The organism is Dysosmobacter acutus, assembly GCF_018919205.1.
Taxonomy (GTDB): domain Bacteria; phylum Bacillota; class Clostridia; order Oscillospirales; family Oscillospiraceae; genus Oscillibacter; species Oscillibacter acutus.
This window is the reverse complement of record NZ_JAHLQN010000001.1, coordinates 686,428-915,282: the sequence shown is the minus strand read 5'-3', so window position 1 is coordinate 915,282 and position 228,855 is coordinate 686,428. Positions and strand designations below refer to the sequence as shown.

At 58.7% G+C, this 228,855-nt stretch carries 213 protein-coding genes, 13 tRNA genes, 3 rRNA genes, 1 other RNA gene, 1 pseudogene, 2 riboswitches and 1 other annotated feature (2 of these 234 cut by a window edge); of the genes and pseudogenes, 120 read left to right on the top strand and 111 right to left on the bottom strand.

Annotation, left to right across the window (positions count from 1 at the left end):
• From KQI82_RS04355 to KQI82_RS04325, 7 genes are all read left to right on the top strand, one after another.
• A protein-coding gene (locus KQI82_RS04355) for a SpoIIE family protein phosphatase (protein WP_241426611.1) crosses the window boundary here: on the top strand, nt 1-1,362 show its 3' portion. Its footprint begins 630 nt before the window's first position; only the last 1,362 of its 1,992 coding nucleotides appear in the window; its start codon lies beyond the left edge, outside the window; it ends in the stop codon at nt 1,360-1,362.
• 103 nt (nt 1,363-1,465) lie between these two features.
• Nucleotides 1,466-1,738, top strand: coding sequence for a hypothetical protein (locus tag KQI82_RS04350; protein WP_216559200.1), 273 nt, complete (start codon nt 1,466-1,468; stop codon nt 1,736-1,738).
• A gap of 139 nt (nt 1,739-1,877) precedes the next feature.
• Nucleotides 1,878-2,846 carry a tRNA dihydrouridine synthase DusB gene (gene dusB, locus KQI82_RS04345; protein WP_216559197.1) on the top strand — a complete coding sequence of 323 codons (969 nt, stop codon included), beginning with the start codon at nt 1,878-1,880 and terminating at the stop codon, nt 2,844-2,846.
• A complete protein-coding gene (locus KQI82_RS04340) occupies nt 2,843-3,436 on the top strand; it encodes an RNA polymerase sigma factor (RefSeq protein ID WP_216559194.1) in 594 nt (197 codons plus the stop codon). Before dusB ends, KQI82_RS04340 begins: the two co-directional genes overlap by 4 nt.
• Entirely contained in the window at nt 3,433-4,296 is an 864-nt protein-coding gene (locus KQI82_RS04335; RefSeq protein ID WP_216559191.1) for an anti-sigma factor family protein, read from the top strand. Before KQI82_RS04340 ends, KQI82_RS04335 begins: the two co-directional genes overlap by 4 nt.
• A gap of 231 nt (nt 4,297-4,527) precedes the next feature.
• Nucleotides 4,528-5,052, top strand: coding sequence for a QueT transporter family protein (locus KQI82_RS04330; protein WP_216559188.1), 525 nt, complete (start codon nt 4,528-4,530; stop codon nt 5,050-5,052).
• A 137-nt stretch (nt 5,053-5,189) separates the two neighbouring features.
• A complete protein-coding gene (locus KQI82_RS04325) occupies nt 5,190-6,404 on the top strand; it encodes a helix-turn-helix domain-containing protein (RefSeq protein ID WP_216559184.1) in 1,215 nt (404 codons plus the stop codon).
• 58 nt (nt 6,405-6,462) lie between these two features.
• Here the strand turns inward: KQI82_RS04325 and KQI82_RS04320 are convergent, their stop codons facing one another.
• The 6 genes from KQI82_RS04320 to KQI82_RS04295 all read right to left on the bottom strand — a co-directional run bounded on the left by KQI82_RS04320 (nt 6,463) and on the right by KQI82_RS04295 (nt 13,611).
• The gene (locus KQI82_RS04320) at nt 6,463-7,974 is read right to left on the bottom strand and encodes a sulfatase (protein WP_216559181.1); all 1,512 of its coding nucleotides are present in this window, start codon (nt 7,972-7,974) and stop codon (nt 6,463-6,465) included.
• A gap of 27 nt (nt 7,975-8,001) precedes the next feature.
• A complete protein-coding gene (locus tag KQI82_RS04315; protein ID WP_216559178.1) occupies nt 8,002-8,880 on the bottom strand; it encodes an ABC transporter permease in 879 nt (292 codons plus the stop codon).
• A 52-nt stretch (nt 8,881-8,932) separates the two neighbouring features.
• Nucleotides 8,933-10,015: an ABC transporter permease gene (locus KQI82_RS04310; protein WP_216559175.1), complete on the bottom strand. Its 1,083-nt coding sequence runs from the start codon at nt 10,013-10,015 to the stop codon at nt 8,933-8,935.
• Entirely contained in the window at nt 10,012-11,532 is a 1,521-nt protein-coding gene (locus tag KQI82_RS04305; protein WP_216559172.1) for an ABC transporter ATP-binding protein, read from the bottom strand. Before KQI82_RS04305 ends, KQI82_RS04310 begins: the two co-directional genes overlap by 4 nt.
• A 38-nt stretch (nt 11,533-11,570) precedes the next feature.
• Nucleotides 11,571-12,665 (bottom strand): BMP family lipoprotein, encoded by a 1,095-nt coding sequence (locus KQI82_RS04300; protein ID WP_216559169.1) that lies wholly within the window; start codon nt 12,663-12,665, stop codon nt 11,571-11,573.
• A 223-nt stretch (nt 12,666-12,888) separates the two neighbouring features.
• Entirely contained in the window at nt 12,889-13,611 is a 723-nt protein-coding gene (locus tag KQI82_RS04295) for a Crp/Fnr family transcriptional regulator (protein WP_216559166.1), read from the bottom strand.
• Nucleotides 13,612-13,802: 191 nt separating this feature from the next.
• Here KQI82_RS04295 and KQI82_RS04290 point away from each other — a divergent pair, with 191 nt between their 5' ends.
• The 5 genes from KQI82_RS04290 to KQI82_RS04270 all read left to right on the top strand — a co-directional run bounded on the left by KQI82_RS04290 (nt 13,803) and on the right by KQI82_RS04270 (nt 18,999).
• Nucleotides 13,803-14,903, top strand: coding sequence for a radical SAM/SPASM domain-containing protein (locus KQI82_RS04290; RefSeq protein ID WP_216559163.1), 1,101 nt, complete (start codon nt 13,803-13,805; stop codon nt 14,901-14,903).
• Nucleotides 14,900-15,469: a chromate transporter gene (locus tag KQI82_RS04285; RefSeq protein WP_216559160.1), complete on the top strand. Its 570-nt coding sequence runs from the start codon at nt 14,900-14,902 to the stop codon at nt 15,467-15,469. The genes KQI82_RS04290 and KQI82_RS04285 overlap by 4 nt, the downstream gene beginning before the upstream one ends.
• A 3-nt stretch (nt 15,470-15,472) precedes the next feature.
• Complete coding sequence (locus KQI82_RS04280; protein ID WP_216559157.1) at nt 15,473-16,039, top strand: chromate transporter; 567 nt, start codon at nt 15,473-15,475, stop codon at nt 16,037-16,039.
• A 122-nt stretch (nt 16,040-16,161) separates the two neighbouring features.
• The gene (locus tag KQI82_RS04275) at nt 16,162-16,638 is read left to right on the top strand and encodes a deoxycytidylate deaminase (RefSeq protein ID WP_216559154.1); all 477 of its coding nucleotides are present in this window, start codon (nt 16,162-16,164) and stop codon (nt 16,636-16,638) included.
• A gap of 63 nt (nt 16,639-16,701) precedes the next feature.
• Nucleotides 16,702-18,999 (top strand): polysaccharide pyruvyl transferase family protein, encoded by a 2,298-nt coding sequence (locus KQI82_RS04270; protein ID WP_216559151.1) that lies wholly within the window; start codon nt 16,702-16,704, stop codon nt 18,997-18,999.
• Nucleotides 19,000-19,158: 159 nt separating this feature from the next.
• On the opposite strand, the gene rpsR is transcribed toward KQI82_RS04270, so the two are convergent.
• The 3 genes from rpsR to rpsF are packed head-to-tail and all read right to left on the bottom strand — an operon-like array spanning nt 19,159 to nt 20,221.
• Nucleotides 19,159-19,410 (bottom strand): 30S ribosomal protein S18, encoded by a 252-nt coding sequence (rpsR, locus tag KQI82_RS04265; protein ID WP_216559148.1) that lies wholly within the window; start codon nt 19,408-19,410, stop codon nt 19,159-19,161.
• Nucleotides 19,411-19,453: 43 nt separating this feature from the next.
• The gene (locus KQI82_RS04260; protein ID WP_216559145.1) at nt 19,454-19,912 is read right to left on the bottom strand and encodes a single-stranded DNA-binding protein; all 459 of its coding nucleotides are present in this window, start codon (nt 19,910-19,912) and stop codon (nt 19,454-19,456) included.
• 12 nt (nt 19,913-19,924) lie between these two features.
• On the bottom strand, nt 19,925-20,221 hold the full coding sequence (gene rpsF, locus KQI82_RS04255) for a 30S ribosomal protein S6 (RefSeq protein ID WP_216559142.1): 297 nt from the start codon (nt 20,219-20,221) through the stop codon (nt 19,925-19,927).
• 395 nt (nt 20,222-20,616) lie between these two features.
• On the opposite strand from rpsF, the gene KQI82_RS04250 reads away from it, so the two are divergent.
• Nucleotides 20,617-21,369: a FadR/GntR family transcriptional regulator gene (locus tag KQI82_RS04250; protein WP_216559139.1), complete on the top strand. Its 753-nt coding sequence runs from the start codon at nt 20,617-20,619 to the stop codon at nt 21,367-21,369.
• 68 nt (nt 21,370-21,437) lie between these two features.
• Here KQI82_RS04250 and KQI82_RS04245 read toward each other — a convergent pair whose 3' ends face one another.
• The 19 genes from KQI82_RS04245 to KQI82_RS04155 all read right to left on the bottom strand — a co-directional run bounded on the left by KQI82_RS04245 (nt 21,438) and on the right by KQI82_RS04155 (nt 42,998).
• Entirely contained in the window at nt 21,438-22,574 is a 1,137-nt protein-coding gene (locus KQI82_RS04245; protein WP_216559136.1) for an ATP-NAD kinase family protein, read from the bottom strand.
• Nucleotides 22,567-24,123 carry an aminomethyl-transferring glycine dehydrogenase subunit GcvPB gene (gene gcvPB, locus KQI82_RS04240; protein ID WP_216559133.1) on the bottom strand — a complete coding sequence of 519 codons (1,557 nt, stop codon included), beginning with the start codon at nt 24,121-24,123 and terminating at the stop codon, nt 22,567-22,569. The genes KQI82_RS04245 and gcvPB overlap by 8 nt, the downstream gene beginning before the upstream one ends.
• 11 nt (nt 24,124-24,134) lie before the next feature.
• Nucleotides 24,135-25,514: an aminomethyl-transferring glycine dehydrogenase subunit GcvPA gene (gene gcvPA, locus KQI82_RS04235; protein WP_216559130.1), complete on the bottom strand. Its 1,380-nt coding sequence runs from the start codon at nt 25,512-25,514 to the stop codon at nt 24,135-24,137.
• 212 nt (nt 25,515-25,726) lie between these two features.
• Nucleotides 25,727-27,043 (bottom strand): TRAP transporter large permease, encoded by a 1,317-nt coding sequence (locus KQI82_RS04230; protein ID WP_216559127.1) that lies wholly within the window; start codon nt 27,041-27,043, stop codon nt 25,727-25,729.
• Nucleotides 27,044-27,055: 12 nt separating this feature from the next.
• Nucleotides 27,056-27,586, bottom strand: coding sequence for a TRAP transporter small permease subunit (locus KQI82_RS04225; RefSeq protein ID WP_216559124.1), 531 nt, complete (start codon nt 27,584-27,586; stop codon nt 27,056-27,058).
• 116 nt (nt 27,587-27,702) lie between these two features.
• A complete protein-coding gene (gene dctP / locus KQI82_RS04220; RefSeq protein ID WP_216559121.1) occupies nt 27,703-28,758 on the bottom strand; it encodes a TRAP transporter substrate-binding protein DctP in 1,056 nt (351 codons plus the stop codon).
• Between the two features lie 126 nt (nt 28,759-28,884).
• Complete coding sequence (locus KQI82_RS04215) at nt 28,885-30,168, bottom strand: nickel pincer cofactor-dependent isomerase, group 22 (RefSeq protein ID WP_216559118.1); 1,284 nt, start codon at nt 30,166-30,168, stop codon at nt 28,885-28,887.
• Between the two features lie 9 nt (nt 30,169-30,177).
• Nucleotides 30,178-31,338 (bottom strand): UxaA family hydrolase, encoded by a 1,161-nt coding sequence (locus KQI82_RS04210; RefSeq protein WP_216559114.1) that lies wholly within the window; start codon nt 31,336-31,338, stop codon nt 30,178-30,180.
• 19 nt (nt 31,339-31,357) lie between these two features.
• On the bottom strand, nt 31,358-31,612 hold the full coding sequence (locus tag KQI82_RS04205; RefSeq protein ID WP_216559111.1) for a UxaA family hydrolase: 255 nt from the start codon (nt 31,610-31,612) through the stop codon (nt 31,358-31,360).
• Between the two features lie 4 nt (nt 31,613-31,616).
• Nucleotides 31,617-33,290: a dihydroxy-acid dehydratase gene (ilvD, locus tag KQI82_RS04200; RefSeq protein ID WP_216559108.1), complete on the bottom strand. Its 1,674-nt coding sequence runs from the start codon at nt 33,288-33,290 to the stop codon at nt 31,617-31,619.
• A gap of 1,562 nt (nt 33,291-34,852) precedes the next feature.
• Nucleotides 34,853-35,326 (bottom strand): flavodoxin, encoded by a 474-nt coding sequence (locus KQI82_RS04195; RefSeq protein WP_216559105.1) that lies wholly within the window; start codon nt 35,324-35,326, stop codon nt 34,853-34,855.
• Nucleotides 35,327-35,353: 27 nt separating this feature from the next.
• Entirely contained in the window at nt 35,354-36,037 is a 684-nt protein-coding gene (locus KQI82_RS04190) for a dihydrofolate reductase family protein (protein ID WP_216559102.1), read from the bottom strand.
• 106 nt (nt 36,038-36,143) lie between these two features.
• Nucleotides 36,144-37,292, bottom strand: coding sequence for a flavodoxin (locus tag KQI82_RS15870; RefSeq protein WP_216559099.1), 1,149 nt, complete (start codon nt 37,290-37,292; stop codon nt 36,144-36,146).
• Nucleotides 37,293-37,357: 65 nt separating this feature from the next.
• A complete protein-coding gene (locus tag KQI82_RS04180) occupies nt 37,358-38,452 on the bottom strand; it encodes an aldo/keto reductase (RefSeq protein WP_216559096.1) in 1,095 nt (364 codons plus the stop codon).
• A 15-nt stretch (nt 38,453-38,467) separates the two neighbouring features.
• A complete protein-coding gene (locus KQI82_RS04175) occupies nt 38,468-39,793 on the bottom strand; it encodes an MATE family efflux transporter (protein WP_216559093.1) in 1,326 nt (441 codons plus the stop codon).
• 17 nt (nt 39,794-39,810) lie between these two features.
• Nucleotides 39,811-40,335, bottom strand: a complete 525-nt coding sequence (locus KQI82_RS04170) for a Gx transporter family protein (RefSeq protein ID WP_216559090.1) — start codon at nt 40,333-40,335, stop codon at nt 39,811-39,813.
• Nucleotides 40,336-40,348: 13 nt separating this feature from the next.
• Nucleotides 40,349-40,711 carry a NusG domain II-containing protein gene (locus KQI82_RS04165; protein WP_216559087.1) on the bottom strand — a complete coding sequence of 121 codons (363 nt, stop codon included), beginning with the start codon at nt 40,709-40,711 and terminating at the stop codon, nt 40,349-40,351.
• Entirely contained in the window at nt 40,708-41,622 is a 915-nt protein-coding gene (locus KQI82_RS04160) for an FAD:protein FMN transferase (RefSeq protein WP_216559084.1), read from the bottom strand. The genes KQI82_RS04165 and KQI82_RS04160 overlap by 4 nt, the downstream gene beginning before the upstream one ends.
• 284 nt (nt 41,623-41,906) lie before the next feature.
• Nucleotides 41,907-42,998 carry a flavodoxin gene (locus KQI82_RS04155; protein WP_216559081.1) on the bottom strand — a complete coding sequence of 364 codons (1,092 nt, stop codon included), beginning with the start codon at nt 42,996-42,998 and terminating at the stop codon, nt 41,907-41,909.
• A 185-nt stretch (nt 42,999-43,183) separates the two neighbouring features.
• Here KQI82_RS04155 and KQI82_RS04150 point away from each other — a divergent pair, with 185 nt between their 5' ends.
• From KQI82_RS04150 to KQI82_RS15590, 15 genes and pseudogenes are all read left to right on the top strand, one after another.
• Nucleotides 43,184-44,095, top strand: coding sequence for a LysR family transcriptional regulator (locus tag KQI82_RS04150; RefSeq protein ID WP_216559078.1), 912 nt, complete (start codon nt 43,184-43,186; stop codon nt 44,093-44,095).
• Between the two features lie 11 nt (nt 44,096-44,106).
• Nucleotides 44,107-44,451: a TIGR04076 family protein gene (locus KQI82_RS04145; RefSeq protein WP_216559075.1), complete on the top strand. Its 345-nt coding sequence runs from the start codon at nt 44,107-44,109 to the stop codon at nt 44,449-44,451.
• A 158-nt stretch (nt 44,452-44,609) separates the two neighbouring features.
• Nucleotides 44,610-45,782, top strand: coding sequence for an iron-containing alcohol dehydrogenase (locus KQI82_RS04140; RefSeq protein ID WP_216559072.1), 1,173 nt, complete (start codon nt 44,610-44,612; stop codon nt 45,780-45,782).
• 13 nt (nt 45,783-45,795) lie between these two features.
• Entirely contained in the window at nt 45,796-46,317 is a 522-nt protein-coding gene (locus KQI82_RS04135) for a flavodoxin (RefSeq protein ID WP_216559069.1), read from the top strand.
• A complete protein-coding gene (locus tag KQI82_RS04130; RefSeq protein WP_216559066.1) occupies nt 46,317-47,021 on the top strand; it encodes a DUF4405 domain-containing protein in 705 nt (234 codons plus the stop codon). Before KQI82_RS04135 ends, KQI82_RS04130 begins: the two co-directional genes overlap by 1 nt.
• A gap of 1 nt (nt 47,022) precedes the next feature.
• Nucleotides 47,023-47,952 (top strand): flavodoxin, encoded by a 930-nt coding sequence (locus KQI82_RS04125; RefSeq protein WP_216559063.1) that lies wholly within the window; start codon nt 47,023-47,025, stop codon nt 47,950-47,952.
• 17 nt (nt 47,953-47,969) lie between these two features.
• Nucleotides 47,970-48,296, top strand: coding sequence for a carboxymuconolactone decarboxylase family protein (locus tag KQI82_RS04120; protein WP_338148944.1), 327 nt, complete (start codon nt 47,970-47,972; stop codon nt 48,294-48,296).
• On the top strand, nt 48,289-48,702 hold the full coding sequence (locus KQI82_RS04115) for a cupin domain-containing protein (RefSeq protein ID WP_241426610.1): 414 nt from the start codon (nt 48,289-48,291) through the stop codon (nt 48,700-48,702). Before KQI82_RS04120 ends, KQI82_RS04115 begins: the two co-directional genes overlap by 8 nt.
• Nucleotides 48,703-48,724: 22 nt before the next feature.
• Entirely contained in the window at nt 48,725-49,150 is a 426-nt protein-coding gene (locus KQI82_RS04110; protein WP_216559057.1) for a winged helix-turn-helix domain-containing protein, read from the top strand.
• A gap of 124 nt (nt 49,151-49,274) precedes the next feature.
• The gene (locus KQI82_RS04105) at nt 49,275-49,970 is read left to right on the top strand and encodes a hypothetical protein (RefSeq protein WP_216559054.1); all 696 of its coding nucleotides are present in this window, start codon (nt 49,275-49,277) and stop codon (nt 49,968-49,970) included.
• A gap of 173 nt (nt 49,971-50,143) precedes the next feature.
• Nucleotides 50,144-50,353, top strand: coding sequence for a helix-turn-helix transcriptional regulator (locus tag KQI82_RS04100; protein WP_216633619.1), 210 nt, complete (start codon nt 50,144-50,146; stop codon nt 50,351-50,353).
• Entirely contained in the window at nt 50,350-50,757 is a 408-nt protein-coding gene (locus KQI82_RS04095) for a helix-turn-helix domain-containing protein (protein ID WP_216559051.1), read from the top strand. The genes KQI82_RS04100 and KQI82_RS04095 overlap by 4 nt, the downstream gene beginning before the upstream one ends.
• Before the next feature lie 286 nt (nt 50,758-51,043).
• On the top strand, nt 51,044-51,454 hold the full coding sequence (locus tag KQI82_RS04090) for a hypothetical protein (RefSeq protein WP_241426609.1): 411 nt from the start codon (nt 51,044-51,046) through the stop codon (nt 51,452-51,454).
• Nucleotides 51,455-51,558: 104 nt separating this feature from the next.
• The gene (locus KQI82_RS04085; RefSeq protein ID WP_216559048.1) at nt 51,559-51,897 is read left to right on the top strand and encodes a hypothetical protein; all 339 of its coding nucleotides are present in this window, start codon (nt 51,559-51,561) and stop codon (nt 51,895-51,897) included.
• 134 nt (nt 51,898-52,031) lie between these two features.
• Nucleotides 52,032-52,181 (top strand): annotated as a pseudogene (locus KQI82_RS15590) (tyrosine-type recombinase/integrase); the annotation flags it as partial.
• Here the strand turns inward: KQI82_RS15590 and KQI82_RS15865 are convergent.
• From KQI82_RS15865 to KQI82_RS04045, 6 genes are read right to left on the bottom strand one after another with little or no spacing between them, the layout of a single operon-like run.
• Complete coding sequence (locus KQI82_RS15865) at nt 52,148-52,873, bottom strand: flavodoxin (RefSeq protein WP_338148943.1); 726 nt, start codon at nt 52,871-52,873, stop codon at nt 52,148-52,150. The pseudogene KQI82_RS15590 and the gene KQI82_RS15865 sit on opposite strands and share 34 nt — an antisense overlap.
• A 3-nt stretch (nt 52,874-52,876) precedes the next feature.
• On the bottom strand, nt 52,877-54,037 hold the full coding sequence (locus tag KQI82_RS15585; protein ID WP_241426608.1) for a cyclophilin-like fold protein: 1,161 nt from the start codon (nt 54,035-54,037) through the stop codon (nt 52,877-52,879).
• Between the two features lie 14 nt (nt 54,038-54,051).
• Nucleotides 54,052-54,594, bottom strand: coding sequence for a flavodoxin family protein (locus tag KQI82_RS04060; protein WP_216559044.1), 543 nt, complete (start codon nt 54,592-54,594; stop codon nt 54,052-54,054).
• Nucleotides 54,591-55,145 carry a DapH/DapD/GlmU-related protein gene (locus KQI82_RS04055; protein WP_216559041.1) on the bottom strand — a complete coding sequence of 185 codons (555 nt, stop codon included), beginning with the start codon at nt 55,143-55,145 and terminating at the stop codon, nt 54,591-54,593. The genes KQI82_RS04060 and KQI82_RS04055 overlap by 4 nt, the downstream gene beginning before the upstream one ends.
• Before the next feature lie 15 nt (nt 55,146-55,160).
• Nucleotides 55,161-56,336 (bottom strand): iron-containing alcohol dehydrogenase, encoded by a 1,176-nt coding sequence (locus KQI82_RS04050; protein WP_216559038.1) that lies wholly within the window; start codon nt 56,334-56,336, stop codon nt 55,161-55,163.
• Nucleotides 56,333-56,581, bottom strand: coding sequence for a hypothetical protein (locus KQI82_RS04045; protein WP_216559035.1), 249 nt, complete (start codon nt 56,579-56,581; stop codon nt 56,333-56,335). The genes KQI82_RS04050 and KQI82_RS04045 overlap by 4 nt, the downstream gene beginning before the upstream one ends.
• A 126-nt stretch (nt 56,582-56,707) precedes the next feature.
• On the opposite strand from KQI82_RS04045, the gene KQI82_RS04040 reads away from it, so the two are divergent.
• Nucleotides 56,708-57,583 (top strand): LysR family transcriptional regulator, encoded by an 876-nt coding sequence (locus KQI82_RS04040; RefSeq protein ID WP_216559032.1) that lies wholly within the window; start codon nt 56,708-56,710, stop codon nt 57,581-57,583.
• 254 nt (nt 57,584-57,837) lie between these two features.
• Here KQI82_RS04040 and KQI82_RS04035 read toward each other — a convergent pair.
• From KQI82_RS04035 to KQI82_RS03980, 12 genes are all read right to left on the bottom strand, one after another.
• A tRNA-Thr gene (locus KQI82_RS04035) sits at nt 57,838-57,913 on the bottom strand.
• Between the two features lie 3 nt (nt 57,914-57,916).
• Nucleotides 57,917-57,993 (bottom strand) — tRNA-Asp (locus tag KQI82_RS04030).
• 65 nt (nt 57,994-58,058) lie between these two features.
• Nucleotides 58,059-58,134: transfer RNA gene (locus KQI82_RS04025), tRNA-Trp, on the bottom strand.
• A 49-nt stretch (nt 58,135-58,183) separates the two neighbouring features.
• Nucleotides 58,184-58,260: transfer RNA gene (locus KQI82_RS04020), tRNA-Ile, on the bottom strand.
• A 60-nt stretch (nt 58,261-58,320) separates the two neighbouring features.
• A tRNA-Asn gene (locus KQI82_RS04015) sits at nt 58,321-58,395 on the bottom strand.
• 43 nt (nt 58,396-58,438) lie between these two features.
• Nucleotides 58,439-58,554, bottom strand: a 5S ribosomal RNA gene (rrf, locus tag KQI82_RS04010).
• Nucleotides 58,555-58,686: 132 nt separating this feature from the next.
• Nucleotides 58,687-58,762, bottom strand: a tRNA-Lys gene (locus tag KQI82_RS04005).
• Between the two features lie 40 nt (nt 58,763-58,802).
• Nucleotides 58,803-58,877, bottom strand: a tRNA-Glu gene (locus KQI82_RS04000).
• A gap of 221 nt (nt 58,878-59,098) precedes the next feature.
• Nucleotides 59,099-61,947 (bottom strand): 23S ribosomal RNA (locus KQI82_RS03995).
• Nucleotides 61,948-62,345: 398 nt separating this feature from the next.
• Nucleotides 62,346-62,421 (bottom strand) — tRNA-Ala (locus KQI82_RS03990).
• A gap of 46 nt (nt 62,422-62,467) precedes the next feature.
• Nucleotides 62,468-62,544: transfer RNA gene (locus tag KQI82_RS03985), tRNA-Ile, on the bottom strand.
• Between the two features lie 114 nt (nt 62,545-62,658).
• Nucleotides 62,659-64,188: ribosomal RNA gene (locus KQI82_RS03980) — 16S ribosomal RNA — on the bottom strand.
• Together the 16S, 23S and 5S rRNA genes with 9 tRNA genes alongside form the textbook arrangement of a ribosomal RNA operon.
• 524 nt (nt 64,189-64,712) lie before the next feature.
• Between KQI82_RS03980 and KQI82_RS03975 the strand changes: the two genes are divergently transcribed.
• From KQI82_RS03975 to guaA (KQI82_RS03960), 4 genes are all read left to right on the top strand, one after another.
• Entirely contained in the window at nt 64,713-66,890 is a 2,178-nt protein-coding gene (locus tag KQI82_RS03975) for an ATP-binding protein (protein WP_241426607.1), read from the top strand.
• 70 nt (nt 66,891-66,960) lie between these two features.
• Nucleotides 66,961-67,782 (top strand): Mrp/NBP35 family ATP-binding protein, encoded by an 822-nt coding sequence (locus tag KQI82_RS03970; protein WP_216559028.1) that lies wholly within the window; start codon nt 66,961-66,963, stop codon nt 67,780-67,782.
• Nucleotides 67,783-68,001: 219 nt separating this feature from the next.
• The gene (locus KQI82_RS03965) at nt 68,002-68,574 is read left to right on the top strand and encodes a xanthine phosphoribosyltransferase (protein WP_216559024.1); all 573 of its coding nucleotides are present in this window, start codon (nt 68,002-68,004) and stop codon (nt 68,572-68,574) included.
• Nucleotides 68,575-68,598: 24 nt separating this feature from the next.
• Complete coding sequence (gene guaA, locus KQI82_RS03960) at nt 68,599-70,134, top strand: glutamine-hydrolyzing GMP synthase (RefSeq protein ID WP_216559021.1); 1,536 nt, start codon at nt 68,599-68,601, stop codon at nt 70,132-70,134.
• Between the two features lie 195 nt (nt 70,135-70,329).
• On the opposite strand, the gene KQI82_RS03955 is transcribed toward guaA (KQI82_RS03960), so the two are convergent.
• A complete protein-coding gene (locus KQI82_RS03955; protein WP_004221664.1) occupies nt 70,330-70,863 on the bottom strand; it encodes a helix-turn-helix domain-containing protein in 534 nt (177 codons plus the stop codon).
• 191 nt (nt 70,864-71,054) lie between these two features.
• Between KQI82_RS03955 and KQI82_RS03950 the strand changes: the two genes are divergently transcribed.
• The 6 genes from KQI82_RS03950 to tet(W) all read left to right on the top strand — a co-directional run bounded on the left by KQI82_RS03950 (nt 71,055) and on the right by tet(W) (nt 77,910).
• Complete coding sequence (locus KQI82_RS03950; RefSeq protein WP_033524007.1) at nt 71,055-71,255, top strand: MerR family transcriptional regulator; 201 nt, start codon at nt 71,055-71,057, stop codon at nt 71,253-71,255.
• Nucleotides 71,256-71,258: 3 nt separating this feature from the next.
• Complete coding sequence (locus tag KQI82_RS03945) at nt 71,259-72,335, top strand: site-specific integrase (RefSeq protein WP_004221659.1); 1,077 nt, start codon at nt 71,259-71,261, stop codon at nt 72,333-72,335.
• Nucleotides 72,336-72,337: 2 nt separating this feature from the next.
• Complete coding sequence (locus KQI82_RS03940) at nt 72,338-72,658, top strand: plasmid mobilization protein (protein WP_004221657.1); 321 nt, start codon at nt 72,338-72,340, stop codon at nt 72,656-72,658.
• Nucleotides 72,659-72,665: 7 nt separating this feature from the next.
• Nucleotides 72,666-73,820, top strand: a complete 1,155-nt coding sequence (locus KQI82_RS03935) for a helicase RepA family protein (protein WP_033524006.1) — start codon at nt 72,666-72,668, stop codon at nt 73,818-73,820.
• A gap of 453 nt (nt 73,821-74,273) precedes the next feature.
• Nucleotides 74,274-75,617, top strand: coding sequence for a plasmid recombination protein (locus KQI82_RS03930; RefSeq protein WP_004221652.1), 1,344 nt, complete (start codon nt 74,274-74,276; stop codon nt 75,615-75,617).
• 373 nt (nt 75,618-75,990) lie between these two features.
• Nucleotides 75,991-77,910 (top strand): tetracycline resistance ribosomal protection protein Tet(W), encoded by a 1,920-nt coding sequence (gene tet(W), locus KQI82_RS03925; RefSeq protein ID WP_216559018.1) that lies wholly within the window; start codon nt 75,991-75,993, stop codon nt 77,908-77,910.
• Between the two features lie 325 nt (nt 77,911-78,235).
• Here tet(W) and KQI82_RS03920 read toward each other — a convergent pair whose 3' ends face one another.
• The 4 genes from KQI82_RS03920 to KQI82_RS03905 form a co-directional block, all read right to left on the bottom strand.
• Nucleotides 78,236-79,294, bottom strand: a complete 1,059-nt coding sequence (locus tag KQI82_RS03920) for a site-specific integrase (protein WP_216559015.1) — start codon at nt 79,292-79,294, stop codon at nt 78,236-78,238.
• A 68-nt stretch (nt 79,295-79,362) separates the two neighbouring features.
• A complete protein-coding gene (locus KQI82_RS03915) occupies nt 79,363-79,554 on the bottom strand; it encodes a helix-turn-helix domain-containing protein (RefSeq protein WP_216559012.1) in 192 nt (63 codons plus the stop codon).
• A 125-nt stretch (nt 79,555-79,679) separates the two neighbouring features.
• A complete protein-coding gene (locus tag KQI82_RS03910) occupies nt 79,680-80,012 on the bottom strand; it encodes a hypothetical protein (protein WP_216559010.1) in 333 nt (110 codons plus the stop codon).
• A gap of 15 nt (nt 80,013-80,027) precedes the next feature.
• Nucleotides 80,028-81,149 carry a tyrosine-type recombinase/integrase gene (locus KQI82_RS03905; protein ID WP_216559007.1) on the bottom strand — a complete coding sequence of 374 codons (1,122 nt, stop codon included), beginning with the start codon at nt 81,147-81,149 and terminating at the stop codon, nt 80,028-80,030.
• Between the two features lie 210 nt (nt 81,150-81,359).
• On the opposite strand from KQI82_RS03905, the gene KQI82_RS03900 reads away from it, so the two are divergent.
• From KQI82_RS03900 to KQI82_RS03845, 12 genes are all read left to right on the top strand, one after another.
• Complete coding sequence (locus KQI82_RS03900) at nt 81,360-81,572, top strand: helix-turn-helix domain-containing protein (RefSeq protein WP_216559005.1); 213 nt, start codon at nt 81,360-81,362, stop codon at nt 81,570-81,572.
• A gap of 98 nt (nt 81,573-81,670) precedes the next feature.
• Entirely contained in the window at nt 81,671-82,663 is a 993-nt protein-coding gene (locus tag KQI82_RS03895) for an AAA family ATPase (protein WP_216559003.1), read from the top strand.
• 27 nt (nt 82,664-82,690) lie between these two features.
• The gene (locus tag KQI82_RS03890; protein ID WP_338148942.1) at nt 82,691-85,237 is read left to right on the top strand and encodes a S8 family peptidase; all 2,547 of its coding nucleotides are present in this window, start codon (nt 82,691-82,693) and stop codon (nt 85,235-85,237) included.
• Between the two features lie 892 nt (nt 85,238-86,129).
• Nucleotides 86,130-86,441: a hypothetical protein gene (locus KQI82_RS03885; protein ID WP_216559001.1), complete on the top strand. Its 312-nt coding sequence runs from the start codon at nt 86,130-86,132 to the stop codon at nt 86,439-86,441.
• A 13-nt stretch (nt 86,442-86,454) separates the two neighbouring features.
• Nucleotides 86,455-87,495 (top strand): V-type ATPase subunit, encoded by a 1,041-nt coding sequence (locus KQI82_RS03880; RefSeq protein ID WP_216558998.1) that lies wholly within the window; start codon nt 86,455-86,457, stop codon nt 87,493-87,495.
• 27 nt (nt 87,496-87,522) lie between these two features.
• Nucleotides 87,523-89,463: a V-type ATP synthase subunit I gene (locus KQI82_RS03875; RefSeq protein WP_216558995.1), complete on the top strand. Its 1,941-nt coding sequence runs from the start codon at nt 87,523-87,525 to the stop codon at nt 89,461-89,463.
• A gap of 35 nt (nt 89,464-89,498) precedes the next feature.
• A complete protein-coding gene (locus KQI82_RS03870; protein ID WP_241426606.1) occupies nt 89,499-89,951 on the top strand; it encodes an ATP synthase subunit C in 453 nt (150 codons plus the stop codon).
• An 11-nt stretch (nt 89,952-89,962) separates the two neighbouring features.
• Nucleotides 89,963-90,268 carry a V-type ATP synthase subunit F gene (locus tag KQI82_RS03865; protein WP_187332450.1) on the top strand — a complete coding sequence of 102 codons (306 nt, stop codon included), beginning with the start codon at nt 89,963-89,965 and terminating at the stop codon, nt 90,266-90,268.
• A gap of 12 nt (nt 90,269-90,280) precedes the next feature.
• A complete protein-coding gene (locus KQI82_RS03860) occupies nt 90,281-90,910 on the top strand; it encodes a V-type ATP synthase subunit E (protein ID WP_216558993.1) in 630 nt (209 codons plus the stop codon).
• Nucleotides 90,907-92,667: a V-type ATP synthase subunit A gene (locus KQI82_RS03855; RefSeq protein WP_216558991.1), complete on the top strand. Its 1,761-nt coding sequence runs from the start codon at nt 90,907-90,909 to the stop codon at nt 92,665-92,667. The genes KQI82_RS03860 and KQI82_RS03855 overlap by 4 nt, the downstream gene beginning before the upstream one ends.
• A gap of 14 nt (nt 92,668-92,681) precedes the next feature.
• Entirely contained in the window at nt 92,682-94,097 is a 1,416-nt protein-coding gene (locus KQI82_RS03850) for a V-type ATP synthase subunit B (protein WP_216558988.1), read from the top strand.
• On the top strand, nt 94,094-94,720 hold the full coding sequence (locus KQI82_RS03845) for a V-type ATP synthase subunit D (RefSeq protein WP_216558985.1): 627 nt from the start codon (nt 94,094-94,096) through the stop codon (nt 94,718-94,720). Before KQI82_RS03850 ends, KQI82_RS03845 begins: the two co-directional genes overlap by 4 nt.
• A gap of 122 nt (nt 94,721-94,842) precedes the next feature.
• On the opposite strand, the gene KQI82_RS03840 is transcribed toward KQI82_RS03845, so the two are convergent.
• Nucleotides 94,843-95,016: a hypothetical protein gene (locus KQI82_RS03840; RefSeq protein WP_241426605.1), complete on the bottom strand. Its 174-nt coding sequence runs from the start codon at nt 95,014-95,016 to the stop codon at nt 94,843-94,845.
• Between the two features lie 204 nt (nt 95,017-95,220).
• Here KQI82_RS03840 and guaA (KQI82_RS03835) point away from each other — a divergent pair, with 204 nt between their 5' ends.
• The 15 genes from guaA (KQI82_RS03835) (at nt 95,221) to KQI82_RS03760 (ending at nt 115,707) form a co-directional block, all read left to right on the top strand.
• Entirely contained in the window at nt 95,221-96,510 is a 1,290-nt protein-coding gene (gene guaA, locus KQI82_RS03835; RefSeq protein WP_216558979.1) for a glutamine-hydrolyzing GMP synthase, read from the top strand.
• A gap of 180 nt (nt 96,511-96,690) precedes the next feature.
• Nucleotides 96,691-96,936 (top strand): hypothetical protein, encoded by a 246-nt coding sequence (locus KQI82_RS03830; RefSeq protein ID WP_216558976.1) that lies wholly within the window; start codon nt 96,691-96,693, stop codon nt 96,934-96,936.
• 715 nt (nt 96,937-97,651) lie between these two features.
• A complete protein-coding gene (gene cysK, locus KQI82_RS03825; RefSeq protein WP_216558973.1) occupies nt 97,652-98,584 on the top strand; it encodes a cysteine synthase A in 933 nt (310 codons plus the stop codon).
• Between the two features lie 623 nt (nt 98,585-99,207).
• On the top strand, nt 99,208-100,314 hold the full coding sequence (locus KQI82_RS03820) for a glycerol dehydrogenase (protein WP_216558970.1): 1,107 nt from the start codon (nt 99,208-99,210) through the stop codon (nt 100,312-100,314).
• Nucleotides 100,315-100,343: 29 nt separating this feature from the next.
• Nucleotides 100,344-101,144, top strand: coding sequence for an SDR family NAD(P)-dependent oxidoreductase (locus KQI82_RS03815; RefSeq protein WP_216558967.1), 801 nt, complete (start codon nt 100,344-100,346; stop codon nt 101,142-101,144).
• Nucleotides 101,145-101,191: 47 nt separating this feature from the next.
• Nucleotides 101,192-102,262: a TRAP transporter substrate-binding protein gene (locus KQI82_RS03810; protein WP_216558964.1), complete on the top strand. Its 1,071-nt coding sequence runs from the start codon at nt 101,192-101,194 to the stop codon at nt 102,260-102,262.
• Nucleotides 102,263-102,355: 93 nt separating this feature from the next.
• Nucleotides 102,356-102,847: a TRAP transporter small permease gene (locus KQI82_RS03805; protein WP_216558961.1), complete on the top strand. Its 492-nt coding sequence runs from the start codon at nt 102,356-102,358 to the stop codon at nt 102,845-102,847.
• Nucleotides 102,848-104,131, top strand: a complete 1,284-nt coding sequence (locus tag KQI82_RS03800) for a TRAP transporter large permease (RefSeq protein ID WP_216558958.1) — start codon at nt 102,848-102,850, stop codon at nt 104,129-104,131.
• 22 nt (nt 104,132-104,153) lie between these two features.
• Nucleotides 104,154-105,458 (top strand): glycine/sarcosine/betaine reductase component B subunit, encoded by a 1,305-nt coding sequence (locus KQI82_RS03795; RefSeq protein ID WP_216558955.1) that lies wholly within the window; start codon nt 104,154-104,156, stop codon nt 105,456-105,458.
• A gap of 14 nt (nt 105,459-105,472) precedes the next feature.
• A complete protein-coding gene (locus KQI82_RS03790) occupies nt 105,473-106,783 on the top strand; it encodes a glycine/betaine/sarcosine/D-proline family reductase selenoprotein B (RefSeq protein WP_277602901.1) in 1,311 nt (436 codons plus the stop codon).
• A gap of 98 nt (nt 106,784-106,881) precedes the next feature.
• A complete protein-coding gene (locus KQI82_RS03780; protein WP_216558949.1) occupies nt 106,882-107,742 on the top strand; it encodes a MurR/RpiR family transcriptional regulator in 861 nt (286 codons plus the stop codon).
• A 52-nt stretch (nt 107,743-107,794) separates the two neighbouring features.
• On the top strand, nt 107,795-109,315 hold the full coding sequence (gene xylB, locus KQI82_RS03775) for a xylulokinase (RefSeq protein WP_216558946.1): 1,521 nt from the start codon (nt 107,795-107,797) through the stop codon (nt 109,313-109,315).
• A gap of 184 nt (nt 109,316-109,499) precedes the next feature.
• Nucleotides 109,500-110,339 (top strand): DegV family protein, encoded by an 840-nt coding sequence (locus KQI82_RS03770; protein ID WP_216558942.1) that lies wholly within the window; start codon nt 109,500-109,502, stop codon nt 110,337-110,339.
• 277 nt (nt 110,340-110,616) lie between these two features.
• Nucleotides 110,617-113,541 (top strand): putative bifunctional diguanylate cyclase/phosphodiesterase, encoded by a 2,925-nt coding sequence (locus KQI82_RS03765; RefSeq protein WP_338148941.1) that lies wholly within the window; start codon nt 110,617-110,619, stop codon nt 113,539-113,541.
• Between the two features lie 510 nt (nt 113,542-114,051).
• Nucleotides 114,052-115,707, top strand: coding sequence for a ribonuclease J (locus tag KQI82_RS03760; RefSeq protein WP_216558939.1), 1,656 nt, complete (start codon nt 114,052-114,054; stop codon nt 115,705-115,707).
• Between the two features lie 97 nt (nt 115,708-115,804).
• Here KQI82_RS03760 and abc-f read toward each other — a convergent pair whose 3' ends face one another.
• From abc-f to KQI82_RS03730, 6 genes are all read right to left on the bottom strand, one after another.
• Nucleotides 115,805-117,283 (bottom strand): ribosomal protection-like ABC-F family protein, encoded by a 1,479-nt coding sequence (gene abc-f / locus KQI82_RS03755; protein WP_216558936.1) that lies wholly within the window; start codon nt 117,281-117,283, stop codon nt 115,805-115,807.
• A gap of 294 nt (nt 117,284-117,577) precedes the next feature.
• Nucleotides 117,578-118,663 (bottom strand): DHHW family protein, encoded by a 1,086-nt coding sequence (locus tag KQI82_RS03750; RefSeq protein ID WP_216558933.1) that lies wholly within the window; start codon nt 118,661-118,663, stop codon nt 117,578-117,580.
• A 12-nt stretch (nt 118,664-118,675) separates the two neighbouring features.
• Nucleotides 118,676-119,959, bottom strand: coding sequence for an MBOAT family O-acyltransferase (locus tag KQI82_RS03745; protein WP_216558931.1), 1,284 nt, complete (start codon nt 119,957-119,959; stop codon nt 118,676-118,678).
• A gap of 67 nt (nt 119,960-120,026) precedes the next feature.
• A complete protein-coding gene (locus KQI82_RS03740) occupies nt 120,027-120,833 on the bottom strand; it encodes a hypothetical protein (protein ID WP_216558928.1) in 807 nt (268 codons plus the stop codon).
• Between the two features lie 116 nt (nt 120,834-120,949).
• The gene (locus KQI82_RS03735; protein WP_216558923.1) at nt 120,950-121,852 is read right to left on the bottom strand and encodes an SPFH domain-containing protein; all 903 of its coding nucleotides are present in this window, start codon (nt 121,850-121,852) and stop codon (nt 120,950-120,952) included.
• Nucleotides 121,849-122,304: an NfeD family protein gene (locus KQI82_RS03730; RefSeq protein WP_241426604.1), complete on the bottom strand. Its 456-nt coding sequence runs from the start codon at nt 122,302-122,304 to the stop codon at nt 121,849-121,851. Before KQI82_RS03730 ends, KQI82_RS03735 begins: the two co-directional genes overlap by 4 nt.
• A gap of 309 nt (nt 122,305-122,613) precedes the next feature.
• Between KQI82_RS03730 and KQI82_RS03725 the strand changes: the two genes are divergently transcribed.
• From KQI82_RS03725 to groL, 4 genes are all read left to right on the top strand, one after another.
• On the top strand, nt 122,614-123,726 hold the full coding sequence (locus KQI82_RS03725; RefSeq protein WP_216633612.1) for a THUMP domain-containing class I SAM-dependent RNA methyltransferase: 1,113 nt from the start codon (nt 122,614-122,616) through the stop codon (nt 123,724-123,726).
• A 66-nt stretch (nt 123,727-123,792) separates the two neighbouring features.
• On the top strand, nt 123,793-124,719 hold the full coding sequence (locus tag KQI82_RS03720) for a diacylglycerol/lipid kinase family protein (protein WP_216558920.1): 927 nt from the start codon (nt 123,793-123,795) through the stop codon (nt 124,717-124,719).
• A 160-nt stretch (nt 124,720-124,879) separates the two neighbouring features.
• On the top strand, nt 124,880-125,164 hold the full coding sequence (locus KQI82_RS03715; protein WP_187332476.1) for a co-chaperone GroES: 285 nt from the start codon (nt 124,880-124,882) through the stop codon (nt 125,162-125,164).
• A 100-nt stretch (nt 125,165-125,264) separates the two neighbouring features.
• Entirely contained in the window at nt 125,265-126,896 is a 1,632-nt protein-coding gene (gene groL, locus KQI82_RS03710) for a chaperonin GroEL (protein ID WP_216558917.1), read from the top strand.
• Nucleotides 126,897-127,233: 337 nt separating this feature from the next.
• Here the strand turns inward: groL and KQI82_RS03705 are convergent, their stop codons facing one another.
• The gene (locus tag KQI82_RS03705; RefSeq protein ID WP_216558915.1) at nt 127,234-127,416 is read right to left on the bottom strand and encodes a hypothetical protein; all 183 of its coding nucleotides are present in this window, start codon (nt 127,414-127,416) and stop codon (nt 127,234-127,236) included.
• 123 nt (nt 127,417-127,539) lie between these two features.
• Between KQI82_RS03705 and KQI82_RS03700 the strand changes: the two genes are divergently transcribed.
• The 12 genes from KQI82_RS03700 (at nt 127,540) to KQI82_RS03645 (ending at nt 136,133) form a co-directional block, all read left to right on the top strand.
• Nucleotides 127,540-128,040, top strand: coding sequence for an SLOG family protein (locus KQI82_RS03700; RefSeq protein WP_216558912.1), 501 nt, complete (start codon nt 127,540-127,542; stop codon nt 128,038-128,040).
• A 187-nt stretch (nt 128,041-128,227) separates the two neighbouring features.
• A complete protein-coding gene (locus KQI82_RS03695; protein WP_216558909.1) occupies nt 128,228-128,707 on the top strand; it encodes a MarR family winged helix-turn-helix transcriptional regulator in 480 nt (159 codons plus the stop codon).
• 208 nt (nt 128,708-128,915) lie between these two features.
• Nucleotides 128,916-130,676 (top strand): FAD-dependent oxidoreductase, encoded by a 1,761-nt coding sequence (locus tag KQI82_RS03690; protein ID WP_216558906.1) that lies wholly within the window; start codon nt 128,916-128,918, stop codon nt 130,674-130,676.
• A gap of 11 nt (nt 130,677-130,687) precedes the next feature.
• Nucleotides 130,688-130,999 (top strand): 2Fe-2S iron-sulfur cluster-binding protein, encoded by a 312-nt coding sequence (locus KQI82_RS03685; protein WP_216558903.1) that lies wholly within the window; start codon nt 130,688-130,690, stop codon nt 130,997-130,999.
• A 19-nt stretch (nt 131,000-131,018) separates the two neighbouring features.
• Nucleotides 131,019-132,329 (top strand): divalent metal cation transporter, encoded by a 1,311-nt coding sequence (locus KQI82_RS03680; protein ID WP_216558900.1) that lies wholly within the window; start codon nt 131,019-131,021, stop codon nt 132,327-132,329.
• Nucleotides 132,329-132,577, top strand: coding sequence for a hypothetical protein (locus KQI82_RS03675; RefSeq protein WP_216558897.1), 249 nt, complete (start codon nt 132,329-132,331; stop codon nt 132,575-132,577). Before KQI82_RS03680 ends, KQI82_RS03675 begins: the two co-directional genes overlap by 1 nt.
• Nucleotides 132,546-133,262 carry an L-2-amino-thiazoline-4-carboxylic acid hydrolase gene (locus KQI82_RS03670; RefSeq protein ID WP_216558894.1) on the top strand — a complete coding sequence of 239 codons (717 nt, stop codon included), beginning with the start codon at nt 132,546-132,548 and terminating at the stop codon, nt 133,260-133,262. The genes KQI82_RS03675 and KQI82_RS03670 overlap by 32 nt, the downstream gene beginning before the upstream one ends.
• 29 nt (nt 133,263-133,291) lie before the next feature.
• Nucleotides 133,292-134,185 carry a DMT family transporter gene (locus KQI82_RS03665; RefSeq protein ID WP_216558891.1) on the top strand — a complete coding sequence of 298 codons (894 nt, stop codon included), beginning with the start codon at nt 133,292-133,294 and terminating at the stop codon, nt 134,183-134,185.
• 144 nt (nt 134,186-134,329) lie between these two features.
• Nucleotides 134,330-135,616, top strand: coding sequence for an L-cysteine desulfidase family protein (locus tag KQI82_RS03660; RefSeq protein ID WP_216558887.1), 1,287 nt, complete (start codon nt 134,330-134,332; stop codon nt 135,614-135,616).
• A 210-nt stretch (nt 135,617-135,826) separates the two neighbouring features.
• Nucleotides 135,827-135,903 (top strand) — tRNA-Met (locus tag KQI82_RS03655).
• 65 nt (nt 135,904-135,968) lie between these two features.
• A tRNA-Glu gene (locus KQI82_RS03650) sits at nt 135,969-136,043 on the top strand.
• A 13-nt stretch (nt 136,044-136,056) separates the two neighbouring features.
• A tRNA-Val gene (locus tag KQI82_RS03645) sits at nt 136,057-136,133 on the top strand.
• Nucleotides 136,134-136,223: 90 nt separating this feature from the next.
• Here the strand turns inward: KQI82_RS03645 and KQI82_RS03640 are convergent.
• The 4 genes from KQI82_RS03640 to KQI82_RS03625 all read right to left on the bottom strand — a co-directional run bounded on the left by KQI82_RS03640 (nt 136,224) and on the right by KQI82_RS03625 (nt 137,813).
• Complete coding sequence (locus tag KQI82_RS03640; protein WP_216558884.1) at nt 136,224-136,904, bottom strand: hypothetical protein; 681 nt, start codon at nt 136,902-136,904, stop codon at nt 136,224-136,226.
• A 24-nt stretch (nt 136,905-136,928) separates the two neighbouring features.
• Nucleotides 136,929-137,144, bottom strand: a complete 216-nt coding sequence (locus KQI82_RS03635; protein WP_216558881.1) for a hypothetical protein — start codon at nt 137,142-137,144, stop codon at nt 136,929-136,931.
• 146 nt (nt 137,145-137,290) lie between these two features.
• On the bottom strand, nt 137,291-137,695 hold the full coding sequence (locus tag KQI82_RS03630; protein ID WP_216558878.1) for a hypothetical protein: 405 nt from the start codon (nt 137,693-137,695) through the stop codon (nt 137,291-137,293).
• A 42-nt stretch (nt 137,696-137,737) separates the two neighbouring features.
• Nucleotides 137,738-137,813, bottom strand: a tRNA-Ala gene (locus KQI82_RS03625).
• Between the two features lie 183 nt (nt 137,814-137,996).
• Here KQI82_RS03625 and ffs point away from each other — a divergent pair.
• From ffs to KQI82_RS03605, 4 genes are all read left to right on the top strand, one after another.
• Nucleotides 137,997-138,096, top strand: an RNA gene (ffs, locus tag KQI82_RS03620) — signal recognition particle sRNA small type.
• Between the two features lie 49 nt (nt 138,097-138,145).
• On the top strand, nt 138,146-139,849 hold the full coding sequence (gene dnaX, locus KQI82_RS03615) for a DNA polymerase III subunit gamma/tau (protein ID WP_216558875.1): 1,704 nt from the start codon (nt 138,146-138,148) through the stop codon (nt 139,847-139,849).
• A 17-nt stretch (nt 139,850-139,866) separates the two neighbouring features.
• On the top strand, nt 139,867-140,235 hold the full coding sequence (locus KQI82_RS03610; RefSeq protein ID WP_216558872.1) for a YbaB/EbfC family nucleoid-associated protein: 369 nt from the start codon (nt 139,867-139,869) through the stop codon (nt 140,233-140,235).
• Nucleotides 140,236-140,292: 57 nt separating this feature from the next.
• On the top strand, nt 140,293-142,050 hold the full coding sequence (locus KQI82_RS03605; RefSeq protein WP_216558869.1) for a DUF4127 family protein: 1,758 nt from the start codon (nt 140,293-140,295) through the stop codon (nt 142,048-142,050).
• A gap of 46 nt (nt 142,051-142,096) precedes the next feature.
• Here KQI82_RS03605 and KQI82_RS03600 read toward each other — a convergent pair whose 3' ends face one another.
• The gene (locus KQI82_RS03600) at nt 142,097-142,855 is read right to left on the bottom strand and encodes a hypothetical protein (protein ID WP_216558866.1); all 759 of its coding nucleotides are present in this window, start codon (nt 142,853-142,855) and stop codon (nt 142,097-142,099) included.
• Nucleotides 142,856-143,152: 297 nt separating this feature from the next.
• Between KQI82_RS03600 and KQI82_RS03595 the strand changes: the two genes are divergently transcribed.
• Genes KQI82_RS03595 through KQI82_RS03575 form a run of 5 tightly spaced genes read left to right on the top strand, consistent with a single transcriptional unit; the run spans nt 143,153 to nt 147,199 of the window.
• Nucleotides 143,153-144,172, top strand: a complete 1,020-nt coding sequence (locus KQI82_RS03595; protein WP_216558863.1) for an FAD:protein FMN transferase — start codon at nt 143,153-143,155, stop codon at nt 144,170-144,172.
• Nucleotides 144,150-144,554: a NusG domain II-containing protein gene (locus tag KQI82_RS03590; protein WP_216558860.1), complete on the top strand. Its 405-nt coding sequence runs from the start codon at nt 144,150-144,152 to the stop codon at nt 144,552-144,554. The genes KQI82_RS03595 and KQI82_RS03590 overlap by 23 nt, the downstream gene beginning before the upstream one ends.
• Nucleotides 144,555-144,566: 12 nt before the next feature.
• A complete protein-coding gene (locus tag KQI82_RS03585; RefSeq protein WP_216558857.1) occupies nt 144,567-145,088 on the top strand; it encodes a Gx transporter family protein in 522 nt (173 codons plus the stop codon).
• A gap of 18 nt (nt 145,089-145,106) precedes the next feature.
• Entirely contained in the window at nt 145,107-146,213 is a 1,107-nt protein-coding gene (locus KQI82_RS03580) for an AAA family ATPase (RefSeq protein ID WP_241426603.1), read from the top strand.
• The gene (locus tag KQI82_RS03575) at nt 146,210-147,199 is read left to right on the top strand and encodes a 2-hydroxyacid dehydrogenase (protein ID WP_216558854.1); all 990 of its coding nucleotides are present in this window, start codon (nt 146,210-146,212) and stop codon (nt 147,197-147,199) included. The genes KQI82_RS03580 and KQI82_RS03575 overlap by 4 nt, the downstream gene beginning before the upstream one ends.
• Before the next feature lie 73 nt (nt 147,200-147,272).
• Here KQI82_RS03575 and mreB read toward each other — a convergent pair whose 3' ends face one another.
• The 6 genes from mreB to KQI82_RS03545 form a co-directional block, all read right to left on the bottom strand.
• Complete coding sequence (gene mreB, locus KQI82_RS03570) at nt 147,273-148,301, bottom strand: rod shape-determining protein (RefSeq protein ID WP_216558851.1); 1,029 nt, start codon at nt 148,299-148,301, stop codon at nt 147,273-147,275.
• 126 nt (nt 148,302-148,427) lie between these two features.
• Entirely contained in the window at nt 148,428-149,078 is a 651-nt protein-coding gene (locus KQI82_RS03565; RefSeq protein WP_338148940.1) for a ComF family protein, read from the bottom strand.
• Nucleotides 149,075-151,282: an SF1B family DNA helicase RecD2 gene (recD2, locus tag KQI82_RS03560; protein WP_216558845.1), complete on the bottom strand. Its 2,208-nt coding sequence runs from the start codon at nt 151,280-151,282 to the stop codon at nt 149,075-149,077. The genes KQI82_RS03565 and recD2 overlap by 4 nt, the downstream gene beginning before the upstream one ends.
• On the bottom strand, nt 151,245-151,634 hold the full coding sequence (locus tag KQI82_RS03555; RefSeq protein WP_216558842.1) for a glycosyltransferase family 2 protein: 390 nt from the start codon (nt 151,632-151,634) through the stop codon (nt 151,245-151,247). The genes recD2 and KQI82_RS03555 overlap by 38 nt, the downstream gene beginning before the upstream one ends.
• Before the next feature lie 377 nt (nt 151,635-152,011).
• Nucleotides 152,012-154,840, bottom strand: coding sequence for an excinuclease ABC subunit UvrA (gene uvrA, locus KQI82_RS03550; RefSeq protein WP_216558839.1), 2,829 nt, complete (start codon nt 154,838-154,840; stop codon nt 152,012-152,014).
• Between the two features lie 41 nt (nt 154,841-154,881).
• Nucleotides 154,882-155,100 (bottom strand): helix-turn-helix domain-containing protein, encoded by a 219-nt coding sequence (locus KQI82_RS03545; RefSeq protein ID WP_216558835.1) that lies wholly within the window; start codon nt 155,098-155,100, stop codon nt 154,882-154,884.
• 74 nt (nt 155,101-155,174) lie between these two features.
• On the opposite strand from KQI82_RS03545, the gene KQI82_RS03540 reads away from it, so the two are divergent.
• On the top strand, nt 155,175-155,429 hold the full coding sequence (locus tag KQI82_RS03540; protein ID WP_216558832.1) for a hypothetical protein: 255 nt from the start codon (nt 155,175-155,177) through the stop codon (nt 155,427-155,429).
• Here the strand turns inward: KQI82_RS03540 and ybaK are convergent.
• The 6 genes from ybaK to radC form a co-directional block, all read right to left on the bottom strand.
• A complete protein-coding gene (gene ybaK, locus KQI82_RS03535) occupies nt 155,373-155,885 on the bottom strand; it encodes a Cys-tRNA(Pro) deacylase (RefSeq protein ID WP_216558829.1) in 513 nt (170 codons plus the stop codon). The genes KQI82_RS03540 and ybaK overlap by 57 nt on opposite strands.
• 5 nt (nt 155,886-155,890) lie before the next feature.
• The gene (locus KQI82_RS03530; RefSeq protein ID WP_241426602.1) at nt 155,891-156,769 is read right to left on the bottom strand and encodes a DMT family transporter; all 879 of its coding nucleotides are present in this window, start codon (nt 156,767-156,769) and stop codon (nt 155,891-155,893) included.
• A gap of 15 nt (nt 156,770-156,784) precedes the next feature.
• On the bottom strand, nt 156,785-157,540 hold the full coding sequence (locus tag KQI82_RS03525; RefSeq protein ID WP_187333036.1) for a hypothetical protein: 756 nt from the start codon (nt 157,538-157,540) through the stop codon (nt 156,785-156,787).
• Nucleotides 157,540-157,920, bottom strand: a complete 381-nt coding sequence (locus tag KQI82_RS03520) for an MmcQ/YjbR family DNA-binding protein (protein ID WP_216558827.1) — start codon at nt 157,918-157,920, stop codon at nt 157,540-157,542. Before KQI82_RS03520 ends, KQI82_RS03525 begins: the two co-directional genes overlap by 1 nt.
• A gap of 87 nt (nt 157,921-158,007) precedes the next feature.
• A complete protein-coding gene (uvrB, locus tag KQI82_RS03515) occupies nt 158,008-159,978 on the bottom strand; it encodes an excinuclease ABC subunit UvrB (protein WP_216558823.1) in 1,971 nt (656 codons plus the stop codon).
• 36 nt (nt 159,979-160,014) lie between these two features.
• Nucleotides 160,015-160,692: a RadC family protein gene (gene radC / locus KQI82_RS03510; RefSeq protein WP_216558820.1), complete on the bottom strand. Its 678-nt coding sequence runs from the start codon at nt 160,690-160,692 to the stop codon at nt 160,015-160,017.
• A gap of 234 nt (nt 160,693-160,926) precedes the next feature.
• Nucleotides 160,927-161,088: riboswitch (M-box (ykoK) riboswitch) on the top strand.
• Between the two features lie 131 nt (nt 161,089-161,219).
• Between radC and mgtE the strand changes: the two genes are divergently transcribed.
• The 6 genes from mgtE to KQI82_RS03480 all read left to right on the top strand — a co-directional run bounded on the left by mgtE (nt 161,220) and on the right by KQI82_RS03480 (nt 165,369).
• Nucleotides 161,220-162,608 carry a magnesium transporter gene (mgtE, locus tag KQI82_RS03505; protein WP_216558817.1) on the top strand — a complete coding sequence of 463 codons (1,389 nt, stop codon included), beginning with the start codon at nt 161,220-161,222 and terminating at the stop codon, nt 162,606-162,608.
• Between the two features lie 91 nt (nt 162,609-162,699).
• Nucleotides 162,700-163,263 (top strand): RNA polymerase sigma factor, encoded by a 564-nt coding sequence (locus KQI82_RS03500; protein ID WP_216558814.1) that lies wholly within the window; start codon nt 162,700-162,702, stop codon nt 163,261-163,263.
• Nucleotides 163,250-164,230, top strand: a complete 981-nt coding sequence (locus KQI82_RS03495; protein ID WP_216558811.1) for a hypothetical protein — start codon at nt 163,250-163,252, stop codon at nt 164,228-164,230. The genes KQI82_RS03500 and KQI82_RS03495 overlap by 14 nt, the downstream gene beginning before the upstream one ends.
• Nucleotides 164,231-164,335: 105 nt before the next feature.
• Nucleotides 164,336-164,527, top strand: coding sequence for a DUF1540 domain-containing protein (locus KQI82_RS03490; RefSeq protein ID WP_216558806.1), 192 nt, complete (start codon nt 164,336-164,338; stop codon nt 164,525-164,527).
• A gap of 108 nt (nt 164,528-164,635) precedes the next feature.
• Complete coding sequence (locus KQI82_RS03485) at nt 164,636-164,992, top strand: TSUP family transporter (protein ID WP_420908087.1); 357 nt, start codon at nt 164,636-164,638, stop codon at nt 164,990-164,992.
• Nucleotides 164,989-165,369 carry a sulfite exporter TauE/SafE family protein gene (locus KQI82_RS03480; protein ID WP_338148939.1) on the top strand — a complete coding sequence of 127 codons (381 nt, stop codon included), beginning with the start codon at nt 164,989-164,991 and terminating at the stop codon, nt 165,367-165,369. Before KQI82_RS03485 ends, KQI82_RS03480 begins: the two co-directional genes overlap by 4 nt.
• Nucleotides 165,370-165,397: 28 nt before the next feature.
• Here the strand turns inward: KQI82_RS03480 and KQI82_RS03475 are convergent, their stop codons facing one another.
• From KQI82_RS03475 to KQI82_RS03450, 6 genes are all read right to left on the bottom strand, one after another.
• On the bottom strand, nt 165,398-166,126 hold the full coding sequence (locus KQI82_RS03475) for an ABC transporter ATP-binding protein (protein ID WP_216558803.1): 729 nt from the start codon (nt 166,124-166,126) through the stop codon (nt 165,398-165,400).
• Complete coding sequence (locus KQI82_RS03470) at nt 166,123-166,908, bottom strand: ABC transporter ATP-binding protein (RefSeq protein ID WP_216558800.1); 786 nt, start codon at nt 166,906-166,908, stop codon at nt 166,123-166,125. The genes KQI82_RS03475 and KQI82_RS03470 overlap by 4 nt, the downstream gene beginning before the upstream one ends.
• A gap of 32 nt (nt 166,909-166,940) precedes the next feature.
• The gene (locus KQI82_RS03465) at nt 166,941-167,750 is read right to left on the bottom strand and encodes an ABC transporter permease (protein ID WP_216558797.1); all 810 of its coding nucleotides are present in this window, start codon (nt 167,748-167,750) and stop codon (nt 166,941-166,943) included.
• Entirely contained in the window at nt 167,743-168,696 is a 954-nt protein-coding gene (locus KQI82_RS03460) for an ABC transporter permease (RefSeq protein WP_216558794.1), read from the bottom strand. Before KQI82_RS03460 ends, KQI82_RS03465 begins: the two co-directional genes overlap by 8 nt.
• A gap of 18 nt (nt 168,697-168,714) precedes the next feature.
• The gene (locus KQI82_RS03455; RefSeq protein ID WP_216558792.1) at nt 168,715-170,268 is read right to left on the bottom strand and encodes an ABC transporter substrate-binding protein; all 1,554 of its coding nucleotides are present in this window, start codon (nt 170,266-170,268) and stop codon (nt 168,715-168,717) included.
• A gap of 150 nt (nt 170,269-170,418) precedes the next feature.
• On the bottom strand, nt 170,419-171,654 hold the full coding sequence (locus tag KQI82_RS03450) for an AI-2E family transporter (RefSeq protein WP_216558789.1): 1,236 nt from the start codon (nt 171,652-171,654) through the stop codon (nt 170,419-170,421).
• A 160-nt stretch (nt 171,655-171,814) separates the two neighbouring features.
• Between KQI82_RS03450 and KQI82_RS03445 the strand changes: the two genes are divergently transcribed.
• Nucleotides 171,815-172,705, top strand: coding sequence for a diacylglycerol/lipid kinase family protein (locus KQI82_RS03445; RefSeq protein ID WP_216558787.1), 891 nt, complete (start codon nt 171,815-171,817; stop codon nt 172,703-172,705).
• Between the two features lie 57 nt (nt 172,706-172,762).
• Here the strand turns inward: KQI82_RS03445 and KQI82_RS03440 are convergent, their stop codons facing one another.
• On the bottom strand, nt 172,763-173,695 hold the full coding sequence (locus tag KQI82_RS03440) for an alpha/beta hydrolase (RefSeq protein ID WP_216558784.1): 933 nt from the start codon (nt 173,693-173,695) through the stop codon (nt 172,763-172,765).
• A complete protein-coding gene (locus KQI82_RS03435; protein ID WP_216558781.1) occupies nt 173,686-174,708 on the bottom strand; it encodes a PhnD/SsuA/transferrin family substrate-binding protein in 1,023 nt (340 codons plus the stop codon). The genes KQI82_RS03440 and KQI82_RS03435 overlap by 10 nt, the downstream gene beginning before the upstream one ends.
• 150 nt (nt 174,709-174,858) lie before the next feature.
• On the opposite strand from KQI82_RS03435, the gene KQI82_RS03430 reads away from it, so the two are divergent.
• The gene (locus KQI82_RS03430) at nt 174,859-175,200 is read left to right on the top strand and encodes a cupin domain-containing protein (protein WP_216558778.1); all 342 of its coding nucleotides are present in this window, start codon (nt 174,859-174,861) and stop codon (nt 175,198-175,200) included.
• 57 nt (nt 175,201-175,257) lie between these two features.
• Here KQI82_RS03430 and KQI82_RS03425 read toward each other — a convergent pair whose 3' ends face one another.
• The 3 genes from KQI82_RS03425 to KQI82_RS03415 all read right to left on the bottom strand — a co-directional run bounded on the left by KQI82_RS03425 (nt 175,258) and on the right by KQI82_RS03415 (nt 179,914).
• Nucleotides 175,258-175,806 (bottom strand): YcxB family protein, encoded by a 549-nt coding sequence (locus KQI82_RS03425; protein WP_216558775.1) that lies wholly within the window; start codon nt 175,804-175,806, stop codon nt 175,258-175,260.
• Between the two features lie 124 nt (nt 175,807-175,930).
• The gene (locus KQI82_RS03420) at nt 175,931-176,311 is read right to left on the bottom strand and encodes an Hpt domain-containing protein (protein WP_338148938.1); all 381 of its coding nucleotides are present in this window, start codon (nt 176,309-176,311) and stop codon (nt 175,931-175,933) included.
• Between the two features lie 3 nt (nt 176,312-176,314).
• Complete coding sequence (locus tag KQI82_RS03415; RefSeq protein WP_420908086.1) at nt 176,315-179,914, bottom strand: response regulator; 3,600 nt, start codon at nt 179,912-179,914, stop codon at nt 176,315-176,317.
• Between the two features lie 276 nt (nt 179,915-180,190).
• A riboswitch (cobalamin riboswitch) is annotated at nt 180,191-180,413 on the top strand.
• 106 nt (nt 180,414-180,519) lie between these two features.
• Here KQI82_RS03415 and KQI82_RS03410 point away from each other — a divergent pair.
• From KQI82_RS03410 to KQI82_RS03390, 5 genes are read left to right on the top strand one after another with little or no spacing between them, the layout of a single operon-like run.
• A complete protein-coding gene (locus KQI82_RS03410) occupies nt 180,520-183,264 on the top strand; it encodes a DUF4430 domain-containing protein (RefSeq protein WP_216558772.1) in 2,745 nt (914 codons plus the stop codon).
• 13 nt (nt 183,265-183,277) lie between these two features.
• On the top strand, nt 183,278-184,882 hold the full coding sequence (locus KQI82_RS03405; protein WP_216558769.1) for an S-layer homology domain-containing protein: 1,605 nt from the start codon (nt 183,278-183,280) through the stop codon (nt 184,880-184,882).
• 18 nt (nt 184,883-184,900) lie between these two features.
• The gene (locus KQI82_RS03400; RefSeq protein ID WP_241426601.1) at nt 184,901-185,650 is read left to right on the top strand and encodes a DUF4430 domain-containing protein; all 750 of its coding nucleotides are present in this window, start codon (nt 184,901-184,903) and stop codon (nt 185,648-185,650) included.
• Nucleotides 185,647-186,522, top strand: coding sequence for an energy-coupling factor transporter transmembrane component T (locus KQI82_RS03395; RefSeq protein WP_216558766.1), 876 nt, complete (start codon nt 185,647-185,649; stop codon nt 186,520-186,522). Before KQI82_RS03400 ends, KQI82_RS03395 begins: the two co-directional genes overlap by 4 nt.
• Nucleotides 186,459-188,861 (top strand): ATP-binding cassette domain-containing protein, encoded by a 2,403-nt coding sequence (locus tag KQI82_RS03390; protein ID WP_216558763.1) that lies wholly within the window; start codon nt 186,459-186,461, stop codon nt 188,859-188,861. The genes KQI82_RS03395 and KQI82_RS03390 overlap by 64 nt, the downstream gene beginning before the upstream one ends.
• Nucleotides 188,862-188,920: 59 nt before the next feature.
• Here the strand turns inward: KQI82_RS03390 and KQI82_RS03385 are convergent, their stop codons facing one another.
• Nucleotides 188,921-189,805: an MBL fold metallo-hydrolase gene (locus tag KQI82_RS03385; RefSeq protein WP_216558760.1), complete on the bottom strand. Its 885-nt coding sequence runs from the start codon at nt 189,803-189,805 to the stop codon at nt 188,921-188,923.
• Between the two features lie 194 nt (nt 189,806-189,999).
• Between KQI82_RS03385 and KQI82_RS03380 the strand changes: the two genes are divergently transcribed.
• Nucleotides 190,000-190,179, top strand: coding sequence for a hypothetical protein (locus tag KQI82_RS03380; RefSeq protein WP_216558758.1), 180 nt, complete (start codon nt 190,000-190,002; stop codon nt 190,177-190,179).
• A gap of 51 nt (nt 190,180-190,230) precedes the next feature.
• Nucleotides 190,231-190,647, top strand: coding sequence for a DUF3842 family protein (locus KQI82_RS03375; RefSeq protein ID WP_216558755.1), 417 nt, complete (start codon nt 190,231-190,233; stop codon nt 190,645-190,647).
• Between the two features lie 34 nt (nt 190,648-190,681).
• Here KQI82_RS03375 and KQI82_RS03370 read toward each other — a convergent pair whose 3' ends face one another.
• Both KQI82_RS03370 and KQI82_RS03365 read right to left on the bottom strand, forming a co-directional pair.
• Nucleotides 190,682-191,077, bottom strand: coding sequence for a hypothetical protein (locus KQI82_RS03370; RefSeq protein WP_216558752.1), 396 nt, complete (start codon nt 191,075-191,077; stop codon nt 190,682-190,684).
• Nucleotides 191,074-191,541: a helix-turn-helix domain-containing protein gene (locus KQI82_RS03365; protein ID WP_216558749.1), complete on the bottom strand. Its 468-nt coding sequence runs from the start codon at nt 191,539-191,541 to the stop codon at nt 191,074-191,076. Before KQI82_RS03365 ends, KQI82_RS03370 begins: the two co-directional genes overlap by 4 nt.
• 232 nt (nt 191,542-191,773) lie before the next feature.
• Between KQI82_RS03365 and KQI82_RS03360 the strand changes: the two genes are divergently transcribed.
• Nucleotides 191,774-193,255 carry a DUF1846 domain-containing protein gene (locus tag KQI82_RS03360; protein ID WP_216558746.1) on the top strand — a complete coding sequence of 494 codons (1,482 nt, stop codon included), beginning with the start codon at nt 191,774-191,776 and terminating at the stop codon, nt 193,253-193,255.
• A 46-nt stretch (nt 193,256-193,301) separates the two neighbouring features.
• Nucleotides 193,302-195,464 (top strand): Tex family protein, encoded by a 2,163-nt coding sequence (locus tag KQI82_RS03355; RefSeq protein ID WP_216558743.1) that lies wholly within the window; start codon nt 193,302-193,304, stop codon nt 195,462-195,464.
• Between the two features lie 109 nt (nt 195,465-195,573).
• Here KQI82_RS03355 and KQI82_RS03350 read toward each other — a convergent pair whose 3' ends face one another.
• The 8 genes from KQI82_RS03350 to KQI82_RS03315 form a co-directional block, all read right to left on the bottom strand.
• Nucleotides 195,574-196,191 carry a YitT family protein gene (locus tag KQI82_RS03350; protein ID WP_478213748.1) on the bottom strand — a complete coding sequence of 206 codons (618 nt, stop codon included), beginning with the start codon at nt 196,189-196,191 and terminating at the stop codon, nt 195,574-195,576.
• 164 nt (nt 196,192-196,355) lie between these two features.
• Nucleotides 196,356-197,507: an AI-2E family transporter gene (locus KQI82_RS03345; RefSeq protein ID WP_216558740.1), complete on the bottom strand. Its 1,152-nt coding sequence runs from the start codon at nt 197,505-197,507 to the stop codon at nt 196,356-196,358.
• 20 nt (nt 197,508-197,527) lie between these two features.
• Nucleotides 197,528-198,991, bottom strand: coding sequence for an S-layer homology domain-containing protein (locus KQI82_RS03340; protein WP_216558737.1), 1,464 nt, complete (start codon nt 198,989-198,991; stop codon nt 197,528-197,530).
• A gap of 26 nt (nt 198,992-199,017) precedes the next feature.
• Nucleotides 199,018-200,007, bottom strand: a complete 990-nt coding sequence (locus tag KQI82_RS03335; RefSeq protein WP_216558734.1) for an LCP family protein — start codon at nt 200,005-200,007, stop codon at nt 199,018-199,020.
• Between the two features lie 163 nt (nt 200,008-200,170).
• A complete protein-coding gene (locus tag KQI82_RS03330) occupies nt 200,171-200,419 on the bottom strand; it encodes a hypothetical protein (protein WP_216558731.1) in 249 nt (82 codons plus the stop codon).
• A gap of 58 nt (nt 200,420-200,477) precedes the next feature.
• Complete coding sequence (locus tag KQI82_RS03325; RefSeq protein WP_187332999.1) at nt 200,478-200,726, bottom strand: sporulation transcriptional regulator SpoIIID; 249 nt, start codon at nt 200,724-200,726, stop codon at nt 200,478-200,480.
• 116 nt (nt 200,727-200,842) lie between these two features.
• Nucleotides 200,843-201,430, bottom strand: a complete 588-nt coding sequence (locus KQI82_RS03320) for an NAD(P)H-dependent oxidoreductase (RefSeq protein ID WP_216558728.1) — start codon at nt 201,428-201,430, stop codon at nt 200,843-200,845.
• Nucleotides 201,431-201,542: 112 nt separating this feature from the next.
• On the bottom strand, nt 201,543-202,076 hold the full coding sequence (locus KQI82_RS03315) for a cysteine hydrolase family protein (RefSeq protein WP_216558725.1): 534 nt from the start codon (nt 202,074-202,076) through the stop codon (nt 201,543-201,545).
• A gap of 360 nt (nt 202,077-202,436) precedes the next feature.
• Between KQI82_RS03315 and KQI82_RS03310 the strand changes: the two genes are divergently transcribed.
• Complete coding sequence (locus tag KQI82_RS03310) at nt 202,437-203,366, top strand: nucleoside hydrolase (protein ID WP_216558722.1); 930 nt, start codon at nt 202,437-202,439, stop codon at nt 203,364-203,366.
• A gap of 123 nt (nt 203,367-203,489) precedes the next feature.
• Here KQI82_RS03310 and KQI82_RS03305 read toward each other — a convergent pair whose 3' ends face one another.
• The 5 genes from KQI82_RS03305 to KQI82_RS03285 all read right to left on the bottom strand — a co-directional run bounded on the left by KQI82_RS03305 (nt 203,490) and on the right by KQI82_RS03285 (nt 211,358).
• The gene (locus KQI82_RS03305; protein WP_216558719.1) at nt 203,490-205,583 is read right to left on the bottom strand and encodes a glutamine synthetase III family protein; all 2,094 of its coding nucleotides are present in this window, start codon (nt 205,581-205,583) and stop codon (nt 203,490-203,492) included.
• A 39-nt stretch (nt 205,584-205,622) separates the two neighbouring features.
• The gene (gene asnB, locus KQI82_RS03300) at nt 205,623-207,200 is read right to left on the bottom strand and encodes an asparagine synthase B (RefSeq protein WP_216558716.1); all 1,578 of its coding nucleotides are present in this window, start codon (nt 207,198-207,200) and stop codon (nt 205,623-205,625) included.
• A 42-nt stretch (nt 207,201-207,242) separates the two neighbouring features.
• Nucleotides 207,243-207,481: a binding site (T-box leader), on the bottom strand.
• Nucleotides 207,482-207,742: 261 nt separating this feature from the next.
• Nucleotides 207,743-209,161 (bottom strand): adenylosuccinate lyase, encoded by a 1,419-nt coding sequence (gene purB / locus KQI82_RS03295; protein WP_216558712.1) that lies wholly within the window; start codon nt 209,159-209,161, stop codon nt 207,743-207,745.
• A 77-nt stretch (nt 209,162-209,238) separates the two neighbouring features.
• Nucleotides 209,239-210,513, bottom strand: a complete 1,275-nt coding sequence (locus KQI82_RS03290; protein WP_216558710.1) for an adenylosuccinate synthase — start codon at nt 210,511-210,513, stop codon at nt 209,239-209,241.
• 131 nt (nt 210,514-210,644) lie between these two features.
• Entirely contained in the window at nt 210,645-211,358 is a 714-nt protein-coding gene (locus tag KQI82_RS03285; protein ID WP_216558707.1) for a DUF5714 domain-containing protein, read from the bottom strand.
• A 186-nt stretch (nt 211,359-211,544) separates the two neighbouring features.
• Here KQI82_RS03285 and KQI82_RS03280 point away from each other — a divergent pair, with 186 nt between their 5' ends.
• From KQI82_RS03280 to KQI82_RS03265, 4 genes are all read left to right on the top strand, one after another.
• Nucleotides 211,545-212,081: a DUF6199 family natural product biosynthesis protein gene (locus KQI82_RS03280; protein ID WP_216558703.1), complete on the top strand. Its 537-nt coding sequence runs from the start codon at nt 211,545-211,547 to the stop codon at nt 212,079-212,081.
• 201 nt (nt 212,082-212,282) lie between these two features.
• Nucleotides 212,283-212,801 (top strand): ECF transporter S component, encoded by a 519-nt coding sequence (locus KQI82_RS03275; RefSeq protein WP_216558700.1) that lies wholly within the window; start codon nt 212,283-212,285, stop codon nt 212,799-212,801.
• On the top strand, nt 212,794-213,840 hold the full coding sequence (locus tag KQI82_RS03270) for a uridine kinase family protein (RefSeq protein WP_216558697.1): 1,047 nt from the start codon (nt 212,794-212,796) through the stop codon (nt 213,838-213,840). Before KQI82_RS03275 ends, KQI82_RS03270 begins: the two co-directional genes overlap by 8 nt.
• A 750-nt stretch (nt 213,841-214,590) precedes the next feature.
• The gene (locus KQI82_RS03265) at nt 214,591-215,457 is read left to right on the top strand and encodes a LysM peptidoglycan-binding domain-containing protein (RefSeq protein ID WP_216558695.1); all 867 of its coding nucleotides are present in this window, start codon (nt 214,591-214,593) and stop codon (nt 215,455-215,457) included.
• Between the two features lie 109 nt (nt 215,458-215,566).
• Here the strand turns inward: KQI82_RS03265 and KQI82_RS03260 are convergent, their stop codons facing one another.
• A complete protein-coding gene (locus KQI82_RS03260; RefSeq protein ID WP_216558692.1) occupies nt 215,567-215,938 on the bottom strand; it encodes a RidA family protein in 372 nt (123 codons plus the stop codon).
• A 136-nt stretch (nt 215,939-216,074) separates the two neighbouring features.
• Here KQI82_RS03260 and KQI82_RS03255 point away from each other — a divergent pair, with 136 nt between their 5' ends.
• Nucleotides 216,075-216,650 carry a hypothetical protein gene (locus KQI82_RS03255; RefSeq protein WP_216558688.1) on the top strand — a complete coding sequence of 192 codons (576 nt, stop codon included), beginning with the start codon at nt 216,075-216,077 and terminating at the stop codon, nt 216,648-216,650.
• 143 nt (nt 216,651-216,793) lie between these two features.
• Here the strand turns inward: KQI82_RS03255 and spoVAC are convergent, their stop codons facing one another.
• Nucleotides 216,794-217,228 carry a stage V sporulation protein AC gene (gene spoVAC / locus KQI82_RS03250; RefSeq protein ID WP_216558685.1) on the bottom strand — a complete coding sequence of 145 codons (435 nt, stop codon included), beginning with the start codon at nt 217,226-217,228 and terminating at the stop codon, nt 216,794-216,796.
• Nucleotides 217,229-217,354: 126 nt separating this feature from the next.
• Here spoVAC and hemW point away from each other — a divergent pair, with 126 nt between their 5' ends.
• From hemW to KQI82_RS03230, 4 genes are all read left to right on the top strand, one after another.
• A complete protein-coding gene (gene hemW / locus KQI82_RS03245) occupies nt 217,355-218,563 on the top strand; it encodes a radical SAM family heme chaperone HemW (RefSeq protein WP_216558682.1) in 1,209 nt (402 codons plus the stop codon).
• A gap of 244 nt (nt 218,564-218,807) precedes the next feature.
• Complete coding sequence (locus KQI82_RS03240; RefSeq protein WP_216558679.1) at nt 218,808-221,786, top strand: S-layer homology domain-containing protein; 2,979 nt, start codon at nt 218,808-218,810, stop codon at nt 221,784-221,786.
• A gap of 321 nt (nt 221,787-222,107) precedes the next feature.
• On the top strand, nt 222,108-223,355 hold the full coding sequence (locus tag KQI82_RS03235; protein WP_216558676.1) for an HlyC/CorC family transporter: 1,248 nt from the start codon (nt 222,108-222,110) through the stop codon (nt 223,353-223,355).
• 96 nt (nt 223,356-223,451) lie between these two features.
• The gene (locus tag KQI82_RS03230) at nt 223,452-224,474 is read left to right on the top strand and encodes a putative ABC transporter permease (RefSeq protein ID WP_216558673.1); all 1,023 of its coding nucleotides are present in this window, start codon (nt 223,452-223,454) and stop codon (nt 224,472-224,474) included.
• Between the two features lie 73 nt (nt 224,475-224,547).
• On the opposite strand, the gene KQI82_RS03225 is transcribed toward KQI82_RS03230, so the two are convergent.
• Nucleotides 224,548-224,913, bottom strand: coding sequence for a winged helix-turn-helix transcriptional regulator (locus tag KQI82_RS03225; protein ID WP_216558671.1), 366 nt, complete (start codon nt 224,911-224,913; stop codon nt 224,548-224,550).
• 160 nt (nt 224,914-225,073) lie between these two features.
• Here KQI82_RS03225 and KQI82_RS03220 point away from each other — a divergent pair, with 160 nt between their 5' ends.
• Nucleotides 225,074-225,577, top strand: a complete 504-nt coding sequence (locus KQI82_RS03220; protein WP_216558669.1) for a flavin reductase family protein — start codon at nt 225,074-225,076, stop codon at nt 225,575-225,577.
• Between the two features lie 63 nt (nt 225,578-225,640).
• Here KQI82_RS03220 and KQI82_RS03215 read toward each other — a convergent pair whose 3' ends face one another.
• The 5 genes in view from KQI82_RS03215 to KQI82_RS03195 are tightly spaced (at most 8 nt apart) and all read right to left on the bottom strand, a layout consistent with a single transcriptional unit that may run on beyond the window.
• Nucleotides 225,641-226,510, bottom strand: coding sequence for a radical SAM protein (locus KQI82_RS03215; RefSeq protein ID WP_216558666.1), 870 nt, complete (start codon nt 226,508-226,510; stop codon nt 225,641-225,643).
• Complete coding sequence (locus tag KQI82_RS03210) at nt 226,500-227,093, bottom strand: thymidine kinase (protein WP_216558663.1); 594 nt, start codon at nt 227,091-227,093, stop codon at nt 226,500-226,502. The genes KQI82_RS03215 and KQI82_RS03210 overlap by 11 nt, the downstream gene beginning before the upstream one ends.
• A gap of 2 nt (nt 227,094-227,095) precedes the next feature.
• Nucleotides 227,096-227,440, bottom strand: coding sequence for a PF20097 family protein (locus KQI82_RS03205; protein ID WP_216558660.1), 345 nt, complete (start codon nt 227,438-227,440; stop codon nt 227,096-227,098).
• Between the two features lie 2 nt (nt 227,441-227,442).
• Entirely contained in the window at nt 227,443-228,522 is a 1,080-nt protein-coding gene (mutY, locus tag KQI82_RS03200) for an A/G-specific adenine glycosylase (RefSeq protein WP_216558658.1), read from the bottom strand.
• Nucleotides 228,523-228,530: 8 nt separating this feature from the next.
• Nucleotides 228,531-228,855 carry the end of a radical SAM/SPASM domain-containing protein gene (locus tag KQI82_RS03195; RefSeq protein ID WP_216558655.1) on the bottom strand. It continues 509 nt past the right edge of the window, so 325 of the gene's 834 nt are visible here — the last part of the coding sequence; the start codon falls outside the window, past its right edge — the gene reads right to left on this strand; its stop codon occupies nt 228,531-228,533.

The following is a 228,855-nucleotide window of genomic DNA, read 5'->3' as shown; positions in this document are numbered from 1 at the left end:
TGCTCCGGGGCGGACACGCTGTTCTATGCCGCCGCCTACGGCCTCAGCGGCCTTCTGGCCGGACTGCGCAGCCGCTGCGGCCGGGGATCCGCCGCGGCCCTGACCGCACTGGCCGCGCTGCTGCTCTCCGCCATTTGGCAGGACACGCCCTCCCTTCTGGCGGAGACGCTCCTGGGCTGTACGGTTTTCCTCTTCCTCCCCGGGAAGCTCTTCTCCGGAAAGCGGGTCCAGGAAAAGGAGGATGTGACGCTTCTGGACCGGCTGCGGCTCCAGCTCAAGGAGTCCTCCGCAGCCCTGCGGGACCTCTACGACAGCTTCAGCCGCAATTCAGCCCCCACGGAAAACCCGGCCATTATCTTCGACCGGGCGGCGGAGGCCACCTGCCGGGGCTGCGCGCTGTGTGATCTCTGCTGGCAGAAAGAGTATACCTCCACCTTCAACGCCATGAACGACGCAACGCCGTTTCTCCTGGAGAGGGGCCGGGCGCTGCCCAAGGATTTCCCACCCCACTTTTCCTCCCGCTGCATCCATTTTCCGGAGCTGCTGACCTCCATCAACGGCGAACTCTCCGCCTTTTTGCTGCGCCGCCAATACCGTCTTCAAATGGAGGAGACCCGCCGCAGCGCCCAGGGCCAGTACGCCCAGCTGTCAGACCTTTTGGCCTCCACTGCCTCCCATCTGGGACAAGCCGCGCCGGCTTTCGGCACCGCGCCATCCTGGCGGGTGGGGGCGGTTCTCTCCCCCAAGGAGGGGGAGAGCGTCAGCGGCGACAGCATTTCCTCCTTTGAAACCACTCAGGGCCGGTTCTGCATGCTGCTCTCCGACGGCATGGGCACCGGTGAGGCCGCCCGCCGGGAATCCTCCATGACCCTCAGGCTGATGGAGCGGTTTTTAAAGGCGGGCATTGACCCGGAGGCGGCGCTTAAGACCTTAAACTCCGCCCTGTCCCTGCGCAGCTCCGACACGGGCAGCTTTACCACCATCGACCTCTTTTTGTTGGAGGGCGACCAGGGCGCGGTCTACAAATACGGAGCAGCCCCCTCCTATGTAAAGCGCGGCGGACGGGTGCAGCGCATCACCGGCGGCTGTCTGCCCGCCGGGCTTCACACCCAGCCCGCGCCCCCTGACTCCTCCCACTTTCCCCTGGAAGACGGCTGCTTTGTGGTTCAGATCAGCGACGGCGTTGCGGACGCGGGCCACGACGAATGGCTTTTGAACCTGCTGGCCGGCTTTCCCGGCAGCGATCCCCAGCTCCTTGCCAACGCCATCGTGGCCCAGGTCCGAAAGCAGGGGCAGATGAGCGACGACTGCGCCGTGCAGGTGCTCTACCTCTGCTCCGCCGGGGAGAAAAAAGAAGTCTGACGTTTCTCTATTTTTTGTAAAACTGTCCCAACCTCCGTATACTTCCTCCTCATGAAGGAAACAATGGATTTGCTGAGATTGATGTGAGAGTGAGGAATCGGATATGGTAAAGGGGGTTTCCCGGCGGGTCGTAGTAGTCAATTCCCCGGACCCGCGGATTTTTGAACAGGCGATTTTCATTGTGCGCAACGACGCGCTGACCAAAGACGGCGTCTCCTCCCGTGAGATCGTGGAGGAGGCGGAGCGGGTGGCCAGGAGCTATACCCAAGGTGCCGGCAAGCTGAGCCGCCACTGGCGGGCCCTGCCCCCCGCTCTCTATGCCGTCATGGGCGCCGGCGGCATCGGCCTGGTGTGGCTGTTGGTGGCGCTGGTGTAATGGGAAAGAAGTCATGGCCGTCAGGCCATGGCTTCTTTTTTCCTGTAAACGGAAGGTTTCTCAGGATGACTCGATCTTGCGCCGGCGCTTGATCTATGCTAAACTAAGGTGGTCTTCGATGGAAAAGGAGGGCGCGGCCATGAAAATTTCAGATGTGGAAGTTCCCTCCCGCCTGGCCCTTGCGCCCATGGCCGGCGTGACGGACGTTGCCTTCCGGCAGATCTGCCGGGAGTTGGGCGCGGGCCTTACCTGTACGGAGTTGGTCAGCTCCAAGGCCCTGTGCTATCAGGACAAAAAGACCAGGCTCCTGCTGGAGCTCTCCCCCGGCGAACATCCGGCGGCGGCCCAGATCTTCGGCAGTGACCCGGTCTGCATGGCGGAGGCCGCCCAGATCGCGGCGGAGGTCTCCGGCGCCGATTTCATTGACATCAATATGGGCTGCCCGGTGGGCAAGGTGGTTTCCTCCGGCGACGGCAGCGCCCTGATGCGCGACCCGGAAAAGGCCGCGCGCCTGGCCGAGGCCGTGGTCAGGGCCAGCCCCGTTCCGGTTACGGTGAAGATGCGCCGGGGCTGGGACAAGGGCAGCATCAACGCCGTGGAGCTCTCCATGATGCTGGAGCAGGCGGGCGTATCCGCCGTCGCCGTCCACGGACGCACCCGGACGCAGATGTACAGCGGGACCGCCGACTGGACCACCATCCGGGCGGTAAAGGAGTCTGTGTCCATTCCGGTGATCGCCAACGGCGACATCTGGAGCGCAGAGGACGCGGTGCGCATCCTCCGCTTCACCGGAGCGGACATGGCCATGATCGGCCGGGGCTCCTTTGGAAACCCTTGGCTCTTCCAGCAGGCGCAGGCCGCCCTGGAGGGAAAGGATATACCGCCTCTTCCGCCGCTTTCAGAGCGGGTGGACACCGCCGTGCGGCAGTTTGAGCTGGCCGCCGCCTCCAAAGGCGAGAAGGTGGCGGTTCTGGAGGCCCGCCGCCACTACTGCTGGTATTTAAAGGGCGTGTCCCATTCCAACTACTATAAGGAGCAAATCGTGCAGATGAACACCTTAGAAGACGTGTATCGCGTCACAAAGGGCATCAAGAGGGATTTGACATGACGGAAGCTGAATTGATCCTGGCCGCCCAGCAGGGGGACGATGATGCCTTTGAATCGCTGGTGCGGCTGTATGAAAAAAAAGTCTATGCTCTGGCGCTGCGGATGTGCGGCAACCCCGACGACGCGGCCGAGGTTGCCCAGGAGGCCTTCCTCTCCGCCTGGCAGGGACTGAAGTTTTTTCGCCGGGAATCCACCTTTTCCACCTGGCTCTACCGCTTGACCTCCAACGCCTCCATCGACCTTCTTCGCAAGCAGAAGCGCCCTGCCCTCTCCCTTGAGGATGAGGAGCTGAACATCGACCTGCCGGACTGCGCCCCCACTCCGGAGGAGGCCTTGGAGCGCTCCGCGCTGCGGGAGGAGATTGAGCGGGGCCTTCTGTCCCTCTCCGACGACCATCGTCAGGTGCTGGTGCTGCGGGAGATGCATCAGCTTTCCTACAGCGAGATCGCCGACACGCTGGACGTGGACGTGGGCACGGTCAAATCCCGGATCAGCCGGGGCCGGAAGCACCTGCGCAAGGTTTTGCTGGAGCGCGGGAACTTTTTCGCGCCCCAGCCGTCCAAAGAGATAGAAAAGGAGGGCTGCAAATGAAATACTGTGAAGACTATGCAGCTCCCATCAGCGCGTATATAGATGATGAGCTGACGCCGGAGGAACAATCCGCGCTTTTGACCCATTTGAAAGACTGCCCCGGCTGCCGCGCCTATCTTGCACAGCTGTACGCCATCCGGGACGGCCTCCCCACGCTGGATGAGACGCAGACGCCCGAAGGTCTGGCCGACTCTGTCATGGCCACCATCCGCTCCCAACAGGTCCGCCGCAGGGCCCGCTCCCGGAAGCTGCGGACTATGGTGCCGCTGGCGGCCTGCCTGGCATTTCTCATTGTCCTGGGCGGTACGAAGGGGCTGTTTTCCGGCCTGGAAGGGGCTTCCGGAAACTCTGCCGGCGGCGGAGAGACCGCGCTTCTCTCCGAGTCCTCCGGGGAGTTGAGCGGCGATGCCTTCGTGGCCCAGGGCAGCTCCTCCGAGGGGAGCTCCCAACAGGACACCGCCGCGGGAAGCGGCGGCTCCTCCTCCAAAAGTTTCGGCATGTCCTCTCCGGAGGATATCCCCCCGAATTATGAATCCTCCGCGCCGAAGAATCCGGCAGGCTCTGAAGACCAGGGGGTTGTGGCGCCCACCAGCCTCCCCGACGCCGCAGCCTACTCCAATCCTGGGGACGGAGTCTCCTACTTCACCCAGGTCTATCTCACCACCCTCCAGGCCGGCACGCTGTTGGAGGGCTATAGCGGAGAGGACTACAGCGACGGTGCGATCGTCGGTGTGGCTTACACTCTGACGGAGGCGGAGTACGACGGTCTGGCCGGACAGCTTCCGGAGCTGATCTCCCCGGTGGACGCGGGGCGCCGGCAGAGCGGGGACTACGCTCTGGTGGTTGTCACGGAAAACTGAATAAAAGAGCCCATTTCACAAAAAAGTGGAGTGGGCTCTTTCTTTTTGTCCTCTTTAGTGCTATACTGCTTGCGACAGGTTTCCACTCCTGTCCAAGCGCCGTTCATGCGGCGTTCGTTCGGCAAACTTGCCGTTCTCTAAACAAAAAATGGAGGCGGTCCGCGGCCTTTTGCGCGGGCGGAATTCGTCCTGCGATGGAGCCTCCGAACTTGATTCAGGAGGTTTCTTTTTATGTCCAAATCCAGATTTACCGTCCAGCAGATCACCTTTGCCGCCGTGGTGGCGGCCGCCTATGCGGTGCTGTCCTACTTTGCCGCCCTGTTCAGCGTGGCTTACGGCCCCATCCAGTGCCGCTTTTCCGAGGCGCTGTGCGTCCTCCCCTTCTTCTTTCCCGCCGCCACGCCTGGCCTTTTCATCGGCTGCCTCATTGCCAATCTCCTGAGCCCCTATGGCGCCCTGGACATCATTTTTGGATCCCTCGCCACGCTGCTGGCCGCGGTGCTCACCTCCAGGTGCAGGCAAAAGTGGCTGGCTCCCCTGCCGCCGGTGCTGTGCAACGCCCTCATTGTGGGCGCCGTCATCGCCTTTCAGCAGACCTCCGGCGGCGGCTCTTTCGCGGCCGCGTTCCTCTACAACGCAGCCACCGTGGGCCTTGGGGAGCTGATCTCCTGCTATGTGCTGGGCTCGGCGCTCTTAGGCGTGCTGCCCCGCATCCACGGCCTTGCGCCCTATATGCGGCCACAGGGACAGAAGTAGCCCGCGTTTTTTCAGCAATGTGATCGGGCGCATACCCTGCGCAGAGTGCCGCAACCCCTGGTTGACAAAAGGAAAACGCCGGATGGTGGCTTTTCCCATCGGGAGCAGGTAGACTGGCTCTATGGGAGGGAGCGCGAATGACAGTAGGAGAACGGATCACACAGCATAGAAAAAATCAGCAGCTGTCCCAGGAATCGCTTGGAGAAGCCCTTGGCGTGTCCCGTCAGGCCATCTCCAAATGGGAGTCGGACGCCACGCTGCCGGAGGTGGAAAAATTAGTGGCCATGAGCCGCCTGTTCCATGTGCCGGTAGGCGTTTTGTTAGGCGTGGAGGAGGCGCAGCCCGAGGAGCCTTCCCAGTTGGACGAGCGGCAGCTTGCCATGGTGGAGGAGATCGTCTCCCGTTACTTAAACGTCCGTGAGGGAGCGCAGAAGAGCCAAACGGCCCGGCAAAACCGGAAGCAGGGGCTGTTTGCGCTTGCGGTTCTCATGCTGGCGTGTGCCGTGCTGTTGGGCGCCTATCGAAATCTCAAGTGGAAAATCGACGGCATGGGCGACGAGTTTCGCGAGAACATAGAGCGTGTCAAGTCCTCGGTGGAAATTCAGATGGACTCCCTCGCCGGGCGGGTGGAGGATATCCTGAGGGCACAGAATCAACTGACCGCGGTCTACGCGGTGGAGCGGGAAGCGGTGGATGTGGGAGCGGATACCATCACCTTCCGCCTGTCCGCCACCCCAAAGACCTTTGAGCCGGGAATGAAGGCCACGTTTGTGGCGGAGAGCAGCGGGACCACAGAGCAGGCGGCGCAGGGTGAGGGGCCCGACTTTTCCGCGGAGCTCACCTGTCCCCTGTCCGACAGCATTGCCCTGTCCGTCTGCTTTCAAAGGGGTGAGACGCTGGAGACCCAGCTGTTGGAGGTGGTCACTGGCGCTGAGCGGGGAACTATGCTTTATTGTAGCAGCGCAAGCTATGATCGGGAAAGGCCGGGAGGAGTCCCGGAAGGAGGTCTTTTCTGCATTGGACGAAATGAGGTGGGTGCCTCCTTTTCCCTCTATGACCCCGCCTATTCGGATGCGGTTTACGCCCAAGGTGCGGAAATCGGCTACTTTGTCAACAGCAAACCGGCTTTTACAATGGAGGCTGGCCCGGCTGTTACCTTTTCAAGCGGCGGCGATGACTTTGAAGTCATATTGCCGGAGACCTGCTTCCCCGTGGAGGAGGGGGACATCATTGTATTGGGGGCGGTGGCCACCGACAACTTCAGCCGCCAGTTCCGCTGGGCGCCTTGGGCCTGCCAGGTAAAGGAGGGAGAGCTGAGGGTTGTGGAACCCCCGGCGGAGTGGGCGCAATAGGGCAAACATAAAAAGGAGCGGAACGGCTGCGCCGTTCCGCTCCTTTTTTCAGAAAAAATCACTTGTGTTCCAGCCCCAGGCGGACATACTGCTCCGCCGGCGCGTCGTTTTGACGCATCAGATCGGCCATGGCCTGGGCCAGACGCTGCTCGATTGCGTCGTCATGATAGGGATGCATCTGCTTGGGGTCTGTCTCCAGATCAAAGAGCAGGTTTCCTCCTTCGTAGAGTCCGTCGGGACCGTAGAGAGACTCCGGATCGTCGGAGATCATGCCCATGGCGTTGCCTGGCAGGCGAATGAGGGGCGTACCCTTGGTAAAGGACATGGGCGGCACGAACTCGGCCTTGCGCATTTTTTCCAGAGTGATGCTGCCCGGATAGCTGGTCGGCGTCTGGAGATAGTCGTAAAGCTGATCCACCTGCTCCCTCAGCGGGGCACGCATGTAGACATACCGGCCGTCGGTGACGTTGACATGGAACCCGTGCATGCCGAACAGGGCGTAGTCCCGGATTTTTTTGTCCGAGGCCGCCGTCTCCTTCAGCGGGATTCCCAGCATGTCCCCAGGGCGCTCCACGCCGAAATACTCCAGCAGCGTGGGGGCGATGTCGATGGTCTGGCACAGCGCTGTCCGCCTCACGCCCCGAGCCCCGCTGCGGGGGTCCCACAGGAAGAAGGGCGTGTGGACCAGCTCGTCGTAGTGGGGCTCGCAGATCTTGCCCCACCAGTTGTGCTCGGTGAGCAGAAAGCCGTGGTCCGTATTGACGATCAGCATGGTGTCGTCCCACAGGCCGTACTGGTCCATCCGGTCCAGAACCTGGCCCAGGTAGTGGTCGCACATGCTGACGGTGGCATAGTACTTGCGGATGCCGTGGAGGATCTCCTCCTCCGTCTCCCCGGCAAAGCCCACCTGATGATACTGGGGCCAGTCGAAGGCGCGGCCGTGGTACTCCTTTTCATAGAGCTCCATAAAGCGGTCCGGAACATAATAGGGCTCGTGGGGGTCAAACTCCTCAATCTGGAGGAACCAGTTGTCGGCGCTGTGGTTGTCGTCTAAAAATTCCAGGCCGTGCTTAAAATTCTGGGCAATGGAGATGTCCTCCTCCCGAGGCATATAGTGGCGGTTGATGTACTCCTGGCGGCCGCAGTTGTCGGTCCGGCCGTAGAGATGGGGAGGCGTCTCCCACTCCACGCGGGCCTTCCAGGGATCGCCCTCCTTGCCCCGGGCATACTCAAAGGAGTTGTATTTGGTCTGGTAGTCGCTTCCGCCCTGCTCCCAGTAGTGCCAGTGGTCGGAGACCAGGTGGGTGTAAACCCCGCTCTTTTTCAGCAGCTCCGGCATGGAGTCGTCGTAGAGCTCGATTGGGCCCCAGCCCCGGTGCAGGAAGTTGTAACGGCCGGTGTGGATTTCCCGCCGGGCAGGCATGCAGGGCAGGCTTCCGGCATAAAAGTTGTCGAAAGTGGCCGCATGTTTTGCAAGACGCTCAAAGTTGGGAGCGATGATATCGGTTCCGCCGTAAGGCGGCAGCATGCCGCGGTTCAGGGAATCGAACATGATCATGATCGCTTTCATTTCATTTCCTCACTATTTCTACGGGAATTATTCCTCTCCGCTGTCCGCGATGCCGGCAGGCGCCCGAACGTGGCGCACGGCAAATGTGACCACCAGGATGGTCACCAGATAGGGACACATCTCCAGCAGCTGAGAGGGGATGGTTCCGTCGGTGAAGACGTTTTTCAAAGAGGCGGAGAAGCCAAAGATCAGGCTTCCCAACATGGACCCGACGGGGTTGTACTTTCCTAAGATGTTCACAGCCACCGCGATGTAGCCGCGTCCGGCGCTCATGCCAAATGTGAAGCGGTTCACGTGGTCAATGGCCAGGTAGCATCCGGCCAGGCCGCAGAGAATCCCGGTGATGGACTCGCCCAAAAACCGGTATTTCTTGATGGAGATGCCGATGGACCGGGCGGCCAGAGGCTTTTCTCCCACGATCCGCAGCCTGAGTCCCCAGGTGGTGCGGAAGAGAAACACCCAGCCCACGATGCCGATGAGCATGGTCGCCGGCAGCAGCAAAGAGGTGGTCCCCAGGATAGGCAGCCTGACATGGGGCAGTGCGCTCACCGAATCGGAATAGGCCCGGGAACCCCAGATGATCTGCGTCAGGGATGCCGTAAAGCCGGCGGCAAACATGTTGAGCCCGATGCCGCAGATGACCTGGTTCATGTGGTACTGGACGCACAAAACGCCGTGGATCATGGCATACAGCCAGGCGATCAGCACGCCGCAGATCAGGCCCACCAGAGCGCTGCCCGAATAGTAGGAGCCGCAGGTAGCGCCGAATGCCCCCATCAGAATAAAGCCCTCCATGCCCATGGGCATGGTTCCGCTGCGCGCGGAGAAGGTGCCTCCGATGGCGGAGAGCGCCACCGGGATGGAGGAGCGAAGGGCAGAGGCCAGAAGAAGACCCGCTAATTCCATATTGAGGGTTCCTCCTTTTTCCCAAGAGTTGTAAGATTTCGTAAACTCCGCATCACCGGGCCTCCCTGGCATCCGCACGATGCTTTTCCGCCAGAAGTTTTTGCAGCGGCCCGCACAGGGCGTCCATCAGCTTGGGCGCCACCATAAAGATGACGATCAGCGCCTGAATGATGGAGATAACGTCCATGGGGATGGCGGCAATCCGGTTCACCGCGCTGGCGCCGGACTTGAGTCCGCCCCAGAGCACGGCGGAGACCAGAACCATCAGGGGGTTGTTGCCGGCCAGAGCCGCCACGGCGATGCCCTCAAACCCGTATCCCGCAGAGAACCCGTCTGTGTAGCGATACTGCACGCCCATGACCTGGGTCGCGCCGCAAAGGCCGGCCAGCGCGCCGCTGATGAGCATGGTGAGCACCAGCATCCGGTCGGGGTTGATCCCGGCGGTCTGGGCCGCAAGCTGATTGGAACCCACAAAGTGAAGCCGGTATCCAAGCTTGGTGTAGTTGAGCAGCAGCCAGATGACGATGACCAGCACCACGCCGATCACAATGGCGGAGGAGAGGTAGTGTCCCTGCACCAGCTTGCCGATCTGCGCCTGAATCGGGAGCTTTGCGGTGCGTGGGTTTCCCTGCTCGTCCACCAGAGGATAATTGGCCAGGTATCCACAGAACAGCTGGGACACATAGTTGAGCATCAGCGTCACAATGACCACGTTGGCGCCGAATTTCACCTTCAAAAAACCGGCCAAGGCGGCGTATAGGCCGGCGGATACACAGCTGAGCAGGAGGATCAGCGGCACAAACAGCGCCCTGGGCAGCGGCGGAAGGTATCCGCCGATCAGCGCAGCCACCATGGCGCCCACATAGAGCTGTCCCTCCGTGCCCAGGTTCAGCACGCCGCCGTGCTGGGCAAAGGCAAAGGCCAATCCGGTAAAGAGCAGAGGCGTGGCGTAGTGGAGCGTGGTCAGCAGCGCGTCGCCGGAGCCAAAGGCGCCAAGGAAGATCAGTTTGTACGCCTGGAGCGGATTGAACCCTGCGGCGTAAAAGACAAAGCCGCCGCAGATCAGCGCAAGCAGCAGCGCGATGGCCATGCGCAGAGCAAGATAGGCGGATTTTCGTTTTCCAGTCAGATTCATGCCCGGGTCCCCCCTTTCCCCTCGGATGCGGCCGCGCCGGTCATCAAAAGGCCCAGCCGGTCGTCATCAAAGCGCTCCGCTTTGTCCACCGCCATGATCTCGCCTCTGTAGAGGACGGCAATGGTATCGCTGAGCTTTTTGACCTCGTCCAGGTCCGCGGAAATCAGCAGGATGCCTTTCCCCTGATCCCGGTAGCGGAGCATGACGTCGTGGATGTACTCCGAAGCGGACACATCCACGCCTCGGGTGGGCTGGGCACAGATCACCACCTCCGGGGACCGGGAGAAAACCCGGGCGATAACCACCTTCTGCTGGTTGCCGCCGGAGAGGGCGCCGCAGGGCGTTTTGGCCGAGGGGGCCTTGATCTGGAAGCTCCGGACCAGGGTCTCCGCGTTTTTCTGGACGGTCTTCCAGTCCATGACGCCACGGCGGGAAAATCCGTCCTCATAGCCTAAGATGGAGTTCTCCGCAATGGAGCGGGGCAGGGACAGCCCCCGGACCATCCGGTCCTCCGGCACATGTCCAATCCCTTTGCGGATGAAGTCCGCCGCGTCGCCGGTGACCGCTTCCCCGTTGAGAGTCAGCTCCATGGAGTCCGGCTTCAAAAGCCCGGTCAGCGATTCAATGAGTTCCGTCTGGCCGTTGCCCTCGATACCGGCAATGCCCAAAATCTCGCCTTTGTGAATGGTCAGGCTGATGTTTTGAAGCACCGGGAGGCCGTTTCGACGGTAGCTCAGGTTTTTGATTTCGCAAAGCGCCCCGCCGATGCGGGGAGAGGGGCAGCGCCTGTCAAAGTTGACCTCCCGGCCCACCATCATGCCAGCCAACTGCTGCATGCTGGTTTTCTCCTTATCCACGCTGCCGATGAGCCTGCCGTCCTGCAGCACGGTGCAGCGGTCGGCGATCTCCATCACCTCGTAGAGCTTGTGGGTGATGATAACAATGCTCTTTCCCTCGGCCTTCAGCCGCCGCAGCGCAACGAACAGCTCCTGGACCTCAATGGGTGTCAGCACCGCGGTGGGCTCGTCCAGGATCAGGATATCCGCGCCCTTATACAGGGCCTTGAGGATTTCCACCCGCTGCATGGCGCCCACGGACAGCGTCTCCACCCTGGCGCGGGGATCAATGAGAAAGCCGCTCTCTTTGGCCAGCTGCTCCACTTCCTCCACAGCCCGGTTGAAGTCAAAGAACACGCCCTTGTGGGGCTCGCTGCCAGCCACCACGTTTTCCGCGGCGCTGAGCACTGGAATCAGCATAAAGTGCTGGTGCACCATTCCGATTCCCAGGCGGATGGCGTCCTGGGAGTCCCGGATGTCCGCCCGCTCCCCCCGGATAAAGACCTGTCCCGCCGTGGGCCGGTGCATTCCGTACAGTATTTTCATCAATGTGGTTTTGCCGGCTCCGTTTTCCCCAAGCACAGCGTGGATTTCACCCTGCCTGAGGGTGAAATCCACGTTTTGCAGTGCCTGGACGGTGCCAAAGGCCTTTGAAATGCCGCGCATTTCAACAGCATTCATGCAAAGCACCGCCTCTCATGAAATTTCAGGCGGAAAAATCAGGCAGCCTGCCCGTTCTCCGCAACCCAAGCGTCCACCGTGTCCATGGTGGTGGCCAGCACCACATCGCTGTTGGTCTCGTACCAGTCGCGGGCGGCCTCCACCTTCTTGATGATCTCATCGGAGAGCTGGACGGAGGCGTCGTCGGTGAGATAGTCGAAGGCTCCGTCGCGGATGGTGGGGTTGACGGTGCCGCTGACCCAGGTCCCGTCGATCATGTCCTTGCACTGGTCATAGATGATCTGGCTGAGGACAAAGCCGGCGGTTGCAACGATGTAGGGGGAGAGAGTGTTCTGGTTGGAGCCGCAGCCGACGCCGTAGAACTGCTTTTCCTCCAAAGCGGCCCAAATGCCGGTGCCGCTGCCATCCAGGTTCATGATGACGTCCACGCCCTGCTCATACATGGAAAGAGACATCTCCTTTGCCGTGTTGACGTCGGAGAAATCGCCCACGGTGGAGACCAGAACCTCCACGGAGGGATCGTAGAACTTGGCGCCGCAGGCAAACCCGGCGGCCATGGCCACCACGGTCGCCACGTCCATGCCCAGCACCGCGCCCACCTTCTTGTCGGCGTTGGCATACTCATAGCTGCTGTCCTGGGTCAGAAGACCCGCGATCACGCCGGTCAGGAAGGTCTGTTCGGCACCATTTTTCACAATGGAGCAGATGTTGTCGCCCACAACTTCCTGGTCGACAATGGTAAAGAGCTGATCGGGGTATTCCGGGGCAACCTGCTCCACGGCAGTGGCGCCGTCGGAGGAGAGGACGATAATCAGGTCGTAGGAGCCGTCCTGGGCAAAGTCATAGGTCATGGTGGTGTACTCGTCGCCGGAAGAGGGCTCCGCGTAATCAAAGGTGATGCCCATGTCTTCCTTGGCGGCGTTCAGGCCGGCATAGACCATGTCGTTGAAGTTGTTGTCGCCCAGGCCGCCGGTGGTGAAGACGACGCCCACCTTCAAGGCGGCCTCGCCGCCCTCGCTGGAAGAGCCGGCGGAAGACTTGGAGCCTGCCTCCAGGTCCGTGGTGCTGCCGCAGCCTGTGAGCATCCCAAGGGCCAGGACGGCGGCAAGGACAAATGCGAGCATTCTTTTCATATCAGTTTCCTCCTGAATAGAATTTTGGCAGAGTGTTCTCTGCCGGCGGATACTGCCGTTTACACGGTCTTAACAGCGGTATTTTATCATGTGAATTGGGAGGATACCGCGACAAATGTCATTTTTCGCCCCGGCTCAGTGATTATTTTCCCAGATATCCGCCATTAAAAAACACCATGGGGCCCTGCACAAGCAGAGTCCCATGGTGTGCTGCGGTTTTTGCTCAATAAAAGCACTGCTCCTGTCGTTCCTTCAGTGCCTCGTATCGGGGCGGATCGATGTAGATGGAGCCGGATTGAATCAGGATCAGGTCCTCCGCCTTCAGCTGAGGGAGGATCCGCTGGAGGGTCCGGACGTTGATGCACATGAAGTTTGCGATCTCCGTGCGCTTTTCCGGAATCTTCACCGCGCCGTCATAGTCCAGGGGATAGCAGCGCCGGTAAAACTCATAGGCGTAGATGAGATAGGTGATCACCCCGGCATAGGGCGGGTAGTTGTTGCACTCCGAGAGCCGCCAGAGGCCGTCGTTGAGGCGGGCCAGCGTCCGGCCAGTCAGTTCGTTGGTGAAGTCCACATAGCGGGAAAAGCAGAGTCGGACGGTGCTTTGGGGAATCATGGCCAGCACGGATGGTGTTTTGGCAAAAATGGTGGCGCTGAAGTCGCAGTATGTATGCCGGCTCTTAAAATTGCCGTACAGGCCAAAGACATCATGGACGGTGGCCTTGCGGAACCAGACCTGCTCCCCGTTTTTAAAATTGCAGGTGGAACAGCAGACGCCCTCTAAGATAATATAGGTTGCAGTTGACTCCGGGTCCTCGCATCGCTGAATCACCACATCCCCGGGCTGGTAGCGGCGGATGCGGATGGTGCTCAGCAGCTCTTCCGGCAGCTCGTGCAATATGGCGGCAATGGATGGGTCCCGGTCCATATACTCCCGAATTTCCACTGAGAATCCCCCTTTTATCTGGGAGTGGTCGGATTTACCTCTATTCAAAGCAAGTATAGCACAGCCCGGCCTGCCATACAATCGCATATTTTGCGCAGCCTCCCCAAAATCGGTCAAATGTCGTTTGCAATTTTTGTCCCTTGGAGTATAATCATCTCACTATACGACCGGAGACTTTTGGGGAGGGAACCATGAAACAGTACAACGTGATGATCAAGCCCGCCTCGTCGGCCTGCAATCTCTGCTGCCGGTATTGCTTCTACGCGGACGAAAGCCGCAGCCGCTCCGTGGCGGACTATGGGCGGATGTCTCCGGAGACGGTGCAGGCCATTTTACAGCGTTTCCTTGAGCAGGAGGCGGACGGCTTTGCCTTTGCTTTCCAGGGCGGCGAGCCCACGCTGGCCGGACTGGATTTTTACCGGGACTTTATGGAACGGGAGCGGGGCTTTCGCCGCGGGAAGGTGCGCCACGCCATCCAGACCAACGGATTGCTGTTGGATCAGCAGTGGGCCCGATTCCTGCGCCAAAATCACTTTTTGGTGGGGCTCTCCCTGGATGGAAACAAGGCCAGCCACGACCTCTACCGGGTGGACCGGCAGGGAAAGGGGTCTTTTAAGCACGCCTTTGCCGCCGCCCGGCTGCTGGAGCAGAATCAGGTGCCCTTTAATATTCTGACCGTGGTCACTCCCCAGCTGGCCCGGCACATTCCCAGCATCTTTCGCTTTTTCCAGGAAAACGGTTTCCGGCATCAGCAATACATCCCCTGCATGGGCCCCCTGGAGGATGGGGCGGGAGACTATGTCCCCACACCGGCGCAGCTGGAGTCATTTTTGAAAACCCTCTTCGACATCTGGTACCGGGAACTGCTGGGAGGAAACTATGTGTCCATCCGCTTTTTCGACAACCTGGTCTATATGCTCCAGGGGCAGGCGCCGGAGCTGTGCTCCATGTGCGGCCACTGCAACATCCAGTACCTGATCGAGGCGGACGGCAGCGTGTTTCCCTGTGATTTCTATGCTCTGGACGGCTACTGCCTGGGCAACATCCGGGACTGCTCCCTTGAGGAGATCGACCGGCGCCGGCGGGAGCTGCGCTTTATTGAGGACTCCCTGCGTCCGCCGGAGGAGTGCAGAAGCTGCCCCTGGGCCTACCTCTGCCGGAACGGCTGCCGCCGGGACCGCCGGCCGGGTCCGGGCGGAAAAAACATATACTGTGCGGCCTACAGGGGATTTTTTGAATACAGTTATGAGCGGCTGCGCCAGGTGGCCGGCGGCCGGGGAGGGCGGATATGACCAGGGGAAGAAAACTTTATTGGAAGCTGTTTCTCAACGCGTTGAGCCTGAGCGCCTTCACCTTTGGAGGAGGCTATGTGATCGTCTCGCTGATGAAGAAGAAATACGTGGATGAGCTCAAGTGGCTGGAGGAGGATGAAATGCTGAACCTGGTGGCCATCGCCCAGTCGGCGCCCGGCCCGGTGGCGGTCAACGCCTCCATGATCTTGGGCTATCAGTTGGGCGGCGGAATCGGCGCGCTGGTCTCTATTCTGGGGACCATCCTTCCGCCGCTGGTGACGCTGTCCGTCATCTCCGCGGCCTATCAGGCTTTTTCGGAAAACGCCGTGGTACAGGCGGTTCTGCGGGGCATGCAGGCCGGCATTGCCGCCGTCATCGCGGACACCATCTTCACCCTGGCTGGAAACGTACTGCGGGAGAGGAGCGTTCTGTCCGTCTTTTTGATGGCTGCCTCGTTTGCGGCCGTGTATTTCGGCGGGGTCAATGTGGTGGTGATCATCCTGATCTGCGGCGCGGTGGGCATCGGCCGTGGATATCTGGCCATGCGGCGGGAAAGGAGGGCATAAGCCATGGTATTTTGGAAACTCTTCCTCAGCTTTTTTCAGGTGGGCCTGTTCAGCTTTGGCGGCGGAATGGCCGCTCTGCCCCTGATTCAGACCCAGATGGTGGATATCCACGGATGGCTCACCCTTTCCCAGTTTGCAGACCTTGTCACCATCGCGGAGATGACTCCGGGGCCCATCGCCGTCAATGCCGCCACCTTTGTGGGCATCCGGGTGGCCGGGCTGCCCGGGGCGATTGTGGCCACCGTAGGCTGCATTCTGCCCTCCTGCGCCATTGTGCTGATTCTGGCCCGGCTGTATGTGCGCTATAAGAGTCTGAGTCTGATGCAGGGCGCTCTGAGCGGGCTGCGCCCCGCCATCGTGGCGCTGATCGGCTCGGCGGGCGTATCCATCTTTTTGATGGCGATCTGCGGGGAAGGCGGTTTTTGCGGCCTGGGCTCAGTCAACTGGATCGCGGTGGGAATGTTTGCCGTGGCATTTTTGCTCCTGCGCAAGTGGAAGGTGAGCCCCATTCTCTTGATGCTGTGCTCCGGCGTGGTAGGTGGAATCCTCTACACCCTGTTTCCGGCTTAAGCGGGACAGATCGCCTCTCAAGGAAAAAAGCGCCGCATCAAGCACGGCGCTTTTTATTGCATCCGCCTCCTCCCTGTGGTATGATAAAAGTTACAAAATTCAACAGCAAACGGAGGGTTGACATGTCTCGCATCAGTAAGGAGAACTACTATCTGGACATCGCCCAGACTGTGTTGGAGCGCTCCACCTGTCTGCGCCGGCGCTACGGCGCCATCATTGTGAAAAACGATGAGATCATCTCCACCGGCTACAACGGCGCCCCCCGGGGGCGCAAGAACTGCGTGGATATGGGATACTGTGCCCGGGAGGCCATGCAGGTGCCCCGTGGGGAGCGGTACGAGCTTTGCCGCAGTGTGCATGCCGAGGCCAATGCCATCGTCTCCGCCGCCCGCAGGGACATGGTGGGCGGTACGCTCTATCTGGTGGGCCGGGACGGCCGCACCGGCGAGCTGCTCAGCGACGCCACCTCCTGCCCCATGTGCCGCCGTCTGGTCATCAACTCCGGGTTGGAGCGGGTGGTGATCCGCAATACCAAGGAGGACTTTGAAGTGGTTCCCGTGGAGGAATGGGTGGCGGACGACGATCTCAAAATGATCTGAGCCCGGCCGCATGCGCGGGATGACAGCACATGCCGCAAGCCGGCATGGGAAGGGGAGAATGCTTTGAAAACCGGATTGGTCACCTTTTATCACATTCATCATTACGGCGCTTTTCTTCAGGCCTGCGCCACGGCCCGGGCGGTGAAAGCCCTGGGCAGTGAATGTGAGATCATCGATTACTACGTAAACCAGAGCAACGACCTGTTTCGCGGCGCGCGCTCCGTCGCCGCCGCTGCCTCGGACGCCCATACGGCGCTGCACTATGGCGCGCTGAAGGCCCGCTACGACCGGTTTGAGCGGTTCTCGGCAGAGCACCTGCCCATTTCAAAGCATCGCTACATGAGCTTTGAGGAGCTTCAGAAGGCGGATCTGCCCTACGATGTCTATCTCTCCGGCAGCGACCAGATCTGGAACCCCAGGATTTTTCCAGACGGCCGCTTTGACCCCGTGTTTTTCGCGGCATTTACCCAGGGGCGCAAAATCGCCTACGCACCCTCCTTCGGCATCTCCCAGATTCCCTCCGACATGGAGGAAGAGCTGAAGGGGTATCTGGAGGACTATGAGGCCATCGGCGTCCGGGAGCGGGCCGGACAGCAGATCGTAAAGGAGATTGCGGGCCGGGATGTGCCGGTTGTGCTGGATCCCACGCTGCTGCTGCAAAAAGAGGAGTGGGCCGCCATGGCGGCCCAGCCCGGACCCACCGGCGGATATATCCTGTGCTACTGTATCAGCAGTCCCGGCGCCCTGACGCCGTATGTAGCCAAGCTGGCCGAGGCCACGGGACTGCCCATTGTGCAGCTGTGCGGCATCCGCCGCAAGGTGCACCCCAGAGCCCGATGCGTGTTGGACGCAGGACCGGCGGAATTTCTGAGCCTCTTCCAAAACGCCGCCTATGTCTGCACCAATTCCTTCCACGGCACGGTGTTTTCCGTGCAGTTTGAAAAGCCTTTCTTCACCACGGTGGCGCCCATGGAAATGGCCCACCCTGAGCAGTCCCGCACCTTCAACCTGCTGACCACCCTGGGCCTCACAAGGCGCGTGGTGGGCCGGGGAGACACGGCGGAGCTCACAGAGGAGATCGACTACGCCGCCGTGGGCCAGCGTCTGAAGGCCCAGCGCTGCCGCTCCCTCAAGTACCTGGGCTGCGCGCTGCGGGGCCAGGTTTTTGACGATCAGGAGGAGATCAACCGTCCCCTGCCCGTCCTGGCCAAGCGGGAGGAGTGCACCGGATGCGCCGCCTGCTACAGCGGATGTCCCAAAAACGCCATCTCTATGGTCCGGGACAAGGAGGGCTTCCTCTATCCGGAGGTGGACCACGACCTCTGTGTGGAGTGCGGCCACTGCACCGTGATCTGCCCCGCGCTGAACAAGAGGGAGCAGCGGGAGCACCTGCCGGTGGCCTTCGCCGCCTGGAACCGGGATGAGAACGTGCGTCGGGACTCCACCTCCGGAGGTGTGTTTTCCCTGCTGGCGGACTATGTGTTCGAGGACGGCGGCGTGGTGTTTGGCGCGGCGCTGGACGCTAAAATGCACCTGCGCCACATCGCCTGCTGGTCCAAGGAGGAGCTGCGCCACCTGCGGGGAGCCAAATATGTGCAGAGTGATATCGGCGACACCTACCGTCAGATCAGGAAGCTTGTGGAAAGCGGCAGAAAGGTGCTCTTCTCCGGAACGCCCTGCCAGGTGGACGGGCTGTACCGCTATCTTGGGTACCGGCCGGAGAACCTGCTCAGCTGTGACCTGGTGTGCCACGGCGTACCTTCTCCCGGCGTGTGGGAGGACATGGTGGATTCCATACAGCGTGAGACCGGCCGAAAAATCCAGAACGTGCGCTTTCGCAACAAGGTCAGCGGCTGGAAGGGCAGCCATCTGACCACGCTCTTTGAAGGGGGCACGGTCAGCTCCCGCCCGCTGACCCAGACGGAATACGGCCGGGCCTTTGGCCGGGCGCTGTTCCTGCGGCCCTCCTGCTACCGCTGCACCTATGCCTCCATGAACCGTCCCGGCGACTTCACTCTGGGCGATTTCTGGGGGCTGCGGGATGACGAGCTGCCGGAAGAGCAGCATAAGGGCGTTTCCCTGCTGCTTGTAAACACTCCGCAGGGCAGCCATGTATTCGATCAGCTGCCCATCGCCCGGGTGCCCTTCCCCATTGAGCGGGCCATCTCCGGAAACCCCCGGCTGGCGTCGCCCACCGCCCTGGTTCCAGACCGCGCCGCCTTCTTTGCAGCCTATGCGGTGGAGCCCTTTGACCTGGTCCGCAGGCAGTATCTGAAGCTGCCGGGCCTGCCCTATCTGATCGCCGCCAAAGCCCTTTCCCCGGAGGTGAAGGCCAAGATTCGCAAAAAGCTGAAGGGGTAAAGGGCATACGCTTTCCCGGACACGCCTGACCGCGCCGCCGCGCCGGCGGTGAAAACAAGTTGAAAGCGCCTGCGTCCCAAGTTGGGCGCAGGCGCTTATAAATGAGGCTGATTGCAAAAAAACAGCCGCCCCAAAACGGGCGGCTGTTTTCAAGACAGATCAGTCGGTGACGAAAGGCAGCAGGGCGATCTGCCGGGCGCGCTTGATGGCCTCGGTCAGCTGGCGCTGATGCATTGCGCAGGTGCCGGTGGTTCTGCGGGGCAGAATCTTGGCGCGCTCGGAGACATAGCGGCGCAGCTTGGCCACGTCTTTATAGTCAATGGACTCGCACTTGTCCACACAGAACTGGCAAACCTTTCTGCGCTTGCGGTTCATGGGACGAGCGGGTCTGTTCTCGCGTTCCATAGCCATGGAAAGTTCCTCCTTTTATGATGTTCGCTCAAAGAGCATTGGATCAGAACGGCAGCTCGCCGTCCTCCTCGCCGATCTCAGCAAAATCGGAATGGGCATCCACCGGGGAAGGGGCGGAGCGGTATCCGCCGCCGGCAGGCGCGCCGTAGTTGGGCGCGGCAAAGGAATCTCCGCCGCCGTCCCGCTTGGAGTCGCCGAAGTACACGTTGTCGGCCACCACCTCGGCGCTGGTACGCTTGTTGCCCTCCTTGTCCGTCCAAGGACGGATCTGGAGGCGGCCCTCCACCACGGCCATGCGGCCCTTGGCGAAGTACTTTGCCACAAATTCGGCGGTCGCGCGCCAGGCTACGACGTCGATGAAATCGGTTTCCTTTTCGCCGCTCTGGTTCTTGAAATCACGATCCACAGCGATGCGTAAGGATGTGACGGGCGTTCCGCTCTGCGTCCTGCGCAGCTCCGGGTCTGCCACCAGACGGCCCATCAAAATAATGCGGTTCAGCATAACTTGTCCTCCTTACTCGCCTTTGGAGACGATCAGGGAACGCATAATGCCGTCGGTAATGCCGAGGACACGATCCAGCTCTTTGGGGAAAGCGGGAGCGCTGGTGAAGCTCATCAGGACGTAATAGCCCTCAGACTTGAAGCTGATCTCGTAGGCCAGCTTGCGCTTACCCCACTCCTCAACCTCAACAGCGCTGGCGTTCTGCTCAGCCAGGGTCTTGAACTTCGCCACCAGGGCGGCGGTCTGCTCCTCGCTCAGCGTAGGGTCGATGATGTAGACGACCTCATAGTTGCCGGAAACTTTTGCCATGTTGGTTGCACCTCCTTTTGGACATTTGGCCCTCACCCAAAGTGAGAGCAAGGATTACCTGCAAGTTTGCAAGCTATATTATTATACCGGAAATCCTGGATAAGTCAAGTGAAAATCAAAATTCAAAATTCAAAATTCAAAATCAATCCTTCTGAAAATGCTACAAAAATCTTACATTTTATGTACTCGGATTTGTATCTGCTCCAATTGCCTTAATAATACCAGGATATAATGCCACCCCGCAACATTAAGAGTCCTTTTCTGTATGTATTACAGCAATCGTGTATTGACAAAACAGCATTTCCAATGGATAATTAGTTATATGATATTCTTAATGAAATTTATCCATTTTACAAAACTGCTTCGTTGCAGATGTCAATAAGGAGAAAGTGCGTATGGAAACCTTAAATAAAGCGATTCACCCGATAAAACCCTTGAAGGCCTATCGGGTCATTGTGGAGAAGATTGTCAGTCTTGTCGCCTCCGGGGAACTGAAATACGGCGAATACCTCTATACTGAAAAAGATCTGATGGAGAAGCTTGGAGTCAGCCGCCCCACATTGCGGGAGGCATTGCGTGTGTTGGAATTCCTTGGTATTATCTCCGTCAGCCCTCGCAAGGGCATCAGCGTAAATTCTCCTGATGACTCCAGTTACTATCTGTCCCTCAGCTACATTCTGATGTTTGACCAGACAACAAACATCGAGATTTTCCATATGCGCCGCGCTATTCAGATCGAGATGGTCTCTGTTGCCGCCACGGATGCAACACCGGAAGACCTGAAACGCCTAAAGTCCATTCTTGACGAAATGGAGTCCAAGAAAGAGGCGGATTATATCACCTTTGAAAAATCCGATTACGACTTCCATATGCAGATCGTCATCTGTGCGCACAGCATGCTCAGTTTGAAGTTAATGCAGACAATGAGTTTCATGATCCACAGTCAAATGCAAGAGCGTCTTTCCAGGATGTCGCTTGAGGAGCGCCAAAAATCGCTGCAGTTTCACCACGACATCTATAATGCCATGGAAAAGCATGATGCCGTCGCTGCAAAACGGCACATGGAGGAGCACCTTTCCAGTGTTTACCTCCATTTACAGGAAAAACCGGTGCAGTTCAAATTCAGCGGGTTGCTTGACAATCAATAAACACTAAAAACTCTCGCAGGTATTTTACCTGCGAGAGTTTTTATGTAGTGCATCCATATAGCAAGGAGCTATTGGGCGGTAGAGATCATCTCCCGATTGCACGGCATTACTATGTGGTAGCCGTAACCGGCAATAACCTGATAGTAGCCGCTGAGCTGACGGTTAACCTCTTCCTCTCCGCAGTCAATGCGCAGCTGTCCCCCACTAATGGAAATTAGTTTCTGGGCAGTGGCCATAACGGAGATGCCGTCTCTCCCCACTTTCTCAAGCACCCTTTCACTGAACTGATGGTTCCCTCGTCCAAACAAGAAGCCTTGTCCCCCGATAGGTGAAACAATAATGCGCAGTTTCCCAGCAGATGCAATTTTAAAAAGTTGCTCCTCTGTAACATCGTTGGCAATTAGGCGATGATCCTGTATGAGGTCAATTCCCAGCAGTTCATAGGGAAGCTTTAGCTGGCGCATGATGCACTTTGCTGTCGATCCAGAGCCAATCGCGTAGACGTATTCGCGTTCCATATGTCTGACAAGGAACTCCGCAATGTCATTCAGCTGCTCACGGTCAGTCGAAAAACCACTCTGCTTCATGTTCTGCAAGTAACCATTGATCACAGGAATGCTCATATATCCATATAGCGTCGAAGAAACTTTGCCACTGCGATAGGCATCCTCATTCAGGTCGATGACCTCTTGAGGCCGAAGCTGATAAGGGTGGCCACTTATAATGTTCGCAGCCAAACGCCCGGCATGGGCAGGCGAAAGTGCAAACACTGCAGATTGTATTTTCACACCCGCCGGAATGCCAATGACAGGCATGCTTTCTCCTATAGCCGCACAAACATTTCTTGCCGTACCATCACCGCCAGCAAAAATCAGCAGCTCCGCTCCAGAAAGCTGTATTTGCCTTGCGGCAGATATCGTGTCTTGCTCTGTTGTAACAGCACCGCATCTCTCCACTACCAAATGGCGAAGCTGAAGTTCCTTGCAGATATTTTCACCCATAGCACCGGATGCTGTCAAAATAACTGGCTTTTCCGGTAAATCACAGAGCTCTTGGAGCGCTTTCTTTGCCTTTTGCTCTGCCTCGGGAACAGCTCCGAGTGCGATTGCGCGGGAAAGAACCTCGCTTCCGTCCGTACCCTTCAGCGCCACCTTGCCGCCCATGCCTGCGATTGGGTTAACAATAAAACCTATGGCCTTACGCAAGATTGTTCTTCCTTTTATAAACGCGCCATGTCACGCACAGATCCTCAGGATTTTCTATGGTGTTATTGGGTACATTGCTTATCGAGCCGCGGTGCGGAGCCGTTTTTACAACCTCGGGATTTTCATACGCCTCATTGCTGATATGCTTCAGCGCCTCCACATACTCGTCAATGTCCGCCTTGGAATAGCTTTCCGTCGGTTCAGGTGTATAGGGTTCAGCGACAATAAGCGGGTGATGACTGGGAAAGAAACGCTGGAAGCCGAAATCCTGCATGCGGCGGTTGATATCATCGCTGCAAACACCGGTATCCCGATATAGCTGTTCCCAGCTGTAACGCACCTGCTCCAGCCGATGGCACTCCACTTCACTCCAGGGAATGCTGATTCCGCGCACCTCTTCGATCAGGCGCTTCATCATATAGTTGTTGTTCAGGATTGCTGTCTCTGCTACCGTCTTCAAGCCATCAGCTCCCAGAGACATGACCCATGCGTAAGCGCGAACAACGGCTGCCACCACGCCGTGGAACTGACGGATCTTTCCGACCGAATGCTCCTCACCATAGTCAAGTCCGTATGTCTTTCCATCAAAAGTGACACGTGGAATGGGGAGATACTTAGCAAGTTCCGCTGTGACGCCCTGCGCCGCACAGGCGGGACCCATGCAGCCGTGCGGAGAGGAAAAGGACTTGTGCAGGTTAAAGTGACACATATCCGCTCCCATCTCCCTGGGGCGAATGATGCCTAACATGCCATTGTAGTCTGCCATGTCACAGATGCAAAGGCCGCCTACTTTATGAACTTCATCAATGAACTGCTTGATGATGGGGTTAAACACCCCCGTATCCTCAGGGTTCGTAATGAAGATGCCAGCTGTTTTCTCCGAAAGCACTGCCTTGAGGCTTTCCAGCGAGGGATAACCGCACTCATCTGGCATCAGTGTGATGACTTCAAAGCCGCAGGTGGCCGGAGCCGCACTGTCAAGCGGATGGGAGAGAATGGTCGTAATAACCTGCGTACGCTGCTCCGCTTCTCCCCTTTCCTCAAAGTACTTTTTAAGGATCGCGGCGTTGGAGTAGATGCCCGCGCCTCCGCCTGCCGGTTGGAAGGAGAATGCGTCCATGCCGGAGATTTCCTTGATAAGCTGTTCAAAATCATACATCAGCTTCAAAATACCCTGAGCGCTCGCGGGATCCTGCAGCGGGTGCATTTCCGTCAGTTTTGGGTTGCGGACAAACTGTTCGTTGATCTTGGGGCTGTACTTCATTGTGCATGTGCCAAGACCGATATCGATGTTGATGTCCTGTCCCATAGTTTCCTGTGAAAGACGCAGGAAATGACGCAGTACCTGCGGCTGTGCAATCTCAGGCAGCGCCGGTAACTTGAGGCGCTTAAGAGCGGCGGGCAGCAATTCACCCTCAGCAGCCGCTTTCACGTCATCTTCAGGCGGCGCGATTAAGATCCCGCGGCTGCCGGGATCACTGAGCTCAAAAATGATCGGCTCATCCCATTTCGCATTGTGAAAATTTTTTAATTTAACGTTTGCACTCATGATAGCTCCTCCTATTCTGCCAGAATGGTCTTGAGCGCCGTGCAGAGTTTATCAATCTGCGCCTGAGAGGTCTTTTCGGTGACACAGTACAGGGCGGACTGACCGAGACCGTACTTCTTGCTGAGGTCGAGGCCGCCGAAGATATCGTACCGCTCACGCAGCACGGTGTTAATTTCGTCAACGCTCTTACCCGAATCGTCGAAGTTGATAACAAACTCCTTGAACGAAACGCTTGGCTGGAACAGCAGTTTGACCCCCGGAATAGCTGCGATCTTTTTCTTGGCGTAGTTGCTCTTATAAAGGATATTTTCGCCCAGTTCCTCCATTCCCTTGGGCCCCATCACAGACAGGTAGACCGCTGCGGTGATCGCCCAGAGACCAACGCAGGTGCCAAGAAATTCCACGCCCTCCGCGCGGCGATAATAACTGGTGCGCTCGGGAAGAGAGCGGAAGTAGCCTCGCTCGCCCTTATCGTTTTCAAAAATACCGTAGAGATGATGCGGATAATTAAGAACATACTCCGCTTTCACATGGGTTGCAAGATAACCACCCATACCAGAGCCATAACTCATATGCATACCTATCGGCTGAATATCACCGCAGACAATATCAGCGCCGTAGTGTGCGGGCGGCTTAATAACACCAAGCGATGAAGGATCTGCATAGACAGCAAATTGCGCACCCGCAGCGTGTGCGAGATCGGCAATTTGCTGTCCCTGCTCCTCAAGGTTGCCGAAGAAAGTCGGATTCTGGATAAAGACGCAGGCTGTGTCCTCACAGAGTTTTCCTTTCAGTTCCTCCAGATCGAGTTGGCCGTCGGCTCGATAGCCAACATAAACCTTCTCCATATTGACACAGTAGGATGTAATCTGCATATCAAGCTCGTGGCTGATGTTGCGCGGAATGATGTACTGCTTGCGACCGTTGATGCGCCTGGACATCATAATTGCCGTACTGGCGCTGGATGCTCCATCATAGGTCGGGAAGCTCACGCAGTCCATATCAAGGAGCTCTCCCATAAGGCTGGTAAACTCGAAGAATGCCTGATTTTTGCCATGGTCAACATAAGTATCGCCGCTGTAAGCGGTGAGAAATTCACTGCGGCCATTGATCTCATCGCAAATAGCGGGCACATAGTGGTCATAGCAGCCTGCGCCAAGAAAGCTGATACTCTCGCCGCAGGTGCGGTTCGCTGCAAGAATGCCGTCCACATGGCGCTTGAGATCACTCTCCGCCAACATAGGGGCGGGGAGAGCAAGCGGACGGTCAAGCCGCAACTCCTGTGGGATAAAGGAGTAAATCTCCTCTACGCTCTTAATGCCGAGACTGTCGAGCATTTCCTGCTTGATATCTGTATTGCTGTTAGGAATATACGGATACTGAATCGCCATATCTTACCTTGTATGATAGACACATAGCAAAAGCCAGTAAAAATCATACACTCCTTTCTTGGTTTTTATTAAGATTGAGATCGGCACTTTGGACTGCGCGCCTATGACTTGACTGTCTATACAGCTCAAAACCGCCACAGGAGAAGTCCCATTGCTGCGCTTTAGGACACACGGCTCACAAACTTATTCGGGTCATATTCACGGTCTCATATTTAAATCAACTTGGAAGGCAGCCAAGTGATGAGGGTTGGGAAGTTCCAGCAAATGAGAAGTGCAACAAGCTGTAGAGCAATAAATGGAATTGCCGCCTTGTAGATGCGGGTCACAGGCACATCCTTAGGTACAATGGACTTAAGGAAGAAGAGGTTGAATCCATAAGGAGGCGTCAAGTAAGCCATCTGCAGATTCAGCATAAAGATCAGGCTGAACCAGAGTGGGTCAATGCCCAAGGCTTCAATCAGAGGCAGGTAGATAGGGGCTGTCAGCGTGATAACGGCATAGTCGTCCATCAAGCAGCCAAGCACAAAGTTGAGCAGCATCATGAGGATCATAACGGTATTGGCACCGCCCGGAAGAGCCATGGCGGCATCCTGCAGGAGTTTATTGACACCCATCACATTCAGCACGGTGTTAAGCATCGCGGCAGCCGCAAGGATCCAGAGAATCATGCCAATCAGTTTGAGCGTCTTGGCAAGTGATTCATTGAGAATCTTTATAGTGAGCTTTCTGCGGAGCAGAGCGATGATGATCGAGCACCCCGCGCCCAGACCCGCCGCCTCAACAGGAGTGGCAAGGCCCATGTAGATGGAGCCCAGCACAGCGACGATCAGAATAGCGGGCGCGATCACCGCGCTGAGACTCTTGACCTTCTCGTTCCAGCTCGGGCGTTCCTCTTTGGGAATAGCCGGGCAGAGATTGGGATTGATGGCGCAGCGAACACCAATGTAAATGCAGTAGATGATCGCGCAAAGGATGCCGGGAATGACGCCGGCAAAGAAGAGCTTGCCGACGGATATGCTACGGCTATACTGACTCAGGATAACCATAGGGATACTTGGAGGGATGATAATACCAAGTACACCGCCAGCGAGAATAACGCCCATAGCAATTTTCTCGTCATAGCCGCGCTTTTTCATCGAGGGCAAGGCAATAAGGCCCATCGTGACGGTGGCGGCACCGCTTCCGCCGCACATCGCGCCGAAGATGGCGCAGATAACAACGGTAGCCATCGCAAGGCCTCCGCGGATGCCGCTCATCCAGTTGTACATCATCTCATAAAGGTCATCCGCAATGCCTGTCCTCTCAAGAATATTGGCCATCAAGAGGAACATTGGAATGGCAACGTAGCTGTCGCCAATAAAGGTTGACCAAACACCGTTGCTGACGGAAATAAAGCCTGAGGGATCCCAAAATACCAGAACGGCAAGGATTGCGGTGCCGCCAAGCGCAAACGGCACGGGCAAACCGCTGGTCATAACAATCATCATGACCAGCATCAGGACAAGAACTGCACCCAAACTTGCTTCCATGTCCTTACCTCCTTAATTATGATAAAGCTGCGGATAGGGTTCGTTATAGCGCAACACATGAATGTTCTTAATTAAAATAGAAATGCCTTGCAGGGCAAGCAGTACGCTGCCGATGGCAACTGCGGTACGCCCATAGCCATAGGGGATTCTCATAATGGTTGGACTGGTGATGTTTATTTCATAGGCGGTGAACATGGCCTCAAAATTAGTTGTGACAACCATATACATAAAAATGGCAAAAATAACGAAGGTACAAATATCCAGAATCGCGCGTCTTCTAAGACTCAGCTTTTCATAGAGCAGGTCGATGCGTACGAATTGGTCGTACAGATAAGAATAAGCTCCACCGATAGACCCCAAAAGAATCATACATTGCTCACATACGTCTGCCGCCCAGATCGTAGGGGCTTTAAAAAAGTAACGGGCGATGACCTCAAACATCAAAGAGAACACCATGACCATGAGAAACCACTTTCCGATCTCTCCTATCAGATGAGACAAGCGGTCAACGCTGTTGACAAATGACTTGCTGATCTTGTCCATGTTTTCCTCCATTTCTGAAAACTTGCTTTTTGTGAGCGGCAGCCCGATCAAATCCATCGGGCTGCCGCTTCCAGCAAACAGTTAGCCAAACCGAATGCTTTCGTTAAACAAACCTCTTAGCTGTTGGCTGCCAGATTTTCTTTCTCCCAGTCGAGGATAATGTCGAAGCCCTTGGCAGCGCCAGGATACTTTTCCTTCCATGTTTCCATCAGCTCCATACCGACCTCGACAAAGCGGGCAACCTCCTCCTGAGGAACGTCTTGAACAACCACGTTATGCTCGGCGCAAGCATCAAGAGCGACCTGCTGGAGCTTTTCGGACTCGGCGTAGAGATCAAAGTACATGTTCTGGATGGCCTCGTACAGGTCTGCCTGCATGTCCTCGGGCAGAGCCTCCCAAGCAGCCTTGTTAAAGATGAAGTTGCAGGGGGAGCCGGCATTGACGCAAGGCACGCAGTGGCTGATGACCTCGTACCAGCCCATGCCATACATGTCGCACATGCCGAAGAGGGTGCCCTCGATGGTACCAAGCTGGAAACCCATGTAGATGTCAGAACCGGACATGGTGACGGTGGAAGCGCCGCAGGAGGTCAGGAAGTCGGCCTGAGAAGCCAGCGCGCGCAGCACATGACCATTCATGTCATCAATGCTCATCATGGAGAAGGTGGAGAGGAAAGCCTGGTCGCCCTGAGGCGCAAAGCCTCCATAGATGATACCCTTCTCGTAGTAAGCTTCACGCAAAAAGTCAACCCAACCGGCATTGTAGAGGCAGTCGTACTGCTGCTCCTTGCTTGTGAAGAAGAAGGGAGGAGTGGTCTCGCTGTAAGCCGCGTCAACGATAGCGCAGGTGTCGTTGGGGGAAGACAGGCCGCCCTGCAACGTACCGTTGATGACCGCCATGGGGATATCGGCAGCCGTACAGATGGAGTCAGGCTCGTACATTTCGACTGTGACAAGACCGCCGGTGGTCTCTTCGATGACTTTCTTCAACATAGGCATTTGGATATCCATACACTGATCTCCGGTACCGTAGGCAGACTCAATCTTCCAGACAACAGGCTCCATGGTTTCGCCAGAACTGGTCGCGCCAGGATCAGAAGCGTCGTTCCCGCCACATCCGGCAAGAGCAAACAGGCTGACAAGGGCAAACATACAAACGAGATACTTTTTCATTCTTTTCTTCCTTTCTGTCTCAATCATAATAGTTTGATTTTGGGGGTTGTTCTGGAAACGCTGAGAGTTTATATCTCATTACGCTTGGGCAACACCTCCTCAGGAAAACAAAAGACCGCAGAATAATTACTTGAACGATAGTTTGAGCTCGCCGTTCTCTGTGAAGGGAATGTCAAAGGGCTCTCCGACCACTTCTACATGAGGGCAGGCGCGTGCCTCGTCTAACAGGCTTTCGGAAATATAGATTGTATCAAGATCTTTTGTGTTGAGAATAAATCCCACCTTTGGTTTTTCACCCTCTTGCACAAGGCAGGCCTGCAGCGCTGCGGCGATGGCGAGTTTATCGGTATCAATAATCATTGGAATTCGAACTGTCATAGAGTGTGCAGAGGTAATGACATTGGGATATGTCTGCTCCAGGCTCAGCTTATTGAAGAACCTGCGGGTTGTATAGTCTGCAAAGCCCATACCGTTGCCGTTTCCGTTTGTATGCTCGCTCAAATCAAGCACAACGATGCGGGTATAGCTGATCTCAGGACTGCTGACATATTCATTGTTATAGCGTCCGATGACATTGGAGTCCATGCCGGTGCCGCTGACATCCTTGCCAATCTCCTGTACCACAAGCACATCCGCCTTGTCAAAAAAGGGGCGCGGCAGATAGGAGTGTGCAAGCTTCAACAGCTCTTTTTCCACAACAGGTATCTCATTCGGTTCAAGGCACGCAATATCCGAGAGTTTACCGTGGCTGTTCTCAATCACACCTACTCCAAAGAGAATCTTCTCTTTTTTGAGCACGGTGTTGCCCACCTCAGCAATCGTCTTTCCCATATACTTAAAGCCTGTGCTGTGGTAGTTCTTCGCCCCACGCTGCTTTCCAAGTCCAATTGCCATCATCTTCATAAGGCCGCTCTCATAGTCGCCGCGGAAACCCGTGTGGTTTTTGATGCGGTTAACAAGGATGATGCCGTCGGCCTCGTGTGCATACTTGTCCACATACACAGGTCGGCCATCGCTGATATGTGCAATGAGTTCCACGTCCATCGTTGCAAGAATCGGAACTCCCATCGTCTCTTCCGTGACCCCAAGGCCTGCAAGCATATTTCTCTGTCCCTCAGCAGTCGCGCCGCCATGACTTCCCATCGCCGGGATGATGAAAGGCTCAGCACCTTTTGCCTTGACCAGTTCCACCACGGTGCGAAGCACCTCAGGCATACGATCTACGCCGCGGCTGGTGCCCGTAATTGCAATACGCTGACCGGGTTGAATAGCCGCATAGCCTGACAACTTCTCAACGCCCGCGCGGACGGCGGCAGGAACGTCCTTTATGTAAAAGGGGTCAAAGTTCTGCCGGATTTTCACGATCCGCGGAAATTCGACATCCTTGAGAGCACGATCTATAAACTCCATGCGCTTCGCCTACTTTCTTGTAATGCAGAAGAGTTCGTTGTGGCCAAGGAGTTCCGCCTTGGTCTGCGTTCCGTTGGCGGTATCCAGAATAGTTTCAAAGAGCTGTTGGCCAATCGTTTCAATCGGGCAACTCTCATCGATGATCGGTCCTGCGTTAACATCAATATTCTCCCGCATTTTTTCAAAGGTCCGGCTGTTGCCGGTCACTTTGACAACGGGGACAAATGGGAATCCGGTGGGTGTACCTCTGCCGCTGGTAAAAACTACAATCTGCGCGCCGGCGCCCACCATACCAGTGACGACCTCACCATCATGACCGGGAGAGTCCATAAGATAAAGCCCTGTTCCGCAGGCAGGTGTCGCGTAGGGTAGAACGCCGCTAATAGCGCGGCTGCCAGACTTGTAAATGTTGCCAAGTGCCTTTTCCGCTACCGTGGAGACACCGCCGTCAAAATTACCGGTAGAAATCAGTGCGCTGCGCTTGGCAAAGCGGGGATCGTTGCTGGTCTGGCGCAACTTTTCCTCCATGCGTCCAACAGTATCCAGGATATCCTTGCGTACTTCGGGCGAAACAGCACGTGCTGCCAAAAGATGCTCCGCGCCTAAAAGCTCCGTCACTTCAGAAAAGATTACTGAGCCTCCAAGATCAATAAGCCGATCCGACATATTGCCGACCGCAGGGTTTGCTGCAATACCAGAGGTGGCGTCCGTTCCGCCGCATTTCACCGCAACCGTCAGTTTACTGATGTCAGCAGGGACACGTTTTTGCTGGGCAAAACGTGACATCATACTCTTGACGAGCCGTACACCTTTTGCTACTGCAGCAATTGTATCTCCTTCGTCCTGAATGACAACTTTCTCCACAGGTTTGCCGCTCCCGGCGATACCCTTTACCAGCTCATCCGGTGTAAAGCGTTCGCAGCCAAGCCCCACAACCAGAACCGCCGCAAGGTTAGGGTGACGCCCCATCGCGATGAGTGTGCGGCCTGTAATCTCCAAATCTTCACCAACCTGAGAGCAGCCCAGTGGATGGCGGAGCAATACACTTCCTGGAACCATCTCTCTGATTTGCTCGGCAACGCGTTCCGCGCAAAATACCGAGGGGATAATGCCGATGTAATTACGTGTGCCGACTTGTCCGTCAGGCCTCAGGTAACCATAAAATTCCATACATTTTCTCCTCTTTTGTTTATCTGCCGCGCTCGCTCACCAGATTATGACGGTGTAGCCACTCTCCTTTTTTGATCGGCGCGGTAGCATAGCCGATCTTTTGGCCGTATTTAAGTACATCTTCCCCCTCTGCAATATCGCAAAGCGCAATTTTGTGACAGAAGGCAATGTTCTGTAATGCAGTCACTTCCACGTCGCTTGCTTTGCAGATATCATTTTTCTGCACGTCCTCCAGCACAACACCCACATTGTCCGCCGGATCCATGATCAGCATTTTTTTAGTCACCTGCCTTCCCCCTTTTCTGATATAACCAAACAGCACCTTCATCCGCCGCACCCACGTTCTGCCGATAGCCCTCCAAAATTGCGGACGACGGCTTTCTCTCGGGTCGTTTCCAAACTGCTCGGCGTTTGTTGAGCGTGCTATCATCCACCTCAAGGGCAATGGAATGATTGGGGATATCTATTGAAATCATATCTCCGTTTTCAACCAGTGCCAGAGTTCCGCCATCCCACGCCTCCGGTGTAATATGTCCTACACAGGGACCGCGCGTTGCGCCGGAAAAGCGTCCATCTGTTATCATGGCAACTGATGTGTGAAGTCCCATGCCCACTATCATTGCCGCCGGGATGGACAGTTCCTTCATACCGGGTCCTCCCTTTGGCCCCTCATACCGTACTACCAACACAGAGCCAGGTTTGATCGTCATTTCTCTGAGCTTGGTCAAAACCTCTTCTTCCGAGTTGCAAACCACTGCCGGTCCGCGATGGCATAGCATCTCCGGCAACACTCCACTTTGCTTGACCACCGCTCCCCGTTCCGCAAGGTTGCCGTAGAGCACTGCGTAGCTTCCGCTTTCATGGATAGGTTCACAAAGCGGGCGGATGATCTGACGATCGATCTGCGCTGGATGCACTGCCTTTACAAGTTCGCGCATTGTCCCGCCCATGGCAAGTTCCACATCAAGCGATAACTTTTCGCGCAGCTCATACAGCACTGCTTCTACGCCGCCAGCACGACGAAAGTCCTCAAGATTATAGTCAGAGGAGGGCTTAAACTTGGCTATCACTGGAATCTCTTCTTGTAGCTTGTCAATATCTTCCAAAGTAAGATCCATTCCAAGCACTTTAGAAAATGCTAAAATATGCAGCACAAAGTTTGTCGAGCCACCTGTCGCAGAGACATACTTGATGCCGTTCATACATGCCTCTTTTGTGACAATCTCTGAAAATACCTTTTTCTTTTTTACCAGTTCCACAATGCGTTCACCAACACAACGCGCCTGTCGAATCTTTTCCCCTGCATAAAAGGGCAGGAGTGTCGATCCAAGCGGTGTGATCCCGATTGCCTCGGTGAAGCATCCCATGGTATTGGCTGTACCGTACATTGAGCAGGTTCCGGCTGAATAACAGATATTCAACCTTTTTTCTGCAAAGTCTACCGTTTCGCTGCCTTCAACATAGGCACTGCCAATCGCTTCTTTCAAGTCCGGGGTCACATATGTCTTTTCCCTTGCGTAGTAGGGCTGCATTGCACCAGCAGTCAAAAACAGGGTAGGCAAATCAAGCGAAGCTGCCGCCATCAGCATTCCTGGGATAATCTTGTCACAGGACCCAAGAAATACGACGCCGTCAAATCCGTGCGCACGGATCATTGCCTCTGCGGATGCCGCAATCAAATCACGTGACGGGAGAGAATATTCCATTCCTCTCAGCTGTGCAATTCCGTCGCAAGGTGCCGGAACGCAAAACTCTGCCGGTGTACCTCCTGCAGCCCAGATGCCGTCCTTTACATACTGCACCAACTCTTTGAACGGCTTGTGTCCTGGATTGACATCATTCCACGAATTAACAATACCGATCACTGGCTTTTGCAGGTCGCGTTCCCGATAGCCAACAGAGTGCATCAAGCCGCAGTAATACGCTTCATTGACCTTATGTACATCACTCATGCTGCGCCCTCCATACAAGTTGAATGAATTAACTAAATTGATCAAGTAGAGTTTATTATAGTTTTTGAGGGCTGTCAATAGTATTTGTTGAATTATGCCGAATTATTTTCATGGCGTTTAATGTTTTTTAGTCAGCATTGATTCCCATATGGTTTACAGCAGATTTTCTCCTTAACACCGCTAATTTGAACAGGATTAGTGCCGGTTTCTCTTTGCAGTTCTTTCTTACAGCCCCCCACTGCACAGTTTGCTGAAGAAATGCTTCAACAAGGCGCAGTATAGTAAATAAGAGCCTGCATATGAAAAAAGTGGTCTGCCCAAATAGGGCAGGCTACTTTACTTACAGCTCATCCAGTCGTTGTACATACTCCTCTTTACCAAGCTTCCCCTTTGCAAATACACCTTTAGTTTCAGCGATCCCCCGCAGTTTACAGTCTACAGTTACCCGTGTGCAGCACAGGACTTCCAACCACGCAGCGGCAACTGGCAGCAAAATAACTCTCCCGTGACACAGCCCATGAGACGGCGTATTTCATATTGCGCACCGCTGTGCCCTCCAACGAGCGGCAAAAAAGCGGTTAATTAATCCCACCGATGCTTGCATGACGCCAAAAACACAAAAAATAAACATCCGGCCATCAGAATACATAAAGGTATATCTGGATATCGCACGGCAAAGGTGCCTCTTCTCCAAATTCCACATGAGGTCCACAGCCTGCTCAGAGTGGAACTGATGATACCCTCTGGATTGATCGGCCCATCCCATCTCTCTGTACAGGGAAAGCAAAAAGGCCGTCAACGCCTATATTTTACCCAGGGGGCCAGCCCTGCGCCAATGCATCTGCAAAACCGGGTTTGTTATCTTAAGGAACTGTCAGAAATGTGCTGTGTATAGTTTCCATGCTTACAAGTTGCGCACACCTCCGCCACCATCGCCATCACCCAAGAGGCTGACATCGCCAGCGTGTCGAAGCCCTGGACCATGACAAAGCCGTAACCTTGCAAATGCATACCCACGCGGATCAGAGAGCATCAGCAGAGCGCCACAGATCGTCAGAGACAGCATAAAAAAGCCGGACAGGGTTGACCTGTCCGGTGTGTTTTTCTTGTCGGTATGGGCTTCTGATTTAAATGTCCATTTGTCAAAATGACGAATACTTTTGAAAAATTGCGGAAACAAAAAGCACTCAAATCCTAAGATTCAAGTGCTTAATGTTGGAGCTGCTGGGCAGATTCGAACTGCCGATCTCATCCTTACCAAGCCGCCCAAAAATTATTTTTACATAATTTTCGGGCATTTTTAGCGATTTTTGCTCCATTTCGCTCCTTTTCCGTCCCTCTTCAGCCACAGCATCTCCGAGTGTTCCGGCCCTGTCTGTGGCTGGTTCTGTGGTCAAATCACAGTCTGTTTATAAAATTGGCAGCGTAGCTACAGAGTTCCTCTTGGGCGATTCGTCGTTTTGATCCCGCAGACAAGCCTTCAAGATTTGCTCCACATAAAACAAAGAAATGATATTCAGAATCACTCCCGTTTCCGAATCGCTCTTTTCATGGATGCCTCATCAAGTCCTCTTCGCCCAACTGGCCAAGGATTCTACATCCTGGCTGCCATTCAGCAGCTTCCCGTTTTGGATGACAGCGCCGGGGCAGACCGATTGCAGGTCGCGGTCCGTATGGCCCAGCCCGCTGCCTCCGCTGGTGGCGAACAAGGCGATTTTCTTGCCGGAGAAGTCACCGGCCTCCAAGAAGGTCTTGATGATGCTGGGAGCGGTGTACCACCAGATGGGAAAACCGAGAAAAATGGTGTCGTACCATGTGAGGTCGGGCAGCTCGCCGGCCAGAGCGGGCCGGGCGGTAGGATCATTCATCTCCACGCTGGAACGGCTCTTCTTGTTGGTCCAGTCCAAATCCGCGTCCGTATAGGGGACGGCGGGAAGAATCTCATAGAGGTCGGCATCCGCCGCCTCTGCAAGTGCGTTTGCCGCCCTTGCGGTGACACCGCTGGCGGAGAAGTATGCGACTAATATGTTGGACATACAAATCTCTCCTGTGAAAGTCTGTTTTTATTTGATCCGGTACCGGATGAAAACCGCGCCGGAGTCGTAAGTCTTTGCCTCAATCAGTTTCAGGGGCGTCGGCTCGCTGGGGCCTTCGCCCTCCCGATGGAAGACAGGCGGGAAGGATGCCCGGCCGTCAATGCCGGCTCCGCTCAATACGATGACCTCGTCCAGCAGTCCCGCATCCAAGAACGCCGTATTGATCGCCGGGCCGCCTACAACACCCATCCGCTCGATCCCAAAGGTTTCTTTTAATACATCAGAGGCCGCGGCCAAGTCGATTTTGGCATCGCCTGCCACGATGTAGGAGATGTTCTTCTCGTCGAGATAGCTTAAATACTCCTGGCTGACCTGCTGGGAGGTGATCAGGATATGGGGCTGGGCATATTGACTGTCGTGTTTCCAAAGCAGAGTGCCTTTGGTGTCCACAACGATGGTGTAGCCGCTGCTGCTGTCGGTTTTCTTGGAAACAACATCTTTTCCCAGGGGCGCGCTGTTCCGAGGCGCAAAAGCACCAGGCTCCGCCAATTCCAGCTGGGCGGTCCTTTTTCCGCTGACCGCTGACTGCAGGCCCAGCTTATCTAACAGAGGGTAATAGTCCTCCACACCAGCAAGGCGGCCCACCATGTCGCAGTCGATCCGCCCATCCACGGAGGTCATCATGTAGCAAATGGTGTATGGTCTGTTCATGTTGATATCCCGTCCTTATCGTTTCGTTTGGAGAGACCATGATCCCCGCTGCGGTCCCGCGCCAGGAAGGGTAGGGCCGCAGCGGGATCAAGGTTAGAATATTTGGTTACAGCCCCAGACCGTTCACCCAGCTCTCCACAGAAGACTGGGAGGCACTGCCGCTGAACCGCTGGCCGGAGAGCCAGTTTGCATCATCGGCCAAGCTGTGGAGGTTGGTGGCGCTGGAACCGATGCCGCTGCTGGCGGAGGTACAGAACGGAACGATGGTTTTGCCGCTGAGATCATAGCTCTCCAGGAAGGTAGAGATGATCCGGGGAGCCTCCCCCCACCAGATGGGATAGCCCAGGAAGATGACATCATAGTCCTCCATATTGCTCATACTTCCGGAAATGGCGGGGCGGGCGGACGGGTCATTCATCTCAATGCTGGTGCGGCTGGAGGAATTGCCGTAATTCAGGTCGGCGGAGGTATAGGGCTCCTGGGGGACGATCTCATAGAGGTCAGCATCCAAGATGGTTTCCAAATGCTGGGCAATGTTCTCCGTGTTTCCGGTGGCGGAGAAGTAGGCCACCAGCACTTTTCCAGTCTCGGCGGGTTCCTCCGGCGTGACATCGGGCTGTTCGGGAGTCTCCTGGGTATCGCGGGTCAGATAGCGGTGGAGCATCACGGCCACCTGGGCCCGGGTGGCGCTGGCGGTAGGGGTGAAGCGGCCGTCGGTCATACCGGTGACGATGCCGTTTGCAACCGCCCAGTTGACGGCGGCGGTGGCATAGGAGTGGATGCTGGTACTATCGGTGAAGCTGGCAGAGGCGGATACTTCCTCGCTGCCGTCATAGCGCCACAATATGGTGGCAATCTGCTCCCGGGTCACCGGGTCGCCCGCCCCAAACAGGCCGTTGCCGTAGCCGGAGACGATGCCATTGGCCGAAGCCCAGGCCGCCGCATCGGCGTAGTAGGCCCCTGCGGGGACATCGGTGAAAGTTGCGCCGCCGCTGACAGCAGGGCTGCCCGCCGCCCGGTAGAGGACAGTTGCCAGCATGGCCCGGCTCATGGTGGTGCCAGGGTCGAAGGTAGTGGCGGAGGTGCCGTTCATCACGCCGTTGTCCCGGCAGTAGACGGCGGCTTCGGCGTACCAATCGTTGGCGGCCACATCGGAAAAACCGGTATCCTCCACCGCAGCAAAGGCGGGGACGGCAAGGGACAGGGACAACACCGCGCAGAGCAGGACAGATAGCATTCGTTTCAGGTTTCTCATGTTCATTCTCCTTATTTTTAAGATTTCATGTATTGAGACTGGCGTTTGTTCCAGGCGCTCATGAGTTATTTGCCGAAGTAGGCTTGGATCTCCTGCATCAGCTGGACCTGCTTCACTTGGAAGGGACAGCGACGGTCACAGTGGCTACAGGAGATGCAGTCGCCCGCTGTTTTCTCCAGTTTGCCGTAGTGACCGGCAGCCAACGCATCCCCGGCCCGGGCCAGGTCGTAGTATTTATTGATAAGGCCAATATCCAGACCGGCCGGACAGGGCTGGCAGTGATTGCAGTAGACACAGGTGCCGACGGTGTCCGTAGGAGTAAAGCTCCCCAAGACCGCATAATCCCGCTTCTCGGACGATGCGTTCAGGAACCCCAGGATTCGCTGCAGGTCGGCCCGGTCCCGCACGCCGGGAAGTACCGTCAGCACACCGGGCTTGTCCAGCGCGTACTGGATGCACTGGTATTCCGTCAGGGCTTTGCCGAAGGGAGAGGTCTTTGCATCCAGCAGCTGTCCGCCGCTGAACGCCTTCATCACAGAGATCCCCACGCCCTCCGCCTCGCAGCGGCGGTAAAGGGCCATCCGTTCGTCCGGCTGGCCGATGGCATATTCGCCGTGGCGGTAATCATAGCCAGGGTTGATGCTGAACATCAGCAGGTCGATGGCCCCCAGATCCAGTACCCGGTGGGCCAGCCTGGGTGTGTGGGAACTGAGACCGATATACCGCACCGTTCCCTCAGCCTGCAATTTCTGAATGTAGTCCAAAACGCCGCTGTCCAGCACTCGGTCCAGATCGGCTTCCTCGTCAATGCAGTGGAGAAATCCAAAGTCGATATAGTCAGTTTTCAGGGCGGAGAGCTGCCAGTCAATGGATTTTTTAATGGTGTCCAGTTTGGTGGTCCAGCCGTACTGGCCGGTGTGGTAGTCGGCGCCAAAGTGGATCTGAAAGTAGGCCTTGTCCCGGCAGCCTTTCATGGCCTCGCCATAAACCGGAAATGGAGCGGCATCCGCCGAAGCCATGTCAAAGAAATTGACCCCGTTCTCCAGCGCCATCTCCACCGTGGCGCGGATATCCTTTTCCCCGGCCATGCCGATGGAACTGGTGCCAAGGCCAAGAATGCTGATCTGCTCCCCGCCGTGGGGCAGTTTGCGATAGTCCATATTGGTTCCTCCTTGTCAAATCGTCTGAATGGTCGCCCATGTTTTACTTCGATACCGCAGGGCAAAGGCCACCGACCGGGCCAGCCAGTCCAGCCCCATAGCCAGCCACACCCCCAGCACCCCCAGGTGCAAAGCCACACCCAGCAGCATGGCGGAGCCCAGCCGGAATACCACCATGGAGCAGACTCCCACCTCCATGGTAAAGCGGGCGTCTCCCGCCGCCCGGAGGCTGTTGGGCAGGTTGAAGGAGGTGGGATGGAGCAGGAGGGCCAGCACATTGTGCAGCACGATCAGCACGGCGGCCAGCCGCAGTGTCTCCGGCTCCAGCTGGTAGAGAGGCAGAATGACCGGCAGAAGGGCGCAGACCAGCGTGCCCAGAACGGCCAGAGAAATGTAGGACACCTTCATCAACTGTCTTGTGTATTGCTCCGCCTGTTCATGCTCCCCCGCGCCCATGCAGCGGCCCACCACGGAGATCACGGCGATATTCACCGCGCCCACCACCATGACGGCGATCTGGCTGATGCTGTTGGCCACGCCGTTGGCGGCGATCTGGACGGTGCCGAAATGGGACACGATGCTGACCACCAGCACTTTCCCCAGGGCGAACAGGCCGTTTTCCACACCGCTGGGCACCGCGATGGACAGAATGCGCCCTACGGTGTCCCGGTCCCAGCTGAGGATGCTGGACCAGCACAGGCTAATCTCCTTTCCGGGCCGAAAGGCCAGCGATGTCATTACCAGCGCGGCCATAGCCCGGGAGACCAGGGTGGGCACCGCCACCCCCAGCACGCCGGCCTTCCAAATATAGACCCCGAGCAGGTCCCCCACGATGTTAACGGCATTCATCAGTAGGGACACATACATCGTCACCGTGGTGCGGCCCATCACCCGGTACAGGGCGGAGGCGGCGTCATAGATCCCCAGAAAGGGGAAGGAGCAAGCAGTCACCAGAAAGTAGGCCCGGGCGGCGCTCACCACATCCGGCTCCACCACGCCGAAAAACAGGTGTAGGATGGCTGTACGCAAGGTTAAACACAGGAACATGATGGCAGTGGAGAAGATGGCGGATGCCGCCATCAGCTGTCCGGCGGAAAAGGCCGCCCGGTCCCTTTGGCCGCTGCCGAAATACTGGGCGCAGATCACTGAGCCGCCGGTGGTGAGGGCTGCCATAACGGTGATGATCAGGTAGTTGACCATGTCCACCAGAGCCACGCCGGACACGGCGGCCTCCCCGGCGGTGGATACCACCACCGTATCCACCATGCCCACCAGGACCACCAAGGTCTGCTCAATGACCAGCGGGATCAGTAAATGTTTCAGGTCTTGCTTGGAATACATCAAGTTTGTTCCGCCTCCTAAATGCTTTGGGGATACGTTCCGACAGGCTGTGCTGCGGGAAATACTCGTTTTACAAGGAACTGCGCGCAAAGGCCGGTGAACAGGCCGGTACAGCAGCCGGAAACCAACAGGAATGGAAAGTAGATGAAAATTCCGCTGGTGCCTGTTACAGCAAAGGCGGCCAAGATCTGCCCCACATTGTGAAGTACAGCGCCGAGCACACTGGCGGCCCACAGCATTTGCGCTGGGATCACATGGCGGAGTGGGATCATGCCGCACAGGCAGAGCAGCCCTCCGGATAAACTATACAGCAGCGCCATGAGATTTCCTCCGAATATCGCTCCCAGAATGATTCGCGTGAGTACCAATAGCAGCACATCTCCTGGCCGGTAGCGGTAGACTGCATAGACGGTCACGATATTAGCAAGTCCCAGCTTAACGCCGGGAATGGGGATGGGATTGGGAATACGCAGCTCCACCATAAATATCGTAAGCGCAATGGTGGCCAGAAGCGCAGGTTCCGCTAATTTTTTTGTTCTCATTCCTCTTCACCTCTTAGCCGGTAGCCCCGTCTGTTGCTCTGTTCTGATACTGGATCACCAGCCTGTGGGGCAGGCAGACGATGGGTAGCCCGTTTTTTGTGAGAACACCCATATTAACACAGGTTTGATCGGGGCAATCCGCATACGCCATGTAGATGGTCCCATTTTCGATCTGGATGCGGTTGATGCCATCAACGTTGTCCAGCTCAATGGTTTGGTCATCCGCATGGGACAGGTCTATGGTATACAATGTCACACCATCCTGAATGATCTCCACCCATTCGCCTTTGGGCGTGTGTGTGATCCAGATACAGCCAATGATCCCGACGGCTAAAATGACGGCGCACAGGACTCCCAATACGACACTCTTTTTCATGGCTCCACAATTTCCGCAGCCATGTCCGTATTTGCGGCAAAGCGGTCCGCCAGGCCGGATGTCAGATAGATTTGCCACTCCTCGGTCACAAAGACCGCCTCAAACGCCCGGCTGGCGCGCCAGTAGTCCAGCCCATCCTCCAGGCCCATAACAAAGAGGACCGTGGAGAGGGCGTCGCACAGGGCGCCCCTGGAGGCGACCACGGTGACGGAGGCCAAGCCCGACCGGGCAGGGCATCCGGTCTTTGGGTCGAGAATGTGCCAGTAGACCCGGCCATCCTCGCCGTAGAAGTAATTCTGATAGCCTCCGGAGGTCACAGCCGCCTCGTCCCGCAGGGACAGGACTCCCAGATTTCCCTCCGAAAAGGGATCGCGGACCCCCACCCGCCAGGATGTCCCATCCGGTTTCCCCCCGACGACCTGGACATTGCCGCCCAGACTGATCAGGGCCGAACGGATCCCGCGCTGGCGCAGTAGTTCCGCCACCCGGTCGCCGGTGTAGCCCTTGGTCACCGCCCCCAGGTCCAGGGCCATCCCCGCTGGGAGGGTCACAGCGCCGTCCGAAATTAGGACGTTCTCATGGTCCACCAGGGGGAGCAGCTCATCCAGCTGTTCCTGGGCAGGCACTTGCCGCTCCCCGGTGGTAAAGCCCCAGGCGGTCAGCACCGGATAGATGGTGGGGTCCAGAGCGCCGTCAGTCTGCTTTGCCATATCCAGCGCGAAGGTCAGCAGGGATTCCGTGTCTGCGCTGATCTCCACCGGCTGCCCGCCGCTGTGGTTGACGGCGTAGAGCTCGCTGTTCTCATCTGTCACGGACAGCCGGGCTTCCAGTTGATGCACCAGCGCTTCCGCCTGCTCCAGGGTCTCCCCAGCGTCCGCTCCGGTGGCCTCCATGGTGACGTAAGTGTTCATGGCGAAGAAATTCCGCTCTGCAGGTTCCGCCGGTGATGCAGTCTGCGCGGAGCAGGCACAGCAGAGCAGCGAGAGAATATAGGTACAACATAATGCAGCCAAGTATTTCACGTTCTGTATGTACCTCCATTCTCTTTTGATCTGCCTCTATTGTAAATGCCTGCCTGTAAAATGTAAAATGCCTATATTGGATTAAAAACTATGCTTAGATTGTATGAAAATAAGGGCGCGGAAAGCCAATGATGAAACTGGCTTTCCGCACCCTTGCTCAAAGGAGGACGATTTCAGCGCTCGAAGGTGATGTCGACCCGGCTGGGCAGATCAGGGAAGATCCTCAGATCAGAGGTAACCCGGCCAATGGGATAGACCTCCATGGTCAGGTTGGGTCGGTCGGTCTGGGCGTAGAAGATGGCGGCGGTGTTGTTGGCGGGACAGTAGGTGATGTCGCCGTTGTCAAAGCGGTACTGCCCTTCCTCCACTGGCGTGATGGCGATGTCGATGCCACCGTAGACCTCCCGGCCGCCGTAATTGCTCATGGTGATGGTCTGGGGCAGCTGGGCCAGGAACTCCGCCGCCATGGGGCTGTCGTACAAGATGCTCTCCAGGCTTTGGCCCTCCACCGTGATGCGGATGGCGGTCTCCTCTGCGGGCGTCGTGCTATTCAGCCCCAGTTCATCCAGCCAGGATTCCACCGCTTCCCGTGCCTCCGGCGCCTCAGTCGCCGCCAGAACAAGGCCGTCCCGCGGGGTGCTGCCGGCGGCCAGCTCCGCCACGTTGGAAAAGCTCCTGCCCGCCCCGTAGCCATCGTGGGTACAGAAAGGGATCACCGTTTTGCCGGAAAAGTCGTAAGAGGTCAGGAAAGTCCGCACCGCCTGGGGCAGCGTCGTGGCCCAAACCGGATAGCCGATGAAAACTGTATCGTACTGGTCCATGTTTTCCACCGTATCCGAGATCTCCCGACTGCTCTCGCTGTGGTTGGTGTCCACCACCGCCTGAAAATCAGCGGGGTACGGCTCCGCCGCCACGATGGGGTGGAGGTCGCCGCCTGCGGCTTCTTGGATCATCCGTGCCACATAGGCGGTGGTACCCACCGCACTGTCTCCATCTACCACCACGCTGGCAGAGGTATTGGCGTCGGTGTCCTCATCCCAAGGTGCGTTCTCCCAGAGGGAGAAATAGGCAATCAGGATTTTCTGCTGGTCATGATAAACGGTCGTATCCGCCGTCTGCGGTGGAAGCTGGACCGTATCCTGGGGCGTAGATAGGGGTGCCTCCGGTGTTTGAACAGGCTCCGTCTCGTTTCCGCAGGCAGACAGAAACCAAAGCATCGCTGTGGCCAAGACCCCGCAAGCGGCCCGGCGCATAATTTTTTTCATCAAGGAATCCTCCTATCTTGGATGCTGGTCATAGTTTATCTGACAACCAAAGAAATGTAAAATACCTATATTGGATAATTTACTATGCCTATTTCGTATAGAAATATTATTTGACCACTTGACAGCGGGGACGATCCCTTGGATAATAAAACTGAAATTTCTGAAGGGATAGGAGGTAAGACCCCATGGATCTCAGGCTGTTGGAATACTTTTTAGCGGTGGCCCGGGCGGGCAACATCACCAAGGCGGCGGAGCAACTCCACGTCACCCAGCCTACCATCAGCCGCCAGCTGATGGACCTGGAGGAGGTGATGGGAACTCCCCTGCTCTGCCGGGGCAAGCGGCAGGTGACATTGACCGATGCCGGGGTGCTGTTCCAGCAGCGGGCGGAGGAGATCGTAACGCTGATGGAAAAAACCCAGCAGGACCTGGCGGACCAGAACGATCTGGTGGGCGGCACGGTGGCCGTTGGCTGCGTGGAATCCAGCGCCTCCAGGATGCTGCCAGAGGTGCTGAAGAACTTCGCCGCCCAGCATCCCAGGGTCCAGTACCAGCTGTACAGCGCCGACGGGGACGACATCCGGGAGAAGCTGGACCGGGGGGAGCTGGACTTCGGCATCCTGCTGGAGCCCATCGAGGCCGCCAAGTACGACTACCTCCGCCTGCCCTACTGGGAGACCTGGGGGCTCCTTATGCGCAGCGATGATCCCCTGGCCGAAAAGGCGGCGATGACGGTGGAGGACATCCTGCCTCTGCCCCTGATCCTGCCCCGGCGGGAGATCGTGCAGGACAACATCGCAGGGTGGTTCGGCGTGGAGCGCAGCCAGCTGCACATCTTTGCCGGCCACAATCTCATCAACAACGGCGCACTGCTGGTGGAGGCCGGGCTGGGCTATGCCTTCTGCGTAGGCGGGTGCTTTGCGATCCGGCAGACGGAGGGATTGAAGTTCGTCCCCCTCACGCCGGAGCGGACCACCGGCCATGTGCTGGCCTGGAAGAAAAACCGGGTGTTCCACCCTGCCGCCCACCACTTCCGGGAGTTTATAGAGCAAGAAAAAGCCTGTGTCGATCCGCAAATTCAATCAAACTTATCGTGAGGCGAGATCAAATGAAAAAAGTCAGAATCACAGTCCTCAAAACCACCTTCGATGAGGAGTTGTCACGGGAATATGGCGCGTCGGGCCTGACTGCCTGCCCTATGCTGAAAGAGGGCCAGACATTTTACGCTGATTATGCCAAACCAGAGGGGTTTTGCGATGAGGCGTGGAAAGCGATCTACCAGTATGTTTTCGCGCTGGCCCACGGCGCGGGGAATGATGTGTTTTATTATGACGATTGGATCCGGATTCCCGGCGTTGCCATTTGCAGCTGCAATGACGGGCTGCGCCCTGTCATCTTCAAATTGGAATCGACCGAAACGGAGTCCGCTCTGGACTATATGCCTGTGCGGTAAACTACTCATCATACAGAATAGGCATGGTAAATAATCCAACATAGGTATTAGACTGATTGCCGCAATCGTTTTACAATGAAATCAGGAGTAAAAGGCTGCCGGCCGGAGAAAAACGCTCCGACCGGCAGCCTTTTCGATTTCAGACAGGAGGAAGTTTTATGAGTTATATGATGTACGCCCCTACCCGCGTTTTGTTCGGGGCGGGCCAGCTGAACCATCTTCATGAGCATGCCATGCCCGGCCGCAAGGCCCTGCTGGTCATCTCCAGCGGGAAGTCCGTCCGGGAGAACGGGGCGCTGGAGCGCACCCAGAGCGAGCTGTCCGCCGCCGGGGTCCAGTCTGTGCTCTTCGATCAGGTGCAGGCCAATCCCCTGAAGTCCACCATCATGGCCGGGGCGGAGGCGGCCCGGAACAACGACTGTGACTTTGTGGTGGCCCTGGGGGGCGGCAGTGTGATGGACGCCGCCAAGATCATCGCCATGATGGCCCCCAACGAAGGCGATTTGTGGGACTTTGTCAGCGGCGGCACCGGAAAGGGGCAGATCCCGCCCAACGCGCCCCTTCCGGTGGTCTGCATTACCACCACCGCCGGAACCGGCAGCGAGGTGGACCAGTGGGGGGTGGTGAACAACGAGGAGACCCGGGAGAAGATCGGCTGCGGCGGCCTGGATAGCCTGTTCCCCGTGCTGGCTGTGGTGGACCCGGAGCTGATGGCCTCTGTGCCGCCCCGGTACACCGCCTATCAAGGCTTTGATGCCCTGTTCCACTCCACCGAGGTCTATGTGGGCAAAATGGCCAACCTGATGAGCGACATGGTGGCTCTCACCGCCATAGAAAACGTGGGCCGCTATCTGGAGCGGGCGGTAAAGGACGGCGGAGACCTGGAGGCCCGGCAACACATGGCCTTTGCCAACACCATGTCCGGCTACTCCATGGTCACCGGCTGCTGCACCAGCGAGCACTCTCTGGAACACGCCATGAGCGCCTACCATCCCCAGCTGCCCCACGGGGCGGGCCTCATCATGATCTCCCTGGCCTATTACCAGCATTTTGTGGACGCTGGCTGCTGCCCGTACCGGTTTGTCCGCATGGCCCGGGCCCTGGGCATGGAGGAAGCGAAAAAGCCCCAGGACTTCATCACCGCTCTGAAACTACTCCAGGAGAAGTGCGGTGTGGCCGGCCTGAAGATGTCCGACTACGGCTTCACCCCGGAGGAGTTCGCCGGCATCGCCCAAAACGCCCAGGAGACCATGGGCGGGCTGTTTTTCGCCGATCCCTGTGACCTGCCCCAGGACGACTGCGTCAAAATTTTGGAGAAGTCCTACCGCTGAGGAGGTGCCGCCTGTGTCTGAGAGATATCTCATTGTGTTCTACTCCTGGTCCGGCTGTACCCGCCGTCTGGCGCAGATGATCGCAGAGGAGACCCACGGGGAGCTGTATGAGCTCCAGCCAGAGATCCCCTATCCCCAGGATTATGATGCCACGGTGCGGCAGGCAAAGGCGGAGATCGCCGCCGGCGTCCGCCCGGCGCTGAAGCCAATGGGCATCGACCTTTCCCAATACGGCAGGGTCTATGTGGGGTCCCCCAACTGGTGTTCCACCATCGCGCCGCCGGTGGCCTCCTTCCTCTACCAAACCATGCCCACGGAAAAGTTCATCCTCCCCTTCTGCACCCATGGCGGCGGGGGCGCGGCCAGAATGACAGTCGATCTGTCCGCCTACTGCATGGGCTGTGACGTGCTGCCCATGCTGGCCGTCTATGACCGGCAGGTGCCCCAGTGTCATGAAACCGTTCATGGCTGGATCTTGCGGACCGGACACCTGATGGCGCTGGGGGAGCTGTCCCCAAAGGAGGAGCTGCTGTGATGTCCAAAGTCTTTGTACGCCGCGGGGTAGATATCCTGATGACCGCCGCGCTGCTGGGCCTGATGGCCTACATGCTCACCGGGCAGGCGCTCCATGAGTGGCTGGGTGCCGTGGAACTGGTCCTCTTCCTCCTCCACCATGTCCTCAACGGCGGATGGCTTCGGCACATCCATACCGGACGATACACGCCCTTCCGGGTTTTGCAGACCGCCCTGGCGGCGCTGCTCCTGGCCTGTATGCTGGGGGCTATGGCCAGCGGCATGGTGATGAGCCGGTATGTGTTCGACTTTCTGCCCATTCAGGGCGGGATGGTCCTGGCCCGGGAGGTCCATATGGTCTGCGGCTATTGGGGTTTCATCCTCCTGTCCGCCCACCTGGGGCTGCACTGGGGCATGGTGCTGGGCCTTGTGAGAAAGCGCGCCGGGATCACCGGCCGCTCCCCGGTCCGCACCGCTATTCTGCGGCTGCTGGCGGCGGGGATCGCCGGGTATGGGATCTTTGCCTTTTGCAAGCATCAAATGGCGAACTATCTGTTCCTCCGCAGCACCTTTGTCTTTTTCGATTTTGAACAGCCCCCTGCGGCGTTCTTTTCAGAACACCTGGCCATGATGGGGCTGTGGACGGCCCTGGGCCACTACCTAAGCCGCGCCGCCCTGGCGTGGACCAAAGGCTCCGTTTCCGGGGCAGAGAGAATGGAGGCATAACATGAAGAGAGCAATGTCATTTTTCCTCAGTGCGCTGCTGATCCTCTCATTGGCAGCTTGCGGCGGACAGGCTGGGACCCAATCAGATGATCCCACGGACTACTCCATGATCGACCTTCCGGAAAACAGTTTAACGGCAGATGGCGCCGACTCTCCGGATGAGGTATCCCCAAGCGGTGATCCCGCCGATCAGACACCCACAAGCCACCCCTCTGACGGATCTTTGGAGCAGCCTGTGCCGCCGGAGAATACGGAGCAAGGCAGCTCTCAAGAGCAGCCTCCGGTATTGGAGCAGAATCATACGGTGCCGTCCGGTCAAACGCCGACAGTTTCTGTGCCGGAACAGCCCGCGCCGGAGCAGTCTGCGCCAGCGGATGATTCGCCCAAGGTGCTGATCGCCTACTTTACTTGGGCGGAAAACACCGTAGTGGACGATCCCAGCGCCGTGGATGTTGACGCTTCCACCTCTGCCAGTGTAGTGGCCCCTGGAAATGCCGCAAGACTGGCCGCCTGGATTCAACAGGAGGTGGGCGGCGACCTCCACTCCATTGTGGTCACCGACCTCTATTCCAGTGACTACGACGAGTGCCTGGATAGGGCCGCGGATGAAAAGGCGGAGAACGCCCGGCCGGCCCTCTCCACCCATGTGAGCAATTTTGCTGATTACGACGTTGTGTTCCTGGGTTTCCCCAACTGGTGGTACACCCTGCCCATGCCGGTCCTCAGTTTCGTGGAGGAATATGACTGGTCCGGCAAGACGGTGGTCCCCTTCGTCACCCACGGCACCGGCGGGCTGGCCTCCACCATCCGGGACCTGACCGCCGCGCTGCCCAAGGATACCACGGTTCTGAAGGAGATCAGCGTATCCCGGGAGAATGTGTCCTCTGCCCAGTCCGCTGTTCGGGACTGGATCGGCGGGCTGGAATTTTAAGTGGAAAGGAAGTTTTTATGATGGTCAAGCAGACAGCGGGCCGGAATGAACTGGGGCAGTTTGCCCCGGAATTCGCCCGGCTGAACGACGATGTCCTCTTTGGTGAGGTGTGGAACCGGGAGTCACAGCTCTCAGCGCGGGACCGCTGCATCGTCACCGTTACCGCCCTGATGAGCAAGGGCCTTCTGGACAGTTCGCTGCAATATCATATTGCCAACGCGAAGAAGGAGGGCGTTACCGCCCAGGAGATGGCGGAAATCCTGACCCACGCCGCCTTCTACGCCGGCTGGCCCAACGCCTGGGCGGCCTTCCGCATGGCAAAGGAGGTGTATGAGCATGACTGAGCTGGAAAAGGCAGGAATCTTTGGCCTGGGGCAGCCCAATGACGGCTTTGCCCAGTTTTTCATCGGCCAGAGCTACCTGAATCCCGTGGTCACCCAAGGAATCGGCATCTTCAACGTCACCTTCGAACCGGGGTGCCGCAACAACTGGCACATCCACCACGCCAAGAGCGGCGGCGGGCAGATCCTTCTCTGCACCTCCGGCCGGGGCTGGTATCAGGCGGAGGGGGAAGAACCGGTTTCCCTGACCCCCGGCAAGGCGGTCTATATTCCCCCGGAGGTGACGCACTGGCACGGCGCCGCCAGAGACAGTTGGTTCGCCCACCTGGCCATTGAGGTTCCCGGCAAGGAGGGCAGCAACGAGTGGCTGGAGCCGGTGGACGAGTCTCAATACAATATACTTCCCTAAATAACAGCAAGGCAGGTATCGCATGGAGGACATCATCATAATTCGGGCAACCGATCCGGACGGTACAATCTATCAGCGAATCCGGGATGCACTGGGCGGCATTCCTGCGGAGGAAATTGACCTTTCTCCACACAAGAATGCTGTGCTTGATTTCCCAGGACTCATTATCCAGATCAAGGCCGGTGTCGTACTTCGGGGCGGCATCTCCGTTCAGCTTAATTATGGTGAGTTCTCCATGCTCTGCCACCTGGCCCGGCATCCTGGCCGAATTTTCTCAAGGGATCAACTATATAATGCAGTTTATGGCGAGGATCATTTCTTCAGCAACACCGTTCCCAACACCATCTGCCGGATCAGAAGCAAAAATGAACCAGATCCCAGACACCCCACTTACATCAAAACGGTGGTTGGAATGGGATATAAGTTCGTAATCCCAGAAAAACACTGATTTACCTCTGGAAAAGGTCTTCAAAATTTGCGGTGCTGTAAACAAAAGAACCTGCTTTATCATTTACAGAACCAACCCACTCCATTATACTGAAGTTAAGGAAAGCAAGAACGGGGATGAGAAGATGGCAGGTAGGCAAATCCGTGCTGGCTACTATCGGCGGTACGATGGAAAGGTGATCTATGTAGTCTCTCTGGCTGAGGATGCCGACACCCGCGAGGAGACTGTCATCTGGCGTCCTCACACCTTCTCGGACGCGCCCAAGTACTATACCGTCAGCAAAAAATCCTTCTGCGGTTTTGTAAATGTGAACGGTGAGCGAAGGGCCAAACACATACGGCTGACAAACATGAAGATCACGGAGGCTGTCATCGAAAATCTTGCGGAGGATGGTTTCCGCGGTCCGCTGCGCAAAACAAGCCGACAGCTTGATGGAGAATATGACCCCCGCAAGTATCAGCAGTCCCCCACCTACTACGCATACGCCAAGGATCTCTGCGAGAACTACCGCTTTGATCTGCGCAAGTATCGCTTCTGTATGAACGAGAAAAAGTACGCCGCCATCACCAGAACGGACTTCGCTAACTTGAAGGAGGACCTGCAATTTCTGGACAACGCGTTGAAAACGGTGCTACGGGATCAGCAAAGTTACTTTCGGGAGCGATTCGTGGATGGTCTGTCCATCCGCAAGTATGCCGAAGTACACCACCTCAACCGAGGCAGTGTGGACTATCTGCAAAAGAAGTTCTTCTCCGCTCTGGCACAGCTGCTGAAAGAGCGAGATGAAACAGAGGACAAGTGCCGCCTGCGGAAAAATTAAGTATCTTTCAACTGAATCAACAAATCAAAACCGGGGCATCTGCTGATAAGGCAGATGCTCCGGTTTTCTGTCAAGTCTACGGCAAAGAAAGCAGACGTTGTATGTCAATTTTATGTCGATTGGCCAATATGTCCAGATTAGTAGTAGAGGGGAATTTTTTGAAGGAGGTCTATATGAAAGAGTCTGTCTACAAAAGCTATGAGGAGCTACCGCTGTTTCTGAATGTGGCGATGGTGGCAAAGGTGCTGGGTGTATCTCCATCATCGGGATACGAGCTCATGCACGAACCAGGGTTCCCAGTGCTGAGAGTCGGCAGTCGGATGGTGGTGCCAAAGGAACAGTTCATCCAGTGGGTGACTGAGCACGCGGGAGGCAACACATGAAGTACAGTGGTCACGGAAATTTTCCCTCTCTGCCCAACGAAGTGTTCCTCTTGGGGCTGACTCCCGGCGAGCTGGCAGTGTACAGCTACCTGCGGCGGTGTGAAGATCACAAGACCCACCAATGCTGGCCCAGCTATAAAGCCATCGGCAAGGCGGTGAGGCTGAGCGAGAACACGGTGCGCAAGTACACACTGCTGCTGGAGGAACGAGGGCTGATCTCCACGGAGCCTACCGAGGTCATCACCAAGGCTGGGGTAAAGCGCAACGGCAATCTGCGGTATACCCTCCGCCCTGTTCAGGAATGGATAGAGGAGCACTACAACCGACAGCTGGAACAGTTGGAGTTGAATACAGAGCGCCAACGAACTGCGAAACTCATGCAAACACAGAAATGCACCGTGTAGCCGCCTGTGCGCCGCTGTGTGCCATTTTCAGCCGAGGAGCAACCACCCGGCCGCTACACCATAAAGCCCGAGGGTAAGAACCGTGTGGCCGAAAGTCCCGGGTGGACCGAGGGGTCGAAAACGGTGCAGGATAAAGGCGGGCGGGCGCAAGCGTCCTCCGCCAAGCCACACCGCCCCGCAATGCGGGTCGGGGCAAGGGGTTGCGGGATTTGAAGGCGGGGGTCAAGGTGGCTGTAAGTCAATATTTTCCCCAATGGATTTTCAAGATTTTATGGAGGTATGTAAGATGACACAGGAGAGAAAGGAACGGGTCGGTATTTTGATGCCGCCCAGTCAGGTAAAAGAGATCGACGCACTCTACCCGCTCCACGGCCACGCCATCCGAAGCGAATTCGTCTGCAAGGCGGTGGAGTTCTACACAGGATTTCTCAACGTAGAAAGTCACGAAGCGTACATGGATAAGACAACTCTTGCGTTTCTGGAGGAGCAGCTTGGAAAGCTGGAGGGGCGGATCTGCCGTCAGCTCTTTCGGATGTGCGTGGAGCAGGAAATGGCCAGCCACCTGTTCGCCAGCCAGTCTCTGGGCGTCCCGGAGGAAACCTTCGAGGAACTGCGCCGGACGCAAGACAGTGGGGAGCATCCGCTACGACAGTATCTATGCCTACCAGCGCAGAGGACGGGAACCGGAGGAGAGTGACGATGAAGAAGACTGAGAAGATCACAGTGTCGCTTCCCTCTGAAACCATTTGGTTGGCAGACCAAAGCTGGGAGCGATTCGGTTTCGCTAATCGCTCCTAATTAGTGAACGTCGCCCTCCGGGAGTATGTCAGCCGGGACCTGCTGAAGGAGTTTACGGGAGAGCTGTCCCAGTTTTATCAGACCATCGAGCGCAGTGAGATCAAGCAGATGGAAAAGCATCTGGCCAAGCTGTCCTACAAGATTGCGGTGGAGATCGCGCAGATGCATCTGACGCTGGCCTCCATGGTCGGGCTTTCATACGAGGACACCCACAAGCTGCGGGGCAAAGCGGTGGCTCTGGTCAACGATACCAAGGGATACATCTCCCTGGATACCGCAAGAAAGTACACAGTCCCTCTTCTCATAGACGAAGAATCGGAGGAAGAGGTCAACGAGAGGTGATTCAAAATCTGCGCCGCAAAACAAAGAGTAAAAGGGCCGCCGCAACAAAAATATTTTATGGATATCCGCTATTAGGTATGGCTATTCCGGCAGAGTTAGGGTATTGTGTGTTGCTACAAAGGAGGTGCATAATCATGGCAAAACGCAGACCGTCCGGGGGCGGCATGGTTAGAAAAAGAAAAGATGGCCGCTGGGAGGGCCGCATCGTGGTGGGTCACAAAGAAAACGGTGACTCCATCTTCCGCTACATCTACGCAGACACCCAGAAGGAGCTGACCACCAAGAGGGCCTGGTCGATGGCGTCTTCCGCATTGGCAAATTGGCTTGGGTAGAGCTTGGTGATGACGAAAATTTCCTCCCTGGGGATGCCGGACTCCCGCACCGCCCGCCCAACCTCCGCCTCGTTATGGTACATATAGGCGGTGTCGATGAGCCGGACGCCCCGTTCCAGCGCCGCCGACACGGAGGTAAAGCAGGTTTCGCCGGTCAGGGAGTAAGTTCCAAGGCCGTTAATGGGCATAGCGTAGCCGCTGTTGAGTATGACGGTCCCCGTCTCGAAGTCGAATCTCCCGATGCCTGTTGCGGTGGGTGTCCGGGACAAATCCAGTCCGTGGACCCAATCCGTGATTGTCTCCCGGCCGGTCCCGCCGGGAAACCGCTTGCCGGAGCGCCAGTCTGCTCCCGGCGCCAGGACATGGAGGTTGGTATCGCTGGAGCCGATGCCGCTGCTGTGGGAAGTACAGAACGGCACAATGGTCTTCCCGGAAAACTCATAGCTTTCTAAAAATGTGTAGATGATTTTTGGAGCTTGGCCGTGCCAGACGGGGTAGCCCAGAAGCACGACATTATAATCCTCCATATTCTCCACGCTCCCCGAAATAGCGGGACGGGCGGAGGGATCGGACTGTTCCCGATTGGACCGGCTGGAACTATTGTTATAGTTCAAATCATCGGCGGTATAGGGAATCTCCGGCACGATCTAATAGAGGTCGGCGTCCAGGAAATTGGCCGCGTATTCGGCCAGGGGGCGGGTGGTGCCTGTGGCGGAAAAATAGGCCACAAGGGTTTTGGGTTCCGCATGGGTATCCCACACGCTTTCCTGTGTCTGCATCCGGAAAGTCACCTCCACAGTTCCGCCGCCCACGGCCTCGGCCAATCTGGCCGGGTCAGCGATCCGCCCCAATCTGGTATAGGAATAGGAACTGGCAAAGCTCTCGTAAAACAGCACCAGACAGTCCGAGCCATACAGCATCAGGTCGCCTGCCTGAATGGTCCCTGGCCGCTCCGGGGTGGTGGGGAAGTTCTCCTGGAAATAGTGAAATTTCTCGTTGCCGTTGAGCTCGTCCATGGTCACTGTGAGGGGCAGTCGCTCCGCCAGCGCGCGGGCGGCGGCGTTGTCCTCCAACAGGGCTGTGAAGTCCCTGCCGCCCACGGAAATCACGAGAACTTGCTCTGAAAGCGGCGGCGCATCCACCGAATCGCGGCTCAAATAGCGGTGCAGAAGCACGGCGGTCTCCCCGCGGGTGAGTTCCGCCTTGGGGTCAAATCGGTTGCCCGTTTTTCCATTCAGAATGCCATTGGCTTTAGCCCAATTCACAGCCGGAACCGCCCAAGTGGAGATGGACGCCCCATCGGCAAAGGCTTCCCCCGTCGTGTCGGATTCGGGGGACCCGGCATAGCGCCAGAGGACTGCCGCGGCCTGTTCACGGGTCACCGGGTCATCTACGCCGAACAGGCCGTTCCCGTAACCAGACAGGATGCCGGAGCCGGAGGCCCAGGAGACAGCGTCGCTGTACCACGCGCCTCCGGTGGCGTCCGTGAAATCTGTGCCCGCCGTCACAGAGGAACTTCCGGCCATGCGGTAGAGCACCGCAGCCAGCATGGCGCGGGTCATGGAAGCGTCGGGGGAAAAGGTGGTATTGGTGGTGCCGCCCATGATCCCCTGTTCGGAACAGAATCGGACCGCCTCCGCATACCAAGCATTGTCGTCTATGTCTGTAAAAGCCATTGTGGTGTCGGCAGTGCGGATGTCCTCCGGTACGGAGGAGGACTCCGTTCGCTTTTCCGCCGCGCAGGCCGGCAGCGTCAGCAGACTCAGCGTGCAGAATACCAGCGCCAGGGATAAAAACCGTCTTCTCATATGCAGCCTCCTGTTCACAGGCTCCGCCCCATCCGGGCGGCCCGCTCCAGGAGGGCGGGGTGGGTTTGGATTGCGCCGAGACTGTCCACGCCCACGCCCCGTACCACGCCGGAGAGCTTAGCCCGGTCAAAGCAGGAGATCCAGCCCTCCAGGCCCTTTACCGCGCCATCCATGGCGCTCTCGTCCCCGTCCGCCGCCGTCGCCAGCAGGTAGATATCCCGGAAGGCGTACTCCGCCGGGAACAGGGGATTGGTGCGGTCCAGCAGGGTCTTCATCTGGCCGCTCATCTCGTAGAAGTAGATGGGTGTGGCGAAGACCAGCACGTCGACACGGCGCATCTTCTCCAGAATACCCTCCACGTCATCGCGGATGATGCATCGTTTCGTCTTCTGGCAGGCCAGGCACCCCCGGCAGAACTGGATATTCTGATCATACAGGCAGATTTTTTCCGTCTCATGCCCCGCCTCCGCCGCGCCGGCCAGGAAGGCATCAGCCAGAAGCTCCGAATTGCCGCCCCGCCGGGGGCTGGTGGACAGGGCCAGGACTTTCTTTTTCATTCTGATACCTCCGTTTCGATTCGTTTCAGGATACGGGCGGGCACGCCGCCCACCACTACATTGGGCGGCACATCCCTTGTTACCACCGCTCCCGCGGCCACCACGGCTCCGTCCCCGATGGTAACGCCGGGGACCACGGTGGCATTGGCCCCGATCCAGACGTTTTTGCCCAGTATGATGGGGGCCGGGTGCAGGATATAGCGCCTGGCCGGGTCCTCGTCGTGGTTGAGGGTGGCCAGCACCACGTTGTGGCCGATGAGCGCGCCGTCCCCCAGGACGATGCCGCCCTGGTCCTGGAAGCGGCAGCCGGTGTTGATGAACACGTCCTTGCCCACCGTGATGTTCTGACCATAGTCGGTGTAGAAGGGCGGGAACAGGCAGAAGGTCTCATCCACCGGCTGGTTGATGAGTTGGAAGAACAGCGCCCGCACCCGCTCCGGGGTGTGGTAGGCCCCGTTCAGCTCCATGGTCAGGCGGAGCGCCCGCTGGCTGGCGGCGCGCATGACTTCCGGGTCTTTTAGTCCGGTCTGAATCTGGTCATCGGGATTCATCGCAGGCCCTCCCCGTCAGCGGTAGGATTTGCGGAAGATCTCCGCGCAGTCCTCGTCGGTCATCTCACAGGGGTTGGCGGCGAACAGGCCGCCCTGCATGGAGCGAGCCCCCTTGGCCAGGGTCATGGCCTCCTCCGGCACAAAGCCGTAGTCGCTCATCTTCAGGTCGGCCACGCCGCAGTCCTTCTGGAGCTTTACCAGGGCGGTGATAAAATCCTCCGGCCTGTCGGCGGCGGGCATCCCCATGGCCCGCGCCATTTTAACAAACTGCCCGTCGCAGGCGTGGCGATCAATGAAAAACTGGGCAAAGGCCCTGGAGATCATAATCAGGCCCGCGCCGTGGGGCAGATCGTGATGATAGGCGCTCATGGAGTGCTCCATGGAGTGCTGGGCGGTGGTGCTGGTGAGCTGCATGGTCATCCCCGCCAGGGTGCTGCCGTAGGCCACGTGCTCCCGGGCTTCAAGGTCGCTGCCGTCCTTGACGGCCCGGGGCAGATATTGGGCGATATGCTCAATGGCGGAGAGAGCCAGGGTTTCGCTCAGGAGGTTGACGCCCCTGCTCATCATGACCTCCGTGTGGTGGAACAGGGCGTCGAAACCCTGGTAGGCGGTGTACTTGGGCGGTACGGTGCGCATCAGCTCTGGGTCCACCACGGCCAGCACTGGTGTCAGGGAAGGATGGCCGCCGAAGCCGATCTTCTCGTGGGTGTTCGGGTTGGAGATGACGCCCCAGAAGTTGAGCTCCGAGCCGGTCCCGGCGGTGAGGGTGACGGTGACGATCGGCAGGCCGGGATTCACCAGGGGCTGTCCCTTGCCGGTGCCGCCCTGCACATAGTCCCATAGGTCGCCGGGGTTGGTAGCCATGGCGGAGACGGCGACAGAGGCGTCCAGCACCGCGCCGCCGCCCAGGGCCAGGATGAAGTCGCAGCCGTTGTCCCGGGCAAAGGCCGCCCCATCCATGACGACGCTCTTGAGGGGGTTCTCCATAATTTTTGCGAATTCGGCCCACGCCACGCCCGCCGCCTTGAGCTGGGCCGTCACCTTGCCGTAGGCGCCGCTGACCTGAGCAGACCTGCCGCCGGACATGAGCAGGAGCGCCTTTTTTCCCGGCAGCGGTTGCCGGCCCAGCGTTGCGATGCTCCCGCTGCCAAAAATCAAATGGGTGGGGTTATTAAAATCAAATTGGTTCATTGTGATTCCTCCTGACGCTGTTCTTTTTCTGTTTGATAGACAAGGTAGTCCAAGTAGTCGAGCTGCTTTTGGTTCCGGTGGACCGCATCCAGCAGGGCTTTCCGATGACTGGCGAGCAGCCGGAGCAGCTCGGACGTTTTCCCGCTTTGGGATAGGGCCATACACTGCTGGACCGTCTCCCGGTCGCAGCCCGCGTCCATCAGATTCTGATAGAGGATGCCTTGGATGTCTGACGCCTCCGTCATGGTACCACCTCCTGTTGTCTTTAGTATAAGTCTGTCATCCAGAAATATCAAATACCCGTTTTCTATATCAAGTTATTCTTGAAAAGAATAACTATCTCTGCTATTCTGGAAACAGGAGGTACCTATATGGAAATTCGTGTCCTGCGCTATTTTTTGGAGGTTGCTCGGGAGGGGAATATCACCCGGGCGGCGGAACGTCTTCATGTGTCCCAGCCCACCCTGTCCAAGCAACTCAAGGACCTGGAGAGCGAGCTGGGCAAAAAGCTGTTTGTCCGCAGCAATTACAGCGTCAAGCTGACCGACGAGGGGATGCTTCTGCGCAGACGTGCTGAGGACATCCTGGAGATGGTGGATAAGACCGCCGATGAATTCAAGGCCCTGGGGGAGATCACCGGCGGGGATATCCGTATCGGCTGCGCCGAGTCCGACGGAGTCAAATACCTGGCCCGGTGCGTCAAATCCCTGCAGGAACAGTACCCCCGTATCCGGCTGCACCTGTACAGCGGCAACACCGAGGATGTGTCGGAGCGGCTGGACAGGGGCTTGCTGGACTTTGCGGTCCTGGCCCAGGAGGTAGACCTGTCCAAATATAATTACCTGGAGCTCCCCCACGCCGACCGCTGGGGCCTTGTGATGCGTAAGGACAGCCCCCTTGCCAAAAAGGAGGCTGTCCAGATGAAGGATTTATTGGGCCTGCCGCTGATCTGCTCCCGGCAGGGGATCACGGAGGATTTTCCAAAGTGGTTCGGAGAGAAGGTGGACCGGCTCAATATCGTAGCCACCTTTAATCTGGCCTATAACGCCGGAATCCTGGTGCGGGAGGGGATGGGCTACGCCCTGTCCTTCGATAAGCTGATCAACACCGGCTCGGACAGCGAGCTGTGCTTCCAGCCGCTCATGCCTGCGCTGGAGACAAAGCTGTATCTTGTCTGGAAAAAGTATCAGGTGTTTACAAGAGTAGCCGAAGTGTTTCTGAAGCAATTGCAGCAGGAATTGGCTTAATCTTTGAACGGTAACGATTGCCAGATAAAGTACAAGGGCGGCCCACAAAAGGACCACCCTTGTGCTTTCTTTTCAGTTTTCTTCCTTCACACCCATCGTACCTACTGGTAGCTGGGAGTTCGACTCCTGCCGGAATGGCTTTTGGGTGGGTCGATATCTAAGATTTGAGGCCCTCAACTTTTCTAAGTTGAGGGCCTCTCAAGGCTTGAAAACACTGGATCTTTGGTCCAAATATCTTTTTTGCCTTGTACTTTTGGAGCTGCTGGGCAGATTCGAACTGCCGACCTCATCCTTACCAAGGATGCGCTCTACCGACTGAGCTACAGCAGCAAATGGCGACCAAGATGGGGCTCGAACCCACGACCTCCAGCGTGACAGGCTGGCGTTCTAACCAACTGAACTACTTGGCCATATTGACATCACAACCAAGCCAAATTATTGTAACATAGCCTGTCCTTGATGTAAAGAGTTTTTATGGCAGGGGCAGAAAGATTCGAACTCTCGACACGCGGTTTTGGAGACCGCTGCTCTACCAACTGAGCTATACCCCTATCTCGCACTTCAAAGCTATGTCAGAACGTATACCCTGCCAGAATAAAGTGGTGGGCCTTCGGGGACTCGAACCCGGGACCGGACGGTTATGAGCCGTCTGCTCTAACCAACTGAGCTAAAGGCCCTTATCTGGTGCCCTGGTCTTAAGAGAAGTATTGCCGCCACGCCGTGTGGCGGCAATACTTTGGCTCCCCCTGTTGGGCTCGAACCAACAACCCCGCGGTTAACAGCCGCGTGCTCTACCATTGAGCTAAGGAGGAATGTGTCAGACTCCAGCTCTCTTGAACCAAAGCCTGAACTTTGTGTTGGCGCTACCTATCTTCCCGGGCCGTCTCCAGCCAAGTATTGTGAGCAGAAGCGAGCTTAACTGCCGTGTTCGGAATGGGAACGGGTGGACCCTCGCTCTAATCAGCACCAACTGTCATCCGGAAGCTCCGGAAAACAAACAAATTATAAGGTTTTTTGAGACTCTTGTCAAGCCCTTTTTGAGGACTTAGAACCGGAAGCAAACTCCCGCTCGCTTCCCATTCTCAACCCTCAACGGCTGACTTTGGTGCGCCTTCAGGGACTCGAACCCGGGACCCACTGATTAAGAGTCAGTTGCTCTACCAACTGAGCTAAAGGCGCATATTCGTCAATACGGGTTTCCCCGCAACTTGCTTTGATCTGGTGACCCGTACCGGATTCGAACCGATGTTAACGGCGTGAGAGGCCGCTGTCTTAACCACTTGACCAACGGGCCGCGTCGTCATCGGGGCAAACTGCGCTCGCTTCATTTCCGCCCCCGGCGGAAACTCCGTATTGCTCCGTTGCCCTTCCTTTTCGACACACAAACGCTGCGCTGCTTTGCATGCCGATTTACGTGGACATTGCTCTTTACGGGGTTCATGGCCGCTCCATGCACCCTCAAAACCGAACAACGATATGATGTCCTTCTATTTCAGGCCGCCTGCATTTTCATTGTAGGTCAAGCCCTCGGGCGATTAGTACCGGTCAGCTGCATACGTTGCCGCACTTCCACTTCCGGCCTATCAACCAGGTAGTCTTCCTGGGCCCTTACCTCATATAGAGTGAGAGATCTCATCTTAGGGGGAGTTTCACGCTTAGATGCCTTCAGCGTTTATCTCGTCCGTACATAGCTACCCAGCTATGCCCTTGGCAGGACAACTGGTGCACCAGAGGTACGTCCATCCCGGTCCTCTCGTACTAAGGACAGCTCCCTTCAAATCTCTTACGCCCGCAACAGATAGGGACCGAACTGTCTCACGACGTTCTGAACCCAGCTCGCGTGCCGCTTTAATTGGCGAACAGCCAAACCCTTGGGACCGAATTCAGCCCCAGGATGCGACGAGCCGACATCGAGGTGCCAAACCTCCCCGTCGCTGTGGACGCTTGGGGGAGATCAGCCTGTTATCCCCAGGGTAGCTTTTATCCGTTGAGCGATGGCATTTCCACTCACATACCACCGGATCACTAACTCCAACTTTCGTTACTGCTCGACCCGTCGGTCTCGCAGTTAGGCTCGTTTATGCGTTTACACTCACTGCACGATTTCCGTCCGTGCTGAACGAACCTTTGAGCGCCTCCGTTACTCTTTTGGAGGCGACCGCCCCAGTCAAACTGCCCGCCTAACAGTGTCCCCCGACCCGATTCAGGGCCGCAGGTTAGAAAACCAGCAATCCAAGAGTGGTATCCCACCGGCGACTCCACTGAACCTGACGGCCCAGCTTCCAAGTCTCCCACCTATCCTGTACATGAATTACCGATTTCCAGTATTAAGCTGCAGTAAAGCTCCATGGGGTCTTTCCGTCTAGTTGCGGGTAACTGGCATCTTCACCAGTACTACAATTTCGCCGGGCGGGCTGTTGAGACAGTGCCCAAATCATTACGCCTTTCGTGCGGGTCAGAACTTACCTGACAAGGAATTTCGCTACCTTAGGACCGTTATAGTTACGGCCGCCGTTTACCGGGGCTTCAATTCAATGCTTCGGCCTTGCGGCCTGACATCTCCTCTTAACCTTCCGGCACCGGGCAGGCGTCAGCCCATATACGTCATCTTTCGATTTAGCATAGACCTGTGTTTTTGGTAAACAGTTGCTTGGGCCTATTCACTGCGGCCCCTTTCGGGGCTCCCCTTCTTCCGAAGTTACGGGGTCAACTTGCCGAGTTCCTTAACAACCCTTCTCCCGTTGGCCTTAGGATTCTCTCCTCATCTACCTGTGTCGGTTTGCGGTACGGGCACCTTAGCATACACATGAGCTTTTCTCGCCTTCAAGCATCGCAGACTTCCCTACTATATTTTCGGTCCCTTTCGCCCGGGGCTACCAACGCCCGGGTTCTGCTATCTCAAAGTGTCCCTCATGCTTAAGGTTCGGTGGCTACGGAATTTCTACCGTATGTGCATCGACTACGCCTTTCGGCCTCGCCTTAGCCCCCGGCTTACCTTGGGCGGACGAACCTTCCCCAAGAAACCTTAGATTTTCGGCCATTATGATTCCCACATAATTCTCGCTACTCATTCCGGCATTCTCACTTGTGTACAGTCCACCTGTGCTTCCGCTCAGACTTCACCCCGTACACAACGCTCCCCTACCACGCGCGTTTTCACACGCATCCCAAGCTTCGGTTGTATGCTTAGCCCCGTTATATTTTCCGCGCAGAACCACTCGACCAGTGAGCTATTACGCACTCTTTTAATGAGTGGCTGCTTCTAAGCCAACATCCTGGTTGTTTTTGCAGCTCCACATCGTTTTCCACTTAGCATACATTAGGGACCTTAGCTGTGGGTCTGGGCTGTTTCCCTTTTGACAATGAAACTTATCTCACACTGTCTGACTGCTATGCATCAATTATCCGGCATTCAGAGTTTGATAGGCGTTGGTAATCTTATCGACCCCTCGACCATTCAGTGCTTTACCTCCGGTAATCTAACATAACGCTAACCCTAAAGCTATTTCGGGGAGAACCAGCTATCTCCGAGTTCGATTGGAATTTCTCCGCTATCCACAAGTCATCCGCCACCATTGCAACGGGGGTCGGTTCGGTCCTCCATGGGGTTTTACCCCCACTTCAACCTGCTCATGGATAGGTCACCCGGTTTCGGGTCTATGGCAACGAACTTCATACGCCCTATTCAGACTCGCTCTCGCTGCGCCTCCGGCACTGAATGCCTTAAGCTTGCTCGTTACTATAACTCGCCGGACCGTTCTACAAAAAGTACGTCATCACACTTTAACGTGCTTTGACTGCTTGTAAGCACAAGGTTTCAGGTTCTCTTTCACTCCCCTTCCGGGGTCCTTTTCACCTTTCCCTCACGGTACTGCTCCTCTATCGGTCATCAGGTAGTATTTAGGCTTGGAGGGTGGTCCCCCCTGTTTCCCACCGGGTTTCACGTGTCCGGCGGTACTCTGGATACTCACTGACGCAACTCATCTTTCGGATACGGGGCTCTCACCCGCTATGGCCGGCCTTCCCATGCCGTTCTCCTAAACTATTGCGCCGTTTTGTGAGTCCTCAACCCCAGAGAATAAATCCTCTGGTTTGGCCTCTTCCGCGTTCGCTCGCCACTACTTACGGAATCTCTGTTGATGTCTTTTCCTCGCCCTACTTAGATGTTTCAGTTCAGGCGGTTCCCCGCGTACGCCTATTTTATTCAACGCACGCTGACAGAGTATTGCTCTGCCGGGTTGCCCCATTCGGAAATCTCCGGATCAATGGATATTTGCTCCTCCCCGAAGCTTATCGCAGCTTGTCACGTCCTTCGTCGGCTCCTGATGCCAAGGCATTCCCCTTGCGCTCTTTTTAGCTTGACCTATTTCGAACAATCTTTCAATTGGTTCTCTTAGTTGAATTATGCAGGCTTCCTCAGAATTCTTTTTTTTGAAATTGTAATTGTTACCCTCATCTTTTCAGATGTTGTTCCACAATTAAATTACCTTCCGAACTTTTGTCCAGAAGACCTCTTCTGTTGCCTTACATGTCTTTCATCATATCATTGTTCAGTTTTCAAGGTGCACGCGTCCATGCAGGCTCCATATCACTCGCTTTCCCACAAGTGGCAAAGCTCGTTCATTTCGCTGCATCTCCTCTTCCTCCGCAACCGCTTTCGCTGGGTTGCGTCGGAGTTGGATACGACGTATTCTTTTTTCCGGCTCCTTTTGAAGCCAGATTGAAACATTTAATCCCTTAAATGCTTCAATCTGATCTCAATTGGTGGAGATAGTCGGGATCGAACCGGCGACCTCCTGCTTGCAAGGCAGGCGCTCTCCCAGCTGAGCTATATCCCCGGCTCTATTCCATTCCGCCCTCTTTCAGGTACGGCTTCCTTTTTTGTGGTGGGCCCGAGTGGGCTCGAACCACCGACCTTACGATTATCAGTCGTACGCTCTAGCCAGCTGAGCTACGGGCCCATAACCACCGAGGGCTGCACCCTCTAAATTAAACAACGTAACTACTCAGCCCGCGCCTTCCGGCTGACCTTAGGATGTTATACCAGAACCTCGGCCCTGGTAATGTCTCCTTAGAAAGGAGGTGATCCAGCCGCACCTTCCGATACGGCTACCTTGTTACGACTTCACCCCAATTATCGAACCCACCTTCGACCGCGCCCTCATTGCTGTTAGGCTACGGGCTTCGGGTGTTCCCGACTCTCATGGTGTGACGGGCGGTGTGTACAAGGCCCGGGAACGTATTCACCGCGGCATGCTGATCCGCGATTACTAGCGATTCCGACTTCATGCAGGCGGGTTGCAGCCTGCAATCCGAACTGGGACGGCTTTTAGGGGTTCGCTCCACCTCACGGCTTTGCATCCCTCTGTTTACCGCCATTGTATTACGTGTGTGGCCCAGGACATAAGGGGCATGATGATTTGACGTCGTCCCCACCTTCCTCCGTTTTGTCAACGGCAGTCTCGCTAGAGTGCTCTTGCGTAGCAACTAACAATAGGGGTTGCGCTCGTTGCGGGACTTAACCCAACATCTCACGACACGAGCTGACGACAACCATGCACCACCTGTCTCTACTTTCCCCGAAGGGCACTTAATGCATCTCTGCTTCATTAGTAGGATGTCAAGCCCTGGTAAGGTTCTTCGCGTTGCTTCGAATTAAACCACATAATCCACCGCTTGTGCGGGCCCCCGTCAATTCCTTTGAGTTTCAACCTTGCGATCGTACTCCCCAGGTGCAATACTTATTGTGTTAACTCCGGCACGCAGGGGGTCAGTCCCCGCACACCTAGTATTGATCGTTTACAGCGTGGACTACCAGGGTATCTAATCCTGTTTGCTCCCCACGCTTTCGCGCCTCACCGTCAGTTGTCGTCCAGTCATCCGCCTTCGCCACTGGTGTTCCTCCTTATATCTACGCATTTCACCGCTACACAAGGAATTCCGATGACCTCTCCGATACTCAAGAAAAGCAGTTTCAAATGCAGTTTGGAGGTTGAGCCTCCAGATTTCACATCTGACTTGCCTTCCCGGCTACACGCCCTTTACACCCAGTAAATCCGGACAACGCTTGCCACCTACGTATTACCGCGGCTGCTGGCACGTAGTTAGCCGTGGCTTGTTTTCAGGGTACCGTCTTCTACTCTTCCCCTGTCAAAGAAGTTTACAACCCGAAAGCCTTCTTCCTTCACGCGGCGTTGCTGGGTCAGACTTGCGTCCATTGCCCAATATTCCCCACTGCTGCCTCCCGTAGGAGTCTGGGCCGTATCTCAGTCCCAATGTGGCCGGTCAACCTCTCAGTCCGGCTACTGATCGTCGCCTTGGTGGGCCGTTACCTCACCAACAAGCTAATCAGACGCGAGGCCATCTTTCAGCGATAAATCTTTGACATATCGACCATGCGGTCAATATGCATCATGCGGTATTAGCAGTCGTTTCCAACTGTTGTCCCCCTCTGAAAGGCAGGTTCCTCACGCGTTACTCACCAGTCCGCCACTAAGCATTCCCTTCCGTTGTCCGAAAACTCCTTCAGGGGTGCTCCGTTCGACTTGCATGTGTTAAGCACGCCGCCAGCGTTCGTCCTGAGCCAGGATCAAACTCTCTATAAATTCGTATCAACACAGGCCGTGGCCTGAGCTAATCTTGACTTACAGAGCTATTTCCATAGCTTCTTGTTTTTCGCTCCGCGTTCGGGTAATTGACTAAACCCCTACTTGCAAAGCCTTTATCGGCGCGCACCGTGATTTCTCACAAGTGCGCTTACCGTCTGGTGCTTTCTTTTCGTTACGTTGTTTAATTTACAAGGTGCACGCCTCACCGGCGGAACATTGCTATTATACCCCATCTCCCCCACTCTTGTCAACCTCTTTTTTCAATCTTTTTCAGATTTCTTTCGAGGCTGTTTTCGCGGGGGGCTTGGAAACAGCTTGCTTAGAATACCAAATCTCTCCCCGCTTGTCAATACCCTTTCTCCCCTTTTTCTCATTTTTTTATCCCTGCCATCTCTCTCACTTATACCTTTCCTTCTCTTTGCACGTGACTTTCCGCCGCAAACGTACTATAATACTGCCGAACCGCAGAATCTGCGGCAAGATGAATTGGACAAGGAGGGATCGTTCTGCTGCTGCACCGCATGAGCGCCACCTTCGGCAAGCTGACGGATCAAACCCTGGAGCTTTCCGACGGGCTCAACCTGATCTGCGCCCCCAATGAGGCTGGCAAGTCCACCTGGTGTGCATTTCTCTCAACCATGTTATATGGATTCCCTGCCCGGGAGCGGGGGCCTTTGGCTGATAAAAACCGATTTACCCCCTGGAGCGGCGCGGCCATGCGGGGAAGCATCGAGTGCCGCTGCGGCGGCAGAGAGCTGCTGGTCACCCGGGATACCGCCCGGGCCAGCTCTCCTTTGGGCCGCTTCTCCGCCGTCTACGCCGGTACCGCGGACGAGGTCCCCGGGCTTACCGCCTCTTCCTGCGGGGAGGAGCTGCTGGGCGTTCCAAGGGAGGTTTTTGAGCGCAGCGCCCTGATCCGCCAGGCCGGGATGGCTGTCGGGCAAGACGCGGAGCTGGAGCGCCGCATCGCCTCACTCATCACCACCGGAGAAGAGGACACCTCTTATACGGAGTCCTGCGACCGCCTTAAAAAGCAGCTCAACCGCAGACGCTATAATAAGAACGGCCTGATTCCCGATACAGAGGCCGTCCTGCGGGTCAGAGAGGGGGAGCTGGCCCAGCTCCGCGCTCTGACCGAAGCGCTCCAGGACCAATTGCAGCGCCTGAAGGAACTGGATCACCGCTGCAAATCGCTGAAGGAAAAGATCGCGCTCTGCCGAAGCTGGGAGGAAGCGGAGGCCCAAACCGCCCTGCGTCTTCAGCAGGAGGAGGCTCAGGCCGCCCAGAGGCGGGCGGAGCTGCTGCGCTCCCGGCTGGAAGAGGAACGCATCCCCACCATGGAGGAGATCGCCCGGCTGCGCGCCGCCATCGTCAACCTTGGAACTGTGCGCAAGTCCGTGGAGAAGGCCCGTGAGGATCGGGACAATGCTCAGCGCGCCCTCTATAAGGCGGAGGTGGCTGTCAACAACAGTCCCTTTGCCGGTCAGAGCCCCGAGTCCGCCCGGAAGACCGCCGCCTCTGTCCCTGCTCTCCGCCCCAGGGCCTGGTGGTTCCCGGTTTTACTGTTCCTCGTCGGCGCCGGCGGAACCTTTCTGCTCAGCCAGGGGACGTATCCCCTCTGGGCCGGGGGCATGGCGGGCTGTACAGGCCTTCTTCTGGGCCTTTTGGCCGTGTTCCGGCGGCAGCGGAGCGATCTTAAGAAACGGACCGCCTTTCTTGAGATGTATCAGGCATCTTCTCCGGAGGCGCTGGCAGAGGCAGCGGATACATATATCAAGTTATATATGGCCTGGGAGAGGTCACAGGAGGAAGCCGCCGCCAGATCCGCGGCCGCGGAGGCGCTCTACGCCTCCCTCACCACCAACGAGCAGGCCATCCTCATCGAAATCCGCCGGTTCCGTCCCGCGGCGTTTGACCTCACTGCAGCGGACGATGCGCTGCGGGAGTGCGTTGGGCGGCGGCGCGAGGCCTCGGAGGCGGAGACTCAGGCCCGGGAGGCTGCGCTGCGCTGTCAGTTTGCCCAGGCCGGACTTGAGTCCGCCCCCTCCGGCCAGGAGCTGCCGCCCCGGCCCCAGGAGAGTCCGGAGGAGCTGAAGCGGCTGCTGGAGGCGGCGCAGGGGGAGATGGCCGCCGTCCGCTCCCAGGCCGATCAGCTGCAAGGCCGCCTGTCCGCCATTGGGGACGAGGATACCCTGCGCGCCTCCGTGGACACTCTCCGGGCCGCCCTGTCCGGACTGCAGCAGGAGTACGACGCCATTGCCATGGCCATGGATGCCCTCAGTAGCGCCAATACCACGCTGCAAAACCGCTTTTCCCCGGAGCTGGGCCGGCGGGCCGCACAGATTTTTTCCGCCCTCACCGGCGGCCGCTATTGCAAGATCGCCCTGGACCGCAGCTTCGGCGCCTCCGCCCAGGCCGGAGAGGACCCCATTGCCCGGGACGTGCGGCTGCTGAGCCAAGGGACCGCCGACCAGCTGTACCTGGCGGTGCGCCTTGCCATCTGTGATCTGCTCCTGCCGCCTGAAAAGGAGGTCCCCCTGATTTTAGATGACGCATTGGTCACCTTTGACGACCAACGAATGGCGGCGGCGCTGGATTACCTCAGCACCTGCGGCCGGCAGATTCTGATGTTTACCTGCCAGTCCCGTGAGGCAGACTATCTGCGGACAAAGGGGCTTGCACACATCCAAAGCATTTGAGGATTAGAACAGGCTTTCCTCCATACAATGGAGAGAACTTTATTTCAGATTATAAAAAGGAGTCAGAACGATGAGCGAATGTACTCATAACTGCAGCACCTGCGGCGAAAGCTGTGCCGAGCGCCAGGAGCCTCAATCCCTCCTGAAGCAGCCTCACGCCGAAAGTCACATCGGCAAGGTCTATGGCGTGGTCTCCGGCAAAGGCGGCGTCGGCAAATCCATGGTCACCAGCCAGTTGGCCGTCACCATGCGCCGCAGGGGCTATCGGGTCGGCATTCTGGATGCCGACATCACCGGGCCCTCCATCCCCAAGGTCTTCGGCGTCCACGAGCGGGCCCGGGGCGGTGACAACTGCCTCTACCCGGTGGACAGCAGCACGGGAATCCAGCTGATGAGCGTCAATTTGCTGCTGGAACACGAGACGGACCCGGTGCTCTGGCGCGGTCCGGTTATCGGCAGCGTAGTCACCCAGTTCTGGACCGACGTGATCTGGGATGTGGACTACCTCTTCGTGGATATGCCTCCCGGAACCGGCGATGTATCCCTCAGCGTGTTCCAGTCCATCCCGCTGGATGGTATCGTCATCGTGGCCTCGCCCCAGGAGCTGGTATCCATGGTGGTGGAGAAGGCCGTCCGCATGGCGGAGATGATGGAGGTTCCCATCGTGGGGCTGGTGGAGAATATGAGCTATGTCACCTGCCCCGACTGCGGCAAGCCCATCTACCTTTTCGGCAAGGGCAAATCCGAGCTGGCCGCAGCGCGCCACAACCTCTCCCTGTTGGGCAGGATGCCCATTGAACCCGCCCTTGCGGCTCTGGCAGACGCCGGAAAAATCGAGGAGTTCTCCGGCAATTGGCTGGACGGCGCAGCCGCAGCCCTTGAGTCCTGCTGAGCCTGATACGCCCGTCCGCAGTCTATGGCACGCGGACGGGCGCGTTTTTCCTGTCCGCAATGGGAGGCTATGGAAAATAGCCAAGGGAGGGATATGCCTCTTTTCCTTTTTTGTTGGAAAAACAGTTGAAAAAGCGGGAAAAAGCAGGGATAATAGTAAAGTTAAGACTGCTCTGCCGCGGATGCCAAACTATAAAAGAACATACAGGGGGAAACATACATGCAGCAGCTGAAAGAGCGCATCGAAAAAGAGGGCAAGGTTCTGCCCGGCAACATCATCAAGGTAGACGGATTTCTGAACCACCGCGTCGACACCAAGCTCATGCAGGATATCGCCGACGAGTTTGCCCATCATTTCGATCTGCGCCAGGTCAATCTGATCCTGACGGCGGAGGCCAGCGGCATTGCCCTGGCGGCTATCTGCGCCCACAGATGGGGCAAGCCCATGGTCTTTGCCAAAAAGGCCAAGAGCGACAACATTGAGGGCGGCCTGTACCAGAGCGACATCTTCTCCTATACCTATAAGAAAAAGGTCACGCTTCTGGTCTCCAAGGAATGGATCCGTCCCGGCGACCACGTGCTCATCATCGACGACTTCCTGGCCAACGGCGAGGCCATCCGCGGCCTGTGCGACATCGTGACCTCCGCGGGCGCCGCGCTGGTGGGCGTGGGCTGCGCTGTGGAAAAGGGCTTCCAGGGCGGAGGAGACCGGCTGCGGGCCGCCGGCGTGAATCTCCAGTCTCTGGCCATCATTGAAAGCGCTGAACCGGGCAACATCGTCTTTCGGGACTGATTTCTTTCGGAAAGGAACTACTATATGGAACGTGTTGTCGTCCTTGACTTTGGCGGCCAATACAATCAGCTGATTGCACGCCGCGTCCGGGAGTGCAATGTCTATTGCGAGGTCAAGCCCTGCACCACCCCCTTATCTGAACTGCAGGCCATGCATCCCATCGGCTTTATCTTCACCGGCGGTCCCAGCAGCGTCTATGAACCTGATTCCCCCCAGGTGGCCCCCGCCATCTTCTCCCTTGGCATTCCCATTCTTGGGATCTGCTACGGCTGCCAGCTGATGGCCCATCACCTGGGCGGCAAGGTCTCCCCCGCCACCGACGCCACCGCCCGGGAGTATGGCCGCACCGAGACCTTTTTCGACACCACTTCTCCTTTGTTCAAAAATTTGCCCGCTCAAAGCGTCACCTGGATGAGCCACGGCGACTATATGGAGCGGGTCCCCGACGGTTTTTCCCTGACCGCCCACAGCGACGCCTGCCCCAACGTGGCCATTGCCGATGAGTCCCGGGGCTTTTACGGCGTACAGTATCACCCCGAGGTCAACCACACGGAGTACGGGGTGAAAATGATCCGCAACTTCCTCTACGAGGTCTGCGGGGCCCACGGCCAATGGACCATGGGCGACTACTGCAAAAGCGCCATCGCCCAAGTCCGTAATCAGGTGGGCGGTGGCCGGGTGCTGTTGGCCCTCAGCGGCGGCGTGGACTCCTCAGTCGCCGCAGCCCTGCTGGCCGAGGCCGTGGGCAGGCAGCTGACCTGTGTCTTTGTGGACCACGGACTGATGCGCAAGGACGAGGGCGATGAGGTGGAAGCCGCGTTTTCCAAGTGGGACCTCAACTTTGTCCGTGTGGATGCGGAGGAGCGTTTCCTCAGCAGGCTCTCCGGGGTCACAGAGCCGGAGCGCAAGCGCAAGATCATCGGCGAGGAGTTTATCCGCGTCTTTGAGGAGGAGGCCAAAAAGATCGGCGCTGTGGAGTTCCTGGCCCAGGGCACCATCTACCCCGACGTCATCGAGTCCGGTCTGGGCGCCTCCGCCACCATCAAGAGCCACCACAATGTGGGAGGCCTGCCGGACTATGTGGACTTCAAGGAGATCGTGGAGCCTCTGCGCATGCTCTTCAAAGACGAGGTCCGACAGCTGGGCCGCGAGCTGGGCCTTCCCGAGTATCTGGTCTCCCGTCAGCCCTTCCCCGGCCCCGGCCTCTCCGTCCGTGTCATCGGCGAGATCACCAGAGAGAAGTTAGACATCCTGCGGGAGGCCGACTTCATCTTCCGGGACGAGCTGCACAAAGCCGGCGCTGACGCGTCCCTGTCCCAGTATTTTGCGGTCCTCACCTCCATGCGCTCCGTGGGTGTCATGGGAGACGGCCGCACCTATGACTATACCCTGGCCCTGCGGGCGGTGAACACCTCCGACTTCATGACCGCCGATTGGGCGAGAATCCCCTATGACGTGCTGGATCGGGTCAGCGTGCGCATCGTCAATGAGGTCCGATCCATCAACCGCATCGTCTACGACATCACCTCCAAGCCCCCCGCCACCATCGAGTGGGAATAACTGACAAAACCAGCAAAGCCTTGAAAACACTGGGGTCTTAAAGCGGAAACGGGGCATTTGATAGCAAATTGATAGCAGATACCAAAACCGGATTTACTTTGTTCACTCCCGTATAACGGGTGGTTTGCGGGTAAATCCTCCATATCCTAAGAAAAAGGTCTTGCTGACTTTCACCAGTCGGCAAGACCTTTTTTGTTATTTGTCTTTTCTCTGTTTCTTCAATCCTTTTATCAGAGCATCGCTTAATTCCTTCGAGGGGACTTTGGCCCACCGCTGGGTGGTGTCGTACTTCGGGTAGTTGTAGCGCCAGCGGTCATAGTCCTCCTTGGTGATCTCCCCGGCCTCCAGCTTCGCCGCCTGTTCCCGCCACGCAATCAAGATTTTGTTCAGCTCACTGGCTTGACGGCCTCCCTGAAAAATATCTGCTTGCAGGCAGGCACGTCCATCCGCCTCTACCACTTTCAGACTGTAAACATCCTCCAAGGCGAACAGCGTATGGGCCAAACCTATGTAGTTGTCTATGTCCGGGACGCTCAACGCCTGGGGCGATACATCTAATGTATGCGCCAGGGCAGCGGTCAAGTCGGCCTTCGGCGTCCGGGTGCCTGTTTCGTACTGTGCCAGACGAACATCGGCGGAACGCTCTGGAAAGCCCACCGCCATACCAAGATACTTCTGTGTCATACCCCGGAGGGTGCGGAAAAAATGGATGCGCTCTCCTATTGCCATAAATGCCAACTCCTATCTGGTGGTTTCTGTCGAAAGTAGTATAACATATTCGCTTAGTAACAGTCAAGAGTATCTTAAACAAAAAAGTTAAAAATTATTCCGCAAGCCACTTGACAAAGCAAATTTGCTTAGTTATAATAGATTAAGCATAAAGGCTTAGTTTTCGAGCCATGAAAGGAGGTGAGCTCACAATGGCAAGCACCATGTTCATGCGGGTGGACGAGGTAGCGGAGGAATTAGGGGTTTCTGTCCCCTATGCCTATAAGCTGATTCGTTCCATGAATGCGGAGTTGAAAAAGACGGGCTGTATTACCATTTCAGGCCGGATCGACCGCAAATTCTTCCACGAAAAATTTTATGGCACAAGGGGTCAGAGTGAAAGGAGTGATTAACCTATGGCGGCGTTTAAGAACAAGGCCAACGGCACTTGGTACGTCCAGTTCCGCTATACGGACTGGAAGGGAGAGCGCCAACAGAAGTTGAAGCGTGGCTTTGCCACCAAAAAGGAGGCCCAGACGTGGGAGCGGGAGTTCCTGATGCAGAAGCAGGCCGATGTGAACATGACCTTTGAGAGCTTCGCCCAGCTCTATGAAAAGGACATGAAGCCCAAGCTGAAGCTGAACACCTGGCTGACAAAAGAGAGCATTATCCAGAAGAAAATCCTGCCGTATTTTGGAAAGCGGAAACTGTCGGAAATCACCGCCAAGGATGTGATGGATTGGCAGAACGCGATCCGGGAGTTGACAGACGCCAAAGGAAAGCCCTATTCCCCCACCTATCTCAAAACCGTCCACAATCAGTTGAGCGCCCTCTTTAACCATGCTGTCCGCTACTACGGCCTCCAGGTCAATCCTGCGGCCAAGGCCGGGAACATGGGTGTGGAGGAACGGCGTGAAATGCTGTTCTGGACGAAGGACGAGTATTTGAAGTTTGCCGACGCCATGATGGACAAGCCCCTCTCCTACTACGCCTTTGAAATGCTCTACTGGTGCGGTATCCGGGAGGGGGAACTGCTGGCCCTCACCCCAACAGACTTCGACTTTGAGGCGGGTACAGTGTCCATCAGCAAATCCTATCAGCGGCTCAAGGGCAAGGACGTGATTACCACCCCCAAGACGAAAAAGAGCAACCGTGTCATTAAGATGCCCAAATTCCTCTGTGGAGAGATGGAGGACTACTTAAAGATGTTTTACAGCACCGGGGCAAATGAACGGATTTTCTCTGTCAGCAAGCACTATCTCCACCATGAAATGGACAGAGGTGCGAAAGCGGCGGGAGTGAAGCGGATCAGGATTCACGACCTCCGACATTCACACATTTCCCTGCTGATTGATATGGGCTTCACCGCCCTGGCAATCGCTGACCGGGTGGGGCATGAGAGTATCGACATCACCTACCGCTACGCCCATCTGTTTCCTACAAGGCAGACGGAGATGGCGGACAAGCTGGACTTTGAAAGGATGGGAACGTAACCATGTCACTGAAAAACCGAGACAACAAAAATCGCTGGAGGAACAAGACCGTGGCCTTCCGGGTGTCCCCGGAGGAAGATGAACAGATCGAGGCCGCTGTGCGGCTCTCCGGCCTGACAAAGCAGGACTACATCACAAGACGCCTCCTGTGCCGGGAAGTAGTGGTACAGGGTAATCCCAAGGTCTACAAGGCCCTGCGTGACCAGCTTGCCGCCGTTCTGGACGAACTGCGGCGGGCCGAGGACGGGGCTGGCGTGGACGATGAACTGCTGGACACCATTCAGATGATCGCCGCTATCATGGGCGGCATGAAGGAGGTTTGATAGATTGATGGATTCCAAGGAAACGAAAGGGACTGTCCCGGTTCCGTCTGTTGGCGCAGACGGGGAACAGCCCATTTCACAAACACCCACCGCAAGTATAACAGAGGAAACGACAGAAAACAATCCCCCTGAAAAAAATTATGCGGAACTGCTGCGGAAAATGCAGCGCATGAATGACCCGGCGTATCTCCCCACGATTTCCATGAACGAGTTGTACGAGAACGTCTATCAGAGCAGACCGCCCGTCATTGACGGTCTGCTCTATCCGGGGACGTACCTCTTTGCGGGAGCACCCAAGGTGGGCAAGTCGTTCCTGATGGCCCAGCTTGCCTACCACGTCAGCATGGGCCTCCCCCTGTGGGACTATCCCGTTCACAAGGGGACTGTCCTCTATCTGGCGCTGGAGGACGATCACCGCCGCTTGCAGGAGCGGCTTTACCGGATGTTCGGCATGGACGGCACCAACGACCTCCTCTTTTCCATCTGTGCCAAACAGGTTGGCGCTGGGCTGGAGGAACAGCTAAAGCGGTTCGTGCAGGAACACCCCGACACCAAGCTGATTATCATTGACACCCTCCAGAAAATCCGGGAGGCTGGCGGGGATAAATACAGCTACGCCAACGATTATGAGGTGGTGGGAAAGCTGAAACGCCTCGCTGACGCTTGCGGCGTCTGTCTCCTGCTGGTACATCACACTCGCAAACAGCAGGCCGACGACAAGTTTGATATGATCTCTGGCACCAACGGCCTGTCGGGGGCGGCGGATGGGGCCTTTCTTCTTCAGAAGGAGAAGCGGACAGACGACACCGCCACCCTGGATGTGGTAGGACGTGACCAGCAAGACCAGCGGCTCTATCTCACCAAGGACAAGGAACACCTAACATGGACACTGGAGCGGATGGAAACGGAGTTGTGGGTAGAACCCCCCGACCCGGTGCTGGAGGCCGTAGCCGCTTTTATTACGGCGGAGAGGCCGTCCTGGAGCGGTACAGCCACGGAGTTGGCAGCGGTCCTGCAAGTGGATATGAAGCCTAACGCCTTGGCTATGCGGCTGAACGTCCGGGCCGGGAAACTGGCGGCAGAGTATCACATCCATTATGAGAACACCCGTACCCACGCCGGGAGAAGTATCAGCTTGACGCTGGAGCCTCCCCAAGCGTGACGACCGTGACGGCTTTTTTGAGAGCGGGGGCGGTGTCTAAAACATCGTCACGGTCGTCACGGCTGTCACGGGGGAGCGGGGTCAAATGTCAAGGGGGCATACCTACGGGTGGAGATTGCCGCAAGGCAATACAACCCGAACCCCTTGACATTTGGCCCACGGAGGACACTTGCCGGGTGGTGGAAAGGCACAGCCTTTCCACCTGCCCAACGGCGAGTGGAAAAGTTTAGGCGGGGTGCAGGGTGCCCTTTTCAAAGGGCGGCCCTGCTGGGGGAGGCAACCGCAGTTGCCGGGGGCAAAGCCCCCGCACCCCCTCGGGAGAGCCCACGGCACTTTCGCACCAACGGGGCGAAAGTGTCATAGTGGGTTATTACACTTCCCGCAGGAAGTGACTCCCCCGAACCCCCGTCCATTTTCAACAACCAAACATCTGAAACAGGAGGATTTTTGCCTATGGCGAGAGGCGACGGTATTGACCGTACCAACGCAAGAAATATGAGGCTGACCGAAACCAAGATCGGCAACACCCAGCAGCACAACGAGCGTGAGAAGGATTCCTATGTCAACCAGGACATTGTACCAGAGCGGACGCCGCTCAATGTCCATTTCAAGGCCCCATCTGCAGGGTATCAGGAGATGTTCTCCCAAATGGAGGCCGATGGTGTGATCTCCACCCGTGGCATTAAGGCGGACGCATTTCGATACGGTGAGTTGGTCTTTGATGTGAACTCCGCCTACTTCTACAATCACGGCGGCTATGACTTCGCAAAACAATTTTACACCGACGCTTACAAATCCGCAATCAAAATCGTAGGTGGAGAGCAGTATATTTTGTCGGCGGTCATGCACGCTGACGAGCGCAACCGGGCCATGTCCGAGGCGCTGGGGGAGGATGTGTACCACTACCACCTTCATGTGGTCTATATCCCGGTGGTGAAGAAGGAGATACGATGGACAAAGCGGTGCAAGGACAAATCCCTGGTGGGCAAGGTCAAGGAAACCGTTATGCAGGTCAGCATGAGCAAAAAGTGGGCGTCCCAGCCCGCAGTAGACGAGGCCACCGGGGAGCCATTACGAACAGCAAAGGGCAAGCCTGTTCTGAGAAAGTCGTACAGCGTCTTGCAGGATGATTTCTTTCAGCAGATGCGCTCCGCTGGCTACACGGATTTGGAGCGTGGAGAGCGTGGCAGTTCCGAGGAACATCTGACGGTCACGCAGTTCAAGGTGAAGTGTGAACAGGAGCGGTTGGCACAGCTTCAAGAGGCGGCTGTGCTGGCCCAGGCCGAGGTTGACCGAAGGAACAGGGAGGCGACAGCTGCCGAAAAGAAAGCGGCCCAGGCCAAGGCCAAACTAAACGATGTGGCCCCCATGCTGAAAGGCATGGAGAAGCTGGCGGAGGAATTTTCCAGCGACCCGGAACAGGTCTTGCCAGAAGCGGGGCCGCTGGAATCAGCCAGGGCCTACCGGGAGAAAAAGGCCAAGCCCTTATGGGCGAAGATCGTCAAGGTGCTACGGTCTGTCTATCGGGCCTACTGTGACCTCAAATCCAAATTTGAGCGGCTGCAAGCGGACTATGGCCGGGAGGTCAGCAAAAACAGTTCCTTGTCAGAAAGGATTTACGAGGTCTGCGCCGAGCGAGACAGCCTAAAGGGAAAGGTCAGAGACTATGAGCGGGTCAGGCGGGCCATTGGCACGGAACAGGCGGACAGAATATTAGAGGCCGCTTACCAGCAGGAACAGGCCGAAAAGGAACGGAAACGGGCCGCAAGGCAAAAAACAAGGGTAGGCGCACGATAATCACCAAAACCGGAGGGTGTTCCAGTGAATGCCCTCCTGATTTATTTGGGGAATCGGGTAAAATAATTTCTTGCTTTTTAGAGCGTACTATGATATACTACTATTATCCTGATTTGAGGAGTCTACCAAATATGCGGCAAGGTATTCTTAAATAAAATTTGATAATGGGCGCAAAAATGATTGCCCCTTGCAGGGGCTTAGTTTTTGTACCCAATTTAAGAATACTTTTGCCTTTTTAGTAAATATCGTGACGGACAGCGGCTCATGTAAGCCGTCATACTTCTGTTTGTCCGAAGTCATGATCCCCAGCGGTAAAAGTATTAGCCGCTGGGGATTTTTATGCCCTTTGGGGCTGTAAAGGGAGGACAATCACATGAAAATAATCAATATTGGAATTCTTGCCCATGTAGACGCTGGAAAGACGACCTTGACGGAGAGCCTGCTATATGCCAGCGGAGCCATTTCAGAACCGGGGAGCGTCGAAAAAGGGACAACGAGGACGGACACCATGTTTTTGGAGCGGCAGCGTGGGATTACCATTCAAGCGGCAGTCACTTCCTTCCAGTGGCACAGATGTAAAGTTAACATTGTGGATACGCCCGGCCACATGGATTTTTTGGCGGAGGTGTACCGCTCTTTGGCTGTTTTAGATGGGGCCATCTTGGTGATCTCCGCTAAAGATGGCGTGCAGGCCCAGACCCGTATTCTGTTCCATGCCCTGCGGAAAATGAACATTCCCACCGTTATCTTTATCAACAAGATCGACCAGGCTGGCGTTGATTTGCAGAGCGTGGTTCAGTCTGTTCGGGATAAGCTCTCCGCCGATATTATCATCAAGCAGACGGTGTCGCTGTCCCCGGAAATAGTCCTGGAGGAAAATACCGACATAGAAGCATGGGATGCGGTCATCGAAAATAACGATGAATTATTGGAAAAGTATATCGCAGGAGAACCAATCAGCCGGGAAAAACTTGCGCGGGAGGAACAGCAGCGGGTTCAAGACGCCTCCCTGTTCCCAGTCTATCATGGCAGCGCCAAAAATGGCCTTGGCATTCAACCGTTGATGGATGCGGTGACAGGGCTGTTCCAACCGATTGGGGAACAGGGGGGCGCCGCCCTATGCGGCAGCGTTTTCAAGGTTGAGTACACCGATTGCGGCCAGCGGCGTGTCTATCTACGGTTATACAGCGGAACGCTGCGCCTGCGGGATACGGTGGCCCTGGCCGGGAGAGAAAAGCTGAAAATCACAGAGATGCGTATTCCATCCAAAGGGGAAATTGTTCGGACAGACACCGCTTATCAGGGTGAAATTGTTATCCTTCCCAGCGACAGCGTGAGGTTAAACGATGTATTAGGGGACCAAACCCGGCTCCCTCGTAAAAGGTGGCGCGAGGACCCCCTCCCCATGCTGCGGACGACGATTGCGCCGAAAACGGCAGCGCAAAGAGAACGGCTGCTGGACGCTCTTACGCAACTTGCGGATACTGACCCGCTTTTGCGTTGCGAAGTGGATTCCATCACCCATGAGATCATTCTTTCTTTTTTGGGCCGGGTGCAGTTGGAGGTTGTTTCCGCTTTGCTGTCGGAAAAATACAAGCTTGAAACAGTGGTAAAGGAACCCTCCGTCATTTATATGGAGCGGCCGCTCAAAGCAGCCAGCCACACCATCCATATCGAGGTGCCGCCCAACCCGTTTTGGGCATCCATAGGACTGTCTGTTACACCACTCTCGCTTGGCTCCGGTGTACAATACGAGAGCCGGGTTTCGCTGGGATACTTGAACCAGAGTTTTCAAAACGCTGTCAGGGATGGTATCCGTTACGGGCTGGAGCAGGGCTTGTTCGGCTGGAACGTAACGGACTGTAAGATTTGCTTTGAATACGGGCTTTATTACAGTCCGGTCAGCACGCCGGCGGACTTCCGCTCATTGGCCCCGATTGTATTGGAACAGGCATTGAAGGAATCGGGGACGCAGCTGCTGGAACCTTATCTCTCCTTCATCCTCTATGCGCCCCAGGAATACCTTTCCAGGGCTTATCATGATGCACCGAAATACTGTGCCACCATCGAAACGGCCCAGGTAAAAAAGGATGAAGTTGTCTTTACTGGCGAGATTCCCGCCCGCTGTATACAGGCATACCGTACTGATCTGGCCTTTTACACCAACGGGCGGAGCGTATGCCTTACAGAGCTGAAAGGATATCAGGCCGCTGTCGGTCAGCCGGTCATCCAGCCCCGCCGTCCAAACAGCCGCCTGGACAAGGTGCGCCATATGTTCAGTAAGATCACTTGATACACCACAGCGAGGAAGGTTATTGCATTTCCCTGTCTTTCGTGGTAAAATGTAGTTGTAAACCACCAGAGAAACCAATCTAATTTTACCGTTGATAGCCATTTCCTTGATAGCCAAATGATAGCAAAAGTTCGGCAAGCCCATAGGATAAGGATAATAGGTATCAGGAAAAATCAAATGGTATCAAATTTCCCAAACAAAAGCGTTTAGAATTAAGTTTCATTTTGCGAGTGGGAATAACATAACCATTGCCGCAAACCCTGTTGATCGGGGTTTGCGGCTTTCTCTTTTACCCAGAAGTACGCAAAAGGTACACGAAATGGGGTTAAAAGAAACTTTGCAGTCTCTCAGCTACTTCCCCCTGCTTATTGGGATACAGGTGGGAGTAGGTCTGCAAGGTGGTTTTTATATCTTCATGACCCAGCCGTTCGCTAATGAGAAGCGGGGAAAAACCCATCTCGATTAGCAGGCTTGCGTGGCTGTGGCGAAAGTCATGAATTCTGATAACCTTGACGCCGCTTTTCTTACAGCCTCTGTCCATCTCATGCTTGAGATAGTGCTTTGTCACAGTAAATAACCGTTCGTTTGGTTCGTAATCTACAAGTTTTTGTACATAAGACTTTATGAGATCGCAGACAAAGGGCGGCAAGGTCACTTTCCGTTTGCTTTTTGGTGTTTTGGGCTCAAGGATCAAGTCCTCGTTATCGAACCGTGCGTAGTTTTTGCTGATCGACACTGTGTTCGCATCAAAGTCGAAGTCGTTTAAGGTCAGCGCAAGCATTTCACCGGAACGCATTCCAGACCAGAAGAGCAGATTGAAAATGGTCGTGGAAACGATTTTATCGCTAACAGCGGCAACGAATCGCTTAAACTCATCCACCGTCCAAAACAGCATACAGTCCGCATTCTTCTTTCCCATTGCGCCACAGATCCGGGCTGGATTTTCCGGGAGCCTGTAATATTTGCAGGCGAAGTTGAAGATTGCGGATACCTGATTATGTACGGTCTTCAGATACGTCTCGCTATAGCCGGCAGGATGCGAAATCAGTGTCGTTTGCCATTTCCGAATTATAGTTGCGGAGATCTTGTTGATTGGCGTATTCCCGAAGTAGGGCAGCACATGGGTGCCTATGAGAAATTGTTTGTTTGCATAGGTCGTAGGCTTTAGGCGCGGCTCACAATCCTCCATATAGAGTTCTACAAGGGAGGAAAAGAGCATATCACACGAAGCCAGCGCCTTGCTTAAAAACTCCGTTTCATAGGCTTTCGCCTCTTTTTGCAGCTTAAAGCCCATTTTCTTTTTCTGCGTCTTCTTGCCCGTCCAATCAGTAAAAACAAATTTGCAATACCACAATCCGGTTTTGGGGTCTTTGTAGGTAGGCATTTGCACCTCCTTCTGCTACCACGACCATATTATAGCATTACCTATAACCGTTGTATATTAGGTTGGCTTTACAAGTAGACATTTACATAAAAGTACTTAGCGGATATTTTGCCTGCTATAGTGATCTTCCCGGATTTTTGCAAATCCTCGTTTAGTCGCCGAATGATTCTGTAGGCAGTGCTTCTTGAAACATTTAGGATATCAGCAACATCACTGGCTGATAGAAATTTTTTACCTTGAGGCGGATAGGTTTGTTTCATCTGTTCACTCCTTTTGGGTAAATAGAAAGACGCCATCAAGCATTTTAATGAATCGCTTAATGGTTCCTTAGCGTTTTTATTGTTGTAATATTATTTATGTTACAACTCAAATTTTAAGGTTACACTTAGCAAAATAATTGTGATACTTCAAACCTTGTTTCACAAGAAGAACTTACATGGCCGGCGTTGATTTCATACAATACTGCCGCAAGATGGATACAGAATCCGATATTGCAGGAACAATACAGATCTTCCACACAGCCGTTTGCATCAAGATTCACCTCTATAAATAACGGCTCTCCATCATTGGATTGTATGACGGCATCATAGCACCCAATACCCGATTCCGTAAGGCTTTGCAACGCGCCACGATTCAAGATTGCTTGAATGTTCTCAAACTCTTCGGGAGTTATTTCCGCAATCCATTCAGCTATCGTTTTTCGCTGGTTCCTTTTCATTTTGTAACCTCCATCTTATTCAAAATTTTTTATGGTTTCAGCACTATTGAGTTTCTCTTGGAAAGTTAGATGGGAATACAGGTCAGCTGTTGTCTGAATACTGCTGTGACCAAGCCACTGCTGAACTTCAATAAGCGGTGCGCGTGCGGTAATGAGCAAATTTGCGCAGCTGTGACGAAGATCATGCAGCCGAATCGGCCGCAGTCCATACTTCGCTAATAGCTTTGGGAACGCCGTTGTAACATAGTTTGGCTTAAGTGGATGACCTTTTTCATCTATAAAGACATAATCACCTGCTTTAACCTGACTTTCTCCGTAGCGTCGCTGCCGCTCTGTCAGCAGCATATTGCGCAACGGTTCAACCATTGGAAGCGTGCGTAGGCTGGCGGTACGCTTAAGCTTATCTTGCGCAAATAAAGCAGCCTTTCCATCCACATTGCCGCGGATCACTTCGTGTTGAACATTGATGATATTTGCTGAAAAATCGATTGTTCCCCAGCGTAGACCCAATAACTCTCCACGCCGCATTCCCGTATAAATCGCCATTGTAAGCATTGGCTCCAGTTTTTCGCCTTGAATGGAATCCAGAAGCTGACGGCATTCTTGGGCAGTATAGGGCTTAATGACATACACTTCTTTTCTTGGCCGTCTTACCCGTGCGGCGGGATTTGCAGAAATTAACTCATGATAGTATGCATCTTCCAGCGCCTTATGGATGACCGCATGATGACGCAGAACGGTGCTCTCAGATACTCCCTTTTTCCGAAGCTCCTGATGGTATGCAATGATATCGGCAGGCCTTAGCGCAGATAAAGCAATTCTTTTTGGCGCATAGAATTGGATGACTTGCCCTTCTAAAATTGACTTATAGCTGTCAAAGGTCGCCTTTGCGAGCTCGCATTGGCGATCCTTGATCCATTGTTTTAGGTATTCGGAAAACAGCATATTACCGGATGTACCCCTGGCGTCACTATACTCCAAACGCATTTGATATAGCATTTCCTCAGCCTTGTGTTTGTTCCCCTTTATTGGAAGGCCTGTGCCAATCCACTTTGGTATACGCTTTCCTTCTGGTGTACGTAACTCCAACACCATATACCATTTACCTGCCTTTGCGCTTAAATGTCCTGAAATCATTTGTGCTGTCTCCTTTAGTAAAATAAATACCGCCATATTATATGGCGGTACTGATTGGGAATTCGAACCCAATAGGTGAAGTTCGAATGAGTCGCACTCGAAATGCGACTTGTTTTAATCAAATCCGGGTTCGAATTCTATCTTTGAAGCGATACGCAATTGACATTTGCTATAGCTAATGCTATATTTTATTTATTGAGGTGAATTATAATGCCAATTGAAGAAATCCTTAAATCGATTCGCAAGGAGCTCAGTATTTCTCAAGAGCAACTTGCACGTGAGCTTAATATAAGCTATACAACCATAAATCGTTGGGAGAATTCTCACCGCACTCCCAGCCGTTTGGCGAAGATGCGACTTTTAGAATTTTGCATTTCACAAAGCGTATCTAAAGAAATCATTCATGCTTTGGAATGTTTATAGTATAGGGCATTTTAGATAAACTTTTCTTGGAGCGTAGAAATCGCGAAAGTTGAAAGCCTATATTACGTAACACCGTTGTTAGATAAGGAGAATGTGCTATGGCGAGAGCTGACTTGCTAAAAAAGCTCTTTGTAAGCCACAAAGCAGGCGATCATGAAGCCTTCTATAGGGTGGCTCAAGAGATTATAGAAGATGAGCGCAAAAAAAACCACGGCATTCTCGCCGATGAGTTAAAGCTCATTCTGAACGGTTCGGCGCAGCCGAAGCGTTCAGTTTCCACATATTCCGCAAATATTAATAAGGAGAAAGGTGAGGACGCGCGACTATTTGAGATCATATATCCAGAAAAGTATTTTTCTGATTTGATTGCATTGCCGCAAATGCAGCAGGAACTTGAACGAATTGTTCATGAATTTCAGAACTGGGATGTTCTTGTTAGTAATGGAGTAGCTCCAACAAAACGAATTCTTTTCTATGGTGCCCCTGGCTGTGGAAAGACTCTCGCAGCCCAAACACTTGCGTCTGAAATCGGCCTTCCAATGATATATGTGCGCTTTGATGCGGTGATTTCCTCATATCTTGGTGAGACGGCATCCAATCTCAGAAAAGTCTTTGATTTTGCTCGACAAGACAGCTATGTGGTTTTTTTTGATGAATTTGATGCCATAGCAAGGAGCCGAAACGATCCTTTTGAACACGGAGAGATAAAGCGCGTTGTAAATACTTTTTTACAGCAATTGGATAGCTTCAAGGGAAAATCATTGGTGATTGCTGCAACAAATTTTGAGCAGTCTTTAGATTATGCCATTTGGCGACGCTTTGACTGTACGTTGCGCTTTGATATGCCTACCAACGATGCAAAGATGCGGCTATTCTACTTGCGTCTTAAGTCTTTAGATGGAGCAAATCATATTTTTGCTGAATTCTTGAATGAAACGGATGGCTTCACTTACGCGGATGTAGAGCAGACTGCTAATTTTGTACGAAAACAATGTGTACTTGAAGGTAGGAAGATATACACAAAAAAAGATATTGAGCAAGCGGTACAACGGCAAAAGGAGAATGTTGCTTTGCGGAAAACCCAGTATTGAAACTGATATACGGAGGAGGAAATCGTTGTGGCTGATAGGATAGAAATTAAAAAGGAAGATTTATCTGCCTTATATGGACGATTCAGAAGAAATCCAAACCCGCCAAGACCTCCGGTCCGCCAGCCGAGTCAGCATGGTGGCAAGCTTAAACAAGATTGGGATACCACTGTGGCCGATATTAAAGCATCTCGAAGAGTGAGTAGCATTGATACAGATAACCTCATGGTACTGGAATTAGTTAGTGATGCCCTGTCGGCAACTTCGTTAGACAGGCTTCTCAGTATGTGCAATTTGTGGATTGTTGAAGAAGTGAAACTTCCCCAGTCCGAAAAATCCAAACTTGTTGTTCAATTTGAAGATGCCTCCGCTATGTCAACTTTTGAGAACGAGCGTTTATTATATATGCAAGACAGCTCTGAACGAGGCACTCTTGCTCCAGGTCAACGCAGAGAATTATTTGATTGCATTGAAGAAATACGCAAATTAAAGCGTGATGATCGTATCGGACAGAGACTTAAAAAGCACCTTGACTCTGGAAAGACGTTGGAAAATGGCTTCTTCTCTGTAAATATTGATGTTTGGTATAACGGTGACCGGGGTACAATTCTCGAAATTGAAGCGCAAATAAGGAGTGCACTGGGGACAGGTGGCAGTCAATTATTGGGTGATCTGTTTGAGTTGCAGACCCTCTTGCTTGGGCGCGCTAAAGTTAACGAATTTACTTTGAATGTGTTGTTGGATCTTGACATCATTGCATGCGTAGATTTCCCAATGGAAACAATACTTCATGACTATAGCGGGCTTTATGCTCAGGATTTTACACCAGTTGTCCATAACGATCTGGATGAAAATGCACCGCTTGCTACAGTTATAGATTCGGGAATTTTTTCTGGAAATCCTCTACTCTCAGCGATTATTGTAGGTGAGGAGGATTTTGATTTTACTGAAAATACGGCCTCTGATCTGAACGGACACGGAACTGGTGTGGCGGGAATCGTAGCATATGGAGATTTTTCTCATATATTTGATGAAAATCCGATTTTTAAACCATTAGTTCGGCTATGTAATGGGAAAGTGATGCACGACGATGGACAAGGTAACCCCGTATATTCAAAAGAAAAGCGTCCAGAACAAATAGTTAAAGAAGCAATTGAATACTTTAATGAACACTACCACTGTCGTGTTTTCAATCTTTCTTCAGGTGATTTGGATTATCTATATGCTGGTGGTAGACAATTGACTTGGGCGGGAATGCTCGACCAACTCGCACGGGATTTGGATATTGTTATTATTGTTAGCGCCGGAAACCAATACCCTGATCTGCCGGATTTCATTAGCCGTGATGACCTCTGCCAAAAAGTACGTAACCAGCTATTGAATCCAGCGCACCGCCTAATTGACCCCGCGACTGCGGCTTTAGCTGTTTCGGTTGGTTCAATTACCCGGGGTGCGACCCCAGATGTGCGAACAGGTATCACTGCTATTGCTGCGGGAAATGCTGGCATGATGTCAGTATTTACACGTGCAGGGAAAGGCGTCAATGACGCAGTGAAACCGGAATTTGTAGACTATGGCGGAAACTATTCTGTTAGCCAGATTACTCGTGGCACCAGTCGTTGGCGTACTAATGACAGGCTTATGATGGAACCGACTACAAATCATACAAATGATAAGTCTTTTAGAGGGTGGGTAGGAACCAGTTTTGCTGCACCCCATGTAACCCATTATGCTGCCAGATTGGAAAGATTATTGAAAGCACAAATAGATGAGGCACCTTCTGCAAATCTAATTCGTGCAATGCTTGCGAGCGCAGCTTGTTGTCCTGATGAGCTTCGCTCCTGGGCCGAGGATGCGGTCGATGCAAGCCATGTAGGTATAAGGGCACAGAAAGCTGAAAATCGTTTGCGGCTTATTGGTTATGGCAAAATTGATGATGAAGTCCTCTTCTCAACTGCCGATGACCCTAAGCATGTGACCCTTTTTGCAGAAGATGAGCTAACGCTGAGGTCACTGCATCTCTATAAAATTCCAGTGCCAACTGAGTTTATCAATGTAAAAGGAGCCAAAAGAATATCAATCGGCTTTGCCTACAACCCACCAACACGCATGAGCAGAAAAGAATATATTGCTAACTCTCTGTTTATTGAGGTATTCCGCAGAACTGATGCGGAAAAGCTTCTAAACTTTGCCCAGAAAAAAGAACATGGCTTAGAAGAAGATGCTGATACTGCTTTAGAAAACTTTCGGAAACAATATGGTGCGGCATTCGAACCCGGAAGTACCACAATTCAGAATAGTACGCTTCAACAACGGGTTTGGGCAAAGGGAAAAACGGGTGGAAAAGATTTACTTTGGGACGAGAATGAACCTTATATTTACATACTTATAACAGGAAAAGAACGATTCACCCATGCTGAAAAGGAAATACCACAGTCATACGCTCTTGCGGTAACATTTTCTTATGATGCAGAAGAAAATATTCTATTACATCAAAAAATAGCCGAAACTGTCAGCATTCGTAATCGTGTTGAGGAGCGTACTCGTATTCGTGAACGTATCCAAAATCAAGGATAATTTTTTTCAATCTCGGTGCTTTTGATTAAATATTTGCATAAACATTTTTCATTTAAAAACTGTTGGATTGTTGGTACCGTGAAAACAGATTCGATAGATTAAGGCATGGGCCCTATTTATAAAAGCCCATGCCTTGGTGTGGTAGCATTAATATTGTAAGTTGAAATAGCAAGCGGTGATAATATAGTGTTGATTAGATGCATTGTTGACGAAGCAATGGTGCCTGTGAGACCTGCGAAACCGCAGTACACGAAAAGTACACGGATCCTCTGCAACTCAAAAAATCTCCGAAATTAAGTGGGAATTTAGCGAATAATAGCACCAAAAAGTACTGAAAATAGTTGTGAAACCGAATCCGGAACAGAGTGGGAATAAACAATCGTCCGGATTGCTTTTCAAACGTCTCTCCGCCGACGGCAAAATTCCGGATTGACCGGGTTTCTCCCCCGCTCTCGGTTTCTCTGGCATCTATATTAAGCACAAGTTATAGCTCTGTCCTTACGGGTCTGCGCCTTGCGCGCAGACCCGCTTTATCTTCGCACAGGCTTCCCGTAAAGAAGCCGTTAATTTTTCGGCTGATATTTTTTCGATCTCTCCCTTCCGCGCCTTTTTTACAGCCCGGGTCGCTCAGCATCCCCTCCCATCCGCTCCGCCGGCCACCCCCTGTCGCAGAGGCGTTTGGCGGTCCGGTCCGTTTTTTTTGCATCCGGCGGGGTCGTCACAGCATCATTTCTTTGATTCTCCATAGACTATGTACCCATACAATCCCATCCAAAACGTCGGGGTCATCATTCCAAATCCACAATGACGGATGGCTTGCATCTTACGTAAAATGGGTGTAATGTGATAGGCACATTTTAAATGATTTCCTGCAACTGAGGGAGGTGCTCTTTTGGATAAGATCATTCAGGAATTGGTTGCAATCGACCGCCAGGCCCGGGAGGCGGTGCGCTCCGCCCAGCAGCGGAGCGAGGCGGAACGGGCTGAGATCGTCCGGGAGAAAGAGGCGCTCAGCGCCTGCTATCGCAAGCGGGCCGAGCAAAAGGCCCAGGCACTGGAAAAGGCCGCCGGCGAGGAGGCGGAGCGCAGCATCCTTCAGTTGGAAAAAGCGCACCAGACGTCGCTTCAGGACCTGGAGGATCGGTTTGACCGCCAGCGGCAGCAGTGGATCGACGAAATTGTAACGCGCTGTATCCAGCTGTGAAGGGGGCGCTGAAATGCTGACCTCCTTTTCCAGCAAGGCCATCATGACCAAGTGCAAGGCCATGTACGGCCAGCATCTGACGGTCCAGCAGTATCAGGACATGATGCACTGCTCCGGCGTCTCAGCCATCGCCTCCTATCTCAAGGAGGAACCGGCCTATCAGCAGGCCCTTGCCTCCGTCCGCCCCGACGCCGTCTACCGGGCCCAGTTGGAGCGGATGCTGCGGAAAAGCCGCCACGCCCAGTACGCAGGATTGATGCGCTATGACTTTTCTGCATCGGACAGCTTTTACCGCTGCCTGATGCGCCGGGGCGAAATCGAGCAGATACTGGAGCTGATCCGCCTGCTGAACGCCGGCTGTCCGGAGCGCTTTGCCAAACAGTACCCTGTCTTTTTGGAGCGCGGCGCAAGCTTTTCCTTTGAAGCTCTGGCCCAGGTCCGGGACTTTTCCCAGCTCCTTCGGGTTCTGGAGCGCACCTCCTACGCAAAGGCTCTGGCGCCCTTCCAGTCGGAGGGGCCGGATCAATCCATCGACTATACCGGCTGTGAAACCGCTCTGTACGCCGATTACTACCGCCGCCTGGAGCAAAGCGTGGACCAGCTTTTCCGGGGGCGGGTCCGCTCTCAGCTCCATGAGCTGATCGAGACCCATGTGGAGCTTATCAACATCCGCGCCATCTATCGGATGAAAACCTTCTTTCCCGAGGCGGGACCGGACCGGATCCGCGGGCTGCTGCTCCCCTCCTGGCGGCGGAGCAGCGGGATGGAGCAGCTCCTCAGCGCGCCCACAGCCGGAGAGTTTCGCACGGCGCTGAGCGAATCCCGCTACTGTCGATACTTCGGCCCCGACGACCTATCTGAGATCGACTATCGGGCCGACCGGGTGGAATACCACCTGGCCAGGCGCTTCATGCATTTCGCCTCCGACGCGCCCACGGCTTTCATGGCCTTTATGGTCCTGACCCAGCTGGAGCTGGAAAACATTGTAACCATCATCGAGGGAGTCCGATATGGAACCCCTCCGGAGGAGATTGCCTCCATGCTCATATTATAAGTTCCAGATTGGAAAGGCGGTGTAATTTTGTCCATTGAAAAAATGACGCTGGTGCAGCTGACCGGCAAGCTCCAGGTGTTGGACGAGGCTTTGCTGCGCCTTACGGAAATCCCCCGCTTCCACCCGGAGCAGCCCTTTCAGCTCTCCGGCAAGGTCAAAGGCTTTTCCCCCATTTCGCAGGAAAACCCCTACAAGCCGCTGCTGCAGCAGCTGACCGATCTGGCCCAGCTCACCGGATTTGAGCTGCGGCCAGACCCGGATTCCGCCTCGGCGCCGCCCTCCCCGGAGGAAATGCGAGCCTCCCTGTCCGCGCTGAAGGACCAGTTCGACAAGCTCTCCGACTACCGGAAAAAGCTCACCGGGTTCGCCGAGGAAAATAAAGACGCCCTTGCGCTTTTGGAGAGGCTTCAGACCCTGGACGCGGACGTGGACGACATATTCTCCTGCGAGTATGTGAAGGTCCGCTTCGGCCGGCTTCCCACAGACAGCTACCGGAAGTTGGATTACTATACCGATCAGCTTTTTGTCTTTGTCTCGCTGACTGAGGACGAGGAGTACTGCTACGGCTTCTATTTCACCACCGAGGAGGTGATCGCCGAGATCGACGACCTCTTTGCCTCCCTCTACTTTGAGCGGATTTGGGTGCCCAAAACCATCCACGGAACGCCGGAAGCTGCCAGGGAGAGCCTGGAGCGCAGCTTGGAGCAGACCAACCGGGATTTGGAGACGGTCAATGAGAAGCTCACCGAGATCATGATGCAGAACAGCAGCTTCATCCTTTCCGCCTATACCCGCCTTTCCGCGCTGAACCGTACCTTTGAATACCGCAAGTATGTGGGCGCCTACCACGACATGTTCCACATCACCGGATTCATCCCCACCGCGGATGAGCCCTTGTTTGCCGAGCGGTTTGCCGGGCTCGGCAACCTGAGCGTGGACTTCAGGCCCCACGACAGTGACCGGCGTTTTCAAACGCCCACCCTGTTGAAAAACAACTGGTTCTGCCGCCCTTTTGAGCTCTTCGTAGAGATGTACGGCATCCCCTCCTATGAAGAGCTGGATCCCACCGCCTTTCTGGCCCTCAGCTACACGCTGCTGTTCGGCATCATGTTCGGCGACCTTGGGCAGGGGCTCTGCATCGCTTTGTTGGGATTCTTCCTTGCCCGGTGCAAGGGGATGGAATTCGGCCGGATTTTAAGCCGCATCGGCCTTTCCTCCGCTCTGTTCGGCCTTCTTTACGGATCGGTGTTTGGGTTGGAAAACGCCCTGAACCCTCTCTATCACGCCTTGGGCTTTACGGAAAAGCCCATTGAAATCATGAGCCCCGTGACCATGAACAACCTGCTCTTCTTTGCCATCGGCTTGGGCGTGGTGCTGATCGTGGCCTCCATCTGCATGAACATCGTCTTGGGCCTGCGTGCCCACGACGTGGAACGGGCTTTCTTCTCTCAAAACGGCCTGGCGGGGCTTATCTTCTATGGGGCCGTACTCACCGGGGTGGTCTCCATGGTCATGGGCCGCAGCCTCTTTGGAAACCCCATTCTTCTCAGCCTGTGCATCCTGCCCATTCTGGTGATCTTTCTCAAAGAGCCGCTGGGGCGGCTGATTGCCGGCAGCCGCCCTCTGCCCCCTGGCGTAAGTCCCGGCGGCTTCTTGGTGGAGGGGTTCTTTGAGCTGCTGGAGGTGCTTTTGAGCTTTGTCACCAATACCATGTCCTTTCTGCGTGTGGGAGGCTTTGTCATCAGCCACGCCGGCATGATGGCGGTAGTCCTGACGCTGACTGAGATGATGCGGGGTTCGGGAAGCATTTTGACCTTCATCGGCGGAAATCTTTTTGTCATGGCCCTGGAGGGCTTTATCGTGGGCATTCAGGTCCTGCGCCTGGAGTTCTATGAGATGTTCAGCCACTACTTTGAGGGGCAGGGAATCCCCTTTGTGTCCATTGCCGCTGAGTCCCAGCGGCCATAACGGGCGTCTGCCCAAGAGATTTGGAGGAATTCAACATGAGTATTTGGTCGGTTGTTTTGATCTGTTCCCTTGTGATCGCCCCGCTGTGCGCGCCGATAGTGCCCCTTGCCCGGGGCCGCCTGAGCGCCAAATCCGCCCGGCGCAGGATTGTCATGAACCTGTGCACCTTTGCTTTCGTGTGCCTCTGCGGCGTCGTACTGCCCATGACCGGCTTTGCCGCCGAGCCGGCAGCGGCCGCCGCGGACTCCGCGGCTTTCTCCATCGCCGGCACCACCGCCCAGGGCCTGGGCTTCCTGGCCGCCGCCCTCTCCACCGGCCTTTCGGCCCTTGGCGCGGGCATCGCCGTGGCCGCCGCAGCCCCCGCCGCCATCGGAGCGGTCAGTGAAAACACGAAATCCTTCGGCAAGGCCATTATCTTCGTGGTGTTGGGCGAGGGCATCGCCATCTACGGCCTGCTCATCTCCATCCTGATTATCAACCGCCTGTAAGAGGCTTTACAATGAAATTCTTTTTAATCAGCGACAATATGGATACCCAGATGGGCATGCGCCTGGCCGGGATTGAAGGCGTCGTGGTCCATCAGGCGGACGAGGTGGAGCAGGCGCTCAGCCAGGCCGTACAGGACCCGGACATCGGCATTGTGCTTGTGACGGCCAAGCTTGTCTCGCTCTGCTCCGCGCTGATCAACGAGCGCAAGCGGAACTACAAACGCCCTTTGATCGTGGAAATTCCCGATCGCCACGGGGAGGATGTGGGGGCCGCTCTGGAGCGGTACATCGGCGAATCTCTGGGCATCAAACTGTAGGGAGGAGTTCACATGAAAGCGTCTCAGCGGGATATTCAAAAAAAGCGTGAGCAGTTCCGCCAGAGCATCATGCGTCAGGCCGACGCGCGGATCGCCAAAATCGACGCGGAACTGGAGTCCTTCCGCGCCGCTGAGTTGGGCAAATGCAAGGACGACGCCCGGGGGAACTCCCACCACATGTTGGATGAGGAGCGGCTCCGGATTGAGCATGAAGCGGGTCAGAGGGTCTCGGTCCGTCGGAACAAGCTGCGCCGCCAGCTCTATGAGCGCCGCTCCCAGCTCACCGACGAGCTCTTCTCCCAGGCCAGAGAGCGGCTGAGCGCCTTTGCCGCCGGCCCGGATTACGCAGCCTATCTCCGCAGGAAGGCCGGCGCGGCCGCCGGCCTCCGGCGCAGTGGGGAGGAAGTAGTGCTCCAGGTGCGAGCGGAGGACCTCCGGTACGAAAAAGAGCTGATCCAGGCCTGCGGCGCACCCTGCCGCGTGGAGGCGGCGGGCGCCATTGCACTGGGCGGGCTGCTTGTCTCTCTGCCCGGGAGCGGCAGAGCCGCCGATGAAACGCTGGACTCGGCCCTGGAGGCCCAGCGCCAGTGGTTTTACGAAACTTCGGAACTTTTCCTTGGCCCGGGAGGTGATCAGCTGTGAATGAAGTGTATTCCATCAACGGCCCGGTGGTCACCGTCCGGGGCGCCACATCCCTGAAAATGCTGGAGATGGTCTATGTGGGCCGGCGGCGGCTCATCGGCGAGGTCATCGGCATCACCCGGGAGAAGACCACCATCCAGGTATATGAATCCACCACCGGTCTGACTCCCGGCGAGCCTGTGGAGTCCACCGGCTCGCCCCTTTGCGCCACTCTGGGTCCCGGAATCCTCTCCAATATCTATGATGGGATCGAGCGGCCCCTGATGGAGCTAATGCGCACCTCCGGCGCCGTGATCGACGTGGGCTCCAGCCTGAGCGCCCTCAATGAACAGCGCCAATGGCAGGTGAGCGTGAAGGTCCGTGAGGGCCAGCGCCTCTCCCCGGGCCAGGTCTATGCCGTCCTGCCGGAGACGCCGCTCATTGAGCACCGCTGTCTCGTGCCCCCCGGCCTCTGCGGCACGGTGACCTTCGCGGCCCGGGACGGCCTCTGCCGCGTCAACGACGTGGTGGTACGCCTCAGGGAGGAATCAGGCCGGGAGCGTGAGCTGAGCCTATGCCAAAAGTGGCCCATCCGCACGCCCCGTCCGGCGGCGGAGCGGCTGCCCATCTCCGTGCCCCTCATCACCGGGCAGCGGATCATCGACACCCTTTTCCCCATCGCCAAGGGCGGGACCGCGGCCATCCCGGGGGGCTTCGGCACCGGGAAGACCATGACCCAGCACCAGCTGGCCAAATGGTGCGACGCGGACATCATCGTCTATGTGGGCTGCGGCGAACGGGGCAACGAGATGACCCAGGTGCTGGAGGAGTTCAGTGCGCTCATCGACCCCAAATCCGGCCAGCCCCTGACCGCGCGCACGGTCCTGATCGCCAACACCTCCAACATGCCGGTGGCGGCCCGGGAGGCCTCCATCTACACCGGCATCACTTTGGCGGAGTACTATCGGGACATGGGCTACCACGTGGCCATCATGGCCGACTCCACCTCCCGCTGGGCCGAGGCGCTGCGGGAGATATCCGGCCGTCTGGAGGAGATGCCCGCCGAGGAGGGCTTCCCCGCCTATCTGCCCAGCCGCATCTCCCAGTTCTATGAGCGGGCCGGTCTGGTCAGGACCCTTGGCGGCCAGGAGGCCTCCGTGTCCATCATCGGCGCCGTCTCGCCCCAGGGCGCGGACTTTTCAGAACCGGTGACCCAGAACACAAAGCGCTTTGTGCGCTGCTTCTGGGCCTTGGACAAATCCCTGGCCTACAACCGCCATTACCCAGCCATCAACTGGAACGAGAGCTACAGCGAATATGTGGAGGACCTCTCTCAGTGGTATGCCCAGCACGCGGGCCGCCAGTTCATGGCCCGCCGCCAGGAGCTGATGGGCCTTTTGCACGAGGAGAACAAGCTGATGGAAATTGTCCGGCTGATCGGCTCCGACGTCCTGCCGGACGACCAGAAGCTGATCATCGAGATCGCCAAGCTGATCCGCACCGGCTTTTTGCAGCAGAACGCCTATCACAAGGAGGACACCTATGTGCCGCTGAGCAAGCAGCTGCGGATGATGGAGGTCATACTGCACCTCTACCACGGTGTCCTGGAAGCCATCTCCGGAAAGGGCGCCGAGCCCCACGCCGTGGCCCTCTCCGAGGTGCTGGAGTCCGGCATCTTCAGCCGCCTTTCCAAGATGAAATACGAGGTGCCCAACGACCATCCGGAGCAGTTCGACCGCTATGACCAGGACATCGACCAGGTCCTGTCAGCGCTGTGACGGGAGGGAGACAAATGAGCATTGATTTGACCGGCCTGAGCGAGATCAACGGCCCTCTGGTGGCGCTGGACGGCGTCACCGGCGCGGGCTTCGACGAAATGGTCCGCCTGCGGCTGAGCGACGGGAGCATCCGCTCGGGGCGGGTGGTGCAGATTGAGGGTGAGCGCTGCATCATCCAGGTGTTTGAAGGTACAAACGACTTGGGGCTGAGCGGCGTCCATGTGTCCATGACGGGTCATCCCATGGAGCTTGCGCTATCTCCGGAGCTGCCCGGCCGCATTTTTGATGGCGCCGGCCGTCCCATCGACGGCCTGGGGCCCCTCTTCTCCGAAAAGAAGGCCGATATCAACGGCCTGCCCCTGAACCCCGTGGCCCGGGTCTATCCCCAGGACTATATCCACACCGGCATTTCCTCCATCGACTGCTTGATGACCCTGATCCGCGGGCAGAAGCTGCCCATCTTCTCCGGTCCCGGCATGCAGCACAACAAGTTAGCCGTCCAGATCGTGCGCCAGGCGCGCCTGGCCAAAGCCGACGGCACCCGCTTCGGCATCGTCTTCGCCGCCATCGGCGTAAAAAACGACGTGGCCGACTACTTCCGCCGCTCCTTTGAAGAGGCGGGTGTGATGGACCGGACCACCATGTTTTTGAACCTCTCCAACGACCCCATCATCGAGCGGATCCTGACGCCCCGCTGTGCCCTGACCGCCGCGGAGTACCTTGCCTTCGAGTTGGGCATGCACATCCTTGTCATCATGACCGACGTCACCGCCTACTGCGAGGCTCTGCGGGAGTTCTCCTCCTCCAAGGGTGAGATCCCCGGGCGAAAGGGCTACCCCGGCTACCTGTACTCCGACCTGGCCTCCCTCTATGAGCGGGCCGGCATTGTCAAGGGCGCTTCCGGCTCCGTCACCCAGATTCCCATTCTCACCATGCCCAACGACGACATCACCCATCCGGTTCCCGACCTGACCGGCTATATCACCGAGGGCCAGATCGTGCTGGACCGCTCTTTGGACGCCACCGGCGTCTATCCCCCCGTGGCGGTGCTCCCCTCCCTGTCCCGCCTCATGAAGGACGGCATCGGCGAGGGCTATACCCGGGCTGATCACGCCTCCGTCTCCAACCAGCTGTTCGCCGCCTACGCCCATGTCCAGGATACCCGGTCCCTTGCTTCGGTGATCGGCGCGGAGGACCTCTCTCTTGTGGATCAGCAGTACCTGAAGTTCGGCACGGCCTTTGAGCGCCACTTCATCACCCAGCGCTTTGACGAAAGCCGCACCATGGATGAAACGCTGGACCTGGGGTGGACCCTTTTGTCCCTTCTTCCCAAAAGCGAGTTGGACCGGGTGGACAATGAGATGCTGGAGGCACACTATCACCCCGACGAAGCCCAGTCCCTCCTGGATCAAAGGGGTGAGGAGCTGTGAGCCAGCAGATTTTTGCCACCAAGGGCAATCTGATCGCCGCGAAAAAATCACTTGCCCTCTCCTCCATGGGCTTTGACCTTCTGGACCGAAAGCGCAACGTGCTGATCCGGGAGATGATGTCGCTGTTGGACCAGTCCAGGCAGCTGCGCCGGGAGATCGGCTCCACCTATCAGCAGGCCTACGAGGCCCTGGCCAAGGCCAATCAGACACTGGGTTCGGTGGGCGATCTGGCACAGGCCGCTCCGGTGGATCACGGCATCGGGCGCATCCGCTTTCGCAGCGTAATGGGCGTGGATATCCCCATTGTGGAATATGAGGAGCCGCAGCGCACCCTCTCCTATGGGCTTCACCAGAGCAACTCCCTGCTGGACAATGCCTATTGCCGCTTCTGCGAGGCCAAACGGATGACCGCTCTTCTGGCGGAGGTGGAGAACAGCGCCTTTCGCCTGGCACAGGCCATTGTCAAGACCCAGCGCAGGGCCAACGCGCTGAAAAACGTGAGCATCCCCACCCTGGAATCCACGGTGAAATTCATCACCGACGCTCTTGAGGAAAAAGAGCGGGAGGAGTTCTCCCGCCTGAAGGTGATCAAGCGGCAGAAGCAGGCCCAGCGCCCAGATTGAATCCAATACGGCAGCCTCCGGAAAAATCGGAGGCTGCCGTTATCCTTATCTGTGTATCTTAACGTGTTTTTCATTCAAATAATATAGGCCTCCCTGAATAAAAGCTGCAATCAAACAGCAACTTATTTTTTATTTCTTCCTATCCAATAACAGCCCGCGCCAATTACCGCTGCTAAAAATTCAATTCCTTTTAAGTACATGTCGTATTGTGTCCATCCGATCACCGGACCGGACAAACAGTAAAGCAGCAAAAATACAGCAACTGTGATAATTGCCCTTACAGCGGTGTTGTTCATGTTGCCATCCCCCATACAGAATTCCTTCATCACATTTTGTGCCGCAACGTATTCTACCAGAAAAGAACTTGTTTTTTAAGCTGTGGATCATCGCCTGAACTCATAAGTCCCACAAACAGAGTATGCGGAAGCTGCCGAACTCTCTTGCGAAAAGCGGTGCATCTATGGTAGGATATCCCTATTAAAATACTAAGGAGGACTGCAATGAAGCAGGACATGATTGTCATTTTGGACCTGGGCAGCGAGGAAAACCCCCGTCTTGCCCGTGAAATTCGCTCTCTTGGCGTTTACAGCGAAATTCACCCCCACGATCTCACCTTGGAGGAGCTCAAGGCCCTCCCCAACGTAAAGGGCGTGATCCTCAACGGCGGCCCCAACCGGGTGGTGGACGGCGTCACCATCGACGTCTCGGCGGACCTTCTCAACTGCGGCCTGCCGGTTCTCTCCGCCGACCACAAGGGGGAGGCCCCCTGGAGCGCCGACGAATCGGAGCGGAAGAAGGCCCTCTCCAACTTTGTCTTCCACACCTGCGGCGCCGAGGCCAACTGGACCATGGACAACTTCATTGCCGACCAAGTGGAGCTGATCCGCCGCCAGGTGGGCGATCAGAAGGTGCTGTTGGCTCTCAGCGGCGGCGTGGACTCCTCCGTGGTGGCCGCCCTGCTCATCAAGGCCATCGGCAAGCAGCTCACCTGCGTCCACGTGAACCACGGCCTGCTCCGCAAGGGCGAACCCGAGCAGGTGATCGAGGTCTTCCGCCACCAGATGGACGCCAATCTGGTCTATGTGGACGCTGTGGACCGCTTTTTGGACAAGCTTGCCGGCGTGGACGACCCGGAGCGCAAGCGCAAGATCATCGGCGCAGAGTTTATCCGCGTTTTCGAGGAAGAGGCCCGGAAGCTGGACGGCATCCGCTTCTTAGGCCAGGGAACCATTTATCCCGACATCATTGAAAGCGGCACCAAGACCGTCAAGGCGGTCAAGTCCCACCACAACGTGGGCGGCCTGCCGGAGGATCTGGATTTCGCCCTGGTGGAGCCTTTGAAGATGCTCTTTAAGGACGAGGTCCGCGCCTGCGGCAAGGCCCTGGGCCTGCCGGATTCCATGGTCTACCGCCAGCCCTTCCCCGGCCCCGGCCTGGGAGTGCGCTGCCTGGGCGCCATCACCCGGGACCGCCTGGAGGCGGTGCGGGAATCCGACGCCATTTTGCGGGAGGAATTTGCCAACGCCGGCCTGGAGGGCAAGGTGTGGCAGTATTTCACCGTGGTGCCCGACTTTAAGTCCGTGGGCGTGCGGGACGGCGTGCGGACCTTCGACTGGCCGGTGATCCTGCGGGCCGTAAATACCGTGGACGCCATGACCGCCACGGTGGAGGATGTGCCCTTCTCCCTTCTCCAGAAGATCACCCGGCGCATCACCAGCGAGGTGGCGGGCGTCAACCGCTGCCTCTACGACCTGACGCCGAAGCCCTCCGGCACCATTGAATGGGAATGAAGTCCGAAAGGGTGCAAACCCGCATGAATACAGGCTTTTTCCGTCACTGCCGCCCTTGATACCGGATTGATATGATTTGCGTCGGCCCGGTATGTGCAAGGGGAATCGTCACAAAAGGACAAAAAAGCCGCCCTGCTGAACTTTTCGTTCAGCAGGGCGGCTTTTTTTATTTTACGCCAAGTGATATATACCCGGGCGGAGGAGAACAGCGCCCATCTATCTGACCGCTTAATGGAGGCGGAGACCAGGGCCCTGCGGCGGATCTCCGCCGGCTTTGAGCGGGTGAAGCGGGCCTTTGGCCCCCGGGAGGCAGAAGTCGTGGAGGTCGCCAAACAGCGGGAGCAGGCAGGAAATCCCGGAAACGGCCCCGGCGCTCCTTCAGTCAAACGAAAGGCAAGGAAAGTGGATTTATGGCCCCCCTTATGATATACTATTTGTAAACAACAGAGTGGCAAATCGGAAGTTAAACGGGGGTAATTTTGATGGATGTCATTTTTGCATTGAGCCTGTTTTGGTCAATCTATGGAATTGCTGGCGTATTTGGATTTCAAATTATACCAGTTAAATACAGGGGACACGACTGGACAGAGTCCTATATTCACAGTCAAGGGGTGTCATGGTTGCTGCTTGGAGTTCCCTGGCTTATATTGAACAGGGCTGTGGCTTATTTCTCCGCTGATGTCAGTACCGCTACACTATGCCTACTATTGTCTGCACTTGCAGTGCCATCCATACTATTCTCATTTGTCAACGATAGCAAGTATAAGTCCATGCTTAAAAGTATGAAAAGTGAATAAGTGCAGTTCCGGTCTATCAGGTGGATGCCAACCCCAGCGTAGGCCGTCAGGTTTGTCAGGTCGGCCGCGCTTCCCAGCGCACGCTGCCTGTTTGTGTGCATCATCTCCTCCGTCCCTCCTCCGGTATCTGCTTTTCAAGGCAGATTATCCGAATTAACTCTATATTTCCTATTGACAAACTATGATTTATGTTGTATGCTCCCTGTAACCTGTTTGAAAGGTTGGTATTTGAATGGACCGCTCATTTTCCATGCTCCGGCCTGCTTTTCCGCGCCGGATGGGCCGATGTCCCTGTCAAAGGAGTTCATGCGCCCATATATTTGATTTGACAGGGAGAGATTACTATGAATCACATTTATACATCCGTGGACCAGCTGATCGGCAGGACACCGCTGCTGGAGCTGACCCATATAGAGCGGGAATTGAAGCTGGAGGCCCGCATCCTTGGAAAGCTGGAGTACTTTAATCCGGCGGGATCTGTAAAAGACCGGGTGGCAAAGGCCATGATCGACAATGCGGAGGCAGACGGGCGGCTGAAAAGCGGATCCGTCATCATCGAGCCCACCTCCGGCAACACCGGCGTCGCCCTGGCCTCTGTGGCAGCTGCAAGAGGCTACCGCATCCTCCTTGTTATGCCGGAGACCATGAGCGTGGAGCGCCGGCAGCTGATGAAGGCCTATGGCGCGGAGGTCATCCTCTCCGATGGGGCCAAGGGAATGAACGGCGCCATTGCCAGGGCCGAGGAGCTGGCCAAATCCATTCCAAACAGCTTTCTTCCCGGCCAGTTTACCAACCCGGCCAACCCGGCCGTCCACCAATCCACCACCGGCCCGGAAATCTGGGAAGATACGGACGGCGCAGTGGATATCTTCGTATCCGGCATCGGCACCGGCGGCACCATCACCGGCGCGGGACAGTATCTCAAGTCCAAAAACTCCGCTGTCCGGGTGGTGGCGGTGGAACCCGCCGCTTCTCCGGTGCTCACCGGGGGTACGGCGGGACCCCATAAAATCCAGGGCATCGGCGCGGGATTTGTGCCGGACGTGCTGAACACATCCATCTATGACGAAGTCCTTCCGGTGGAGAATGAGGATGCCTTTTCCACGGTTCGGCTCATCGGCCGCAGGGAGGGCGTGCTGGTAGGCATCTCCTCCGGTGCGGCGGTCTGGGCCGCCATCCAGCTGGCCAGGCGTCCGGAGAACCGGTTCAAAACCATTGTGGCCTTGCTGCCCGATACCGGTGAGCGGTATCTCTCCACCCCCCTCTTTTCCGAATAACCGCCTTTTCAGGAAAAGGCGCCCCGCCAAAAGCGATGCAGAAGGCCCCGATCAACTGATCGGGGCCTTCTGCATCGCCACGCGCCAACCTGTGCGCCTGCAGCGGGGCAATAATTAAGGCATGGACCATCCGGCTGGCGCATAAACTTTTATGGTAAAAATCATTTTGAAAATAATTTTTCTTTTGAATATTTTTTGGTGATTTCTTAGCGCTTTGTCATCAACTTAAAAATAGTTTTCGCATTGAATCCAGTATTTCCCACTTTTAGTGCCGTTTTTTACCTTTTTATTCATAATGCCTTATTTCTCCCCTTTTTTTCTTTTACTATTGGTTTTTTCGCAAAGGATATCGCTTTATTTTGATGCAATATTTTTCTTTGATCTGATTTTTTCCACAAATTCGATTGAGTTATCAACCGTTCCTTGTGTATTTCATCCAATTGCCTCTTGGGATTTTCATGAAGAACATAGAAAATGTAAAGAGTTTGAAAATTATTATTGAAAATATTTTTCAATGTGACTATAGTAGAGATAACTTCAATCGCTTTCCGTTTGAGAAAGCTGTTAAAACTTTAAAAATGGAACAGGAGGGTATGCGCGCGTCAAGCAGCGCGCTACGGAGTATGGTGAATTCCACGACAAGAGCTTTCGGAAGTCCCCTCAGATACATACAGGGGCCGGGCGAGTTCAATCACCTGCCGGAGTATACGGCCGCCTATGGGAACGCCTGTGTATTGATCGACAGTTTCCTCTACCCGACTTTGAACGCACAGCTGGAAAAGGCCTACCAGGGCGCTGAGACCAGCTTTGTCTCCATCCAGTTTCAGGGCGAGTGCTGCGACGAGGAGGTCGCTCACATCAGCAAGGTCGCAAAAGAGCACAACGCCTCTTTGATTGTGGGCGTGGGCGGCGGCAAGACGCTGGATACCGCCAAGCTCTGCTCCGACACCATGGACGTGCCTGTGATCATCGTCCCCTCCTCCGCCTCCACCGACGCTCCGGTCAGCGAGATCGCGGTGGTTTACACAGCCGGCGGCGAATACATTGGGTCCCGCAAGATGAAGCACAACGCCAATTTGGTGCTGGTGGACAGCGAGATCATCGTTAAGGCGCCCAAGCGCCTCTTTGTGGCCGGCATGGGCGACGCCCTGGCCACCTATCCGGAAGCGCTGGCCTGCGACCAGTCCGACTCCCCCAACTACATCGGCTCCGGCCACCGCCGCTGCAAGGCCGGTATGGCCATCGCCCGGTCCTGCTGGGACATTCTCTTTGCCGACGGGCGCAGCGCCCTGACCGCCCTTGAACAGGGCGTTGTCACGGAGGCGCTGGAAAATGTCATCGAGGCCAACACGCTGCTCAGCGGCCTGGGCTTTTTGAACACAGGCCTGTCCACCGCCCACGGCATCCACTCCGGCCTGACCGCCCTTGCCTCCACCCATGCCTACCTCCACGGCGAGAAGGTGGCTTTCGGCGTGGTCTGCCAGATGGTGCTGGAGAACACGCCCACGGAGACTGTGGATCAGGTGATGCGGTTCATGGTGGACATCGGGCTGCCTGTCACGCTGGAGCAGCTGAATGTGGAGCCCACCTATGAAAACGTCATGGCCATCGCCCGCAAGACCGCCGACGGCCCGCTGGTCCATCAGGAGCCCTTCCTGGTCACCACCGAGTCGGTGTACAACGCCATTTTGGTGGCTGACAAGTTAGGAAGAACCTATCGGGGACTGTAAAAATAAAAGACGGAAGGGAGTACCCGCTCATGCAAAATCTAAACCGCTTTGCAAAACTCTTTGATCTCAGCGGCCATGTGGCCGTGGTCACCGGGGCGGCCCAGGGAAACGGCCTTGGAATCGCCAATGCCCTTTGTGACGCCGGAGCCACGGTTGTGGCAACCGACATTGTCTTCAAGCCGGACCAGGAGGGCGCCGAGCATACGCTCTGCCCGGACATCGACCGCATGATCATGGACGTGACCGACGAGGAGAATGTGAAGGAGGTATTTGCCAAAATCGCGGAGAAGTACGGCAAACTGGATATCCTCTGCAACAACGCCGGCATCATCTATAAGGACCTGGTTCAGGACCTGGATATGGACCGGTTCCGGAAGGTCTCGGACATCAACATCCACGGCGTGGTCATCTGCACCAAGCACGCCGTGCCCTACATGAAGAAGGCCGGCTGGGGACGCATCGTCAACACCTCTTCCTCTCAGGCGTTCCTGACCACCGAAACCTACAGCGCCTATTCCGCCTCCAAGGCCGCCGTCTCCCACCTCACCCGCATCTGGGGCAACGAGCTGGCCAAGGACAATATCCTGGTCCATGCCATCTGCCCCTGCTTTGTCCGGACCCCCATGATGGTAAACTCCATCGCCCGCATGGCCGAGCAGCTGGGCACGGATGAGGAGGGCGGCTACAACTACTTTGCGGACCTGATCCCCACCCACCGGCTCCTTGAGATCGAAGAGATCGGCAACTGGGCCGCCATGCTCTGCAGCGATCTGGGCCGGGCCACCACGGGAAGCAATTTCTCCATCACCTGCGGACAAGTAAGGCTGTAAACAGGCCTGAAAATAAAAGACGTTTGTTGAATTATGGGAGGTACACTATGAAAAAGAAGATTGTTGCAACTCTGTCTGCACTGCTCTGCGTGTGCATGCTGGCCGCCTGTGGCGGCGGTGGCGGCGGCGCTGCCAGCGGCGGAAGCTCCTCTGGCTCCGCTTCCTCGGGCAGCTCCGGCGGTTCCGGCGAGCCTGAGGTGGTCCTGGAATTCGGCCACATTCAGAACCCCGGCCACGCGCTTTACATTGCTCCGGAAGAGCTCAAGCCCCTGGTGGAAGAGCGCTCCGGCGGCCGTATCCAGCTCAACATCTATCCCGCCAGCCAGCTGGGCTCCGCCCGCGAGATGATGGAGCAGGTCACCATGGGCACCCTGGACATCACCTTTGCCGACGCCTCTGACTGGGCTTCCGCGCTGAACCTGCCTGAGCTTGGCGTGTTCAACCTGCCCTTCCTGAACAAGGACCTGGCCTCTCAGATCAAGGTCATCAATGAGATCATCCCCGAGGCCGTTCCCGAGATGCTGGAGGGCACCGGACTGAAGCTTCTGACCACTTATTCCAACGGCATCCGTCAGCCCCTGCTGAAAAACCATCCCATCAACACCCTGGAGGATATCAAGGGTCTGAAGATGCGCACCCCCGAGACCGAGATGTACGTGAACCTCTGGAACGCCCTGGGCGCCAGCACCGTCACCTCCGCCTGGAGCGAGGCCTACACTGTTTTGCAGCAGGGCGTTGCCGACGCGGTGGAAGCCGATGACGTGGGTCTTGTGAGCATGAACCTGCAGGAGATCGGCAAGTACATGTCCAAGATCGGTCACCTGAGCCAGGCTTACATCGTCCTGATCAACGAGGACAAGTGGAATTCCATCCCCGAGGACCTGCAGCAGATTCTGGTTGAGTGCCTGGCAGAGAATCAGGCCAAGCAGCTGGCGGACCGTGAGGCCCTGGGCATCGAGGCGGAGAAGACCATTGCCGACGCCGGCGTTGAGATCAATGAGGTCTCCGACGCGGAGCGCCAGCGCATGAGAGACGCCTGCCAGTCCATCTATGATAAGTATGCAGATGAATACGGCCAGGCCGATCTGATTGCTCAGATGGAAGCCCTGAACGGCTAAGGTCCAGCAAAAGCCAGTATTGCCGGCTTGTGATGCGTGCGCACCGGACTCGTTCGTGCGCACGCATCTTCCAATTGAAAGGCAGGTAAGCGAATGAAAACACTATTGAAAATCGACCGCGTCATCGAAAACATACAGACCTACCTCTGTATGGCCCTGTTTATTCTGATCCTGATTCTGGGCTCCGTCCAGGTCTTCGGCCGCTTTATCTTCCACGCCGCTCCCCCCTGGACGGAGGAGGCCATGCGCTTTTGCGGCATCTACCTCACCTTCATCGGCTCCGCTCTGACCATCCGTGTGGACGGCCACGTGTCGGTGGATATCGTCATCAGCTTTTTGAAGAGCAATAAGGTCCGGGCGGCCCTGTTCGTCATCTCCCGGCTGATCTGCGTGGTGTTCCTCATCATGTTCTTCCCCGGCTCCATCGCCCTGGTGCAAAAGAGCGGAAGCTCCTTAGGCGCCGCCATTCAGATTCCCTATTCCTACATCTATGCGGCAGTGCCTCTTGGAATTGTCATGATGCTCTGCTCCTATGCCAGCGCCATTCCCAAGCTGGCCAAGCAGTATGCAAAGGGGGAAAAGTAAATGATACCAATTGCAGTAGTCACCCTTCTGGTATTTCTTGTGGTGGGCGTGCCCGTCAGCTTTGCCATCGGCCTCTCCGGCCTGCTGGCCATTCTGTTCGGCAGCGACATCGCCCCCTTTATGGCCGTGCAGCAGGCGGTCCGCGGCATGAACTCCTTTTCTCTGATGGCCGGTCCCCTCTTTATCCTGGCCGGTGAGATCCTGGGCGGCGCCAAGCTGTCCAAGCGGATTCTGGACTTCTGCCGCGCCTGCATTTCTCAGGTCCGCGGCGGCCTCGGCATGGTTTCCGTGCTGGCCAACATGATCTTTGCCGGCATCTCCGGCTCCGGTGCGGCCACCATGAGCGCGGTGGGCTCCCTGACGGTCCCTGAACTCAGGGCCGCCGGCTACAAGCGCTCCTTCATCGCCGCCCTGATCGCCGGTTCCGGCGCCCTGGGCCCCATCATTCCCCCCAGCACCAACATGATCGTGTTTGCCTCCCTGACCGGCTTTTCCATCGGCAAGCTCTTCATCGGCGGTCTGATCCCCGGCATCATCATCGGCATCTGCCTGATGATCCTGTGCCGCTGGTACGCCGGGAAACACAACGTGGACGCGGGCAGCGGAGCATTCAGCTGGAAAAATGTATGGAAGGCCTTTAAAAATGCCTTCTTTGCCCTCATCACCCCGCTCATCATTGTGGGCGGCGTCATCTCCGGCGTGTTTACCGCCACCGAGTCCGGCATCGTTGCCTGCCTCTATGGCCTGATCTGCGGCTTCTTTATTTACCGCACGCTGCACCTGAAGGACCTGGTGAACATCTTCAAGCGGGCGGCTTCTTCCTCCGCCATGCTGATGATGATTATGGGCATCTCCAACATCTATTCCTACATTTTCGCCCGTGAGAACCTGGCCACCACCATCAAGAACTTCATGCTCTCCGTCACCAATGACCCCACTCTGGTGGTGCTGATCATCATTGTTCTGATGCTGGTCATCGGCTGCTTTATGGAGACTCTGGCCGCTACCGCGGTCATCCTCCCCATTGTATATCCCATTGTCACCAGCCTTGGCGTGGACCCCCTGGTGTTTGGCGTCATCTTCTCCATCGCAACCGTGGTGGGCGGCCTGACGCCTCCGGTGGGCCTGTATCTCTTCCTGTCCATGAACATCGCTGAAGCCCCGTTTAAGGAGGCGGTCAAATACGTGGCGCCAGTGGTGCTGATCGTCCTGGCCGTCATGATTCTTGCCTACCTCTTCCCGCCGATTATCACATTTGTACCCAACCTTTTGATGGGCGCGTAGTTTTTATAAGGAGTCTGATCCAATGAAGTTAACCGTTGAAACCATCCAGATCAAGGATCTGCAGTTCGGAGCCGAGACCTGCTTCCGTGATGGAATCCTCTATGTGAACAAAGAGGATATCCTGGCATTTGCCGCCGGGGAGCCCTGCTTCGACACTCTGAAAATTGACATTGCCCGTCCCGGGGACTCCACCCGCATCATCAATGTGGTGGATGTGGTGCAGCCCCGGTGCAAGATCTCCGGTAACATTGACTGGCCCGGCGTGCTGACGGAGGAGTACGAGATCGCCGGTTCCGGTATCACCCGGGCGGTGAACGGCATGGGCATCGTCCTGTGCCAGAACGACACCTACTGGTCCCGGAAGTGGGGTTCCTTTGACATGAGCGGCGAATGCGCCGCCATCAACCCCTATGCCAAGATGCCGGAGCTGGTCATCGAGCCCATGGCCCCGGAGAACGCGGATTTCCGCGACTACCGCGAGGCGGTGCGCCGGGTGGGATACAAGACCAGCGTCATGCTTGCCAAGGCCACCTTGGGTGTGGAGGCCGACAGCTCCGAGACCTTTGACAACGAGACGCAGTATCCGGACCTTCCCTCCATCGCCTACTCCTATCAGATCTATTCCAAGCAGTACGACACCCAGAACTACCGTGAGCCCATGGTCTACGGCAACGCTGTCCCCGACAGCCTGCCCCTCATCATGCAGCCCACGGAGATCCTGGACGGCGCCATCTCCCTGTGCGGCGGCTTCCGCTGCGTCACCACCTATGAGATTCAGAACCACCCCGTGATCGTGGAGCTGATGCGCCGCCACGGCAAGGATTTGAACTTTGCCGGCGTGCTGATCACCGTCACCTCCGTGGAGGCAAAGCACCGCTATCTGGTCTCCAAAATGGCGGCCAACCTCCTCAAAGAGGTCTTCCACGCCGACGGCGTCATTGTCACCAAGGGCGTGGGCGGCGCCTCCACGCTGTGCGTGGGCGCCATCGCCAGCGAGGCGGAAAAGTTGGGCATCAAGGCCGTACCCATCATCCAGATCCTCAACGGCAAGAGCAACCTGGCCATTGAGTGCATGATCAGCGAGCAGAATGTGGACTCCATTGTCTGCTCCGGCACCTATTACCACAACTTTACCCTGCCCCCTGTGGAAACCCTTTTGGGCGGACCCGAGGACGCGCTGTATCTCAGCGGCGACGACGGCGTCATCGGCGGCCACAAGATCGCCACCGGCGATCCCGCCAAGGGCCAGGTCCGCTCCACCTATATGAAGCAGGTGGGCCTGATGAGTCAGGTGGGCTATTCCTACGGCATGGCCGTGGACTATTGAGAAAGGAGGGACATATGGAAGCGAAAAAATGGAGAGTGGTCTGCTACGTCAACCAGTTTTTCGGTCAGATCGGCGGCGAGGACATGGCCCATGTGGGCTTCAGCGTAAAAGAGGAGCCTGTGGGCCCGGCCCTGCTGTTTCAAAACCTGCTGAAGGACGACTGTGACGTGGTGGGCACTGTGATCTGCGGCGACAACTATTTCGCAGAGAATACGGACAAGGCTGTGGCCGAGGGCGTGGAACTGGTCCGCGGCCTGAAGCCCGACCTCTTTATCGCCGGCCCCGCCTTCAACGCAGGGCGCTACGGCATCAGCTGCGGCAACATGGCCGCGGCGGTGGGCCGCGAGCTTGGCATTCCCACAGTCACCGGCATGTTCCCGGAAAATCCGGCGGTGGACCTCTTCCGCAAGGACACCTACATCGTCAAAACCGCCATCCTCTCCTCCACGCTGCGCAAGGTGGCCCCCACCATGGCCAGCATCGGAGCACGTCTTTTAAAGCACGAGCACATCGGCAGCGCAGAGTCCGAGGGCTATGTGATCCGGGACATCATTCTCAACGAGGAGCAGCCTCAGAACGCGGCGGACCGGGCCATTGAGATGCTGCTGAAAAAGATCAAGGGAGAGCCCTTCAAAAGCGAGCTGCTGCCTCCCAACTTCGATGTGGTGGAGCCCGCGCCTCCCGTGGCCGATCTGAAGACGGCCCGACTGGCCCTGGTCAGCGACGGCGGACTGATCCCTCAGACCAACCCCGACAAGCTCAAGCCCAACGGCAGCACAACCGTAGGCTGCTACAACTGGGATCAGCTGATCGCGGAGCCCTATTTCGTCATCCACAGCGGCTATGACGGCACCTGGGTGATGGAAAACCCCTACCGCCTGTTCCCCGTGGACGTTCTCCGGGAAGAGGTGGAGCAGGGAGCCTTAGGTTATCTGGACGACGAGGTCTATGTTGCCTGCGGCAACTGCGCCTCCGTGGCGGCCTCCAAGGCCAAGGGCCAGAAGATTGCCCAGGCGCTTTTGGACAAGGGCATCACCGCCGCCATTCTCACCTCCACCTGAGGCACCAGCACTCGTTGCGGGTCAACGATTGTAAAGGAAATTGAACGTGTGGGCATCCCCGTCACGCAGATCTGCGCGGTGGTGGACATTGCAAAGTCCGTGGGTTCCTCCCGGATTCTCCGCGGCTTTGCCATCACCTGTCCTGTGGGGAACCCCTCCCTGAGCCCGGCGGATGAGAAGACCTCCCGCCGCCGCTATGTGGAAAAGGCCCTGGATATGCTCACCCGCCCCGGCAAACGCGGCGAGGTGGAGGATATTCTGTAAAAAGGCCTGATTTTCTGGAAGTTTCATTTGCTCCGGGGCCTGATTGCGTGTAAAATAAATTTTATGACACAATACGTCCAATGAGGGGGCAAAAGCGAATGGAAGAGAACATGGGCAGCGGCGCTTTTTACAGCCGTGTGCAGGAAAAGTTGGATTCCCTGTCCAAAAAGGAGCGGGAGACCGCGGAGTATATGGCCGCCCACCAGGGGCAGCTGATCTACGCCTCCATCACGGAGCTTGCCGAACTGGTGGGCACCAGCGAGGCCACCGTCACCCGGGTGTGCGTCAAGCTGGGCTACCGGGGTTTTCAGGCGCTGAAGGTCAGCGTGGCCAGGGAGCTGGTGACGCCTCAGGAGAAGATCCATGAGGACCTGCAGCCGGACGCCCCGGCGGAGGTCATCATTGAAAAGATCTTCAACAGCGCCATCGAAACCTTGGTGATGACCCAGAGGGCCATGGACACCACCGCCGTCAATCGCAGCATCGACGCGCTGTGCTCCGCCCGGCGCATTGTGGTGCTGGGCAACGGAAACTCCGGCGCCATTGCCATGGATGCCCAGCACAAGCTTCTCCGTGTGGGGCTGGACGCCCACGCCTACACCGACGACCATCTTCAGATGATCGCCGTCTCCTCTCTGACTGCGGAGGACGTGGTGCTGGCCATCTCCCACTCGGGCAGCTCCCGGAACGCGGCGGACGCCGCCCGGCTGGCCCGGGAGCGGGGAGCCACGGTGATCTCCATCACCAACAACGGCATCTCCCCCGTGTCCAAACTGGCCAACATCCGTCTGTACACCTACTCTCAGGAGACCAGGTACCGCACCTATGCCATCTCTTCCCGTATGGCTGAGCTGACCATCATCGACACCCTCTACACCGGGGTGGCGCTGAAGATGGGCGAGCAGGCCATCGACAACTTTGAGGCGCTGGAAAAGGCGCTGATTGTCAAAAAATACTGACCTGCGGTTCCGTATTTCCCGGGCGGCATCGCAGCTTGAATGGGGAGATCCTATGAAAAAACTATTCGGCGTGGACTTTGGAACCGGAGGCTGCAAAGCCACCGTCATTGACCCGGAGGGCAATATCTTGGCCAGTGCCTTCCAGGAATACCCATCCGAACATATGAAGCCCGGCTGGTCCGAACAGGACCCGGCGCTTTGGATCGACGCTTTCGTCAACACGGTCCAGTCCTGCCGCCAGCAGATGTCCGACGGGTTTGACGGTCTTTTGGGCCTTGCAGTCACCGCCTCCACCCACAATGCCGTGCTTCTTGATGAGCAGGGCCAGGTGATCCGCCGGTGCATCATGTGGAACGATCAGCGCAGCGGCGACCAGTGCCGCCGGCTGAAGGAGGACCACGGCAGCACCATCTTTGAGATCGGCATGCAGATGCCCACCCCCACCTGGACGCTGCCCCAGCTGATGTGGGTCAGGGAGAACGAGCCGGAAAACTACGCAAAAATCCGCCGCCTGCTCTTCACCAAGGACTATGTTCGTTCCTATGTCACCGGCGACTTTTGCACCGACGTGGTGGACGCCCAGGGCAGTTTGCTCTACGACGCCCGCAGGGAGTGCTGGTCCGGCGAGCTGTGCGGCCTCATTGACCTGCCCCTCTCGGTCCTGCCGGAGATCCGCAAGACCAAGGACATCGTGGGCACGGTCCGCCGGGAGGTGGCCGAGCGCACGGGGCTGCCGGAGGGCCTGAGCGTCATCGCCGGCTGCTCCGATACGGCGGCCGAGGACTTCAGCGCCGGCGCCGTCAATGAGGGCCAGATCATCATCAAGCTGGCCACCGCCGGCAACGTGAACCTGGTCACAAATGAAGCCAATCCCCACGCCAAATCCTTCACCTACCCTTACTCTGTCGAGGGCAAGTGGTATACCGTCACAGCCACCAACAGCTGCGCCTCCGCCTACCGCTGGATGCGCGACAGCCTGTATCCGGCCGAGTGGGCCCAGTGTGAAAAAGAGGGCACGGACGTCTACCGGCTGATGGATGAGCAGGCCGCCTCCGCGGAGTTGGGCTGCCAGGGGCTGATCTTCCACCCCTACCTGTTGGGTGAGCGCTGCCCCCTCTTCAACCCCAACGCAAGAGGCGACTTTTTCGGCGTCAGCATGGTCCACACCAAGGCCCATTTCGCCCGTGCCCTTCTGGAGGGCGTGGCCTTCAGCCTTTATGACTGCCTCCAGGTGCTCAAGGAGTTCACTACCAGCATGGAGGACATTGTGATCATCGGCGGCGGCGCCAAGAGCCCCCTGTGGTGCCAGATCGTCAGCGATATCTTCGGCCTGGAGGTCAAAATGCCCGAGCACGCGGAGTCCTCCTTCGGCGGGGCGCTGCTGGCCGGCGTGGGCGTGGGTGTCTTCGCCGATGAGATGGAGGCCGCCAGGACCTGCATCCGCATGAAGAAGTCTTACCTGCCCAATCCGGAAAACCACGCAAAGTATATGAAGCTCTTCCAGATCTACAAAGAGGTGTCGGAGCTGTCCGCCCCCGTCTGGGAGAAGCTGGCCCGATTCGCCGAGGAATAATATCCGCCCCCTGGCGCCTGCGCGTCAGGGGGTCTTTTTTGCTTCTCCAGGTTGCGGCACAGGTCCAACGTGAAATGGCGTCTCATTTTTTCATACAATCAGCAGAGAAATGCATATCATGCATTGACAAATTCTTCTTTCTGCTGTAATCTAATATGGAAGATCAGATTGTAAGGAGATCAATATGACTTGGAATATTGTTTGTGACAGCAGCTGCGACCTGCGTAAAAGTGATCTGGTCAGTGACGCGGCGCGCTTTGACGTCATCCCGCTGAAGCTGCTTGTGGGCGATAAGGAATACGTGGATGACGGCAGTCTCTCCATCCCCAGGCTCCTTCAGGCCATGGAGTGCTCCAAGGACGCCTCCTCCACCGCCTGTCCCTCTCCGGACGCCTTTGTGCAGTCTTTTTTGCAGGCTGACAACTCCATCTGTGTCACTATCTCCAGCCAGCTGTCCGGCACGTATAACGCCGCCATGACAGCCCGGGACATGGTATTGGAAACCCATCCGGAGAAAAAAATCTGCATCATCGATTCCAAAGCCGCGGGCACTGTGTCCGCGCTTATCGCCTTTCGCGCCAAGGAACTCATCGAGGCAGGCGGAAGCTTTGAAGACGTTGCCCGGGCACTGCGGGAGTATGCCGCCTCGCTGCGGATCACTTTCACGCTGTGCAATTTCAGCAACCTCATCAAGGCCGGTCGGATGAAATCCTTTGTGGGCTCCGTCCTCACCAACTTAGGCATCCACGTCATCGCGGACAATACGCCCCAGGGCACCATCCATATCGCCGGAAAGGCCAGAGGCGAAATGAAAACCTATAAGTCCATCGTCAGAATGATGGCGGAGAACAAGTCTTTGGATGGCCTTCCGGTGACCATCTCCCACTGTGAAAACCTGGCAGGCGCCATGAAGCTCAAGCAGCTGATCCTCCAGGAGCTTCCCGTCTCCAGTGTCACGCTTTACAGCTGCAAGGGGCTTTGCAGCTTTTACGCCATGGAAAAGGGCATTTTGGTGGCCTATTGAGGGCCGGCGACCATTGACTTCAGCGGCGGGCAGCAAAGCTGCCCGCTCTTTTTTTGTTTTTGAATCGGCGCATGGGCGTCAATCTTTGAAAATCATTTGCCCGGCGGCGTCAAAGCATGATATAATAATTCAACAGCACAACAGTCTCCGCGGCACAGCCGCCGGCTCTTTGCCCCGGCTTTTCCGGACGCGGACTATATTACCCGCATTCCGCGGAAGCGACATGGACGGTTCACCTGCTTTCCGCCGGGATACGGAGACGAAAGGGGCCTTCCCTGTGGCAGCAAATGAAATCCCTTCCGCGCTCACCCTTGAATTGTACAGCCTTGGGCAGTTCGCCATGCGCGCGGCCCAGGGCTTATGTTGCATTTACCTCTATTGCACGCCCCATGCACAAATGGAGGAATCCTTTTTTGTGGACCCTCGGGAAGCGGAGATACCCGGGCCCATCCGGCAGCTGCTGAAGCAGCTTGCAAAAGACGGCGCGTCCGTCCCTCCGGAGGATGGGCGGCTTTTTGCCCGGCAGCTTCGGCTGCAGGAGGGAGGCGCTTTCGGCGCTGTCTGCTTTGCCCGCGGCGACGGCCCATGGCCGGAGGCGGAGCATCCGCTGCTGGAGAGCATCGCCGCCGTCTATGCCTACGCGCTGCGCGCCGAGTGGGACCGGCGGGACGCTTCCCTTCAGAATTGGGTCTGGAGCAAAATGATGGACAGCACCAACGCCTGTATTTACGTCACCGATCCCCAGACCGACGAGATTCTCTTCATGAACCAGGCCATGAAGCAGGCCTTCAGCCTGGAGGACCCGGAGGGAAAACTCTGCTGGCAGGTGCTCCAGTACGGCCAGCAGGGCCGGTGTGCCTTCTGCCCCGTGCAGATGCTGACCGAGGACGGCAGCGCGCCCTCCTGTGTGTGGGAGGAGCAAAACCCCGTCACCGGACGCACCTATGAAAACTACGACAGCTTGATGCGCTGGACCGACGGGCGGCTGGTGCATTTCCATCACTCCACCGATGTCACGGAAACCCGCCGCCTCTATCAGGCCGCCATGATCGACGAGCTCACCGGGGCCCTCAGCCGTCGGGCTGGCAAACAGTCCCTCTCCCTTCTGCTGGAAAAGATCGGCGGAGGAGAACCGCTGTGCGTGTGCATGCTGGATGTCAATGGGCTGAAAGCAGTCAACGACCTCCATGGCCACGCCGCCGGCGACAGCCTCCTAAAGCGCGTGGCCTCCACAGTGCGCCGGATGCTCCACGGGGAGGAGTTCTTCATGCGTCTGAGCGGAGACGAGTTCGTGGCTGTGCTGCCCGGCGTGCGGCAAAATGAGGCCACCGCCCGGATTCAGGCAATGCTGGAGGAGCTTAGCCGGGATCGCCCCGCCTTCTTCCCGGAGGGAGACGCCTTTTGCTATGGTGTGATCGAGGTGCGGGACCGGATTGCAATGCAGGACGCGCTGGCCCGGGCGGACGAGCGCATGTACCAGCAAAAGCGCAGAGTACACATCCGCCGCGCCGAGGCGCTGCTGGATCAGCCCCAGAGCCGAGGCCCCAGCGCCCCCTTTTCCTATGACGCCAACCTCCTCTATGACGCCCTTGTGGCAAGTACAGACGACTATGTCTATGTCTGCGACATGAAAACCGGCGTCTTTCGTTATACAAGCGCCATGGTGGCGGAGTTCGGCCTTCCCGGGGAGGTCATCCCCAATGCGGCGGCGGTCTGGGGCGCCAAAGTGCATCCCCACGACAAGCGGGTCTTTCTGGAGTCAAACCAGGAGATCATCGATGGGCGCACCGACGTCCACTGCGTGGAGTACCGGGCTCAGAACGTGCGGGGCGAATGGCTGTGGCTGCGCTGCCGGGGACATCTCCAGCGGGATGAATCCGGCGATCCCGCCCTGTTCGCGGGGTTCATTACCAATCTGGGCAAAAAGAACAAGCTGGACCCGCTGACCGGGCTTTTTAACAAGTTCGAGTTGGAAAACGATGTGACGCAGCTGCTGGATGGTTCCACCCCCAAGCCGCTGACCTTTATGCTGTTGGGCATCGACGACTTCAAGCACATCAACTCCCTGTACGACCGCGTGTTCGGAGACGAGGTCATCCGCATCGTGGCCCACCGGCTGCGGTCCCTGCTGCCCCCCAATTCCACTGTGTACCGGCTGGACGGCGACGAATTTGCCATATTGATGCGTGGCAGCAGCCGCACCGCCGCCGACCAGCTGTTCCGTCTCATCCGGGAGTCTTTCAGTGAACAGCAGGTCTTCGATGAGAAGAAGTTTTACTGCACCCTCTCCGGCGGCTGTGTGTTTGCGCCGGACAACGGCTCCTCCTATGTGGAGCTCGCCCGCTGCGCCTCCTATGCGCTGGAGTACGCCAAGCGGCGGGGCAAAAACCGCCTGGAGCGCTATACCCACGAGATCGTGGCGGGCCGGCGCCGCACCCTTGAACTGACGGAGTTGCTGCGGGAAAGCGTGGAGCATGGCTTTGAGAACTTTGAACTGTACTACCAGCCAGTCTTCAACATGTCCCGTCAGGTGATCGGCGCCGAGGCGCTGGCCAGATGGAGCTGCGCCAAGTATGGGCCGGTCTCCCCTGCCGAGTTCATTCCCCTGCTGGAGCAGAGCGGGCTGATCCTGCCGGTGGGACGCTGGATCTTCCGTGAGGTCTTATCCACCTGCGTCAGCTGGGAACGGGATATGTCCGACCTTGCCATCAGCATCAACCTCTCCTATCTCCAGCTCCAGGACGAAAGCTTCTTCCCCTTTATGCTGGACACCGTAAAGGAGTCAGGGGCTGACCCCCGCCACATTGTGCTGGAGCTGACGGAGAGCTACCTTGCCGCCAACATGGACCGGGTGGCGCAGCTGCTCACCGATACCCGGCGCAGCGGCATCCGTGTTGCGATGGACGATTTTGGCACCGGCTACTCCTCCCTTGGCGTGCTGAAAACCGCGCCCATCGACATTGCCAAAATTGACCGCACCTTTGTCAAGGGCATCCAGTCCAGCACCTTTGACAGCGCCTTTTTGCGCCTTGTGGTGGAGCTGTGCGGCGTACTGGGCATCGACACGTGCCTGGAAGGCGTGGAGACGGAGGATGAATTTGACGCGGTGCGCTCCATGTCCCTCAGCTATATTCAGGGATTTCTTCTGGGCCGTCCCCTTCCCGCCGAAGAATTCCGCCGCAGTTTCCTTCTTCAATCATAATTTTTCCGCAAAGGCGCCGTATGTTCCATACGGCGCCTTTGATGCGTTTATCCGAAGGCATAGTTAAATTTTTCCTGCCTTCAAAATGCAAAAAACCGGGCATCTTATCCATATCGCTCCGCATGAAAAAGTTATTTTGCAGGAAGTAGTATACAAATTTATACAGTCGTGGTATACTAATATAAATTGGGAATCGGATCGGCTCCACTGACCGCCTTTTGATTCGCTTGGATGCGTGTCGTCCGCCGGCGGACAGCCTTTTGCCCTGGTCCTCCCATTTGATTTGTATTGAACCGGTGGTCTACGCCGGTTTTATAGACGATAATCCCAATCGAAAAGCGGATGCGTTCCCTCTTCCCGACGGCGTAACGGGGCCGGCCGGGAGCGGGCGTCCACTTTCCGCGGTGAGGCTTTCCGGCATCACCGCTTACTTTTGTGCGGCTTTTTTCGCGTCTGCTGTCCGGGGGATTCTCTACATATTTTGATAAGCAAAAGGAGTATTCAGAATTTATGGCAGAAAAAATGAAAATCATCCCTCTTGGCGGGCTCAACGAGATCGGCAAGAACATGACCGTATACGAATTCGGCGGTGAAATCATCGTGGTGGACTGCGGCATGGCCTTTCCGGGTGACGACCTCTATGGCATCGACCTGGTGATTCCCGACGTGAGCTACCTCATCAAGAACCGCAGCCGCATCCGCGGACTGTTTCTGACCCACGGGCATGAGGATCACATCGGAGCCATCCCCTACGTGCTCAAGCAGGTGAACATGCCCATCTACTGCACCCGCCTGACCGCGGGGCTGGTCAAGCTCAAGTTAGAGGAGCACGGGCTCATCAAGTCCACCAAGCTCATCACCGTGGAGGCCGGCGAAACGGTCCGGGCGGGGAAGTTCAACGTGGAGTTCATCCACGTAAACCACTCCATCGCTGATTCCGTGGCCTTTGCCATCCACACCCATATGGGCACAGTGGTCCATACCGGCGACTTCAAGATCGACTCCACGCCCATCGACGGCGAGGTCATCGATCTGGCCCGTCTGGGCGAACTGGGCAAGGAGGGCGTGCTGGCCCTGTGCGCCGACTCCACCAACGTGGAGCGGCCCGGCTTCACCATGAGTGAAAAGGCGGTGGGCCACACTTTTAAGCGGTTGTTTGCCGGATGCGACCAGCGGATCATCGTCACCACCTTTGCCTCCAACGTCCACCGGGTTCAGCAGGTCATCGACGCCGCCGCGGAAAACGGCCGCAAGGTGGCTGTCACCGGCCGGAGCATGGAGAACATCATGAAGGTTTCCACAGAGCTTGGCTATATGAAGGTGCCCAAAAACACCCTGATGGACATTGCCAAAATCAAGTCCCTGCCCAAGAACAAGCAGGTCATCGTCACCACCGGCAGCCAGGGCGAGGAGATGTCCGCTCTGTACCGCATGGCTTTTTCCACCCACAAGCAGATCGATGTGGGTCCTGGCGACAAGGTCATCATCTCCGCCTCCGCCATCCCCGGAAACGAAAAGACCGTCAGCCGGGTGGTCAATGAGCTCTTCCGCAAGGGTGTGGAGGTTTGCTACAACCGCAGCGACATGCTTCACGTCTCCGGCCACGCCTGCCAGGAGGAGCTGAAGATCATCCACGCCCTGACCCGTCCCCGGTTCTTTGTCCCGCTCCACGGCGAGCAGCGGATGCTGCAGATTCATTCCCGCCTGGCCCAGGACATGGGCATCGAGCCCACCCATGTGGCCATTGCGGAAAACGGCAGCATCATTGAGCTGACCACCAAGACCATGAAGCTCAACGGCTCCGTTCCCTCCGGAGAGGTATTTGTGGACGGCTCCGGCGTGGGCGATGTGGGCGCGGTGGTCCTGCGGGACCGCAAGCGTCTGGCGGAGGACGGCATGGTGGTCGTGGTGCTGCCCGTGTCCGCCCAAAACGGCGCTCTGCTCTCCCCGCCCGAGATCATCACCCGGGGCTTCATCTATGTGAAGGAATCGGAAAGCCTGATGGCGGAGCTTCAAAACGTAGCCATGGAGGCCGCTGAGTCCGGCTCCCGCAAGCGCCGGGATGACGGCGAGCTGCGGGGCACGGTGAAGTCCGCGGTCAGCAACTACCTCTTCAAAACCACCAAGCGCAGCCCCATGGTCATTCCCGTTGTGACCCGGCTGTGATGCGCAAATCCACTGATAGGAAAAAGGGACGCGTCCGATTGGACGCGTCCCTTTTTTCATGGCCGGCACCGGATATTCTCCGACCGGGTGCCGCTTGTTACAGGTCGACCACCGCCGTGGCCGCGTTTTCCCGGAAGGCTGCGTCGTGCTCCACAAAGAGCATGGTGGGCTGAAACTCCCGGATCAACTCCTCCACCTGCATGCGGGAGTAGATGTCGATATAGTTCAGCGGCTCGTCCCAGACATACAGGTGGGCGCTCTCAGAAAGGCTTCTGGCAATGAGCACCTTTTTCTTCTGCCCCTCGGAGTACTCGCTCAGGTCCTTTTCAAACTGAACCCGATCGAGGTCCAGCTTGCGCAATATGGCCAGAAACAGCGTCTCGTCCACGCCGCAGGCCCGGGCATAGCACCTCAGCGGTCCCCGCAGCCCTTCGGTGCTCTGGGGCACACGGGAGATGATCAGCCGGTCCGGAACCGTGCACACGCCGGTGTGGGGCACCTCCTCCCCGCAGATCAGCCGCAGCAGGCTGGACTTTCCGGAGCCGTTGCGGCCGCTCAGAGCGATCCGCTCCCCCCGGCACAGCGTAAAGCTCACCGGGGCGCAGACTTCCCGGCCGTCATAGGCCACGGACACACTCCGCAGCTCCACCAGCCGGGAGGCGTGGTACAAAACGGGATGAAGCTTCAGCGGCTCCGCCTTCTCCAAGTTTTTCAGCAGCTCCCCCTTTTCCTCCGCGGCCTTTCTCCGCCGCTGCTCAATGGACTTGGAGTGCTGCATCATCTTGGCCGCCTTGTGGCCCACAAAGCCCCTGTCCGGCCGCAGTCCGGAGTTTTCCGCATGGAATTTCCCCTTTTCCGTCCGGCTTGACCACTGTGCCGCCCGGTCGGCAGCCGACTGGAGCCGTCCGATGTCCTGGCGGAGCTGCTGGTTTCGCTCCTGCTCCCAGGCGTCCTGGCGCTGTTTATTCTCCCACCAAGAGGAAAATGTGCCCCTTTGCACTTCCACATTGGACTTGTTGATGGAGAGAATATGGTCCACACAGCCGTCTAAAAAGGCCCTGTCGTGGGAGACCAGAATGAACCCCCGCTTTCCCCTGAGATAGGCGGCCACTGTGCGCCTCGCATCGGCGTCCAGATGGTTTGTGGGCTCATCCAACAGCAAAAAATGACTCTCCCTGCAAAAAAGGGCCGCCATCTGCACTTTGATCTGTTCGCCGCCAGACAGCGTGGAGAAGGGGCGGCGGAGCACGGAGCCGTCCACCTTCAGCTGCCCTAACTCCCGGAGCAGCTCCCACTCCATGGCCTCCGGGCATATCCGCTCCAGCACATCCGCCGTGGAGAGCGACGGGTCCGGCACCGGATTGGGAAAGTAGTCAACATCCACCGGGGCTTCAATGGAGCCCTCGTAGTCGAACTCCCCCCGCAGCAGGCGCAGCAGCGTGGTCTTGCCACGTCCGTTGCGCCCGATGAGGCCTGTCTTCCAGTTTGTGTCGATCTGAAAGCTGACGTCCTCAAAAATGAAATCATAGCTGCCCTCATAGGCGAAGGTGAGATTGGTCACCTGAATCATTGACATATCTTGTATTCCTCCTTGGCGCCACGCCCTGGGGGCGTAAAAAAATGAGCCGCAGGAAAGCGATCTTTCCCGCAGCTCACAGCAGCGCCAATCCGCCCCTATGAGGGCGCACGCATCCTATGGCAAAAGAAGATACCGTTCACTTTCCTGCCTCCGCGCCAGGGCATACTTCCCCCGACGCTGTCTTTTCAGCAAGAAATGTGACGCATCTTCCCAACTCCCATCTCATTGGATTCCGGTCTTTCCGACTGGTTCTTCTGTATTGTACCGGTCTTTTCCCACCCTGTCAAGCGCTTACTTCAAAATCCTCCCGGCATTGAGAACCTGCACGGAAAAGAGCATCAGCACATCATCCGCCGCCGCCATGTCCACGTACTGGGGCAGCAGCTCCGGGGCAATGTAGCGCAGGTCCACCAGAGTCACCTTGCTGTATCCCTCCAACAGCAGCGGCGCAATGGAACTGCCGAAGGAGTCCCGAAAGAGCACCAGCTCCCGCTCCTCCTCCGCCAATGGGTTCTCCACCGTCACCACCGCCTGGGGCCCGCCCAAAAAGATGTTGTAGCCGTCCAGGGATTCCTCCCACTGGTTCAGGGTGTAAAGCGGCATCGTGCCCGCCTCCTCCGCACTGGTGACCACCGCATGCTCCGTCAAGGGACTGGTGAGATAAGTCAGCGTCTCCGGCTTTGCCGGGAGGCCGGAGGCGCCGAAGTAGGCTCCCATAAACCCATCTATCTCATGGGCCGTGTAGTGCTTCCGATCCGGCCCCTCCAGGCCAAAGCTCTTAAGAAGAGCGGCCGCGGCCGGGAAGAGGCGTTCCTGCCGCCAATGGGTGTCTGTGGCATAGTAGTCCTCCAGGCTCAGCACCTCGAAGAGGTCCACATACTCCCCCCAATCGCCTAATGATTCCAACATCCGCTCCGCCAGCCGTTCGTAGTCCAGTCCCGGACGGCCCTCCCCGGCGTAGTATCCCTTGTCGGGAATCACCGCCCAGCGGAGGTTGGTTCCTTTCAAAAAGTCCTCATATACACCGGCCAGACGGTCCGCGGCATATCCCACCTGCTTTTCATCCAGGGGATATTCCATCTTGCAGATCACATTTCCTGCCTGATAATAGCCTCCGTTATCCAGCCGCCCCATCACCTTGGTGGAAAACCAGCCCTTTGCCGTCCGCAGCTCCCGGCGCAGGATCATCTGGTCGGCAAAATACGTTTCAAGATCCTCTCCATAATCCCTGCTCCAGGAAAATTCCGGGAGGGTCTGGAGTTTGCGCCGCTCCTCCCGGGAGCTCTCCTGATCCGGCAGCAAAAGCCCCGCAAGGGAAAAGACAAGGACCATCAGCCCCAAAAGAGACGCGGTCAGAATTTGTTTCAGCTTGTCCATCTCTTCTCCTCCCTACAGTGTAAACCAAGCCCCCGGGACGCCTTCGGCCAAAAAGCCTGTCACCAGCGCCAGCAGCGCGGCGGCGGCGATCGGCTCCGCCAGAGCCATCCACTTTTGTCCGGAGATCCTTTGATGGATGCGCCCCGGCACAGGCGTGGCGCCCAGGGCGGCCGCGATCAGCAGCACGGCGGCGCTTCTCAATTGGTAAAAGCCTTCCTCACCGGTCAGGGGTATGCCGCCCCAGCCCACCAGAGCGCCCAAGTCCCCAAGCGCTCCCGCAGGGCCGTTCCCCATCAGCACCACGGAGCCCACCGCGCACAGCGCGATCACCCAGATTCTGCCCAGCGGACCGTGAAGCGCTCCCAAGCGCTTTTCCGCCATCAGGGCCGCGCACCAAAGCACGCCCCAGAGAAGCCCGTTCCATCCCGGCTGGAGCCACAGCCCCAACAGGATCACCGCGGCCTCTCCGGGCAGCACGCCGCGCAGCAGGCCGTTCACAGACATCATCCACCGGTCCTGGAATTCCAGCGGGGAGGAGGCTGTCAGAGGATAGCGGAAGTTTTCCGGCATCCGAAGCCCAAAGAGCTGCCCAAGCCCGGAAGAAATATCCGCCCAGCCGGAGAGAAAATGGTAGCTCCCCAGCGTCACCGCTCCGGCATATAACCAAGCGTGAAGCACGCTGGCCTCTCCTGATGCGTGAAAGGCAATCTCCCACAGCGGCCCGGCCAAAATCACCTGCTTTCCCAAACCGCACACCGCTTTTCTGGCCCCGCCGGCGGCCGTTTCCCAGGAGCGGAGCGGCGCCTCACCGGGCAGACGCGCCACCACGCCCCCCGCCAGAGCCGGGAAAAAGCTGGTCAGGGCCGCAAAGGAAAGAATGCTCTCCACCGGTTCTGCCCGACCCCGGAACACGTCTGCTTCCGCCCCGATCAGTGCCAGCGTGTAGACGGAGAGCCCTATCGGCGCGCTCCACTGGGGCGGCGGCGCGTTCAGCGCCTGTGCAAAAAAGCCGCCATAGCGCAGGGCCAGCAGCGCAAGGAGATGGGCGGCGGCAAAACACGTTAGCAGCGCCCTCCCCTTTGCCGTGCCTCTATTTTGACGGAGCGCAACGCACCCCCTCCATCCCAAAAGGATGTTTACCAACAGCAGGAGCAGGGAGGACGGGCCGCCAAAGGCGCAAAACAAAGCGTTGGCCCCGGCCAGCACGGCGCCGCGCCACCGCCTGGGGGTCAGATAAGAGGCAAGCAGTGTCAGGGGTAAAAAGGCGTACAGGAAAATGAGAGACGAAAGCTGCATACCGGTCGGTTCCTTTCACTCAGAAAAAACAGCCCCTCCCAAGGAAGAGGCTGCTTTCATATGGTTCTTACAGGGCGTCGAAGTTGGCGGCAATGGCGTCAGCCGTAGCCGTGTCGGACATCACCAGCAGCACCAGGTTCCCGCTGGTCTTGACAATGGTCTTTTCCGCCTCCACGCAAATCCACTTACGGGGATCTGCGTTGTCCTTCACCTGTTTGGCGATTCCCTCCGCGTCGGAGCCGTCCGGCAGCCGCATCAGCACCACGGAGTGGGCAATGGAGCCGATCATGGCGTCGGCGCTGACCGCTGTGGCGCCCCTGGGCTGGTCGATGAAGAGCATGTAGGGGAAGCTGTCGCCGGCCAGCTCGCTGATGCTGTAATTGGGGGTCTCCACTCCATCCAGAATGGTGCCCATCAGGTCGCTGAGGCTCTCTTCAGAAGAGGAGGAGCTGCCGGAGGACGATGAGCCGGAGGAAGCGCCGCCATCGGGCTTGGACGCGCTGCCAGAGGAAGAACTGCCGCCGGAGGGCTTAGAGCTGCTGCTTCCTCCGCCGGAGGGCTTGGAGGTGTTACCGCCGGAGGGCTTGGAGGCCGGTGGATTCACCGGCTTTGCATCTCCGGCAGGGTCCGTGGCCGGGGAATTGTCCACATCTCCCGCATCCTCACCGGCTGGAAGGTTCTCCGGCGCATCGGAGGAATCGCTCCCTCCATCCTCCACATCGATTACGCCGCCGGAGACCGGCAGGTCGCTGGACGAGGAGGACCCCTCGCCGGAGGAGGAGCCGGAAGATCCGGAGGAGCTGTTGTCGCTGCCGCAGGCGGCCAGAGAGAGCATCAGGCTCAGGCTCAGCAGCAGGGCAAAGAGTTTTTTCATGTCGTTGATTTCCTTTCTTTCTTGTTACTGCTCCCTTAGACGCAACGAATGGAAAAAAGTTTCCTCAAAAAGCGGCAGGCGGGTCTCCCCGCCTGCCGTGCAGAAGCCGGTCTTCTTTACTTGTCGGATTCCATGAGAGCCTTGGCGGAGGCGGCAAGCCCTGCCAGGCCCTGAATCTCAGAGGGGATGATGATCTTGGTGGCCTGCCCGTCCGCCACCTTCTGGAATGCCTCCAGGGCCTTAATCTTGATGACCTGGTCGTTGGGATTCGCCTCGTTCATCAGTTTGATGGAAGCGGCCAGAGCCTCCTGTACCAGTTTGATGGCCTGGGCCTCGCCGTCGGCCTTCATAATGGCGGCCTGCTTGGCGGCGTCGGCCCGCAAAATGGCGGACTCCTTCTCACCTTCGGCCACAAGGATCTGGCTGGCCTTCTGGCCCTCGGCCTGGAGGATGGATTCACGGCGCTCGCGCTCCGCCTTCATCTGCTTCTCCATGGCGTTCTGGATCTCCTTGGGCGGGATGATGTTCTTCAGCTCCACCCGGTTGACCTTGATGCCCCAGGGGTCGGTGGCCTCGTCCAAAATGGCGCGCATCCGGGAGTTGATGATGTCGCGGCTTGTCAGGGACTGATCCAGCTCCATGTCGCCGATGATGTTTCGCAGCGTGGTGGCCGTCAGGTTCTCAATGGCGTTCATGGGATGCTCCACGCCGTACGTATAAAGCTTGGGATCGGTGATCTGGAAATAGATCACCGTGTCGATCTGCATGGTGACGTTGTCCTTGGTGATCACAGGCTGGGGCGCGAAGTCCGCCACCTGCTCCTTCAGGGATACCTTCTTTGCAATGCGCATAATAAAGGGGACCTTAAAATGCATACCCACGTTCCACACGCTGTGGAAAGCGCCCAGGCGCTCCACCACATACGCCCGGGACTGCTGCACAATATGGATGTTGGTGATGATGAGCAGCACGATCAGCAGTACCAGCACCAATACGGGAATCCAGCCCAAACCATTCATTTGACTACCTCCAATTTTTCACTTAATTTTACGAAGAGCCGGACGCCCTCCATTTTCACAATCTGAACCTGCTCGCCGGCGGGGATCACTGTGCCGTCCACGCTGCGGGCGGTCCAGGTCTTGCCGTCCACATAGACGGCGCCGGTTGCGTTGTCGTTGTTGATCTCCTCTGTTACCTTGCCATGCTCGCCGATGACCCGGTCCAGATTGGTGGGCACGGCTTTGCCGCGGGCGTATTTTTTCACCAGCGGCCGGGTCACCGCCAGCGCTATGGCGGAGACCGCCACAAAGAGGATAATCTGTACAAGTTCACTGGCTCCGGCGATGGCCGCGATCAGCGCCGCCAGGGACCCGGCCACAAACCAAATGGAGACCAGCCCTGCCGTCACCGCTTCCACCACCGCGAATACCACGATGGCGATGAGCCAGACGATCGTCATTACAGGGATCATGTGTTTCTCCTTTCTTTTAACACTTTTGCCTATAGACGCAGTATACCATATCTTTTGTTTCATTTCCACCGGATTCTTTTTAAGAAATTGTTATCATTTTCCCGCTTCTTCAATTTGCACTTTCCCCTCCCTTTTGTTATACTGTTTCTGGAAATTACTCCGGATGCTGTTCCATGCATATTCAACAGCCGTTTCAATTTGAATGCGCCGCGCCGGCTGAACGCGCGGCGGCATATCAGAGACACTCCATACGCCGCTGGTGGAGTCTTATTTTTTCTGCACAGCGGCAGAATGGAGCATTTTATGACAATGACGCTGACCGTCCCCTGCCTCTTCGGCCTGGAGAGTCTGGTGGCCGACGAGATGAAACGCCTAAGCCTTCGGGAGGTCCGTGCGGAAAACGGCCGGGTTCACTGCCTGGGCTCGGAGGCCGACATTCCCCGGCTGAACCTGAACCTGCGCTGCGGCGCCCGGGTGCTGATGGAGCTTGGCTCCTTCCCCGCCGCCACCTTTGACCAGCTTTTTGAGGGCGTCCGCGCCCTGCCCTGGGAGGACTACATCCCCCGGGATGGCGAGTTCCCCGTCAAGGGCTACACTCTGAACTCCATCCTCCACTCAGTTCCGGCCTGCCAGGCCATTGTGAAGAAGGCCTCCGCCAAACGGCTGGGGCAGTCTTACGGCGTGGAGACGCTGCCGGAGACCGGCAGCCGCTACCAGATTCAGTTCTCCATCATCAAGGACGTGGCCACGCTGTATCTGGACACCTCCGGAGACGGTCTTTACAAGCGGGGCTATCGGGCCCGGAACATGGGCGCGCCGCTGCGGGAGACGCTGGCCGCCGCCCTGGTGACGCTGTCCCGCTACCGGAGCCGCGACCCCTTCTGCGACCCCTTCTGCGGCTCCGGCACCATTCCCATCGAGGCCGCCCTCATTGCCAAAAACAGGGCGCCGGGCCTGGACCGCAGCTTTTCCGCCCAGCGGTGGAAAACCCTGCCCTCCCGTCTCTGGACCGACGCGGCCCAGGAGGCCATGGACCGGGAGTTCCACGGCGCCTATGACATCTGGGGCGGCGATATCGACCCGGCGGCGGTGGAGCTTGCCCGGCACAACGCGGAGCTTGCCGGGGTGGACGACTGCGTCCGCTTTGAGGTGGCCGACGCCGCCGCGTTCCGCCGTGACAGCGAGTACGGCCAGCTGGTCACCAATCCCCCCTATGGCGAGCGGCTCATGGAGCGCTCGGAAGCGGAAGCCCTTTACAGGATGTTTGGCAAGGCGCTGCTGACCCTGCCTCCCAAGTGGCGGGTGGTGGTGCTCTCCTCCCACACGGAGTTTGAGCGTTCCTTCGGCCGTCCGGCGTTGAAAAAGCGCAAGCTATACAACGGGATGATCAAGTGTGACGCCTTCTTCTACGGGGGAAAATAACTACCATATGTAATTTCTGGTCGAATTTTTACGAACCGTATTGGATTTTGACCGGAAGGAGGACCTATGAAGCACATCTTTATCATCAACCCCAGCGCCGGTAAGCGCAGCCAGGCCAGCCGCATTCTGGCCATGGCGGAGAAGCTGCGTCAAAAGCACGGCCTGGACTGCGCCTGTATGCTGACCCAAAGCCCCGGCCATGCCACGGAGCTGGCCCGCAAGGCGGCGGAGAGCGGGGAACCCATCCGCCTTTACGCCTGCGGCGGCGACGGCACCATCTTTGAAGTGGCCAATGGCGCCGCCGGCTTTGAGCATGTGGCCGTAACCTGTATCCCCGTGGGCACGGGAAACGATTTTTTGAAAAACTTCGGCGCTGACATGCCCCGCTTTGCCGATGCTGAAAACCTGTGGGACGGCGACGTCTTCCCCCTGGACCTCATCGAGTGCAACGGCAGGTACTGCACCACCATCGCCTGCTCCGGCATCGACGCCCGGGTGGCGGAGGATGTGCATACATACGGCGACCATCCGCTGCTCAGCGGCCGGGGCAGCTACCTTGCCTCCGTGGCCGTCAACTTTCTCTTCAAGGGCATCGGCCAGCGCTGGACCGTCACCGTGGACGGGGAGGAGGTGACCGACGAGTTCGCCCTGGTGGCTACCTGCAACGGCCGGTACTACGGCGGCGGCTCCACGCCCGTGCCCGAGGCCCGGATGGACGACGGCGTGCTGGAGACCATCCTGGTCAAAAAAGTGAGCCGCCCCACCTTTGCCCGATTTTTCCGCCCCTACTCCGACGGTCAGTACGCCCGCTTCCCTGACCTGGCCCGGGTGGTCCGGGCCAAAGAGGTCCGCATCCACTCCGACGCCGGGGAGATCGTCACCTGCCTGGACGGCGAATGCTTCCGCTCCCACGACGTGACGGTGCGCCTGGCCGGCAAGCGGCTCAACTTTTTTGGCCCCAGGGGCTGCGACTGCAACAAAACCGCCCGCTGACAGGTCTATTCACAAATTCTTTACAGAATTTCTCCCGCTACCCCCTTTACAAATGGAAAACAATGTACTATGATAGCAGCGTTAGCACTCAGGAGGCAAGAGTGCTAACGCTGGTTCCGTTCATTCAAAAATTATATAATACAATAAGGAGGCAATTTTCATGAAACTCACCCCGCTTGCAGACCGCGTCATTTTGAAGATGGTAGAGGCCGAGGAGACCACCAAGGGCGGCATTATCCTCACCGGCTCCGCCAAGGAGAAGCCTTCCGTTGCCGAGGTCATTTCCGTGGGCCCCGGCGGCGTGGTGGACGGCAAGACCATCACCATGACCGTCAAGGCCGGAGATAAGGTCATCACCGATAAGTACGCCGGCACCAAGGTCACCCTGGAGGACGTGGAGTACGTGGTGGTTCGTCAGGGCGACATCCTGGCCATCGTGGAATAATCCGCTGTTGTCATCCAGAGTCCGCCGGGACGCTCTTTCGGGTTCGGCGGCAAAGCAGAGATCAAAAAAACAAACTCTTCTATTTTGGAGGTAATAAATTATGTCTAAGCTGATTAAGCGCGGTGAGGATGCCCGCAAGGCGCTGGAGACCGGCGTCAACACCCTTGCCGATACCGTAAAGGTCACCCTGGGCCCCAAGGGCCGCAACGTGGTCCTGGGCAAGAAGTTCGGCTCTCCCCTGATCACCAACGACGGCGTCACCATCGCCAAGGAGATCGAGCTGGAGGATCCGTTTGAGAACATGGGCGCCCAGCTGGTGAAGGAAGTTTCCACCAAGACCAACGATGTGGCCGGCGACGGCACCACCACCGCCACGCTGCTGGCCCAGGCCATGATTCACGAGGGCCTGAAGAACCTGGCCGCCGGCGCCAACCCCATTGTGCTGAAAAAGGGCATGTCCAAGGCTGTTGAGGCCGCAGTGGCCGAGGTCAAGAATCTGGCCAAGACCGTGGACGGCACCAAGGACATCGCCCGCGTGGGCGCCGTCTCCTCCGGCGACGACGAGATCGGCAAGCTGATCGCAGAGGCCATGGAGAAGGTCAGCGCCGACGGCGTCATCACCATCGAGGAGTCCAAGACCGCCGAGACCTACAGCGAGGTCGTGGAAGGCATGCAGTTCGACCGCGGCTATATCACCCCCTATATGGTCACCGACACCGAGAAGATGGAGGCCAACTTAGACGACGCCTATATTCTGATCACCGATAAGAAGATCTCCGTCATCGCCGACATCCTGCCCATCCTGGAGCAGCTGGTCCAGGCCGGCAAGAAGCTGCTGATCATCGCCGAGGATGTGGAGGGCGAGGCCCTCAGCACCCTGATTGTCAACCGTCTGCGCGGCACGCTGAATGTGGTGTGCGTCAAGGCCCCCGGCTTCGGCGACCGCCGTCAGGAGATGCTGCAGGATATCGCCACCCTCACTGGCGGCACCGTCATCAGCGAGAAGGTGGGCCTGGAGCTGAAGGAAGCCACTGTTGACATGCTGGGCCGCGCCCGTCAGGTCAAGGTCACCAAGGAGACCACCACCATTGTGGACGGCTCCGGCGACTCCCAGGCCATTAAGGACCGCGTGGGCCAGATCCGCAGCCAGATCTCCGTCACCACCTCCGACTACGACCGTGAGAAGCTCCAGGAGCGCCTGGCCAAGCTGGCCGGCGGCGTGGCCGTCATCAAGGTCGGCGCAGCCACCGAGACTGAGATGAAGGAGAAGAAGCTCCGCATCGAGGATGCGCTGAACGCCACCCGCGCCGCTGTGGAAGAGGGCGTGGTTGCCGGCGGCGGCACCATCTTTGTCAACGTCATCTCCGCCGTGGAAGCCCTGCTGAACAGCGTAGAGGGCGATGAGAAGACCGGCGTGCGCCTGATCGCCAAGGCTCTGGAGGCCCCCATCCGTCAGATCGCCGCCAATGCCGGCCTGGACGGCTCCGTCATCCTCGAGAAGGTCCGCGAGTCCGGCAAGAAGGGCTACGGCTTCGACGCCTATAAGGAAGAGTATTGCGACATGGTCGCCAGCGGCATCATCGATCCCGCCAAGGTGGCCCGCTGCGCTCTTGAGAACGCCGCTTCCGTCTCCGCCATGGTCCTGACCACCGAGTCTCTTGTGGCCGACAAGCCCGAGCCTCCCGCACCCGCCGCGGCTCCCGGCATGGGCGACATGGGCGGGATGTATTAAGAGACCGCTACCAATCAGCAAGCCCTTGATTGATAAAAACACCGCTGTCCGCAATTGCGGACAGCGGTGTTTTTTTGATTCGCCGATACAAAAAAACTGCCATGTGCAATGTACTTGCCATGGCGGTCCTACTTGAATTCAACAATATCGTTGGGAGTACAGCCGATGATCCCGCGGAGTTCCTCCAGCGTAACCATCGTGATGTTCTTTCCCTTTTTCAGTGGTTCAGGCGTCTTGTTGTCAATCCCGCTTTGAGCAGCTGGTATTGCGATATCTGCACCCCCGCCATGGTCTCCCACATTGGTTTGCAGTCAAACACCGCAATCACCCCTCCAAATTATTTCTCAAGCTCTATCTTGCCATGCTCTGCCTCGTATTCTGCAATAAATTTTAGCATTAACTGGATGATCTGGGCATTTGCGGAGCGGCCATGAAAGCCGCAGGCATAACGGAACTTTGCAAGAATATCGCCATCAACCCGCAGGCCAAAATGTTTCTCATTGACCTTCTTATTTTCCATAGTAGAACCTCCAAAACAGAGTTGCCATGACTCTATTTTAGACTTTTGTGTTGTTCCCAAACCAAAACAGAGTTATTATAGAGTTATAATAACTCTGTAAGTTGAGGTGAGGAGGCAATACGCATGGATAAGAGAAGTGTGACATGCTGTTTCACCGGACACCGGGACATTCCAAGAGATCAGTTTAAAACGATAACTGTCAGAACAGAACTCACAATCAGAAAATTGATAATCGTCTCGGGTGTGCAGTACTTTGGCGTCGGCGGCGCGCTTGGCTTTGACACGCTTGCTGCCCAGATATTATTCCGCCTGCGGGAAACCGATTTCCCGTATATTAAAGTGATCCTTGTATACCCATTCGAAGATTTTACAAGTCGCTGGACGGACGATCAAAAAGATACCTATGCGAGGATGCTGAGTAAATACGATAAGTGCGTCTGTATCTCTCCTGTGTCTTCCAAGGAGGCTTATCTGGCCCGGGACAGGCGCCTTGTGGATGAATCGTCCCACTGCGTCGCATACTGCACAAGGAATACCGGAGGAACGGCTTATACCCTCCGGTATGCAGCCAATAAAGGCGGCGTCAGCATCCATAATGTGGCATCAGATGGTGCATTTTGTTGAGGCATTGTGCTTGTTGCCTCACCCAAGTTTCAAGTGTCTTGTGCTGCTATTTGGAGGCTGTGAGCACAAGGTACAGGCTGTTTACAGAATATTCAGGCCGATGTCCGGGGGTGACATCCCTTGCATTTTCCAATTACATACGATAGAATGATCTCACACCATCACTACTTAATTTGAGGATTTCAATATGTCTGACAACCGCTTAGAGTTTGATGAGGTCATCCTGCGCATCTGCAGCTATACCAACATCGACAACCGCAATCACCGGGAATATATCCCCGGTGTGCGCCTGCTGCCGCGGGAAATGCACACACTGGAGAAAATCATCTGCCATCCCGGGATCAACACCACAAAGCTGGCCCAGATCACGGGCATCCCGAAGGGTACCATCTCCAAAATGACAAGGGATTTTGAAGTTCGGGGGCTGATCGACTGCTTTAAAGACGAGTCCAACCGCAAGGAGGTCTACTACCGGGGCACAGAGACCGGCTTGGAGGTATTCGAGGCCCACATCGAGTTTCACCGGGTCATCGGCCGGGAGTTTTACTCCTACTTTGACGCGCTTTCTGACTCTTCCAAAGAAGCTGTTTTGGATGTGCTCCACCGCTATGCCGACTATATGGAGGATCTTTGCAGTCAGCATGTCCAGTCCCTTGACTCCCTCTGATTTCATACGAAAGAGTCCGTTTTCCGATCCAAGGGCGGGCTCTTTTTTATGCAGTCTGTTTTTGTTTAAATTGTCTATAACTTTCCGAAATTTCCAGAAGGTATATAGAAATATTCAACAGACAGTTGACTTTTCTTTAAAATAGGAGTATTTTTGTTTTGTTGGAAACAAAACAAAAAGCTGGATGGAACGATCAGGAGGAACGAATATGCTTGAAAAATGCGCTCCATTTGATGTCATTGTCATCGGAAGCGGCGGCGGCGGTCTGCGCGCGGCAATCAGCGCCGCAGAGGGCGGCGCAAACACGTTGATTGTGGCCAAGGGAAAGATCAACCGCAGCGGCTCCACGCTGCTGGCAGGAGCAAACCTGAGCGCGGACATCGCCTGCGACGGCCGCAGCCTCCACGAGATGGGGCTGAGTGACTGGAACCAGGACGATTCAAAAGAGAAGTTTTTTGCGGACGTCTGCCATGAGGGCTTTTACTTGGGCAACCAGAAGCTGATCCGCAAATTTGTGGACGGCGCGCCGGACCGGATCCGCGAGCTGATGGGCTGGGGCATGGAGGTCCTGGGCACTGAGGGCGAGCGGGGCATCTCCGTGTTCGGCTCCGCAATCCTGGACTCCCTGTTCCGGCGGGTAAAAGAGTTGGGCATCTCCTATGTGGAAAGCCACCTTTTCACCGACCTTGTGGTGGAGGACGGAGTGGTAAAGGGCTGCACCTGTGTGGACCTGCTCACCGGCGAGATCAAGTACTTCCCCGCCAAGGCGGTGGTCATCGCCACCGGCGGCAGCCACGGCATCTTTCGGAACAACAGCGGTCCCACCGACTGCTGCGGCGAAGGCCCGGCGGCGGCTCTGCGGGCGGGTGCCGAGCTCATCGACATGGAGATGATCTCCTTCTGCCCCTCGGTCATTCTTCACCCAGTGATGTATAAGGGCAACATTCTTCCCTACATCATGAACACCACCGGCTATGGTACATATGTCAACAAATTCGGCAAGCCCTTTACCCAGCGCCACCTGACCGCGGAGGTGGAAGCTCTGGCCCTTGACACCGAGTGGAACAAGATGCTGCTTTCCTATGCGCTGCAAAAGGAGATCAATTCCCAGCGCTGCAACCGCTTTGGCGGCGTCTATTACACCCTTCCCCTCTCCCCGGAGGAGCTGAAGGAGGAACTCTATCACGATCTCCCCAACCTGTCCAAGGGCATGTACCATGACATTATGGAGATTTTCCTGAACAACCGCTGCGTGACCTGCGCCCCGTTTGCCCACTATTTCGAGGGCGGCATCCGCATCGACGAGGAGATGGGGACAAAACTGCCCGGCCTCTTTGCAGCGGGCGAATGCACCGGCGGCATGTTCGGCGCCAACCGGGTTTCCGCCGCCACCACAGAGATGCTGATCGAGGGGAACATCGCCGGCGCCTCCGCCGCCTCCTATGCGGGGAAGGCCGCCGTGGACACTGCGTCTGACAAGCTGCTTGCCCGGATGGAGGAGGAACTGCTCCGCCCCTTCACGAAGGACAGCGGCGTAAGCCCGGTGGAGCTGCGTCAGGCGCTGCACGACGCCACCGCCGCCTCCCTGACGGTCCTGCGCAACGGCAAGTCTCTTGAAAAGGGCCTTCAGGATGTGCTGAGCCTGCAGAAGGAGCTGACCGGCGTATCCCTGGCCACCAAGGAACGCAGATATAATAAGGAGTGGCTGGAATACCTGCAGCTGCGAAACGGACTCATCACTGCCGCGGCCACCCTTACGGCGGCCTCCATGCGGAAGGAAAGCCGGGGCGTCCATGTGCGGGAGGACTATTTCTACACGGACAATGAGAACTATCTCAAAAACCTGGTGGTCAAAAACTGCGCGCTGGACACCGAATGGGTGGCACCGGTCCACACCGACATCCATCCGGAGCCGGTCCGCAAGGACTACATCCCCTATGTGGAAGACGTAATCGCAAAGCTGAGTTAAGGAGGCCGGAAATGAGAGAAATTGAAGTCAAAATCTTACGGGGGGCCGAAACAGGAAATGGCCGGTATCAGACCTACACAGTGACGGTGGAGGATGACGCGGCGGTTTCTGTCATGAATCTCCTGGAGGAAATATACAATAATCAGGACCACTCCCTCGCATTCTTCTCCCACGCGGCCTGCCGTCAGGCCGCATGCGGCAAATGCATGGTAAAGGTGAATGGCGCGGTGAAGCTGGCCTGCAAGGAAAGGGTGAGTGCCGACCAAATTACATTGGAACCCTATTCGAAAAAAGTGATCCGAGACTTAATATGTGAAGCGTGATAATTCAGGGAGGGAAATTATGAGTGAACAGGTAAATCTCAATGAGATTCAAGACCTTGAACGTCTTAATCAAGCACCTGCCTTAACCCGGTGGCGGGGATTCAGCAAATATACCGGGCCCGCATTCCTGGAGGCCGTCACCACCCTTGGCGCCGGTTCCTTTGCGTCCGTCGCAGCCATGGGCGCGGCCTATGGCTATGAGATGTTGTGGATCCCCTTCTACTCCTATCTGCTTGGTATGTTCATGCTGACGCTGGGCACCAAGTTTGCTGTCCACAGCAGGCTGGACGTTATCACTGCCCAGAACAAGTATCAAAATAAGCTGATCGGCTCCGCCGTCACAGGACTGATCGCATGCTATCTGGGATACGTGACCTTTACCTTCGGACAGTATGCCCTGGGTACGGACGCGTTGGAGAATATGTTCGCTCTGGTGAACATCAACTTCCCCAGATCTGTGAACTGGATCGTGATCTTTATCCTCTCCTTCCCCTTCGCCTGGATGTACGGCAAGAACGACAAGGCGGTCCGCTTTGTGGAGAATTTCTGCAAAATCCTGATCGCCGTCATGCTGGTCGTGTTCGTGGCCGTCATTTTTGTGACCGGCGTGGACTGGGGTGCATTGCTGCACGGCCTGCTGATCCCCACGCTGCCCAGCGGAATCGAGGGTATCTCCACTGGCATCGCCGCGCTGATCTCCGTGGTGGCTGTGGGCGACTGGTGTCAATACCACTATGCCATGAAGCAGCGCAACTTCACCCCCACCCATGAAAAGCTTGCTCACTTTGACCTGGTGGTGGGCGGCCTGGTTCCCGTAACGCTGGTCCTCACCTTCGTGGGCGTGGCGTTCGCCGTGACCTTCAGCGGCGGCTCCTTCCCCGACGACACCTACGCCCTGGCCAATGCCCTGGTAGGCGCCATCCCCAGCCTGGCCATCCAGATCGGCTTCTACATCGGCATTCTGGCCATCACCGTGTCCACCATGATCGGCATGAGCACCATCGCTGCCCAGTCCCTGTGCCGCGCCTTTGGAAAGCCCCTGGACCCCCACTCCAAGCTGTGGAAATTCGGCCTGATCAGTACGCAGATCGGCTTTTTGGGCGCTTACATCGGCAAGCCCATGTGGGCGGTCATCCTGGTGGCAGGCCTCCAGTCCTGCTTCTCCTGGGTCAGCGGTTCTTCCTGGTTCCTGCTGGCAAACGACCGCAAGTTCCTTGGCAAGCATGTGGTGAAGAACTACCTCTACAACATCGGCGTTTTGATCAGCGTTGTTGTTCTCAACCTCACCTTTGTCACCTTTGTTTTAACTAAGTTAGGAGTGTGGGCATAATGGCGAAAAAAATGTCGGCCTTCCTGGAATCCAAAGTGGGTTCCCTTCGTGTGCGCTCTGTTTTGACGCTGCTTCTGTGCGCGGTGAACTTTGCCCTGGCGTACGGCATCTGCCTCTACTATCTGATGGGCGGTGGACCGGCGCTTATGATCATCAGCCTGATCCTGACCATCGCCCTGGTTCTGGTTCTGGCATTCCCGAATTTGGAGGTGCAGGATGACGCAAAAGCAACCGATCTTGTTGACTGAGACCCACCACGGCGGAATCCTGGTGGCATTCTATAAGGTTCTGATGGACTTTTGCGGCCGGGAGCGGGGATACGACCTCTTCATGACCGCCGGGCGTACCTACGGCGCCCGGCGCGGCCGGAGAATGGCCATGCGGGCCATGCGGGACGGCAATCCTCTGGACCTCACGTCCTACTTTGCCTATGGCGAGCTGCTCTGCAACGACGAGGGCTTAAATGACGAGGGGACCTATGAGGCCATTCCCGGCACGGTCCACGAGCATCAGACCGACTGCTGGTGGGCCCGGGAGTTCCGGGCCATGGACTGTGAGCAGTGCGGTGTGGATTACTGCAAGGAAATCGACGGCGCCGTGGTCCGCGGCTTCAATCCCACCATGGGGTTTGAACGCACGCAGAACATGCACCTCAACTCCTCCTGTGACTTCTACTTCCACAGTCCGGAAGTGAAGAGCGATTTCATGAGCACCTATGAAACCCGGCTGAAGCCCGGCCAGTGCGTAAAGCGGGAGATGGCCTACCACTGCGCGGACGTCTATCAGATGTACTGCCACGTCATCACCCAGGTGCTGCCGAATGACGCCGCCGGACTCATTGAACAGGTTCGCGCCATACTGTCCGAACGCTACGGCAAAGACTTTTTGCCTGTGCTGGACTCCTACAGCGGAACCGACTTTGAACAGATTTAACGCTCCGTAAAGCGTGGAGGGACTTTCTCGTGAAAAAGCAGATGCAGGGCATGATCTATGTCATGCTGGCCGCTGTCCTCTTCGGCGTCATGCCGCTGTGGGCGGTAAACGTGTATGACAACGGGGGAAATCCTGTCTTTCTCTCCTTCTGCCGGTTTGCGCTCAGCCTGCCGCTCCTGTACATACTGGACCGGAAGCTCTGCCCGCACCATGAGCGGACCGCGCCGGACAGGAAATTTTTCCTGGTCTGCATCACCTATGTTCTGACCCCCTCCCTCCTGTTCATCTCCTACACCAAAATTGCAAGCGGGCTGGCCACGACGGTGCATTTTATCTATCCCGCCATCGTGCTGCTGCTCTGCCGGGCCATGTTCCGGCAGAGCATCCGGCCCGTGAAGTACTTCTGCTGTTTTTTGTGCATCGCGGGCGTCGCCCTCTTCTGTACGGTGGGTGAGCAGGTGGACGGTCTGGGGCTCTTCCTTGCGTTGCTCTCCGCCATCACCTACGCCGGATATGTAGCCTATCTGCCGGTCAGCCGTGTGCAGGAGACCCTGGCCCCCTTCCAGCTGACGCTGCGGCTGAACCTTGGCGGCGTGGTGGTTTTGGCCATCCTCAACACCCTGATGGGCACGTGGGCGTTCAATCTCACCTTGCAGGGCTGGCTTTACACCCTTTTGCTCAGCTGGGGAACCGCCGTGGGCGCCACCATGCTGTTCCAGCGGGGCGTGCAGCTGTGCGGCGCGCAAAACGCCGCCATTTTCAGCGTATTGGAGCCTCTCACCAGTGTGGTGTGCGGGATTTTGTTCCTACGCGAGTCCTGCAGCGTGCAGATCATCTTGGGGATTATCCTGATTCTTGCGGCTGTGTTTCTCCTCTCCGTCTGTGATTTTCGCGGAAAGCAGCGGGAGGATGCGCCGGCCTGACACGGAAGCGATCCATCCCATCGTACCGCTTCTTTTCCGCCAGTGGGCAATTTGCCGCCCGCGCGGAATACAAGCGTCCTTTTGACAGAAGATACATTTTATAAGCGGGCCGCTTCAGCGGCAGGCCACTAAAAGGAGAACGCCATGGAAAAGATGTCCACCCAATACAGCACCTATGTTCGGATCCTTCAGCGGGAGCTCGTCTGTGCGATGGGCTGCACGGAACCCATCGCGATCGCCTACTGTGCGGCGGTGGCCCGGGCGGAGCTGGGCGCCCTGCCGGATCGGTTGGACATCGAGGCCAGTGGAAACATCATCAAAAATGTGAAAAGCGTCATCGTCCCCAACACGGACGGCAGGCGGGGCATCGAGGTGGCCGCCGCGATCGGCGTTTTGGGCGGCGACGCGTCCGCCCGGCTTGAGGTGATCTCCCATGTGGACCAGGCTGCAAAGGACATGCTGCCTGAGTATCTCAAAAAGACGCCTGTGGCCATCCACATGGCCCAATCTCCTTTTTTGCTTGACCTCACTGTGACCGCGTTCCATGGAGACTCCTATGCAAAAGTGCGCATCGTCAATGAGCACACCAACATCGTCCACGTGGAGCACAACGGCCAGGTGACACTGGAAAAAGACCTTCTCCCCAGTGTCCAGGACACCCAGGCCGACCTGCCGGACTACACTCTTCTGACCGTGCAGGACATCTATGAGTTTGCAGCCACCTGTGACTTGGCGGACGTCCGGGAGGTCATCGCGTCCCAGATTGAAAAAAACACCCGCATCGCCGAGGAGGGCCTTCACAGCACCTATGGGGCAAACATCGGAAAGGTGCTGCTTAAAAGCGGCGCAGACAGCGTACGGGTCCGGGCAAAAGCCTATGCGGCGGCGGGCAGCGACGCCCGGATGAACGGCTGTGAACTGCCGGTGGTCATCTGCGCCGGCAGCGGGAACCAGGGGCTGACCACCTCCCTGCCGGTCATTGTATACGCCGAAGAGCTTCACGCGGATGAAGAGACGCTCTACCGGGCGCTGGTGATTTCCAATCTGGTCACACTCCATATCAAGGAGAATATCGGACGGCTCAGCGCTTACTGCGGCGCGGTCTGCGCCGGCGCCGGCGCCGGTGCGGGCATCAGCTACCTGTACGGCGGGGATTGCGACGTCATCTCCCACACCATTGTCAATACGCTGGCCGTCACCTCCGGCATCGTCTGTGACGGTGCCAAGTCCTCCTGTGCCGCAAAGATCGCCATGGCGGTGGAGGCGGGCATCCTTGGATTCGAGATGTACCGCAACGGCCAGCAGTTTTACGGCGGCGAGGGCCTGGTGCTCACCGGCGTGGAAAACTCCATCCGCAACTTCGGCCGCCTGGGCCGGGAGGGTATGCGGGAGACGGACTGTGAGATCATCCGCATGATGGTGGAGCAGTAGTGTTCAGCGGCCCATGCCTCCGCGGCGCAGAGGGCAGGCCGCCAACCGGAGCCTGTTTTTCAGGCTCCGGCGGAATTGCGCAGCGCCCTGCGCAAGAGAGTCGGCCAATTAGAGATCACGGACAAAATTTTTCCGTTTTTTAAGAATTACCCTTGACAAAATACACTGGTTTTTGGTATAGTAATTTGTGCCCTGTCGAGGATTTTTTATGGCGGCATAGCTCAGTTGGCTAGAGCATGCGGTTCATACCCGCAGTGTCCCCGGTTCAAATCCAGGTGCCGCTACCATTCTCCTGAGACGCACAGCGTCTCAGGAGAACCCCAAACGGGCCTTGGCAGGGCTTGATATAGATGGCCCGTTGGTCAAGTGGTTAAGACACGGCCCTTTCACGGCTGTAACATGGGTTCGAATCCCGTACGGGTCACCACTTTCTTTCATCTGGAGGCTTAGCTCAGCTGGTTAGAGCGCCTGCTTCACACGCAGGAGGTCACTGGTTCGAGTCCAGCAGTCTCCACCAAGAAGTTCCTGATTTCTCTCGAAATCAGGAACTTTTCTTTTGCTTCGCACCAGAATGATTTGCCTCAAATTCTCGCTGTCGTGTTGATCGTTATGATTTTTTTGTATAGTCAGAAAAAATCCAGCCTTCTATCTTACACGCATCAGCAAGCGTTGCTGTGAGTTTTTCTATCGGAAAGCTTGGTGCGGTCTGTATGATGAGCACCAAATACCCCCAATCCACGTGCAGGTTCAAAAGGGCACTCTTCTCCAGTGTTGAAACTCCATCGAAGCGGGGGAGAAGTTCTTTTTTTAGGACAGAACAATTTAGATAGATGTCCTCCCAGGCAATCTCCATGTTGATACACCGGTAGAGCGATGCATACAGTTCTTTCGGCAGCCGGCTGAAGCCAAATGCATACTGCTTCCCCTCGTGTACTACCTGCACCCTGAACCAGACGCACTGTTCCAACGCCATCTGCCGCAGTCCCGGGAAGCGCGCTTCCCACGGGACACAGGTGTGTCCTGTATAGTCCGACACGGTCAGAGCCACAGGCAGCCCGGCGCTGACCTCTTCTACGGCGTGCTGGACAATCGCGTGGAAGGGGCGCATCGCCTCCTCCTGTCCGGCTGAGGCTGCCAGCGCTCCATTTTCGCCGGGAAGGCCGTATAATCCCGTCATGCCGGCAGTCGCTTCCTCTGCCCGGAATTCTCCGGACATCAGCCAAAACTCTCCTGGGCGCAGCTCGTTAAATGGGCTATCAGTCTCTCCTTTTCGTTTCCAAAAAACCATATTTACTCTCCCATATTCGTGATATCAACCACCCATTTTTCCCAAAGAGGAACCTGCAACGCCAAGGATCAACCCGTCTACGATCCCGCCAACAGCAGTGCCAAGTCCAGGTAAAATCGCTGTACCGATCGCCGCGCCTGAAACCGACAGTACTCGCCCTGCGCTTCCGACTACCTTGGCAGAGTGTTGAAAATCTTTTAAAATATCATGGGCTTCTTGGGAAATCTCGGTGTGATCCAATCCCGATGCAAGCCTTTTCTGCCATGCCGAAGCATTTGGGTCGGACAATTTCGCCCATCCTTCGTGATCTTGGATGCGGCTTGAATTCCCCTCCAACTGCTTTGGAGCGGGTCAGTCCATGCCAAAGTTGGAAATCTACCGCGAGCCTATTCGTTTAAAAAATCCTCTCTGGCGCCGTCTGCCCTCTTCCCATAGACGCCGCCCTCCAACAGTTGTCCTCTTGCATTCAACTGATTGAGCTTCGTTGCAGCTGACAAATTTTTGCTGAAACACTTTCCGCTCCACATAACGCAGATGCTCTTTGACGCCAATGGAATAGCCATATCGTCCTTACAAATCTGCCGATTCTGCGGTATGTCTCCAGCACACCCCGTAAGAATTCCATATCCTTTCTTGGGAACATCCTTCAAAAATACAGCCTTTCGTTTATCGCTCCCCGCCGCAGATGATCTCTCCGGATTTTTTCTTTGCCAAACAAATATCTTTCTCTGCCAAATAAAAGGAACAGGAAACCTCTTTTCAGAGCTTCCCTGTTCCTTCTGTGGCCGCAAAGACGATTCTCCCTCCAAAAAGGTGTTCGTATCTTCGCATTATGGTGGACTCGAAGGGGATCGAACCCTCGACCTTACGGATGCGAACCGTACGCTCTCCCAGCTGAGCTACGAGCCCATATATTATTCTGATTGCCGTCGGCCAAGCGCATCGTTTTCATCTGGCGACAGATGATATTATACCATAAAATTTAAAGTTGTAAAGGAGATTTTTTGTGCCGGGTGATATTTTGCCTTGATAATTTCTCTTTTTTATAGTACACTGTTTTTGTTCTGAATCAGTCCTCCGCGTGCAGCTGCGGAGTCGGTCTCGCGCAATGGGAGCCTGCGAACCATGTCAGGCGGGGAACCGAGCAGCATTAAGCGGGATCTCCCATGTGCCGCGAGGGTGCCGGGTCCGCAGCTGCATACGAAGGACTGATTCTGTCTTTTGAGAAGGGAGGTTTTCAAATGTACCAGGCGCTGTACCGCAAATGGCGGCCCAAAACCTTTTCCGACGTGGTGGGTCAGTCCCACATTACCCAGACACTGCAAAAGCAGGTTTGCGAAGGCCGCACCTCCCACGCCTACCTCTTTACCGGCACCCGGGGCACGGGAAAGACCACCTGCGCCAAAATTCTGGCCAAGGCGGTCAACTGTGAGCACCCGGCAAACGGCGACCCCTGCAATGAATGCGCCTCCTGCAAGGGGATTGAGAGCGGCAGTTTTTTGGACGTATTGGAGCTGGATGCCGCCTCCAACAACGGCGTGGACCAGGTCCGCGCCCTGCGGGATGAGGCCATCTACACCCCAGCCCAGGTAAAAAAGCGGGTTTACATCGTGGACGAGGTCCACATGCTGTCCACCCCGGCCTTCAACGCGCTGCTGAAAATCCTTGAGGAGCCCCCGGAGCATCTAATGTTTATTTTGGCCACCACGGAACTCCACAAGGTGCCAGCCACCATTCTCTCCCGGTGCCAGCGGTTTTCCTTCAAGCGCATCACGCCCAAGGACATTGAGCAGCGCCTCCTCTATGTGGCGGACAAGGAGCAGATCGATCTGACCGGCGACGGCGCCGAGCTGCTGTCCCGGCTCTCCGACGGCGCGCTGCGGGACGCGCTCTCCCTGCTGGACCAGTGCGCGGCCTCCGGCGGCACCGTCGACTCTGCCGCCGTACTGGAGGTGTTAGGGCTGGCGGGCAACCTTCAGACCGCCCGCATGATGGACTGCATCCTCCGCAAGGATGCCAAGGCGGCCCTGCTGCTGCTGAGCCAGCTCTACGACAGCGGCAAGGATGTGGGCGCCGTTTTGGGCGAGCTCTCCACCCTGACCCGGGATTTATTGCTGCGCAAGACCGCTCCCGAGGGCGGCGCAGCGCTGCTCTCCGGCGGATACGACAGCCGTAGCCTGGACGCGCTGGACAAAAACGCCTCCGCCCGACAGCTCATCTACCTTGCCACCACACTGCAGGAGACCACGGCCAATTTGCTGCGCAGCGCCAACCGCCGCACGGACGCTGAGCTGTGCCTGCTGCGGCTGTGTGACGAGTCCCTGAGCGGCGATCTGAGCGCGCTTTGCGCCCGGATGGACCGATTGGAGGAGCGGGTCCGGCAGATGCCCACTGTTTTGCAGGCCTCCCTCTCTCCCGCCGCGCCATCCGCCCCAATGAATCCGGAAATCGCTCCGGAGGCGGATATTGTCCCGGAGGCCCGGGAACCGGATGTCGTCCCGCCCACCTATGACCCCCCGCCCTGGGAAGAGCCCCCGGCTCAGACGGCGGAAGAGGAGCGTCCCCCCCTCCCGGAGGAACCTCCCGTTGTCCAGCAGGCACCGCCCCGAAAGGCGGCGGCCCCGGCCGCTTCCAATGTCTGGTGGCAGCGCCTGTCCGAGGAGTGCAAGGGGCAGCTCCCCGCCATGAACCGGGTCTATCTGGATAAGGTTTCAGGCGCTTTAGATGGTGATCTTTTAACGGTGACCTGCCCCGACGAGCTGACAAAGGGACGGCTGGACACGGACCGGGTCCGGGGTGTGCTCATCGCCCAGGCCGCTGAACTTGCGGGAAAGCCGGTGCGGCTGACCTTTGTCCTTGGCCAGACCGCCGAACCTTCTCCCGAGGAGCGGATGAAGAATTTGATCGATTTCGGAAGCAGGTTTGACAGCTTCCAGATTAAGTAAGCAAGGAGAGTAAGACTATGTCATACAGCGCACGCCGCGGCTTCAGCAACGGCAGTATGAAACCCACCGGCGCCCAGCGCCAGCAGGAGATGCAGGAAAAGATTCAGCAGATGCAGGAGGAGATGGCCAGGGCCCAGTCCCAGGTGGAGGAGACGGAGTTCTCCGCCAGCGTGGGCGGCGGCGTGGTCAGCGCCAAGGTCAACGGTAAGAAAGAAGTGCTCTCCGTGACCATTCAGCCCGACGCCGTGGACCCCGAGGATGTGGAGATGCTCCAAGATTTGGTGGTCTCCGCCGTGAATGAAGCGCTGCGCCAGGCGGACGAAGCCATGCAAAACAGCATGGCCCGGGCGACAGGCGGTCTGAACTTAGGGGCCTTCGGCCTGTAACATCCACATCCCACAGCCTGCATGAAACCACATGCAGGCTGTTTTTAGGAGCTGCCTATGAAGAAACTTCTCTGTCTGCTGCTCACGCTGCTGCTGGCCGGCTGCGGCGGTGAGCCGCTCTCCTATCCCGACGAAACCCCTTCCGCCGGCACGGTGGCCTACGTGCCTTTGGACGACCGGCCGGTGAATTCGGACCGGGCGGTCTACCTGGCCCAGTCTCTGGGCTATGAGATTCTCCTGCCGGACCAGGACCTCTATCACACCTGCCTGGACGGCCAGGAGCGCAATCGCAGCGGCACTGGCTATGGGGACCGGGGCGCGCTGTGGCAGTGGGTGGCGGAGCAGGACGCGGCGGGCTGCGACCTCTTTATTTTGTCGTTGGATCAGCTGCTCTCCGGCGGTCTGGTCAGCTCCCGGTCCATGACCGGTTACGACCCCATCCTTTTCTCCGACGGCACCACGCTCAGTGAAGAGGAGGCGGTGGAGCGGTTCCTCCTGCCCCTGTGCGCTGACTCCGCCAACCGGATCTATCTCCTGGACACGGTGATGCGGCTGGCGCCCACCGTGGGATACGACGGATTTGATTTGGCCGGCTACGAGGCCCTGCGCTCCTATGGCATGGCGGAGCGCCCCGCTCTCAGCGGCAGGTTGCTGACCATCGACAACATCGTGGACACCTACCCCCTCTCCGCCCAGTCCGGCACAGTACCCATTCCGGACGGCCTGCGTGAGGGTGCGGTGGAGGACTATCTCAAAGCCCGGGAGCGCAAGCTTCGGCTCATCGCCTTCGTCCTGGACGCCACGGAGGAGAAGGAAAATGTCCGCTTCCTCATCGGCGTGGATGACTCCGCTCCCTCGGCCAGTATACAGACCAATGAACTCAGCTTTCTGCGCCAGGCCGTGGAAGGCCGGGGCGCGGTGCTCTCAGGCGCCGACGAGATCGGCATGCTGTCCCTTTGCCGCATGTACGAGGACGTCACCTACAAGGGGCGGCTGCCTGCTGTCCGGGTGCGCTATTTCGGCGGCAGTGAGGAAAGCGCCTCCAGCGACTACGACCATCAGCCCCTGACGCAGATCGTGGACGCCCACCTCGATTACCTGGGCCTTGCCCAGGTCCCGGACGACTCCGCCGACCTTCAGGTCCTGGTGCTCACCGCCCCGGCGGACGCGTCCAGGAGCGGCAGCTACTGCAGTGAGCTGATCCGCGCGCTGCGGGAAAATGAAAAGAACGGCGTCCCCACCGCGCTGATGGACGCGGCCAAAAACGCCTACGGCACCTCTTTTCAAAGCAAGCTGGTCAAAGAAGCCAACCTGGGATCGCTCTTGGGTTACGCCGGGTTCTACGACCTGGCCAACGCCACCGGCATCACACTGGCCAACGCCGTGGCCCGGTGGCTGTGTCTCAGCCTGGGCGACAGCCGCAGCGCCGCCCAAGAGAAAGCTTTTGTCCGCACCCTGACCGACTCCCTGATCAAGGACATCTGCTACAAAAATGACGCAAAAATTGCCATCACCCAATACGTCAAAGGAGAATTGGGCGGCGACCCGGACAACTTTGCCAAAACCGGAACTGACCTGGACGCTGTTTTGCCCCAGCTGAACTCCTATCTGGACGGAGCCTGTGCAGACCTGATCCTCAACCTGAACCACAGCAACCTCATCACCTCCCTGTCCCCCTATGAGACGGCGGGGCTCAGAGGCATCGGCATCGGAGCCGTCACGTTGCCCTGGCAGCGGGTCTTTGAGCTCCGCATGGAGCTCAGCGTGGGGACCTTTGTGGCGCCCCACCGGAAGGTTCTCTTTTTCTACACGTGAAAAAAGTGCCCCGGAACTTACGTTCCGGGGCGCTTTGACCTGATCTTTACAGCTGCTTCACCGTGTAGTAGACCGCCAGGGCAAAGAGCACCGCGCCAAGGAGCCACATGGCGTAGTAAGCCGCGCTGTTCACGATCAGCGTCACGGCCAGACTGGCGGCGGAGAGTCCAATGGAGCCATACACCGGCAGGTAGTCCGTCTCCTTTGCAAACAGCCGGATATCCTTGAGCCTGCCGCCGTTTTTCTCCGCCATCCGGACCAGGACCACGATCAGCGCCAACACCGCGATCAGCACGCAGACCGCGATCTTCACATTGGGGGAGAAGCTGCGCCGGCACGCATAGAGGGCGATGAGGGCGAGGCTCAGGCTGCCCACGCTGAAAAAGCACTCCCTCTGATACAGCAAAAACACCACGCCCAGCAGCATGACCACCGGGACCGCCACACACATGGCCCGGGTCCCGTCGGCCACATAGTGGAGGCACACAAAGGTGGCGCCGGCCACAAACGCGCCCACGCCGGCAATCCACGCGGCAGTCTTGCGCAGTGCTCCGCCCCGCTTCCACCAAAGGGCCAGCAGCACCAGGCCAAGAGCCAATACGCCGAGTCCGGCGTAGATCACATAAGGCAGTGCCTCGGCCATGGCCAGCACCTGGTCCAGCGTGCCGTCCACCAGGTATTTGTTGATGAACAGCAGGTAGATCTCCGCCGCGCAGCCGGCAAGGAAAACGGCCATGGACGCGTGGAACACGGCGTTGCCCTTGCGTATATTCCTTGAAGAAGCGGGATTCGTTTTCTTTGCCATATATCGAAGCCTCCATCAAAAGAGGAGCAATTCCTCCTGAGAATTTGTAAAAAAGCGGACTCTTTCCAAAAATGATTTCGCATAGGCTTATATTTTAACAGACTTGCGCCCATTTTGCAAGGATTACCTTTTTGTCCGGACTGCTCCGGGATTTTGGTTGTTCTGCGGTCAAAAATATGGTATGGTATTTTCCAAAGGCGAGCAGGGCGTTCCCCCCGGACTCCCGCCCTTTTCCGGCCGCCGGCCATTGTTTCCACAGCGGCCCTGATTCCGCATTTTCCGAAAGCAGGTAATCCAATGAAACATTTTTTCGCTCTTCTTCTGCCTCTTTTGCTGCTCTCCGGCTGCGCCGGAAGGGAGGGTGATCCTCAGACCGCCCAGATCTTTGCCATGGACACAATCATGGACTTTACCGTCTACGGCCCCTCCGCCACCGACGCCATCGACTCCTCCACCCAGGAGATTCAGCGGCTGGAGCGGCTTCTCTCCCGCACCCTTGAAACCAGCGAGGTCTCCCGCCTTAACGAATCCGCCGGAAAAGCGTCGGAAACCACCAAGGAGGTATCTTCGCTGCTGGAGAAGGCGGTCCGGCTCAGCGCGGCAACCGGCGGCGCCTTTGACATCACCGTGGCCCCGCTGGCCTCCGCCTGGGGCTTTACGGAAGCGGAATACCGCGTCCCAAGTGAGGAGGAAATCAGCCAACTGCTTCCCCTGGTGGGCAGCGGGCGCATCCACATCACGGGGCAGCAGGTAGAGCTTGCGGACGGCATGGCCATCGACTTAGGAGGCATTGCCAAGGGCTACGCCTCGGATCAGGTGGAGCGCACCTTGCAGGGCTACGGGGTGGAGAGCGCGATCATCTCCCTGGGCGGCAATGTCTACGCCAGAGGCACAAAACCCGACGGCGGTCCCTGGCGCGTGGCGGTCCGGGACCCCGGCGACCCGGCGGACTATGTGGGCATGCTGCTGCTGGAGGACGCCTACGCCGTCACCTCCGGCGGCTATCAGCGCTATTTTGAACAGGATGGACAAACCTATCACCATATCATCGACCCCTCCACCGGCTGCCCGGCGGACAGCGACCTCACCTCCGTCACTGTGGTCAGCAGCAGCGGCACGGTCTGCGACGCCCTGTCCACAGCACTCTTTGTCCTGGGCGAGCAGGGGGCCGTGGGCCTCTGGGAGGGGACGGAATGGGAGCGTGGATTTGACATGGTGCTGGTGACGGAGGACGGCCGGGTGCTGATTACCGCAGGTCTTGCCGACCGCTTTGAACCAAAGGAGGGCAGCGCCTATGTCTATGAAACACTCTCCTAAGCTCAGGCCCGGCCCGTGGGACCTTCTGGTGGCGGCGGCGGTGCTGGCGCTGGCCGTGGCCTGCGGCACGGCGGTGTGGGGGCGGAGCCCCGGAGACTCGCTGACGGCCGTTGTGTCCATTGAGGGGGCGGAGGCGGATCGCCTCAGCCTTGCCTCCAGCGCCCAGCGCGTCTATTCCAACAACGGCTACACTCTGGAGGTGGAGTTCTGCCCCGGCGGTGAGACAGGCGTCCGGGTGCGCTCCTCCGACTGTCCCAGCCAGGACTGTGTCCACACCGGGACCATCACCCGGAGCGGCCAGAGCATCGTGTGCCTGCCCGCCCGGATCAGCATCCAGCTGGTGGGAGACGGCCCCTCCAGCACGGACGCGGTTATCGGATAGGAGGCGGGCTGTATGAAGTGTTCCACCCGGCAGCTGACCTTATGCGCGGTGCTCACCGCGCTGGCGCTGGCCCTCTCCTACCTGGAGAACTTCCTGCCCCTGAATCTTCTGATCCCCCTGCCGGGGATCAAGTTAGGGCTTGCCAACATCGTCACCGTGTTTGCCCTCTACGCCCTTGGGCCGGCCCAGGCATTTGCCATACTGCTGTGCCGGTGCTTTTTAGGCGCGCTGTTCGCCGGAAACGCCTCCGCCCTGATCTTCTCCCTCTTGGGCGGTGTCTGCGCCATGGCGGTGATGAGCATTCTCTGCCGCAGCCGCCTGCTCTCGGTGTTCGGCGTCTCCATGGGCGGCGCGGCGGCCCACAACTGCGGTCAGGTTGCGGCTGCCGTTTTGACCCTGGGCAACTCGGCCCCACTCTATTACCTGCCGGTTCTGCTGGCGGCGGCCCTGGCCTCCGGCGCGCTGAACGGCTTCATTGCATCGCTGCTGTTCCGCGCCGTGGCCCATACGGACCTTTTGGCGGAACAGGAGTGAAGAAAGAAGGTCTTGACTTTGGAAAAGAGCAAAAAAGATGAGATCATCCTCCAGCAGTTGGACGTCATCCGCACCATGTCGGAGCACAATCTGAGCCGGATGGGCACCGACTTCTGGGGCAGTCCCCTGCCTGTGCGGAAGGAGGAGGACCAGCCGGGCGGCGCCGCCTCCACCGGCAACGACGACACCATGGCTCCTCCTGTGGAAGAGCCGGCACCGCCGGAGAAGATGGAAGACCTCCAGGCGGAGTTGGACAGCTATATCGGCCTTGCCGCCGTAAAAAAAGAGGTCAAAAATCTCATCAACATGGTGACGGTTTACAAGCTGCGCCGGGACAACGATCTGCCCACCACCGATCTCTCCCTCCACATGGTGTTCTCCGGCAATCCCGGCACCGGCAAGACCACCATCGCCCGGATCATGGCCCGGATCTACCACGCCCTGGGCATCCTCTCCAAGGGCCAGCTGGTGGAGGTGGACCGCAGCGGACTGGTGGCGGGCTATGTGGGCCAGACGGCCCTGAAGACCAGCAAGGTGATCGACTCCGCCCTGGGCGGCGTGCTGTTCATCGATGAGGCATACGCCCTCAACGGCCGGGCGGAGAACGACTTCGGCCAGGAGGCCATCGACACCATTCTCAAGGCCATGGAGGACCACCGGGACGATCTGGTGGTCATTGTGGCGGGCTACGACGGGCTGATGGATGCGTTCATCCACTCCAACCCCGGGCTGGAATCCCGGTTCAACCGGTTCCTCCACTTTGACGACTACAGCGTGGATGAGATGCTGGAGATTTTCAAGATGCAGTGCAGGAAGGGCTGCTATGAGCTGGGCGACGGCGTGGAGCAGCAGCTCCGGGAGTTCATCGCCGAGGAAAATACCAACTCCATCTCCTTTGGCAACGCCCGGGGTGTGCGCAACCTCTTTGAGCGCATTTTGGTGAATCAGGCCAACCGCCTGGCCGCCCTGGACGCGGTGACCCGGGAGGACCTGATGAAAATCACCACCCGGGATGTGGCGCTGGCCCGGGGGCTGGAGGAGGAGCCGGAGTGCGGTGCGGCTCAGAAAAGCAGATCAACGCCGGACGCGCCGCCCGCCGGCGCCGCAGAGGAGGATTTGAAATGAAACTGCTGATTTTAGGCAAGCCCGACCACTACCTCCACTTTATGCCCGACCTGCCCATCACCCGCCAGGTCGAGGCCGTCTACCGCAGCTTCCGCTGTCAGGAGGAGGAGCTGGCGGAGGCCGGAGAGGGTGCCGAGGTCCTGTGCATCAACCCCACCAACACAGTCACCGCCTCCCTGATGGACCGCCTGCCCCAGTTGAAGCTGATTCAGTCGGAGGGCGTGGGCTTTGACCGGGTGGACCTGAAGGCCGCCGCGGAGCGGAACATCTATGTCTGCAACGCGGCGGGCTGCAACGCCACCGCTGTGGCCGAGCAGGCCGTCTTGCTGATGCTGATGCTCCTGCGCCACGCCGTCCCCTACGACAAGGCCACCCGGGAGGGGCAGGAGACGCCCATCCTCCGCAATCTGATGCTCTCACCCCTGACGGAGCTGGGCCAGTGCGCCGTGGGCCTCGTGGGCTTTGGCAGCATTGCCAGGGAGGTTGCCCGTCGGCTGAACGCCTTTGGCTGCACGGTCTACTACAACGCTCCCCACCGCCGCGCCGAGGCGGAGGAGCGCTCCTGGGGCGTCACCTACCTGCCCCTGGAGGAGCTCGCTGAGAGGAGCGACATCGTCAGCCTCCACTGCCCGGCCAACGACTCCACCCGCAACCTGGTGGACAGCGCCTTTCTGGGCCGGATGAAGCCCACCGCCTACCTCATCAACACAGCCCGGGGCGACGTGGTGGACTCCCAGGCGCTGCGCCGCGCCCTCCTGGAAGGGCGTCTGGCCGGAGCCGGCATCGACACCCTTTCCCCGGAGCCGGTGCCAAGGGACCATCCCCTCATCGATATTCCGGATGAGCTGCGGGATAAAATCGTCTACTCGCCCCACATTGCCGGCGTCACCCGCACCTTTTTCCTGAAGGGCCACCGGATGCTTTGGGAGAACGTGGCGCGCATCGCCGCTGGAGAGCGGCCCGCGCACATTGTCAACGGCCTGTAGGCCCTTTTCATCAAGGCGGCGGTTTCCGCAAAAAAAGAGGTCTCCCTTTTCAAAAGGGAGACCTCTTTTCCATTCAGTTCATCTGCTTGCGGCGGCTTAAGTTCATGGTGCCGTCCTGCATGTTATTGAGGGAATCCAGGCTCTTTCCCGTGCCCAGGGCCACACAGGAGATGGCGTCCTCGGCGATGACCGTGTGGATGCCGGTGCGGGCGGTGACCAGCTTGTCGAAGCCCGCAACCAGGCTGCCTCCGCCAGTCATGACAATGCCGTTGGTGGAGATATCCGCCACCAGTTCGGGGGGCGTGCGCTCCAACACGGAGTGGATGGCCTCCATGATGCGCTCCACCGGCTCTTCAAAGGCGTCCATCATCTCCGTGGAGCTGACGGTGACCACACGGGGCAGACCGGTCAGCAGGCAGCGGCCCTTGACATCGATGGTCTCCTCCTCTTCCTTGGGGAAGACGCAGCCGATCTTGATCTTCATATCCTCAGCGGTGCGCTCGCCGATGAGCAGGTTGTGCTTGCGGCGCATATACTTGACCACGGCCTCGTTGAGCTGGTCGCCGGCGATCTTGATGGAGCAGGACTCCACCACGCCGCTGAGGGAGATGACGGCGATATCCGCGGTGCCGCCGCCGATATCCACCACCATGTGGCCGTCCGGCTGGGTGATGTCGATACCCGCGCCGATAGCCGCCGCCACAGGCTCCTCAATCAGAAAGACCTTCCGGGCGCCGGCCTGGATGCCCGCGTCGATGACGGCGCGCTCCTCCACCTCGGTGATGCCGGAGGGCACGCAGATGATGACACGGGGCTTGAAAAACTGGAACCCGGCCACCTTGTGGATGAATTCCTTGAGCATCCGCTCCGTCATGTCGTAGTCGGAAATCACACCCTCCCGCAGGGGGCGGATGGCGATGATGTTGCCGGGGGTACGGCCCAGCATGGCCTGGGCGTCCGCGCCCACCTTCAGGAGCTTGCCCGTGTTCTTGTCCAGAGCCACCACGGAGGGTTCATTGAGCACAACGCCCTTGCCCTTCACATATACCAGCACCGACGCGGTGCCCAAGTCGATCCCGATGTCTTTTGCCAGAGAGCACATAGTATATCCACCTCATTCGTTCGTTTCCACTCTATTTCAGCAGCTTTCGCAGCATACACGCGTACAGTTTATTATACAAATGCCAATTGCAATTTGCAAGCACATTTTTTGAACATTTCCACGCTTTTATGTGCGGTTTTGCGCATTGTTTGCAAAGGTGGTTTGGGCCACGGCGGCGCACACCACATGTTCGGCGCCGGCAAGACACAATACTTTGACACATTCTGCCAATGTGCTCCCGGTTGTAATCACATCGTCGATGAGCAAAATACGCCTGCCCCTTGCCTCCGGCGACGGTTCGTAAACGCCCAGCACATTGGCCCGTCTGGCCGAGGCGCTGTCCTGTCCGGATTGGGCGGGGTTGTCCTGTATCTTGCGCAAAAGCCGGACCGGCTTTTCGTCCCAGCGGGCGGCCGCGGCTTCCGCTATCATCTGCGCCTGGTCAAAGCCCCGGTTTTTCAGACGCCTGCGGGAGACGGGCACCCAGGTGACGCAGTCGAACTCACCGGCAAAGGCCTCCGCCGCGGCGGAGGCCAAAAAGTCGCCGAAGAGATCGGCCCCGGCGATCTTTCCATTGAACTTGAAGCGGAGAATCGCCTCGCGGACACTGCCCTCATAGCGCAGCGGCGCGGCACACCTGCCAAAGCCCGCGCCCTCTTTCACCAGCGGCTCCGCCCAGGGAAGCGACTGCCTGCACGCAGGGCAGATGCCCGGCGCCTTTTGCACCTTCTGACAGAAGGGACACTTGGGCGGAAACAGCAGGTCCAGAACACTCACGCACGCTCCCCTCCCCGCAGCCGCCATTTCAGTCCGGAGTAGCGCTTTTGCTGGCGGTCGTTTTCCGTCATGCGGCCCACGGCCGCCTCGTCCCCCACCACGATCAGCAGCTCTCTGGCCCGGGTGATGGCCGTATAGAGCACGCCGCGCACCATCAGCGCCGGCGCGGCGTTCACCGCCGAGAGCACCACGCAGCGGTATTCGCTGCCCTGGGCCTTGTGGACGGTCATGGCATAAGCCAGGTCAATTTCTGAAAGCTGATCCGCCGTGTAGGTGGCCAGGCGGTCGTCAAAGTTCACCGTCAGCCACTCGCCGGAGGGATCGATCTGCTCGATGCGCCCCACATCACCGTTGAACATACCGGTGCCCACGGTGCCGTCCGGCTTTTCCCACACCACGTCGTAATCGTTTTTCGTCTGCATGATGCGGTCGCCCTCCCGGAAAAGGCGTTCGCCCCAGCTCCGCTCCCGCCGGTCCGGCCGGCGGGGGTTCAGCGCCGCCTGAAGCACCCGGTTCAGATTCACCGTGCCCGCCTCGCCCTTATGGGTGGGCGTCAGCACCTGGATTTGCTCCACGGGGACGCCCATCTTCTCTGGCAGGCGTGTCTGGACCAGCTCCACAATGGTGGCAGCCGTGCGGACCGGGTCCCGGCGGCGCAGGAAAAAAAAGTCCCCCTGATCGTTGTCCAGGGCGGGAAGGCGGCCCTCGTTCACCGCGTGGGCATTGCGGACGATGGCGGAGCGCTCCGCCTGGCGGAAGATCTCCCGCAGGGCGACGGTGGCGATTCGTCCGCTTCGGATCAGGTCGGAGAACACATTGCCCGCCCCCACGGCGCTCAGCTGGTCCGGATCGCCCACCATCACAAGACGGCAGCCCGGCCGCAGCGCACGCAGCAGCGCTGCCATCAGCATCAGGTCCACCATGGACATCTCATCCACAATGACGGCGTCCGCCTCCAGCGGTTCCTTCTCCCCCTTGATGAAGGAGACCTCGCCGGTGGATTCGGAAAAGCTCATGCCCAAAAGGCGGTGAATGGTCTGGGCCTCCATACCGCACAGCTCTCCCATGCGCTTGGCGGCCCGGCCGGTGGGCGCCGCCAGCACGGTGTCCAACCCCATCCGCCGGAACAGGGCCACAATGCCCCGAACGGAGGTGGTCTTTCCGGTGCCCGGACCGCCGGTGAGCAGCAGCACGCCCTGGCGCGCGGCCAGCTCCACGGCCTGGCGCTGGGCCGGAGCATAGGAGATGCCCTGCTCCTCTTCGATGCGGCCGATGAGCTCCTCCACGCCGCCTCCCTGATCCGCGGCGGCGGAGAGCAGCAGCTCGATCTTCCGCTGGGCATAGCGCTCCGCATCATAGAGACGGCGCAGGTAGCAGGCCGTCACATTGGCCACCTGCTCCTGCACCACGGCGCAGCGCTCCATCAGATCGTCCAGGGCCCGCTCCACCTGCTCACAGCCGCACTCCAGCAGCCGCGCCGTGGCGTCGATCAGCTTTTCCCTTGGTAAAAACACGTGGCCGTTGTCGGCGTTGTGGTCCAGCTCAAAGAGCACGGCCGCCTCCACCCGGCAGGCGCTGTCGGCCGGGATGCCCAGGCTGATGGCGATCTCGTCGGCTGTGGAGAACTCCACCCCAAAGGTCCCCCCGGCCAAGAGGTAGGGGTTCTCCCGCAGCACATCCAGCGCCGTACCGCCGTAGCGCTTTTCAAGCAGCATAGCCAGCACGATGGGCAGTTCAAACCGGGCAAGAAATTCCATCAGCCGCCGCAGCTCCATCTGGCTGCGAAAGGACTGGGCGATTTCCATAGCCCGCTTGGAGGTAACCCCCTTGAGCTGGGTCAGCTTCTCCGGCGCCCGCTCAATGACGTCCAGCGTCTCGGAGCCAAAGCGCTCCACCATGCGGGCGGCGGTGGCCGGCCCCACGCCCTTGATGGCGCCGGAGGAGAGGTAGCTCAAAATCTCATCCTCTTCCGCGGGCATTCTTCGTTCCGCGTCCCGAACGGAGAACTGCTCCCCGTGCTGCGGATGGACCTCCATCCTGCCGGTGAGCAGCATCCGTTCCCCGGGGGCCGCGCAGGGGAGGCAGCCCACCGTGTTGACCACCTCGCCCTCATCCGTCAAAAGGCGCAGCACCGTGTATCCGTTGTCCGGGTTCTGGAAGATGATGCTATGTACCGTCCCCTCCAGCGTGCTGTATTCCTCCATCTGACCTTCCCCTCTCCATCAGCTCTTGTGCAAACTCCTCCGCAGTGCAGAGAACCACGGCCCGGTCCTCGGCGCAGAGGAGCTCTCCGATCTTTCTGGCCTCGTCGGTGAGGCCGCAGTCCAGAATGACGATTGTCGTGTAGGCGCGCAGCTCGCCCCGAAGCTGCTCTAACTCATGGACGCTCTGCTGCAGCGCCGGGGCGGCGCCGCTTGCCGGCAGCACCATAACCGGCTTCATCACCGGGCTGCGGCTCATCCGCAAGAAGGCTCCTACGACTATCCAGACAAGCGACGTCAGCCCGACGGCGGCCAGCATGGCGACAATTCCGTCCTGCCACAAATTCATTCCCATCACCTCGGGCCATCCTATGCAATTGGGCGGTCTTTGGTGTAAATGACGCTAACGGGACCTTTCCATTGCGAAATTCTCCAAAAGCACGCCGTTTCGCTCCACCTGTTGGGCGCGGAGCAGGCGGCAGCCCCGTCCTTCAAAGAAAGGCCGTGCCGCTCTCAAGTCTCACTATCGCTTCAGCGCCTTTTTCAAATACTGGCCCGTGTAGCTCTTTTCGCACGCCGCGACCGCCTCCGGCGTGCCGGTGCTCGTCCTCGCAGGCTCCGCATCCCTCGCCCCGGCTGAACGCCGCCGCGGCTCCCTCGCTGCGCCGCTCGTCCTCTCCCCGCCGAACCCGTATGGGTCCGGCGGGGGCCCCGGATATTGTCTGCCCCGGTTTACCGCTTCAACACCTTTTTCAAATACTGGCCCGTGTAGCTCTTTTCACACGCCGCGACCGCCTCCGGCGTGCCGGTGCAGACAATGGTTCCGCCTCCGTCGCCGCCCTCGGGCCCCAGGTCCAGGATATGGTCCGCGCATTTGATGACGTCTAAGTTATGCTCGATGACCACCACGGTGTTGCCCGCGTCCACCAGCCGCTGGAGCACCTCCAGCAGCTTGCGCACGTCGTCGGTGTGCAGTCCCGTGGTGGGCTCATCCAGGATATAGATGGTGGAGCCGGTGGATCGCTTGCTCAGCTCTGTTGCAAGCTTTACCCGCTGGGCCTCGCCGCCGGAGAGCTCCGTGGAGGGCTGGCCTAACTTCACGTACCCCAGTCCCACGTCGCACAGCGTGCGCAGCTTGTCCCGGATGCGGGGGATGCTGGAGAAAAACTCCACCGCCTCCTCGGCGGTCATGTCCAGCACCTCGGCGATGTTCTTGCCCTTGTAGCGCACCTCAAGCGTCTCCCGGTTGTACCGCCTTCCCTTGCAGACCTCGCAGGGCACAAAGATGTCCGGCAAAAAATGCATCTCAATCTTCAGCACGCCGTCGCCGGAGCAGGCCTCGCAGCGGCCGCCCCGGACGTTGAAGCTGAACCGGCCCGGCCCGTAGCCCCGGCTCTTGGCCTCCTGGGTGGCGGCAAACAGGTCCCGAATCTCGTTGAATACGCCGGTGTAGGTGGCCGGGTTGGACCGGGGCGTACGGCCGATGGGGCTCTGGTCGATGTCCACCACCTTGTCCAGATTCTCAATGCCCTCGATCCGCTCGCACTTGCCGGGATGGGCCTTCATGCGGTTCAGGTCCACACCCAGCCGCTTGAAGAGAATCTCGTTGACCAGGGAGGACTTGCCGCTGCCCGAAACGCCGGTGACCACGGTGAGCACGCCCAGGGGAAACTCCGCGTCGATGTGCTTTAAGTTGTTCTCGCAGGCGCCCACCACCTTCAGAAACTTCCCGTTCCCTGTCCGGCGCCGCTCCGGCACAGGCACCATTTTTTTACCGCTGAGGTACTGGCCCGTCAGGCTGTCGGGGTTGGCCATGACCTCCTCCGGCGTGCCGGCGGCCACCACCTCTCCGCCCGCCCGGCCGGCGCCGGGACCGATGTCGATGAGGTAGTCCGCCGCGCGCATGGTGTCCTCGTCGTGCTCCACCACAAGCAGCGTGTTGCCCAGGTCCCGCAGCCGCTGCAGCGTAGAGAGCAGCTTGTCGTTGTCCCGCTGGTGCAGCCCGATGGAGGGCTCGTCTAAGATATAGAGCACCCCCATCAGCGAAGAGCCGATCTGGGTGGCCAGGCGGATGCGCTGACTCTCGCCGCCGGAGAGCGTTCCCGCGCTGCGGCTGAGTGTCAGATAGCTGAGGCCCACGGACTGTAAAAAGCCCAGGCGGGACCTGATCTCCTTTAAAATCCGGTCGGCGATCCGGTGCTGCTGCTCCGTCAGCTCCAGGCCCCGGACCCGCTCCAGTTCATCGGTGACCGAGAGGTTGGTGAAATCGTTGATGTTCATCCCACCCACGGTGACGGCCAGGGACTCTTTGCGCAGCCGCTTTCCCTGACAGTCCGGGCAGGGGCACTCGGACATGGCCTCCTCCAGCTCCCGCTTGCTGGCGTCGCTCTGGGTCTCCCGGTAGCGGCGCTCCAGATTGTTGCAGATGCCCTCAAAGGGCTGGCGCAAAATGCCCTTGCCCCGGGGCTGGTCGTAGTGCAGCTCCAGCAGCTCTCCCTTGGTGCCGTAGAAGATGATGTCCTTCACCTCGTCGCTGAGCTGGGCAAAGGGCGTTGTGAGGGCAAACTGGTACTTTTTGGAAATGGCCTCAAAATACATCCGGGAGATGCCGTCGGAGCGGATGGAGTTCCAGCCCGAGGCCTGGATGGCGCCGTCTAAGATGGAGAGGCTCTGGTCCGGCACCACCATGGCCGGGTCCACCTTCAGCTGGCTGCCCAAACCCGTGCAGGTGGGGCAGGCGCCGAAGGGGTTGTTGAAGGAAAACATCCTGGGCGTCAGCTCCTCAATGGAGATACCGCAGTCCTCACAGGCGTAGTTCTGGGAGAACATCAGGTCCTTCTCCTCCCGCAGCAGGTTCACCACCACCAATCCGCCGGAGAGGCCGGAGGCGGTCTCCACGGAGTCGGTGAGCCTCTGGCGGATGTCGGAGCGGATGATGAGGCGGTCCACCACCACCTCGATGTTGTGCTTTTTATTTTTATCTAACTTGATCTCCTCGTCCAGCTCGTACATGGACCCATCGGCCCGGACCCGGACATAGCCGGAGCGCTTGGCATCCTCCAGCACCTTGTGGTGCTCGCCTTTTTTGCCCCGGATCACAGGGGCCATCACCTGGATGCGGGTGCCCTCCGGCAGCGAAAGCACCTGGTCGATGATCTGGTCGATGGTCTGCTGGAGAATCTCCTTGCCGCACTTGGGGCAGTGGGGCGTGCCCACCCGTGCCCACAGGAGGCGCAGGTAGTCGTAGATCTCCGTCACCGTGCCCACGGTGGAGCGGGGGTTTTTGCTGGTGGTCTTCTGGTCGATGGAGATGGCGGGGCTCAGGCCGTCGATATAGTCCACATCCGGCTTGTCCATCTGTCCAAGAAACATCCGGGCGTAGGAGCTGAGGGACTCCACATACCGCCGCTGCCCCTCGGCATAGATGGTATCGAACGCCAGGGAGGACTTGCCGCTGCCTGAGAGGCCCGTCACCACCACCAACTTGTCCCGTGGGATGGTGACGTCGATGTTCTTCAGGTTATTTTCCCGGGCGCCTTTGACAACAATTTTATCCTGCATGGTAAACTGGTTCTCCTTTTATTGTAAGCCTGACCGGCGGATCACCGCTCGTCCGTCCGGCCCAGTAAATAGTCCGTGGTTACGCCAAAATAGTCTGCCAGAAAGCACAACGTCAAGGTGGGAATATTGATTTTTCCCTTTTCCACACGCTGATAATGGGCCTGCGTCACATGGAGAAGTTCTGCCACGTCGGCCTGACGCATGTGTTTTTCCCTGCGCAGGGCGCAGAGCCGCTCCCCCATCGATTTTAGTGTTTCCATAAAATCCCCCTTGGCATATGATCTTTTATGCCGTATAATTCACATTGCATTAAATGTAATATGAGGTGATATCTATGCGCCCGGTCTATGCAAAGCTGTTTGATACCTACGGCGACTCCCTTCTGCGGGAGGCAGAGGTCTACGACGAAAAGGAGCTCAGCGGCCTCCTGGACACGATGGCTGTAGACCAATCCACCAGGCTTGACCTGCTCAACGCCTTTTTCGACTGCTATTACCGCTGGTCCGCGGACGCCTTTGCGGCGGGCCTCCACTTAGGACTCAGCCTGCTCCACGACGAGGTCCGCCGAACCCGCCCCCAAGAGCGCTGAGAGCGCGTGGGGCTCCACCTCAACCTGTACGCCGATTTTTCCGGCGGAGATGAAGATGGTCTCATACCCAAGGGCCGTCTCATGGAACACGGTGGGATAGCGCTTTTTCATGCCCACCGGGCTGCATCCGCCCCGGACATAGCCGGTGACGGCATTGATCTGGGCCAGGGGAAGCATCTCCACGGACTTCTCCCCCACCGCCCTGGCGGCCTTTTTCAGATCAAGCGTCTCCGCCACCGGGATGTCGAACACATAGACTCCCCCGGAGGCGCCCCTTGACACCAGCGTCTTAAAGACCCGGCCCGGGTCCTCGCCCCGCCTTAGGGCCACGTGGAGTCCGTACTCCCGGGTGTGGTCCGGTCCCTCCATCCCATCGTAGGTATGGACGGTGCAGGGGATTTTCCGCTGCTCCAAAATCCGCACCACGTTGGTCTTTTCTTCCTTCTGTTTTTCCACCGCGCTCACCTCAAAATATACACGCCCGCCAATACGCACACAATGCCCGCAACGGTCAGCACGCCCATGGGCTCGCCGAATACCAGCACCCCCACAAGGGACGCCGCCACCGGCTCCACGCTGGCCATGATGGAGGCCTTGCCCGCCTCCACCCGGGAAAGGCCCCAGGTGTAGAGCAGGTACGGCGCAACAGTGGAGCACACCACCAGCCCAAGGGACAAAAGCCACATCTCAGGCTGGGAGAACCCAAGGGCCAATTCCTCCGGCCGGAGGAACACCAGCGATCCAATGCCGCAGAACACGAAGGTCCACACCGTGACGGTCATGGAGGAGTAGTGGCTGAGGGCATAGCGGCCGAACACGCTGTAGAGGGCGTAGAAAAATCCGGCGCCTATCCCAAGCAGGATGCCGCCGGCCGTGACGGTCGCGGTGCCGGAGAAAAGCCCTGTGACGCAGGCGCAGCCCAGGAGCGTCAGCGACAGGGCCAGCAGCTTCTTTTTCGTCACAGGCTCCTTCCACAACACCGCGGACAAAATCACCACAATGGAGGGCGCCGTGTAAAGCAGGATGGAAGCCACCGCCAGGGAGCAGATCTCTTGGCAGGAAAAATAGCAGAGGGTGAACAGCACCACGCTGACCACGCCTGTGCCGAAAAAGTACTTCAGATGACAGCGTTCCACATGGAATACACTACGGTCCCGGAGGGCAAAAATCAAGAGTAAAAGCAACAGACCGCCAAAATTCCGCACCACCACAATGCTGTAGGGCGAAAATCCCCCGGCCATCAGATTGCGGTTCCACAGGCCGATCATCCCCCACAGCGCGGCCCCTGCCAAAATGGCAAGATAGGCGCTGGCCAAGCCCTGCTTTTTTGTCTCTTCCAAGCCGTTTCCCTCTCTTTAAACAAAGATTCCCAATGTTTTGATATAGGCCGCCAGCAGGATGACCGTCAGCACCAGCCAGCTGAAGTACTGCATCCCGATGTAGAACTCCGTGGGTTCCGGGTTCCGGACGGAAAAGTGGTAGCGCCAATGGAACAGCGCCATGGGAAATGCCGCATCCGCCATCACCAACAGCGTTAAAAACACCATCACCGCATAGAGTCCCCAGCTTCCCCGAACCGCCTCCTCCGGCCCGAAGGCAAACTGGAGGATGCTGGGGATGGCCGTTTCATAATCCGCCCAGGGGTCTCCGCCGGTGGAAAACCCAAAATGGATCAGTTCACTCATGGCAAGTTCTCCACTGCTGTCAAACAGCATGCCTGGAACGCCGTCTATCTCCCGCTCCGGATCGTAGGCCCCCTCAAAGAGCAGGGTATCGTTGCGGTAGATGCGGATGCCGCTGTAGGTGCCGTATTCCGTCTTCACCGATTTGAGCGGATACTCCACCCGGCAGAGGTCGTGAACCAGCTCTCCGATCTGAACCTCCACTGTAGTCACGCCCGCGCCGGCAGTGACCGTGATCTCCACCGGCTGGCCGTCCACCGTGCCGAAATAGTCTGCGCGCTCCGGCCCCACCATATAGTGCAGCAGCTGATCCCGGAACGCCACGCCGGGCTGGCTGCGGAAATAGGCCGTCAGCGCGCCGAAGACCAGAATCATGGCGGCCAGCGCCACCAGCACGATTTTTTGCAGCAGGTTCCGCTCTTCCCTCATCACATCTCCTCCTGTATCTCCCGCTGAACGTACTTGGGCAGCTTTTTAAGCACCAAGCGGTAGGACTCCTGGCAGAGGCGGCGCAGCACATCGTCCGGCAATTCGCCGTCCAGCAGCACGGCGATCCAGGCGCGCTTGTCGGTGTAAAATCCGGGCAGCACCTCGCCATACCGGGCCTGAAGCAGCTCCGCCTCCCGGGGGTCGCACTTGAGGTTCACCAGGGAATGGCCGCCGTAGAGGCGGTACTTCTCCTCAGGCGAGCACACCGCGGCAAAGAGCTTACCCCGGATTTTATACCGGAACCACTGCCACTCCACCTTATAGTCCTTCTCCACTCCCGGCAGGGAGAGCAGGTATTCGTCCAGCCAGTCATAGCGCATCTGAATCTTCCTTTCCGGCCCGAAAGCCCCTTGCGGCTTTTTTCTTAATCGGCTGAGACCAGGCCCGCCGCGGCGCTCCGAAGTCTGTCACTTCTCCCCCCGCAGCTCGATGATCCGGTCACGCAGCACCGCCGCGTACTCGAACTCCAGCATCTTGGATGCCTGGCGCATCTCCTTTTCCAGTTTGGCGATCTCCGCCTCCCGCTCCTGCTGGCTGAGCTTGCGGTGACGCCGGGCCCGGAGGGTATCCTCCTCCGCGGTTTTGGAGATCTCCAGCACCTCCCGGACGCCCTTGATGATGGTCTTGGGCACGATGCCGTGGGCCTTGTTGTATTCGTCCTGAATCTCCCGGCGCCGGGCGGTCTCCTCCATGGCCGCGCGCATGGAGGGCGTGATCTCGTCGGCGTATAGGATGACCAGTCCCTTGGCGTTGCGGGCCGCCCGGCCCATGGTCTGGATCAGGGACGTCTCGGAGCGGAGGAACCCCTCCTTGTCCGCGTCCAGCACCGCCACCAGAGAGACCTCCGGCAGGTCCAGCCCCTCCCGCAGCAGGTTGATGCCCACCAGCACGTCGAACTCGCCCAGGCGCAGGTCCCGGATGATCTCCATCCGCTCGATGGTCTGCACGTCGGAGTGCATGTAGCGGACCCGGATATCGGCGCTGCGGAAGTATTCGGTCAAATCCTCCGCCATCTTTTTGGTCAGCGTGGTGACCAGCACCCGCTCGCCCTTGGCGGCGCGGAGGTTGATCTCGGCGATCAGGTCGTCGATCTGCCCCTCCACCGGGCGGACCTCCACCACTGGGTCCAATAGCCCCGTGGGCCGGATCACCTGCTCCACGATCTGACCCGCCCGCTCCCGCTCATAGGGGCCCGGCGTGGCGGAGACGTAGATGGCCTGATTGACGCGCCGCTCAAACTCCTCGAACTTCAGCGGTCGGTTATCGTAGGCGCAGGGCAGGCGGAAGCCGTACTCCACCAGGGAGTCCTTCCGGGCGTGGTCGCCGTTGTACATGGCCCGCACCTGGGGCAGCGTCACGTGGGATTCGTCCACAAACAGGAGAAAATCCTTGGGGAAGAAGTCCAGCAGCGTCATGGGCGCGCTGCCGGCGGGCCGGTCGGAGATGACCCGGGAGTAGTTCTCGATGCCGGTGCAGTAGCCCAGCTCCGTCATCATTTCCATGTCGTACTCCGTCCGCTGGCGGATGCGCTGGGCCTCCACCAGCTTGTCGTTGTCCGTGAAATACTTCACCCGCTCCTCCAGCTCCCGGCGAATCTCCCCCACCGCCCGGTCCATCTTGTCCTGGGTGGTGACATAGTGGGAGGCCGGGTAGATGGCCACATGGTTCAGCACCCGGGAGGCCGCGCCGGTGACGGGGTTAAACTCGCTGATGCGGTCGATCTCGTCGCCGAAGAACTCCACCCGGATGGCCCGGTCCTTATAATAGGCGGGGTATATCTCCACCGTGTCCCCACGGACCCGGAACATGTTGCGCTCAAAGGCGATGTCGTTGCGCTCGTAGCGGTCCTCCACCAGGCGGCGGAGCAGCTCGTCCCGGTTCCACTCGGCCCCGGTGCGCAGGGAGATCATCATCTTGGCAAAGTCATCCGGCTCGCCCAGGCCGTAAATGCAGGAGACGGAGGACACCACGATCACATCCCTCCGCTCCAGCAGCGAACAGGTGGCGGAGAGGCGCAGCCGGTCGATCTCATCGTTGGTGGAGGCGTCCTTTGCAATATAGGTGTCGGTGTGGGCGATATAGGCCTCGGGCTGGTAATAGTCGTAGTAGGAGACAAAGTACTCCACCGCGTTGTTGGGGAAAAACTCCTTGAACTCGGCGCACAGCTGGGCGGCCAGGGTCTTGTTGTGGGCCAGCACCAGTGTGGGCCGCTGGACCTTCTCGATGACCTTGGCCATGGTGAAAGTCTTGCCTGAGCCGGTGACGCCCAGGAGCACCTGTTCGTTCAAGCCGTTCTCCACGCCCGCGGCCAAGGCCGCAATGGCCTCCGGCTGGTCGCCGGAGGGCTCATATTCAGAAACCACCTGAAACTTTGGCATATCGTTCAATCCTCCGCAGTTTGTAATCCGTTTTTCTCAAAGGGGCAGGTATCCCGATTCCGCCATGGACACAAAGTCCTCATCCGCCACAATGATGTGATCCAGCAACGGAATGTCCACCGCCTCCAGGGCCTTTCGCACCTGGATCGTGGCCGCCACGTCCTCCTGGGAGGGCAGGGCCACTCCACTGGGATGGTTGTGCCCAAGGATCACGCCGGAAGCGCCGGTGAGCAGCGCGTTCTCCACAATTTTGCGGAGGTTGACCGGCGCCGCGCCCACGCTCCCCTCGGAGAGCTGGCGGCAATTGAGAAGCTTTCCCTTGCGGTCCAGGCAAAGCTGATAGAGCTTTTCCGTGGTTTCTCCCGCAAGGCGCTCCATCAGATAGCGCCCGGACTTGCGTGTGGTGTTCAGCACGGTTTCATTCTCCGCCGCCGAGCGCTTCACCCGGCCGTATACCCTTGGAACGAGGTGAATCAGCGTGGCCGCGTTCCGCCCCACGCCCTTTATCCGGCAAAGCTCCTCCACCGGCGCGTGAAATACCGCGTCCAGCGTGCCGAAATGCTCCATCAGCAGGTGGGCCGTCTCATTGGTGTCCCGCCGGGGAATGGCGTAAAAGAGCAGCAGCTCCAGAACCTCATGGTCGGCAAAGGAGTCCAGCCCGCTGTTTAAAAACTGCTCCCGCTTCTTCTCTCTGTGTCCGTCGTGAACGCCCATTCCGCTCTCCTCCGCCCCAAGTTTTCATCGAATGCTCCCTTTGCAAAAGGAATATGTTATTATACCACACGAACAAATGTTTGGCAAGTGGCTTTTGTATTTAAAAATTCCTTTTTCCTCCTGAAAGGACGCTATTTTGTTAACTTTACCCCCTTATTTTTGAAAAATGTACAATTTTGATGAAAGCAGGGTTGACATGGTCAAAATTTTGGCATAGACTGAAAAAGTAAAGTGAATACTGTCCGGTAGGTAAGGCTACCACAGGGATATGGGTTGCTGCCGCAGAGTGATGGAGACATCATGAGAGGGTTTGAACAGGCGATATCGAAATCAAGGTATCATCTAATGCAACTGCACCGCCTTGTGAGGCTAAAGCTTGAACGGTGGAATGGTCGCTTTTGGGCGGCTTTTCAGGGTATTTCCCCAATCGCGCCGGACGGAAGCGATTGGGGCATTTTTGTGCGCAGCGCGATCCGTATTTCGCGGACCCCGGCGCACAAACTACGTTTGGAAAGGAGGAGGCGCGCATGTTTGACTGGGAAACCGAAAAAGCAGAACTGCTGAAAAAAATCGAGGAGTTGATGGAGCGAAAGCGATACGCCCAGCTGCGTGAGATGCTTCTTCCCATGGAGGCGGCGGATATCGCGCTGCTGATGGAGGAGCTGCCGGAGGAGACCATGCCTCTGCTGTTCCGCCTGCTGCCCAAGGAGTTAGCGGCGGAGGTCTTCGTGGAGCTGGACTCCGACGAGCAGGAGCTGCTGATCTCCGGCTTTTCCAACACCGAGCTCAAAGAGGTGTTGGATGAGCTCTATCTGGACGACACCGTGGACATCGTGGAGGAGATGCCCGCCAACGTGGTCAAGCGCATTTTGAAGCACTCCGATCCGGATGTGCGCAAAAGCATCAACGAGATATTAAAGTACCCCGAGGATTCCGCGGGCAGCATCATGACCACGGAGTTCGTGGATTTGAAGCGGGATATGACGGTGGAGGACGCCTTCAAGCGCATCCGCCGCACCGGTCCGGACAAGGAGACCATCAACGTATCCTACGTCATCGACGCGGGCCGCCACCTCATCGGGCTGGTCTCCATCCGCACGCTGCTGCTGGCGGAGGAGGACGATGTCATCGAGGACATTATGCAGACCAGCTTCGTCTCCGTCTCCACCCTGGACGACCAGGAGCTGGCCGCCCGGTCTCTGAGCAGATACGGCTTTCTGGCCCTGCCCGTGGTGGATACGGAAAACCGCCTTGTGGGCATTGTCACCGTGGACGACGCCATGGACGTCCTCCAGGAAGAGGTGACGGAGGACATCGAGAAGATGGCCGCCATCACGCCTTCCGACAAACCCTATCTGAAGACCGGAATTTTGGAGACCTTCAAAGCGCGTATCCCCTGGCTGTTGCTGCTGATGATCTCCGCCACCTTTACCGGGCAGATCATCAGCAGTTTCGAAAACGCCCTTGAGGCCTTTGCCGTGCTCACCGCCTACATCCCCATGCTGATGGACACCGGCGGGAACTGCGGCTCCCAGGCGTCGGTGACCGTGATCCGCGGCATCTCCCTGAGTGAGATCGAATTCTCCGACCTTCTGCGCGTGATCTGGAAGGAGATCCGCGTCTCCGTCCTCTGCGGCGTGGTCCTGGCGGTGGCCAACTTTGTCAAGCTGATCCTGGTGGACCGGCTGCTGTTTCAGAATCCGGCGGTGACGCCCCTGGTGGCGGCGGTGATCTGCCTGACCCTGGTATGTACGGTGCTGTGTGCCAAACTGGTGGGCTGCACGCTGCCCATGCTGGCCAAAAAGTTAGGCTTTGACCCGGCGGTGATGGCTTCCCCCTTCATCACCACCATTGTGGACGCCATTTCCCTGCTGATTTATTTCCAGTTCGCCCATATGCTGCTGCATATCGGATGACAAACCGCCGGCGGCTGAAAATAAGCCGCCGGCTTTTTTTGTAAGATCGGCCTTCCAACCGGTAGTTATCTGTATAGAGGGAGGTGGAACCATGGAGGACACGCAGATCATCGCGCTGCTGTTCGAGCGGTCGGAGCGGGCGGTGGAGGAGCTGGCCGCCAAATACGGCGCACTGCTGCGCCGCATCGCGTCCAACCTGCTGCCAAGCGGGGAGGACGCCCAGGAGTGTGTCAATGACACGTATCTGGCCCTCTGGAACGCCATCCCGCCCAAGAGGCCCGACCCGCTCTGCGCCTATGTGTGCGCTGTGTGCCGGAATCTGTCGCTGAAAAGGCGGAGGGACAATTCGGCCCGCAAGCGGGACAGTTCCTTTGACCGCTCCATGGAGGAGCTGGCGGAGACTCTGGGAGCCTGTTCCACGGAGAGGCTCTGGGCGGCAAGGGAGTTGGGCCGGGAGATCGACCGCTTTTTGGATACGATCGACCGGGAGAGCCGGGTGCTCTTTGTGCGCCGGTACTGGTTCGGCGACTCTGTGGAGGAGCTGTCCATGGCCTTTCACATCTCGAAAAACAATGTGTCCGTCCGGCTTTCCCGCATTCGGGAAAAGCTGCGGCATCATCTGACGGAGCAGGGGGTATACGATGGATCGAACTGATTTGGCGGAGGCCATGGGCTTTTTGAGCTCCGCCCACATCGCCGAGGCCGCCTCCTATGAAAAAAAGCCCCGGGCCTTCCGCATGGCGGCCCTTGCCGCCTGCCTCCTCCTGCTGGCCGCGGCGGTGTTCGGCGGAGGCAAGCTTCCCTTCCAGACCGCCGCTTCTTCCTCCGCCGGCTCCGCAACGGCGGAGGCGGTGTACGGCTTTGTCCTGAACGACCGGCTCTACCTTCCCATCACCTTTGAGCAGCGCAAGGAGTTCGGCTTGGTGCCTGAGGACGCCGTGGGGCTGGCGGAGGAACATCGCTTCCCGCCGACGGAAGCGGACCTTGGCCAACGGATCGGCTATGCCGGGCAGAGCGACGATCCCGCCCTTGTGGGCGCGGCCGTCTACCGCTGGGCATCCCTTCCGGACAACGACCGCATCTGCGTGGCGGAGATCGCCCAAGGACGCTACGGCTACTTCGTCTTTGCCTGGAGAACCGACGTGTCGGAGTCCGGCGCGTCCTCCACGGAGATTTTCGACGCCTACGGCATCAGTCCAGACTCGGTACAGTCCATTGAAGTGACCACCGGCGGCGACCTCCCGGTGATTGTCCTCTCCATCAAGGAGGACATCTCATTTTTGTTGGACCTCTTTTCCGGACGGGAGGACATGGGCGCCGAGGCCCACGAACAGCGTTTTGCGGATTTATGGTATGAGACCTACGGCACCCGGGAGGTTTATCTGAACGGGGATTCCATGCACTACGACGGGCTGGACAAAAACGACTGGACCATCTACGACCGGGCCCACAAGCTGTGGAACGGCCATCAGCGGCAGCTGCTCCTCCATCTGAAAAACGGCGATCAGCTGTATCTTCTCTACAATCCGGCGGTGCGGTCGCTCTCCATCCACAACAGCTTTTTTGATCTCAGCTTGGAGGAGTGCGCGGAGCTGAACAGCCTTTTGGCGGTGGAACGATGAGCGCGGCGATCCTGACAATCGATTTTTGACGCGCATATTTTGACCGTCTGCGCACAGACTATGCTTTGGCGAAAGCCAAAACATTTTCTTCAGGAGGAACCTTCCATGACGAAAGATTGCACCAACGGCGGCTGCGCCTGCACTCCCAACACCAGCATCAAGTGCACCGTGAACAACTGCGCCAACCACTGCCAGGAAGCCGACTACTGCGGCCTGGATTCCATTATGGTGGGCACCCACGAGGGCAACCCCACTGAGAACCAGTGCACCGACTGCAAGAGCTTCAAGCTGAAGTAACTGTCCTTTTCCGACAGCGGGAGAGTGTGCGTGAAAGCAGAGACCTTCCCTTCTTTCACGCCTTCTCCCGCAGAACATACCTCTTCGCCCCGCCTACATAGTCTGGAGGTGAACGCATTGAGCGATGTGTGGAAGGCCCGGCTGGCGGGAGCATCCGCGGGGGCGGTGAACGGACTTTTCGGCGGCGGAGGCGGCATGATCTTTTTACCTCTCTTGTCGGGCCAGCTGAAGGACCGGCGGCTCTTCGCCACCTGTGTGGCGGTGATCCTGCCTATCTGCTGTGTATCGGCGGCCGTGTACTTTTTACGCGGGGGGCTTTCCTTCCTGACCGCGCTGCCCTATCTGGCGGGCGGGGCGGTGGGCGGCTTTGTGGGCGGCCGGTTTTACGGGAAAATCCCCACCATCTGGCTGCGGCGGGCCTTTGGGCTGTTCCTGCTCTACGGCGGCGTGCGCTACCTCCTGTGAAGTGGGTGCTGCCGGCCCTGTGCGGCGCCTTCACGGGGATGGTCTCCTCCTGGGGGATCGGCGGCGGCACGCTGCTGCTGCTTTTGATGACCCTCTTTTTGGACGTGCCCCAACAGACCGCCCAGGGCATCAACCTCCTGTTTTTCCTGCCCACCGCCGCCGCGGCGCTGTACTCCCACTGGAAAAACGACTTTTTGGATAAGCCCACCATCCGCGCCGCGGCCCCCTGGGGCGTGGCGGCGGCGCTGGCGTGCTCCTGGATCGCCACCGCCGTGGATGTGGAGCTGCTGCGCAAGCCCTTTGGCCTATTCCTGCTCTATGTGGGTGCAAATATGCTCTGGAAGAGCTTTCAGAAGGACAAAAAGGATGGAGCCTGAGTCAGGCTCCGTCCTTTTTCGTGGGTTTTTATTGGGCCGCCGCCAGCAGCTGTTTCGTGTAGGGGTGCCGCGGGTGGTCAAAGAGCTCGTCCACCAGGCCCTCCTCCACAACGGCGCCGTTTTCCATCACCAGCACCCTGTCGCACAGCTGGTAGACCACATTGAGGTCGTGGGAGACAAAGAGGAAGCTGAGGTTCAGCTCCCGGCGCAGGTCCCGCAGCAGCCCTATAATCTGGGCCTGGATGGTCACATCCAGGGCCGAGACCGGCTCATCGGCAATCAAAAACCGGGGCCGCTGGATCAGCGCCACGGCAATGGACACCCGCTGGCGCTGGCCTCCGGAGAGCTCGGAGGGGCTGGACCCCAGCACCTCCTCTCCCAACTCCACCCGGTTCAGGATGTCCCGCACCCTGCGGCGCCGCTCCGATGCGTCATACTTGCCATAGATGCGCAGCGGCTCCTCCAGAATCCACTCCACCGTCCTTGCAGGGTTCAGGGAGCTGTAGGGGTCCTGAAAGATCATCTGGGGCCGCTTGGTGTAGTGGATCACTTCCCCCGCGTCCGGGCGGACCAGGCCCAAAATCACCCTGGCCAACGTGGACTTGCCGGAGCCGGACTCTCCTACCAGACCCAGAATTTCCCCCTGGCTGACGGTAAACGACACGTCCCGCAGCACCTCCTGTCGGCTGCGGGAGAAGCCGCGGCGGCGGTAGCTGCTGAACACATGGTCCACCTTCAGCACCAATTCCTTGTTCACGGCTCCCTCCTCTCCCGCCTCGGGATAGCGGCGATCAGTTTTTGGGTATAGGCGTCCCGGGGACTGGCGTAAATCCGCTCCGTCTCCCCCGCCTCCACAATATGGCCGCGCTGCATCACCACCACACGGGAGCACAGCCTGCGCACCACCTGCAGATTGTGGGAGATGAACAGCATGGAGATGCCCTGCTCCCGGTTCAGCTTTTTCAAAAGCTCCAGAATCTGGGACTGGGTGGTCACGTCCAGGGCCGTGGTGGGCTCATCCAACAGCAGCAGCTTGGGCCGGGTCAAAATGGCCGCGGCGATCATGGCCCGCTGGAGCTGCCCGCCGGAGAGCTCATGGGGGTACTTGCCGTACACGGTTTCCACATCGCCAAGCTCCACCTGCTCCAGGGCGCGAAGGGCCGCCTGGCGCCGCTCGGCGGGAGAGGCGTCGGTGTGGATGCGCAGCGCCTCCTCCACCTGGGGTCCCACCTTCATCAGCGGGTCCATGCAGCTTTGGGGTTCCTGAAAGACCACGCCGATCTCCCTGCCCCTCAGGCGGCGCATCTGCTGTTCATTCAGGGTCAAAAGATCGGTGCCGTCCAACAGGACGCGGCCCCAGGCGTCCGCCTTCTCCCGGTTCAAAAGGCCCGCCGCCGTCATGGCTGTCACGGACTTGCCGGAGCCGGATTCCCCCACCAGGCCCAGAATCTCCCCGTCCTCAATGGAGAAGCTGATCCCGCCCACGGCCTGGCGGTCCCGGGCATGGAACTTGACGTGCAGGTCTTCAATTTTCAGCATTTCTCCACCTCCCGTTTCAGCTCACAGGGACGCTATCCCTCTCTGCCCCTGCGCTGCAGTCCCTCGCCGATGAGACCCACGCCCAGAATCAAAAGCACAATGGTGCCTCCGGTGCACAGGGCATACCAGGGTGAGGCGGAAAGGTACTGCTGAGAGTCGGAGAGCATGTAGCCCAGGGAGGTATCCGGCAGCGTGATGCCAATCCCCAAATAGCTCATGGACGCCTCCGCAAGCACCACGTTGTTGAATCCGATGGTGACGGCGGGCAGCAGCACCGCCCCTGTGTTGGGCAGGATGTGCCTGAGGAGGATTCTCCCGCTGTGTGCCCCCATCAGCCGGGCGCTGATCACATAGTTTTTATCCCGGCAGGCGGCAAAGGCCGAGCGGGACATGCGGGCATAGCTTGGGATGAAGACAATCCCCAGTGCTAAGATCAGATTGATTTTTCCCGGGCCCAGCACGGAAATCAGCACCAATGCCAGCAATATGCTTGGAAAGGCGGTGATCACGTCGTTGAGCCGCATCAGCCCCCGGTCCAGCCAGCCGCCGAAATACCCGGTAAATGCGCCCAATGTGACCCCCACGCCGCCGCCGATGGCCAGGGCGCACAGCGCCACAAAGAGCGTGGTGCCGCCGCCCTTGAGCACGCGGCTGAAGATGTCCCGTCCGAAGAGGTCCGTGCCGAAGAGGTGGCGGAGCGAAGGAGCCAGGTTCTTCTCCGTCCCGTTCATGGCCGCGGGGTCATAGGGCGTCCAGAAATAGCCGATGACAAAAAGCGCCAGCAGCACGCCGGTAAGGGTCACTCCCCAGAAGAGGTAGTGCTGGGTCTTGCGTCTATTCATGATCCGCCTCCAGTCTCAGCCGGGGGTCGACGCGCTGGTTGATGAGGTCCGCGGCCGTGTTCACCGCCACCACCCAGAAGGCGATCAGCACCACGATGGCCTGGGCCACGGGGAAGTCCCGGCCGGAGATGGAGCCCAAAAGGAGTCTCCCCAGCCCCGGAATGGCGAAGACCTGCTCCACCACCACGCTGCCCGCGGCGATCTCCGCCATGGTCTGGGCCAGGAAGGTCACAAGAGGCACGGCGGAATTTTTCAGCACATGGCGGTACAGGAGATAGCGGCTGTCACCGCCCCGGGAGATTGTGGTGCGCACATAGTCCTTATGCAGCTCCGCAAGGATGGTGCCGCGCATCATCCGCACGCACATCGCCGCCCGGGGCAATGCGATGGAGAGGGCCGGCAAAACAAGGTAGCCCAGAAAGCCGGAGCGGCTTTCACTCCACGGCACGTATCCGCCGGGGGTGAACCAGTGCAGCACCAGGCCGAAGAGCCAGGTGAACAAAATCCCGGTGAAAAAGGGCGGCACCGCCATGACAATCTGGTTCAGCACCGTCAGCCCCCGGTCCACCGCGCCGCCGTGACGGCGACCGGAGAAGATGCCAAGGGGCACTGAGAGCCCCGCGATCATCAAAAAGGCCATGGCCGTCAGCACAGCCGTCACCGGCAGCTTCTGGCCCACCAGCTCCGCCACCGGCACGCTGTAGCTGTAGGAGGTGCCCAGATTACCGGTGAAAAAACCGGCCAGCCATTCGCCGTAGCGCGTGAGGAAGGGCCGGTCCAGCCCCATCTCATGGCGCAGCTCGGCCACCTTCTCCGGCGTGGCCTGAGTGCCTAACATCTGGGTGGCCGGGTCGCCGGAGAGGACCTGGAAGGCCAAAAAGGCAAAAAAGGAGACGGCCACCATGGTGATGAGCAGCATGGCAAGCTTGCGCGCCGCATGTTTCATGGTCGTCGCCTCCTCAAATTATCCCGCGTAGCCCACAGTAGACAGGTCCATCACATAGATGGGATAAAACCGGTAGCCCTCCAGGTCCTTGGAAATGGCCACCAGGTCCGCCATATCCTGGATGTAGGCGTTGGCCGCGGTCTCGGTGAGCACCGTCTCCATCTGCCTGTAGAGCTCCGTCTGCTCCTGATCGTCCCCGGCGGTTATGGCCTGGGCGAAGAGCTGATCGTACTCGGGGTTCTTATAGTTGATAAAGTTGTCGCTGGCGTTGCTGGTAAAGCGCTCTAACATGGCCCGGGCCGTCATATTGGCGGCATCCACGCCCACCACCGTGGACTGGAACTGGCGGTCGGTGTAAACCCGGGACACCCAGGTTCCCCAGTCCACCCGCTCGATGGTTGCGGTGACTCCCACCGCTTTCAGCTGCTCCACCAGCACCTGGGCCGTATCCACATGGGGCTGGTAGTTGGACGGCACGGTAATGGTCATTTCGAACCCATCCGGATACCCTGCCTGAGCCAGAAGCTCCCTTGCTTTAGCGGGATCACAGGTATAGTAGTCGTTGAGCTCCTCCACAAAATACTTGGCGAATGCCGGGTACATGGAGCTGCCCACCTCTTTGCCGTGGCCGTCGGCAATCATATCCATCACCTGCTGGGGATCCACGGCATAGCTGAGGGCCTGCCGTACCAGCTGGTTGTCAAAGGGCTTTTCCGCGTTGTTCAGGTACAGGGCCTGGACCAGGTTCATGGTGCCCTCCAGGATATTGAACCCGTCCCCAAGCTGAGCGGCCTGGTTGGCCGTCAGATGGGCGCACAGGTCGATGGCGCCGCCCTGCAGGGCCAGCACCAGCGCGTCCGCGCTCTCCATAATCTTAAAGGTCACCTTGCCGAGGGCCGCCTTGTCGCCCCAGTAGCCGTCAAAGCGCTCCAGCACAATGGAGTCCTGGGCGGTTCGGGAGACAAAGCGGAAGGGGCCGGTTCCCACGGGGGCGGTGTCCTGCTCCGTGTAGTCCTTGGGCAAAATTGCCGTGGTCAGATAGGACAGAAACTCATTGTTGCGTTGATCGATGGTGATGACGACCGTGCGGTCGTCGGCGGCCACTGCCGACTGGATAACAGAAAACGCCGGGACCAGGGGCGTTTTGCCCTCCGAGTCGTCGGCGCAGCGTTCAATGGATGCGATTACATCGTCCACAGTTACTGCCCGTCCGTCGTGGAACCGGATGCCTTCACGCAGGGTAAAGGTATAGACCGTTCCATCCTCGGACACCTCACAGCTTTCAGCAACCGCGGGGACGAGTTCTCCGTCGGGGGTGGGCTTTACCAACCCCTCGAATACGTTAAACAAGATCTCCTTGGTTCCTGCATACACCGCAAGGTGCGGGTCAAGACTGTCGTCCAGATCTTGAGCGATACCCACGGTGATCTCATCACTTGGGGTATCCTCGGCAGAGCCGATGTCCGTGCTTGCTTCCGGACCTGCTTCCGTGCTGCCGCCTCCACAGCCAAGGAGTGCAGCGCACATGGCAAGAGCCAGAAGAAGGGACACGATGCGTGTCAGATTCTTCATCTTGCTCCTTTCCCCGCGTTCAGCGGGAGACATCGTTCTCTACATTCAATTGTATGCCGCCGCAGCCGGTCCGATCCAAGACCGGCTGCGGCAACACCGCGAATTTTACACGAGTGGTCTCAAAAAAGCAAGAGGGTTTGCAAATTTCCCCTATTTTTTTTCATCCTCAGGCGGAGCGGGAGTCGGCTCCCGGTGCAGATCGGAGGTATAAAAGGTGGTGTCCACCGGAAGATCTCTTTTCCGCAGGCAATAGTTGGTGTACGCGCCCACGGCGGTATACAAACAGGCGAAAATGGGCACACCGAAAAACATGCCGGGAATCCCGAAAAAGCCGCCGCCCACCAGGATCGCCACAATCACCCAGAAGCTGGAAAGGCCCGTGGAGTCCCCCAGAATCCGGGGCCCGATGACGTTGCCGTCCACCTGCTGGAGCACCAGCACAAAGAGAATGAAATAAAGGCACTTGATGGGGCTGACCAGCAGAATGAGAAATGCGCTGGGGATGGCGCCCAAAAACGGCCCAAAGAAGGGGATCACGTTGGTGACGCCCACCACCACGCTGACCAGCGGGGCATAGGGGAACTGGAACCAGGAGGAGAAGACGAAGCAGATGATGCCGATGATCAGCGAATCCAGCAGCTTGCCCCGGACAAAGCCGCTGAAGATGCGGTCCACCCGGCGCAGGCCCCGGAGCAGCCATCCGGCCTGCTTTTCGGAAAACAGGGCGTAGACCATCTTGCGGCTGCTGGCGGCGCAGCCCTCCTTGGTGGCCAGCAGGTAGATGGACACAATCAGCCCGATCAGCAGATTTTTTGCAAAGGTCAGGACCGACACAATGCCGCCGGTGACGGCGCCCAACAGCTGCTGGGCCTGGGGCACCACCTTCTGGGTCAGCCAGGTCAGCAGGTTCTGATAGGAGGCGTCCAACTGTGCCATGACCCACTTCTCCACATCCGGGTTGCTCTCCAGCAGGTCGTTGACCCATTTGTACACGGTGTTGTAGTAGGTCTCCGCGTTGTTAATCAGGATCAGAATACTCTTGTACAGCTGGGGCAGAAGGATGGACAGCAGCAAATAAGCAAGGAAAAACACCAGGATCATAGTCAGCAAAATACTGATGGCCCGGGCCACGGGGGAACGGAATTTTCCCTTCCGGGCGCGGCACAGCCGCTCCGGCAGGAGCCGCTCAAAGTAATTCACCACCGGCGAGAGCAGATAGGCGATGAAAAAGCCGTAGAGCACCGGGGCCAGAATCCGCAGCAGCCTGCGCAGAAAGACGACCAGCGTCCCGGTGGAAAAGAAGGTGTCGTACAGCAGCAAGATGGCGCAGACGGTTAAAAATGCCGTCAGGCCCCATTTCACATATACATTGTCCCGTCGTCTCATTGGCTCTCTCCGCCTTTTCCCAAGATTTTTTGCTTTTATCCTATCATAAGCGATTTGCAAAACAATTGCAATAGCGCGGTCCCTGTGCTACAATATAGAAACTTATTGTACCGCAGGCACTGCGTGCCGCTTTTTGCGAAAGTGAGGCTTGTTCGATCCCATGGTGAAAAAGCTGCTGTTCATTGTCAATCCCAGAGCAGGCCGGACCAAGTCCCGGGCGCCGCTTTTTGACGCGGTCTCTCTTTTTTCCGATGCGGACTTTCTGGTCTGCGTCCGCTGTACCGCCGCCCGGGGCGATGCCACCCGCTTTGCCGCGGAGGAGGGTGCCGGCTACGACGTGGTGGTCTGCAGCGGAGGAGACGGCACCTTGAACGAGACCATGATGGGCCTGATGCAGTTGGACAGGGAGAAGCGCCCCCTGTTGGGCTACCTGCCCCAGGGCAGCACCAATGACTTCGCCTCCAGCCTGAACATCTCCGGCAACCCCGTCACCGCCGCCCGCGCCATTGTGCGGGGCAACTCCCGGGTGTTGGACGTGGGGAAATTTCAGGACCGCTGCTTTGTCTATGTGGCCTCCTTCGGAGCCTTTACCAAAAGCTCCTACTCCGCCTCTCAGAGCGCCAAAAACGCCCTGGGCCATTTTGCCTATATCCTGGAGGGGATGAAGGACCTCAACACGCTGCGGCCCTATCGGGTCCGCATTGACGCGGACGGAGAGGTCTTTGACGGGGAGTATCTTTTCGGCGCGGTCTGCAACTCCACCTCCATCGGCGGCCTGATGCGGCTGGACCCGGAGAACGTGGTCCTGGACGACGGCAAATTTGAGCTTCTGCTGGTGCCCAGCCCCAAAAATCCCATCGAGCTGCAAAATCTGCTGCTGGCCCTTTTGTCCCAGCAGTATGAGCAGGGCGGCCTTGTTTTCCGCCATGTGTCCAACGTCCGCGTGGTGACGGAGGAAGAGCTCTCCTGGTCGTTAGACGGGGAGTACGCCCCCAGCGAACCCACGGTGGAGATTATGAACATCCAGGGAGCTCTGGACATCCTGCTCTGATCCGGACCTATTGCGTTTTACAAAAGGACGTATCCTGCTGTATAGGATACGTCCTTTTTATTCACAATTCTTCATAAAACGGGCAAGTTCCCTTGAATAGCCCTCCGGGTCCACGGCAAAGCTCATGCCGTGGTCCGCGCCCTCCACGAAAAGCAGCCGCTTTTCGCTGCGGCAGGCCTCGAAATTTCTGCGCGTCATGTCTCTTGGCACGAAGTGATCCCTGCCGCCGTGGACAAAAAGCACCGGAACCCGGATAGTCTTCATGGCCTCCAGGGTGGAGCGCTCAAAAAAACTCCAGCCCGCCAAGAGGCGGTTGATTCCGTTCACCACCCACAGCATGGGAAAGGCCGGCAGGTGCATCAGCGTCTTCAGCTCATGGCGGAGGATCTCCCCGGCGGAGGTGAAGCCACAGTCCGCCACCACGCCCTTCACATTCCCTGGCAGTTCCGCCCCCGCGGCCATCAGTACGGTGGTAGCCCCCATGGAGACGCCGTACAGATAGATGGGCTGTTCCGCCCCAAAACAGCGGTTGACCCAGTCGATCCAGTCCCGGCAGTCCCGCTGCTCCAGCGTGCCGAAGCCGATATACCTCCCCTGGCTTCTCCCGTGGGAGCGCTGATCCACCAGCAGCAGGTCGTAGCCCATGCGGTGGAGCTCCGGCGCGATCATGCAGAAGTCCTGAATTGGTCCGGATCGGTAGCCGTGGAACAGCAGCACCCATCCCCGGGACGGCCCCTCCGCCATCAGGCAGTCCGCCGTCAGCGTCAGCCCGTCGAAGCCCTCCATGGCCACGGTCCGGACGCTTTGGCTCTGAAGCCACCGCGCCGCTTGCAGCATGGGCATTGGATCAACGCCGCAGCGCCGGGCGCGGCGGCACAGCGTCTCCGCCGGATCGCGGACATCCTCCCGGCGGATCACGGCCTTTCGAAAGAGGGCCCAGCCAAAGGCCGCCAGTCCCGCCGCGGCCAGGGCAAGGGCGGCTATTCCCATGTCTCCCCCTCTGTGGTCAGCATCCGGCGCAGGGCGTCTATCTCCTCCGGCGCAACCGGCCCATAGGAATCATATCCACCCACTGTTTTTAGGAGAGCTCCGCCCTCCCCGGTCCGGGCCAGGGCAAGAAACGCCTCCCGGATGGCGTCGGTCAGCCGCTCGTCCTCCGCTGCGGCCGGCGAGACGGCGATCACGCCGGTGGGGATCCGCTCCGTCAGGGCAAAGGGCCTGAGCTCCTCCTTGATAGAGTCTGTCCGGCCAAAGCCGTGGGCGCCGCTTTCGCCCGTACGAGTTGCCTCCATGGTCCAGAGCTTGGCATATCCCTCCCGGAAGCCCTCCGGCAGGGCAATGACGTCCACTTCCTCTTCCGCCGCCCCACGCAGCAGCTCCTCATAGCTCCGGTAGGTCTTCACCTGCTCCAGATCGTCCACTGTGCCGCCCTCGTAGGTGTCCGCCAGCCACAGATTGGGCAGACGACGGCCGTACAGCGAATCCGTCTCAAGAAGCCCCCAGACGGCGTGGGTCAGCTCGGACCAGCCTAACCGCTCCGTCTCCTCCGCACGGTCCGCCAGGGCCCGTCCATAATCTGAGGGCGCGGTGCAAAGCTCCGTTCTTCCGCCCTCTGCCGGCGCCCCCAGAATGGGCCGGGACGCACCGGCCCAAAGCACACAGTCGGCGGCTCCCATCATCGCCGCGTCCACGCCGCCCTCCTTCAGGGCCGCGCCGGTGGCGCTGGCGGAGGTGCCGATGGTGACTCTGACCCGCTCCGCCTCCGCGCCGCTCTCCTTCAGGGCGGCCTTCAGCAGCTCCGGCAAAGAGGCGGCCGCCTCCAGCAGCGCATCGGCGCCGGCACCGGAACACAGTTCAACCCGCAGTTCTTTGATTTGCAGTGGCTCCTCCCGCTCCGCTCCGGAACCGGACGCGCCGCCGGAGGATGCTCCCCCCTGCCCACAGCCCGCAAGAAGCGGGCAGAGCAGCGCGGCGCTGATAAACCAGGCAATGTATCGTTTCATATCGGCCTCCATGCGCGATTCTCAATTTCTATGGACATTTCTCCCGCATTTGGTAAAATAGGGAGAGAATCTATGTTGGTATTGTAGCACATCCGTCCGGACGCCGCAAGGCGGCGCCACCCAGGCCGGATCATGGAAAGGAGTTTCACTATGGTAAAAAAAGAGCTTCCCCGCCGTGAAAAGGAGGGCGTCCAGGGCGGCCGGGGCGTCATCGAATTTTCAGACCTGGCCTCCATCGACGAGACCTACGGGCACGTCCGTCTGTTTTCCACCTGTACGCTGCGCCCGGGATGCAGCATCGGATACCACACCCATGAGCAGGAAACGGAATTCTACTACATCCTCCAGGGGGAAGGTGTGGTCAGCGACAACGGCACGGAGCTGATCATGCGCCCGGGGCAGGTGATGTCCACCGGCAACGGGCAGGGGCACAGCATTGAAAACCGATCCCAGAGCGACCTTGTGTTTCTGGCCATGATCGTCACGGCCTGAGCCGCGAAAAAGAGGGAGTCCATACCTGCCGGTATGGACTCCCTCTTTTCATTCAGATCATTTTTTCCTTCCCATCAGGTCAGGCAGCGTGAGGGAAAGGATGCCCTTGGACTTCTTCCACTCCAGGCCGCAGGCCCTGGACAGCGCCTCGCGGAAGTCCTTCTCCTCCCTGGGCCGGATAGTGCTCTTATCCACCACAAAGCCGGACTTGTCCTTCAGGAAGAGAAAGAAATACAGCGGGTCCTCATTGAGGAGCAGCACGTCGGAGTAGAGCGTGACGGTTTCCTTCCCCTCGTAGACGGAGAGCATTCTGGTCTCATAGAAGGTGTAGCTCATGGACGGAAACTTGCCGTCCAACTGCTTGATGAGCTGTCTTGCGGCCTCTTTGCCCGGATGGGCCACAAAGGGCAGGACCCAGCAGCCCAAAAACAAAAAGGCCATCCGTAGCACAATGTGGTATGTGCTCATCATGCCGATGGTGAGTCCGCCCACGCACAGGACGATCTGAATGGCCAGCACCTTCTTGTTGAACGCAAGGTAGTGCTGCTTCATCAGCCGCTGGATGGAGTCCTCTGTATTTTGTATGGATGCGGTGTATGTCTTCATGGCTGTCCTCCATTTTGTTCCATTCCGATTCAGGGAGCATGATACCATCATAAAAAGAGACGGTGTTTGTGTCAAGGGGCCGCGCCTTTCCCTCCGCTCCAGTCCGGACCGCTCGGCAGAAGAGTCAAAGCGTCCCGCCCTGCCGCCGGGCCTCTTTCAGCTGCTCCAAAAAGGCGTCCGCCCGGCGGAACTCCTCCCGGATGCGCTGATACATCTGCGCATAGTCCTGCTCCTTCCGGTCGCGCAGCGGCTCCACAATGACGCACACTGCCTCATAGAGCGGCGTCAGGCCCAGGTTGCCCGTAACGCCCTTCAGGGTGTGGGCGGCCTCAAAGGCGGCGGTCAGGTCGCCGCGCTCCAGCGCCTGTCCCAGCTTCTGCAGGTTGTCGTCCTGGAAGAGCATGTGCAGGAACCTCAGATACATCTCCTCATTTCCCAAAAAGCGGCTCATGGTCACCTGATAGTCCGCGCCATAGGCCTCAAATATCTCCTGAACGCTCCGCACCGTTTACTCCTCCTCTCCAAAAATAAAATCGTAAAGCGTCTGATAGAGCCGCTTCGGATCGATGGGCTTGGCAAGGTGGGCGTTCATCCCTGCGGCCTTGCTCTTTTCGATGTCGTCGTCAAAGGCGTTGGCGGTCATTGCAAGGATTGGGACGGTCCTGGCGTCGGCATTGCTCAGGTGGCGGAGGTTGGACGCGGCGGTCAGCCCGTCCATCAGGGGCATCCGGATGTCCATCAGCACCGCGTCATAATACCCCTCCGGCGATTTGCTGAACAGCTCCAGCGCCCGCAGCCCGTTCTCAGCCGTATCCACGGCAAAGCCTTTATTTTTCAGCAGCAGCACCGCCACCTCCGTATTGAGGGCATTGTCCTCGGCCAGCAGAATCCGCTTTCCTGTAAAGTCAAAGTCCGTTTCCTCCTGACGCTCCCGCTCTTCCTTTTCGCCCAGTGCCTTTGAGAACGCGGAGACGATGGAGGATTTGAACATGGGCTTGCTCATCAGCAAATTGACCCCGGCCATCTTTGCCTCGTGTTCAATGGGAATCCAATCGTAGGCGGTCATAATGATGATGGTGACCTCCGGGCCCACCACGGCGCGGATGCGCCGCGCGGTTTCGATCCCATCCATCTCCGGCATCTTCCAGTCAATGAGGATCATGTCATAGTGCTTCCCCTGCTCCCAAAGGGCGCTCACCTGCTCCACCGCTTTGCGCCCGCTGTCCACCCATTCAGCCTTGACCCCCATTTGATGGAGGATGACCACGGCGCTTTCACAGACGCTCACATCGTCGTCCACCACCAGGGTTTTGAGATGGGAGAAATTATAAGTCTGTTTTTTCTGGTGGCGGCGCAGCTCCTCCTCCGTAATGCCAAGCTTCACATCCACCGTAAACTCCGTGCCCACGCCTTTAATAGAGCGCACCGCGATCTTTCCGTCCATCATGTCCACAATGCTCTTGGAGATGGCAAGACCCAGTCCGGTGCCGCCGTACAGCGCGGTGGTGCCCGTGGACTCCTGGGAGAAGGGCTCAAAAATATGCGGCAGGAATTCCTCGCTCATGCCTGTTCCTGTGTCGTTGATCACAAAGCGCAGCTCGGCGCTGTTTTTTGTCTTCCTCCGCTGGGCGGCTGAGAAGGTAACCCGCCCGCCCTCGGCCGTAAATTTCACCGCGTTGCCTAAGATGTTGACCAGCACCTGCTGAAGCTTCATGGCATCTCCCATGTAGTAGTCGTCTAACACCGGGTCCACGATGCACTCATAATCCACTCCCTTGGCCGCCGCCTGGCCGTAGCAGATGGAGTTGACTCCGTTGAGAAACTCCTCCATGGGAATCTTTTCATTTTTCAGCAGCATCTTCCCGCTCTCAATCCGGCTCATATCAAGGATGTCGTTGATAAGGGACAGGAGAAAGCGGGAGGAGATGCCGATTTTGGAGATGCAGTCGGCCACCTGCTCGTCGTCTCCGATGGCTTGGGCCGCGATGGTGCTCATGCCGATGATGGCGTTCATGGGGGTGCGAATCTCGTGGCTCATGCGGGAGAGGAAATCCGTCTTGGCGGCGTTGGCCTGTTCCGCGGCCACCAGGGCGGCCGCCAGCTCCTCCTTCTGCCGCTGCTCCTGCCGGACCACATCCGTCACGTCGGAGCGGGCCATGCAGACCCGGCCCAGCTCCTTGTTGATGTAAAATACCTTGACCCGCTTGACCCGAGGCTCGCCCTGTTCGTCCTTCATCTCCACAAGAAACGAATAGGCGTTTTGGTGCTCCAGCGTTTTTTCCATGTACCCGTAATCCAGCTTGCTCAGGTATTCCCTCCGGGCCTCCCCGCCCATAAACCGGTCGGCTATTTTTCGGATTTCCTCCTGGAAACGGCCCTGGCGGGGAATGGTGTCGGCGCGTCCTCTGTCTGCGGAGACCACCCAGTGGGAGTCGCGGGGAATGTCGATGTCCGTGATCACATCGTAGTCCAATTCCGTCAGCTGATTCAAAAGCTGCTCCTGAATCTTCCGCTCCGTCACATCCTCGGTATAGAAAAAGAGCAGCACATCCCGGGTATCCGGATTGAGATAGGTTCGCATCTTCGTGCTGCCCCAGAACATGGTGCCGTTGTTTTTCCAGCGGAGGAAGTCAAAGTGGTACTCCGTCCTTCCGGAGGCATAGTCCGAGAGCACCTTCTCCCGCTTCAGCGCCCGATAGAGTTCCGCCCTCCGCTCGGGATCCACGGCGGAATCCGACAGGTTGGCGATGGTCTGGTCGTAGGAGTCCCCGATCCGGGCCACAGCCACATCCGCCGTGGACAGGTAATTTTCCGTCCGGTTGCGGGTGACGTTGATGGTTCCCTGGATAGAGCCCTCCGCCGAGGCCATCCGGGCAAAATAGGACCACTCGTTCTCATAGAGCTCCCACATCCGTTTCCGGAGGGCCTTTTCCTCGGTGATGTCCACAAAGACACAGTAAAAATACGGTTCTCCATCCTCCAGAAACAGCTGGGCATTGATGGATATCCACCTCACCGTGCCGTCTTTGCACACCAGCCTGTTTTCGTTGTGGATGGTGGCTCCGGAGCGCAGCTGGGTATTGAGCTTATCCGCCATCCCCGCCAGATCCTCCGGATGGATCACAGCGGACATGCGGTTTCCCATGGCCGCAAACTCCTCCCGGCTGTAGCCCACGAATTCAAAAAGGCCGTCGTTGGCGTCAATGATGGAGAAGTCCTCGTCAAAGCGGCAGCGGAACACCGCGCCGGGGATGTTGTTGTAAAGCCGCAGCACCTCTTCCTGGGCCCTCCGCTGTGCCGTGATGTCGATGCACACGGATACGATGGCATCGCGTCCGTCCTCGGCCCGGACCCGCCGCCCCTGGTCGTGGACCCAGATGTGGGAGCCGTCCTTTTTCCGCATCCGGTATTCGACCACATATTCCTCTCCCCGCCGCAGCTGCTCCGCCACCGAGGCATCCACCATCTTCCGGTCCTCCGGATGCATGCAGTTGGAGATCAGGCCGCCGATATCGGCGACAAACTCCTCCTCCGTCTCATATCCCAGATAGTCCAGCATCCGCCGGTTGATAAAGTAAAAGGGGAAGCCCTCCCCTATGTAGCCGCCCATCATGCCCCCGGAGATGGAGTCGCTCAGTAGCTGCTGGCGCTGCTGGGCCATGCGCTCCACCACCAGCGTCTGGGGGTAGTGCTCACCCGGGCGCTGGCTGCCCCCCGGCTCCGCAAAGTGGAGTTCGCAGATCTTCCACAGTTCCCCGCCCTCCCAGCGCAGGGTGAAAAATCCCCGCAGGTGCCAGGTGTAAATCGTATTTTTCAAAGACATCTCCATGGAGAGCGCCCGCAGGCCGTCGGCCAGGTGTGCGTCCTGAATCACCTGCAGTTCACAGGAAAAGGGCTCCGGAATCTCCCGGATATCCTGCCGGACATATTCGGCCATCTGGTCAATCCCCCGGGCGGTCTCCTTTTCCCCGGTGCCCACAAAGCACACGTCCGGAGAAAAGAAGGCGACGGTCTCCTCCGCGCTGCGCCGCTCAAACCAGCTGCGGCAAAAGGATCGCAGGGTCTGTTCCGCGCTCAATTGACTTTTGTTCCACTCTGTTTTTTCCATGGTCAGCATCGCCTCTATCATCGGAATTGATCGTGATTTCGCCGCGCGGCGAAATCACCGGTATCTGCCCCGGTTATAAATACTGCAAAATAGAGCTTGACTTCAGCGCCGGGCGGCTGTGATCCGCCGGCGCACAAATAGGCATTTTATAGGATTTATTGTAGCACACCCGGACAAAGCGTGCAATCTTTCTGCTGATTTGATTCTTTTTTATCTCCACAGAGCATCCAGGCCGGCAAAGCGCTTTACAGTATTCATAAAATATGGTATTCTTGGAGCAATTCAATGCTTCTTTGTGACCCCGGCGGCGAGGAACCGCCGGGGGTGGACAAGGGAACCGGGTGTGAACCCCGGACGGTACCGCCGCTGTATGCGCCGAGGCCGTGTCCGTCGGCGAAAGCCGGTCACTGGGCTCAGGGCCTGGGAAGGCAGGGCACGGCTGCGAAAGACCTCTTTCAAACGCGCGAGTCAGAAGACCTACAAGGAAGAAGAACAGCTTGCCGGCCAGTGGCCCGCAGGCTTTGTTGGCATGGGAAAACGGCCGTGGCAACCGCTCTTGGTTGCCGCGGCTTTTCTGTCCTTTCCCAAAAAGAAAGGAGATCTGTATGAAGCGAAAAATTCTGTCACTGCTGCTGGCCATGGCCATGGTCTGCTCCCTTGTCCCGCCCGCGCTGGCCGCGGTTGGCGGCGGCGTTACAGTGCGCGTGGTCAGTGAGGCGGAGGGAAGCGAACTGTCCCTTGGGCCCTTTGAGGCCGCCTATTCCGAGGGCATGTCCGCCTGGGACGCGGTGAAGGCCGCATTGGATGAAAACGCCGTCCCCTATGAATTCTCCGATTCCCATGGCTCCGTGTACATCAGCTCCATCAACGGCCTGGCGGAGTATTCCTCTGCGGACCACGCCACCTATTACGGATGGATGTTCGCCGTGGATTGCGTGGTCCCCGCCACTGGCATCTCCTTGGTCACCCTGTCCGGCGGAGAGGATATCCTGCTCTACTACTCCACCGACTTCACCATTCCCGGCGCCGTGTCCGGCTCCGGCGGTGAAAGCGCCGAGGGTCTGTCCTTTTCCGCCGGAGAATTGACCTCCGCTCCCGCCGCCGGAGGAACCCTTTTGACGCTGAGCGCGGCTGAAGGTGTGACGGGAGCCGTGCTGACCGGCGTGCCCGGCGGAGCGAACCAGAGCGTCCAGGTCAACTACGCGGACTACGATCTGTCCCATCCCGGCCGCATCCCGCTCTCCGACGGCGGAGTGATCGCGGTGAGCGTGGGAGTGTATCCCGACACGGTCTACTACAACGTCAACGTCTCCATCCGCCCCCAGGCGGAGCTTCTCTCCTCTCTGGCCCGGGGCTATGATGGACGCTCCGCCTCCTGGACGGCGGTGGACCTGGCCTCCTACGGCCTCTATGCCGGAACGTCCCCTTTTTCCGCAAACGCCCAGGCCGTCATTGACGACGCCGTCACCGCCGTCTCCGCCCAGGTTCCGGACGACGCCGCGCTTGCCAAATCATTTTTGGACCTGCGGGCCCTTGGAGTGGACCCGGACGCCCTGCTCTGCGCCGATGGAACGGTCCTCAGCGTCACCGACGCCCTGATGGACTCCACCACCAACAGTTGCTACAGCGCCCCCTATGTGCTGCTGGCCCTGGAGCAGTCCGGCAAGGCTTCCGCGGAAAAGATGAGCGGTGTATTGGATGTGATGGAGGCGGCCGCCGGAGACGACTTCCTCTTTTCCTACAGCTGGGGAGGCGTCACCTATCCCAGCCCCGATACCGCCGGGGCCGTGCTGGCGGCCGTGTCCCTCTGCGCCGGCAGTGAATCCGACCCCCACGGTATCCGCGGCCGCTGCGCCGCGCTGCGCGACGGTATTCTGAACGCTCTGGCGGAGGACTCGCTCCAGGATCGGTTCGGCAGCTACGGCAACAGCTGCACCGATGCCATGGTGCTGATCGGCCTGTGCGCCGCCGGGGTGGACCCCGCCGCCGACGCCCGCTATACCACCGAAGGGGGCAGCCCTTATACCGCTCTTCTCTCCTGCGCCAAAAAAGATGGCTTCAGCCTCACCCCTGACAAGGCCGCAGACGACTTTTCCACCGAGCAGTGCTTCCGGGCCCTGACCGCCGCCGCCCGGTTTTTGAAGGGAGAGGCCCCCTGCAACGTCTATGATTTTACCGCCTTTGCATCAGCGCCCGGCTACGCGTCCAACGTCCCCGGCTGCCCGGTGATCTTTTCCACCACTCCCGCGGGCGCCGAGGTCTCCCTTACCCTTGGCGGCGCTCCGGTGGAGCCCCTTTCCCCCGGCCGCTACTCTCTTGTCGAAGGCACCTACAGCTATTCCGTCAGTGCCGGCGGCTATGCCCCAAAGACCGGCACGCTGACCGTCTCCGCCCAGGATGCTTACCAGCACAAGACTCTCCGGGTCAGCGTATCCCTGATCAGTCAGTCCGGCGGCAGCGGGAACATCACTGTGTCCTTCACCCTGGTGGGCGACAGCCTCCACGGCAGCGGAACCACCCACATCTACAAAAACGACAAGGGCGCGGGCCGGATCTGGCTCTCGGAACGGGAGGTGTCCCTTCCCTCCGGCAGCTCCGCCTTCGCCGCCTTTGACCAGGCCCTCTCGGACGCGGGCCTCACCTATGTGGAGCCCTCCTTCAATTATATCTCCTCCGTCACCAATACAGACGGCACCACCCTGTCCGAATTGGACAACGGGGCTCTCTCCGGCTGGCAGTATCTGGTCAACGGCACGTCTCCCGCCACAGGGTGCAGGAACTACACCCTCCGCGGCGGGGACCGGGTGGTCTTTTACTACACCGACGACTACACCAGGGAAACCGGCTCTGAGCAGTGGAGCGGGGGCGGAAGTACCTCAGTATCCGGCAGCGTCCGGTTTGAGGACGTGGACCCGGATTCCGCATACGCCAAGGCCATTGAGGCCATGGCGGAGGCCGGCTATATGAACGGCACGGGGGAAAAGACCTTCTCCCCCGACGAAGAGCTGACCCGGTCCCAGGCCGTGGCCGTGCTCTGGCGCATGGCGGGCAGTCCCGACTCCACCGCCCCATCCACCTTTTCCGACAGCGCCGCCTGGTATTCCGGCGCCCTGAACTGGGCCGCCGATCAGCGCATCGCCCTGGGCTACGGCGACGGCTGTTTCCACGGGGGGCGGCCCGTCAGCACCCGGGAGCTGAGGGATTTCCTCTGCCGCTGGGCCGTCTGGAAGGGGCGGTTCCAGACTCTTTCCGAGGCGGAGGCCTGGGCTGGGCAAATCACTCTTCCGGACCGGGTCACCCGGGCCGCGGCCGCTGCGGCCTTTGACGATCTGGCGGCACAAGTAAAGTGAAAAGAGGAAATTTATGAAACTCCGTTCTCACCACGCGCTGCTGCTGGCGCTGATTGTGGCCTTCAGCTCCACAGCGGTCGTTCCGGCCGCTGAGCCGTCTGATGTGAAGGCGGCGGCGGAAAAAACCGCCTCCTATGTCCTGAAAGCAGTTCCTGAGCCCACGGTGGGCTCCATCGGCGGCGAGTGGGCGGTACTGGCCCTGAGCCGGGGCGGATGGGATACCGCTCCGTCCCAGTCCTGGTATGACGGCTATCTCCAGCGCGCAGCCGCCGCTTTGCGGGAAAACGGCGGGGTGCTCAGCACCACCAAATACACCGAATACAGCCGGGTGGTCCTGGCCCTTGCCGCCATAGGCGCCGATGCGCGCTCTGTGGGCGGCTGCGACCTGCTCACACCGATTTCGGACCGCTCCGCCGTCACCCGTCAGGGCATCAACGGGGCCGTCTGGGCCCTGATCGCCGCCCAGGCCCTGGACCAGTGCGCGCTCTACGACGCGGATGCTGATGGAACCGTGGTCCCGGCCCTGGACTGGTATCAAGAGGAGGTGCTTGCTGCCCAGCTTCCCAGCGGGGGTTGGTCGCTTGCCGGACGGGAGCCGGCCGATGCGGACCTGACCGCCATGGCGCTGACGGCCCTCTCCCCCAGTCAGGGATCGGAGGCCCGAGTGGACAGCGCCATTGAAGCAGGGCTGAAGTGTCTTGCCGGGCTTCAGCAGGAGGACGGCTCCTTCGGAACCCCCGCCAATGCCGAGTCCTGCGCTCAGGTGGTCATGGCCCTCTCGGCGTTGGGAAAGGAGCAGTCCCTCCTCACCCGCAGCGGCAAAACTCCGGTAGACGCTCTGCTGCGCTTTGCCCGCGGCGACGGGTCCTTTGCCCACACCGCCGGGGGTGGCGCCGACCAGATGGCCACAGAACAGGCCCTGTGCGCCCTCTCCGGCCTCATGCGCCAGAACGCGGGTCTCTCCTCCTTTTACCACATGGGCGTGGGCGGCGACGGCGGGCCGCTTCAGTTCAATCCGGCGGTCCATCTGCCTGCCGAGGCCAACCTGCTGGTGAGCTATCCGGACTTGGACAGCCTCACCAAGACCCAGCGGGAAGCCGTGGAGGTGCTGACCCGGCGGGGCGTGTTCACCGGCCGCGGCGACGGCTCCTTCGCCCCCGGCGACTCCATGACCCGCGCGGAGTTCTGCGCCGTTCTCTGCCGCGCCCTGGGGCTTGACGGCAACGGGGAGAAGACCCCGTTCACCGAACTCCCCGCCTGGTGCGCCCCCTATGTGGCGCCGCTCTATAACTGCGGCATCGTGAAGGGCACTTCCTTAACCGCCTTCACGCCCAACGGCACCATCACCCGGCAGGAGGCCGCGGTGATGATCGCCCGCGCCGCCCAGTTCGCCTCCATGCGTGCCGTGGGCTTCAGCTCCTCCTGTCAGCGCTCCATTCTGGGCCGGTATCAGGACTCGGGGCGCTGCGGCCAGTGGGCCGCGCCCTCTTTGGCGCTGTGTCTGCAAAACGGTCTTTTGGGCGGCGTGGAGCGTGAAATCCGGCCCGGAGATCCCATCACCCGGCTGGAGATCGCCGAAAGCGTCTATGCATTGCTGAAAAGTCCGTTTGTCCAATAGAAAAGGAAGGAAAATGATTTGAACCGATTGATTTCCGCCTCCCTGGCCCTGCTGCTGGCGCTGAGCCTTCTCACAGGATGCGGCGCGGAGCCCCATGACGGCCTCTTGTCTCATTCCGCGGTCCCGCCCGCATCCTCAGAGTCCGCGTCCGCCCCCACCTTCTCTGAAGAGGCTTCCTCTGAAATGGAGATCGCGCCTTCCGCGCCCTCCGACGCATCCGGAAAGGAAGATGCGCCATCAGCCTCCGCGCCGTCGGTTTCATCTAATAGGCCCGCCTCCGGAGCACCCTCCCCCGGTGCGATTTCTCCCGGCGCCTCTTCCGGGGGCGCCGACACGCCCCAAGAGGAAGAGGCTTCCCCCACCTGCACCCTTGTGGTCTGCTGTGACACACTGTTGGATCACCTTGAGGACATGGAGGAGGCCAAGCGGGACCTGGTGCCCTCCGACGGCGTGCTGTGGGCCGAGCAGACCGTGTCCTTTACCGAGGGGGAGAGCGTCTTTGACGTGCTGCTCCGCGAGATGCGCTCCTCCAAGACCCACCTTGAATACGTCAACACGCCCCTCTACCACTCTGCCTACATCGAGGGCATCGGTAACCTCTATGAATTCGACGGCGGCCCTCTCTCCGGCTGGGTCTACTCCGTCAACGGGGAGTTTCCCAACTACGGTTCCTCCCGCTATGCGCTTCAGGACGGGGACAGCGTGGTCTGGCAGTACACCTGCGACTTGGGCGCGGATGTGGGCGGAGACAACGGAGCGTGGTCATGAGCCGGGCCTTTGACTCCGTGCATCCGGCCGTCAGCCTGCTCTACTTTGGGTCCGTGCTGGGCTTTGGCGCCGTGGTGATGCATCCGGCGCTGCTGGCGGTCGGCTTTTTTGGCGCCCTCTGCTGCGCCGTTACGCTGTTGGGCAGGCGGGAGACCCTCCGGCGGCTTGCGTGGATCGCGCCGGTTGGACTGATGGCGCTGATTCTCAACCCGGCCTTCAACCACCGGGGCGTTACCATTCTGACGTATCTCCCCTCCGGAAACCCACTGACGCTGGAGTCGCTGGCCTTCGGCCTGGCCTCCGCGTGGATGCTCTCGTCGGTTTTGCTCTGGTGCGCCTGCCTCAGCCATGTGATGACCTCGGACAAGGTGCTCTACCTCTTTGGCCGGGCGGCTCCGTCTCTCTCGCTGCTGCTCTCCATGACGCTGCGCTTCATTCCCCGGTTCCGCCGCCAGGCCCAGCGCATCGCCCAAGCCCAGCGGGGATTATTTGGTCCGCCCCGGGGTCTCTTGGATCGCGTCCGCGCCGGGGCGGGAACCCTCTCCATCCTCTTGACCTGGGCGCTGGAAAACGCGGTGGAGACGGCGGATTCCATGCGCGCCAGGGGCTACGGCCTTCCTGAGCGCACCGCCTTCTCCCTCTACCGCCTGGAAACGCGGGACAAGAGCCTTCTGCTTCTCCTCTCCGCCCTGCTTGCGCTCACCGCGGCGACTGCCGCATGGGGCGGCTTGAAGTGGACCTACTATCCCGCCCTGGGCGGAACACTGGACTGGCTCACCGCCCTTTCCGTCTGCGCCTACCTGTCGATTTGCCTCGTCCCGGTCTGTCTGGAGCGAAAGGAGGAACGGATCTGGTCACGCTTGAACATCTGAATTTCACCTATCCCGGCTCCGCCGCCCCGGCCCTGCGGGACGTGTCGCTCACTGTGGCGCCGGGTGAATTCATCACCCTCTGCGGCCTCTCCGGCAGCGGCAAGACCACGCTGCTGCGCTGTCTGAAGCCCTCTCTGACCCCCGCGGGTGTCCTCACGGGAAAGCGGCTTCTGGCGGGGCAGGCCAGTCTCTCCCTCCGTGAGGACAGCGCTCTGATCGGCTTTGTGGGCCAGTCGCCGGAAAATGGAACCGTCACCGACAAGGTGTGGCATGAGCTGGCCTTCGGACTGGAGAACCTGGGCCTTCCCACCGGGGAAATCCGCTCCCGGGTGGCGGAAACCGCCTCCTTTTTCGGCATCCAGCACTGGTTCCACCGGGAGGTGGCCAGCCTCTCCGGCGGTCAGAAACAATTGCTTTCCCTGGCCTCCGCCGTGGTGATGCAGCCGGAGCTGCTGCTCTTAGATGAGCCCACCGCCCAGCTGGACCCTGTGGCCTCCGCCCACTTCCTTGAGGCCCTGAGCCGGCTGAACCGGGAGCTTGGCACGGCCATTTTGCTCTCGGAACACCACTTGGAGGAATCGGTGCCTCTGTCCGGCCGCCTTCTGGCCCTGGAGGGCGGCCGGGTCATCGCCGACGGGACGCCACGGGAGGCGGGAGCGGCGCTGCGCGCCCTCCGCCATCCCCTATGCGCGGCCCTGCCCGCGCCCATGCGCCTTTGGGCCGGACTGGACTCCCCTCTGCCCTGCCCCGTCACCATTGCCGAGGGCCGCTCCTTTCTTCTGAAGACGCCCCACGGCCTTCCGCTTCCGCCTGAGCGCCCCCGGCCGGAAACGACGCCTCTCCTCCGGGTGGAGGAGGCATGGTTTCGCTACGAGCGGGAGAGCGCCGACGTGCTGCGGGGGCTGTCCCTCACCGTGGGCCGGGGTGAGTGCCTTGCCGTGGTGGGCGGCAACGGCGGCGGAAAAAGCACGTTGCTGCGGATGCTCTGCGGCCAGCTCCAGCCCCAGCGGGGCGCGGTGCGCCGCTGCGCCCCGGCCTCGGCGGGCCTCCTGCCCCAGGACCCCCAGCTCCTCTTTACCGCCAAAACCGTGGAGGCAGACCTTCGGGCTGCGGCGGCGGAGCTGTCGGAGCCGGACGCGCGCGTTGATGAGGTGGTGGAACTCTGCGGGCTTCGGCATCTGCTTTGCCGCCACCCCTACGACCTCTCTGGCGGGGAGCAGCAGCGCGCCGCCCTGGCCAAGGTGCTGCTGCGTCGGCCGGAGCTGCTGCTGTTGGACGAACCCACCCATGGTCTGGATGAATCTTTCCGCGGGTCTCTCCGCGCCATCCTGGAGCGGCTGGGCAGCCAGGGAGTCACAGTGGTGCTTGCCTCCCACGACATCGACTTCTGCGTCCGCTGCGCCCACCGGTGTGTCTTTCTCTTTGACGGGTCCGCGGTCAGCGAGGGTACGCCCCGCCGCCTGTTCTCCGCCAACGCCACCTATACCACGGCGGCCGGGCGGCTGGCCCGGTCCATTGTCCCCGGAGCGCTGCTGCCGGAGGAGCTGATCGCGGTCTGCGGCGGGAAGGAGGATCCCCCCCTTCCGCCGCCCCTTCCGCCCCAGGCTGTGGAAGCGCCGGCGGGTCCACCGCCCAAAGCCGCGAAAAAGCGGCCCCTCCATCCGGCCGCCTATCTCACGTTTCTCCTTCTGATCCCCGCCACTGTGGCGGCCGGCGTCTTTTTGCTGGAGGACAGGAAGTACTATTTCATCAGCCTCGCTGTAATCCTGGAGTCCATGTTTCCCTTTTTCTTTGCCATGGAACGCCGCAGGCCCCGGGCCCGGGAGATTCTCCTGCTCTCCGTGCTGTGCGCCCTTGGCGTGGTCGGCCGGGCGGCGCTGTACATGCTGCCGCAGGTGAAGCCGGTGGCGGCACTGTGCGTGGTGGCAGGGGCTTGCTTCGGCCCGGAAAGCGGATTTTTGGTGGGCGCGCTGACCATGTTTGCCTCCAACCTGTTTTTCGGCCAAGGCCCCTGGACGCCGTGGCAGATGTTTTCCTTTGGCCTGGCGGGCTTTCTGGCGGGCCTCCTGTTCCGGGGAAGGCCAAAACACCGTCTGGCGCTGTGCGTGTACGGCGCCTTTGCCGCCCTGGCGGTCTGCGGGCTTCTGCTGGACACCGGCTCGGCGCTGATGTGGCTGGCCCAGCCCAGCTGGGGAGCCCTGTGCTCCTATTACCTGACAGGGCTGCCCTTCAATCTCCTCCACGCGGGGGCAACCGCGCTATTTCTCTACTTTTTTGCCGATCCGGTGGTGGAGAAGCTGGAGCGGGTCAAGGTGAAATACGGCATACTCTCCTCTTAAAGGTGGGTTTCCCCGCCAATTTCCGCGTAAAAAAGAGGCCGGAGCATCCGGCCTCTTCCCTATTTTTCAGCTGTCCGCCACACCAGCCGGTTGTCCGCAAACCGCGTCTCCAACACGCCCCGGTCCAATAAAAAGCTCAGACAGGAGCGCACCGTGCTCCCCACCAGCACATACTGGTTCCAGTCCATGGCCAGGCCGTACCGGTCGAACAGCCCTTTCAGCACCTCTTCAAAAGAAGCCCCATGGATGCACAGTTCCTCCACGGCCTTCAGAATCTCCACCACCTTGGCCCGGTTGGACTGAACCAAGGGGCGGATATCCCCGGCCGCGGGGGCGTGGGACGGGACAAAGAGGCGTCCGGAGAGGCGCTCCACCTGGTCCAGGCCCCTGAGATACCCCTCCACATCATAGACAAACGGGATGTGATATTTTTTGAGCACCGCTTCGCTTGCCACGCTGTCGGCTAAAAACCACACGTCGTCCCCTGTCCGGAAGGCCACCATGGAAAAAGAGTGGCCGTCTATGCGCAGCAGCTCCAATCCCTCCGGCAGCACGTGCTCCGTCAGCTCCTCCGCGTCGCAGGGCTGAGCCATCAGGAACTTGTTCCGCAGCGCTTTTGCGGGATATCCTCCATAGAGGAAGGAGGGCTCTAACACCGGGTGGCGGGTAAAGTCCAGGTCCACTCCGGGCACAAAGACACGGCAGCCTGTGCGCTGGCGCAGCAGCGCGGCCCCGCCGGTGTGGTCGGCGTGGGAATGGGTGCAAAGCAGTCTGGATGCCTTCCAGCCCCTGGTCTCCAGATGGCGCAGAACTTTTTTGGCTCCGTCCTTGTCGCTGCCGCTGTCTATGAGGCAGACCTCATTCCCCTCCATCCGGCAGATGCCCACCTTGGATGGGCTGTCCACATAGTAGGTGCGCTCACCGGCCTGAATCAATTCATACACGTACATCCCTCCTGCCTCCGGTTTTTCCAAGTGTAGCACGCGAAGCGGAGAAACACAAGATTTTCACGCGGGCTTCGTCCTTTCGGAAGGAAGTTCGACAAGTTTCGACACAATGTACTTTTTCCGCTCGTGTATACTGGGTATAAATAGGCGGATTCACCTGTTGCAGACATTCTGAATGGGAGGTCGATTTTATGAGCGATTGGCAGGATCAAATTGAGTCCGCTGTTACACCGCTTCTATCCCAGATGGAGCAGGCGGCCCAGCACTTGTCGGAGGCCGGTGAGAGCGTGGACCCGGCCCGCCTCAGCGCCTTGTCCGAATCCATTCAGGAGGTCCGCCAAATCATTTCCTCCCTGGGCGGGGAAAAGTAGTTGCGATTGACCACCCCTCTTTGCTATACTGAGGGCGGGAGGGATTCAAAGATGCGAAGTAGGATTTTAGTCATCGACGGCCAGGGTGGGAAGCTGGGCCGCAGTCTCATCGAGGCCATCCGCGCCCGCTGCCAATCCGCGGAGATCACCGCCGTGGGCACCAACGGCCTGGCCACTTCCGCCATGGCCAAGGCAAAGCCGGACCACATTGCCACCGGAGAAAACGCAGTGATGGTATGCTGCCGAACGGCGGAACTGATCGTCGGTCCCATCGGCATTGTCATTGCCGACTCCCTCTTGGGGGAGATTACCCCCGCTATGGCTGTGGCCGTGGGCCAAAGCCCCGGAGAAAAGCTCCTGCTGCCGGTGGGAGGCCGGTGCAGCAAGTTGGTAGTGGGCGCCGAGGACCTGCCGGTTTCCGCTCTGGTGGAAAAGGCGGCGGAGATAGTCCTGGAAAAGCTGAACTGAAAAAAGACGTCCTGCCGCAGCAGGACGTCTTTTCCTATTCCGTTAGACAAATGGCCAGCCCCAGCGTGCCCTCACAGATGCTGACCGCCACCGATGCGCCGTCCTTTTGCATCAAAAATGCGGCGGACTCCTCCTCACTCTCCCCGGCGGCCTGGTTGAACCCACTGTCTTCCAGCGCCCCAAGGTATTCCTCCCCCTGCTCTCTGGTGATGTCCTTCCAAAACACGGCGAAGGTCCCATCCCCCTCGATCACATAGTCCGGCGTTCCCGTCTCCGGTTCGGGCAGGAGTTCGGTATAGGCGTTGTCCGGCCACTGGTCGATTGCCTCCATCTCCATACCGGGGGAGGAGGAAGGTCCGGAAGAGGAGTCCGGCCCGGCGCAGCCGCCAAGCAGGAGAAGTATCAGCGTCAAACGCAAGAGCTTTTTCATGTTTCGCGCCTCCTTTTCCGGAAAAAGGAACGGCATAAGGAAATCACCGACGCCGCCAGGGTGATCGCCGTCACGGCGCACAGCCCATAGACCCAAAGAGGAAGTCCGTAGACTCCGATCCCCGTGGGGCCGTCGGCATAACCGATGGTGTTGTCCGGCAGGGGGCTCCCCCAATTGGCGGCAATAGCCGCTGCGGTGGCCAGGATCAGAACCAGGCTGGCCGCCGCCAGAGCGGCCCGCTTCCACGGCTGATCCTTCTTCTCCGCTGTCCCGGGGCCGGCTAACTCCACCGGGGAGAGACCAAAGACCTCGCAAAGGGCCAGCAGCCTGGCCGTGCTGGGTACCGAGGCGCCGCTCTCCCACTTGGTGACCGCCTGCCGGGAGACCTTCAGCTGCTCCGCCAGCGCCTCCTGTGAAAGCCCCCGCTCCAATCGCAGTTCCCTGATGCGTGTTCCGATGTCCACAGCGCTCCTCCTATCGTTGAATTGAGCCCATTCTATGACAAAAGCAGCGCTTTGTCCACCAACTATCCGGCAACCCCTGGTTGCACCCGGGGAAAAGCACGCCGCTGCCGCCTTTCTCTCAGTTTGACACGGCGGCTTGAATTTTAACGGGAAAAGTCATATCGGCGCACTTTTCAAAGGAGTGAAAATATGGTATTCTGTCTATTATTGTGAGTTGTACGGAGGAAGCAGTATGAGGATCGGATTTGACAATCAAAAATACCTGACCATGCAGTCCGAACAGATCAGGCGGCGCATCAGCCAGTTTGGCGGCAAGCTCTATCTGGAATTCGGCGGCAAGCTCTTTGACGACTATCATGCCTCCCGGGTTCTTCCCGGCTTTGAGCCGGACAGCAAGGTCCGTATGCTCTGTAAGCTGCGGGAGGACGTGGAGATTGTCATTGTCATCAGCGCCGGGGACATTGAGAAGAACAAAATTCGGGGCGATCTGGGCATCTCCTATGACGAGGACGTGCTGCGGCTCATCGACATTTTCCGGGGCATGGAGTTTTACGTGGGCAGCGTGGTGCTCACCCAATACACCGGCCAGGCGGCGGCCGACGCCTTTTTGAAGCGGCTCACCACGCTGGGCATCCGCTGCTACCGCCACTACCCCATCGCCGGCTATCCCTCCGACGTGAAGCACATCGTAAGCGAGGAGGGCCTGGGCAAAAATGACTACATCGAGACCAGCCACTCCCTCATCGTGGTGACGGCGCCCGGCCCTGGCAGCGGCAAAATGGCCACCTGCCTCAGCCAGCTCTATCACGAGAGCCGCCGGGGCATTCAGGCGGGCTATGCCAAATTTGAGACCTTCCCCATCTGGAACCTGCCTCTCAAGCACCCGGTGAACCTGGCCTACGAGGCCGCCACGGCGGATCTGAACGACGTGAACATGATCGATCCCTTCCACCTGGAGGCCTACGGCAAGACCACCGTCAACTACAACCGGGACGTGGAGATTTTCCCGGTCCTCAACGCCATTTTTGAAAAGATCCAGGGGAGTTCCCCCTACCGCTCTCCGACGGATATGGGCGTCAACATGGCGGGCAACTGCATCGTGGACGACGAGGCCTGCCGGGAGGCCTCCCGCATGGAGATCCTGCGCCGGTACTACGCGGCCCAGGTGGACCACGTCCGGGGCGGCTGCGACGAAAAGGTGCTGGGCAAGTTGGAGCTTTTGATGAACCAGGCCAACGTGACGCCGGAGCTCTGCCCGGCGGTGTCCGCCGCACTGTTGAAGGCGGAGCGCACCGGGGCGCCGGCTGGGGCCATGGTGCTGCCCGACGGGCGGGTGATCACCGGCAAGACCTCCTCTACCCTGGGGGCGGCTTCGGCGCTGCTGCTCAACGCGCTGAAAGCCGTGGGGGGCATCGACGACGCCCTCGAGCTGATCTCCTGCCAGGTATTGGAGCCGGTGTGCCGCCTGAAAACGGAGCACTTAGGCCACCGCAACCCCCGCCTCCACACCGATGAGGTGCTGGTGGCGCTGTGCATCTCCGCCCTGACCAACCCTCTTGCGGATCTGGCACAGCAGCAGCTTGGCAAGCTGCGGGGGAGCGACGCCCACTTCACCGTCATCCTCTCCGAGGTGGACGCCAAGCTCTACCACCGCCTGGGCATCAACGTCAGCTGCGAGCCCCACTACGAGAGCAAGCGGCTCTACCACAAGTAACGAAGCGGCCGCCGGTGCGCGGCCGTTTCCTCTGAAAGGACAGACTATGGAATCCATCATCCAGGTTTTATCCAGGGAATTGAACCAAAAGAGCGAGTACGTGGAAAATGTGGTGCGTCTCATCGACGAGGGCAACACCATTCCCTTCATCGCCCGCTACCGCAAGGAGCTTCACGGCTCCATGGACGACACGGCCCTGCGCGCGCTCAACGACCGGCTTGCCTATCTGCGCAGCCTTTCCCAGCGGCGGGAGGAAGTCAAGTCCTCCATCGAATCCCAGGGTAAGCTGACGGAGGAGCTCTCCGCCGCCATTGACAGCGCCGCCACGCTGGCGGAGGTGGAGGACCTGTACCGGCCCTACAAGCAAAAGCGCCGCACCCGGGCCACCATGGCCCGGGAAAAAGGCCTTGGGCCGCTGGCAGAACGGATTTTTGCCCAGGGCGGCGACCTCCATGACCTCCGGGAGGAGGCCGCGGCCTATGTGGATTCGGGAAAGGGCGTGGAAACGGTGGAGGAGGCCCTGGCCGGCGCCGGCGATATCATAGCCGAACAGATCAGCGACGACGACGCGCTGCGCAAAGCCCTGCGGGAGCTGATGCTGCGCCACGGACAGCTTGTCTCCCGCGCCGCCACGGAGGAGGACACGGTCTACCGGCTCTACTACGACTTCTCCCAGGCCATCCCCAAGCTTCAGGGCCACCAGATTCTGGCGATCAACCGGGGCGAGCGGGAGGAAAAGCTGAAGGTATCTGTAGAGGTGGACCGGGAGGTGGCCCTGCGCACTGTCCGGCGAGCGGCGGTGGTGCCCGGCTCCGCCGCCATGGACTTTGTGAAGGCCACCGCGGAGGACGCCTACGACCGGCTCATTCAGCCCTCCATGGAGCGGGAGATCCGCTCCGCGCTGACCGAGGAGGCCGGTGAGGGCGCCATCGGCCAGTTCGCCCTGAACTTAAAGCCCCTTTTGATGCAGCCGCCGGTGAAGGGCAGGGTCACCATGGGGCTGGACCCCGGCTACCGCAACGGCTGCAAGGTGGCGGTGGTGGACGGCACCGGCAAGGTGCTGGACACGGCCGTGGTCTACCCCACCTATGGGGAGCGGCAGAAAAACGAGGCCATTGCAAAGCTGAAAACCATGGTCCGCCGCCACGGCGTGGAGCACATCGCCATCGGCAACGGCACCGCCTCCCGGGAGACGGAGCAGATGGCGGTGGAGCTGATCCGCCAGTGTGCCGGGGAAGAGATGCAGGTTTCCTATATAATCGTCAGCGAGGCGGGCGCGTCGGTCTACTCCGCCAGCCCCCTGGCGGCCGAGGAATTCCCGCAGTTCGACGTGAATCTGCGCAGCGCCGTGTCCATTGCCCGGCGGCTCCAGGACCCCCTGGCGGAGCTGGTGAAGATCGACCCAAAATCCATCGGCGTGGGCCAGTACCAGCACGACTGTCCTCAGAAGCGGCTCAGTGAGGCCCTCTCCGGCGTGGTGGAGGACTGCGTCAACTCCGTGGGCGTGGACGCCAACACCGCCTCGGCCTCCTTGTTGGAGCAGGTGTCCGGCCTCACCGCCTCCACGGCCAAAAACGTGGTGAAGTACCGGGAGGAGAACGGGCCCTTCACCTCCCGAAAGCAGCTTTTGAAAGTACCCAAGTTAGGGCCCAAGGCCTTTGAGCAGTGCGCCGGCTTTCTGCGGGTTCCGGAGAGCGATTCCGTGCTGGACAACACCGCCGTGCACCCGGAGTCCTATGGGGCGGCAAAAAAGCTGTTGGAACTCACCGGCTACACCCTCTCCGATGTGAAAGACGGGACCATTGGGGAGCTTCCCCAGCGGCTCAGAGCCTACGGAGAGGAGAAGGCGGCGGAGCAGTGCGGCGTGGGCGTTCCCACGCTGCTGGATGTGGCGGCGGAGCTTTTGAAGCCCGGCCGGGACCCCCGGGACGAGCTGTCCAAGCCCATCCTCCGCACGGATGTAATGGAGCTGAAGGATTTAAAGCCCGGCATGGTGCTCTCCGGCACGGTGCGCAATGTGATCGACTTCGGCGTCTTTGTGGACATCGGCGTCCACCAGGACGGTCTGGTTCACATTTCCCAGGTCTCCGGCAAATTCATCCGCCACCCTTCCGAGGTGGTCAGCGTGGGCGACGTGGTAAAGGTGACTGTACTGGAGGTGGACGAGAAGAAAAAGCGCATCTCCCTTTCCATGAAGCAGGCCAAATGATGAAAACAAGCGCCCTGTACAAAATCGTACAGGGCGCTTTTATTCTACAGGCCGGCCCGCGCTGCCTTGGCAGAACAGTCAGCGGGGCTAAAAGCAGCGCAAAAACTTTTTACTCCTGCTGGGCCTCCGGGGCAAGTCCCGGCAGCCGGACACGCTGCACCAGGCCGATCAGCTGGCCGGAGAGCACCACGGTCAAAAGAGAATAGGACAGCCGGGCAAAGGGGATATAGCTGAGGGACAGCGCCAAAACCACCAGATCGCTGATGAGATACACCCGCTGGATGCTCCAGCCGGTGAGGTGGGAGATGCTCATGGCCAGGGCGTCGTCCCCGCCGGGCGCTCCGCCGGCCCGGACGCTCAGACCCACGCCCACGCCGACAAACAGCGCGCCCACCACCGCCGCTGCCAGCGGCATCTCCGCCAGCCCCGGCCAAAGGGGCGGAAACCGCTCAAAGACGGCATAAAACAGGGAAAATCCGCCGCCGGCCACCAGGGAGTACAGAATGAACGTCCTGCCCAGCAGCCGCCAGCCCAATAGGTAACAGGTCAGGTTCATCACCAGGCCCGACACAGCCGGGGAGAGATGCAGCCAGTGGTGCAGAAGCAGCGTCATGCCCAGCACGCCGCCCTCCGTCACCCCGGCAAAGGAGTGCACATGATAAAGCCCGAAGGCCAGAATTCCGCTTCCGATCAATGCAACAACACAGTTCCTGCACTTGATTTGCAAGTTAACAAACCCTTTCAAGTATAGTCGCCGCAGCTCTCATCCAGCCGGAGCGGCCGCTCCATTCCATTGTATGGCGCTTTTGGAGACGCTGTCCCGCTCCCGCCTCGCTCCCAAATCCGGTCCCTTCGCGGCAAAGAGATAGCCGCCGCCCGCATGGTCCCGCCTCAGTTCTTCGGCCTGGGCGGCACCTGCCGCGCGGCCTGGATCTTCAGCCTGCGCCGGACGTTCTGGCGCAGCAGCGCATAAAGCACGGAGGCCGTGGGAATGAACAGCAGCATTCCCACCACGCCGGAGGTGCTGCCGCCGATGGTGACGGCCACCAGCACCCAAATGGGGGGAAGCCCCACGGAGGAGCCCACCACCCTGGGATAGATCAGGTTCCCCTCCACCTGCTGGAGCACCAGGAAGAGCACAATGAACCACAGCGCCTGGATGGGGTTTTCCACCAGGATCAGGAAAGCACCCACCACACAGCCGATGAAGGCGCCGAACACGGGGATCAGGGCGGTAAAGCCCACCAGCACCGCAACCAACAGCGCAAAGGGGAAGCGGAAGATGCTCATGGCCACAAAGAACATAAAGCCCAGGATGCAGGCCTCCAGGCACTGGCCGGTGAAAAAGCTGGAGAAGGTGTCGCCGGTCAGCCGGCAGACCCGGAGCACCTCGTCCACCAGGTGTCCGGGGAGGTAGGCACGCATCAGATGGACCATCTGACGGCCCAACTTCTCCTTCCCCGCCAGGATATAGAGCGCGAAAACAAAGGCAATGCTGAACGTCACCACTCCGGAGAAGACGGAGGTGGCCAGATTCAGTGACGAGGAGAGCACGTCCTTCCCCAGGGAGGAAAGCCAGTTGGAAAGCTCCGATGTCAGTTTATTCAGGTCCAGCCCGATGTTGTTCACCGCCACGGTGATCTCCGGCAGCCGCTTGGAAAGCTCCGCCGCCAATGCCTCGCACTCCCTAATGAAGCCGGGGAAGCGGTCGCGGATGGAGGCGACGGTGGTCCCAATCTGGGGCGCCACCACAAAGACCACGGCGCTGATGACGCCCAGAACCAGGATCAGCGTCACTACGATGGACACAGGCCGTACCCACGCCCCGCTGCCCGCCTTGCTCAGGCCCCGCTCCACGGCCCGCATGGGAATGTTCATCAAAAACGCCAGGCCGCAGCCGATGAGAAACGGCGAGGCAAAGCCGATCAGCGTGCCAAGGGCCTTGCCGATCACCTCCAGGTGATTGAGTCCCCAGTAGAGCGCCACGGTCCCCAACACCAGAAGCGTCACATTCCGAAAGGAAAAGGAGTGCTGTTTATCCATTGGTTCACCTCAATTTACTCTTACCACGGGTGGGCGGCCCAGGACTGGGCGGAGGTCATGCCGAAATACGCATAGTCCGTTTTTGCTCCGCTGTCGCCCCAGGTGGTGTCAATGTGATAGTCCGTGCCGTCCAGATTCGCCACCGTCCAGATGTGGTCGGCGTTGGAAAGGCCGTAGCACTGGATGCCCTCCAGCTTCAAAAGCAGGTTGTAGGCCCCTGTATAGCCGTCGCAGACCGCCTTGCCATAAGCAAACACGCTGTAGGCCAGGTGGCTGAGGGAGAGGTCCGAGGCTCCCTGGTCATAATAGCAGTTTTCGCAGACCCAAGCATAGTATACCCTGGCCTTGTCATACTCCGTCATGTCCGCCGTGATCTCTCCGGACTCCCACAGCTGGTCGTGAACCTCGATGGCCCGGTCCATGGAAAAGCTCCGGTAGGAGCTCAGCTGGGACGCCGTAGAGCTGGCCGCGGAAAAGTTCAGCTTGACCGTGCCTTTGGCCAGGTCATAGGTGCAGCTGACCGTGTTGTACATCTGCTCGCAGTAGGACTTCACATTGGTCAGGGCGGAGTTGAGCAGGTTGTTGACAAAGGAGGCGGTCAGGGAGTTGCCGGGATACTGGAGGCTCATGGTGCGCTGCCCGCTTGCAAGCATGGAGCGGACGTTGCCCCGGATTTCGGCGGCGGAGGCTGGATTGGCCACGAACTGGGCCGTGGGCACCAGGTCCGCCATGGTGGTGCCCACGGCGCTGTAGTCCGGGGCCGCCGACCAATCCAATTGGAGCCGCAGCGACTCGTCCACCATACGGCTGAGCATGGAGGCGGCCTCACCCCGGGTGATGTTAGACGCCGGCCGGAACGTTCCGGTGCTTCCGCTGCCCTGGAGGATTCCGCACTTATAGAGCTTGAGGATATCGGGCTGATAAGGGGTATACTCCGTCACATCGGTGATGTAGCGGCCGGTGGCATACCCTTCCGTCACCGCCTGGTCGTTGATGGACGGCAGGGCGGAGTCCGGCAGCACATGGGCCAGCACATGGGCCATCTGCGCCCGGGTGGCGGCCTTGTCCAACACGCCTTCCAGCTCCGAGCCCAGAACCGCCTCCGCCTGGAGATATGAAAGATAGGGCACGTAGGTCCGGTAGGGCTCTTCAAGGGTCCCCGCAGCGGAGCGGTACCCATTCGCCCCGGCTTCCGCGTCTCCGGTGCGGTAGAGGCTCCGGATGCGTCCGGCAAAGACCACGGCCTCCCCGACGCTCAGGGAGTCCTGCACGCCGAAGGTTCCGTTCCCTTTGCCCACCGTCAGGCCGTACTCATAGAGGGCCGCCACGCTTTTATAGTGGGCCGAGGCGGGGGCAAGATCGGAGAACTGGCGGGTATAGGTCTTCACCCGGGTGAAGTTCTCCATGCTGTCCTCCGCGGCCAGCGCCGTACCGGTACAAAGCAGCGCGGCGCAGAGCAGCAGGGCCAAAAGACGCCGTTTCATTCAGCTCCTCCTTCTTTTTTGGTCCCTCAGGTGGGGATGTTCAGATCCGCGGCCGTGCGGGGCTCCACATAGGGGTTAAAGTGTTCGTTCACCAGGGTGAGGGCAGCCTCCGGGTCCACCAGATAGAGCGCGCGTCGGTCGTTCCAGACGCCCTCCAGGGTGGAAAAGCCGATGTTGTCCGTTCCGATGTCAAAGGCCTCCTGGCCCAGCCAGGCCAGGTTTCCCACTGAAAGATCGGTGTCGACATAATCCTGGAAAATCTGCGCCATGGTGCCGATCTTGGCGAGGTTGGCCGGCTGGAGCACCTGCTTGGCCACCGCCTTCAAAAAGGCCTGCTGGGTTCCAATGCGGCCCAGGTCCTCGGTCCCGTAGCCGGTGCCGTCGTTGTTGTGGCGGAAGCGCACCACACCCATGGCCTTTTTCCCATCCAGATGCTGCATGCCCTTGTTCAGATGGATATGGAGGTCCTGGAGAGGATCGTCGTAGTTCATGTTGATGGGCACCTCAAAGTCCACGCCGCCGATGGCATCCACAAGCTTGACAAAGCCCCGCAGATCCACAGCCACATAGAAGTCCACCGGGATGCCCAGCAGGTCGCTCACCGTCTCCCGCAGCAGCTCCGTTCCGCCGGCATTATAGGCGTAGTTGATTTTGCGGGTCTTGCCCTTGATGTAGGCGCCGCTGTCCCGGGGGATGCTGACGCACTGGATCGCACCGTTTTCCGCGTCCACCGCCACCAGAATGTTGGTATCGCTGCCGCCGTTTTCATCGTCCTCGCCGCTGACCAGGATGGTATAAAAGTTGGGTTTTCTGGCCAGGGTGTCCGCCCCGCCGGCGGAGCCGGAGGATGCGGAGGTCTGGGCGGAGCCGGAGGACGCCGACCCATCGGGGCCCACAGGGTTCAGCTCCGGCGGACGGATGAGGCACTTGGCCGCCGCCACCAGCCCGGCGGCCACAAAAATCAAAATCAGCAGCACCCGGCCGGGATGTCTTTTTTTCTTTACTCTCTTTGCCATACTCTTGTCCTCTTTTTTGCGAACTTCCGGCGCCGGGACAGCCCGGCCCAAAGATTTACATAATACAATTTATTATACAAACTTCTCCGCCAAAGCACAAGAGAAAAAGTGTAATAAATCATTACAAAAAAGAAACAAGGAGGACTCCTTGTTTCTTTTTCCGCTATTTACAGTTTTCCGATGTATCCTGGGCAATGGTTTCCAGCAGCGCCTTGATGTCGGCCAGCAGCTGGTTCTGATAGGCCAGGGTACAGCATACGTAGTGGAGATCCGGCTGCGGCAGGTCCGGCTGGATCGGATGGGGCCAGCGGCGGACAGGCGGCTCCTCCGCCCGAAGGGGGACAATGGGCGCAGGAGGCGGAGCAGCCGGGGGCTCGGCGGCCTGGCGTTGGCGGTGGCAGCGGTTTTGCATGGCAATCCCTCCGTTTTCTGATTCTGTTCTCAGCTTATGCAGCCAAGCGGAGGTCGGTTCAGGCTCCTTTGTATTTTTTTCGGGTTGCCATTCCGCCCCGGATGTGGCGCTGGGCCTTATTGACCTCCAGAACCTCCTTGACCTGAAGGAACAGGCTCCGGTTATAGAGCGGGAGCCGTTCGCTGATGTCCTTATGTACAGTGGACTTGGAAATACCGAATTTCTGGGCGGCGGCGCGGACCGTCGCCCGATTCTCTATGATGTATTGAGCGAGGCGCTCGGCCCGCTCCTCCATGTTTCCCTTCAATGACAACACTCCCCGACTGGTGTTGCTCATATCTATGCGTCAACCGGCCGGGATATGCGGAAAGGAGGCTTCTGAAAGCCTCCTTTCCACACAGTCATCCTGATTCCACAGGGAATCTACAGCGTCATTGCCAGCTCCTTTGCCTGGCGGCAGGCCCTCTCCAGCACCGCGGACGCGTCCGCGCCCTCGATATCCAGCCCGTCCGCCGCCACGCAGGTGTAGCCGCCGAATCCAAAAAATGTGTGCAGCGCGTCCAGGTACCGGCTGCCCTGCTCCAGCTCCGGCTGGGCGTCGTAGCACCCGCCCCGGGTGGTGAGGAACACACAGTGCTCCGCCCGGCACAGCCCGTGGAGCCCCTGGGCGTCGTAGCCAAAGGTGATGCCGTCCACGCAGACCTGTTCAATGTAAATCTTCAGCAGCGCGGGAAATCCCAGATCCCAAAAGGGCGCGGCAAACACCACCAGGTTCGCCTGAGCCAGCTGGCGGGCATAGCGGAACCGGTCGTGGGACAGCTCTCCGGACCGGATCAGCCGCTCCCGCTCCCAAAAGTACTCGCCGACAAGGGGTCCAAGCCCCTCATGCATCAAATCCAGCCGCGTCACCTCATACGTATCCGGCAGCGCGGCAAAAAAGGCGTCTGCCATCTTCCGGGTCCTGGACTGCTCCTCCCGGACGCAGCAATCCACAAAAAGAGCCTGCTTCATCTCGTTTCCTCCTCTATTTACCAGCCCGCCTCCATGGCGGCGGATTTCACATCGCTTCTCCCGCCGGACGGGGAGGCCCTGTTTTTTTGAGTCGGGCGCTCTTTTGTCCCGCTCAGCGGCCCAAAATCTCCACCTGAAGCCCCCGGAGCACATCCAGCGTCTTTTCATTCAGCGCCGGGTCAAAGCTGCCCGTCAGCCTGGCATCCACCACGATCTGGGCCTGGGGGTAGCGGCTTTGCAGCACCGCGGCATTGCTGATGACGCAGATATTGGACACCAGGCCGCACAGCTCGATCCGGTCGGCCCGTTCCGGCAGCACGGCCGCCACAGCCGGGTCCGTGACGTCGATGCCGAAAGCGGCCTTGTCAATCCCCCTGGCGCCCACCTCATCTATGGCAACGGCAGTTTCGCCGAACAGTTCCCAGCCGGCGGTGCCCTTCACACAGTGCACGGCAGGCAGATGGCGGCCCTCCCGCGTGGAGAGGTAGTCCGGTCCATGGGTGTCCCGTGTGAAAAAGACACGGCCCGGGCCATACTGGCGCACCCGCCGGGCAATGGGACCGTCCAGCGTCTCAGCGCCGGGGAAGCCCAAAGCGCCGTCCACAAAGTCGTTCTGATAGTCGATGACAAAAAGATACTCTTCCATGATTGCTTCCTTTCTTTTTCGCGTCCGCGCCCGTCCGGCCCGCGGCGCTCTCCCGCCGCCCCCTCTTTCTCCGGATGCTCCCAAAGCGCGCTCAGGGGGCCACCGGCGGAGCGCCGGAGGCCTTTTTCCCATGATACCGCTTTTTTGCCGCAGCCGTCAAGCGGGAGCATTGCGGGCCGCCCTTTCTTCCCCGGCGGGAAGGCGTGAAACCGGTTTTGCCGAAATAGATCGCCGGCGCTGAAATTGACACCGATTCAAAAGCAGGATATACTAAATGCGTATCGCCGTCCCGGATTCGGGCTCCAGGGCCTGTGCGGCCGCGGCATTCCCATCTGATTGATTCAAGGAGGTACGGGCAGGATGGAGCGTATTCCCGTCTGGATTGACTGTGACGCAGGAGTGGACGACGCGGCGGCCCTGCTGATGGCCAACCGGCTGCCGCAGCTGAGGATCGCGGGCATTTCCGCCGTGGCCGGCAACGTGGAGCTGCACCACACCTTTGAAAACGCCCGCCGGGTATGCCGCCTGATGGGCTCGGACTGCCCGGTGTACCGGGGCGCGGAGGGTCCGCTGCTGCGGCCGCTCTCCACAGCGCCCTATGTCCACGGGGAAAACGGGTTGGGCGGCGTGGAGCTGCCCCCCTCACCGCTGCCGGAGGAGACGCTTCCGGCCTGGGACGCCCTTTATGACGCGGCCCGGGCGGAAGGCGGACGTCTGCAGGTGATCGCCATCGGGCCTCTGACCAACCTGGCCATTGCGCTGAAGCGGCACCCGGACCTGAAGGATCTGGTGGAGCGGATCGCCATTATGGGCGGCGCGGCCCAGGGCGGCAACGTCACCCCCTGCGCGGAATTCAACATCTTTGTGGACCCCCACGCGGCCCAGACGGTCTTCCAGTCCGGCATTCCCATCGTGATGTGCGGCCTGGATGTGACGCTGGAGGCCTACCTCTCCCCTGAGGAGGTGGAGGAGTTAGGCCGGGCTGGAACGCCGGTGTGCCGTTTCTTCCAGCAGAGCACCCGGCTGGCCATGGCCTTCAACGAGCGGGTCAGCAAGCCGGGGCTCTGCCTCCACGATGTGTGCCCCGTGCTGTACCTCACCCACCCCAAGCTTTTCTCCGGCAAGGAGGCCGGGGTCTATGTGGAGACCGGGGACTCTGCCGCCATGGGGAAGACCATCACCGACCTTTGGAGCAGCAAGCGGTCTGCCCAGCACAACGCCTTTGTGGTGTTGGGCGTGGACCGGCCCCGGTTTGTGGAGATCGTCCGCTCCATTCTGCTGAGCTACTGAGTACGTTATGCTATATTTTAAGAGGGGCCCGGAGCGCGATGCGCTCCGGGCCCCTCTTATATGGAAGAACAGCCGCCAGGCGGTTCAGTGCTTTTATAGCAGCCGCTCCGGCTCCTTTTTTCATCAGACGGAAAACAAAAGGGTGCTGTAGGTCGGGAAGGGCCAGTAGTCCCGGTCGGTGATCTGCTCCATCTCATCGGCCAGCGCCCGGGCCCTGCCCATCAACCCAAAGATCACATCGTGGTAATAGTGCATCTGCTCTTCCGTGCTGCCGGAGGGCGCCTGGGCCAGGGCCGCCTCCAGCTCCTCGGTGATGTCGGCCAGGGCGTCGGTCTTCTCCGTCACCCGCACGGCAATGGACTGCTCATAGCGGCAGGGGAGTCCCGCTTCCTTCAGCGTGTGGAGCCGGTTGCACAGCACGGCGCCATAGTCGGACACAGAGGGCAGAATCTCATGGCGCAGCATGTCGACCATGGTGGTGGCCTCGATGGAGAGCACGGTGCAGTAGTTCTCCATATGGATTTCCTGGCGGGCGGCCATCTCCTGGGCGGTAAACACGCCGTGTCTTGTAAACAGCGCCACATTTTCGGGATCGGTATAGTGAGGCAGCGCCTCGGCGGTGGTCTTCAGATTGGCAAGGCCCCGGCGCTCCGCCTCCTCAATCCAGGCGTCCTCATAGCCGTTGCCGTTGAAGATGATCCTGCGGTGGTCGGTCAGCGTCTCGCGGATCAGCTTCTGAAGGTCGCCCTGAAAGTCGTCGGAGGATTCCAGACGGTCGGCAAACTGGCTCAGCTCCTCGGCCATAATCGTGTTCAGGGCAATGTTCGGCCCGGCGATGGACTGGGTGGAACCCAACATGCGGAACTCAAACTTGTTGCCGGTGAAGGCCAGGGGGGAAGTGCGGTTGCGGTCGGTGTTGTCCATGGGGATGGACGGCAGCACATCCACGCCGATTTCCAGCGTCTTCTTTCCGGCGTCGGTATACTCCCGGCCGGAAATGATGGCGTCCACCACGGCGCCCAATTCGTCGCCCAAGAAGATGGAGATGACGGCGGGCGGCGCCTCCTGGGCGCCCAGGCGGTGGTCGTTTCCGGCAAAGGCCACCGTACAGCGCAGCAGCTTCTGATACTCATCCACGCCCTTGATGAAGGCGGCCAAAAACAGCAGGAACTGGGCGTTCTGGCTGGGCGTCTTGCCGGGCTTGAATAGGTTCTTGCCCGTGTCGGTGGCCAGGGACCAGTTGTCGTGCTTGCCGGAACCGTTGACGCCGGCAAAGGGCTTTTCATGGAGCAGACACACCAGGTCGTGGCGGTCAGCCACCTCTTTCATCAGGTCCATGGCCAGCTGGTTGTGGTCGCAGGCCGTGTTGGCGTCGGAATAGATGGGCGCCATCTCATGCTGGGAGGGGGCCACCTCGTTGTGCTTGGTCTTGCTGAGCACCCCCACCTTCCAAAGTTCCTCGTCCAGGTCCCGCATATAGGCGGCGACCCGGGGGCGGATGGCGCCGAAGTAGTGATCGTCAAGTTCCTGGCCCTTGGGCGGCTTTGCGCCGAAGAGCGTCCGGCCGCAGAGCCTCAGGTCCTCCCGCTTTAAAAACGCCTGCTTATCCAGCAGGAAGTACTCCTGCTCCGGACCCACCTGGGGCGTGACCCGGCGGGTCTCCGTGTCGCCGAAGAGGCGCAGAATGCGGATGGCCTGGCGGCTGACCTCATCCATGGAGCGCAGCAGCGGCGCCTTCTTGTCCAGCACCTCCCCGGAGTAGGAGCAGAACACCGTGGGGATGTACAGGCTGGTGCCCTTGATGAAGGCAAAGGAGGTGGGGTCCCAGGCGGTGTAGCCTCTGGCCTCAAAGGTGGCCCGCAATCCGCCGGAGGGGAAGCTTGAGGCGTCGGGCTCGCCCCGGACCAGCTCCTTGCCGGAAAACTCCATGACCACCTTGCCGCCCCCCTCCACCGGGGTGATGAAGCTGTCGTGTTTTTCCGCGGTATAGCCGGTCATGGGCTGGAACCAGTGGGTGAAGTGGGTGGCGCCCTTTTCGGTGGCCCACTGCTTCATGGCCTCCGCAATGTCGTTGGCAATGGTCAGGTCCAGCGCGGTGCCCTCATCGATGCACTTGCGCCATGCTTTGTAGGACGCCGGGGACAGGCGCTGCCGCATAACCTCCTCATTGAATACCATGCTGCCGAAGAGCTCGGGGATCTGGGTGGTTTTGGACATAGTGATTCCTCCTTTATATGAATCTTGACTGATGCGCTCTTATTCGCCGCTGCCGCCGTAGTTGGCCAGCACCCGGGCGGAGGGGTCGTTGACATCGCAGCCCTTCCAGGACCTGTTGGGCATCCAGAAGTCCTTGACCATGCGCGCCTGACCGGGGTAGTATCGTTCAAAAATCTCCCGGTAGAGCAGGCTCTCCTTGGTGAAGGGGATGGCGAAGCCGTACTTTTTCCGCTTCTTTTCGTAGTCTTCATCGGAGTAGACCGCCTCGGCGTACTCTTTCAGATCGTCCACCATGGAGTGGCCCACGGCGTCGGAGAAAGCTGCCTTCTCCCGGTAGAGGATGTCGCGGGGCAGCAGGTCGCCCTCAAAGGCGCGGCGCAGCAGGTACTTCCCCTTGTGGTAGACGTTCATCTTCTTAGCCGGGTCCACGCTCATGACATAGCGCACAAACTCCAGGTCGCCAAAGGGTACCCTGGCCTCCAGGGAGTTGACGCTGATGCAGCGGTCCGCCCGGAGCACATCATACATGTAAATCTCATCGATCCGCTTTTTGGCCTCCTGCTGGAAGGCCTCCGGCGACGGTGCAAAATCGGTGTACTTATACCCAAACAGCTCATCGGATATCTCGCCGGTCATCAGCACCCGGATGTCACTCCGCTCGTGGATGGCCTTGCAGCAGAGGTACATGCCCATGCTGGCCCGGATGGTGGTGATATCGTAGGTGCCCAGCATGGCGATCACCTCTTCCAAAGAGGAGATGACCTGGTCCCGGGTCATATAGACCTCCGTGTGGTCGGCGCCGATGTAATCGGCCACCTCTCTTGCGTACTTGAGATCAATGGCGTCTTTATCCATGCCGATGGCAAAGGTGCGGATGGGCTTATGCAAAAGCTTTGCGGAGATGGCGCACACCAGGCTGGAGTCCAGCCCGCCGCTGAGCAAAAACCCAAGGGGCGCGTCGGCGTCCAGCCGCTTCTTTACGCCGGCCACAAGCTTCTCCCGGATATTGGCGCAGACGGTTTCCAGATCATCCTCACAGTACTCCCGCACCGTGGTCAGGTCCATATAGCGGACAAACCGTCCAAAGGCGTAGTAGTGTCCCGGCGGGAAGGGACGAATCTCCCGGCACAGGCCCACAAGGTTCTTTGCCTCGCTGGCAAAGACAATGGCGTCCCCGCTGTCATAGCCGTAGAAAAGGGGCCGGATGCCGATGGGGTCCCGGGCGGCCACCAGCGTGTCGGTCATGCTGTCGTAGAGGATCAGCGCAAACTCCGCGTCCAGCCGGGAGAACATGGACAGGCCATACTCCCGGTACATGGGCAGCAGCAGCTCGCAGTCGCTCCCGCTCCAGAATTGGTAGTGCTCCTCCAGTTTCTCTTTCTGCCCCCGCCAGTTGTACAGCTCGCCGTTGCACACCACCATGTCGCCCTCCAGCTCAAAGGGCTGCATGCCGGTTTCCTCCAGGCCCATGATGGCCAGGCGGTGGAAGCACAGATACCCGGATTTGGTCTCCACCACACGGGACATGTCCGGTCCCCGGGATTTCGTCCGGTCGAAATACTCCCGGATTTCCTCCCGGCCGACGGTCTTTTTGCTGAATCCCATGATTGAACACATAAAAAGGCACCTCCGAATCAAATTTGCAGCATTCCTCCTTCTCCTTAGGACGAATGCTGCGATCCGCGGTGCCACCTAACTTGCTGCCCATGAGGCAGCCCCTTTCAAGGTTCCATTAAACCCGTGCGGTATAACGGCCGCAGCCCGTCTCCCCTACTTGCAGTGCGTTCGGTTCGCCGCTCCGGAGTGTTATTCCCTCAGGCTCTGCGTACGGGGTTCCCACTCTCTCCCGCTCACTGGAACCGATCTCCCAAGGTACTTCTCTCCATCGTCGCTTTTGCTGTATTCCGTTGTTTTTGCAAGTTCCCTTCCGGTGCGCTGCAAAATTTATGTTTCGCAGTTTATCACCACAGCGGTCCGCTGTCAATGTTAATTTCCACAAAATTGCAAAAAAAGTTGGCTGTAATTTTTGTCTGTAAAAAAATACAAAAAAATTCCTTTTTCTGTCTGTTCCTTGTTGCAATCAGACAGCAGACTTTATTGTCCGACCATAGGGCAAATGAAAGCGCCGGAGAACCTCTGTTCTCCGGCGCATTTCGCTTTTACAGGCTGATCTCCTGGCAGTTCTCCTCTTTTTCCAAAAGCAGCGGACGGATGGAGGCCACGTAGCGCTCCACCTGCTGGGCACAGCGGCCGGTGTAGAGGGCGGGGTCCAGCAGCGCCTGCATCTCCTCTTCGGTCATGGCAAAGGCGCTTTCGGCGGCCAGCCGCTCCAGAAGGTCGCACCGCTCCCCCTCCTTCATGCACCCGGTGGCCTCCATGGAGCAGCGGCGAATGATCTCATGGAGCTGCTGGCGGTCGCCGCCGCGCTTCACCGCCTCCATCAGCAGGTTTTCCGTGGCAAGGAAGGGGAGATACTCCCGCACCGTACGGTCCACAATCTTTTCATTGACATGGAGGCCGCGGGTGACGTTCTGCATGAGACGCAGTATGGCGTCGGCGCAGAGGAATCCCTCAGGCAGGGAGATGCGCCGGTTGGCCGAGTCGTCCAGCGTCCGCTCCATCCACTGGACGGAGGCGGTCATGGGGGCGTTCATGGCGTCGGCCATCAGATAGCGGCTCAGCGAGCAGATGCGCTCACAGCGCATGGGATTTCTCTTGTAGGCCATGGCGGAGGAGCCCACCTGCTTGTCCTCAAAGGGCTCTTCAACCTGCCGGTCGTGCTGCAGCAGCCGCAGGTCGTTTGCAAAGCGGTAGCAGCTTTGGGCAATGGAGGAGAGCACGTTTAAAATCCGGCTGTCGGTCTTGCGGGGATAGGTCTGGCCGCAGACCGGGAAGCACTGGGCAAAGCCGAACTCCCTGGCGATCAGCCGGTTCATCTCGTCGATCCTGTCCGTGTCCCCCTCAAAGAGGTCCAGAAAGCTGGCCTCCGTACCGGTGGTGCCCCGGCATCCCAGGAACTTCATGGAGCCGATGACAAAATCCAGCTCTGCAAGGTCGCTCTCCAGATCCTGCAGCCAGAGGGTGGCCCGCTTGCCAACGGTCACCGGCTGGGCGGGCTGGTAATGGGTGTAGCCCAGGGTGGGCATGGCCCGGTAGCGCTCTGCAAAGTCACAGAGGTTACTCATGGCCGCCAGCAGCTGGCCGCGCAGATGGCGCAGGGCCTCCCGGTAGAGGATCAGGTCCGCGTTGTCGGTGACATAGCAGGACGTGGCGCCCAAGTGGATGATGCCGGCGGCCTTGGGGCACACCTGGCCGTAGGCGTAGATGTGGGCCATGACATCGTGGCGGATTTCCTTCTCCCGGGCGGCCACCACGTCGTAATCGACGTCCTCCGTATGGGCGGCCAGCTCCTCCACCTGCTCCGCGGAGACCGGCAGGCCCAACGTGTGCTCCGCCCGGGCCAGAGCCACCCACAGCCGGCGCCAGGTGGAAAAGCGCATGTCCGGTGAAAAGAGATGCAGCATATACTCTGAGGCGTACCGGGACGCCAGGGGCGATTCGTAGCGGTCTTTGCGCATGGTCAAACCTCCTGTCAGATAATCGGAGCGGTGGACTTTTAAAAGCCCTCCCGCGCCAGGCGCGGGAGGGACTCAGCTCAGCGGATGACGATGGACTCCCGCTCCGGGCCCACGGACACATAGCCGATGCGGCACCCGATGCGGGACTCAATGAACTCCACATACTTCCGGGCGGCCTCCGGCAGGTCCTCCCACTTCCGGGCGCCGGAGATGTCGCACTGCCAGCCATCCACATACTCGACCACAGGCTTGGCCGCATCCAACAGCGCCGGGAAGGGGAACTCGTCGGTCTCTCTTCCGTCCACCACATAGTGGGTGCAGACGGGGATTTTCTTCATATAGCTGAGTACGTCCAACTTGGTCAGGGCGATGTTGGTGGCCCCCTGCATCATCACGCCGTAACGGGTGGCCACCAGGTCGATGGGGCCCACACGGCGGGGCCGGCCAGTCTTGGCGCCGTACTCGCCGCCGGCCTTGCGCAGCTCCTCCGCCTCGTCGCCGAACCACTCGGCGGTGAAGGGGCCCTCTCCCACGCAGGTGGAATAGGCCTTCACCACACCGATGACCTCCTCAATCCTTGCCGAGGGCAGTCCGGACCCCACGGGGGCATAGGCCGCGATGGCGTTGGAGGAGGTGGTATAGGGGTAGATGCCGTAGTCCAGGTCCCGCAGGGCGCCTAACTGGGCCTCAAAGAGGACCTTCTTCCCCTCTTCCTGGGCCTTGCGCAAAAACGCGCCTGTGTCGCAGACATAGGGGCGGATCTTCTCGCCGTACTCAGCGATCCACCGCTCCAGATCCTCCATGGTATAGGGCTTGGCCCCATATACCTTCTCAAGGGTCAGGTTTTTCCACTCCAAAAGGTCGGCCAGATGGCGGCGCAGGTGCTCCGGATAGAGGAGCTCGCCGGCCATCACCGTCTTCTTCTGGTACTTGTCGCTGTAAAATGGAGCGATGCCCTGCTTGGTGGAGCCGTACTTCTTGTCCTTCAGCCGGGCCTCCTCCAATCCGTCCAAATCCCGGTGCCAGGGCAGCAGCAAAGAGGCCCGGTCGCTGACCTTCAGGTTTTCCGGCGTCAGCGCCACGCCCTTGTCCATCACATCCTGCATCTCAATCCACAGGTTTTCGCAGTCAAGCGCCACGCCGTTGCCCAGCACGTTGACTACGTCCTTGCGGAAAATCCCGGAGGGCAGCAGGTGCAGCGCAAACTTGCCGAACTCGTTCACCACGGTGTGCCCCGCGTTTCCGCCGCCCTGATAGCGGACCACCACGTCGTAGTCAGAGGTGATGAGATCCACCATCCGGCCCTTTCCCTCATCGCCCCAGTTGATGCCAACAATCGCGCAATGTCCCATAAAAAGCCCTCCCGGTTCTTGTTTTCTTCTGTAGGGGCCGCAAAAGACCCCAAACCTTATTAATTATACAGGGGAAACCCCCCATCAGTAAAGACACAATTTGATATCTTAACTATAAATTTCGTTAATGCCTATATCATATCCCCCGTGCCCAGCCGGTGGTAAGGACAGCGCCGGCCCAGGCACTGCTGGTTTTCCGGGGAAAAGCCGCACACAACGGGACCTTCCAAATCCATCTCCACACCCAGATGCTCCCGGACAAAGCGGACGGCTATCACCAGCGCGGTGAAGGAATTGCGCTTACAGCACCTTGGACCGCCCAGGCGGCCGATCTGCTCCAGCACCAGGGAGGTCATCCGGTTGGAAAGCGCCCAGCTCTCCCGCTCCAGCGGCGTGGCGCCGGTGGCAATGCTGACGAACATGCCGGCGCTGGCCGCGGCGCCGCAGCAGCCCCAGAATCCGCAGGCTCCTCCGGGCACCTGGCGTCCCCGGCGCTCCATCTCATAGAGGGCGGCGGGCCAGTCCAGCTCTCCTCCGGCGTTGTGATACGCGGTCAGCAGCGCGCTGCCCACCAGCACGTGGTGCTCCGGCCCATGCATGTAGACATAGGGGTTCTCCATGATCTCCTGTGCTATCTTCACCGGATCGGTCTGCCTGCTGTGCAGGCAGACCCAGCGGATGGCAGCCAGCCCCTTTGACGCGTGGCAGTCATCACAGACAAAATGACCGTCCTCGCAGCTGGCGTTGGATGGAAACTTTTTATGGCAGAACACGCACTCCATCTCCCGGGCCGTGTCAAAATACCGCAGGGGTTTCCCGCATACAAGACATGCGCCTCGCTCCATAGTATGCCTCCTTGCTTGTTCCTTGCCGTCTTTCGGCGGCTGCATTTATGATATCCGACCGATGGGTGGAAGTCAACAGCAATCGCCGCCTGAGCGCGGGAGGAGAACTTTTTTCTTCCCCCGGGCGAAGGCCTGTGGTAAAATAGAAAAAAGTTTATGCTGTGAATTCATCCAAGGAGGTGCAGGATGCGAATTCGTCTTTTTCCGCTGCTGGCCCTGCTGCTGGCCCTGCTGTGCGCCTGCGGGAGTCTGACTCCCTCAACCACCTATGAGGTCAGCCGGGACGGCTGGGACTTTGTGGTGGACACTGAGCAGCAGACCATCACCTGCGGCGGCGATGTGTTTCAGTACACTGCGGACGGCCGTTCAGTGGAGATCACCTATCCCGACGGCTCCACCTACTTTCGGACCTACGACAACATGGGCTGGCACGGCGGCTGGAGCGACGGCTACTCAGAGGACCGGTACATCCCCGGCGACACGCTGGTGGAACTGATCTCCGGCGGCGCAGAGCAGCCGGAAAAAAGCTCCGGCAACTCGCCTTTCATCGGCCTGCTTCTTTTGGCCATAGGCGGCTTCAACGCCATTTCGCCACAAACCTCCTGGTACCTCAGCTATGGCTGGCGGTTCAAAGACGCCGAGCCCAGCGACGCCGCGCTGGTTCTTGGCCGCTGCGGCGGCGTGCTTGCCGCAGTCATCGGGTTCTTTCTGTTGTTTTTCTGAGCGAAACTTGGTTGACATGGCCTCTTTCCTATGGTAAAATACTTTGGAACCGGCAGGAAGCCGGTCATCGCCGGCCCAGCCGGTTTTTCGCGTCGCCCTACACGCATGATACCAGGAAGGTATCTGTTTTCAGCAGAAAACAGATACCTTCCTTTTGTTTTTTGCGATGCCGCGCGTATTATAAAAGGAGAGAAAATCCATATGAATCTGAAAAAACTTACGGTATCCGCCCTGATGCTGGCCCTTTGCATGGTGCTCCCCTTCCTCACCGGCCAGATTCCTCAGATAGGCAGCATGCTGCTGCCCATGCACCTGCCCGTGCTGCTGTGCGGCTTCCTGTGCGGCTGGCCCTACGGCCTGGCGGTGGGGTTCATCGCCCCGCTGCTGCGCTTTGCCATGTTTGGCATGCCGCCGATCTTTCCCACCGGTATGGCCATGGCCTTTGAGCTGGCGGCCTATGGCGCCTTCACCGGCATCTTTTACCGCCTGCTGCCCAAGAAGACCGGCATGCTCTTTGTTTCGCTGATTCTGGCCATGGCGGCGGGCCGTGTGGTCTGGGGCATCGCGGAGTGCTTCCTCCTGGGGCTGGGCGGCTTCACCTGGGCCGCCTTTGTCTCCGGCGCCTTTCTCAACGCCATCCCGGGCATCATCTTGCAGCTTGTCCTGATTCCCGCCATCCTGATTGCCCTGCGGAAAGGAAATCTGATGCTTGATGAGTGAGTTTACATCCATTCTCCTCCGCCACGCCGAAGCCTACGGCGCCATGGAGTGCGCCGACGCCGTTAAGCTTTGCTATCAGGCGGAGTTCGGCGGCGAACACCTGCTGCGCCATGCGGAGGCCGCCCTGCCGCTCATCCGGGAGGAATACTCCTCCGCCCCGGCGGATGCGGCGCTCAGCGAGCCCTGCGGTGAGCGGGTCTCCCGGCTGTATCTGGGGCCCGCCCGGGAGGCGGGGCTGCCGGCGGAGACCGTCGCCCGTCTCTTCTTCCGCTCCGCCCAGGAGCGTGGAGGCAGCGTAGGCGGCTTTTTGCAGCGGCTGTCCGATTTGAAGGAGAGCATAGACGCGTTCCCTTTTGACCTTCAGACTTTGGACCGGTTTTTGGCAGGCTACGACTTCTCCGCCCTTCCACCGCTGCGCCACAGCGAGTCCTACCGGCGGCTGTACCGCCCGGCCTACCGTCTGATCTCCGTCCGGTATGAGCAGCTGCTTCCCCTTCTTTGCGCCATGGAAGACCTGCTGCGGAAGAAAGGGCGGGTGGTCGTGGCCTTAGACGGCAACTGCGGCGGCGGAAAGACCACCCTGTCGGAGCTGCTGGCCCCCCTCTACGACAGCACGCTGATCCATATGGACGACTTCTTCCTGCCGCCGGAGCTGCGCACCCCTGAGCGGCGGGAGCGGGGCAACGTCCACTACGAACGGTTTGGGGAGGAGGTGCTCACGCCCCTTATTCGGGGGGAAGCCTTTGAGTACCGGCGGTTTTCCTGCCGCAAGGGCGGCTACTGTGGCAGCGTCCGCGCGGAGGCAAGGCCCGTCACCATCATAGAGGGGACCTACAGCTGCCACCCCTATTTTGGGCCCGGGGCCTATGATCTGCGGGTATTTGTGGAAACCTCGCCGGAGGAACAGGCCCGGCGCATCCGCCTGCGGGGTGGGGAGGACTGCTATGAGCAGTTCCGCACACTGTGGATTCCGCTGGAGAACCAGTACTTTGCAGCCAACCAGACCCGCTCTCAGGCGAACCTCATCATCCGGACGTAAGGCCGCCATGCCGTTCCGCGGGAAATGCAAGGGTTTTGCCGAGGGGTATAAAAAAGAAGCATTTGCTCTTTGAAAAAGTCCATTTTTGAGGCCCGAAACAGGCTTTTCAGAAAAATGTCCGCATAACTGAATGGGGCAGAAAATTGAGCTGAACAGTTAACGCTCTTGCTGTCCTCACAACAAGCCTGTGCAATGCCGCAAAAAATATGGTGGTTTTGTATTGTTCCGGTCTATAGTTTTATCGCTGAGCAAAAAAATCCCCCTGTCCGTCTCTTGAACAGGACAGGGGGATTTTTGCAATATCTTGGTGGAAAGCTATTGCAATTCCTTGCGCAATCGGTTAAAATTGGAGCGGAAACATAAATAGCGGCAGAGCATGACGGGCGGCAACCCGCCATGCTCCGATGGAGAGTGATAGCACCACTCAACACCACAGTCAGATAGACTGCACCGTACCTCCCATTATACCGATGGAGTGTTTCTATTGCAAGCATTATCCGTCAAAATGGGATTGGTGTTACGCTTTGATTGACTACAGTCAGGCGGTGTTGAGTTATACGCTCAACACCGCTTTTTATGTTTCCGACGATGGCCCGGAGCGGGGAGTTTCCCCGCCCGCCGGGCCTGTCCGTCGGAAATATACGGGCTGACCTTGATTATGTTTACTGTGCCGTGGGATTTAGGCCCGGAGAGGAAGGAGAAGGCGCACATAAATCGGCACGATAAAACAGGAGAAAGGAAGTCCGTAACATGAAAAAATTTATAACTCTTTTTCTGGCCCTCGCCCTGTCCATGGGTTTGGCCGTCCCCGCCCTTGCCGCGGAAACGGACCAGAAGATTGCCGTGGGTGATCAGACCTATGAGCGTGTGCTTCAAGCGATTCTGTCTCAGACCGAGGATCAGCCTGTCTCCCTGCGGCTGGAGAGCGACATATTGATGACAGCCCCTGTGGTGATCGGATCCAGCGATTATGACGGACTGTTCGGCGGCATAGTCATAACTGTGCCCTCCCACGACATTGCCATTGACCTGAATGGCTTTGCTCTAACCGGGCCGGAGAGCGGTCCGATCTTCACGGTGCAGAACGGCTATACTCTGACTGTCTTGGACAGCTCCGATGCCCAAACCGGGAAGTTGGTATCACAAAGTGAGAAGCCGGTGATCGAGGAGGAGGGAGGCATCTATGTCCCTGTGCGGTCCACCGCCCCCACCGAATCCACAACTCCCACTGAGTCCACCGCTCCCGCCGTCCCTGACGCCCCCAGCAGCTACACCGTGAAAAAGGGCGACACCTGGGGAACCATCTGCATCAACTTCTACGGCAGTAACGCTCAGCGCTGCGCCCTGCAGAAGGCCAACAAATATGTCAAGCTGACCGCCGGCACCGTAATCACCCTGCCCGAGAAGCTGGGTAAGGCCGTTCTCATCCCCGCCCCCGTGGCCGGTGAGGGCGAGACCCTGTACACAATTAAGTACGGCGACAGCTTGGGCTCCATCGCCAAGGCCGCCTATGGTGATATGATGAAGTACAAGGCCATCTTTGAGCGCAATTCCGACCGCCTGAAGAACGCCAACACTATCTATGAAGGCCAGGTCATTGTCCTCCCCGCCAAGTAAAAGCGCAAAAAGTGATAAAAATACCCGCCTCCGTTTGAAACTGGGCGGGTATTTTTTCTGTGTGCCTAAACGATTAATTTAATGACATTGAGCATTTGCTCCTTCTTTTTTACAGCTCCGCGACTGCCTCCACTTCCACCAGCGCGCCCTTTGGCAGAGCGACGACGGCAAAGCAGGAGCGGGCGGGCCGGTCGGGGAAATACTTGGCATACACCTCGTTGAATGCGGCAAAGTTCCCCATGTCGGTGAGGAAGCAGGTGGTCTTCAGCACCTTGGAGCAGTCGGATCCCGCCTCTTCCAGAACCGCCTTCAGATTGGTCAGCGCCTGCTCGCTCTGAGCCGCGATGTCATCGCCCACCAGGGCGCCCGTGACAGGGTCCAAGGGGATCTGGCCGGAGGTGAACACGAACTGTTCGGTGGCTTTTGCCTGGGAGTAGGGGCCCACTGCCGCGGGGGCCAGGTCGGTGTGGATGGTCTTCATCTGCAACACTCCTTATTTTATGTTCTTCCTCCGTTATACCACATTCTTCTCTGTCCCACAAGATTTTTCCGGTTGCACGCGGCTGTACAAATTTACGCAAAAACGGGTGGAAGGTTGATTTCCTGTATGTTTCACAATGAAAGGAGCGCTTATGAACCACACCCAAACCTATGGGCTCAACCAGTGGGAGGACAACGACCGCATCCTCCGCACGGATTTCAACGCCGACAACCAGAAACTGGAGAGTGCGCTGGGGGCCAAGCTCCAGTACCACAAGCTGAAAGAGGTGGTCACTCAGGAGACGGCCACCCGGGTGGAGGTGGACGTCTCCGACATCCATTTTGCCGACTGGAAGTATCTGGTGGGCGTACTGACGCCCACCAGTGTCGGAACCTGCAGCTGGTGGTACTCCCCTTCCGGCGGAACCGCCTCCAAATGCTCCTGCAACTCCATGGGCAACCTGGGCTCTGATTTCGTGGGCCTGGGCAGGTTTTACTCATCAAGCTCCAGCCTGAACTCCGTCTATATGATCGCGCTCATCCTCCACAACCCCGCCCAGTACCTGCGCGGCATCACTTTTGGAGGCACTTTTGTCTATGGAAAAAGCACAACCTACACCTACGAAGACCTCAGCGTCCTGGTGCTCTCCGGCACCAGCGACTCCGACCATATCGGGGCCGGGGCAAAAATTGAGCTGTGGGGGGTGAAGTAAATGTCCATCGACGTTCTGATCTGCCGTGCCGACGGCACCCAGGAGCTGGTCCGCCGGGAGGTCCCGGAGGACTACTTTGAATCCACTCCCCAGACGGAGGAGGGCCAATAGCAAAAGGCGGGGGAAAATTCCCCCGCCTTTTGCTATGCCCCCATCAGACACAAAATCACGCCGTAAATCACGCTGGCTGTAACGCCGAAAACGATCACCGGTCCGGCGATGAGGAACATCTTGGTGGCCATGCCGGTAATGATGCCCTCGCTTTTGAAGTCAATGGCCGGCGAGACCACCGCGTTGGCAAAGCCGGTGATAGGCACCAGCGTGCCCGCCCCACCGAACCGCGCCAACTTGTTGTAAAGGTTCACTCCAGTGGCCAGCGCGGAGAGAAACACCAGGGACACGGACGTGGCGGTCCCCGCGTCCTCCTTCCCCAGGCCCAGCGCGCTGAAGCCGTTCATAATCAGCTGCCCCAGCACGCAGATGGCTCCGCCGATGACAAAGGCCAGAAGCATGTTCTTGGCCAGGGGGGATTTTTTTTGCTTTTGCTTGACATAGGACTGGTACTCCTTAGGTGTCATATCGCTGCCTCCTTCCGCTTTGTAGTTTCTCCCTTTTTTGAGAAAACTATCCCCTTTTCCTTGCCAAAGCCGGCCAAAGGCGCTACACTATGTGCGGATTCAACGATTGGATGGGAGAGATTCCGCATGAAAGAGGCAAAACGCCCCCTGGGGCTTTACATTCACATCCCCTTTTGCAAAAGCAAGTGCATCTACTGTGACTTCTACTCCCTGCCGGGGCGGGAAGAGCGGATGGATGCGTACGCCAAGGCCCTCTGCTCCCATCTGAGGGAGGCCGCTCCCCGTGCCCGGGGCCACAGCGTGGACAGCGTCTATTTCGGCGGGGGAACCCCCTCCTGTTTGGGAGCATCCCGGCTGTGCGCTATTTTAAAGGTCGTCCGGAAGCACTACGCCGTGGCGAAAGACGCCGAGATCACCTTGGAGGCCAACCCCGACTCCGCCGGCAGCTTCAAGGACCTGCGCGCCCTGCGGCGCTGCGGCTTCAACCGCGTCTCCCTTGGGATGCAGTCCGCAGACGACGCGGAACTGCGCGCCATCGGCCGCATCCACACCATGGACCAGGTCCGCACCGCCGTGGAAACCGCCCGGAAGGCCCGTTTCCCCGATGTGTCGCTGGACCTGATCTACGGCCTGCCGGGGCAGACCATGGAGCGCTGGCAGGAGAACCTCTCCGCCGCCGTGGCCCTGGACCCGGACCACCTGAGCTGCTATGGGCTGAAGGTGGAGGAGGGCACGCCCCTCTATCAGGCCAAAGACAGCCTTCTCATGCCCGGGGACGACCTGCAGGCGGACATGTACCTCTACACGGTGGAGTTTTTGCAGCACATGGGATACCGGCAGTACGAGATTTCCAACTTTGCCCGCCCGGGCCATGCCTCACGCCACAACCTGAAGTACTGGACGCTGCAGGAGTACGCGGGCTTCGGCCCCGGAGCCCACTCGGATTTCGGCGGCGTCCGCTACGCCTACGGCCGGGACCTGGAGGGCTACATCCGGGGCGTTCTGACCGGTTCGCCCATGGTCAGCGAATCGGAGCGCATCCCGCTTACGGAGCGGGACACAGAGTACATCATGCTGCGGCTGCGGACATCCCTTGGGCTGGATGTGAGGGAGTTCGAGCGGACCTTCCGCCGGCGCTTTGATCCGCTGGAACCGCTGATGCACCGCTTTGCCCAGGCCGGCTACGCCCTTGAGGAGGACGGCCGGTGGCACCTGACGGCCACGGGCTTTCTTGTCTCCAACCAGATCATTGGCGCGCTGCTGGAGGCTCTTTCGGCGGACAAGGCCCGCCGCGCCAGCGCCCGGGAACAGGGTGATTTTCGGGTGGAGTGCTGATCAAGCGCCGTATAGCTGGAAGCCGATGCTTCCGGCTATGCTTTTTCCCCTTCCTGTTTACCTCTGCGCTAACTTTATGCACAGTGTGCAACTTTTTCCTCTCCCGCTTCGTCTAAAGGAAAACCTGTCTCACAGGGATTCCCAAAGATTTTACGGTTTACATTTTTCCCGGAGCGTGCTATGCTATGTGGGACTGTACCGGTATTATGTATACCACAAGAAACGTACAAAATGGAGGCAACGCATGAGAAAGTTCCTGTGCAGAGCAACATCCCTGATCCTGGCGGCGGTGCTGGCCAGCGCATCGCTGTCCGCAGCGGCATCCTACGCCATGGGTGACGACCTGACCAGCGTCTCCACCGGTCTGCATGAGCAGACGCAGCTGAACACCAGCGTGTTCTGGAGCAGCGCGTACTCCGATCTGCGGACGGAGAACGTGGTGACCTACGTTCCCAGCGAATCCGTCACGCCCATCGTCACCTACGGCGGCGCGATCACCCAGCGCTCCACCGTCTCCGCCACCGCAAAAGCGCTGGAAGCCCAGGGCTACCGGGTGGTCGCCGGGATCAACGGCGATTTTTACAACACAGGAAACGGCGTTCCCATCGGCCTCGTGATCACAGAGGGGCAGATCCGCACCGGCGCCTCCGCCTATCATGCCATCGGCTTTTGCGCCGACGGCACCGCGGTGCTTGGAAAGCCGGGTATCAAGTACTCCGTCGACCTGGGGCAGAACGCCTCCGGCCAGACCGTCGTCCGCTCCATTGCCGACGTGAACAAGGCCCGTCTCTCCGAGGGCGGCATCTACCTCTATACATACGATTTCAACGCCAGGCACACCAACGGCACCACTGAGCCGGGCGTGGACGTGGTCTGCTCCATTGTGGAGGGCTCTTTGTCCATCGGCACGGAGATGACCCTCCAGGTGGAGCAGGTGCTCACCGACGCCTCGGCCACCGCTGTGGGCGCCGACAGTGTGGTGCTCTCCGCCAACAACAAGACCGGCGCCTACTACACAGACGCACTGAAAAATCTGATGCCGGGCCAGACGCTGACATTGTCCGTCACCGCCTCCGACACCCGCTGGAATGATGTGGAGTACGCCGTGGGAGCCCTCTACTCCCTTGTTTCAGGCGGCGTGGTTGCCTCCAGCCTTCCCAGCGGACAGGCGCCCCGCACCGCCATCGGCCAGAAGGCCGACGGTACGCTGGTATTCTACACCGTGGACGGCCGCAAGAGCGGCCACAGCATCGGCGCCACGCTGTCCCAGGTGGGTCAGCGGATGGTGGAATTGGGCTGCGTCACCGCCCTTGGCCTGGACGGCGGCGGCTCCACCACGCTCTCCGTCACCTCTCCGGACACCACCTCCGCCTCCACCATCAACTCCCCTTCCGAGGGGTCGGAGCGGTCCGTGTCCAACCATGTGTTCCTGGTGGCCTCCAGCTCCTCCACTGGCATTCTGAGCCACTATTATGTCAAGCCCGAAAGCTCCTACGCCCTCACCGGCAGCACGGTCAAGGTGTCCGCTTCCGGCGTGGACACCAATTATATCCCCATGGACGCGGGCTATGACCTGTCCTCCACCGACGGCACCGTTGAAAACGGCGCCGTGGTCCTGCCCGCCTACAGCGGCGACGTCACCGTCACCGCCTCCGGAGATGGCCGCAGCGGCAGCGCGGTCATTCACACGGTGGACACGGTGGACAGCCTCAGCATCTCCGGCCCCGCCGGAGCCCTTTCGGCGGTGACCATCGCCCCGGGGGAGAGCGTCCAGTTGATTCCCAAGGCCACGTATAACCACCTCTCCCTCTTCTCCTCTGCCAGCGCCTACACCTGGAGCATCTCCGGTGACGTGGGCACGGTGGATGCCGACGGCAAGTTCACCGCCTCCCTCCAGCCCGCCACCGGCACCCTCACCGTCTCCGGCGGCGGAAAGAGCGTCTCAGTGCCCATCCGCGTGACCTCTTTGTCCCTGAACACCCTGGAGGACTTTGAGGAGGGCCTGCCCGACTGGAGCGCCTCCACCTCCGGCACCGCGCTGGAGCGCAACACCAACGTGGAGACCGTCCGCTTCGGCAAGGCCTCCGGCGCGCTGAGCTATGCCCTGGACGAGGCCACCTCCAGCGCCTCGCTGTTCCTCACTTCCCTTCACTTCAAGGCCAACTACAACCGGCTGAACCTCTGGGTCTACGGCGACGGCTCCGGCAACACCCTCTCCGCCACCACCTTTGACGGCGTCAACTACGGCTCGGTGACGCTGAGCACTCTGGACTTCACCGGCTGGAAGCAGCTCAGCGTCAAGCTGCCCGAGGGCGCCGCGTCCGTCACCGACCTGACCGTCTCCGGCACAACGCCCTCCGGTACCATCTATCTGGATCAGATCGTGTGCTCCTACAACGACATTGTGGATCAGACCGCTCCCGCCGTCACAGCCTCCCTCGCCGGCACGGCTCTGAGCGGCGCCGTGTCCGACGAGGTGGACGGCCTGCTGCCCAAGGCGAACATCTCCGTCACAGTGGACGGCAAGGCGGTTTCCTTCAACTACAACGAATCCACCGGCGCTGTCTCCGCCACCGTGGCGGTGGGCGACGGCAATGGCCATCGGGTGAGCATCATTGCCACTGACGCCTCCGGCAATGTCAGGCGCGCCTCGGCGGACGCGGCCTCCACCGCCCAGGCTCCCCACTTCAGCGACACCGCCAATTACTGGGCCTCCGCCTATGTGGATTACCTCTACACCTCCGGCATCACCACCGGCTATGCCGACGGCACCTTCCGCCCCTCCCGCAACATCTCCCGCCAGGAGTTCGCCGTGATGCTGTACCGCTACCTGGGGCTCAGCGCCAGCCAGTACGAGTCTGTGGAGCTCCCCTTTGCGGACCTGGGTCAAATCGGAGACTTCGCCCTCACTGCGGTGAAGGCGTTGTATACCGAGGGCATCCTCAACGGCACCATGGGTTCCGACGGCCGGCTGTACTTCAATCCCGCCTCCTCCATCACCCGGGCCCAGGCGGCGGCCATGATGGGCCGCACCCAGCCCAAGGGCTACACGGAATCCGCCCTGTCCTTCACCGACACGGCCGCCATTCCCGCCTATGCCTCCTACTATGTCTCCACCATGGTCTCCCAGGGCGTCATCAGCGGCTATGAGGACGGTTCCTTCAAACCCAACTCCCCCATCTCCCGGGGACAAATGGCAAAGATTCTCTACAACCTGCTGTAAGAGGAAAGCTCCCGCCGCCCTGGCGGGAGCTTTCTTAACAAAACGTTAATTGCCTTTTTCCCTGTGCCATGGTATACTGACAGCACTTGTGCATCTCTTTCGCCCTACTTTGGAAAAGGAGTCATCTCAGTGGACGAACCGCCGTTACCCGCCATATACATAGAACATTGCCGACAGGGACGGTCCCATTCTCTTTTGTAATGGGACGGTTCCTGTCTGTATTTTTTATCCATACGCGCGGGGACAGAGGGCGGCGAACAGACCCGGCGGCAGCGCCATTAAACCTTCGTTTTGATGATTGAAAAGGAGTGATGAGTCCTCATGGACAGTCCCAGTATCACAATGACCATTGCAATTCTTGCCCTTGTATGCCTCTCCGCCTATTTTTCCGCCACAGAAACTGCCTTTTCCAGCCTGAACCGAATCCGGCTGAAAAGCAAAGCCGACGGCGGCGACCGCCGGGCGGCGCTGGCCCTCTCCCTGTCGGAGGAATATGACCGGCTGCTCTCCACCATCCTCATCGGCAACAACATCGTGAACATCACCGCCACCACCGTGGGCACGGTGCTGTTCACCCGCCTGGCGGGCGTATACGGTCCCACGGTCTCCACAGTGTTACTCACCGTGGTCATCCTGATCTTCGGTGAAATCTCCCCCAAGAGCCTGGCCAAGGAGAACCCGGAGAAATTTGCCATGGCCTCTGCGCCGGTGCTGCGCGTCTTCCTTGTGATTCTGCGGCCGCTGAACTTCCTCTTTGCCCAGTGGAAGCGGCTGCTCAGCGCCATCTTCCGCACGGGGGAGAGCCAGGGCATCACGGAGGAAGAGCTGATCACCATGGTTTCCGAGGCGGAGAACGAAGGCGGGTTGGATCAGCACGAAAGTGAGCTGATCCGCTCGGCCATCACCTTCGGCGATCTGGAGGCCGGCGATATTCTGACGCCCCGGGTGGACATTGCCGCCATCTCAGACCAGGCCACCATAGAGGAGATCGCCGCCTCCTTTGCCGAAAGCGGCTACTCCCGGCTCCCGGTCTATCACGAGGGCATTGACGATATCATCGGCGTGATCCACGAAAAGGACTTTTACTCCGCCCGCTACCGGGGCCAGGGCGACATCTCCGCCTGCATCAGCCCCATCCACTATACCGCGCCCAACACCCGGGTGGACCAGCTGCTGCGGACGCTTCAGACAAAGAAGCTGCATATGGCCGTGGTGGTGGATGAGTACGGCGGCACCGAGGGCCTTGTGACCATGGAGGACATCATGGAGGAGCTGGTGGGTGAGATCTGGGATGAACACGATGAGGTCTCGGAGTATTTCCGTTCCCAGGGCGACGGCAGCTATCTCATCTCCGGCAGCGCTGACCTTTCAGACCTCTATGACCTCTTCTCCATCCGCGGCCAGTGTGACGCAAGCACGGTCTCGGGCTGGGTGGTGGAGCAGCTCCGCCGGCTGCCTCAATCCGGCGACCGATTCCGATGGGAGGGTCTGGACGTCACCGTCAAAGAGGTGGATCACCGCCGGGTGCTGGAGGTTCTGGTAAGGCCCATTTCGGAAGAAGCCCGGTGATACGCGGCGCCGCCTGAGGCGGCGCCGCTTCTTTGGTTGAATCCCGCCTGCATTTGTGCTACACTGATACAATCCCATTGAAAAAGGAGAGGTTTCATGTCCCACTACACCCTGTCCCAGTGGATTCTGTTCTTTTTCTTCTACTGCTTTTGCGGCTGGATCTGGGAGTCCTGCCTGGTCTCAGTGCGGAAGAAGACATGGGTCAACCGGGGCTTTCTCCACGGCCCCCTGCTTCCCATCTACGGCTCCGGGGCGCTGATCATCCTGCTGGCAACGCTCTCGGTTCAGGACAACCTCTTCCTGGTCTTTTTGCTGGGCATGATCGCCGCCACCATTCTGGAATACTTTACGGGCGCCGCCATGGAACGGCTCTTCCGCGTGCGGTACTGGGACTACAGCGACAAGCCCCTGAACCTCAACGGCCACATCTGCCTGTTCTGTTCCCTTGGCTGGGGCGCCTTCTCCATCTTTTTGGTGGAGGTTGTCCATCCGCCCATCCAGCGGCTTGTTTTGAAGATTCCGGAGGGAATCGCCCAGCCTGCCGCCTTTTTGCTGGCCGTGGCCACCACAGTGGACGCCGTCCAGTCCTTCAACGCGGCCATGAACCTGCGGGAGATGCTGGAAACTCTGGCCCAGAACAACGAAGACCTCCAGCGCATCCAGAAGCGGCTTGAGGTGTACTCCGCCTTTGCGGAGGAGGACCTGCAGCGCTTCCGCGACAAGTTGGACGAGGGCCGTTTCCGCCTGGAGGGCCTGCGGCAGGAGCGGGCCATGGAAAAAGCCCTCCGCAGGGCCAGCCTGCGCTCCCAGATGCAGGAGAACGTCCAGCGCCGCCGGGCCTGGAAGCTCAGCGTGGTACAGACCCTTGCCGAAGGTCTGGAGCAGTACAGGGAGAAGTTGGACTCCGCCACCGACCTCTCCGCCGAGTATCTGGACGAGAAGCGCTCCGAGATCGCCGAGGCCCTGGAAAAGCTCCAGCGCCAGCGGGAGCGGATCCGCTCCACCTCCGACAAGGCCTATGCCCGGGCCGCCCGGATTCTGCGGGGCAATCCCTCCGCCAGGTCCAAGGGTCTGGAGGAGGCGCTGGAGGAGCTGCGCAGGCTGTCCTCCAAAAAATGATTCCATGCACTGCAAGCAAAAGAGCGCGGCCCTTCCGGCCGCGCTCTTTTTCCATCAAATGCGAAATCCGCTCCTACGGAATATACTCAAAGCCCCATTTGGTCATGGCATAAAAGACGGGAAGCAGCGCCTCCCCCCTCTTGGTCAGCAAATACTCCACATGGGGAGGGATCTCGTTGAACTGGACCCGGGACACCAGCCCGTCCCGCTCCAGCTCCCGCAAGGAGCTGGTCAGCATGGTGTTGGTGATTCCCGCAAGGCTTTTCTTCAGTTCTCCGAAGCGAATCTGGCCCTTGACGCACAGCTCGTAAATGATTTGAAACTTCCATTTCCCCTGCAGCATCACCAGCAGAGGCGTCACCGGGCAGTTTCCGGAGCTTGTGAGAATCCCCTTGCGCACCTGCTCCACATACTCCTCATAGCTCATGTCCTGATCCATATGCTCTCCCCTTCCAGCTGGCCCGGATGGTATGCCGCGCCATACTATGTAAGAATAATCTGCGTACTTGCATGTTTATATGGCCTTAGTATAATAAACATATCAGCAAAAGGCAAGCGGGGCCGGACGGCCTTTACAACTGGAAAGGATGATCAACACCATGAAAGAACTGGAGTTTCGCAAGGCGGCTGAATTCACCTCCCCCAATCCCCTGGTCCTGGTCTGCACGGAGAAGCCGGACGGCTCTGTGAACCTGGCCCCGGTATCCTATGTGAGCTATCTCTCCTCCAATCCTCCCATGCTGGGCTTTGCCATGGGCAAGGGGTCCTACACCGGAAAGCGGACCCGGGAAACCGGTAGGGCGGTCCTTGCCGTCCCCGGCGCCAGTCTCCGCAGCGCGTCCATCGGCTGCGGCTCCGTCAGCGGAAGCGACACGGACAAGGTGCAAAAGTTTCAAATCCCCATGACCACCCTCCCCGGCACAAGCATCCAGATTCCCGCAGACACCAGGATCGCCCTTGTTGTCTCTCTTTCCCAGACGGTAGAGGTCGGCAATCACTTCCTCCATATCTGCAGCATCGACAAGATTTACGGAGATGAGGAGAAGGACGCTCTCTTTGCTTGGGACGGCTATCGCCGGGCGGCATGCGCCCGGGAAGCTTAAAAACCGGCCCCGCGGCTTTGCCGCGGGGCCGGTCCTTCTTTCCCCCTCTATTCCCACGGCGGCTCACACGCCGGTCAGGTCAAAGGGCGGGGTGTACTCCTCTCTGGCCGAGGTGCGCTCCTGGGTAAATCCGTCCACAATGCCGCAGTTTTCCATGTATTCCACCGCGGCGCGGTATTCCGCCGCCGTCACGTGGCGGCCAAGCTCCCGGGGGCCGTCCGGCTGGGGCGTATACTGCGCCATGAGGGAAAAGAGCACGTCTCCGGGGCGGAACTGCTCCGCCACCCAGTCGATGCACCGGCGGGTGTTCTCCAGCTGGCCCGGCAGCACCAGATGGCGGATGACCACGCCCCGGCGCAGCAGACCGTCCTCCATCTGATAGGGGCCCGTCTGGCGGAACATCTCAAGGATGGCGGAGGAGGCATAGTCGAAATAGTCCGCCGCCCGGGAGTAGCGCAGTGCGATCTCCGCCATAGCATACTTCAAATCCGGCAGGTAGACCTGCACCTTTCCCTCCAGCGTGCGCAGCGTCTCCACCGTCTCGTAGCCCCCGCAGTTCCACACCACAGGCACACCAAGGGGCTTTCGAAGCGCCTCCAAAATCCAGGGGGTAAAGTGGGTGGGCGTCACCAGATTGATGTTGTGGGCTCCCTGGGACACCAGCTCCTCCATAATCCGGCGCAGCCGGTCCGTGGAAACGGCCTTTCCGAATCCGCCGGCGCTGATGGCTCCGTTCTGGCAAAAGCAGCAGCGCAGGTTACATCCGGAGAAGAAGATGGCTCCTGAGCCCCGCTCCCCGCTGATGCAGGGCTCCTCCCAGAAGTGGAGGCCGGCCCGGGCGATCCGCACTGTCGCGGGCATGGCGCACACCCCGGTCCCGGAATGTACCGTCCGCTCCGCGGCGCAGCGGCGGGGGCAAATGTCACAGATCATCTCTCTTCACCTGAAATCCCGGGCCCAGATTGCCTTCCCTCCAGTGGCGGCGGCAGAGGCTGGTGTACTTCTCTCCCGCGCCTATCACCACCTGTTCCCCTTCCTTGAGCACATGGCCCTGCGCGTCAAAGCGGGCGTTGAAGGTGGCCTTCCGGCCGCACCAGCAGATGGTCTTCACCTCTTCAATCTTGTCGGCCATCACCAGCAGCTCATAGCTGCCGGGAAAAAGCTCTCCCTTGAAGTCCGAGCGCAGCCCATAGCAGATCACCGGGATGTCCAGATCGTCCACAAGGTGCACCAGATGGCGGACCTCCTCCCGGCTGAGGAACTGGGCCTCGTCCACGATGATGCAGGCAAACTCCTCCAGCTCCGCCTCCCCCATGGCCTCCAGCTCGTCAAAGTAGACGCAGGGATGGCTCAGACCGATGCGGGAGACCACCATATGATCTCCGCCCCTGCTGTCCAGCCGGGGCTTCACCAGCAGGGCCTTCTGCCCCCGCTCGTCGTAATTGTAATGTACCATCAGGGCGTTGGCGGTCTTGCTGGACCCCATGGCCCCGTATTTGAAGTAAAGCTGCGCCATGCTCAATCCTCTTTTCGGCTATACTCTCCGGAGCCGTAGGGCGGGCTCATCCCGACGGCGTCGATGGTCATCTTCTCGCACTTGGGGCAGTACCAGGCGGTCTTGTACGTAAAGAGTACTCCCTCGTCATCCACCCGCAGCGATTGATTGGGGTCCGGTCCGATCAGCTTGCTCTTCCACTCGATCTCCCCCCGCACCCACCAGACGGCGCCGCCGCCCTTGGCCAGAAGATGGCCCAGGCTCATTTCGCCGCCGCACCAGGGGCAGCACTGGGGTAATTTTTCCTCTTTGGGCGGACTTCTACGGGGCTCGTCCCAGGGCTCCCGCTCTTTTTCCCAAACCGCCATACTCACTTGATCCTCCCCTGTCTCTCTAAATGTTCCAGCGCCTCGTCCCGGAACCGGGCAAAGGCCGTGGGCACTGTCTTATCGGCAAAGTCCCGTCCCTCTGCCCAGCAGAAATCCGCAGGGCCGGAGGGCCGGCAGAGCAGCACATAGCCGGTCATGTGCCACTCCACATGGGTGAAGATGTGCTTGGCGGCGATTCGTTTTTCCCACCGGAGCGTCTCAACGCCCCAGCGCTCCAAAACCCGGGCCGCCTCCTCTTCGCCAAGCGCCCCTTCCACATTGGGAAACTCCCACAGGCCGGCCAGAAGTCCGGTCTCCGGCCTCCGGCGCAGCGCGGCGCCCCGGCCGGAGAGAAGGACAAACACGGTGCGCTCCTCCACACGCCTCTTCTTTTTCGGCGCCTTTACGGGAAGCGACGACTGACGGCCCGCCTCCCGGCCGGCGCACAAGTCCCGTCCCGGGCACAGCAGGCACATGGGCTCGGCGTTGGGCAGGCACACCGTGGCCCCCAGGTCCATCATGGCCTGGTTGTAGTCCCCGCAGCGCTCCGCCGGAGGCAGCGCCTCCTCCACCCAAGCGCGAAAGCGCCTGCGGACCTTTACGTCGGCGATGTCCTCATCGCAGTCCATGATCCGCGCCGCCAGGCGCAGCACATTGCCGTCCACCGCCGGGACGCGCTGGCCCTGGGCGATGGACAGGATGGCCCCTGCGGTATAGTCCCCGATGCCGGGCAGGCCCGTCAGCTCCTCATAGGTCCGGGGCAGCTCGCCGCCGAAGCGCTCCATGGTCTGGCGGGCGGCTTTTTGCAGGTTCCTTGCACGGCTGTAGTAGCCCAGCCCCTCCCAGCACTTCATCAGCCGCTCTTCCTCTCCCTGGGCCAAGGCCTCTATGGTGGGAAATTCCCTGAGGAAGCGGGCATAATACTCCCGTACCGCCGCCACCCGGGTCTGTTGGAGCATGATCTCCGAAATCCACACGTGGTAGGCGTTGGCCGGCGTCTCTCGCCAGGGAAGCTCCCGGGCGTTTCGCTCATACCACCCAAGGAGCGGCACGGTGAGTTGTCTCAGTCTTTCCTGATTCATAAATCCTCTCAAAATCGGTTGGCGTAGCCGCAGCGGCGGCACAGCTCCTCCGCCGGACGGCGATGGGAAAACCCGTCGTATATGGCCCGGGCTCTGTGGGAGCTCAAAATCTCGTCTAACTCCTGGTACAGCAGGTTTCCTATTGCCAGGTCCCCCTCGTGATCCAGGCAGCAGGGCACCACCGTGCCGTCGCACAGCACCGCCGCCTGGCGGCGCAGAGCGTAGCAAAACTGCGTATCCTTCTCCTCCGCCTCCAGATCCGGCCAGTCAAACTTGCTGTCCCTCTCAAGATAAATCCGTTCCCTTAACCGCCAGGTGTTGGGACGGGGCCTG

Bases quoted from the DNA above. Each gene is read 5' to 3' on its own strand.
- KQI82_RS04350 (WP_216559200.1), top strand. From the start codon at position 1,466: ATGGTAAAGGGGGTTTCCCGGCGGGTCGTAGTAGTCAATTCCCCGGAC.
- dusB (WP_216559197.1), top strand. From the start codon at position 1,878: ATGAAAATTTCAGATGTGGAAGTTCCCTCCCGCCTGGCCCTTGCGCCC.
- KQI82_RS04340 (WP_216559194.1), top strand. From the start codon at position 2,843: ATGACGGAAGCTGAATTGATCCTGGCCGCCCAGCAGGGGGACGATGAT.
- KQI82_RS04335 (WP_216559191.1), top strand. From the start codon at position 3,433: ATGAAATACTGTGAAGACTATGCAGCTCCCATCAGCGCGTATATAGAT.
- KQI82_RS04330 (WP_216559188.1), top strand. From the start codon at position 4,528: ATGTCCAAATCCAGATTTACCGTCCAGCAGATCACCTTTGCCGCCGTG.
- KQI82_RS04325 (WP_216559184.1), top strand. From the start codon at position 5,190: ATGACAGTAGGAGAACGGATCACACAGCATAGAAAAAATCAGCAGCTG.
- KQI82_RS04320 (WP_216559181.1), bottom strand. From the start codon at position 7,974: ATGAAAGCGATCATGATCATGTTCGATTCCCTGAACCGCGGCATGCTG.
- KQI82_RS04315 (WP_216559178.1), bottom strand. From the start codon at position 8,880: ATGGAATTAGCGGGTCTTCTTCTGGCCTCTGCCCTTCGCTCCTCCATC.
- KQI82_RS04310 (WP_216559175.1), bottom strand. From the start codon at position 10,015: ATGAATCTGACTGGAAAACGAAAATCCGCCTATCTTGCTCTGCGCATG.
- KQI82_RS04305 (WP_216559172.1), bottom strand. From the start codon at position 11,532: ATGAATGCTGTTGAAATGCGCGGCATTTCAAAGGCCTTTGGCACCGTC.
- KQI82_RS04300 (WP_216559169.1), bottom strand. From the start codon at position 12,665: ATGAAAAGAATGCTCGCATTTGTCCTTGCCGCCGTCCTGGCCCTTGGG.
- KQI82_RS04290 (WP_216559163.1), top strand. From the start codon at position 13,803: ATGAAACAGTACAACGTGATGATCAAGCCCGCCTCGTCGGCCTGCAAT.
- KQI82_RS04285 (WP_216559160.1), top strand. From the start codon at position 14,900: ATGACCAGGGGAAGAAAACTTTATTGGAAGCTGTTTCTCAACGCGTTG.
- KQI82_RS04280 (WP_216559157.1), top strand. From the start codon at position 15,473: ATGGTATTTTGGAAACTCTTCCTCAGCTTTTTTCAGGTGGGCCTGTTC.
- KQI82_RS04275 (WP_216559154.1), top strand. From the start codon at position 16,162: ATGTCTCGCATCAGTAAGGAGAACTACTATCTGGACATCGCCCAGACT.
- rpsR (WP_216559148.1), bottom strand. From the start codon at position 19,410: ATGGCTATGGAACGCGAGAACAGACCCGCTCGTCCCATGAACCGCAAG.
- KQI82_RS04260 (WP_216559145.1), bottom strand. From the start codon at position 19,912: ATGCTGAACCGCATTATTTTGATGGGCCGTCTGGTGGCAGACCCGGAG.
- rpsF (WP_216559142.1), bottom strand. From the start codon at position 20,221: ATGGCAAAAGTTTCCGGCAACTATGAGGTCGTCTACATCATCGACCCT.
- KQI82_RS04250 (WP_216559139.1), top strand. From the start codon at position 20,617: ATGGAAACCTTAAATAAAGCGATTCACCCGATAAAACCCTTGAAGGCC.
- gcvPB (WP_216559133.1), bottom strand. From the start codon at position 24,123: ATGAGTGCAAACGTTAAATTAAAAAATTTTCACAATGCGAAATGGGAT.
- gcvPA (WP_216559130.1), bottom strand. From the start codon at position 25,514: ATGGCGATTCAGTATCCGTATATTCCTAACAGCAATACAGATATCAAG.
- KQI82_RS04230 (WP_216559127.1), bottom strand. From the start codon at position 27,043: ATGGAAGCAAGTTTGGGTGCAGTTCTTGTCCTGATGCTGGTCATGATG.
- KQI82_RS04225 (WP_216559124.1), bottom strand. From the start codon at position 27,586: ATGGACAAGATCAGCAAGTCATTTGTCAACAGCGTTGACCGCTTGTCT.
- dctP (WP_216559121.1), bottom strand. From the start codon at position 28,758: ATGAAAAAGTATCTCGTTTGTATGTTTGCCCTTGTCAGCCTGTTTGCT.
- KQI82_RS04215 (WP_216559118.1), bottom strand. From the start codon at position 30,168: ATGGAGTTTATAGATCGTGCTCTCAAGGATGTCGAATTTCCGCGGATC.
- KQI82_RS04210 (WP_216559114.1), bottom strand. From the start codon at position 31,338: ATGGAATTTTATGGTTACCTGAGGCCTGACGGACAAGTCGGCACACGT.
- KQI82_RS04205 (WP_216559111.1), bottom strand. From the start codon at position 31,612: ATGCTGATCATGGATCCGGCGGACAATGTGGGTGTTGTGCTGGAGGAC.
- ilvD (WP_216559108.1), bottom strand. From the start codon at position 33,290: ATGAGTGATGTACATAAGGTCAATGAAGCGTATTACTGCGGCTTGATG.
- KQI82_RS04195 (WP_216559105.1), bottom strand. From the start codon at position 35,326: ATGTCCAACATATTAGTCGCATACTTCTCCGCCAGCGGTGTCACCGCA.
- KQI82_RS04190 (WP_216559102.1), bottom strand. From the start codon at position 36,037: ATGAACAGACCATACACCATTTGCTACATGATGACCTCCGTGGATGGG.
- KQI82_RS15870 (WP_216559099.1), bottom strand. From the start codon at position 37,292: ATGAGAAACCTGAAACGAATGCTATCTGTCCTGCTCTGCGCGGTGTTG.
- KQI82_RS04180 (WP_216559096.1), bottom strand. From the start codon at position 38,452: ATGGACTATCGCAAACTGCCCCACGGCGGGGAGCAGATCAGCATTCTT.
- KQI82_RS04175 (WP_216559093.1), bottom strand. From the start codon at position 39,793: ATGTATTCCAAGCAAGACCTGAAACATTTACTGATCCCGCTGGTCATT.
- KQI82_RS04170 (WP_216559090.1), bottom strand. From the start codon at position 40,335: ATGAGAACAAAAAAATTAGCGGAACCTGCGCTTCTGGCCACCATTGCG.
- KQI82_RS04165 (WP_216559087.1), bottom strand. From the start codon at position 40,711: ATGAAAAAGAGTGTCGTATTGGGAGTCCTGTGCGCCGTCATTTTAGCC.
- KQI82_RS04160 (WP_216559084.1), bottom strand. From the start codon at position 41,622: ATGAACACTTACGTCACCATGGAGGCCACCGGAGCGGACGCTGGGGAG.
- KQI82_RS04155 (WP_216559081.1), bottom strand. From the start codon at position 42,998: ATGAAAAAAATTATGCGCCGGGCCGCTTGCGGGGTCTTGGCCACAGCG.
- KQI82_RS04150 (WP_216559078.1), top strand. From the start codon at position 43,184: ATGGATCTCAGGCTGTTGGAATACTTTTTAGCGGTGGCCCGGGCGGGC.
- KQI82_RS04145 (WP_216559075.1), top strand. From the start codon at position 44,107: ATGAAAAAAGTCAGAATCACAGTCCTCAAAACCACCTTCGATGAGGAG.
- KQI82_RS04140 (WP_216559072.1), top strand. From the start codon at position 44,610: ATGAGTTATATGATGTACGCCCCTACCCGCGTTTTGTTCGGGGCGGGC.
- KQI82_RS04130 (WP_216559066.1), top strand. From the start codon at position 46,317: ATGTCCAAAGTCTTTGTACGCCGCGGGGTAGATATCCTGATGACCGCC.
- KQI82_RS04125 (WP_216559063.1), top strand. From the start codon at position 47,023: ATGAAGAGAGCAATGTCATTTTTCCTCAGTGCGCTGCTGATCCTCTCA.
- KQI82_RS04120 (WP_338148944.1), top strand. From the start codon at position 47,970: ATGATGGTCAAGCAGACAGCGGGCCGGAATGAACTGGGGCAGTTTGCC.
- KQI82_RS04115 (WP_241426610.1), top strand. From the start codon at position 48,289: ATGACTGAGCTGGAAAAGGCAGGAATCTTTGGCCTGGGGCAGCCCAAT.
- KQI82_RS04110 (WP_216559057.1), top strand. From the start codon at position 48,725: ATGGAGGACATCATCATAATTCGGGCAACCGATCCGGACGGTACAATC.
- KQI82_RS04105 (WP_216559054.1), top strand. From the start codon at position 49,275: ATGGCAGGTAGGCAAATCCGTGCTGGCTACTATCGGCGGTACGATGGA.
- KQI82_RS04100 (WP_216633619.1), top strand. From the start codon at position 50,144: ATGAAAGAGTCTGTCTACAAAAGCTATGAGGAGCTACCGCTGTTTCTG.
- KQI82_RS04095 (WP_216559051.1), top strand. From the start codon at position 50,350: ATGAAGTACAGTGGTCACGGAAATTTTCCCTCTCTGCCCAACGAAGTG.
- KQI82_RS04090 (WP_241426609.1), top strand. From the start codon at position 51,044: ATGACACAGGAGAGAAAGGAACGGGTCGGTATTTTGATGCCGCCCAGT.
- KQI82_RS15585 (WP_241426608.1), bottom strand. From the start codon at position 54,037: ATGAGAAGACGGTTTTTATCCCTGGCGCTGGTATTCTGCACGCTGAGT.
- KQI82_RS04060 (WP_216559044.1), bottom strand. From the start codon at position 54,594: ATGAAAAAGAAAGTCCTGGCCCTGTCCACCAGCCCCCGGCGGGGCGGC.
- KQI82_RS04055 (WP_216559041.1), bottom strand. From the start codon at position 55,145: ATGAATCCCGATGACCAGATTCAGACCGGACTAAAAGACCCGGAAGTC.
- KQI82_RS04050 (WP_216559038.1), bottom strand. From the start codon at position 56,336: ATGAACCAATTTGATTTTAATAACCCCACCCATTTGATTTTTGGCAGC.
- KQI82_RS04045 (WP_216559035.1), bottom strand. From the start codon at position 56,581: ATGACGGAGGCGTCAGACATCCAAGGCATCCTCTATCAGAATCTGATG.
- KQI82_RS04040 (WP_216559032.1), top strand. From the start codon at position 56,708: ATGGAAATTCGTGTCCTGCGCTATTTTTTGGAGGTTGCTCGGGAGGGG.
- KQI82_RS03975 (WP_241426607.1), top strand. From the start codon at position 64,713: ATGAGCGCCACCTTCGGCAAGCTGACGGATCAAACCCTGGAGCTTTCC.
- KQI82_RS03970 (WP_216559028.1), top strand. From the start codon at position 66,961: ATGAGCGAATGTACTCATAACTGCAGCACCTGCGGCGAAAGCTGTGCC.
- KQI82_RS03965 (WP_216559024.1), top strand. From the start codon at position 68,002: ATGCAGCAGCTGAAAGAGCGCATCGAAAAAGAGGGCAAGGTTCTGCCC.
- guaA (WP_216559021.1), top strand. From the start codon at position 68,599: ATGGAACGTGTTGTCGTCCTTGACTTTGGCGGCCAATACAATCAGCTG.
- KQI82_RS03955 (WP_004221664.1), bottom strand. From the start codon at position 70,863: ATGGCAATAGGAGAGCGCATCCATTTTTTCCGCACCCTCCGGGGTATG.
- KQI82_RS03950 (WP_033524007.1), top strand. From the start codon at position 71,055: ATGGCAAGCACCATGTTCATGCGGGTGGACGAGGTAGCGGAGGAATTA.
- KQI82_RS03945 (WP_004221659.1), top strand. From the start codon at position 71,259: ATGGCGGCGTTTAAGAACAAGGCCAACGGCACTTGGTACGTCCAGTTC.
- KQI82_RS03940 (WP_004221657.1), top strand. From the start codon at position 72,338: ATGTCACTGAAAAACCGAGACAACAAAAATCGCTGGAGGAACAAGACC.
- KQI82_RS03935 (WP_033524006.1), top strand. From the start codon at position 72,666: ATGGATTCCAAGGAAACGAAAGGGACTGTCCCGGTTCCGTCTGTTGGC.
- KQI82_RS03930 (WP_004221652.1), top strand. From the start codon at position 74,274: ATGGCGAGAGGCGACGGTATTGACCGTACCAACGCAAGAAATATGAGG.
- KQI82_RS03920 (WP_216559015.1), bottom strand. From the start codon at position 79,294: ATGCCTACCTACAAAGACCCCAAAACCGGATTGTGGTATTGCAAATTT.
- KQI82_RS03915 (WP_216559012.1), bottom strand. From the start codon at position 79,554: ATGAAACAAACCTATCCGCCTCAAGGTAAAAAATTTCTATCAGCCAGT.
- KQI82_RS03910 (WP_216559010.1), bottom strand. From the start codon at position 80,012: ATGAAAAGGAACCAGCGAAAAACGATAGCTGAATGGATTGCGGAAATA.
- KQI82_RS03905 (WP_216559007.1), bottom strand. From the start codon at position 81,149: ATGATTTCAGGACATTTAAGCGCAAAGGCAGGTAAATGGTATATGGTG.
- KQI82_RS03900 (WP_216559005.1), top strand. From the start codon at position 81,360: ATGCCAATTGAAGAAATCCTTAAATCGATTCGCAAGGAGCTCAGTATT.
- KQI82_RS03895 (WP_216559003.1), top strand. From the start codon at position 81,671: ATGGCGAGAGCTGACTTGCTAAAAAAGCTCTTTGTAAGCCACAAAGCA.
- KQI82_RS03880 (WP_216558998.1), top strand. From the start codon at position 86,455: ATGCTGACCTCCTTTTCCAGCAAGGCCATCATGACCAAGTGCAAGGCC.
- KQI82_RS03870 (WP_241426606.1), top strand. From the start codon at position 89,499: ATGAGTATTTGGTCGGTTGTTTTGATCTGTTCCCTTGTGATCGCCCCG.
- KQI82_RS03865 (WP_187332450.1), top strand. From the start codon at position 89,963: ATGAAATTCTTTTTAATCAGCGACAATATGGATACCCAGATGGGCATG.
- KQI82_RS03860 (WP_216558993.1), top strand. From the start codon at position 90,281: ATGAAAGCGTCTCAGCGGGATATTCAAAAAAAGCGTGAGCAGTTCCGC.
- KQI82_RS03850 (WP_216558988.1), top strand. From the start codon at position 92,682: ATGAGCATTGATTTGACCGGCCTGAGCGAGATCAACGGCCCTCTGGTG.
- KQI82_RS03840 (WP_241426605.1), bottom strand. From the start codon at position 95,016: ATGAACAACACCGCTGTAAGGGCAATTATCACAGTTGCTGTATTTTTG.
- guaA (WP_216558979.1), top strand. From the start codon at position 95,221: ATGAAGCAGGACATGATTGTCATTTTGGACCTGGGCAGCGAGGAAAAC.
- cysK (WP_216558973.1), top strand. From the start codon at position 97,652: ATGAATCACATTTATACATCCGTGGACCAGCTGATCGGCAGGACACCG.
- KQI82_RS03820 (WP_216558970.1), top strand. From the start codon at position 99,208: ATGGTGAATTCCACGACAAGAGCTTTCGGAAGTCCCCTCAGATACATA.
- KQI82_RS03815 (WP_216558967.1), top strand. From the start codon at position 100,344: ATGCAAAATCTAAACCGCTTTGCAAAACTCTTTGATCTCAGCGGCCAT.
- KQI82_RS03810 (WP_216558964.1), top strand. From the start codon at position 101,192: ATGAAAAAGAAGATTGTTGCAACTCTGTCTGCACTGCTCTGCGTGTGC.
- KQI82_RS03805 (WP_216558961.1), top strand. From the start codon at position 102,356: ATGAAAACACTATTGAAAATCGACCGCGTCATCGAAAACATACAGACC.
- KQI82_RS03800 (WP_216558958.1), top strand. From the start codon at position 102,848: ATGATACCAATTGCAGTAGTCACCCTTCTGGTATTTCTTGTGGTGGGC.
- KQI82_RS03795 (WP_216558955.1), top strand. From the start codon at position 104,154: ATGAAGTTAACCGTTGAAACCATCCAGATCAAGGATCTGCAGTTCGGA.
- KQI82_RS03780 (WP_216558949.1), top strand. From the start codon at position 106,882: ATGGAAGAGAACATGGGCAGCGGCGCTTTTTACAGCCGTGTGCAGGAA.
- xylB (WP_216558946.1), top strand. From the start codon at position 107,795: ATGAAAAAACTATTCGGCGTGGACTTTGGAACCGGAGGCTGCAAAGCC.
- KQI82_RS03770 (WP_216558942.1), top strand. From the start codon at position 109,500: ATGACTTGGAATATTGTTTGTGACAGCAGCTGCGACCTGCGTAAAAGT.
- KQI82_RS03760 (WP_216558939.1), top strand. From the start codon at position 114,052: ATGGCAGAAAAAATGAAAATCATCCCTCTTGGCGGGCTCAACGAGATC.
- abc-f (WP_216558936.1), bottom strand. From the start codon at position 117,283: ATGTCAATGATTCAGGTGACCAATCTCACCTTCGCCTATGAGGGCAGC.
- KQI82_RS03750 (WP_216558933.1), bottom strand. From the start codon at position 118,663: ATGGACAAGCTGAAACAAATTCTGACCGCGTCTCTTTTGGGGCTGATG.
- KQI82_RS03745 (WP_216558931.1), bottom strand. From the start codon at position 119,959: ATGCAGCTTTCGTCTCTCATTTTCCTGTACGCCTTTTTACCCCTGACA.
- KQI82_RS03740 (WP_216558928.1), bottom strand. From the start codon at position 120,833: ATGAAAAAACTCTTTGCCCTGCTGCTGAGCCTGAGCCTGATGCTCTCT.
- KQI82_RS03735 (WP_216558923.1), bottom strand. From the start codon at position 121,852: ATGAATGGTTTGGGCTGGATTCCCGTATTGGTGCTGGTACTGCTGATC.
- KQI82_RS03730 (WP_241426604.1), bottom strand. From the start codon at position 122,304: ATGATCCCTGTAATGACGATCGTCTGGCTCATCGCCATCGTGGTATTC.
- KQI82_RS03725 (WP_216633612.1), top strand. From the start codon at position 122,614: ATGACGCTGACCGTCCCCTGCCTCTTCGGCCTGGAGAGTCTGGTGGCC.
- KQI82_RS03720 (WP_216558920.1), top strand. From the start codon at position 123,793: ATGAAGCACATCTTTATCATCAACCCCAGCGCCGGTAAGCGCAGCCAG.
- KQI82_RS03715 (WP_187332476.1), top strand. From the start codon at position 124,880: ATGAAACTCACCCCGCTTGCAGACCGCGTCATTTTGAAGATGGTAGAG.
- groL (WP_216558917.1), top strand. From the start codon at position 125,265: ATGTCTAAGCTGATTAAGCGCGGTGAGGATGCCCGCAAGGCGCTGGAG.
- KQI82_RS03705 (WP_216558915.1), bottom strand. From the start codon at position 127,416: ATGGAAAATAAGAAGGTCAATGAGAAACATTTTGGCCTGCGGGTTGAT.
- KQI82_RS03700 (WP_216558912.1), top strand. From the start codon at position 127,540: ATGGATAAGAGAAGTGTGACATGCTGTTTCACCGGACACCGGGACATT.
- KQI82_RS03695 (WP_216558909.1), top strand. From the start codon at position 128,228: ATGTCTGACAACCGCTTAGAGTTTGATGAGGTCATCCTGCGCATCTGC.
- KQI82_RS03690 (WP_216558906.1), top strand. From the start codon at position 128,916: ATGCTTGAAAAATGCGCTCCATTTGATGTCATTGTCATCGGAAGCGGC.
- KQI82_RS03685 (WP_216558903.1), top strand. From the start codon at position 130,688: ATGAGAGAAATTGAAGTCAAAATCTTACGGGGGGCCGAAACAGGAAAT.
- KQI82_RS03680 (WP_216558900.1), top strand. From the start codon at position 131,019: ATGAGTGAACAGGTAAATCTCAATGAGATTCAAGACCTTGAACGTCTT.
- KQI82_RS03675 (WP_216558897.1), top strand. From the start codon at position 132,329: ATGGCGAAAAAAATGTCGGCCTTCCTGGAATCCAAAGTGGGTTCCCTT.
- KQI82_RS03670 (WP_216558894.1), top strand. From the start codon at position 132,546: ATGACGCAAAAGCAACCGATCTTGTTGACTGAGACCCACCACGGCGGA.
- KQI82_RS03660 (WP_216558887.1), top strand. From the start codon at position 134,330: ATGGAAAAGATGTCCACCCAATACAGCACCTATGTTCGGATCCTTCAG.
- KQI82_RS03640 (WP_216558884.1), bottom strand. From the start codon at position 136,904: ATGGTTTTTTGGAAACGAAAAGGAGAGACTGATAGCCCATTTAACGAG.
- dnaX (WP_216558875.1), top strand. From the start codon at position 138,146: ATGTACCAGGCGCTGTACCGCAAATGGCGGCCCAAAACCTTTTCCGAC.
- KQI82_RS03610 (WP_216558872.1), top strand. From the start codon at position 139,867: ATGTCATACAGCGCACGCCGCGGCTTCAGCAACGGCAGTATGAAACCC.
- KQI82_RS03605 (WP_216558869.1), top strand. From the start codon at position 140,293: ATGAAGAAACTTCTCTGTCTGCTGCTCACGCTGCTGCTGGCCGGCTGC.
- KQI82_RS03600 (WP_216558866.1), bottom strand. From the start codon at position 142,855: ATGGCAAAGAAAACGAATCCCGCTTCTTCAAGGAATATACGCAAGGGC.
- KQI82_RS03595 (WP_216558863.1), top strand. From the start codon at position 143,153: ATGAAACATTTTTTCGCTCTTCTTCTGCCTCTTTTGCTGCTCTCCGGC.
- KQI82_RS03590 (WP_216558860.1), top strand. From the start codon at position 144,150: ATGTCTATGAAACACTCTCCTAAGCTCAGGCCCGGCCCGTGGGACCTT.
- KQI82_RS03585 (WP_216558857.1), top strand. From the start codon at position 144,567: ATGAAGTGTTCCACCCGGCAGCTGACCTTATGCGCGGTGCTCACCGCG.
- KQI82_RS03575 (WP_216558854.1), top strand. From the start codon at position 146,210: ATGAAACTGCTGATTTTAGGCAAGCCCGACCACTACCTCCACTTTATG.
- mreB (WP_216558851.1), bottom strand. From the start codon at position 148,301: ATGTGCTCTCTGGCAAAAGACATCGGGATCGACTTGGGCACCGCGTCG.
- recD2 (WP_216558845.1), bottom strand. From the start codon at position 151,282: ATGGAGGAATACAGCACGCTGGAGGGGACGGTACATAGCATCATCTTC.
- KQI82_RS03555 (WP_216558842.1), bottom strand. From the start codon at position 151,634: ATGGGAATGAATTTGTGGCAGGACGGAATTGTCGCCATGCTGGCCGCC.
- uvrA (WP_216558839.1), bottom strand. From the start codon at position 154,840: ATGCAGGATAAAATTGTTGTCAAAGGCGCCCGGGAAAATAACCTGAAG.
- KQI82_RS03545 (WP_216558835.1), bottom strand. From the start codon at position 155,100: ATGGAAACACTAAAATCGATGGGGGAGCGGCTCTGCGCCCTGCGCAGG.
- KQI82_RS03540 (WP_216558832.1), top strand. From the start codon at position 155,175: ATGCGCCCGGTCTATGCAAAGCTGTTTGATACCTACGGCGACTCCCTT.
- KQI82_RS03525 (WP_187333036.1), bottom strand. From the start codon at position 157,540: ATGAGGGAAGAGCGGAACCTGCTGCAAAAAATCGTGCTGGTGGCGCTG.
- KQI82_RS03520 (WP_216558827.1), bottom strand. From the start codon at position 157,920: ATGCGCTATGACTGGCTGGACGAATACCTGCTCTCCCTGCCGGGAGTG.
- uvrB (WP_216558823.1), bottom strand. From the start codon at position 159,978: ATGCCAAAGTTTCAGGTGGTTTCTGAATATGAGCCCTCCGGCGACCAG.
- radC (WP_216558820.1), bottom strand. From the start codon at position 160,692: ATGGGCGTTCACGACGGACACAGAGAGAAGAAGCGGGAGCAGTTTTTA.
- mgtE (WP_216558817.1), top strand. From the start codon at position 161,220: ATGTTTGACTGGGAAACCGAAAAAGCAGAACTGCTGAAAAAAATCGAG.
- KQI82_RS03500 (WP_216558814.1), top strand. From the start codon at position 162,700: ATGGAGGACACGCAGATCATCGCGCTGCTGTTCGAGCGGTCGGAGCGG.
- KQI82_RS03495 (WP_216558811.1), top strand. From the start codon at position 163,250: ATGGATCGAACTGATTTGGCGGAGGCCATGGGCTTTTTGAGCTCCGCC.
- KQI82_RS03490 (WP_216558806.1), top strand. From the start codon at position 164,336: ATGACGAAAGATTGCACCAACGGCGGCTGCGCCTGCACTCCCAACACC.
- KQI82_RS03470 (WP_216558800.1), bottom strand. From the start codon at position 166,908: ATGCTGAAAATTGAAGACCTGCACGTCAAGTTCCATGCCCGGGACCGC.
- KQI82_RS03465 (WP_216558797.1), bottom strand. From the start codon at position 167,750: ATGAATAGACGCAAGACCCAGCACTACCTCTTCTGGGGAGTGACCCTT.
- KQI82_RS03460 (WP_216558794.1), bottom strand. From the start codon at position 168,696: ATGAAACATGCGGCGCGCAAGCTTGCCATGCTGCTCATCACCATGGTG.
- KQI82_RS03455 (WP_216558792.1), bottom strand. From the start codon at position 170,268: ATGAAGAATCTGACACGCATCGTGTCCCTTCTTCTGGCTCTTGCCATG.
- KQI82_RS03450 (WP_216558789.1), bottom strand. From the start codon at position 171,654: ATGAGACGACGGGACAATGTATATGTGAAATGGGGCCTGACGGCATTT.
- KQI82_RS03445 (WP_216558787.1), top strand. From the start codon at position 171,815: ATGGTGAAAAAGCTGCTGTTCATTGTCAATCCCAGAGCAGGCCGGACC.
- KQI82_RS03440 (WP_216558784.1), bottom strand. From the start codon at position 173,695: ATGGGAATAGCCGCCCTTGCCCTGGCCGCGGCGGGACTGGCGGCCTTT.
- KQI82_RS03435 (WP_216558781.1), bottom strand. From the start codon at position 174,708: ATGAAACGATACATTGCCTGGTTTATCAGCGCCGCGCTGCTCTGCCCG.
- KQI82_RS03430 (WP_216558778.1), top strand. From the start codon at position 174,859: ATGGTAAAAAAAGAGCTTCCCCGCCGTGAAAAGGAGGGCGTCCAGGGC.
- KQI82_RS03425 (WP_216558775.1), bottom strand. From the start codon at position 175,806: ATGAAGACATACACCGCATCCATACAAAATACAGAGGACTCCATCCAG.
- KQI82_RS03415 (WP_420908086.1), bottom strand. From the start codon at position 179,914: ATGGAAAAAACAGAGTGGAACAAAAGTCAATTGAGCGCGGAACAGACC.
- KQI82_RS03410 (WP_216558772.1), top strand. From the start codon at position 180,520: ATGAAGCGAAAAATTCTGTCACTGCTGCTGGCCATGGCCATGGTCTGC.
- KQI82_RS03405 (WP_216558769.1), top strand. From the start codon at position 183,278: ATGAAACTCCGTTCTCACCACGCGCTGCTGCTGGCGCTGATTGTGGCC.
- KQI82_RS03395 (WP_216558766.1), top strand. From the start codon at position 185,647: ATGAGCCGGGCCTTTGACTCCGTGCATCCGGCCGTCAGCCTGCTCTAC.
- KQI82_RS03380 (WP_216558758.1), top strand. From the start codon at position 190,000: ATGAGCGATTGGCAGGATCAAATTGAGTCCGCTGTTACACCGCTTCTA.
- KQI82_RS03375 (WP_216558755.1), top strand. From the start codon at position 190,231: ATGCGAAGTAGGATTTTAGTCATCGACGGCCAGGGTGGGAAGCTGGGC.
- KQI82_RS03370 (WP_216558752.1), bottom strand. From the start codon at position 191,077: ATGAAAAAGCTCTTGCGTTTGACGCTGATACTTCTCCTGCTTGGCGGC.
- KQI82_RS03360 (WP_216558746.1), top strand. From the start codon at position 191,774: ATGAGGATCGGATTTGACAATCAAAAATACCTGACCATGCAGTCCGAA.
- KQI82_RS03355 (WP_216558743.1), top strand. From the start codon at position 193,302: ATGGAATCCATCATCCAGGTTTTATCCAGGGAATTGAACCAAAAGAGC.
- KQI82_RS03345 (WP_216558740.1), bottom strand. From the start codon at position 197,507: ATGGATAAACAGCACTCCTTTTCCTTTCGGAATGTGACGCTTCTGGTG.
- KQI82_RS03340 (WP_216558737.1), bottom strand. From the start codon at position 198,991: ATGAAACGGCGTCTTTTGGCCCTGCTGCTCTGCGCCGCGCTGCTTTGT.
- KQI82_RS03335 (WP_216558734.1), bottom strand. From the start codon at position 200,007: ATGGCAAAGAGAGTAAAGAAAAAAAGACATCCCGGCCGGGTGCTGCTG.
- KQI82_RS03330 (WP_216558731.1), bottom strand. From the start codon at position 200,419: ATGCAAAACCGCTGCCACCGCCAACGCCAGGCCGCCGAGCCCCCGGCT.
- KQI82_RS03320 (WP_216558728.1), bottom strand. From the start codon at position 201,430: ATGAAGCAGGCTCTTTTTGTGGATTGCTGCGTCCGGGAGGAGCAGTCC.
- KQI82_RS03315 (WP_216558725.1), bottom strand. From the start codon at position 202,076: ATGGAAGAGTATCTTTTTGTCATCGACTATCAGAACGACTTTGTGGAC.
- KQI82_RS03310 (WP_216558722.1), top strand. From the start codon at position 202,437: ATGGAGCGTATTCCCGTCTGGATTGACTGTGACGCAGGAGTGGACGAC.
- KQI82_RS03305 (WP_216558719.1), bottom strand. From the start codon at position 205,583: ATGTCCAAAACCACCCAGATCCCCGAGCTCTTCGGCAGCATGGTATTC.
- asnB (WP_216558716.1), bottom strand. From the start codon at position 207,200: ATGTGTTCAATCATGGGATTCAGCAAAAAGACCGTCGGCCGGGAGGAA.
- purB (WP_216558712.1), bottom strand. From the start codon at position 209,161: ATGCGCAAAGACCGCTACGAATCGCCCCTGGCGTCCCGGTACGCCTCA.
- KQI82_RS03290 (WP_216558710.1), bottom strand. From the start codon at position 210,513: ATGGGACATTGCGCGATTGTTGGCATCAACTGGGGCGATGAGGGAAAG.
- KQI82_RS03285 (WP_216558707.1), bottom strand. From the start codon at position 211,358: ATGGAGCGAGGCGCATGTCTTGTATGCGGGAAACCCCTGCGGTATTTT.
- KQI82_RS03280 (WP_216558703.1), top strand. From the start codon at position 211,545: ATGCGAATTCGTCTTTTTCCGCTGCTGGCCCTGCTGCTGGCCCTGCTG.
- KQI82_RS03275 (WP_216558700.1), top strand. From the start codon at position 212,283: ATGAATCTGAAAAAACTTACGGTATCCGCCCTGATGCTGGCCCTTTGC.
- KQI82_RS03270 (WP_216558697.1), top strand. From the start codon at position 212,794: ATGAGTGAGTTTACATCCATTCTCCTCCGCCACGCCGAAGCCTACGGC.
- KQI82_RS03265 (WP_216558695.1), top strand. From the start codon at position 214,591: ATGAAAAAATTTATAACTCTTTTTCTGGCCCTCGCCCTGTCCATGGGT.
- KQI82_RS03260 (WP_216558692.1), bottom strand. From the start codon at position 215,938: ATGAAGACCATCCACACCGACCTGGCCCCCGCGGCAGTGGGCCCCTAC.
- KQI82_RS03255 (WP_216558688.1), top strand. From the start codon at position 216,075: ATGAAAGGAGCGCTTATGAACCACACCCAAACCTATGGGCTCAACCAG.
- spoVAC (WP_216558685.1), bottom strand. From the start codon at position 217,228: ATGACACCTAAGGAGTACCAGTCCTATGTCAAGCAAAAGCAAAAAAAA.
- hemW (WP_216558682.1), top strand. From the start codon at position 217,355: ATGAAAGAGGCAAAACGCCCCCTGGGGCTTTACATTCACATCCCCTTT.
- KQI82_RS03240 (WP_216558679.1), top strand. From the start codon at position 218,808: ATGAGAAAGTTCCTGTGCAGAGCAACATCCCTGATCCTGGCGGCGGTG.
- KQI82_RS03235 (WP_216558676.1), top strand. From the start codon at position 222,108: ATGGACAGTCCCAGTATCACAATGACCATTGCAATTCTTGCCCTTGTA.
- KQI82_RS03230 (WP_216558673.1), top strand. From the start codon at position 223,452: ATGTCCCACTACACCCTGTCCCAGTGGATTCTGTTCTTTTTCTTCTAC.
- KQI82_RS03225 (WP_216558671.1), bottom strand. From the start codon at position 224,913: ATGGATCAGGACATGAGCTATGAGGAGTATGTGGAGCAGGTGCGCAAG.
- KQI82_RS03220 (WP_216558669.1), top strand. From the start codon at position 225,074: ATGAAAGAACTGGAGTTTCGCAAGGCGGCTGAATTCACCTCCCCCAAT.
- KQI82_RS03215 (WP_216558666.1), bottom strand. From the start codon at position 226,510: ATGATCTGTGACATTTGCCCCCGCCGCTGCGCCGCGGAGCGGACGGTA.
- KQI82_RS03210 (WP_216558663.1), bottom strand. From the start codon at position 227,093: ATGGCGCAGCTTTACTTCAAATACGGGGCCATGGGGTCCAGCAAGACC.
- KQI82_RS03205 (WP_216558660.1), bottom strand. From the start codon at position 227,440: ATGGCGGTTTGGGAAAAAGAGCGGGAGCCCTGGGACGAGCCCCGTAGA.
- mutY (WP_216558658.1), bottom strand. From the start codon at position 228,522: ATGAATCAGGAAAGACTGAGACAACTCACCGTGCCGCTCCTTGGGTGG.